General features: G+C 69.5%; 214 protein-coding genes and 4 tRNA genes (2 of these 218 cut by a window edge). 73 read left to right on the top strand and 145 right to left on the bottom strand.

What is annotated here, in order from left to right; all coding sequences use genetic code 11:
- Positions 1-1009 carry the 5' portion of a glycosyltransferase family 2 protein gene (locus tag P5G46_RS11375; RefSeq protein ID WP_408905726.1) on the bottom strand. 470 nt of this gene lie to the left of the window's left edge, so only the first 1009 of its 1479 coding nucleotides appear in the window; its start codon is at positions 1007-1009; its stop codon lies off the left edge, out of view.
- 147 nt (positions 1010-1156) lie between these two features.
- Between P5G46_RS11375 and P5G46_RS11370 the strand changes: the two genes are divergently transcribed.
- The gene (locus P5G46_RS11370) at positions 1157-2236 is read left to right on the top strand and encodes a hypothetical protein (RefSeq protein ID WP_408905725.1); all 1080 of its coding nucleotides are present in this window, start codon (positions 1157-1159) and stop codon (positions 2234-2236) included.
- 17 nt (positions 2237-2253) lie between these two features.
- Here the strand turns inward: P5G46_RS11370 and P5G46_RS11365 are convergent, their stop codons facing one another.
- On the bottom strand, positions 2254-3063 hold the full coding sequence (locus P5G46_RS11365; RefSeq protein ID WP_239274789.1) for a fructose 1,6-bisphosphatase: 810 nt from the start codon (positions 3061-3063) through the stop codon (positions 2254-2256).
- Positions 3064-3239: 176 nt separating this feature from the next.
- On the opposite strand from P5G46_RS11365, the gene P5G46_RS11360 reads away from it, so the two are divergent.
- Positions 3240-4907 (top strand): sensor histidine kinase, encoded by a 1668-nt coding sequence (locus P5G46_RS11360; protein ID WP_375094723.1) that lies wholly within the window; start codon positions 3240-3242, stop codon positions 4905-4907.
- Positions 4904-6022, top strand: coding sequence for a hypothetical protein (locus P5G46_RS11355; RefSeq protein ID WP_408905724.1), 1119 nt, complete (start codon positions 4904-4906; stop codon positions 6020-6022). Before P5G46_RS11360 ends, P5G46_RS11355 begins: the two co-directional genes overlap by 4 nt.
- On the opposite strand, the gene P5G46_RS11350 is transcribed toward P5G46_RS11355, so the two are convergent.
- Positions 6023-6655, bottom strand: coding sequence for a hypothetical protein (locus P5G46_RS11350; protein ID WP_239274786.1), 633 nt, complete (start codon positions 6653-6655; stop codon positions 6023-6025).
- Positions 6656-6742: 87 nt separating this feature from the next.
- Here P5G46_RS11350 and P5G46_RS11345 point away from each other — a divergent pair, with 87 nt between their 5' ends.
- Together P5G46_RS11345 and P5G46_RS11340 are read left to right on the top strand one after the other, a co-directional pair.
- Positions 6743-8500 (top strand): DUF4012 domain-containing protein, encoded by a 1758-nt coding sequence (locus P5G46_RS11345; RefSeq protein WP_408905723.1) that lies wholly within the window; start codon positions 6743-6745, stop codon positions 8498-8500.
- A gap of 204 nt (positions 8501-8704) precedes the next feature.
- Positions 8705-9259 carry a hypothetical protein gene (locus tag P5G46_RS11340; protein ID WP_239274784.1) on the top strand — a complete coding sequence of 185 codons (555 nt, stop codon included), beginning with the start codon at positions 8705-8707 and terminating at the stop codon, positions 9257-9259.
- A 67-nt stretch (positions 9260-9326) separates the two neighbouring features.
- Here the strand turns inward: P5G46_RS11340 and P5G46_RS11335 are convergent, their stop codons facing one another.
- The 34 genes from P5G46_RS11335 to P5G46_RS11170 all read right to left on the bottom strand — a co-directional run bounded on the left by P5G46_RS11335 (position 9327) and on the right by P5G46_RS11170 (position 28683).
- Positions 9327-10019, bottom strand: coding sequence for an endonuclease/exonuclease/phosphatase family protein (locus P5G46_RS11335; protein ID WP_239274783.1), 693 nt, complete (start codon positions 10017-10019; stop codon positions 9327-9329).
- A 55-nt stretch (positions 10020-10074) separates the two neighbouring features.
- A complete protein-coding gene (truA, locus tag P5G46_RS11330; RefSeq protein WP_408905722.1) occupies positions 10075-10932 on the bottom strand; it encodes a tRNA pseudouridine(38-40) synthase TruA in 858 nt (285 codons plus the stop codon).
- A gap of 84 nt (positions 10933-11016) precedes the next feature.
- Positions 11017-11580, bottom strand: coding sequence for a 50S ribosomal protein L17 (gene rplQ / locus P5G46_RS11325; protein WP_375094728.1), 564 nt, complete (start codon positions 11578-11580; stop codon positions 11017-11019).
- 42 nt (positions 11581-11622) lie between these two features.
- Positions 11623-12612, bottom strand: coding sequence for a DNA-directed RNA polymerase subunit alpha (locus P5G46_RS11320; RefSeq protein ID WP_408905721.1), 990 nt, complete (start codon positions 12610-12612; stop codon positions 11623-11625).
- Positions 12613-12783: 171 nt separating this feature from the next.
- On the bottom strand, positions 12784-13182 hold the full coding sequence (gene rpsK, locus P5G46_RS11315) for a 30S ribosomal protein S11 (protein WP_013583990.1): 399 nt from the start codon (positions 13180-13182) through the stop codon (positions 12784-12786).
- Between the two features lie 34 nt (positions 13183-13216).
- Positions 13217-13591 (bottom strand): 30S ribosomal protein S13, encoded by a 375-nt coding sequence (rpsM, locus tag P5G46_RS11310; RefSeq protein WP_063256596.1) that lies wholly within the window; start codon positions 13589-13591, stop codon positions 13217-13219.
- Positions 13592-13730: 139 nt separating this feature from the next.
- Positions 13731-13847, bottom strand: a complete 117-nt coding sequence (rpmJ, locus tag P5G46_RS11305; RefSeq protein ID WP_005050492.1) for a 50S ribosomal protein L36 — start codon at positions 13845-13847, stop codon at positions 13731-13733.
- Positions 13848-13908: 61 nt separating this feature from the next.
- Positions 13909-14130 carry a translation initiation factor IF-1 gene (gene infA, locus P5G46_RS11300; RefSeq protein WP_013583992.1) on the bottom strand — a complete coding sequence of 74 codons (222 nt, stop codon included), beginning with the start codon at positions 14128-14130 and terminating at the stop codon, positions 13909-13911.
- Between the two features lie 136 nt (positions 14131-14266).
- Entirely contained in the window at positions 14267-14965 is a 699-nt protein-coding gene (locus P5G46_RS11295) for a DsbA family protein (RefSeq protein WP_408905810.1), read from the bottom strand.
- A complete protein-coding gene (gene map, locus P5G46_RS11290) occupies positions 14965-15810 on the bottom strand; it encodes a type I methionyl aminopeptidase (protein WP_408905720.1) in 846 nt (281 codons plus the stop codon). Before map ends, P5G46_RS11295 begins: the two co-directional genes overlap by 1 nt.
- Before the next feature lies 1 nt (position 15811).
- Entirely contained in the window at positions 15812-16402 is a 591-nt protein-coding gene (locus P5G46_RS11285) for an adenylate kinase (RefSeq protein ID WP_408905719.1), read from the bottom strand.
- Positions 16399-17721: a preprotein translocase subunit SecY gene (gene secY, locus P5G46_RS11280; protein ID WP_239274777.1), complete on the bottom strand. Its 1323-nt coding sequence runs from the start codon at positions 17719-17721 to the stop codon at positions 16399-16401. The genes P5G46_RS11285 and secY overlap by 4 nt, the downstream gene beginning before the upstream one ends.
- Positions 17722-17830: 109 nt before the next feature.
- Complete coding sequence (gene rplO, locus P5G46_RS11275; protein WP_408905718.1) at positions 17831-18367, bottom strand: 50S ribosomal protein L15; 537 nt, start codon at positions 18365-18367, stop codon at positions 17831-17833.
- Positions 18367-18552 carry a 50S ribosomal protein L30 gene (gene rpmD / locus P5G46_RS11270; protein ID WP_013583998.1) on the bottom strand — a complete coding sequence of 62 codons (186 nt, stop codon included), beginning with the start codon at positions 18550-18552 and terminating at the stop codon, positions 18367-18369. Before rpmD ends, rplO begins: the two co-directional genes overlap by 1 nt.
- A complete protein-coding gene (rpsE, locus tag P5G46_RS11265; RefSeq protein WP_022877829.1) occupies positions 18552-19232 on the bottom strand; it encodes a 30S ribosomal protein S5 in 681 nt (226 codons plus the stop codon). The genes rpmD and rpsE overlap by 1 nt, the downstream gene beginning before the upstream one ends.
- Positions 19229-19588, bottom strand: coding sequence for a 50S ribosomal protein L18 (gene rplR, locus P5G46_RS11260; RefSeq protein WP_022877830.1), 360 nt, complete (start codon positions 19586-19588; stop codon positions 19229-19231). The genes rpsE and rplR overlap by 4 nt, the downstream gene beginning before the upstream one ends.
- Positions 19589-19590: 2 nt before the next feature.
- On the bottom strand, positions 19591-20127 hold the full coding sequence (rplF, locus tag P5G46_RS11255) for a 50S ribosomal protein L6 (RefSeq protein ID WP_228162598.1): 537 nt from the start codon (positions 20125-20127) through the stop codon (positions 19591-19593).
- A gap of 6 nt (positions 20128-20133) precedes the next feature.
- Positions 20134-20532 carry a 30S ribosomal protein S8 gene (gene rpsH / locus P5G46_RS11250; protein ID WP_239274775.1) on the bottom strand — a complete coding sequence of 133 codons (399 nt, stop codon included), beginning with the start codon at positions 20530-20532 and terminating at the stop codon, positions 20134-20136.
- Positions 20533-20624: 92 nt separating this feature from the next.
- Positions 20625-21215, bottom strand: a complete 591-nt coding sequence (rplE, locus tag P5G46_RS11245) for a 50S ribosomal protein L5 (RefSeq protein ID WP_239274774.1) — start codon at positions 21213-21215, stop codon at positions 20625-20627.
- Between the two features lie 2 nt (positions 21216-21217).
- Positions 21218-21577: a 50S ribosomal protein L24 gene (gene rplX, locus P5G46_RS11240; protein WP_063256603.1), complete on the bottom strand. Its 360-nt coding sequence runs from the start codon at positions 21575-21577 to the stop codon at positions 21218-21220.
- Positions 21578-21579: 2 nt separating this feature from the next.
- Positions 21580-21948, bottom strand: a complete 369-nt coding sequence (rplN, locus tag P5G46_RS11235; protein WP_013584005.1) for a 50S ribosomal protein L14 — start codon at positions 21946-21948, stop codon at positions 21580-21582.
- Positions 21949-21982: 34 nt separating this feature from the next.
- Positions 21983-22315, bottom strand: coding sequence for a 30S ribosomal protein S17 (rpsQ, locus tag P5G46_RS11230; protein WP_022877835.1), 333 nt, complete (start codon positions 22313-22315; stop codon positions 21983-21985).
- A complete protein-coding gene (gene rpmC / locus P5G46_RS11225) occupies positions 22315-22626 on the bottom strand; it encodes a 50S ribosomal protein L29 (protein WP_013584007.1) in 312 nt (103 codons plus the stop codon). The genes rpsQ and rpmC overlap by 1 nt, the downstream gene beginning before the upstream one ends.
- Entirely contained in the window at positions 22626-23045 is a 420-nt protein-coding gene (rplP, locus tag P5G46_RS11220) for a 50S ribosomal protein L16 (RefSeq protein WP_022877836.1), read from the bottom strand. Before rplP ends, rpmC begins: the two co-directional genes overlap by 1 nt.
- On the bottom strand, positions 23045-23803 hold the full coding sequence (gene rpsC, locus P5G46_RS11215; RefSeq protein WP_058230882.1) for a 30S ribosomal protein S3: 759 nt from the start codon (positions 23801-23803) through the stop codon (positions 23045-23047). Before rpsC ends, rplP begins: the two co-directional genes overlap by 1 nt.
- A complete protein-coding gene (rplV, locus tag P5G46_RS11210) occupies positions 23803-24201 on the bottom strand; it encodes a 50S ribosomal protein L22 (RefSeq protein WP_058623970.1) in 399 nt (132 codons plus the stop codon). The genes rpsC and rplV overlap by 1 nt, the downstream gene beginning before the upstream one ends.
- 25 nt (positions 24202-24226) lie before the next feature.
- Positions 24227-24508 (bottom strand): 30S ribosomal protein S19, encoded by a 282-nt coding sequence (rpsS, locus tag P5G46_RS11205; RefSeq protein ID WP_022878257.1) that lies wholly within the window; start codon positions 24506-24508, stop codon positions 24227-24229.
- Positions 24509-24520: 12 nt separating this feature from the next.
- Positions 24521-25360: a 50S ribosomal protein L2 gene (gene rplB, locus P5G46_RS11200; RefSeq protein ID WP_022878258.1), complete on the bottom strand. Its 840-nt coding sequence runs from the start codon at positions 25358-25360 to the stop codon at positions 24521-24523.
- A gap of 24 nt (positions 25361-25384) precedes the next feature.
- Positions 25385-25684 (bottom strand): 50S ribosomal protein L23, encoded by a 300-nt coding sequence (rplW, locus tag P5G46_RS11195; RefSeq protein ID WP_022878259.1) that lies wholly within the window; start codon positions 25682-25684, stop codon positions 25385-25387.
- A complete protein-coding gene (gene rplD, locus P5G46_RS11190) occupies positions 25681-26343 on the bottom strand; it encodes a 50S ribosomal protein L4 (protein WP_408905717.1) in 663 nt (220 codons plus the stop codon). Before rplD ends, rplW begins: the two co-directional genes overlap by 4 nt.
- Positions 26344-26347: 4 nt before the next feature.
- Positions 26348-27007 (bottom strand): 50S ribosomal protein L3, encoded by a 660-nt coding sequence (rplC, locus tag P5G46_RS11185; RefSeq protein WP_239274772.1) that lies wholly within the window; start codon positions 27005-27007, stop codon positions 26348-26350.
- Positions 27008-27015: 8 nt separating this feature from the next.
- Positions 27016-27324, bottom strand: a complete 309-nt coding sequence (gene rpsJ / locus P5G46_RS11180) for a 30S ribosomal protein S10 (protein WP_013584016.1) — start codon at positions 27322-27324, stop codon at positions 27016-27018.
- 437 nt (positions 27325-27761) lie between these two features.
- Entirely contained in the window at positions 27762-27977 is a 216-nt protein-coding gene (locus P5G46_RS11175) for a hypothetical protein (RefSeq protein ID WP_239274771.1), read from the bottom strand.
- Between the two features lie 115 nt (positions 27978-28092).
- Positions 28093-28683 carry a hypothetical protein gene (locus P5G46_RS11170; protein ID WP_408905716.1) on the bottom strand — a complete coding sequence of 197 codons (591 nt, stop codon included), beginning with the start codon at positions 28681-28683 and terminating at the stop codon, positions 28093-28095.
- Positions 28684-29191: 508 nt separating this feature from the next.
- Between P5G46_RS11170 and P5G46_RS11165 the strand changes: the two genes are divergently transcribed.
- The 3 genes from P5G46_RS11165 to P5G46_RS11155 all read left to right on the top strand — a co-directional run bounded on the left by P5G46_RS11165 (position 29192) and on the right by P5G46_RS11155 (position 35823).
- A complete protein-coding gene (locus tag P5G46_RS11165) occupies positions 29192-30610 on the top strand; it encodes a tyrosine-protein kinase domain-containing protein (protein ID WP_408905715.1) in 1419 nt (472 codons plus the stop codon).
- On the top strand, positions 30607-31206 hold the full coding sequence (locus P5G46_RS11160) for an arsenate reductase/protein-tyrosine-phosphatase family protein (RefSeq protein WP_408905714.1): 600 nt from the start codon (positions 30607-30609) through the stop codon (positions 31204-31206). Before P5G46_RS11165 ends, P5G46_RS11160 begins: the two co-directional genes overlap by 4 nt.
- 693 nt (positions 31207-31899) lie before the next feature.
- Complete coding sequence (locus tag P5G46_RS11155; protein ID WP_408905713.1) at positions 31900-35823, top strand: DNRLRE domain-containing protein; 3924 nt, start codon at positions 31900-31902, stop codon at positions 35821-35823.
- Between the two features lie 65 nt (positions 35824-35888).
- Here the strand turns inward: P5G46_RS11155 and P5G46_RS11150 are convergent, their stop codons facing one another.
- The 6 genes from P5G46_RS11150 to P5G46_RS11125 all read right to left on the bottom strand — a co-directional run bounded on the left by P5G46_RS11150 (position 35889) and on the right by P5G46_RS11125 (position 42148).
- The gene (locus P5G46_RS11150; RefSeq protein ID WP_408905809.1) at positions 35889-36305 is read right to left on the bottom strand and encodes a serine O-acetyltransferase; all 417 of its coding nucleotides are present in this window, start codon (positions 36303-36305) and stop codon (positions 35889-35891) included.
- 209 nt (positions 36306-36514) lie between these two features.
- Positions 36515-37792: an O-antigen ligase family protein gene (locus P5G46_RS11145; protein ID WP_408905712.1), complete on the bottom strand. Its 1278-nt coding sequence runs from the start codon at positions 37790-37792 to the stop codon at positions 36515-36517.
- Between the two features lie 972 nt (positions 37793-38764).
- Entirely contained in the window at positions 38765-40036 is a 1272-nt protein-coding gene (locus P5G46_RS11140; protein ID WP_408905808.1) for an oligosaccharide flippase family protein, read from the bottom strand.
- Between the two features lie 20 nt (positions 40037-40056).
- Complete coding sequence (locus tag P5G46_RS11135; RefSeq protein ID WP_408905711.1) at positions 40057-40593, bottom strand: glycosyltransferase; 537 nt, start codon at positions 40591-40593, stop codon at positions 40057-40059.
- Positions 40590-41054, bottom strand: coding sequence for a hypothetical protein (locus P5G46_RS11130; protein WP_408905710.1), 465 nt, complete (start codon positions 41052-41054; stop codon positions 40590-40592). The genes P5G46_RS11135 and P5G46_RS11130 overlap by 4 nt, the downstream gene beginning before the upstream one ends.
- Positions 41051-42148 (bottom strand): glycosyltransferase, encoded by a 1098-nt coding sequence (locus tag P5G46_RS11125; RefSeq protein WP_408905709.1) that lies wholly within the window; start codon positions 42146-42148, stop codon positions 41051-41053. The genes P5G46_RS11130 and P5G46_RS11125 overlap by 4 nt, the downstream gene beginning before the upstream one ends.
- A gap of 607 nt (positions 42149-42755) precedes the next feature.
- Between P5G46_RS11125 and P5G46_RS11120 the strand changes: the two genes are divergently transcribed.
- Both P5G46_RS11120 and lepB read left to right on the top strand, forming a co-directional pair.
- On the top strand, positions 42756-43667 hold the full coding sequence (locus P5G46_RS11120) for a P-loop NTPase family protein (protein ID WP_408905708.1): 912 nt from the start codon (positions 42756-42758) through the stop codon (positions 43665-43667).
- Positions 43664-44407 carry a signal peptidase I gene (gene lepB / locus P5G46_RS11115; protein ID WP_408905707.1) on the top strand — a complete coding sequence of 248 codons (744 nt, stop codon included), beginning with the start codon at positions 43664-43666 and terminating at the stop codon, positions 44405-44407. The genes P5G46_RS11120 and lepB overlap by 4 nt, the downstream gene beginning before the upstream one ends.
- 2 nt (positions 44408-44409) lie before the next feature.
- On the opposite strand, the gene P5G46_RS11110 is transcribed toward lepB, so the two are convergent.
- The 16 genes from P5G46_RS11110 to P5G46_RS11035 all read right to left on the bottom strand — a co-directional run bounded on the left by P5G46_RS11110 (position 44410) and on the right by P5G46_RS11035 (position 68215).
- Entirely contained in the window at positions 44410-46305 is a 1896-nt protein-coding gene (locus P5G46_RS11110; protein ID WP_408905706.1) for a DUF4012 domain-containing protein, read from the bottom strand.
- A 61-nt stretch (positions 46306-46366) separates the two neighbouring features.
- Entirely contained in the window at positions 46367-46651 is a 285-nt protein-coding gene (locus tag P5G46_RS11105) for a hypothetical protein (protein ID WP_239276978.1), read from the bottom strand.
- 106 nt (positions 46652-46757) lie between these two features.
- Entirely contained in the window at positions 46758-47951 is a 1194-nt protein-coding gene (gene tuf / locus P5G46_RS11100; protein ID WP_228162638.1) for an elongation factor Tu, read from the bottom strand.
- A gap of 159 nt (positions 47952-48110) precedes the next feature.
- Positions 48111-50225, bottom strand: a complete 2115-nt coding sequence (gene fusA / locus P5G46_RS11095) for an elongation factor G (protein WP_239276979.1) — start codon at positions 50223-50225, stop codon at positions 48111-48113.
- A gap of 87 nt (positions 50226-50312) precedes the next feature.
- Complete coding sequence (gene rpsG / locus P5G46_RS11090) at positions 50313-50783, bottom strand: 30S ribosomal protein S7 (RefSeq protein ID WP_135063307.1); 471 nt, start codon at positions 50781-50783, stop codon at positions 50313-50315.
- A 5-nt stretch (positions 50784-50788) separates the two neighbouring features.
- Positions 50789-51157: a 30S ribosomal protein S12 gene (gene rpsL, locus P5G46_RS11085; RefSeq protein WP_013584051.1), complete on the bottom strand. Its 369-nt coding sequence runs from the start codon at positions 51155-51157 to the stop codon at positions 50789-50791.
- A 294-nt stretch (positions 51158-51451) separates the two neighbouring features.
- Positions 51452-52219 carry a hypothetical protein gene (locus P5G46_RS11080; RefSeq protein ID WP_408905705.1) on the bottom strand — a complete coding sequence of 256 codons (768 nt, stop codon included), beginning with the start codon at positions 52217-52219 and terminating at the stop codon, positions 51452-51454.
- Positions 52216-53829, bottom strand: coding sequence for a DUF5684 domain-containing protein (locus tag P5G46_RS11075; RefSeq protein ID WP_408905704.1), 1614 nt, complete (start codon positions 53827-53829; stop codon positions 52216-52218). Before P5G46_RS11075 ends, P5G46_RS11080 begins: the two co-directional genes overlap by 4 nt.
- Entirely contained in the window at positions 53826-56309 is a 2484-nt protein-coding gene (locus tag P5G46_RS11070) for a transglutaminase TgpA family protein (protein WP_408905703.1), read from the bottom strand. Before P5G46_RS11070 ends, P5G46_RS11075 begins: the two co-directional genes overlap by 4 nt.
- The gene (locus tag P5G46_RS11065) at positions 56306-57682 is read right to left on the bottom strand and encodes a DUF58 domain-containing protein (RefSeq protein ID WP_408905702.1); all 1377 of its coding nucleotides are present in this window, start codon (positions 57680-57682) and stop codon (positions 56306-56308) included. Before P5G46_RS11065 ends, P5G46_RS11070 begins: the two co-directional genes overlap by 4 nt.
- 44 nt (positions 57683-57726) lie before the next feature.
- Positions 57727-58692 carry an AAA family ATPase gene (locus P5G46_RS11060; RefSeq protein WP_239276984.1) on the bottom strand — a complete coding sequence of 322 codons (966 nt, stop codon included), beginning with the start codon at positions 58690-58692 and terminating at the stop codon, positions 57727-57729.
- A gap of 25 nt (positions 58693-58717) precedes the next feature.
- Positions 58718-64699: an Ig-like domain-containing protein gene (locus tag P5G46_RS11055; protein WP_408905701.1), complete on the bottom strand. Its 5982-nt coding sequence runs from the start codon at positions 64697-64699 to the stop codon at positions 58718-58720.
- Positions 64696-65832 carry a serine/threonine-protein kinase gene (locus P5G46_RS11050; RefSeq protein ID WP_375094755.1) on the bottom strand — a complete coding sequence of 379 codons (1137 nt, stop codon included), beginning with the start codon at positions 65830-65832 and terminating at the stop codon, positions 64696-64698. The genes P5G46_RS11055 and P5G46_RS11050 overlap by 4 nt, the downstream gene beginning before the upstream one ends.
- Before the next feature lie 101 nt (positions 65833-65933).
- Positions 65934-66596, bottom strand: coding sequence for a type 2 periplasmic-binding domain-containing protein (locus tag P5G46_RS11045; protein WP_375094756.1), 663 nt, complete (start codon positions 66594-66596; stop codon positions 65934-65936).
- A 53-nt stretch (positions 66597-66649) separates the two neighbouring features.
- Complete coding sequence (locus P5G46_RS11040) at positions 66650-67135, bottom strand: DUF6121 family protein (protein WP_408905700.1); 486 nt, start codon at positions 67133-67135, stop codon at positions 66650-66652.
- A gap of 12 nt (positions 67136-67147) precedes the next feature.
- A complete protein-coding gene (locus P5G46_RS11035; protein WP_375094758.1) occupies positions 67148-68215 on the bottom strand; it encodes an ABC transporter in 1068 nt (355 codons plus the stop codon).
- Positions 68216-68341: 126 nt separating this feature from the next.
- Here P5G46_RS11035 and P5G46_RS11030 point away from each other — a divergent pair, with 126 nt between their 5' ends.
- A complete protein-coding gene (locus P5G46_RS11030; protein ID WP_375094759.1) occupies positions 68342-68935 on the top strand; it encodes a hypothetical protein in 594 nt (197 codons plus the stop codon).
- Positions 68936-69102: 167 nt separating this feature from the next.
- Here the strand turns inward: P5G46_RS11030 and P5G46_RS11025 are convergent, their stop codons facing one another.
- The 5 genes from P5G46_RS11025 to P5G46_RS11005 all read right to left on the bottom strand — a co-directional run bounded on the left by P5G46_RS11025 (position 69103) and on the right by P5G46_RS11005 (position 79876).
- Positions 69103-69702, bottom strand: a complete 600-nt coding sequence (locus P5G46_RS11025) for a hypothetical protein (RefSeq protein ID WP_375094760.1) — start codon at positions 69700-69702, stop codon at positions 69103-69105.
- A 175-nt stretch (positions 69703-69877) separates the two neighbouring features.
- Complete coding sequence (rpoC, locus tag P5G46_RS11020; RefSeq protein WP_239276992.1) at positions 69878-73753, bottom strand: DNA-directed RNA polymerase subunit beta'; 3876 nt, start codon at positions 73751-73753, stop codon at positions 69878-69880.
- Between the two features lie 41 nt (positions 73754-73794).
- On the bottom strand, positions 73795-77292 hold the full coding sequence (gene rpoB / locus P5G46_RS11015) for a DNA-directed RNA polymerase subunit beta (RefSeq protein ID WP_239276993.1): 3498 nt from the start codon (positions 77290-77292) through the stop codon (positions 73795-73797).
- 269 nt (positions 77293-77561) lie between these two features.
- Complete coding sequence (locus P5G46_RS11010; RefSeq protein ID WP_375094761.1) at positions 77562-79130, bottom strand: 5-oxoprolinase subunit B/C family protein; 1569 nt, start codon at positions 79128-79130, stop codon at positions 77562-77564.
- Entirely contained in the window at positions 79124-79876 is a 753-nt protein-coding gene (locus tag P5G46_RS11005; RefSeq protein WP_375094762.1) for a LamB/YcsF family protein, read from the bottom strand. Before P5G46_RS11005 ends, P5G46_RS11010 begins: the two co-directional genes overlap by 7 nt.
- 161 nt (positions 79877-80037) lie before the next feature.
- On the opposite strand from P5G46_RS11005, the gene P5G46_RS11000 reads away from it, so the two are divergent.
- Positions 80038-81705 (top strand): ABC transporter ATP-binding protein, encoded by a 1668-nt coding sequence (locus P5G46_RS11000; RefSeq protein ID WP_239275707.1) that lies wholly within the window; start codon positions 80038-80040, stop codon positions 81703-81705.
- Positions 81706-82152: 447 nt separating this feature from the next.
- On the opposite strand, the gene P5G46_RS10995 is transcribed toward P5G46_RS11000, so the two are convergent.
- The 3 genes from P5G46_RS10995 to P5G46_RS10985 all read right to left on the bottom strand — a co-directional run bounded on the left by P5G46_RS10995 (position 82153) and on the right by P5G46_RS10985 (position 85864).
- A complete protein-coding gene (locus P5G46_RS10995) occupies positions 82153-83112 on the bottom strand; it encodes an ABC transporter permease (RefSeq protein WP_375094763.1) in 960 nt (319 codons plus the stop codon).
- A complete protein-coding gene (locus P5G46_RS10990; protein ID WP_239275709.1) occupies positions 83109-84113 on the bottom strand; it encodes an ABC transporter permease in 1005 nt (334 codons plus the stop codon). Before P5G46_RS10990 ends, P5G46_RS10995 begins: the two co-directional genes overlap by 4 nt.
- 83 nt (positions 84114-84196) lie before the next feature.
- A complete protein-coding gene (locus tag P5G46_RS10985; protein ID WP_375094764.1) occupies positions 84197-85864 on the bottom strand; it encodes an ABC transporter substrate-binding protein in 1668 nt (555 codons plus the stop codon).
- 245 nt (positions 85865-86109) lie between these two features.
- Between P5G46_RS10985 and P5G46_RS10980 the strand changes: the two genes are divergently transcribed.
- The 3 genes from P5G46_RS10980 to P5G46_RS10970 all read left to right on the top strand — a co-directional run bounded on the left by P5G46_RS10980 (position 86110) and on the right by P5G46_RS10970 (position 88139).
- Positions 86110-86976, top strand: a complete 867-nt coding sequence (locus P5G46_RS10980) for a spermidine synthase (RefSeq protein ID WP_375094765.1) — start codon at positions 86110-86112, stop codon at positions 86974-86976.
- 117 nt (positions 86977-87093) lie between these two features.
- Positions 87094-87621, top strand: a complete 528-nt coding sequence (locus P5G46_RS10975; protein WP_239275714.1) for a tetratricopeptide repeat protein — start codon at positions 87094-87096, stop codon at positions 87619-87621.
- 29 nt (positions 87622-87650) lie between these two features.
- Entirely contained in the window at positions 87651-88139 is a 489-nt protein-coding gene (locus P5G46_RS10970) for a SprT-like domain-containing protein (protein ID WP_239275716.1), read from the top strand.
- A 25-nt stretch (positions 88140-88164) separates the two neighbouring features.
- Here the strand turns inward: P5G46_RS10970 and P5G46_RS10965 are convergent, their stop codons facing one another.
- Positions 88165-88794 (bottom strand): 2-phosphosulfolactate phosphatase, encoded by a 630-nt coding sequence (locus tag P5G46_RS10965; RefSeq protein WP_375094766.1) that lies wholly within the window; start codon positions 88792-88794, stop codon positions 88165-88167.
- Positions 88795-88877: 83 nt separating this feature from the next.
- Between P5G46_RS10965 and P5G46_RS10960 the strand changes: the two genes are divergently transcribed.
- Positions 88878-89396 (top strand): hypothetical protein, encoded by a 519-nt coding sequence (locus tag P5G46_RS10960; RefSeq protein ID WP_239275720.1) that lies wholly within the window; start codon positions 88878-88880, stop codon positions 89394-89396.
- Between the two features lie 9 nt (positions 89397-89405).
- Here P5G46_RS10960 and P5G46_RS10955 read toward each other — a convergent pair whose 3' ends face one another.
- From P5G46_RS10955 to P5G46_RS10945, 3 genes are all read right to left on the bottom strand, one after another.
- A complete protein-coding gene (locus tag P5G46_RS10955; protein ID WP_239275722.1) occupies positions 89406-90056 on the bottom strand; it encodes a response regulator in 651 nt (216 codons plus the stop codon).
- 79 nt (positions 90057-90135) lie between these two features.
- Positions 90136-91290, bottom strand: a complete 1155-nt coding sequence (locus tag P5G46_RS10950; RefSeq protein WP_375094767.1) for a sensor histidine kinase — start codon at positions 91288-91290, stop codon at positions 90136-90138.
- Between the two features lie 62 nt (positions 91291-91352).
- On the bottom strand, positions 91353-91841 hold the full coding sequence (locus P5G46_RS10945) for an Lrp/AsnC family transcriptional regulator (protein WP_239275726.1): 489 nt from the start codon (positions 91839-91841) through the stop codon (positions 91353-91355).
- 111 nt (positions 91842-91952) lie between these two features.
- Here P5G46_RS10945 and P5G46_RS10940 point away from each other — a divergent pair, with 111 nt between their 5' ends.
- Positions 91953-93380 (top strand): DUF6421 family protein, encoded by a 1428-nt coding sequence (locus P5G46_RS10940; RefSeq protein ID WP_375094768.1) that lies wholly within the window; start codon positions 91953-91955, stop codon positions 93378-93380.
- A 6-nt stretch (positions 93381-93386) separates the two neighbouring features.
- Here P5G46_RS10940 and P5G46_RS10935 read toward each other — a convergent pair whose 3' ends face one another.
- Positions 93387-94052 (bottom strand): response regulator, encoded by a 666-nt coding sequence (locus P5G46_RS10935; RefSeq protein WP_239275730.1) that lies wholly within the window; start codon positions 94050-94052, stop codon positions 93387-93389.
- A 312-nt stretch (positions 94053-94364) separates the two neighbouring features.
- On the opposite strand from P5G46_RS10935, the gene P5G46_RS10930 reads away from it, so the two are divergent.
- The 13 genes from P5G46_RS10930 to P5G46_RS10870 all read left to right on the top strand — a co-directional run bounded on the left by P5G46_RS10930 (position 94365) and on the right by P5G46_RS10870 (position 107423).
- Positions 94365-95528: a sensor histidine kinase gene (locus P5G46_RS10930; RefSeq protein WP_375094769.1), complete on the top strand. Its 1164-nt coding sequence runs from the start codon at positions 94365-94367 to the stop codon at positions 95526-95528.
- A gap of 159 nt (positions 95529-95687) precedes the next feature.
- Positions 95688-96734, top strand: coding sequence for a daptide biosynthesis RiPP recognition protein (gene mpaB / locus P5G46_RS10925; protein ID WP_375094770.1), 1047 nt, complete (start codon positions 95688-95690; stop codon positions 96732-96734).
- Positions 96731-97546, top strand: a complete 816-nt coding sequence (gene mpaM, locus P5G46_RS10920) for a daptide-type RiPP biosynthesis methyltransferase (protein WP_375094771.1) — start codon at positions 96731-96733, stop codon at positions 97544-97546. Before mpaB ends, mpaM begins: the two co-directional genes overlap by 4 nt.
- Entirely contained in the window at positions 97546-98859 is a 1314-nt protein-coding gene (mpaD, locus tag P5G46_RS10915) for a daptide-type RiPP biosynthesis aminotransferase (RefSeq protein ID WP_375094772.1), read from the top strand. Before mpaM ends, mpaD begins: the two co-directional genes overlap by 1 nt.
- Positions 98856-100091, top strand: coding sequence for an iron-containing alcohol dehydrogenase (locus P5G46_RS10910; RefSeq protein ID WP_239275740.1), 1236 nt, complete (start codon positions 98856-98858; stop codon positions 100089-100091). Before mpaD ends, P5G46_RS10910 begins: the two co-directional genes overlap by 4 nt.
- Complete coding sequence (locus P5G46_RS10905) at positions 100088-100258, top strand: daptide-type RiPP (protein WP_239275741.1); 171 nt, start codon at positions 100088-100090, stop codon at positions 100256-100258. Before P5G46_RS10910 ends, P5G46_RS10905 begins: the two co-directional genes overlap by 4 nt.
- A 30-nt stretch (positions 100259-100288) precedes the next feature.
- Positions 100289-100459, top strand: coding sequence for a daptide-type RiPP (locus tag P5G46_RS10900; protein ID WP_239275743.1), 171 nt, complete (start codon positions 100289-100291; stop codon positions 100457-100459).
- 68 nt (positions 100460-100527) lie between these two features.
- Entirely contained in the window at positions 100528-100710 is a 183-nt protein-coding gene (locus P5G46_RS10895) for a hypothetical protein (protein ID WP_239275745.1), read from the top strand.
- Complete coding sequence (locus tag P5G46_RS10890) at positions 100703-101410, top strand: ABC transporter ATP-binding protein (protein ID WP_375094775.1); 708 nt, start codon at positions 100703-100705, stop codon at positions 101408-101410. Before P5G46_RS10895 ends, P5G46_RS10890 begins: the two co-directional genes overlap by 8 nt.
- A gap of 16 nt (positions 101411-101426) precedes the next feature.
- Positions 101427-102179, top strand: coding sequence for an ABC transporter permease (locus P5G46_RS10885; RefSeq protein ID WP_408905699.1), 753 nt, complete (start codon positions 101427-101429; stop codon positions 102177-102179).
- Positions 102176-103846 carry a daptide biosynthesis intramembrane metalloprotease gene (mpaP, locus tag P5G46_RS10880; protein WP_408905698.1) on the top strand — a complete coding sequence of 557 codons (1671 nt, stop codon included), beginning with the start codon at positions 102176-102178 and terminating at the stop codon, positions 103844-103846. Before P5G46_RS10885 ends, mpaP begins: the two co-directional genes overlap by 4 nt.
- 14 nt (positions 103847-103860) lie before the next feature.
- Positions 103861-106374 carry a class III lanthionine synthetase LanKC gene (gene lanKC / locus P5G46_RS10875; RefSeq protein ID WP_239275753.1) on the top strand — a complete coding sequence of 838 codons (2514 nt, stop codon included), beginning with the start codon at positions 103861-103863 and terminating at the stop codon, positions 106372-106374.
- A complete protein-coding gene (locus tag P5G46_RS10870; protein WP_375094779.1) occupies positions 106371-107423 on the top strand; it encodes a glycosyltransferase family 2 protein in 1053 nt (350 codons plus the stop codon). The genes lanKC and P5G46_RS10870 overlap by 4 nt, the downstream gene beginning before the upstream one ends.
- A 6-nt stretch (positions 107424-107429) precedes the next feature.
- Here P5G46_RS10870 and P5G46_RS10865 read toward each other — a convergent pair whose 3' ends face one another.
- Positions 107430-108407, bottom strand: coding sequence for an LLM class flavin-dependent oxidoreductase (locus tag P5G46_RS10865; protein WP_408905697.1), 978 nt, complete (start codon positions 108405-108407; stop codon positions 107430-107432).
- A 112-nt stretch (positions 108408-108519) separates the two neighbouring features.
- Between P5G46_RS10865 and P5G46_RS10860 the strand changes: the two genes are divergently transcribed.
- Positions 108520-109218, top strand: a complete 699-nt coding sequence (locus tag P5G46_RS10860; protein ID WP_375094781.1) for an SDR family NAD(P)-dependent oxidoreductase — start codon at positions 108520-108522, stop codon at positions 109216-109218.
- Positions 109219-109237: 19 nt separating this feature from the next.
- Here the strand turns inward: P5G46_RS10860 and P5G46_RS10855 are convergent, their stop codons facing one another.
- Positions 109238-110743 (bottom strand): MFS transporter, encoded by a 1506-nt coding sequence (locus P5G46_RS10855; RefSeq protein WP_408905696.1) that lies wholly within the window; start codon positions 110741-110743, stop codon positions 109238-109240.
- 79 nt (positions 110744-110822) lie between these two features.
- Here P5G46_RS10855 and P5G46_RS10850 point away from each other — a divergent pair, with 79 nt between their 5' ends.
- Positions 110823-111890, top strand: coding sequence for a threonine aldolase family protein (locus tag P5G46_RS10850; RefSeq protein ID WP_239275762.1), 1068 nt, complete (start codon positions 110823-110825; stop codon positions 111888-111890).
- 58 nt (positions 111891-111948) lie between these two features.
- Here the strand turns inward: P5G46_RS10850 and P5G46_RS10845 are convergent, their stop codons facing one another.
- Together P5G46_RS10845 and P5G46_RS10840 are read right to left on the bottom strand one after the other, a co-directional pair.
- Complete coding sequence (locus P5G46_RS10845; protein WP_375094783.1) at positions 111949-113871, bottom strand: M3 family metallopeptidase; 1923 nt, start codon at positions 113869-113871, stop codon at positions 111949-111951.
- Positions 113872-113957: 86 nt separating this feature from the next.
- A complete protein-coding gene (locus P5G46_RS10840; protein ID WP_239275766.1) occupies positions 113958-114578 on the bottom strand; it encodes an NUDIX hydrolase family protein in 621 nt (206 codons plus the stop codon).
- A 145-nt stretch (positions 114579-114723) separates the two neighbouring features.
- Between P5G46_RS10840 and P5G46_RS10835 the strand changes: the two genes are divergently transcribed.
- The 5 genes from P5G46_RS10835 to P5G46_RS10815 all read left to right on the top strand — a co-directional run bounded on the left by P5G46_RS10835 (position 114724) and on the right by P5G46_RS10815 (position 123317).
- Positions 114724-115392 (top strand): alpha/beta hydrolase, encoded by a 669-nt coding sequence (locus tag P5G46_RS10835; RefSeq protein WP_239275768.1) that lies wholly within the window; start codon positions 114724-114726, stop codon positions 115390-115392.
- A 186-nt stretch (positions 115393-115578) separates the two neighbouring features.
- Positions 115579-117171, top strand: coding sequence for an ATP-binding cassette domain-containing protein (locus tag P5G46_RS10830; protein WP_375094784.1), 1593 nt, complete (start codon positions 115579-115581; stop codon positions 117169-117171).
- Between the two features lie 86 nt (positions 117172-117257).
- On the top strand, positions 117258-121931 hold the full coding sequence (locus P5G46_RS10825) for an ATP-dependent helicase (RefSeq protein ID WP_375094785.1): 4674 nt from the start codon (positions 117258-117260) through the stop codon (positions 121929-121931).
- Entirely contained in the window at positions 121924-122700 is a 777-nt protein-coding gene (locus P5G46_RS10820; protein WP_239275774.1) for a DNA-formamidopyrimidine glycosylase family protein, read from the top strand. The genes P5G46_RS10825 and P5G46_RS10820 overlap by 8 nt, the downstream gene beginning before the upstream one ends.
- 209 nt (positions 122701-122909) lie before the next feature.
- A complete protein-coding gene (locus tag P5G46_RS10815; RefSeq protein WP_239275776.1) occupies positions 122910-123317 on the top strand; it encodes a transferase in 408 nt (135 codons plus the stop codon).
- Positions 123318-123527: 210 nt separating this feature from the next.
- Here P5G46_RS10815 and P5G46_RS10810 read toward each other — a convergent pair whose 3' ends face one another.
- Positions 123528-123917, bottom strand: a complete 390-nt coding sequence (locus tag P5G46_RS10810) for a DUF1304 domain-containing protein (protein WP_375094786.1) — start codon at positions 123915-123917, stop codon at positions 123528-123530.
- Between the two features lie 22 nt (positions 123918-123939).
- On the opposite strand from P5G46_RS10810, the gene P5G46_RS10805 reads away from it, so the two are divergent.
- Positions 123940-124668: a LysR substrate-binding domain-containing protein gene (locus P5G46_RS10805; protein ID WP_408905695.1), complete on the top strand. Its 729-nt coding sequence runs from the start codon at positions 123940-123942 to the stop codon at positions 124666-124668.
- A 15-nt stretch (positions 124669-124683) separates the two neighbouring features.
- Here P5G46_RS10805 and P5G46_RS10800 read toward each other — a convergent pair whose 3' ends face one another.
- A complete protein-coding gene (locus tag P5G46_RS10800) occupies positions 124684-125004 on the bottom strand; it encodes a hypothetical protein (protein WP_375094787.1) in 321 nt (106 codons plus the stop codon).
- A 65-nt stretch (positions 125005-125069) separates the two neighbouring features.
- Between P5G46_RS10800 and P5G46_RS10795 the strand changes: the two genes are divergently transcribed.
- Positions 125070-125798, top strand: a complete 729-nt coding sequence (locus tag P5G46_RS10795; RefSeq protein ID WP_375094788.1) for a type 1 glutamine amidotransferase family protein — start codon at positions 125070-125072, stop codon at positions 125796-125798.
- A gap of 87 nt (positions 125799-125885) precedes the next feature.
- On the top strand, positions 125886-126713 hold the full coding sequence (locus P5G46_RS10790) for a tryptophan-rich sensory protein (protein ID WP_239275786.1): 828 nt from the start codon (positions 125886-125888) through the stop codon (positions 126711-126713).
- Between the two features lie 82 nt (positions 126714-126795).
- Here P5G46_RS10790 and treZ read toward each other — a convergent pair whose 3' ends face one another.
- The 7 genes from treZ to P5G46_RS10755 all read right to left on the bottom strand — a co-directional run bounded on the left by treZ (position 126796) and on the right by P5G46_RS10755 (position 135595).
- Entirely contained in the window at positions 126796-128547 is a 1752-nt protein-coding gene (treZ, locus tag P5G46_RS10785) for a malto-oligosyltrehalose trehalohydrolase (protein ID WP_375094789.1), read from the bottom strand.
- A gap of 102 nt (positions 128548-128649) precedes the next feature.
- A complete protein-coding gene (gene treY, locus P5G46_RS10780) occupies positions 128650-131076 on the bottom strand; it encodes a malto-oligosyltrehalose synthase (RefSeq protein ID WP_375094790.1) in 2427 nt (808 codons plus the stop codon).
- Between the two features lie 6 nt (positions 131077-131082).
- Positions 131083-133305, bottom strand: coding sequence for a glycogen debranching protein GlgX (glgX, locus tag P5G46_RS10775; RefSeq protein WP_375094791.1), 2223 nt, complete (start codon positions 133303-133305; stop codon positions 131083-131085).
- Positions 133306-133369: 64 nt separating this feature from the next.
- Positions 133370-133867 carry a glutaminase gene (locus tag P5G46_RS10770; RefSeq protein ID WP_375094792.1) on the bottom strand — a complete coding sequence of 166 codons (498 nt, stop codon included), beginning with the start codon at positions 133865-133867 and terminating at the stop codon, positions 133370-133372.
- The gene (locus tag P5G46_RS10765) at positions 133864-134715 is read right to left on the bottom strand and encodes a transposase (protein ID WP_408905694.1); all 852 of its coding nucleotides are present in this window, start codon (positions 134713-134715) and stop codon (positions 133864-133866) included. The genes P5G46_RS10770 and P5G46_RS10765 overlap by 4 nt, the downstream gene beginning before the upstream one ends.
- Positions 134716-134737: 22 nt before the next feature.
- Positions 134738-135415, bottom strand: coding sequence for a GTP pyrophosphokinase (locus P5G46_RS10760; protein WP_408905693.1), 678 nt, complete (start codon positions 135413-135415; stop codon positions 134738-134740).
- Between the two features lie 42 nt (positions 135416-135457).
- A complete protein-coding gene (locus P5G46_RS10755) occupies positions 135458-135595 on the bottom strand; it encodes a hypothetical protein (RefSeq protein ID WP_239275799.1) in 138 nt (45 codons plus the stop codon).
- Positions 135596-135713: 118 nt separating this feature from the next.
- Here P5G46_RS10755 and P5G46_RS10750 point away from each other — a divergent pair, with 118 nt between their 5' ends.
- Complete coding sequence (locus P5G46_RS10750) at positions 135714-136040, top strand: DUF7882 family protein (RefSeq protein ID WP_239275801.1); 327 nt, start codon at positions 135714-135716, stop codon at positions 136038-136040.
- Positions 136041-136042: 2 nt separating this feature from the next.
- Here the strand turns inward: P5G46_RS10750 and P5G46_RS10745 are convergent, their stop codons facing one another.
- The gene (locus P5G46_RS10745) at positions 136043-136360 is read right to left on the bottom strand and encodes a DUF7882 family protein (RefSeq protein WP_239275803.1); all 318 of its coding nucleotides are present in this window, start codon (positions 136358-136360) and stop codon (positions 136043-136045) included.
- A gap of 109 nt (positions 136361-136469) precedes the next feature.
- Here P5G46_RS10745 and P5G46_RS10740 point away from each other — a divergent pair, with 109 nt between their 5' ends.
- Complete coding sequence (locus P5G46_RS10740) at positions 136470-136787, top strand: DUF7882 family protein (RefSeq protein WP_239275805.1); 318 nt, start codon at positions 136470-136472, stop codon at positions 136785-136787.
- Position 136788: 1 nt separating this feature from the next.
- On the opposite strand, the gene P5G46_RS10735 is transcribed toward P5G46_RS10740, so the two are convergent.
- Positions 136789-137043 (bottom strand): three-helix bundle dimerization domain-containing protein, encoded by a 255-nt coding sequence (locus P5G46_RS10735; protein WP_239275807.1) that lies wholly within the window; start codon positions 137041-137043, stop codon positions 136789-136791.
- 87 nt (positions 137044-137130) lie between these two features.
- Complete coding sequence (locus P5G46_RS10730) at positions 137131-137676, bottom strand: MarR family winged helix-turn-helix transcriptional regulator (protein WP_375094795.1); 546 nt, start codon at positions 137674-137676, stop codon at positions 137131-137133.
- Positions 137677-137823: 147 nt separating this feature from the next.
- Here P5G46_RS10730 and P5G46_RS10725 point away from each other — a divergent pair, with 147 nt between their 5' ends.
- Positions 137824-138303: a MarR family transcriptional regulator gene (locus P5G46_RS10725; RefSeq protein WP_375094796.1), complete on the top strand. Its 480-nt coding sequence runs from the start codon at positions 137824-137826 to the stop codon at positions 138301-138303.
- Between the two features lie 20 nt (positions 138304-138323).
- On the opposite strand, the gene P5G46_RS10720 is transcribed toward P5G46_RS10725, so the two are convergent.
- Positions 138324-138569, bottom strand: a complete 246-nt coding sequence (locus P5G46_RS10720) for a DUF3072 domain-containing protein (protein ID WP_375094797.1) — start codon at positions 138567-138569, stop codon at positions 138324-138326.
- A gap of 78 nt (positions 138570-138647) precedes the next feature.
- On the opposite strand from P5G46_RS10720, the gene P5G46_RS10715 reads away from it, so the two are divergent.
- Together P5G46_RS10715 and P5G46_RS10710 are read left to right on the top strand one after the other, a co-directional pair.
- Positions 138648-139613: an alpha/beta fold hydrolase gene (locus tag P5G46_RS10715; RefSeq protein WP_375094798.1), complete on the top strand. Its 966-nt coding sequence runs from the start codon at positions 138648-138650 to the stop codon at positions 139611-139613.
- Positions 139614-139689: 76 nt separating this feature from the next.
- Positions 139690-140796: an FUSC family protein gene (locus tag P5G46_RS10710; RefSeq protein ID WP_408905692.1), complete on the top strand. Its 1107-nt coding sequence runs from the start codon at positions 139690-139692 to the stop codon at positions 140794-140796.
- Between the two features lie 19 nt (positions 140797-140815).
- Here the strand turns inward: P5G46_RS10710 and P5G46_RS10705 are convergent, their stop codons facing one another.
- From P5G46_RS10705 to P5G46_RS10685, 5 genes are all read right to left on the bottom strand, one after another.
- A complete protein-coding gene (locus P5G46_RS10705; protein WP_408905691.1) occupies positions 140816-142057 on the bottom strand; it encodes an ADP-dependent glucokinase/phosphofructokinase in 1242 nt (413 codons plus the stop codon).
- An 18-nt stretch (positions 142058-142075) separates the two neighbouring features.
- Entirely contained in the window at positions 142076-142939 is an 864-nt protein-coding gene (locus P5G46_RS10700; protein ID WP_375094801.1) for a ketose-bisphosphate aldolase, read from the bottom strand.
- Between the two features lie 34 nt (positions 142940-142973).
- Positions 142974-143819, bottom strand: a complete 846-nt coding sequence (locus P5G46_RS10695) for a carbohydrate ABC transporter permease (RefSeq protein ID WP_408905690.1) — start codon at positions 143817-143819, stop codon at positions 142974-142976.
- Position 143820: 1 nt separating this feature from the next.
- A complete protein-coding gene (locus tag P5G46_RS10690; RefSeq protein ID WP_408905689.1) occupies positions 143821-144750 on the bottom strand; it encodes a carbohydrate ABC transporter permease in 930 nt (309 codons plus the stop codon).
- A gap of 71 nt (positions 144751-144821) precedes the next feature.
- Positions 144822-146114 carry an ABC transporter substrate-binding protein gene (locus P5G46_RS10685; protein ID WP_408905688.1) on the bottom strand — a complete coding sequence of 431 codons (1293 nt, stop codon included), beginning with the start codon at positions 146112-146114 and terminating at the stop codon, positions 144822-144824.
- Positions 146115-146347: 233 nt separating this feature from the next.
- Between P5G46_RS10685 and P5G46_RS10680 the strand changes: the two genes are divergently transcribed.
- Positions 146348-147154 carry a DeoR/GlpR family DNA-binding transcription regulator gene (locus tag P5G46_RS10680; RefSeq protein WP_239275828.1) on the top strand — a complete coding sequence of 269 codons (807 nt, stop codon included), beginning with the start codon at positions 146348-146350 and terminating at the stop codon, positions 147152-147154.
- Here P5G46_RS10680 and P5G46_RS10675 read toward each other — a convergent pair whose 3' ends face one another.
- The 3 genes from P5G46_RS10675 to P5G46_RS10665 form a co-directional block, all read right to left on the bottom strand.
- Positions 147155-148279, bottom strand: coding sequence for a PQQ-dependent sugar dehydrogenase (locus P5G46_RS10675; RefSeq protein ID WP_408905687.1), 1125 nt, complete (start codon positions 148277-148279; stop codon positions 147155-147157).
- Positions 148276-149298 (bottom strand): zinc-dependent alcohol dehydrogenase family protein, encoded by a 1023-nt coding sequence (locus P5G46_RS10670; RefSeq protein ID WP_239275832.1) that lies wholly within the window; start codon positions 149296-149298, stop codon positions 148276-148278. Before P5G46_RS10670 ends, P5G46_RS10675 begins: the two co-directional genes overlap by 4 nt.
- 77 nt (positions 149299-149375) lie before the next feature.
- Complete coding sequence (locus P5G46_RS10665; RefSeq protein WP_408905686.1) at positions 149376-152237, bottom strand: aminotransferase; 2862 nt, start codon at positions 152235-152237, stop codon at positions 149376-149378.
- A gap of 348 nt (positions 152238-152585) precedes the next feature.
- On the opposite strand from P5G46_RS10665, the gene P5G46_RS10660 reads away from it, so the two are divergent.
- The gene (locus P5G46_RS10660; protein ID WP_239275836.1) at positions 152586-153242 is read left to right on the top strand and encodes a COG1361 family protein; all 657 of its coding nucleotides are present in this window, start codon (positions 152586-152588) and stop codon (positions 153240-153242) included.
- An 11-nt stretch (positions 153243-153253) separates the two neighbouring features.
- Positions 153254-154966 (top strand): LamG-like jellyroll fold domain-containing protein, encoded by a 1713-nt coding sequence (locus tag P5G46_RS10655; RefSeq protein ID WP_408905685.1) that lies wholly within the window; start codon positions 153254-153256, stop codon positions 154964-154966.
- 3 nt (positions 154967-154969) lie between these two features.
- Here P5G46_RS10655 and P5G46_RS10650 read toward each other — a convergent pair whose 3' ends face one another.
- From P5G46_RS10650 to adhP, 3 genes are all read right to left on the bottom strand, one after another.
- On the bottom strand, positions 154970-155770 hold the full coding sequence (locus P5G46_RS10650) for a DUF1206 domain-containing protein (RefSeq protein ID WP_239275840.1): 801 nt from the start codon (positions 155768-155770) through the stop codon (positions 154970-154972).
- A gap of 16 nt (positions 155771-155786) precedes the next feature.
- Entirely contained in the window at positions 155787-156467 is a 681-nt protein-coding gene (locus P5G46_RS10645; RefSeq protein WP_239275842.1) for a phosphatase PAP2 family protein, read from the bottom strand.
- A 96-nt stretch (positions 156468-156563) separates the two neighbouring features.
- Positions 156564-157619 carry an alcohol dehydrogenase AdhP gene (gene adhP / locus P5G46_RS10640; RefSeq protein WP_239275912.1) on the bottom strand — a complete coding sequence of 352 codons (1056 nt, stop codon included), beginning with the start codon at positions 157617-157619 and terminating at the stop codon, positions 156564-156566.
- 139 nt (positions 157620-157758) lie between these two features.
- Between adhP and P5G46_RS10635 the strand changes: the two genes are divergently transcribed.
- The 3 genes from P5G46_RS10635 (at position 157759) to P5G46_RS10625 (ending at position 160404) form a co-directional block, all read left to right on the top strand.
- Positions 157759-158595: a universal stress protein gene (locus P5G46_RS10635; RefSeq protein ID WP_239275844.1), complete on the top strand. Its 837-nt coding sequence runs from the start codon at positions 157759-157761 to the stop codon at positions 158593-158595.
- Positions 158596-158731: 136 nt separating this feature from the next.
- Positions 158732-159091 carry a YciI family protein gene (locus P5G46_RS10630; RefSeq protein WP_239275846.1) on the top strand — a complete coding sequence of 120 codons (360 nt, stop codon included), beginning with the start codon at positions 158732-158734 and terminating at the stop codon, positions 159089-159091.
- A gap of 92 nt (positions 159092-159183) precedes the next feature.
- Complete coding sequence (locus P5G46_RS10625; protein ID WP_408905684.1) at positions 159184-160404, top strand: RNA polymerase sigma factor; 1221 nt, start codon at positions 159184-159186, stop codon at positions 160402-160404.
- A gap of 54 nt (positions 160405-160458) precedes the next feature.
- Here P5G46_RS10625 and P5G46_RS10620 read toward each other — a convergent pair whose 3' ends face one another.
- Positions 160459-160995, bottom strand: a complete 537-nt coding sequence (locus P5G46_RS10620; protein WP_375094811.1) for a pyridoxamine 5'-phosphate oxidase family protein — start codon at positions 160993-160995, stop codon at positions 160459-160461.
- 121 nt (positions 160996-161116) lie between these two features.
- On the opposite strand from P5G46_RS10620, the gene P5G46_RS10615 reads away from it, so the two are divergent.
- From P5G46_RS10615 to P5G46_RS10600, 4 genes are all read left to right on the top strand, one after another.
- On the top strand, positions 161117-162796 hold the full coding sequence (locus P5G46_RS10615) for a GAF domain-containing protein (RefSeq protein WP_239275851.1): 1680 nt from the start codon (positions 161117-161119) through the stop codon (positions 162794-162796).
- Positions 162793-163428, top strand: coding sequence for a response regulator (locus P5G46_RS10610; protein ID WP_239275853.1), 636 nt, complete (start codon positions 162793-162795; stop codon positions 163426-163428). The genes P5G46_RS10615 and P5G46_RS10610 overlap by 4 nt, the downstream gene beginning before the upstream one ends.
- A gap of 196 nt (positions 163429-163624) precedes the next feature.
- Positions 163625-164806 (top strand): DUF418 domain-containing protein, encoded by a 1182-nt coding sequence (locus tag P5G46_RS10605; RefSeq protein ID WP_408905683.1) that lies wholly within the window; start codon positions 163625-163627, stop codon positions 164804-164806.
- A gap of 177 nt (positions 164807-164983) precedes the next feature.
- Positions 164984-165814 carry a universal stress protein gene (locus P5G46_RS10600; protein ID WP_408905682.1) on the top strand — a complete coding sequence of 277 codons (831 nt, stop codon included), beginning with the start codon at positions 164984-164986 and terminating at the stop codon, positions 165812-165814.
- Positions 165815-165960: 146 nt separating this feature from the next.
- Here P5G46_RS10600 and P5G46_RS10595 read toward each other — a convergent pair whose 3' ends face one another.
- Positions 165961-166803: a universal stress protein gene (locus P5G46_RS10595; protein WP_239275859.1), complete on the bottom strand. Its 843-nt coding sequence runs from the start codon at positions 166801-166803 to the stop codon at positions 165961-165963.
- A gap of 153 nt (positions 166804-166956) precedes the next feature.
- Positions 166957-167047: transfer RNA gene (locus P5G46_RS10590), tRNA-Ser, on the bottom strand.
- A gap of 126 nt (positions 167048-167173) precedes the next feature.
- On the opposite strand from P5G46_RS10590, the gene P5G46_RS10585 reads away from it, so the two are divergent.
- Together P5G46_RS10585 and radA are read left to right on the top strand one after the other, a co-directional pair.
- Positions 167174-168127, top strand: a complete 954-nt coding sequence (locus P5G46_RS10585; RefSeq protein ID WP_408905681.1) for an L-lactate dehydrogenase — start codon at positions 167174-167176, stop codon at positions 168125-168127.
- A gap of 171 nt (positions 168128-168298) precedes the next feature.
- On the top strand, positions 168299-169666 hold the full coding sequence (gene radA, locus P5G46_RS10580; RefSeq protein ID WP_408905680.1) for a DNA repair protein RadA: 1368 nt from the start codon (positions 168299-168301) through the stop codon (positions 169664-169666).
- Between the two features lie 467 nt (positions 169667-170133).
- Here the strand turns inward: radA and P5G46_RS10575 are convergent, their stop codons facing one another.
- The 4 genes from P5G46_RS10575 to P5G46_RS10560 all read right to left on the bottom strand — a co-directional run bounded on the left by P5G46_RS10575 (position 170134) and on the right by P5G46_RS10560 (position 174622).
- The gene (locus P5G46_RS10575; protein WP_239275865.1) at positions 170134-170544 is read right to left on the bottom strand and encodes a dehydrogenase; all 411 of its coding nucleotides are present in this window, start codon (positions 170542-170544) and stop codon (positions 170134-170136) included.
- Positions 170545-170821: 277 nt separating this feature from the next.
- Positions 170822-171478: a hypothetical protein gene (locus P5G46_RS10570; RefSeq protein ID WP_375094817.1), complete on the bottom strand. Its 657-nt coding sequence runs from the start codon at positions 171476-171478 to the stop codon at positions 170822-170824.
- Between the two features lie 46 nt (positions 171479-171524).
- Positions 171525-172034 carry an amino-acid N-acetyltransferase gene (locus P5G46_RS10565; RefSeq protein ID WP_375094818.1) on the bottom strand — a complete coding sequence of 170 codons (510 nt, stop codon included), beginning with the start codon at positions 172032-172034 and terminating at the stop codon, positions 171525-171527.
- 62 nt (positions 172035-172096) lie between these two features.
- Positions 172097-174622: an ATP-dependent Clp protease ATP-binding subunit gene (locus P5G46_RS10560; RefSeq protein ID WP_239275870.1), complete on the bottom strand. Its 2526-nt coding sequence runs from the start codon at positions 174620-174622 to the stop codon at positions 172097-172099.
- A gap of 191 nt (positions 174623-174813) precedes the next feature.
- Here P5G46_RS10560 and P5G46_RS10555 point away from each other — a divergent pair, with 191 nt between their 5' ends.
- Together P5G46_RS10555 and P5G46_RS10550 are read left to right on the top strand one after the other, a co-directional pair.
- Positions 174814-175440: a hypothetical protein gene (locus P5G46_RS10555; protein ID WP_375094819.1), complete on the top strand. Its 627-nt coding sequence runs from the start codon at positions 174814-174816 to the stop codon at positions 175438-175440.
- Positions 175437-175670, top strand: a complete 234-nt coding sequence (locus tag P5G46_RS10550) for a helix-turn-helix domain-containing protein (RefSeq protein WP_239275874.1) — start codon at positions 175437-175439, stop codon at positions 175668-175670. The genes P5G46_RS10555 and P5G46_RS10550 overlap by 4 nt, the downstream gene beginning before the upstream one ends.
- 28 nt (positions 175671-175698) lie before the next feature.
- On the opposite strand, the gene P5G46_RS10545 is transcribed toward P5G46_RS10550, so the two are convergent.
- From P5G46_RS10545 to P5G46_RS10535, 3 genes are all read right to left on the bottom strand, one after another.
- A complete protein-coding gene (locus P5G46_RS10545; RefSeq protein ID WP_375094820.1) occupies positions 175699-176403 on the bottom strand; it encodes a hypothetical protein in 705 nt (234 codons plus the stop codon).
- Between the two features lie 31 nt (positions 176404-176434).
- Positions 176435-177898, bottom strand: coding sequence for a cardiolipin synthase (gene cls, locus P5G46_RS10540; protein WP_374204591.1), 1464 nt, complete (start codon positions 177896-177898; stop codon positions 176435-176437).
- 68 nt (positions 177899-177966) lie between these two features.
- Entirely contained in the window at positions 177967-178152 is a 186-nt protein-coding gene (locus P5G46_RS10535) for an olfactory receptor family 2 protein (RefSeq protein ID WP_239275880.1), read from the bottom strand.
- Positions 178153-178289: 137 nt separating this feature from the next.
- Here P5G46_RS10535 and P5G46_RS10530 point away from each other — a divergent pair, with 137 nt between their 5' ends.
- Positions 178290-179450 carry a DUF4192 family protein gene (locus P5G46_RS10530; RefSeq protein ID WP_239275882.1) on the top strand — a complete coding sequence of 387 codons (1161 nt, stop codon included), beginning with the start codon at positions 178290-178292 and terminating at the stop codon, positions 179448-179450.
- On the opposite strand, the gene lysS is transcribed toward P5G46_RS10530, so the two are convergent.
- From lysS to P5G46_RS10460, 14 genes are all read right to left on the bottom strand, one after another.
- Positions 179401-180918 carry a lysine--tRNA ligase gene (gene lysS / locus P5G46_RS10525; protein WP_239275884.1) on the bottom strand — a complete coding sequence of 506 codons (1518 nt, stop codon included), beginning with the start codon at positions 180916-180918 and terminating at the stop codon, positions 179401-179403. The genes P5G46_RS10530 and lysS overlap by 50 nt on opposite strands.
- Positions 180919-181089: 171 nt before the next feature.
- Complete coding sequence (panC, locus tag P5G46_RS10520) at positions 181090-181944, bottom strand: pantoate--beta-alanine ligase (protein ID WP_408905679.1); 855 nt, start codon at positions 181942-181944, stop codon at positions 181090-181092.
- On the bottom strand, positions 181941-182672 hold the full coding sequence (locus P5G46_RS10515) for a DUF2520 domain-containing protein (protein ID WP_239275888.1): 732 nt from the start codon (positions 182670-182672) through the stop codon (positions 181941-181943). The genes panC and P5G46_RS10515 overlap by 4 nt, the downstream gene beginning before the upstream one ends.
- Positions 182669-184567 carry a PH domain-containing protein gene (locus tag P5G46_RS10510; protein WP_239275890.1) on the bottom strand — a complete coding sequence of 633 codons (1899 nt, stop codon included), beginning with the start codon at positions 184565-184567 and terminating at the stop codon, positions 182669-182671. The genes P5G46_RS10515 and P5G46_RS10510 overlap by 4 nt, the downstream gene beginning before the upstream one ends.
- Positions 184564-185160, bottom strand: coding sequence for a PH domain-containing protein (locus P5G46_RS10505; protein ID WP_375094824.1), 597 nt, complete (start codon positions 185158-185160; stop codon positions 184564-184566). The genes P5G46_RS10510 and P5G46_RS10505 overlap by 4 nt, the downstream gene beginning before the upstream one ends.
- Positions 185105-185599: a DUF3180 domain-containing protein gene (locus P5G46_RS10500; protein ID WP_239275894.1), complete on the bottom strand. Its 495-nt coding sequence runs from the start codon at positions 185597-185599 to the stop codon at positions 185105-185107. The genes P5G46_RS10505 and P5G46_RS10500 overlap by 56 nt, the downstream gene beginning before the upstream one ends.
- A complete protein-coding gene (folK, locus tag P5G46_RS10495; protein ID WP_239275896.1) occupies positions 185596-186123 on the bottom strand; it encodes a 2-amino-4-hydroxy-6-hydroxymethyldihydropteridine diphosphokinase in 528 nt (175 codons plus the stop codon). The genes P5G46_RS10500 and folK overlap by 4 nt, the downstream gene beginning before the upstream one ends.
- Complete coding sequence (gene folB, locus P5G46_RS10490; RefSeq protein WP_239275898.1) at positions 186120-186488, bottom strand: dihydroneopterin aldolase; 369 nt, start codon at positions 186486-186488, stop codon at positions 186120-186122. Before folB ends, folK begins: the two co-directional genes overlap by 4 nt.
- The gene (gene folP / locus P5G46_RS10485) at positions 186488-187279 is read right to left on the bottom strand and encodes a dihydropteroate synthase (protein WP_239275900.1); all 792 of its coding nucleotides are present in this window, start codon (positions 187277-187279) and stop codon (positions 186488-186490) included. Before folP ends, folB begins: the two co-directional genes overlap by 1 nt.
- Positions 187276-187866: a GTP cyclohydrolase I gene (folE, locus tag P5G46_RS10480; RefSeq protein ID WP_239275902.1), complete on the bottom strand. Its 591-nt coding sequence runs from the start codon at positions 187864-187866 to the stop codon at positions 187276-187278. Before folE ends, folP begins: the two co-directional genes overlap by 4 nt.
- A gap of 6 nt (positions 187867-187872) precedes the next feature.
- Positions 187873-189876 carry an ATP-dependent zinc metalloprotease FtsH gene (ftsH, locus tag P5G46_RS10475; RefSeq protein ID WP_408905678.1) on the bottom strand — a complete coding sequence of 668 codons (2004 nt, stop codon included), beginning with the start codon at positions 189874-189876 and terminating at the stop codon, positions 187873-187875.
- A gap of 148 nt (positions 189877-190024) precedes the next feature.
- Positions 190025-190576, bottom strand: coding sequence for a hypoxanthine phosphoribosyltransferase (hpt, locus tag P5G46_RS10470; RefSeq protein ID WP_239275906.1), 552 nt, complete (start codon positions 190574-190576; stop codon positions 190025-190027).
- Between the two features lie 9 nt (positions 190577-190585).
- Positions 190586-192205 (bottom strand): FGGY family carbohydrate kinase, encoded by a 1620-nt coding sequence (locus P5G46_RS10465; protein WP_408905677.1) that lies wholly within the window; start codon positions 192203-192205, stop codon positions 190586-190588.
- Between the two features lie 10 nt (positions 192206-192215).
- Positions 192216-193859, bottom strand: coding sequence for a glycerol-3-phosphate dehydrogenase/oxidase (locus P5G46_RS10460; RefSeq protein WP_408905676.1), 1644 nt, complete (start codon positions 193857-193859; stop codon positions 192216-192218).
- A 210-nt stretch (positions 193860-194069) separates the two neighbouring features.
- Between P5G46_RS10460 and P5G46_RS10455 the strand changes: the two genes are divergently transcribed.
- Both P5G46_RS10455 and P5G46_RS10450 read left to right on the top strand, forming a co-directional pair.
- The gene (locus P5G46_RS10455) at positions 194070-195014 is read left to right on the top strand and encodes a sugar-binding transcriptional regulator (RefSeq protein WP_408905675.1); all 945 of its coding nucleotides are present in this window, start codon (positions 194070-194072) and stop codon (positions 195012-195014) included.
- A 101-nt stretch (positions 195015-195115) separates the two neighbouring features.
- The gene (locus P5G46_RS10450) at positions 195116-196096 is read left to right on the top strand and encodes a sugar-binding transcriptional regulator (protein ID WP_408905674.1); all 981 of its coding nucleotides are present in this window, start codon (positions 195116-195118) and stop codon (positions 196094-196096) included.
- 96 nt (positions 196097-196192) lie between these two features.
- On the opposite strand, the gene pepD is transcribed toward P5G46_RS10450, so the two are convergent.
- The 16 genes from pepD to tilS form a co-directional block, all read right to left on the bottom strand.
- Complete coding sequence (gene pepD / locus P5G46_RS10445; protein WP_408905673.1) at positions 196193-197686, bottom strand: beta-Ala-His dipeptidase; 1494 nt, start codon at positions 197684-197686, stop codon at positions 196193-196195.
- 50 nt (positions 197687-197736) lie between these two features.
- Positions 197737-198753, bottom strand: a complete 1017-nt coding sequence (locus tag P5G46_RS10440; RefSeq protein WP_408905672.1) for an ABC transporter permease — start codon at positions 198751-198753, stop codon at positions 197737-197739.
- 4 nt (positions 198754-198757) lie between these two features.
- A complete protein-coding gene (locus P5G46_RS10435) occupies positions 198758-200284 on the bottom strand; it encodes a sugar ABC transporter ATP-binding protein (protein ID WP_408905671.1) in 1527 nt (508 codons plus the stop codon).
- Entirely contained in the window at positions 200281-201321 is a 1041-nt protein-coding gene (locus P5G46_RS10430; RefSeq protein WP_408905670.1) for an ABC transporter permease, read from the bottom strand. The genes P5G46_RS10435 and P5G46_RS10430 overlap by 4 nt, the downstream gene beginning before the upstream one ends.
- Positions 201322-201395: 74 nt before the next feature.
- Complete coding sequence (locus P5G46_RS10425; RefSeq protein WP_408905669.1) at positions 201396-202547, bottom strand: sugar ABC transporter substrate-binding protein; 1152 nt, start codon at positions 202545-202547, stop codon at positions 201396-201398.
- A gap of 104 nt (positions 202548-202651) precedes the next feature.
- Complete coding sequence (locus P5G46_RS10420) at positions 202652-203896, bottom strand: epoxide hydrolase family protein (protein WP_408905668.1); 1245 nt, start codon at positions 203894-203896, stop codon at positions 202652-202654.
- Positions 203897-204038: 142 nt separating this feature from the next.
- A complete protein-coding gene (locus P5G46_RS10415; RefSeq protein ID WP_408905667.1) occupies positions 204039-204854 on the bottom strand; it encodes a lipoyl protein ligase domain-containing protein in 816 nt (271 codons plus the stop codon).
- Positions 204851-205519 (bottom strand): 2-oxo acid dehydrogenase subunit E2, encoded by a 669-nt coding sequence (locus P5G46_RS10410; protein ID WP_408905666.1) that lies wholly within the window; start codon positions 205517-205519, stop codon positions 204851-204853. The genes P5G46_RS10415 and P5G46_RS10410 overlap by 4 nt, the downstream gene beginning before the upstream one ends.
- The gene (locus P5G46_RS10405) at positions 205516-206388 is read right to left on the bottom strand and encodes a class II fructose-bisphosphate aldolase (protein WP_408905665.1); all 873 of its coding nucleotides are present in this window, start codon (positions 206386-206388) and stop codon (positions 205516-205518) included. Before P5G46_RS10405 ends, P5G46_RS10410 begins: the two co-directional genes overlap by 4 nt.
- A 54-nt stretch (positions 206389-206442) precedes the next feature.
- A complete protein-coding gene (locus tag P5G46_RS10400; RefSeq protein ID WP_408905664.1) occupies positions 206443-206685 on the bottom strand; it encodes a biotin/lipoyl-containing protein in 243 nt (80 codons plus the stop codon).
- A gap of 22 nt (positions 206686-206707) precedes the next feature.
- On the bottom strand, positions 206708-207739 hold the full coding sequence (locus P5G46_RS10395; RefSeq protein ID WP_408905663.1) for an alpha-ketoacid dehydrogenase subunit beta: 1032 nt from the start codon (positions 207737-207739) through the stop codon (positions 206708-206710).
- Complete coding sequence (locus P5G46_RS10390; RefSeq protein WP_408905662.1) at positions 207736-208731, bottom strand: thiamine pyrophosphate-dependent dehydrogenase E1 component subunit alpha; 996 nt, start codon at positions 208729-208731, stop codon at positions 207736-207738. The genes P5G46_RS10395 and P5G46_RS10390 overlap by 4 nt, the downstream gene beginning before the upstream one ends.
- A gap of 36 nt (positions 208732-208767) precedes the next feature.
- Positions 208768-209607, bottom strand: a complete 840-nt coding sequence (locus tag P5G46_RS10385) for an HAD-IIA family hydrolase (RefSeq protein ID WP_408905661.1) — start codon at positions 209605-209607, stop codon at positions 208768-208770.
- The gene (locus tag P5G46_RS10380; RefSeq protein WP_408905660.1) at positions 209600-211099 is read right to left on the bottom strand and encodes a xylulokinase; all 1500 of its coding nucleotides are present in this window, start codon (positions 211097-211099) and stop codon (positions 209600-209602) included. The genes P5G46_RS10385 and P5G46_RS10380 overlap by 8 nt, the downstream gene beginning before the upstream one ends.
- Positions 211096-212544, bottom strand: a complete 1449-nt coding sequence (locus P5G46_RS10375) for an iron-containing alcohol dehydrogenase (protein ID WP_408905659.1) — start codon at positions 212542-212544, stop codon at positions 211096-211098. The genes P5G46_RS10380 and P5G46_RS10375 overlap by 4 nt, the downstream gene beginning before the upstream one ends.
- Before the next feature lie 156 nt (positions 212545-212700).
- Positions 212701-213699, bottom strand: coding sequence for a tRNA lysidine(34) synthetase TilS (tilS, locus tag P5G46_RS10370; RefSeq protein ID WP_408905658.1), 999 nt, complete (start codon positions 213697-213699; stop codon positions 212701-212703).
- 121 nt (positions 213700-213820) lie between these two features.
- Here tilS and P5G46_RS10365 point away from each other — a divergent pair, with 121 nt between their 5' ends.
- Positions 213821-214354, top strand: a complete 534-nt coding sequence (locus tag P5G46_RS10365; protein ID WP_239275909.1) for an inorganic diphosphatase — start codon at positions 213821-213823, stop codon at positions 214352-214354.
- 55 nt (positions 214355-214409) lie between these two features.
- Here the strand turns inward: P5G46_RS10365 and P5G46_RS10360 are convergent, their stop codons facing one another.
- Entirely contained in the window at positions 214410-215864 is a 1455-nt protein-coding gene (locus tag P5G46_RS10360; protein ID WP_375094829.1) for a peptidoglycan DD-metalloendopeptidase family protein, read from the bottom strand.
- A gap of 216 nt (positions 215865-216080) precedes the next feature.
- Here P5G46_RS10360 and P5G46_RS10355 point away from each other — a divergent pair.
- From P5G46_RS10355 to P5G46_RS10345, 3 genes are all read left to right on the top strand, one after another.
- Positions 216081-216153 (top strand) — tRNA-Glu (locus P5G46_RS10355).
- A gap of 26 nt (positions 216154-216179) precedes the next feature.
- A tRNA-Asp gene (locus P5G46_RS10350) sits at positions 216180-216253 on the top strand.
- Positions 216254-216317: 64 nt separating this feature from the next.
- A tRNA-Phe gene (locus P5G46_RS10345) sits at positions 216318-216390 on the top strand.
- Positions 216391-216472: 82 nt separating this feature from the next.
- On the opposite strand, the gene chrA is transcribed toward P5G46_RS10345, so the two are convergent.
- Complete coding sequence (gene chrA / locus P5G46_RS10340; protein ID WP_408905657.1) at positions 216473-217666, bottom strand: chromate efflux transporter; 1194 nt, start codon at positions 217664-217666, stop codon at positions 216473-216475.
- A 44-nt stretch (positions 217667-217710) separates the two neighbouring features.
- A complete protein-coding gene (locus P5G46_RS10335) occupies positions 217711-218667 on the bottom strand; it encodes a Gfo/Idh/MocA family protein (RefSeq protein ID WP_408905656.1) in 957 nt (318 codons plus the stop codon).
- A 115-nt stretch (positions 218668-218782) separates the two neighbouring features.
- On the opposite strand from P5G46_RS10335, the gene P5G46_RS10330 reads away from it, so the two are divergent.
- The 7 genes from P5G46_RS10330 (at position 218783) to P5G46_RS10300 (ending at position 226116) form a co-directional block, all read left to right on the top strand.
- Positions 218783-219934, top strand: coding sequence for a polysaccharide deacetylase family protein (locus P5G46_RS10330; RefSeq protein WP_408905655.1), 1152 nt, complete (start codon positions 218783-218785; stop codon positions 219932-219934).
- Positions 219935-220069: 135 nt separating this feature from the next.
- Positions 220070-221194 carry a glycosyltransferase gene (locus P5G46_RS10325; RefSeq protein WP_239276077.1) on the top strand — a complete coding sequence of 375 codons (1125 nt, stop codon included), beginning with the start codon at positions 220070-220072 and terminating at the stop codon, positions 221192-221194.
- Between the two features lie 45 nt (positions 221195-221239).
- Complete coding sequence (locus P5G46_RS10320) at positions 221240-221494, top strand: glutaredoxin family protein (protein WP_022879717.1); 255 nt, start codon at positions 221240-221242, stop codon at positions 221492-221494.
- A gap of 11 nt (positions 221495-221505) precedes the next feature.
- Positions 221506-222438, top strand: coding sequence for an amidohydrolase family protein (locus P5G46_RS10315; protein WP_408905654.1), 933 nt, complete (start codon positions 221506-221508; stop codon positions 222436-222438).
- Positions 222428-223675, top strand: coding sequence for a kynureninase (locus tag P5G46_RS10310; protein WP_239276075.1), 1248 nt, complete (start codon positions 222428-222430; stop codon positions 223673-223675). Before P5G46_RS10315 ends, P5G46_RS10310 begins: the two co-directional genes overlap by 11 nt.
- 79 nt (positions 223676-223754) lie before the next feature.
- Entirely contained in the window at positions 223755-225497 is a 1743-nt protein-coding gene (locus P5G46_RS10305) for a cation:proton antiporter (protein ID WP_239276074.1), read from the top strand.
- 148 nt (positions 225498-225645) lie between these two features.
- A complete protein-coding gene (locus P5G46_RS10300; protein ID WP_239276073.1) occupies positions 225646-226116 on the top strand; it encodes a dehydrogenase in 471 nt (156 codons plus the stop codon).
- 99 nt (positions 226117-226215) lie between these two features.
- Here P5G46_RS10300 and P5G46_RS10295 read toward each other — a convergent pair whose 3' ends face one another.
- Entirely contained in the window at positions 226216-228561 is a 2346-nt protein-coding gene (locus tag P5G46_RS10295) for an ATP-binding cassette domain-containing protein (protein WP_239276072.1), read from the bottom strand.
- A 109-nt stretch (positions 228562-228670) separates the two neighbouring features.
- Positions 228671-228773, bottom strand: the end of a protein-coding gene (locus P5G46_RS10290) for a DEAD/DEAH box helicase (RefSeq protein ID WP_375094839.1). Its footprint extends 1433 nt past the window's final position; 103 of the gene's 1536 nt are visible here — the last part of the coding sequence; its start codon lies off the right edge, out of view; its stop codon occupies positions 228671-228673.

Below are 228773 nucleotides of genomic sequence, written 5' to 3'. Positions count from 1 at the left end.
GGAACGCCACGCGAACGAAGAGGTTCGTGAGCATGCCGAAGTTCTCGAACCACCGCAGACGCAGGTTCGGGTGGAACGGCTGACCCTTGGTGTCTCCCCGCTGTCCCGGCCACATGAGCTCGATCGCGCCGTAGGTCCACTTGACCTGTTGCGCGTCGTAGCCGGAGAGCGTCGTCATGCCGCCGACGTTCGCGCGAGCGAAGGGGCTGATCTTCGTCAGGTAGCCGGCGCTCTTGATCTGCAGCGAGAGCAGCGAGTCCTCGACCTCGGAGTCTTTCACCCACGGAGTCACCTGATGGTTCTGCTTCATCGCCTCTCGCAGGGCGTTCGTCGAGAAGATCGAGAACTGCCCACCGAGCACCGCCATGTTGCGTCCGCGCAGGAGGTTCTGCAGGTTGAACGCCGCGAACTGCGTGCGCTGACCGGCGGTGAGGAAGCGTGCTATGAGCCCCTTGATGGGCTTGTCATCGATCGTGTAGATCGCGGAGATGCCACCGATCCGGGAGTCCGACACGGCCTCGGTCTCGAGGTACTCCACGGCCTTGCTGTCGGCGATCGTGTCGCCGTCGACGCCCAGCAGGTAGTCGTATCCCTCGACGAGGGAGTACCCGTAGTTGAGCGCTCCGACCTTCTTGTCGGGGTTCTTGCCGATGTCGTGGACGAACACCTCGGTGAACTGCTCGCCGAGTTCGGTCGTGATCTCGTGCGGCCCGCTGTACTCGGACGCAATCTTCACGGTGGCATCCGAGGTGTTGTTGACCACCACATGGATGACATCGGGCACGCGCGTCTGCCCGAGCAGGGCCTCGATCACCTGCGCGATCGACTCCTCCTCGTTGTAGGCGGGGATGATGCACCCGATGGTCGAGCGGTGCACCGTGGAGTGCTCCAGCACCGACGCGAAGTCGTCCGGGAAGGCGTGCTCCTCGACAATGGATGGACCGCCGGCGTTGCCCGCGGGGTAGGCGAGGGCCCGGTTCTGGTGAGCGAAGCTTCGCTGGTCAGTCATGGCGGCGTCTTCCTGTCGCGGGGGGAGCGGTCGATCTGGCTTCACTCTGCTATGTTCACCGCAAGGCCAGCGCCGCACATGACCACCGTCCCCGCAAGGTTTCCTCAAGATTGGGCCCGGGGCGCGTCACCAGGGAGAGCTTCGACGATGATCTTCCTCAACTTCCTCGTCGCCATCGCCGCAGCCTCGGTCGCGGGTTCCGCGCTCTACCTGGCGCACGGGCGTCACGGAGACGACCGCGGCGGTCCACGCGCCGAGCTCGTGCGATACATGGGCGTCGCGGCCGTCGCCGCCATGGCATGCTCGCTCGCGAACGTGGCCGAGATGTCCGGCGGCGGCACCTTCGCGGCGGCCGCCGGCAACGCGACGAACGTGGTGACCGTGGGCTTGGCCTGGGCCGGCGCACGACGTCTGAACGCACGGCCGGCGATCGGAGCCGCCACGGTGGGGGCCGGCGGCATCCTGATGCTCGGGCTGACTTTCGTGATGGCACTCGACGACGCGACCCTGCTCAAGACGGGCGCCCTGGCGGTCTTCGCCGTCCTCGCCGCGGTCGAGCTCCGGCGGCGCCCGGTGCGCGAGCTCGCGGGTGTCGGAGCCCTGACGGTGACGCTGATCGCGTACGCCGCTTACAACCTCCACCGTCTCGTCGTCGCGGGGCTCGCGGGAATGGGCTCGCCGCTGTGGCAGCACACCGCCTCGACGGAGATCACCACGATCGTCAGCGCCCTGGCGATCGTCGGAATGGGCCTCGGCTCCGTTCGGCTGGGGCGCGAGCTCGATGACGACCCCGCGCCCGGCACGCGCGCTCACGAACGCGGAGTCCTCCGACGCGCCGCCGAAGAGCTGCTCCGATCCCGTGCAGAGGTCGAGACGCTCGTCGTGCGCATCCCCGAGATCGCCTTGATCCGCGCGGCTCACAGCGCGGCGCGCGCCGACGAAGTGGTGGCGATGCTGGTGGATGCCGCTCACGAGGCGCTCCCGGGAGCGCGCGCGGGCGTTCCGGCTCGCGACACCGTGTTCGTCCTCGTCGCCGCATCGGTTGCGCCGGCCGACGTCGAAGCGCACGTGCGCCGCGCGTTCGCCGCGCGCATGCCGCGGATCAGCTACGGCGACACACCCGATCTCGCCTTCGAGCACCATCGGGTGGCCGACGTGCAGGCGCTCTCGCTGCTCATGGAGAGTCGAAGGTTACGACCCGGTCTCGGCGCCGTACCCCACCCCTGATCGGGCCGTCCGGGCGGTCAGCCCTGGTCGTTCCCCTGCCCCCACCCGGGCGCGCGGTCCGTGCTTTCGCCCGAGTCCGTGGGCTGCTCAGCGGCCGACGACGCGTCGGACTCGAAAATCGCGATCGGCAAGTACTGGTACACGGTCTGCTGACCGAAGGACGCCTCGGAGTTGGCCGTCCCCTCAACGGCGATGCTCAACGCGAACTCCAGCGTGATGCCATAGGTGTCATTCGGCAGCTGGCGGATCGAGGTCGAGGGCACCAGCAGCCCGCCCTGGAAACTGTTCAGCAGCAGCCCGCGGTCGGAGCGCAGGGTGTCCGACGGGACGAGGGTGCGAGGGTCGGCGCTGAACTGGAACGGGTTGGAAACCTGTCCCCCGGTCTGCGCGGTCTGCGACGTGATCGAGACCGACGACACGTAGACGCGCCGCTTCTGTGCGAGCACGGCCTTCTCGTCGACTCGGTGGTCGTAGACGTTGAGGGCGAAGCCGAACTGCTTCTCGTTCGTCGACGTCCACTCCATCGTGCGCTTGGGGTCGACCGCCCACACATCGAGGCGGAGCTCGAGGCCGTCGGCCACCTCGGACGAGAGCGACACCGATCCGTCATAGGTGAAGCGGGAGTCGAAGGGCATGACATCGGCGGTCGACTGCGGCTCGGGCGTAGACACCACGACGGACTGACTCTGACCCGAGGTCTGGGCCTGGAGTGCGTTGAACGCGTCGATGATCTGGGAGCAGCCCGTCAGGGTGAGCGGGCCCCCGAGGGCGATGACCGACGCGAGCGCGAGAGCGCGAAGGGTCCGGCGGCGAGAGGAGGTGTCCACTGTTCTCTCCAGGTTCTGAGGGCGCTGGTACGCAAGGTCGACGAAACGACCATCACACTGCGGGATGCAGGCCTCAGGGGGAGTCTGACCGAACAACGCGACCGGGTGGAAGCGAAGGGCGAGCAGAGACAGGATGGCGCGCAGAAGACTACACCATGGTCTATACACTCGATCACATGGCAGCCGTGAGGAGCGTCCCGTCGGCGATCTCGCCGGGGCTCTCCGACGCCGACGACACCAGCGGGCCGAGCAGTCGCACGCGTTCGGTGTGGCTTCTCCAGCTGGTTCTGGGCGCGAGCGTCGTCATCACGGTGCTGCTCGTGCAGGCGCTCTCGCCGTCGTTGTTCGCCGTCTGGACGTTCTCGACCGGCGTCGGAATCGTGATCGCCCTCACCGCGGTGTCGATCATGGTCCCGTGGCACCGCTTGCCCCGGAACACGGTGGCACTCATCCCCTTCGGGGACATCGTCGGCATCGGCTTGTTGAGCTTCGGCACCGACCTGCGTTTCAGCTTCTTCTGGGTGTTCCCCATCACGTGGATCGCCACGCACTTCGTCCTCAGCTTGATGATCGCCTCCTTGGCGACCGTCGGGGTCATCATCGTCGCGGACGCCTCGATCACCGGCGTCGGACCCGAGACCGCTCTGCGGCTCATCGTCGTGATGCTGTCGCTGACGTTCATCGCGATCACGGCCTACCTGTCATCGCGCCAGACCCGGGCCTTCAAGCAGCTCCTACGGCGGCAGGCCAGCAGGCTGCAAGGCACACTGCAGCGCGTCACCGGGCAAGAGCGTCGAGTGTCGCAGATGCTCAACGGACTGGACACCGGCATCGCGCGGCTCTCCGCCGACGGCGAGGTGCTCGCGCTGAACGACACCTACGTCAACCTGTATGGAATCGAACGCGATGAGCCGTCGCGTCCGGGGGGCGCGGTGGAGTACGCGACTCTCCGCGGCGAGCCGCTGCCGGAATCGGAGCGGCCGTTCGCCCGCGCCGCGCGGGGCGAGCAGTTCGAAGACGAGCGCGTGTGGTTGTTCGACGCGCAGGGCGACTGGCACGCGCTCTCGGCATCCACTCGGCGGCTGGTGTCCTCGGACGAGCCCGAGAGCACGCTGCTCATCGTCCACGACGTCACGGCGCTCATCGAGGCCGAGCGCGCGCGCGAACGCCTCGCCGCCACGGTCTCTCACGAGTTGCGCAACCCGCTAACGGCCATCATCGGCCACGCGGACCTCGCCCTCGACGCTCCCGATCTGTCGCCCAAGGTGCGAGAGCAGCTGGAGGTCATCGCGGGGGCCGGTGAGCGGATGCAGACGCTGATCTCGGAGATCCTCGCCAACTCGCGCGGCATGTTCCGCGAGGAAAAGACGGCGACGACAGCGGATGCCAGCCGCATCATCGCCTCGTCTCTGGAGTCGTTCCGCCCGGCCGCGGCCGCACGACGAGTGAGTGTCATCGACGAGCTGCCCCCCTCCGCCGAGGTCGTGGGCGACGGTTTCCGCCTGCGTCAGGCGTTCGACAACATCCTCAGCAACGCCATCAAGTACACACCGGGCGGTGGCAGCGTGCGCATCTCGGGGACGATCTCGGCCGATCAGGTGGAGCTGACCTTCACCGACACCGGAATTGGCATCCATCCCGAAGACCTGCCGCGCATCTTCGACCCGTACTTCCGCGCCCGCGCCGCCCGCGAAAGCCCGACGCCGGGAACCGGACTGGGGATGGGGATCGTGCGCAGCATCATTCAAGAGCAGGGCGGCTCGCTGGAACTCGAAAGCGAAGTCGGCAGCGGCACCACCGTCACGGTGCGTCTGCCCGCCCGGACGGGAGCCCCGGACGCATGACACCGCAGGAGACCCTGGCCAACCTGGGGCTCGCTCAGGCGACCGTCGCCACTCTGGCCACCGTGATGGTGGTCGGCCTGGGCTTTCTGCACCGCCCCTCCCGCGCCGCACTGCTCTGGTCGCTCGCGTTCGTGCTCGCCATGGCCAGCACGTGGGTATCGGTGGCCGGTTCGGTGATGGGCGAGGAGGCCGTTCGACGCGCCGGGCTGGGGCTCATGCTCGGTGCCCCCGCTCTCATCTGGTCGGGCTTCCGCGCGCGGCGCGACGCGCGTGCTCTGCCCTGGATCGCGGTCGCGCAGTCGGTGGCGACCGCCGCGGCGTTCGTCGCGGCCACGGAACCGCGCGCCTACGGGATGACATTCCGCGTGGCGTTCCTCGGAGCGGCGGTGTTCGCGGGGCTCACGATCGCCGAGACCCGACGCGCCGCCGACCGCATGGAGCGACTCGTCCTCCCCCTCACGATCGTCTCGGCGGGGTTCGTCGCCCTCGCGGGCGGCATCGTCGTCGCCGGACTCGCCCTTCCCTCGAACGTCGGCGACCTGTACTTGCCCCGCATCCTGAACAGCCTGGCGATGCTGGTGTACCTCGTCTGCGCCACGGTCAGCGTCCTGTATCTCACGTCGGTGTCACCGGTGGGCACCAGCTCGGCGATTTCGTGGCCGCAGTTCACGGTGACAGCGACCGACCGGCTGGCTCGCGCGCGACGATCACGAGAGACCTCGTGGGCGGTGCTGGCCATTCGCCTCGATGACCCCGAACAGATTCGCAGCACGATCGGCGAGAGCGGATGGAATCGCATCGTGTCGACCTTCGAGACCGTCGTCGCCCGAGCGCTTCCGGCAGAGGCGGATCTGGGACGACCCGCCCGTGGACGGCTCGTGGCGGTCGTATGCCGCCCCGGGCCGGTGCTGCGCGAGCACGTCCGGCAGCTGTTGCGGCGCGTGACGGAGGTGGATGCCGCCGACTGGGTCGACGTGCACTTCTCGGCGAGTATCGGGTGGGTGCCCGCAGAGGCCGCCGACTACGATCTGACCGAGCTCGTCCGGCTCGCTGAGGACGCCGCCGTGACAGCCAGCGGACTCGGTGGTGACCGCTGGGAGCGGCTGCGCGCCTGATCAGCCCGAGGGCGTCGCTTCCCGGGCGATGGCGACGGTGATCGAATCGCTGGCGGTCTGCTTGGCGAATTCGTTCGAGGTGGGGGTGGTCTGCAGGAGGTATTCGTACGTGAACTGCAGGGTCACGAAGGTCGCTTCTGCCGGCACCTCGCCGACGTTGAACGTCTGCGAGTAGCTGTAGGGAGCCAGCACGAGATAACCCGGCGGGTTGGACTGATCGACCTGTGGGGCCAGGGGTGCGAACGACTGTGTCTCGTTGCCCGGGACCGCGGTCATCGTCGCCCTCTGCAGGTAGACCTTCTGGCCGTCGTTCGGGGTGACGGTGGTGGCCATCGAGATACTGACGGGCTTGAGCGCGGTCGCGGTCCAGCGGTCCATGGCGAGCGTGGACCAGTAGTCGATGGTCGCCGAGATCGCCCCGGCGTTGACCTGGCGCTCGGTGGAGCCGCTGGAGAGGTCGTTCGCCACGGGAACGGGTACGGGCACGATGGACGCCGACCGGGTCGGGGAGGGGGAAGCCTGGCCCCCGCCCTGCGCCCACGGCGGCGCACCGCATCCGGCGAGCGCGAGCGCCATCATTCCTGCGCCCATCGCGCCCACGGCGCGGCGTCGTCGCAGCATCCGCTCCCCCATGCATCCTCCTGTGGTTCTTCGTCGAGTCTAGGCGGACGGGAACTCACGGGCCCTGGCCGGGGATCTTCGAGACGTTATTGTGCTCGCGTGAAAAATCGTTCACGTCGTGGCGCCGAGCGCGCGCTGCTGACACTCACGACGGTGCTGCTCCTCATCGGTGCTGCGGGAGCCGCGTGGGTCGCGGTGCGCGGCGCGATGGCGTACCAGCATCTCGACGCTGCGCGCGATGTTCTCGTGGGGGTGGGCTCTTCTGACAGCGACCCGACCGTGTGGGCCGACGACCTCGCCGCCGCCCGAGACGACATGGCCGCCGCGCGCGCCCTGACGAGCGACCCCGTATGGGCCGCCGCCGGCTCGCTCCCCTGGGCGGGACCACAGCTGACGGCGATCGCCGAGCTCGCCGGCGCCGCCGACGGGGCCCTCGCGGCTCTCGAGCCGGTGGGCGCGGCGGCATCCGCCCTCTCCTCCGGGTCGCTGCGCACGAGCGACGGCGGCTACGACGTCGAGCTGCTCGCCTCGTGGGAGCCCGCGGCTGACAGGGCGACAGTGGCCCTGACGGATGCGACGTCCCGGCTGTCCGCGGTCGAGCTCCGCGACGTCCTCCCCGCGCTCGCCGATCAGGTCACGCGCGCTCATGAGCTGTTCGCACGGGCGCGCGCCGACGCCGACGCGCTGCATCGGACGACCCGCCTGCTTCCCGCCATGCTCGGCGCCGACGGACCGCGGTCCTACCTGGTGCTGTTCCAGAACAGCGCCGAGTGGCGCTCGCCCGGCGGAGTGGTCGGAGCCGTCGCGCAGCTCAACACGGATCAGGGCAGGATCACGCTCACCGCACAGGCCTCGTCGACGGATTTCCGCGATGCCGGCGGTGAACCGGTCGCCGATGTGCCCGAAGGCCTACGCCCACTGTTCGATGAGCGACCGGCGCGGTACGTCCAGAACGTGACGCAGCTGCCCGACTTCGCCGCCGGGGCACCGTTGGCACGGGAGATGTGGCGTCAGCAGCACGGGACCGAGGTCGACGGTGTGATCGCCGTCGACCCCGTCGCGCTGTCGTATCTGCTCACGGCGACGGGACCGGTGAGCCTGCCCTCGGGTGATGTACTCACGAGCGAGAACACTGTGCCGCTGCTCCTGGACGAGGTGTATCGCCGCTACTCCGACCCGAAGCAGCAGGATGCCTTCTTCCAGTCGGCGACGAGCGCCGTCTTCGGGGCGCTGGCTGCCGGAGACCTCGAGCCTCGCGCCCTGGTCGAGGCGCTGGACCGTTCGGGCCGAGAGCGGCGCCTCCTCGTCTGGAGTGCGGACTCGCAGGAGCAGGCGGTCCTCGACGGCTCGACGCTGCAGGGGGGCCTCCCTGGTTCGGGCGACGGCGCCACGACGCTCGGCGTCTACGTGAACGACGGCACCGGCTCGAAGATGGACTACTACATGCGGCTCGGGACCGCGACGACGTGGTGCTCGGATGGCACCGCAATGCTCCGCGTCACGCTGCGCAATGACGCTCCCGACCCGGCCACCCTGCCGGAGTACGTCACCGGCGGGGGCGCGTATGGCGTGCCCCCGGGCCACACGCTCACCGGCGTCTACGTCTACCTACCGACGGGCGCCCTGCTTCAGGACAACACCGTCACCGGGGACGCGGACCCCTCGGGTTTCGTCCGTGCTCAGGACCGCGGCCATGAGGTGCTCAAGTGGTCGGTGCGGGTGGCGCCCGGCCAATCCGCGACGCTCGACCTCACCGTCGCGACGCCTCGGACGCCGAGGCTGGAGACGGTGACGACCCCCATGCTACCCGCGGTCGCGGCTGCCAACGAGGCGCCCTCGTGCGCGGACGCGGGCTAGCACCGTCACGCGCCTCGCTCGCTCTCTCGGCCGCAGTGTCGCACGGAGAGACAGGTGATTTCTTGCCGCCTCAGGCATGAAAGGGCCCCGGCGGAAAAGGACCACTCGGCGGGGCGCCGAAAGACTGTTCACGCACGCGCCGTTTCCCGCGAGACGTTCGCGCTTCCTTGACCCGGCCCAACCCGCCATCGATATGGGGACCCCATGAAGAACTCGATCCTCCGTGCCGCTGCAGCTCTCTCGCTGGTGGCCGTCGCGCTGATGGCCCCCACGGCCGCACACGCCTACCCCGACCCTGCAGTGGTCATCGCGACTCCCGCGACCATCGCCCCGAACAACACGAGCACGTTCACCACCGACCGCGCACCGTTCAACGCCTCTGAAGACATCCGCATCACAATCACGGGCGAGAACGCCAACGGCGCGAGGCTCGCCTTCATCAAGACGGCCATCGAGACGAACACCATGCTGACCACGCGTGCCGTGCAGGGCAAGCTCAACGTGCCGATCCTCTTCCCGCAGAACGCCAGCGGCAAGTACGACCTCACGTTCACGGGCGTCACCAGCGGTGTCGTCCTGCGAACGAGCATCACGGTGACCCCCGCGGGAACGAAGCCGCCGTCGAAGGCCGGTCTCGCGGTCACGGGCTTCAACTCCGACAGCGCCGCGGGGCTGTGGATCGCCGGTGGCGCTCTTGTCGTCGCCGGAGCAGCGGTGGGCGTGGGAGCCGCCGTGCGCCGTCGTCGTACCGCCGCCTGACCGCATCGGTACCTCGGAAGCGAGGGTCGTCTGACGACGGCCCTCGCTTCCGCCGTTCCCGCCCGGCTCAGGACGTCGCGGCGAGCCGACCTCCCGCGACGTCCGCGGTGATGAGGATCGGGAGGTGGTCGCTGAGCCCCTGGGGGAGGGTTCGGATGTGTGCGATGTCGAAACCGATCGACGTGGCGAAGTCGTAGTGGCCGCGGAAGAAGCGGTACCGGGTGTAGGTGCGGGAGTCGCTCAGAGTGAGCTCGTAGCCCTGGTCGCGGACGGCCTGCCCGAGGTTCTCCTTGAAGACCGGGTAGTTGTAGTCGCCGACCATGAGCGTGGGCAGTCCCGGTCCGAGGTTCTGCAGCTCGCTCAAAGCAGCGCGGATCTGATGTCGCCGGAGCGAGTTCAGCGCCGTGAGCGGCGCGGCGTGGAACGACGCCACGATGATCTCGTGGCCGTCGTCGATGTCCCGCAGACGAACGCCGAGCATGCGTTCCTCGGCGGGCTTGAGCACGTAGTCGTGCAGCGATTTCTTCAGCGAGATGGAGCGCACGTCGACCGCGCGGAAGGTGTTCTCGCGGTAGTACACCGCAAGACCCAGTCGATTGCGCTGGGTCGCCTCCGCCAGCCGCAGCCCCGAGATCTCTGCGGGGATCTCGCGGGTGTCGTACTCCTGAAGACAGAGGACGTCGGCCGCGTGGGCGTCGACGAGGGCGGCGAGCTCCCCCGCCGCGCGATGCTTGCGCAGGTTGTACGAGATGACCTTCATGACTCCGCCAGCCTAAGGCGACGGATCCCCCCGCCCCGCGAGGGTTGCCAAACGCTCAGGAACCGATGTCGTCCGCGTCGCGCCGATTCCGCGTCTGTTCGGCACGGGATGCCAGAAGCTCGTCGACGGGGTAGCCGACCTCGGCGAGCACGAGTCCACGAGCGGCCAACACCTTCGTGTCCGGTGTGCGGAGCCCCGCGTCGCGGATGTCCACGACCGCGTGCGGAGGAATCCTCCCCTCCCCCACGGCCACACACGCCCCGACCAGCGCACGCACCATGCTGTGGCAGAAGGCGTCGGCGCGGACGTGGGCGATCACCGCGCCCGCCGCGTCCCGATGCCAGTCGAACTCGAGCAGCGTCCGGATGGTCGTCGCCTCTTCCCGGGCCTTGCAGTAGGCCGCGAAGTCATGGAGGCCGATGAGGCTGCGGGCAGCGGCATCCATCGCCTCCACGTCGAGGTGCGCCTTGACCGTCGTGGTGCGGGCACGCTCGAGGGGGTCGTAGCCGGTCGTCAGATCGGCGATGCGGTAGACGTAACGGCGCCATGTGGCCGAGAAGCGGGCGTCGAAGCCGTCCGGGGCTTCGACGGTACGGGTGACGGTGACATCGGGGTAGGCGCCCAGGACACCCCTCACGCGACCCGCGAGCGCCGCCACCGCGTCGACTTCGTCGCCGTCGCGTCGCCGACGCGGAAGACGTGCCGTCTGTGCGTCGTCGAGATCGACGTGCGCCACTTGCCCCGAGGCGTGCACACCGGCATCCGTTCGTCCGGCCACCACGAGACGCGGTTCACCGCCGAGGATTCGCGTGAGCGCGTCTTCGAGGGTGCCCTGCACGGTACGTAAGCCCGGTTGACGTGCCCACCCGCGGAAGTGCGTGCCGTCGTAGGCGATGTCGAGGCGGATACGCACCCACTCAGCCTAATCGCCCGGGCGCCGCAACGACCGAGGCCCCCTCCCGGCTGGGAGAGGGCCTCGGTGCGAGAGGGAGAGGAGTTACGCCTTCGCGTCGTCCTCGACCGCGTCGGCGGCGGCAGCCTCAGCGGCCGCGCCCTCCTCGGGCGACTCGGCGCCGGCGTCGGCGGCCTCGTCGGTGGCCGGGGTCTCCTCAGCGGCGGTCTCTTCGGCGGGAGCCTCGTCCTCGGCGGGAGCCGCGGCAGCGGGTGCGGCGGCAGCCTTCGAGGCGGACGGCTTCTTGCTGACGGGCTCGAGGACGAGCTCGATCACGGCCATGGGGGCGTTGTCACCCTTGCGGTTTCCGACCTTGGTGATGCGGGTGTAGCCACCGTCGCGGTCCGCGACCAGCGGAGCGATCTCCGTGAAGAGGGTGTGCACGACCTCCTTGTCACCGATCACCGAGAGGACGCGGCGGCGGGCGTGGAGGTCACCCCGCTTCGCGAACGTGATGAGGCGCTCAGCGAGCGGACGGAGGCGCTTGGCCTTCGTCTCGGTCGTCTTGATCGACTTGTGGGTGTACAGGGCCGCGGCGAGGTTCGCGAGAAGCAGGCGCTCGTGGGCCGGGCCGCCGCCGAGGCGGGGACCCTTCGTGGGCTTGGGCATGTCGTGTTACTCCAGTGGGAAGGTTCGGTCGGGTCCGACGGGTCAGACGGTCTCGTCGCCGTAGCCGCCGAAGAACTGAGCGCCGTCGAAGCCGGGCACCGAGTCCTTGAGCGACAGGCCGAGGGAGGTGAGCTTGTCGCGCACCTCGTCGACCGACTTCTGACCGAAGTTGCGGATGTTCATCAGCTGCGTCTCGGAGAGGGCGACCAGCTCGGAGACGGTGTTGATGCCCTCGCGCTTGAGGCAGTTGTACGAGCGGACCGAGAGGTCGAGGTCTTCGATCGGCATCGACAGCTCGTTCGAGAGGACGGTCTCGACCGGGGCGGGGCCGATCTCGATACCCTCGGCCTCGACGTTCAGCTCGCGGGCGAGACCGAACAGCTCGGTGAGCGTGCGGCCGGCCGAGGCCACGGCGTCGCGGGGAGCGATCGACGGCTTCGACTCGACGTCCAGGACGAGCTTGTCGAAGTCGGTGCGCTCACCGGCGCGGGTCGCGTCGACGCGGTAGCTGACCTTGAGCACGGGCGAGTAGATCGAGTCGATCGGGATCTGGCCCGCCTCGGCGTACTCGTTGCGGTTCTGGGTCGCCGACACGTAGCCACGGCCACGCTCGATGGTGAGCTCGAGCTCGAACTTCGCGGTGTCGTTGAGCGTGGCGATGACCAGCTCGGGGTTGTGCACCTCGACGCCCGCGGGAGCGGAGATGTCGGCCGCCGTGACCTCGCCGGCACCCGTCTTTCGCAGGTACGCGGTGATGGGCTCGTCGCGCTCGCTCGAGACCACGAGCTGCTTGATGTTCAGGATGATCTCGGTGACGTCTTCCTTCACGCCCGGGATGGTGCTGAACTCGTGCAGGACGCCATCGATGCGGATGCTCGTGACGGCCGCGCCGGGGATCGACGAGAGGAGGCTGCGACGCAGCGCGTTGCCGATCGTGTAACCGAAGCCGGGCTCGAGCGGCTCGATGACGAAACGGCTGCGGAACTCCCCGATCTTCTCCTCGGTCAGAGTGGGACGCTGTGCGATGAGCACTATGTGTTCCTTTCGATCACGTGCCCGCTATATGACACGTGTAATGGGGTGAGGTGTTGAGTTGTACTCGCCGGATGCCACGCGCCCGGGGGCCGTGGCATCCGCAATGCCTGGGTGCGCGAAAGCGCGAGCGTTCCCGGGGAGCGACGAGCACTCCCCGGGAACGATGCGTCAGACGCGGCGGCGCTTCGGCGGACGGCAGCCGTTGTGCGCCTGCGGCGTCACGTCCTGGATCGAGCCGACCTCGAGGCCGGCAGCCGTCAGCGAGCGGATCGCGGTCTCGCGGCCCGAACCCGGACCCTTCACGAAGACGTCGACCTTCTTGACGCCGTGCTCCTGCGCCTGGCGGGCAGCGGACTCCGCGGCCATGCCGGCGGCGTACGGCGTCGACTTGCGCGAGCCCTTGAAGCCGACTCCGCCGGACGAGGCCCAGCTGATGACGGCCCCGGACGGGTCGGTGATCGAAACGATGGTGTTGTTGAACGTCGACTTGATGTGGGCCTGACCCACGGCGATGTTCTTCTTCTCCTTGCGGCGCGGCTTGCGCGCGGCGGACTTGGCCTGTGCCATGTGCGGTTCTCCTGGATCCTGCGCCGGCGGAGGCCTAGCGCGCCTTCTTCTTGCCGGCGACGGTGCGCTTGGGTCCCTTGCGGGTACGCGCGTTCGTCTTCGTGCGCTGACCGCGCACCGGGAGGCCGCGGCGGTGGCGCAGGCCCTCGTAGGAACCGATCTCGACCTTGCGGCGGATGTCGGCGGCCACCTCGCGACGGAGGTCACCCTCCACCTTGTAGGTGCCCTCGATGTGGTCGCGGAGCGCGACCAGCTGGTCGTCGGTGAGGTCCTTGACGCGGACGTCCGGGCTGATGCCGGTCGCGGTGAGGATCTCGGTGGAGCGGGTACGGCCCACGCCGTAGATGTAGGTAAGTGCGATCACCACGCGCTTGTCGCGCGGGATGTCGACGCCGGCGAGACGTGCCATGCGGCTCTCCTCAGAGTGTCGTGGAGGTGTGGAGCAGGATCGGTGCCCGGGCCTCCGCCCCGAGGTGTCCCCCGCCGTGCGGGTTCTGATCCTGCCGTTGTGTATTCAGTTGGAAGTCGGTCGTCGAGCCCGTACGGACTCAGCCCTGGCGCTGCTTGTGACGCGGGTTGCTCTTGCAGATCACCATGACGCGCCCGTGGCGACGGATCACCTTGCAGTGGTCGCAGATGGGCTTGACGGAGGGGTTGACCTTCATGGGGGTGATTCCTGTTCGCTGTCTTCGATCCGCTCGCGCGGTTCGTTACTTCTCGGCCGGCTCAGCGGTAGCGGTAGACGATGCGACCGCGCGTGAGGTCGTAGGGGCTCAGCTCGACGACGACGCGGTCCTCGGGGATGATGCGGATGTAGTTCTGTCGCATCTTTCCCGAGATGGTGGCGAGCACCTTGTGACCGTTGGTCAGTTCGACACGGAACATCGCATTGGGCAGTGCCTCGGACACCGTGCCCTCGATCTCGATGACACCGTCTTTCTTCGCCATAAACTCGCTCACGCTCATTGCAGACCGGCCGGTCTGCGGTGGATGGGGGTGGTGCAACGACACGCCAATAAAGGCGCAACGCACCAAAGATCAAGCATACGTGGTAGAGCGCGATGCGGCAACTTGCCGCTCTCGGTCAGCCGTTCAGACGCTCGACGATGTCTTTCTGCGGGTCGCCGGTGAGGTCCGTGCGATTGGCGAGCACGGTGCCGTTGATCGCGATCGTCGGCGTGGAGATCGAGCTCACACCCGCCTGGAGGGGCGTCTTCTCGGTGACCGCAGCGACGAACCGGGAGTACGTGCCGTCGCTGATGCAGGATGTGACGGCATCCGAGGCCCCGGCATTCTTCGCGATCGTGGCGATGGCGGCATCGTCCAGACCCGCGGTTCCTTCGCTGGGCTGCTGGGCGTACATCGCCTTGACGAACGCGGTCACGTTGGCGGGGTCGTCGACGGCGACGCAATACGCGGCGTTGGCGGCGCGGGTCGAGAACGCGGTGCCCTGAGACTGCCGGTCGAGGATGGCGATCGGGTGGATGTTGAGGGTGATGGTGCCGTCGTCGGCGAGCTGCTGCAGCGTCGGACCGTAGGCCTGCTCGAACGAGTTGCACACCGGGCACATGAAGTCGACGTACGTGTCGACCGTCTGCTCCCCCGATCCGACGGCGATGGCGCCGGTGTCGGGGTCGACCGCCGAGGATTCGGGAACGGTGCCCGGCGAGGTCGCCTGGCTGTTGGCGAACCAGACCACTCCCCCGATGACCAGGACGAGGACCACCGCGGCCGCCGTCACTCCAAGAGCGAACCAGTTCGTGGACTTGCGCACCGCAGACATCATCTTCCGTCGATCTCCTTCGGCACCACGCCGAAGGGTGCCAGCTTCTCCGCACCGCCGTCGGGAGCGGTGAGGACCCAGATGCCACCATCGTGCACCGCGACGCTATGTTCCCAGTGAGAGCCGGCCGTGCCGTCGACCGTCGAGACGGTCCATCCGTCGTCCTCGACGAGGGTCTCCTGGTCGCCGATGACGACCATCGGCTCGATCGCGACGGCGAGTCCCGGCCGCACCTCGGCGCCGCGCTCCGGCACCCGGTAGTTGAAGATGCTCGGCGATTCGTGCATCTTGCGGCCGATCCCGTGACCGACGTAGTCGCGCAGGATGCCGTAACCGCCCTCCGGGGCATTGGCCTCGATGTAGTCCTCGATGGCGGCGCCCACTTCGCCGAGGTGGGACGCCCGGCTCAGGGCCGCGATGCCGGCCCACAGCGAGCCCTCGGTGACCTCGGAGAGTCGGCGGCGCGGGGCGACGAGCTCTTCGGGTGCGTCGCCCGGCACGACGACGGTGAACGCGGAGTCCCCGTTCCAGCCCGCGTACTCCGCACCGGCGTCGATGGAGAGCAGGTCGCCGGCCACGAGCGGACGGTCGTTCGGGATGCCGTGCACCACCTGCTCGTTCACGGACGCGCAGATCGTGTGGCGGTAGCCGCGCACCATCTGGAAGTTCGACTTCGAGCCGCGCGCGGTGATGACGCGGGAGGCCGCGGCATCCAGCTCGAGGGTCGTGACTCCGGGAGCGATCAGCGCGCGAACGGCGTCCAGGGCCGCGGCCGTGATGAGCCCCGGTTCGACCATCGCGCGCAGGTGCGCGGGCTTCTTGTAGATCGAGGAGCGCAGCACCACGTCACTGCGCCGGTCGCAGCCCCCGCGCCTCGAGCGCGGCGAAGATGCGTGCGGTGATGTCGTCGAGCGCGCCGACGCCGTCGATCTCGTCGACGATGCCGCGAGTGCGGTACACGTCGAGGATCGGAGCCGTCTCGCGCTCGTAGATCTCCAGGCGCGTGGCGATCGCCTCTTCGGTGTCGTCGGCGCGGCCCTGCTCCGCAGCGCGGGCGGTGAGTCGCGACAGCGATTCCTCACGCGGGACGACGAGGGCGATGACCGCGTCGAGCTGTTCGTCGCGCCCTTCGAGGAACTCGTCGAGGTGCATCACCTGAGCGACGTTGCGGGGGTAGCCGTCGAGGAGGAATCCTTCGGCGGCATCCGCCTGGGCGAGGCGGTCGCGGACGACCGCGCTGGTGAGCTCGTCGGGCACGAGGCTGCCGGCGTCGATGATCGACTTGACCTGCAGCCCCAGCTCGGTGCCCTCTGCCACGTTGGCGCGGAAGACGTCGCCGGTCGACACGACGGGGATCCCCCACGCCTCGCCGACGCGGACGCCCTGCGTGCCCTTACCGGAGCCCTGCGGTCCGACGATCAGAAGACGCGCGCTCATCGCAGAAGCCCCTCGTAGTGACGCTGCTGGAGTTGCGCGTCGATCTGCTTCACCGTCTCGAGTCCCACGCCGACGATGATGAGGATCGACGCGCCGCCGAACGGGAAGTTCTGGTTGGCACCGACCGTCGCGAGCGCCACGAGCGGAAGCAGCGCGACCAGGCCGAGGTAGATGGATCCGGGCAGCGTGATCCGGGTCAGCACGTAGTCGAGGTACTCGGCGGTCGGGCGGCCGGCGCGGATGCCCGGGATGAAGCCGCCGTACTTCTTCATGTTGTCGGCGACGTCGACCGGGTTGAAGGTGATCGCGACGTAGAAGTACGTGAAGCCGACGATCAGCAGGAAGTACACGAGCATGTACAGCGGGTGGTCGCCGCGCGTGAGGTACTGCGAGATCCAGGTCACCCACGCGGCCGGCTCCTGACCCACCTGCGGCTGGTTGAACTGCGCGATGAGGGCAGGGATGTACAGCAGCGACGACGCGAAGATCACCGGCACGACACCGGCCATGTTGACCTTGATCGGGATGTAGGTGTTGGTGCCGCCGTAGGTGCGGCGTCCGACCATGCGCTTGGCGTACTGCACGGGGATACGGCGCTGCGACTGCTCGACGAAGACGACGAGTCCGACGACGAGGATGCCGACGGCGAGAACGAGGAGGAAGATCTCCACGCCGCGCGAGTTCAGGATCGCGAGCATCGCCCCGGGGAAGGTCGCGGCGATGGAGGTGAAGATGAGGATCGACATGCCGTTGCCGACGCCACGCTCAGTGACGAGCTCGGCGAACCACATGACCAGGCCGGTGCCGGCGGTCATGGTGATGATCATGAGGAGCTGGGCCCACCAGATGTCGTTGGTCAGCAGCTGCTGGCACTCGGGGGCACCGCCGGTGCCGAAGAGCTGGCCGGAGCGGGCCACCGTGACGAGGGTGGTCGACTGCAGCAGCGCCAGCGCGATCGTGAGGTAGCGCGTGTACTGGGTCAGCTTGGCCTGCCCCGCCTGGCCTTCCTTGTACAGCGTCTCGAAGTGCGGAATGACGACGCGCAGCAGCTGAACGATGATCGTCGCGGTGATGTAGGGCATGACGCCCAGCGCGAAGATCGACAGCTGGAGGAGCGCCCCACCCGAGAACAGGTTGACGAGCGACAGCAGACCCTCGGTGCTCCCGGACTGCGCGAGACAGCGCTGAACGTTCGGGAAGTCGACGAAGGGCGTCGGCACGTGAGCACCTAGCCGGTAAATGGCGATGATGCCCAGCGTGAAGGCGATCTTCCGCCTCAGGTCGGGCGTGCGAAAAACCCGCGCGATGGCGCTGAACAAGGGAAGTCCTCCAGAACGATCTCGGCGCGCGACGAGGCGCACACCGAATCAGACTAACCCAGAAGGGGCCGACGGCCACACGGCCGCCGGCCCCTTCCCGGGTGCGATGTCAGTTGACGGTGCCGCCAGCGGCGACGATCTTCTGCTCGGCGGAGCCGGAGACCTTGTCGACCGAGACGTTGAGCGCGACCGAGATGTCGCCGGTGCCGAGCACCTTGACCTTCTCGTTCTTGCGCACGGCGCCCTTGGCCACGAGGTCGACGACGGTCACGTCGCCACCCTGCGGGTAGAGCTCGGCCAGCTTGTCCAGGTTCACGACCTGGTACTCGACCCGGAACGGGTTCTTGAAGCCGCGGAGCTTCGGGGTGCGCATGTGCAGCGGCATCTGCCCACCCTCGAAGCCGACCTTGACCTGGTAGCGGGCCTTGGTTCCCTTGGTACCGCGACCGGCGGTCTTACCCTTGGAGCCCTCACCGCGACCCACGCGGGTCTTCGCGGTGTGAGCGCCGGGGACCGGACGCAGGTGGTGCACCTTGAGCACGCCGGGGCGCGCCGCGGGAGCGGCATCCTTCTTGGCGGCCGTCTTGCGGGCCGGAGCCTTCTTCGGGGCGTCGACCGTGGCGGTCTCGTCCTTCTTGTCAGCCATTAGTCGATCTCCTCAACCTTGACGAGGTGGGCGACGGTCTTGACGTAGCCGCGCGTCTGCGCGTCGTCGGGACGGACGACCGAGTCGCCGATCCGCTTGAGACCGAGCGAGCGCAGCGTGTCGCGCTGGTTCTGCTTCTCGCTCACCTTGGACTTGATCTGCGTGACCTTCAGACGCTCAGCCATCAGGCACCTACCTTCTGAGCGGCGGCCTCGGCGCGCACGAGGCGGGCCGGGGCGACCTGGTCGAACTCCAGACCGCGGCGGGCGGCCACGGCGCGGGGCTCCTCGAGCGACTTCAGAGCCTCGACGGTCGCGTGCACGATGTTGATCGTGTTCGACGAACCGAGCGACTTCGAGAGGACGTCGTGGATGCCGGCGCACTCGAGGACGGCGCGGACGGGACCACCGGCGATAACACCGGTACCGGCGGCGGCGGGGCGCAGGAGCACCACACCGGCGGCAGCCTCACCCTGGACGGGGTGGGGGATGGTCGAGCCGGAACGGGGGACGCGGAAGAAGTTGCGCTTGGCTTCCTCGACACCCTTCGAGATGGCGAGGGGAACCTCGCGGGCCTTGCCGTAACCGACGCCCACGACACCGTTGCCGTCACCCACGACGACGAGCGCCGTGAAGCTGAAGCGACGACCACCCTTGACCACCTTCGAGACGCGGTTGATCGTCACGACGCGCTCGAGGAACTGGCTCTCGTTGCGGTCGCGCGAACCACGGTCGCGCTGGTTGGCGTTGCGCTCGCGACCACCGCGACGCGGCTCGCGCTCACGCTCGGCGGGCGCCTGGGACCCAGCCGCACCCTCGGTCGGTGCAGTCTGCTCGGTCACTTCGGTCTCCTTGTTGTCACTCACAGGTTCAGCCCTCCTTCGCGGGCGCCTTCGGCGATCGCGGCGACACGACCGGCGTAACGGTTACCGCCGCGGTCGAACACGACGTCCGAGAAGCCGGCGGCCTTGGCACGCTCGGCGACGAGCTCGCCGACCTTGCGGGCCTTGGCGGTCTTGTCACCGTCGAACGAGCGCAGGTCGACCTCGAGGGTCGAGGCCGAGGCCACGGTGTGGCCCTTGCTGTCGTCGACCAGCTGGACGAAGACGTGGCGGGCCGAGCGCGTCACGACGAGACGGGGACGGAGCTCCGTACCCACGACCTTCTTGCGCAGACGAGCGTGGCGACGCGCGCGGGCGGCGGACTTTGTCTTGATAGCCATGGCTACTTACCACTCTTTCCGGCCTTGCGGCGCACAACCTCACCCGCGTACCGCACACCCTTGCCCTTGTAGGGCTCGGGCTTGCGGATCTTGCGGATGTTGGCGGCGGCCTCGCCGACGGCCTGCTTGTCGATGCCGCTCACGGTGAGCTTGTTGTTGCCTTCGACCGTGAGGGTGATGCCCGCGGGCGGGTCGATCAGGACGGGGTGCGAGAAGCCGAGGGCGAACTCGACCGAGCTGCCCTTCTGCGCCACGCGGTAACCCGTGCCGACGACCTCGAGGCCCTTGGAGTAGCCCTGGGTGACACCGATGATGTTGTTGTTGATGAGCGTGCGGGTCAGGCCGTGGAGCGACCGCGACTCGCGCTCGTCGTCGGGGCGGGTGACGAGAACCTGGTTCTCTTCGACCGACACCTCGAGGGGGGATGCCACGGTGAGCGTGAGCTCGCCCTTGGGGCCCTTGACGGCGACCTCCCGGCCGTTCACCGTGACGGTGACACCGGCGGGGATGTCGATGGGAAGACGTCCGATACGCGACATGTCAGATCACCACACGTAGGCGAGGACTTCCCCGCCGACGCCCTTCTGCTCGGCCTGACGGTCGGTGAGAAGACCGGAGGAGGTGGACAGGATGGCCACGCCCAGACCGCCGAGGACCGTGGGGACCTCGGTGGACTTCGCGTACACGCGGAGGCCGGGCTTGGAGACGCGCTTGATGCCGGCGATCGACCGCTCGCGGTTCGGGCCGTACTTCAGCGTCATGGTGAGGGTCTGGCCGACGCGGGCGTCCGAAACGGACCAGTCGGCGATGTAACCCTCCTGCTTGAGGATTTCGGCGATGTGCGTCTTGAGCTTCGAGCTCGGCAGCGACACGGAGTCGTGGTGCGCGGAGTTCGCGTTGCGCAGACGGGTCAGCATGTCTGCGACCGGGTCTGTCATCGTCATGTGTTGCTTCTTTCGATCATGAGGTTTCGACTGCCGTTACACGACAGGCGACCTTCGATGAAAGGCCCCCGGGATCCCGGGGGCCCGGGGGCTCAGGCCTGAGCGTCGCCCGACTGGAAGGGGAAGCCGAGCTGGCGGAGCAGCGAGCGACCTTCGTCGTCGGTCTTGGCGGTGGTGACGATGGTGATGTCGAAACCACGCACGCGGTCGATGCGGTCCTGATCGATCTCGTGGAACACGGACTGCTCCTGGAGACCGAAGGTGTAGTTGCCGTGGCCGTCGAACTGCTTGGCCGACAGGCCGCGGAAGTCGCGGATGCGGGGCAGAGCGAGGTTGACGAGGCGGTCGATGAACTCCCACGCACGGTCGCCGCGGAGGGTGACGTGCGCACCGATGGCCTGGCCCTCACGCAGCTTGAACTGCGCGATGGACTTGCGGGCCTTGGTGACGATGGGCTTCTGACCGGTGATCTTGGTGAGGTCGTCGACCGCACCATCGATCACCTTGCTGTCGCGAGCGGCCTCGCCGACACCGGTGTTCACGACGACCTTGACCAGGCCGGGGATCTGCATGACGTTGGCGTAGCCGAACTCGTCCTGCAGAGCCTTCTTGATCTCGGTGTTGTACTTCTGCTTCAGGCGGGGCTGGATCTTGCCAGCCTCCGCGGCAGTCACGGTGCTCATATTCAGAGGTCCTTGCCTGACTTCTTCGCGTAGCGCACGCGGACGGTGCGCTTGACGCCGTCCTTGACCTGCTCCTCGACGCGGTGGCCGACGCGGGTCGGCTTCTTGGTCGAGGGGTCGACGAGCGCGACGTTGGAGATGTGGATCGGGGCTTCGAACGTCTCGATGCCACCGGTCTTGGTGCCGCGCTGGGACTGGCCGACGCGGTTGTGCTTGGTGACGTAGTTCACGCCTTCGACGATGACGCGGTTCTGCTCGGTGAGGACCTCGAGGACCTTACCCTGCTTGCCGCGGTCTCCGCCGCGCTCGGGCTTGGCGCCCGAGATGACCTGAACCAGGTCGCCCTTCTTGATCTTCGCCATGATCAGATGACCTCCGGGGCGAGCGAGACGATCTTCATGAACTTCTTGTCGCGAAGCTCACGGCCGACCGGCCCGAAGATACGGGTGCCGCGGGGCTCCCCGTCGTTCTTCAGGATCACGGCGGCGTTCTCGTCGAACTTGATGTACGAGCCGTCGGGACGACGGGTCTGCTTGACCACACGGACGACGACGGCCTTGACCACGTCGCCCTTCTTGACGTTTCCACCGGGGATGGCGTCCTTGACCGTGGCGACGATGACGTCGCCCAGGCCCGCGTACCGGCGGTTGGAGCCGCCGAGGACACGGATGGTCAGCAGCTCCTTGGCGCCGGTGTTGTCGGCGACCTTCAGCCGGGATTCGTTCTGAATCACTTGTTACTCCTTGGGTTCCAAGCAGCCGCGAGGCTTACTTGGCCTTCTCGAGGATCTCGACCAGGCGCCAGCGCTTGGTGGCGCTCAGCGGACGGGTCTCGTTGATGACGACCAGGTCGCCGATGCCGGCCGAGTTCGTCTCGTCGTGGGCCTTGACCTTCGACGTGCGGCGGATGACCTTGCCGTAGAGCGGGTGCTTCACGCGGTCTTCGACCTCGACGACGATCGTCTTGTCCATCTTGTCGCTGACGACGTAGCCGCGACGCGCCTTGCGGTAACCGCGGGCGTTCTCGTCGCGCACGTCGTTGGCGGCGTGCTCGTGGCCGGCGACCTGCGCCTCGGCCTCTGCCTTCTTCGCGGTAGCCATTACTCCGCCTCTTCCTTCGCGGCGTCGTCGGCGGCATCCGCCTTCTTCGCCTTGCTCTTCTTCGCCTTCGTCGCCTCGACCGGGGCCGGCGTGGCGCGGATGCCGAGCTCGCGCTCGCGGATCACGGTGTACAGCCGCGCGATGTCACGCTTGACGGCGCGGATGCGGCCGTGGCTCTCGAGCTGGCCGGTGGCCGACTGGAAGCGCAGGTTGAACAGCTCTTCCTTGGCCTTGCGCAGCTCCTCGACGAGGCGCTGGTCTTCGAACGTGTCGAGCTCGCTCGGGGCGAGCTGCTTGGTGCCGATCGCCATTACGCGTCGCCCTCCTCGCGCTTGATGATGCGTGCCTTGAGCGGCAGCTTGTGGATGGCACGGGTCAGTGCTTCACGAGCGAGCTGCTCGTTGACACCGGCGACCTCGAAGAGGACGCGACCCGGCTTGACGTTTGCGACCCACCACTCGGGGGAACCCTTACCGGAACCCATGCGGGTTTCGGCGGGCTTCTTGGTGAGGGGACGGTCGGGGTAGATGTTGATCCACACCTTTCCACCACGCTTGATGTGACGCGTCATGGCGATACGAGCGGACTCGATCTGACGGTTGGTCACGTAAGCGGGGGTGAGCGCCTGGATGCCGAACTCACCGAACGACACCTGGGTGCCACCGGTGGCCTGGCCCGAGCGGCCGGGGTGGTGCTGCTTGCGGTACTTGACCTTGCGGGGGATGAGCATTACGCCGACGCTCCTTCTGCCACGGGGGCCTCATTGCGAGGGCCACGACGACGGTCGCCGCCACGGTCGTCACGACCGCGCGACTTCGGGGCGTTGGCCTGCTCGCGGGCGAGCTCCTTGTTGGTGAGGTCGCCCTTGTAGATCCAGACCTTCACGCCGATGCGGCCGAAGGTCGTCTTGGCCTCGTAGAAGCCGTAGTCGATGTTCGCGCGCAGGGTGTGCAGGGGCACACGGCCTTCGCGGTAGAACTCGGAGCGGCTCATCTCGGCGCCGCCGAGGCGGCCCGACACCTGGATGCGGACACCCTTGGCGCCGGCACGCTGCGCGCCCTGCAGGCCCTTGCGCATCGCGCGGCGGAAGGCCACGCGGGCGGAGAGCTGCTCGGCGACACCCTGGGCGACCAGCTGAGCGTCGGCCTCGGGGTTCTTGACCTCGAGGATGTTCAGCTGGATCTGCTTGCCGGTGAGCTTCTCGAGGTCGGCGCGGATGCGCTCGGCCTCGGCGCCGCGGCGACCGATCACGATGCCCGGGCGGGCGGTGTGGATGTCGACGCGGACGCGGTCACGCGTGCGCTCGATCTCGATGTTGCTGACGCCCGCGCGGTCGAGCGAGGTGGTCAGCAGGCGACGGATCTTGATGTCCTCGGCGAGGTAGTCGGCGTAGCGCTGTCCGGGCTTCGTCGAGTCGGAGAACCACCGCGACACGTGGTCGGTGGTGATGCCGAGGCGGAAGCCGTACGGGTTGACCTTCTGTCCCATTACTTGCTCGCCTTCTTGTTGGCGCGAGCCGGGGCCGCTGCAGCGTCTTCCGGCGTCGCGAGCACGACCGTGATGTGGCTCGTGCGCTTCTTGATCTGGAAGGCGCGACCCTGTGCGCGGGGCTGAAAACGCTTGAGCGTCGTGCCCTCGTCGACGTACGCGTTCTTCACGTACAGGTCGGCGTCATCCAGGTACTCGTTCGTCTTGTCGGCGGTGACGCGAGCGTTCGCGATCGCCGAGGCGACGAGCTTGTAGATCGGCTCGCTCGCGCCCTGCGGCGCGAACTTCAGGATCGCGAGGGCCTCTTCGGCCTGCTTGCCCTTGATGAGAGCGACGACACGACGAGCCTTCTGAGGGGTCACGCGGATGTGTCGCACGCGTGCGATGGACTCCACCATTTCTCTCTCCTCTTGCGCCCCCGCGTCAGCGGCGGCGGCCCTTCTTGTCGTCCTTCACGTGGCCGCGGAAGGTGCGGGTGGGCGAGAACTCGCCCAGCTTGTGGCCGACCATGGTCTCGGTCACGAACACGGGGATGTGCTTGCGACCGTCGTGCACGGCGATGGTGTGTCCCAGCATGGCGGGGATGATCATCGAACGGCGCGACCAGGTCTTGATGACGTTCTTGGTGCCGGCTTCGTTCTGCGAGACGACCTTGCGAAGCAGGTGCTCGTCGACGAAGGGGCCCTTCTTAAGGCTGCGAGGCATCTTCCTCTACTCCTACTTGCGCTTCTTGCCGGCGGTGCGACGGCGGACGATCAGCTTGTCGCTTTCCTTGTTCGCGTGGCGGGTGCGGCCTTCGGCCTTACCCCACGGCGAAACAGGGTGACGACCACCGGAGGTCTTACCCTCACCACCACCGTGCGGGTGGTCGACCGGGTTCATGGCGACACCGCGGACGGTCGGGCGGACGCCCTTCCAACGCTTGCGGCCGGCCTTGCCCCAGTTGATGTTCGACTGCTCGGCGTTGCCGACCTCGCCGATCGTCGCGCGGCAGCGGACGTCGACGTTGCGGATCTCGCCCGAGGGCAGACGCAGCTGCGCGTAGGGGCCGTCCTTGGCGACCAGACGCACCGAGGCGCCGGCCGAACGGGCCATCTTCGCTCCGCCGCCGGGACGCAGCTCGATCGCGTGGATCACGGTACCGGTGGGGATGTTGCGCAGCGGCAGGTTGTTGCCGGGCTTGATGTCGGCGCCGGCACCGGACTCGACGATGTCACCCTGCTGCAGCTTGTTGGGGGCGAGGATGTAACGCTTCTCGCCGTCCTTGTAGTGCAGGAGCGCGATGCGCGCGGTGCGGTTGGGGTCGTACTCGATGTGAGCGACCTTGGCGTCGATGCCGTCCTTGTCGTTACGACGGAAGTCGATCAGACGGTACTGGCGCTTGTGACCGCCACCGATGTGACGCGTCGTGATGCGGCCCTGGTTGTTGCGGCCACCGGTCTTCGACAGCGGGCGCAGCAGCGACTTCTCGGGCGTCGATCGGGTGATCTCGGCGAAGTCGGCCACCGACGAGCCGCGGCGACCGGGGGTCGTGGGCTTGTACTTGCGAATAGCCATTGTTCTTGTCCTCTATCCCGACCGTCAGCCGACTGCCGTGAAGATGTCGATGGTGCCCGACTTGAGGCTGACGATCGCGCGCTTGGTGTCCTTGCGCTTGCCGATGCCGAAGCGGGTGCGACGGGCCTTGCCCACGCGGTTGATCGTGTTGACCGAGGCCACCTTGACGCCGAAGATCTTCTCGATCGCGAGCTTGATCTCGGTCTTGGAGGCGCGGGGGTCCACGAGGAACGTGTACTTGCCCTCGTCGATGAGCGAGTAGCTCTTCTCGGAGACGACCGGCTTCAGGATGATGTCGCGCGGGTCCTTGTTGACGGCGGTCATGCCGAGACCTCCTCGGTGGCGCCGGACTTCGACGCGACGAACGCGTCGTAGGCGGCCTTGGTGAAGACGATGTCGTCGGAGACGAGCACGTCGTAGGCGTTCAGCTGGCCGTAGGTCAGCACGTGGACGTACGCGAGGTTGCGCACGCTCTTGACGGTCACCTCGTCGTCGCGGTCGATGACCACGAGGACGTTCTTGACGGCGCCCAGACCCGACAGCACCGAGGCGGCGGCCTTGGTGGACGGGGTGCCCTCGATGCCGAACGACTCCACGACGTGGAGGCGCTCACCGCGGGCGCGGTCGCTCAGCGCGCCCAGCAGGGCGGCGGCGATCATCTTCTTGGGGGTGCGCTGGCCGTAGTCACGCGGCTTGGGGCCGTGGACGATGCCACCGCCGGTCATGTGCGGCGCACGGATCGAGCCCTGACGGGCGTTACCGGTGCCCTTCTGCTTGAAGGGCTTGCGGCCGGCACCGGAGACCTCGCCACGACGCTTTGTCGAGTGCGTGCCCTGGCGGGCGGCGGCGCGCTGGGCGACGACGACCTGGTGGATCAGCGGGATGTTCGTCTTGACGTCGAAGATCGCGGCGGGCAGCTCCACGGAGCCGGCCTTCTTGCCGTCGGACTTGCGAACGTCGAGCGCGAGAGTCGAGTCAGCCATGAGATCAGGCACCCTTCACTGCGTTGCGGACGTAGACGATGCGGCCGCGCGCACCGGGGACGGCGCCCTTGACGAGCAGCAGACCCTTCTCGGCGTCGACGGCGTGCACCGTGAGGTTGAGGACGGTCACGCGCTCGCCACCCATACGGCCGGCCATGCGCATGCCCTTGAAGACGCGGCTCGGGGTCGACGAGGCGCCGATCGAACCGGGCTTGCGGTGGTTGCGGTGCGCACCGTGCGAAGCGGAGACACCCTTGAAGTTGTGACGCTTCATGACACCGGCGGTGCCCTTGCCCTTGCTGGTGCCGACGACGTCGACCAGCTGGCCGGCCTCGAACAGGCCGTCCACGGTGAGCTCCTGACCGAGTGAGTAGTCAGCGGCATCCGCGGTGCGAACCTCGGTGAGGTGACGACGCGGCGTAACGCCCGCGGCCTCGAAGTGGGCCGACAGGGGCTTGTTCACCTTGCGGGGGTCGATCTGGCCGTAGCCGATCTGAACGGCGTTGTAGCCGTCCTTCTCGACCGAGCGGAGCTGGGTCACGACGTTGGGCGCAACCTCGATGACGGTGACGGGAACGAGCTTGCCGTTCTCGTCCCACACCTGGGTCATGCCGAGCTTGGTGCCGAGGAGGCCCTTGGAGATCTTGGAGTTGATGTCAGCCATGTCGAACCTCAGAGCTTGATCTCGATGTTGACATCGGCCGGGAGGTCGAGACGCATCAGCGAGTCGACGGCCTTGGGCGTCGGGTCGATGATGTCGATGAGGCGCTTGTGGGTGCGCATCTCGAAGTGCTCGCGGCTGTCCTTGTACTTGTGGGGCGACCGGATGACGCACACGACGTTCTTCTCGGTCGGCAGGGGAACCGGGCCCACAACGGTGGCGCCGGCACGGGTCACGGTGTCGACGATCTTGCGCGCGGACGAGTCCAGTCCGGCGTGGTCGTACGACTTCAGGCGAATGCGGATCTTCTGTCCCGCCATTGTCTGCTCACTCTCTTTCTCGCGTCTTACCCGACCTAGGGCATCGGACGCACGGTGGCGCTCTCGCGCCCTGGCACTTCCCCTCGCTTGCGCGAGAGATGCTGCACCGCTGTTCAGCTGTCAAACCGGATGCCATGGCATCCGGCCCGCCCCTTGCACGCACGCGTGCGAATCCCGTGAAGGATGAGGGGGTTCGGTGTGGTGTTCTGCTGCCCGCGGCCCAGGACCCTGCGCTCACGCGCCGCCTGTGCACTGCCCTGGCAGTGATCCTGGCGCGCTCAGCGCACGCCGGAATGTGGAACCTGGATAGTCTACGGGCCGCTCCGGCGTGTCGCAAACCCGGGCGTGTCGCGTGCGGCATATCCTCAGCCCTCCCCCGCACAACACGACGGCGCCGCCCCCGATTCCCGGGGACGGCGCCGTGAAGCGAGTACGGATCAGGCGTTGCCGATGTTCTTGTCGACGTTGTCGCGCACCTCGTCGACCTTGGCGTGGTGCTCGGCGGGGACGACCTTCTTGATGGCGTCGGCCGCGCCGCTGAGGATCTTGTCGCTGACCTCCTCGGCCTTCTCGCTCTTGAGCGCCTCTTCGATCTTGTCGCGGTTCTGATCGAGCATCTGCTTGCCCTTATTGATGATGTCGTCGACTCCCATGACGGTTCTCCTTCGTCTCATGCCCGACCGGGGCGGGCGTGGGTTCATTGTGGCCGGGTGCGACGGGGCGGAGGAAGAGCGGGCGGGGTGTGTTCGCTCGAACTCGCCTCGCCGGTCAGATGGTGACGACACTCGCGATCGTGTCGAAGTAGGTGGCCCCCGCCTGCACCGTCGCCTGCGTGGGGCCGAGGACGGTGCCCGACGTCGGGCGCAGTGCGACGTACGGCGCGGGCACCCGGTTGGCCGCCCCGTTGAGCAGCTGCCCCGGGTAGAGGAACGAGATCGACCCCGATGTCCCGGATGCCGTGGATCCGGCGGACTGCGTCCAGCCCCGCAGCGCGCGAAGGACCGGCGTGAAGTCCCCCGTCCCCTCCCACATCACGGTGATGGTCGGCGTGGATGCCACGTAGGTCCCCGCGGGAAATTCGTCGCCGTCCTCGTCGAAGATGAAGAACCCGAAACCGGACGTCGTTTGATCCATGCGGATCTCGTTCGGGGACCCGCCGCGGTAGGTCGCGATCGAGGTGCCGCCGTCGAGCGCCGTGACGGCGGCCGGCGGGACCGGTGTGGGCTGACGCGTGCTCGCCGCGACGAGCTGCGCGGCCACCGTCGCCGCGACTACCGGCGCGATCCATGCGACGGCCCCCACGACGGCGCGACGGTTCACGGAATCGTCACGAACCGACTCGACGAACTGCGTGCTCATGTGCTGCCCCCTTGATTCGCGGGCGCCCATTGCTTCCGAGGCGCCGAGGCACGGCCCGGCGCGGGCGTCGCGCAGCCGTGGAGTCGGCTCCGACAACCGACGTAGGGCTATGCAACCGCAGCGGCGAGGCGCACGGGGAGGCTTTCACTACTCGCGTCACCAAGCGGCGGCCGAGACAGTTCCCGGGTAGAGCCATGCCCCCCACCCCAGGACGCGGATGTGACTGGGTAGGGCAATCCTGTCCGATGGGATCGAAATGGCGCTCAGGTGCTCGTCGGCGAAGGCCCCCACTCGCCAATTCACGAGGCGCTCACTACCGCGCACCTGTAGCCCCTCGTCATCACTTCGCGTGAGACCAGATTGACAACGATTCGACGCGACTGGGAACTTCGAAACAGCAACTGCACCTTAGGCTGTCCGGAGACGCTTTCGACGACGAGGAGAGGTCGCTCCGCACTTCGGCGAGGCCCGACTCCTTCGTACTCCACCACGAGCGAACGGATGAAGCTTGGAACTGCGCGACTATCTCCAGATCCTGCACCGGAACTGGGTTCTTTTTCTCATCGCGACGTTGGTCGGCGGCGGCGCTGCGTTCGGCATTTCTCTATTGCAGACACCCAGATACGAAGCGACCACGAAACTGTACGTCTCGGTTCGCTCGGACGCAGCTGGCATCAGTGAGCTCGCGCAAGGCACCTCCTTCGCCAGGCAGGCTGTCGTGAGTTTCGTGGATGTGGTCGATAGCTCCGTCGTCCTTGAGCGGGTGATCGAGGAATTGCAGCTAGACACGACCCCCGAGGAGCTGAGGTCGGAGGTGTCCGCAACGACCCCGCTCAATTCCGTCATCATCGCCGTCACAGCCGCCAACCGCGACCCGGAGACGGCCGCAGCAATCGCAAACTCCGTGGGCACGAACTTCTCAGACATCGTGGTGAACACGTTGGAGCGCCCAGAGGGCGAGAGCGCAAGCCTTGTGAGGATCGAGACAATCGAGCCTGCACTCGCGCCCACCGACGCCGCCTCGCCGAATTTCACCCTGGCCATTGCTCTGGGTGCTGTAGCAGGCCTCGCGCTCGGAGTGATCACTGCCGTCGGGCGCTCCGTGCTGGACACGAGGATCCACTCGAGCCACGACATCGAGTCGATCACCGAGGTGCCCGTACTCGGGGGCATTCCTCAAGACCCAGAGATCAAGAAGCGTGCGCTGATTGTCGAGTTTGAGCCTCGCAGCCCGAGTGCTGAAGCGTTCAGAAGCCTTCGAACAAATCTGCAGTTCGTGGAGGTGGACAGCACCTCGCGTACGTTCGTCGTCTCGAGCGCGGGCCCCGGTGAGGGAAAATCTGTCACGACCGTCAACCTCGCGCTGGCACTCGCTGGTACAGGTGCGAAAGTAGCTCTCGTTGACGGCGACCTCCGACTGCCTCGAGTAGCGGAGTACATGGGCCTCGAAGGCGGGGCTGGCCTTACCGACGTTCTGATCGGTCGCGCGGCTCTCGCGGATGTCCTGCAGCAATGGGGGAACGGCAAACTGTTCGTGCTTCCCTCAGGACGGATACCTCCTAATCCTGCCGAGCTTCTGGGCAGTGAGGCGATGCGTCGCACAATTGATGCCCTGTCCGGTGCGTTTGATTACGTCCTGATCGACGCCCCGCCGCTTCTCCTCGTTACAGACGCGGCCGTCGTCTCCCGGCTGACAAGTGGGGCCTTGCTCGTCGCAGCGTCTGGATCGACTCGGAAACCGCAGCTTGCCGCGGCAGTAGAAAAGCTCAATGCGATCGGCACGAAGATCTTCGGAGTCGTCGTGACCATGATGCCCCCAAAGGGCCCGGACAGCTATGGCTACGGCTCCTACTCGTACACCGGCAAGATCGAGGACACTTCACGACGCCGGGGCATCACACCGGAGACACCGACGGAGCGTGGATGACGTTCACAGTGCTCGCGGTTTGCACGGGCAACGTCTGCCGCTCTCCTGTGGCCGAGCTGCAGATCGCCGCTGCCCTGCAGTCAATCGCCGCAGTCCGTGTGTCCAGCGCCGGCACACACGCTCTCGTTGGTAGTAGCGTTCCCGAGACGACGCTTCTAATGTCCCGTGAGTACGGACTCGATGCGAGTCAACACAGGGCGCGCCAGCTGACGGACGAGCTGATCCGCGACGCAGACCTGATTATTGCGATGGCTAGGGAGCATCGCCGGGCCGTCGTCGAGGCGGTTCCGGCTGCTGTACGCAGGACCTTCACTCTGCGCGAGCTGGCTCGCATCGCTGCGGCCGCAAAGGATCATCCGATGGAGGAGCTGACGCCACAAGGAGGGGACCTCGCATCGACAGATGCTCTGGCAGTTGCCGTGACTCACGCCGCGGCGCTCCGAGGAAGGGTTGGACCGGTCTTCGACCAGCGTGAACTCGACGTGGAAGACCCATTCGGTCGTTCCGAGGAAACGTACCGCCGCTCTTTCGAGGAGCTTATCCCGGCGGGCGCTGCTGTCGCCGCGTACCTCCTAGCGGCCAACGCCGCCGCCTGATCGAGGCGGATTTCCCGATCGAGAGTATTGGGAATAGCTGTCGTTCGATCGGTGTCGAAAACCGTGCGCAGCCCTGGGTAGAGATCTACGCAATGTCGACACTCGCAGGCAGAGACCATTCGGTGATCTGTGATTCGGCAGTGCGAGGATGAGCGGCTCCGCTTGGGATCGCGGAGCGGTCGCAGTCGAGGCGAATGAACGCCGAGCGCACTCGACGAAGCCCCGGCACGCAATATTTCGCGTTCTCCCTCGAGGGACCGCACATGATTCTGGCGCGGGGCGCGCTTCCCCCTTCTGAGTCAGGCCTGAGAGCCAAGCCTCTCTACGCAATATCGTACAAAAAGCGACGGGCGTCTCCCGTCGCGAACGTGAACCCAGATATTTCAAGGTGAGCTTTCTTCCGTGATGTGATGGGCTTGACGCGGAGTCGGAAGTTTGAGCAGGGGGCCGATATTGCATACGAAGCGCTTCAAGCCCTGGACACTAGTCTTGGGGCCCATTCTCGTTCTATCAACGATCGTGTGGGCACCGACGTCCAGCGCTGCTGCGGCAACACCCACGTCAACGAACGTGGCGTCCGCGCACCCGAGGGTTCTCGCCACGCCCGAGCGTTTTGCCGGTGTACCCGGCCAATCCAGCACGGACGCGTACTCCAACGTGTTGCGTGGACGGACCCTCCAGGATGCCGACCAGATGAAGGCATCCCCCACAATCGCTTTCGACCGCACTGACGCCGGAGCGATGCTCTCCTCGGCCAGGACGTTGATGAGCAGAAGCTCAACACTGACGATGGCTTGGCGCCTCACAAACGACCGCACCTACCTGGATCGGCTCGTGTCCGACATCAATTCGGCCACTGCCCTCGCTGACTGGTATCCCGATCACTTCCTTGTCACCGCGGAGATGACGCAGGCTGTCAGCGTGGCGTACGACTGGGGGTTCGACGCGTGGACGGAGCAACAACGCAACGCGATGCGCACTGCGATTGTAGAAAAAGGACTGACCCCCGCACTCCGCGTCTACGCGTCGACAACTACCGCGTCCCCATTCAAGTTTCTCGGCAACTGGTCGCTTCGCACGGACAACATAAATGTTGTCGTCAACTCAGCCATGCTTATCGGCGCTTCCGCGGTGGCCAAAGACACCTCGTCAAGCGTGGTGGACGCCATATTCAGCAAGGCGACTACGAGCCTTCGCATCGGCATGCGCGCCTATTCCTCAGACGGCAGTTTTGCGGAGGGACCGACTTACTGGGAGTATGCGACACGCTTCCTCAGTTCTGCAATCACGACCCTGCGGAGTAGTACCGGCTCGGACTACGGCCTCAGCGGCGAGAGTGGTTTCTCACAGACGGGAACGTTCATTCGAGCACTGATGGGCCCAGCAGGCGCCGTGTACGGATTCGCCGACAGTTCGCAAGATATTCAGCTTGGCGGCGCACTCAGCGGTCTGGGAGCGGCTTTGCGCGATTCTTCACTGGTTGCTTTGGCTGCGACGTCCGACTCCACAGGCTTTGCGCCACAGCAGCTTCTGTGGCGCGATCCGGCCATGCTTGACGGCATTGCAGCGCCACCCGCACCACTCGATGCGCAACTCGACGGCAGCGTTGTGACCTCACGAGGCGGCTTACAGCCCGAATCCTCGTTCTTCAGCTTCAAGTACAGCGGCACGCCTTCTGCCAGCCATCAGCATTACGACGTGGGCGACTTCCAATTTCAGGCTCTTGGCCAGGAGTGGGCGATGGATCTCGGCCTGGAGCCAGCTTCCTACTCTCTGTCCGAAGGAAGCGCGGCGCCGCGCTGGCAGTACTACCGAGTTGCCCCTGAAGGACACAACACGCTTTCCACCCATCCCGCCACCACCCAGCCTCCTTCAGGCACCGTCGGCAGCCTGGTCAAGTCCTGGTCGTCTACAGGAACGAGCGCGACGATCGCTGATCTCGCGAACTCGAACACAGCACTGTACGCGTGGCGTCGCGGTATTCAGCTCTTCGATGGACGGACGCAGCTTCTCGTCCAGGATGAGATTTCGGCATCCGCGCCCACGGATGTGCTGTGGTCCATGCATACAGCCGCGAACATTGCCATCGCGGAGGACGGGCGATCCGCCGTTCTCTATCTCGGCGGCCAGCGCCTGATTGCGAGACTCCTCCCCGCGAGTGTCGGTGTATTCACGAGCACGCCTGCGGCCGCATATCCAACCTCCTATCAACCGGCACAAGAGTCCAACGACGGTGTCCGAAAGCTGGCCGTTGCAGCAACCGTTCAGGGTTCAGCAACGATCGCCGTTCAGCTGAGCCCCCTCCCGATGGGATCGTCAGCAACAGATGTTCCCCCGCTCCTGCGAAGCACCGCACTCAGTACCTGGGAGGCTCCAACCACAGCGGCGTGCAAACTCGACTCAATCTCGGTCGGGGGCGTTCCCGTCGCCGGGTTCGATCCGGCGGTGGCGGCCTACTCCATTCCGCAGCCGACGGGGGCCGCACCTCCCGCTGTATCGGCCCGCGCGACGCACGGAAGTGTCTCGATCGCCCAAGGCACGTCTACAAACCTGAGCGCCACTGTCACAGTCTTCGACGCCTCTTGCAGCACAACTACCTATCGCGTCACCTTCCCGCGCACAGAGCTCACGATCAGCAGCGCGACGGCGACTGCCACCGCATCTGGATCGCCTACCTTCACATTCGACGGCAAGCCCACATCATCCTGGGTGGCGCCGCCGGTGGGGAGCACGATCACTTGGAAGCTTTCGGAGCCGGCGACACCGGCATCTCTTGTCGTGCAGTGGGGAACCATTCCCGCGACCGACTCCTACACATTCGAGTGGTCAACGGACGGTCGCACTTGGCAGGCCGTCGACGCGGAATTGGTGAAGTCGTCTTCGAACGTCCAAGTGTTCACAGTCGACGGCATCACGAATGCGGGGTACCTGCGGCTTGCAACGACCGGCGCCATCGAGACCAAGGAGCTCGACGTGTTCGCTCGAGTCCCTTCGGACGACTGGTACTCGTTTCCCGCCACCAGCCTCACTGGTGTTTCACTGAGCGGCGTACCTTCGAAAATGGAGCTCGGTAGTGGCGCGACAGCTGCCGTAACGTTCGACGCTAGCGGTGACATTCCGAGCGACGTGAGCGTGCGTTTTGTTACCCGCGGCACGGGGGCCCTCGCAGTCACGGAATCAGGGCAAGTAAGAGCTAACCGGGTCGGTGACGACGTAGTCGGCGTAATCGCGTCGTGGGGCGGTGTCACGGTGTCGACGCAGGTGTCGGTAACGGTGGTCGATTCCACGCGGGTGCGGATTTATGCCACGGCTGATGGTTGGGCGCAAAGCTCCACCCCCACGGTCGGTTACGGATCTCAGGGAGGATCGACGATCAAGGCCCCCTGGCTGGGTAGTCCGGACCGGGTCGCGTATGCCACCTTCGATCTTTCGCAGCTAGCAGGCAAGACAGTGACCTCTGCGGTGATGTCCGCCGAAATGGTCATTACCGAAACCCGTGACGGTCAAAACGTCTCCCGGGTCGATGCGCACACCACCACCGGCACATTCACCGAGGCGGGCTTGACCTATCAAAACCGCCCCACCCTGACCGATACCGTCGGCAGCTTCGTCGTGGACCGCACGAAGAAAATCGTCACCAGCGATCTGACCGCCGCGATCACCGCAGCCGCCACCGGCAGCCCCGGCGCTTACACACTCGGGTTCACCCAAGACGATGCCGGCGCCTCCGCAATCGCGGTCACTCTCACCACCCGTGAAGGCGGCACCGCCCCCTACATCGACATCACCCTCGCCCCCGCCCCGGCGGCGACTGTTCCCTCCCCGGTGTTGAAATCGATCGCGGTCACTGGGATCGATCAGGTCGAGAAGGGCTCCACCGCCACCGCGACCACGTCGTTGACCGACAGTCTCGGCCGAGCGTTCACTGGGGCGACGGTGACCTATACGTCGCAGAACACCGGGATCGCTACGGTGACATCGGCGGGGAAGGTGACCGGGGTGTCCACCGGCACTACCCGCATCACCGCCACCGCTACCGCCGGCCAGATTACGGTGTCGACGCAGGTGTCGGTAACGGTGGTCGATTCCACGCGGGTGCGGATTTATGCCACGGCTGATGGTTGGGCGCAAAGCTCCACCCCCACGGTCGGTTACGGATCTCAGGGAGGATCGACGATCAAGGCCCCCTGGCTGGGTAGTCCGGACCGGGTCGCGTATGCCACCTTCGATCTTTCGCAGCTAGCAGGCAAGACAGTGACCTCTGCGGTGATGTCCGCCGAAATGGTCATTACCGAAACCCGTGACGGTCAAAACGTCTCCCGGGTCGATGCGCACACCACCACCGGCACATTCACCGAGGCGGGCTTGACCTATCAAAACCGCCCCACCCTGACCGATACCGTCGGCAGCTTCGTCGTGGACCGCACGAAGAAAATCGTCACCAGCGATCTGACCGCCGCGATCACCGCAGCCGCCACCGGCAGCCCCGGCGCTTACACACTCGGGTTCACCCAAGACGATGCCGGCGCCTCCGCAATCGCGGTCACTCTCACCACCCGTGAAGGCGGCACCGCCCCCTACATCGACATCACCCTCGCTTCGGCGCACAGCGAATAGCAGTAAGCATGTTGGGGCGACGACTCGTGAATCTCTCAGATCGCGGGGCTTGCCGCGGGAAGTGGCTATCCGCCGAATCCGCCTGATCCACCGACAATCCTCGCCGGATTTCCTACCGCCACAGCTCCGGGCGGAACGTCCGATAGCACGACCGCATTCGCCCCAACTGTTGCTCCTGCACCTACGGTCACGTCGCCCAAAATGGCTGCGCCAGCGCCAACATGCGCTCCATCCGCAAGCGTCGGCGCGGGTCCACCCGAGTGGCGCGCACCGAGTGTCACGTTGTGATGGAGCACCACGTCATTACCTATAACACTTCTGTCATGGACGACGAGTCCACGAGCACCGTGCCGCAGGTCTAAGCCTGAACCCACGCGAGTCGAACGCGGTAGCTCAACGCCAAAGACGAACCGAAGAACATTCTGTGGGACAACACCCACCCGCCCTAGCTTGGCGGAAAGGTAGAACAAACGCACAGCCATAGCACCTGTCGTGTCACCTCGTTCTGCAGTCACGAAGGAAGGCTAGCAAATGATGAGGAAAACTAACGACTCCGCGACGCTGTACGAGGCGTCGCCAGGTGATCGCCGGCTGCTTCGCTCTGTATCGCCGACGGACGCGATGACCTCTTGGTCGGGCGCCGTTATCGTCTGTGTTGCGGCGCCAAAACAGAACTCTCAAGCCAGCCCGTTCAACCCTTCAAGCTCCCACTCACTACCCCGCCGCGCTGCCAGTCAGGGAAAACTGAGAAACTTACGTGCCGCGCATCGGACACGGGGCCAAGCCGCATCGCAAAGATCGTCCACATTACGATGGATATTGCACTCATGGTGGTTATTCCCGAGTAGCTGAACCCCCCCACGATGGCAAACGCCGCCGCGAGCCACGCCCCGGGAATGCCACGCCGACTCACAAGGACAGACATCTGACCGAGCAATAGACAAATCACCGCCACGCCACCCAGATCGAAAGCAAGGATGGCGTATCCATTCTCCAAACTGGTCTCGAGAATCGTACCCTTGAGCTCATAACTCGACCCCCACCCATTGCCAAACACCAGAACTGATCCGATGTTTTGCAATATGTAGTCCGTTGCGACGCCCCGAGCGGCCGAGGAGTTGCCATCGTCGCCAGTGAAGCGCTCTAAGAGTCCGCTGAGAATCGCAGTGTTGACGAAGACCGCGACGCCCACACTAACGACGATCAACATAGCTATGAAAGAACGAAGGCTTTTCGTAGCCGTCAGGATCAGATAAGAGAGTCCGATAACCGCGAGCACAGTCGGCGTTCGGGATTCCGAGAGCACTACCGCCACCATCAACAACACGGCCGACGCATACCGGAGCAAGAGACGCCGCACATTGACGAGAAGAGGGATCGTGAGCGCAGTCGCAAGTCCGAGGTCCAGCGGACTGTCGAAGGTGCCCAGCGGACGAGTGGCCAGGGGGAAATCAATCAGCAGACTCCATGGAATGAGACTCCCAACAGCCCATTGAAGGATGACCAGCAGCGATTCGAATGCCATGAGCACAATTAGGGCATAAACCATCACGCGCGTCGCTCCGGGCCTCGTTACCTCCGCGATTCGAAGAGAGAAAAAGAACAGAATTCCCGCTAGCACGGAGTTAGTCAGACCGAAGACGGACGAGGGCCCACTTGTGACGAGCGCCATGACAACGAACAGCGTCACAGCCAAGGCCAGGAAACTGTGGACTACCCAATGACGACGGAGTTCCACTCCGATTGCCTTAGCGTTCGATAGCATCGCGAGAGAAGCCCAGGCGAGAAGGAGCAGCGTTGCCGGGTGGATAGCCGCGTTACCAGTCCAGTTCCCGATGATCGCCCAGCCGCCGGTTGAGGGGATCAGTACTCGTAAGGCAAGCACCAGGCTCAGCACCAACACCGGTCGCCTCTGCGTTGACACCGCGACGGCGACGCAAACCGCCAGCCACGCAATCAGTTGCAGCATCACTCCTCCAGGGGGCGAGATCCGGTCCGGCCCCTATCGTCGCAATTGGCCTCATCCTCAACGATACGCGCGATAAGCAGCTGCGAATATGTGTTCTCAATCTGGTCATCGTTGGGCGTTCGTCGCCCCAAAGTCGCGTGAGAATCACCGCTCTCCCGCGTATTGTGACGCCAAAGTGCGAACCGTTGCGTTCCGAGCAACACGGGAAATTGTTGAGGGCGATCGATAATTTGCGCAACGCGCACCTCCGCCTGAACCGCCTGTGCATGAAGCCAAACGTCGTCTGCACGAGGTGAGACGATCTGGAAGTGATCTCCAGCCATTCTGAGGTGATCTAGAAATGCGGGAGGATAGATAACCCCGGACACCCCCGTCAAGAAAGTACGGTACCGCGGGCGGGTCGTCGTAGCCGCGCCCCACCGGGCATATAGATCGGGCCTCCCGTCGAGGATCCCAAACTCATGGGCGCGAAAGCAATGGATGACATTCGGATTCTTCCGATGAGCGGCGGTCAGCTCCGATAGCCATTCGCGTGGATAAATAATGTCATCGTCGGCCGTTACTAGGGGGACCTTGTGAGCTCCAATGGACATCACGTATGGGAAGTACTTGGCGTGGGGGCCCATCGGAGGCGCCTCTATTATCTCCAAACCCCGGCGGCGTAGCCGGCGTAAGGTACGAAGCTCTCGCGCAGTGCTTACGTCAGCCGCGCTGTCCAGCGCAAGAAGTAGGCGCCGAGGGCGCGCGGAACCCCCCGCGATGCTTTCGATCGTGTGATGCACTGTCTTGAGCCGGGGCCCGAAAGACGTCAAGCTGACGACCACATTCGCGTCACCGGTCACGGGCGTGCGTGCCAACCGGTTACGCACGGCTCCGCTGACATACTGGACAGCCCGCCCCAATAGGTCACGGACCTTCGACAGCCGTTGGACCATCTTGCTACCACCTTTCAAATAAAATCGGCCAGCGCGATCAACCTCGGCCTACGACGCGCGACAGCGCCTGCCATAGGGATACGAAGTCGCCGGGCCGCACACCGTAGAAGTCTGTCCACCGGAACCGGTGATGCTTTACAGCGAAGGTGATGCACAAGTTGCTAGAAACTAAGTTTCCTACCAAGGTGGCGGCGGCTGCGCCAATGCCACCGAATGAAGGCACGAGGACAAAGAGCAGAAGGAGATTGATGAGGCACGCGAGGAGAATACTGAAGCTCCGCAACTCTGGTCTTCCTCGCGCGCTCAACGTGGCTCCGGCGATGGAACCCGGCACGCCGACGACGACCGCGACGGCGGCGAGCAGGGCTATCGGTATCGCCCCGACAAACTCGCTCCCGAAGACTAGGGGCAACCACCACCCGATCGGCGCAAGCACTCCAAGCGCGCAGATTACACAAGCTATGAATGTCGCACGCGCGGCCAGGCCCGCTCGTTCGTTGTCTCTCTGCGCCGCGTCGCTCGAGAACATAACCTCACGCGTGGCGGAGTTAATGATAAGAGGCACTTCACTGACGTTTACAGCGACTGCGTACAAGCCAAGCTGCGCAGGTCCACTCAACGGAAGAATAAGCAGTTGGTCAATTCGCATCAGTAAAATACCCGCCACGGAACCTAGCCAGGCCCTCGTGCCGTACGCGAAAGCGCGCCGGGCTGGTGTCGGTCGCAATTCCCGCGATTCGTATGAGGACTTGCTGACAAGCCGAACATAGGCGAAACCAGCGAGCACCGGTCCGAGAACAGTAACGAGGGTCGCAGAGAACAGAGTCAGCTGTTCGGCGAGGGCGAGGCCAACTATCCCGAGGATGCGCAAGCTCCCGTTCAAGATGCGCTCCGTCGCAACCACTCCCCACATGTGTAGGCCTGCTGCTGTCCCTCTCAGAAGGGCTACCAGTAGTCCGGGGACCGTAGCCAGCGTTGCCACAGTCATAAGCGTGGCCAGTCCTGGGGACCCACCTTGAGTGAGAACAGGAGAGGCGAGCCACACCAGGAGGACGGACAGCGCCCCGGTTCCGACAAGCGACGACGCTAGCGCAAACCACGTGATTGCGCGGAAGAAGGATCGACGAGCGAGAACGTTCGTTACTGCGTCCGGGAGGCCAAGCGTCGCGATGGCGATAGCGAGCATAAATGGAGCGGTTGCAGCAGCGAGGTCTCCGCGACCATCGACATCGAGAGCGCGCGCAAGAATGGGCGCCGTGACCAACACAGCCATTGGCGGGAATGCGTTTCCCAAAATCGATAGCGCCACATGGCGCGCGTGGGAGCTACTCACGCCGGAGGGCCGCTCAGGCCGAAAATTAAACCCCACGCTTGTTCACGAAACATTTTTCGGCGCTCACCGCTCGACCTCATGGCCTCGGCGATCGATATTCTACGTGCGCTGGGATCCACGCCTGCCGCATCGACGATCTTCTGGGGCAGCGACTCTGCGTCGACGGCATCGGTCGCGAGCCCCATTTCCTGTAGCACAGAGGCGAAGCGCACCTGGTGGTCATCGACGTGCTCAGCATTTGAGTACCGCCGCCCGAGCACAATGGGCCACACCCCGGCATCTAACGCGCCGAAGACGTTACCTGGGCTCGCCTGTGACACAAGGATGTCTGCCCACCCCAATGCATCCGCGACACCGCTTGGCGTCAGATAGTCGACAGCGCGCTCGATACGCGCCGATGTCGACGTCCACTCACCGACACCGTATTGCACGATGTAGCGGTGGTCCCCCGCGTCTTCTATGGCGCGAGTAACGGCGTCGAGCAACCGTTGAAATGGCTGCTCATGGGTTCCGACTGACACATAGATATTCATCGGCTCCTCGTCACCTGCTCACGACGCGGGTAGTCAGACAATTGCGAGTCCCACTGGCAGACATAGAGATCCGTAACCGGCTTCGTGAGACGTGCGGTCATTGTGGCATTGTCAACCCGGTCAAAGCATTCAATGAAGACGTTCTTCGTGCGGAAGAAGATCTTTCCCGCGAAGAAAAACGGAACTGCGGCCGCTGCGCCGCTGCTGACGATGATCGCCGGACGCTCTCGCCTCAGCACGGAGAACGCTCGTTTGAGGTTGATCAAAAGTGCTTTGACGCTGCGATTGGTCGGCCAAAAGAGACCGTAGGACCGCATTCCGGTGATCTTGCTTGACGCATCGGGCTTTAGAAAGGTTGCGATCGCGATGTCCACACCTTCGGGCTGAGGCAGCAGAGCCAGCAGCTGGTCGAGGTGGCCGCCGCTACTACACACGAATAGAACACGCATCGACTCGGTCACGGCACGAGCCTCTCCGCACGTTGGACCCACATGTCCGCAGCGCTTTGCATCGAGAAGGGCCGGATGTAGTCGATCATCTCCTCGGCCGGTGCGACGGCACTATCGAGCATCTCGACCACCCCCGTTGCCAGGGCAGCGGAATCGCCCACCGGATAAACACGCATGATGTCGTCACGGTCGCCCAGAGCGCGATGCATCTCGTCCGGCCCGATGGCAGCGGCCGCGAGGACGGGTGTTCCCACGGCCATGGACTCCAGAAGCACGATCCCCCACGCCTCGCTGCGGGCGCTGTGGACGAGGAGATCGGCAGCGGCCATAAACGGGTAGGGGTTACTGTGCCCGCCGTGCGCCGTGATCGTCAGGAGCCCGCGCGGGTCGCGGAACGCATCGAAGTCTTCACGCAATGGACCCTCTCCAACGATATGCCAGTGCAGTGGGCGATCAATCGAGAGCAGGGCATCGCGGGTTATGTCTAGGCCCTTCCGACGGATCAAGCTACTGACCGAGACGATGTGCTCACCGGGGCCGAAATCCGCGGGCGCGGACGCGACGAGATCGTTGGTCTTGGCGATGTCGACGGTGCTCGGGATGATTACAGGCCGCCTCTCGAGGCCGTAGACCTCCATCATCGAGTCGGCCACCGTCTGCGTGTTGGCACTGATGTGTTCACGATGGTTGAAAATCCAACCAATCAGATTCTGCTTTGCACGACCAAAGCTGATGTACTCCGCGTGGTCTGTCGGGTCCAGATCTTCGCAGTAGTTGTATACGTGATGACGCGCGCCCGGCAAGCGATCCACCATCGCGCACGCCAAGATGCTCGACCAGAGTTTGACGATCACGAGCCCGGGCGGAATTCGCCGCAGCACGAGATAGAGACGGCGAGCAACGTCGACCGTAGCGAGGTGGCTCTCAAGCCCGAGGTCGTGCACCAAGACCGCTTCGGATATCTCAGAAGCAAGGCCCTGGCCTCCCCGGTGGAGGATGATGTGGATCTCATGGCCTTGGCTCGCCAAGTAGTTGGCGACGATGACCGTCTGACGCTCCGCTCCACCGAACCTCAAGTGCGGTTGAAGGAAGATGATCCTCGCCATGTATTGGATACCCCCGGGTGATCGCAGTGCGCGGCATACAGGCCTGCGGGCTACCCCGCGGATGAGACGGTACCATTCCTGTGTGTCCGTCTAATGACGTAGGGGCCTCCACCGCGTACTAGGGGCAAAGGGCACGTGACCCCAGACGTCGCGCAAGTTGAAGCGCGAGTTGCCATGTTCGGGGCGAGTTTCAGCATTCTTGTCACAACCGCTCCGCTGCAACGGGCGCGTGCTTGAGCGGCAGGCGGGCATGGATGCAGTGACTACGCTCATGCGCTCTCGGGGTTTCAAGCGTTCAAGGACTCCGACTTAGTCCTTGAAGTCCGCACGGCGTCGGGCGAAGGGCCGCGTTGGTTCCGCATAGCATGACCCGTCGCCCACCTGTGTTGGGAACGAGGGTCAGCCGTTGAACCCGCGACGATGAGGAGTAACTGCAGTGCCCCCCAAGCATTCACTACTTGATTCTGCGGCGGCAACGCTGTGCGCGCTAGGAGTTTACCTCGATCTCACCGGTGCCCAGATTACCGACCCTATTGCCAGCAACGCCGTCAGCCAGGCCTGGCGCGACTGCGTGTGCTCCCCGCCGGTCGAAGAACGGCAACGCGAGGTGCGGATCCTGGCCCCTACGCTTTCTCACCTCGAACGCTCTCTTTCCGATCTCTCCACCCAGGTCACCCTCGCCGCCCTCGACGCCCTCCGCGGCACCCGCCTGCTCCTCCACGCCGCGGGTGTCGCCGCTCCCGACGGACGTGTCCTCGCCCTCGTGGGCCCTTCAGGCCGCGGCAAGACCACCGCCTCACGCCACCTCGGCCTCCACTACGGCTACGTCAGCGACGAGACCGTCGCCGTCGACCCCGACCTCACCGTGTATCCGTACCGGAAGCCCCTCTCGATCATCGTCGAGGGCAAGCCGTTCAAGGAGCAGATCGCTCCGAGCGACCTCGGGCTCCTCCCCCTCCCCGACGCGCCCCTGCGGCTGGCGGGCATCACGCTCCTCGATCGTGACCCCGACACCGACACACCGGGAGCCTTCCCCGTCGATCTCATCGACGCGATCTGCGAGATGACCCCGCAGATCAGCTACCTCCCCGATCTGCCCTCGCCCCTGCAGTACGTCGCACGCATCGCGGATCAGATCGGCGGGGTCACCCGGCTCATCTACCGGGATGCCGCGGATCTCCCCGCCCTCGTCGAGGCGATGTTCGCCGCGCCGGCGCCGAACGCACAGCCCTGGACGGTCGCTCCCGCCGCGGCGACGACGGGGCCGTGGCGTTGCGCTGAGGTCGACGACGCCATCCTCGTCGACGGTCGTGCGTGCATCCTCCGCGAGGGCACCGTCACGGCGCTCGACCACCGCGGAGCACTCGCCTGGACGATGTGCCTCGAGGGCGCCCGCACCGAACAGATCACGGAGGCGGCCGTCACCGCCTTCGGAGAACCGGACGGGTCCACCCCGCACGAGCTCATGACGCAGACACTCCAAGAGCTGGTCGAGCACGGTCTGCTCATCAGGGCATGACAGCGACGACCGAAACAGCGCCGCGGCGTACGCGGTGGCAGCGGCTGCGCCACTCTCCGCTGACCCACGTCGTACTCGCGGTTGTCGTCGTTGCCCTTCTTCAGGCCTTCGTGATCAAGCCGTTCCACGTGCCGTCCGAATCGATGTTGCCCACGCTCGAGAGCGGCGACCGCATCCTCGCCAATCGTCTCGCCTACGCCGTCTCAGAGCCGGGGGCAGGCGACGTGATCGTGTTCGCCCGCCCCGACACCTGGGGCACGCCACCCGAACGCAGTCCGCTTCGCACCGCTGTCGGCTGGGTCGGAGACATCGTGGGCTTCGGGCCGAGCAACCAGGAGGTACTCGTCAAGCGCATCATCGGGGCGCCAGGCTCGACGGTGCAGTGCTGTTCCGCAGACGGTCACCTCGAGGTGGACGGGCAGCCGGTCGAAGAGGGCTATGTCACGTCGGACCCGCCCTTCACCCCGCGGGTGAACGACTGCGCCACGTCACCGGCATCCCCCCGGTGTTTCGGCCCGATCGTCGTCCCCGACGACCAGTTCCTCGTCATGGGAGACAACCGCGACAATTCCTCCGACTCGGTCATTTCCTGCCGCGGCGATGCGATGCCCCCGAGCGGCTGCGCCCGATTCGTGCCGCGCTCCCAGATCATCGGGAAAGTCGTATCGGTCGTGTGGCCGCTCGACCGCGCACGCCTTTTCGCGAATGGCGACGGAAGCCGGCGGCATCCACTTCTGTGAAGTCAGCCGGCTGAAGCGAACAATTCGCCGCACGACGGGTCAATTGTGACGGGAGTGTCCGATGCAGTGGGCGTGTGACGCAGCTCCAGCGGACCCAGCGGACCCTCGGGCAATTGCACCGTCGATGACACCGCCCGCGTCTCCCCCTGCGGAACCACCACGAGACGGCTCAGGGCAGTGTTGTTGTCTTGCGTCCCCGACCGATCGAAACCCGACTCCTCGCTGCGAGCGGGATCCGTGGAAAGGATCTGACCACCGGGAGGAGCGAAGAAGAGCACGTCGAGCATCATCGACGTGCGGGGCAGTCCGTAGTTGCCGTTACGGAAGCCGAGCGTGTACTTGCTCTGGATGCTGTTCGGAATGGAGTTCGTCAGTGTCGTCGTCGTCGTGATCGTGCGGGCACCGACGTCACACGTCGCCGCCACCGACTGACTCAGGTGATACTCGAGCTTCCCGACCGAGTAGTCGTTCAGATACGTCCCCACCTGCGTGTGCGCGGTGTTGTCCATCTGCAGGGCACCGTCGAGTTCGAGCTCACGCGACAACTGCTGCGCCTGTTCGTCGGTGAACGACAGCAGCAGCCGCTGCTCCTCCGCCGACTTTGCGAGAGCATCGAGCATCTCCGCCGGATCCCATTTGCCCGCGGTCAGATGGCTGAACACCGCGCGCGAGACCTCCGAGAAGAAGACATCCGAATCCCGACCGTTCGGGAACCGTTCGTACGCATCGCTGAGCAGGAGCTTCACCGCGTTGTCGCTGGAGATCTGCTCCCCCGCGACGTCCACGGGCCCGGCCACCGCGAGCATGTGCGACAGGACGACGGGATCGATCGAGATGACGCCGTCGAACCGCTCACCGTTGGTGCGCTGCCACAGGTCCTGGAAGAGCTGCACCGTCGTGGGGAAGTCCGGGGTCATCGTGTAGTCCTGCGAGTAGCGCGCGAACGACGACGGGTACAGCGCGAGGGTCTCGGCGGGGATGTCGCTGAACTGCTCCCCCGCCGTGCCCTCTTCGTAGAACGTCCGTGAACTCGCCTGGTCGAGCAGCTCGAACTTGCCCTGGTCGACCTTCATGATGATGCTCGCGGCCGGGTTGCCCCCGGTCGCGCGGATCTCGGCGTTGTTCTGGAAGACGATCAAGTATGTCTTCCCGCCGTCCGCGCCGGCCATGCTCAGCAGGGTGGGCAGGTAGCGGTTGACGACGTCGAGGGTGGGTGCCGTGCGGTCGATGACGTCGCGGATCTCGGCCACCGGCCCCGACACGGCATCCATCAGCTGATCCGACTGGATGCCATCGGTCTCGGCCTTCGCCGCGGTGAACGCCTGCGACACCACCGGGATCGACGCCTGCGCCTGCTTGAGAGGCTCCAGGTTGAAACCGCCGCCCTCCAGGGCCAGCTTCTTGATGTCGAGGTCGGCGATCATCTGCATCCCCGGCGGCAGCGCATCGCGCACCAGGATGTCCACCGCGCGGGTGACCCGCGAGACGGCGTCGATATTGGCACCCACGACAGGGACGTCGGATGCCATCTGCCACAGCGGCCCCTGCACCGTCTCTGCCGCGCGGGCCGTGCGGACGCTGACGTCCTCGGCCGCGGCCTGCAGACCCGCCTCGTCACGCGCCTCGACGAGGGAACCGAGGCGCCCGAGTGTGGACTTCGCCGCGAGCAGGTCATCGCGGACCTCGACGGCCTGCACGGTCAGCGTCGCGCCGAGGATTCCGGCGACAGCTGCGGTGCCGCCCAGGACCCCGAGAACGCCGCCCACGACCCACGGCCACGCGCGCGCTCGGCGCGGAGCCTCGCCGTCCGTCTCCGCCGTGGTCACGTCCGTGGCCTCCCCCGCGGGTCGACCGTCGTCGTCACGGCGTCGGTTGCGGCGGCGGAGGTTGTCACCCATGTCGGCATCCTAAGTCACCCCCTCTGAGCGACCCCTGGCAGGGGCCGCCACGCGGGGCCCCTCAGACGAACAGGGGTGCCACCGCAAAGCCGAGCGCCACGAACGCCGAGCTCAGCCCGCCGATCACGGGGAGGGCCGTGGTGCCGACACGGCGACCCACGAGGAACCCGGCGACACCGGCGACGATGCCCGCTGCCGCCACCGCAAGCCCGATCACCGCCGACCTCTCGATGAGACCCGGGGCATCCGCCCGCAGAAGGAGCACCGCACCCAGCGCGGGCACACCCACGGCGGCGATCGCGAGCAGAAGCGAGACGACACCGAGGATGCGAGAGAGCGGCTTCACCCCAGCGACTCTACCGGCGGGGCACCCGGCGCTCCGGCCGGCCCCGCATCAACGACGAAGGGCCGGGCCCGAAGGCCCGGCCCTTGCCGGTCAGTCCGAAAGGGACTTACTTGAGGATCTTGGTGACGGTACCGGCACCAACGGTGCGGCCACCCTCACGGATCGCGTAGCCGAGGCCCTCTTCCATGGCGATCGGCTGGATGAGCTCGACCGACATCTCGGTGGTGTCACCGGGCATGACCATCTCGGTGCCCTCGGGCAGCGTGATGACGCCGGTCACGTCCGTGGTACGGAAGTAGAACTGCGGGCGGTAGTTCGTGAAGAACGGGTTGTGACGGCCACCCTCTTCCTTGGACAGGATGTACGCCGTGCCCTCGAAGTTGGTGTGCGGGGTGACCGAACCGGGCTTCACGACGACCTGGCCGCGCTCGACGTCGTCACGCTTGGTGCCGCGCAGGAGCAGACCACAGTTCTCGCCGGCCCAGGCCTCGTCGAGCTGCTTGTGGAACATCTCGATACCCGTGACCGTGGTCTTCTGCGTCGGGCGGATGCCGACGATCTCGACCTCGGAGTTGATCGCGAGGGTACCGCGCTCGGCGCGGCCCGTGACGACCGTGCCACGACCGGTGATGGTGAAGACGTCCTCGATCGGCATGAGGAACGGCTTGTCCTTGTCACGCACGGGGTCGGGGATGGACGAGTCGACGGCCTCCATGAGCTCGACGATCGAGTTCACCCACTGCTCGTCGCCCTCGAGAGCCTTGAGGCCCGAGACGCGAACGACGGGGGCGTTGTCGCCATCGAAGTCCTGCGAGGAGAGGAGCTCGCGCACCTCGAGCTCGACGAGCTCCAGGATCTCCTCGTCGTCGACCATGTCGGCCTTGTTCAGCGCGACGAGCAGGTAGGGGACGCCGACCTGCTTGGCGAGCAGAACGTGCTCACGCGTCTGGGCCATCGGGCCGTCGGTCGCCGCGACCACGAGGATCGCGCCGTCCATCTGAGCGGCACCGGTGATCATGTTCTTGATGTAGTCGGCGTGACCGGGGGCGTCGACGTGAGCGTAGTGACGCTTGGGGGTCTCGTACTCGACGTGCGAGATGTTGATGGTGATACCGCGCTGGCGCTCTTCCGGCGCCGAGTCGATCGACGCGAAGTCACGCTGGACGTTGGTGGCCGACGGGTACTTGTCGGCGAGCACCTTCGAGATGGCAGCGGTGAGCGTGGTCTTGCCGTGGTCGACGTGACCGATCGTTCCGATGTTCACGTGCGGCTTGGTCCGCTCGAACTTGGCCTTAGCCACTGGGTCCTCCTCAGGACGGTCGTGCAGAGTCTCGGGCGCTGGATTGCGACCGGTTCTCTACGGGGATGGTTCTCAGGTTACTAGAGAGTCGGTATTGAGTTTGAGCGGATGCCGGGAGCCCGGCCGGGGCGTGGGCTCCCGGCATCCACGAGAGCGGCGTTACTCGCCCTTGTTCTTCTGGATGATCTCGTCGGCCACGGCCTTCGGCACGTCGGCGTAGCTGTCGAACTCCATGGAGTAGACGGCGCGACCCGAGGTCTTCGAGCGGAGGTCACCGATGTAGCCGAACATCTCGGACAGCGGGACGTTGGCACGCACGACCTTGACGCCGGCGGCGTCTTCCATCGACTGGATCTGGCCACGGCGCGAGTTCAGGTCACCGATGACGTCACCCATGTACTCCTCGGGAGTACGGACCTCAACGGCCATGATCGGCTCGAGGATCGTCGGGTTCGCCTTGCGGACGGCCTCCTTGAAGCCCATCGAACCGGCGATCTTGAACGCCATTTCGGACGAGTCGACATCGTGCGAGGCACCGTCGAGCAGGATCGCCTTCACGCCCACCATGGGGTAGCCGGCGAGCACGCCGACGTTCATGGCGTCCTGGAAGCCCTGGTCGGTCGGCGAGATGTACTCGCGCGGGATACGACCACCGGTGACCTTGTTCTCGAACTCGTACGTCTTGTCGGCCGTGACCTCAAGGGGCTCGAGCGCGAACTGGATCTTCGCGAACTGGCCCGAACCACCGGTCTGCTTCTTGTGCGTGTAGTCGTGGCGATCGACCGACTTGCGGATCGTCTCGCGGTAGGCCACCTGGGGCTTTCCGACGTTGGCCTCGACCTTGAACTCGCGCTTCATGCGGTCGACCAGGATGTCGAGGTGGAGCTCGCCCATGCCCTTGATGACGGTCTGACCGGTCTCGGCGTTCTGCTCGACGCGGAACGTCGGGTCTTCTTCGGCGAGCTTCTGGATGGCGACACCCAGCTTCTCCTGGTCGGCCTTGGTCTTGGGCTCGATCGCAACCTCGATGACCGGCTCGGGGAACGTCATCGACTCGAGGACGACCTGCGCGTTGGGGTCGCACAGGGTGTCACCGGTCGTGGTGTCCTTGAGGCCGATGACCGCGTAGATGTGGCCAGCGGTGACCGAGTCGACGGGCATCTCCTTGTTGGCGTGCATCTGGAAGATCTTCCCGATGCGCTCCTTCTTGCCCTTGGTGGCGTTGACGACCTGCGCGCCGGAGTCGAGGTGACCCGAGTAGACGCGGATGTAGGTCAGACGACCGAAGAAGGGGTGCGTCACGATCTTGAACGCGAGGGCCGCGAACGGCTCGTCGCGGTCGGCGTGGCGCTCGATGACGACCTCTTCGTCCTTGGGGTCGTGCGCCTCGATGGCGGGCACGTCCAGGGGCGACGGGAGGTAGTCGACCACGGCGTCGAGCATGGGCTGCACACCGCGGTTCTTGAACGCCGAACCGCACAGCACGGGGTAGACCTCGCTGGCGATCGTCATCTTGCGGATGGCGCCCTTGATCTCTTCGTGCGTCAGCTCTTCGCCGCCGAAGTACTTCTCGAGCAGCGCGTCGTCGGACTCGGCGACGGTCTCGAGGAGCTTCTCGCGGTACTCGTTCGCCTTCTCGACGAGGTCGGCCGGGATCTCCTGGATCTCGTACTTGGCGCCCATGGTGACATCACCCTTGGCGTCGCCGGGCCACACCAGGGCACGCATGTAGACGAGGTCGACGACACCGACGAAGTCGTTCTCGGCACCGATGGGGAGCTGGATGACCAGCGGCTTGGCCTTCAGGCGGTTGACGATGGTGTCGACCGTGAAGTAGAAGTCGGCGCCCAGCTTGTCCATCTTGTTGACGAAGCAGATGCGGGGGACGTCGTACTTGTCGGCCTGGCGCCACACCGTCTCGGACTGGGGCTCGACGCCCTCCTTGCCGTCGAAGACGGCGACGGCACCGTCGAGCACGCGGAGCGAGCGCTCGACCTCGACCGTGAAGTCGACGTGACCGGGGGTGTCGATGATGTTGATCTGGTTCTTTTCCCAGAAGCAGGTGACAGCGGCGGAGGTGATCGTGATGCCACGCTCCTGCTCCTGCTCCATCCAGTCGGTGGTCGCCGCACCATCGTGCGTCTCACCGATCTTGTGGTTGACGCCCGTGTAGAACAGGATGCGCTCGGTCGTCGTCGTCTTTCCGGCATCGATGTGCGCCATGATGCCGATGTTGCGGACCTTGTGGAGGTCGGTGAGCACGTCTTGTGCCACGGGTGTCTTCCTTACCTGTTGGGAGGTTGATGCCGGGCCCATCGGGGGGCCCGCGACCGGGGTGCGGTCACGGGCCCTCCGCGGGTGTTACCAGCGGTAGTGCGCGAAGGCGCGGTTCGACTCGGCCATCTTGTGGGTGTCCTCGCGGCGCTTGACCGCGGCACCGAGGCCGTTCGAGGCGTCGAGGATCTCGTTCTGCAGGCGCTCGGTCATCGTCTTCTCACGACGGCCCTTGGCGTAGCTCACGAGCCAGCGCAGCGCGAGGGTGTTCGCGCGGTGCGGCTTGACCTCGACCGGAACCTGGTAGGTCGAGCCACCGACGCGGCGGCTCTTGACCTCGAGGGTGGGGCGCACGTTGTCGAGCGCCTTCTTGAGGGTGGCGACGGCGTCCTGACCGTTCTTCGACTCGACGCCGCGGAGGGCGTCGTAGACGATCGACTCGGCCAGCGACTTCTTGCCGTCGACGAGGATCTTGTTGACCAGCTGCGTGACGACGGGAGCGCCGTACACCGGGTCGTTGACGACGGGACGCTTCGGGGCGGGACCCTTACGAGGCATGGTTCTCAGCCCTTCTTCGCGCCGTAGCGGCTGCGAGCCTGCTTACGGTTCTTGACAGCCTGGGTGTCGAGCGCACCGCGGACGATCTTGTAGCGGACACCGGGGAGGTCCTTCACACGACCGCCACGGACCAGCACGAGCGAGTGCTCCTGCAGGTTGTGACCCTCGCCGGGGATGTAGGCGGTGACCTCGGTGCCGTTACGGAGCTTCACACGAGCGACCTTGCGCATCGCCGAGTTCGGCTTCTTCGGGGTGGTGGTGTACACGCGGGTGCACACGCCGGCCTGCTGGGGGTTCGACTTCAGCGCCGGAGCCTTGGTCTTCGAGACCTTCGGCGAGCGGCCCTTGCGAACCAACTGCTGAATGGTTGGCACGTTCTCTCCTTGTTTGTGCTGCACGGTGACAGCGTCGTGTCTCCCCCGACCCCTCGCGCATCTTGCGATTCGTGACGTGTCGGGCTCACGTGTGATCCACCGCGCGACAGAATGATCGGGCGCGATTGTGGTGGATATGCCGTGGGGGTGGCCTGTTCGCAGGCCATTCCCTGAGATGGTGCGAGCGTTGTTCCGTGCCGCAGCCCGAAGGCATGACGCACGGCGCGCGTGAACGCACACCCGCTCAATGATACGCGCCCGGGAGGGTGTGGGCAAACGTGCGGCGGGGGACGCTCAGCCCATCAGCAGGAACAGCGTGATCGCCGCACCCATGACGATCAGGACCACGGCGACGGCCAGCGCCACACCGCGACCGCGGCCCCGTCGCGGGGCACGCGGATGCACCGCGGCGGCATCCGGAGCATCCTCGGCCCGGGCCGCCGGTGCGCTGCGGGCGACGCGGACCGCCTCGTCGGCGCGCGGGCGATACAGCTCGTGGTCCGCCGCCGACGGTACCCGCGCCTCGCGGGCGGAGGGCACCGGGTCGCCGGAGGGGAGACCGGCGGTGGAGACCCGCGGACGCGACCGCGCACGACGCTCCCCCGCGGCGGTGTCGCCGGTCGACGTCGTATCGGTGGGCGGGATGCCGGGCCCGGCCACCTCGGGCCTGCTGCGGCGCCGACCGGGGGCGGTCTCGTCGGAGGGAAGGATGCCGGGCTCAGGCTCCGAAGGATCGCTCGGGCGACGGCGGGGGGCGGTCTCGTCATCGACCTCGGGAAACGCCGACACCGCCGGGTCATCGACCGGGGTCGCTCGTGCCGACACCACCGTGTCGTCCGCCGGAGCGGGCCGCGCGGAGATCACCGTGTCGTCGACCGGGTCCGCTCGATCGACGCGCACCGTGTCATCGGCCGGAGCGGGCCGCGGCGAGACGATGGTGTCGTCGTCGACCTCGTCATCGCCATCGACATCGCTCCGGGGCGGGGTGGGCCAGGCACGCAAACGCCCCGCCCACAGCGTGACGTCGTCGGGATCGTCGGCGCGGTCGTAGGGACCGCTCACGACTCCCTCCGCGCCAGGCGTACCTCCGCATCGCCGAGGAAGAACCGCTCCCCCGCCTCGATCTCCTCGCCCGGAGGCGCCTCGACCTCGGTGCCCATGAGCGTGGCGAACAGCACACCGTTGGTGGAGTCCAGGTCGGTGACGTACCACGTCTCGCCCTTGAGCTGCAGACGCGCGTGGGTCTTCGACACCGTGCGGGTCTCGTCGGCGATCGCCACCAGCTGGGCGTCGGGATGAGCGGCATCCGGAGCCGGCCGGCGGCCCACGATCACCACATCGGACGTGAGATCAACCGGCGTCCCGTGGGGCGGGACCAGCGCCCACGGGATGCGACGACGCCGCGTGACGACGGTGCGATCCAACGCGTCGAAATCATCGGCGGCGGGATCAGCGGGGAACTCCGGCTGCGTGTACAGCGCCGACACGGACGTGCGCGCCGACCGCGGAGCGCCGGCCTTCGGGGCCTCGGGGACGGCCGACACGGCCTCCGACATCTCGGGGAACTCGTCGTCGGTCTCGCCCGTGCCGAGCGGGGGCGCGGGAGCCTCGGGAGCCGGTCGCGTGAGCGGAACGTCAGCAGCGGGGCCGTCGGCATCCGTCCGCGGGGTCAGACCTCGCCACGGCGCGAGGTCCAGCGGCTCCGACTCCTCGCCGGAAGCAGCCTCCGGTTCGGCCGGAGCGACGGATGCCACGGGCCGGTCGGACGACGAGTCCCCGCGATCGCGGTGCGGGCTCGCCGGCACCAGGGGTGTCCCCGCGTCGCGAGGCGTCTCGTCCACCGGTGGTGCCGTGGAAACGTCGCGCGTCGGCGCGGGCGCACGCAGGGCCGCCAGCACATCGGCGAGCGAGTCGCCGAGGTCGACGGTGTCGCGGACGCCGTCGGGAGCGGGCGCAGCCGGCGAGGCGGGGGGCGTCGGCGCGGGCGAGGCGCTCGCGTCAGGAGCGGGCGCGGCCCAGGAGTCCGGTGCCGGAGCGGGCGCGTCGTCCGCGCGGGAAGCGGGCGGCGCCCATCCCGACGGAGACGGCACCGCGTCCGACAGCGACGGCGACGGAGCGGCGAACGGGAGCGCGATCGGTGCGGACACCGGCTCGGACGAGACCGCGACGTCATCGGTGTCGGCCGGGCGCAGCGGCTCGGGCGTCCATCCGCCGACGAGGGGCACGTACGGACCGGCGAAGTCCTGGCCCCGTCGGATCGGCGCGGAGTTCTCGTCGACGGCGCCCGAGCGGCGAACGCCAGGAGCCTCTTCCTCCCACCGGGCCTCACCGAAACCGAGGACGCTCGCCCAGACGACCGGGATGAACGCCCCGAGGACGGTCATGCCGACGCCGCGATCGAAACTCTGGCTCACCCGATGGACGGCGATGATCCAGACGACGGTGTAGGCGATGGTGCCGAAGAGCGGAATGAGGTTGAGCAGCACGAGCCAGGGCGAGAAGCCGCCGAGCTTGAGGACCGTCGCGACGTTGACGACGGGCACCCACGCCTTCCACGTCGGCTCACCGGTCTTGGAGAACATCGCCGCCAGCGCGAGGGCGTACCAGACGTAGACGATCACGAAGAGGAGCAGCGTGAGCGCCCCCAGGATCACAGCCGTGGAATCGTTCATGTCGTCGTGCGCCGCCCGGTGGACGTGCGCTTCCCCCTCTCGTCACGGTGCGGCGGCCGACGGCGCGAGGGCCGCGGGGCGAAGAACCGTAGGAACGATCTCAACGATACGGCCGCGCGCACGCGGCGCCACCAGCCGCGCTGGCGCGTCAACGTGCGGCGTTCGGCGTCGACGATGCGCCAGAACGCGGATGCCTCGTCGGCGGTGACCGTGCGCGACGAGAACACGGCCCGGTCGGCGTCGTCGGCCAATCGCAGACCCGCGGGAGTGTCGAACGCCTCGGCCAGCTCGCGGCGCGTCGATGAGGGGCGCAGTTCGCGTCCGGCATCCACCCCCGCATCGACGTACTCGTCCCACCCCCCGGCGATGGCGGCACGAGGGTCGGGATCGCGGCGCCGTCCGCGGCGGCGGAGGCCCTTGGCGACGAGGATCGCCAGGAACGGGCCGAACAGGATCAGCACGATCAGGAGAGAGATCCCGACCACCCGAAGGATCGGCCAGAGCCAGGCGAGGTCGAGGCCGTCGTCGGTCGACTCGTCGTCGTCGAGAGCGTTGTCCTCCTGCACCGGGTCGGGCGGGACGACTTCGTCGACGGTGTCGGGGCGGACCTCGGTGACGTTCTCGGGGTCGCGCTGCTGAGTGACCTCGAGGCTCGGCGACAGCTCCCACTGGGGAGTGACGTCGATCGGCGCCCAGCGTCCGTCGTCGCCCTGCACCTCGGTCCAGGCGCTGAGGTCGCGCGCGCGGCATTCGCCGTCGTCGCACGTCGCCACCCCCGGGTCGCTCGACGACACCCGCGCACCCACCACGACGCGCGCCGGGAACCCCAGCTCGCGCGCGATCAGTGCGGTGGCCACGGCGAACTGCTCGTCGTCGCCCACGGCGGCGACGTAGTTGCCCGAGGCTTCCGCGCGCGGGTCGTCCTCCCGTTCCAGCAGGCGCTGGAACATCGTGTCGATGCGCGCGAGGGAGTGACCCGACGCGCTGGGCTGCAGCTGGTAGCCGGGGAGATCGGCCGTCCACGCGGGGGCCGGTGCCCCCTCGGCGCGGGCGAGTCCGTGGCTGAGGTAGCCGCGCTCGCGCAGCAGGCGCACGAGGGCCATCAGGTCGGCCCCGGAGCGTCCCGTCGCGTGCTCCTCGACCCAGCGACGCAGATTGTCGCCGCCGGCGACGCCCTCGTCGATGCCGGGCGGGGACAGCGTCGTGGCATCCGCATCGACCGGCTCCACCGCGTCGATGCGGTACCGGTCACCGGGCGCGAGGCCTCCGTCGGCGATCTGCACACCGGCCTGGGCGTCGACGCTGTAGTAGAAGCGATCCGCCAGCAGCCCCTCCCGCTCGCCCTGGAACGTCGCCCGCACGAGCCGCCCGGCCGTCGGCATCCAGATCCCCCCGAGGTCGCCGATCTCGATATCGGCCTCCACGGCACGCCCGTCCGTTCGGGGCAAGGTGGACGGCACCCGCACGAACGCACCCGCACGCGCCCCGGAGGAGCGGAAGACCTCGCCGTCGTACGCGTCCAGCGTCGCCACGCGGATGCGCTCGGGAGCGGTCCCCGCCGTGTCCACCCGGAACAGGACGTCGTCGGCGCGGGCGTCCGAGAACATCGCGCGGTACTCCGACAGCGGGCTCACCGCCTCGGCGATCTCGCGCTCGGGCCCCGCCGCCGAACGCAGCACACGCCGGTCGGCATCCGCGGCCACGGACGGTACGACGGCGACCGCCGCGACGACGGCCACCACGAGCATGCCGGCGCCCAGAGCGGCGCGGCGGCGGTCGGTGCGCGACCGGCGGCGCGGCACACTCACCGCTCCCCTCTCGCTCGCCCGGCGCAGGGCGCGCACGCGCTCGTCGCGTGTACGCCACGCCAGCCACAGCACCGACGACAGCACCGCCGCGACACCGATCGCGGTCTCGACCGGTGCCGCGAGCGAGAGCGGCCCGACGACGACGGGGGCACTCGTGGAGGTCCGCCCGAAGAACAGACCGAACCCGCTCATCGCCAGACCGCTCACGACCGCGAACGGCGCGAGCCGATCCGCGCGAACGGCGAGCGCGAGCGTCGCGGCCGTCCCGGCGAGGAAGACCACGAGCGCAGGGACGAGGAGGTTGCGATAGTCGCCGACGGGGAGGTCGACCGTGACCAGGTCTTTCCACGCGAGCACGACGCCGGCGAACGCCTCGCCGAGACCCCGGACGAGATCGAGCGGTCCGCCCAGGCGCGACGGCACGGCCAGGGGGACCGCCAGCACCGCGAAGGCGCCCGCGACGAGGGCTGCCGTGACCCATCCGCCCCAGCGCCGCCACACGCTCAGCGCGACGATTCCCGCGGCGACCGGAACCGCCACCGCCACCAGCACCACGAACGCGGACCCCGCGTACACGGGCCATGCGGCGACCACCGCCAGCACCGCACACACGGCGGTGTACAGCGCCCCCGCCACGACGCGGGACCGTCGCCCCGCCTCGGCGTCGCTCACGACGTCGCCCCCCGCACGAGCAGACCGGCCAGGTCGTCGAGCGTACCGATCGTCAGCACCGTCAGACCGGCGACGCTCTGCATCCGCGGGTGCGCGCGCTCGTCGCACACGACCGCGGCGACCGCGGTGTCGGCGGGGAACGCTAGAGCCGCCTGACGCAGGCGCGCCAGCGGCACCGCCGACCCGACGACCACGAACGCGATCGACAATCTCTCGTTCGCCTCGGATGCCAGCCGGCACACGTCCTCGACGGGCATCGTGTTCTCGTGCGTGGCGAGGGCGCTGAAGCCGTCCAGCATCGCGCGGGGCGAGACGGTGGGGACGTGACGGATCGCCCGCAGACGCCCCCGCACCACCCGCGGAATCTCGGATCCGGTCACGATGTCGATGTCGCGCGCATCGCGGACCGCGCGCAGGCCCAGCGAGGCGGCGGCCGAGACGGCGAGCTCGTACTCGTCGGCATCCGTGTACTCCTGCGTCGCCGCGGCGAGCACGACCGCCATGCGCGAGCGGCGGGACTCCTCGTACTGACGGACCATGAGCCGCCCCGTCTTCGCCGTCGACTTCCAGTGGACCTGGCGGCGCGAATCGCCCGGGACGTACTCGCGGATGGCGTGGAAGGACATGTCGGCATCCACCAGCCGCCGCGCGGCGTTGCCCTCGAGATCGCGCACGAGACCCGCGCTCGTGGAGGGCAGGCCGACCGTGCGGGGATGGACGTAGAGGTCGTGCACGTCGTCGAACGCGTGCTCGCGGCGCAACAGGCCGACGGGATCGCTGCGCACGGTCGTCACCGGCCCGATGCGCACGACGCCGCGCGGCAGCGGCGGGATCTCGAGCGGCTCGGTGACCCCGTGACCCGGTCGCAGCAGCGGAACGGCGAACTCGACGAGCCCGCGTCCCACCGGGATGTCGAGGCGCCCGGGCAGGGCCGGTCGTCCGCTGTCGTTGCGCACGACGATCTCGCCCGTGACGCCCTGGCCCGCCACGACGCGTTCATGTGTGAGCGTCAAGTCCACGTCGTACGCGCGCGCGCCGAACAGGAACGGCACGCTCATGACGAGCAGCAGCACTGCCACGGCACCCGCGACCATCCACTCGACCCACCCGAAGACGACACCGAGCGCGAGCCCCGCCGTCGCGGCCACCGCCACGACCGTCCCCGCCGGTCGCACCGTGCGCCCGGCCCAGCGCACCGAGGCGTCCACGGCGTCCACGATCGTGCTCCACACCGCGGCCGCGCGCACCGCGGCGCGCACCAGGCGCCGCGTCCGTCGCGTCGAGGTCGACGTGACCGACGTGCGCGACCCGGTGCCGATGGTGCCGGCGGAGGTGCGAGTCAGCCGCGATTCGGTGAGGTTCACGTCGGGCACGACGTCGCCCCTCGCGTGAGAGAGATCGGGGGGAGGTGCACGGCTCAGGCGCTCTCGCGCTGCGTGGGCGGAACCGTGTCGAGCAGCACCTGGCCCACGACGGCCTCCTGGGTCACGCCGTCGAACTCCGCCTCGGGATGCAGGATCAGCCGGTGCGACAGCACCGCCACCGCGAGCGCCTTGACGTCGTCCGGTGTCGCGTAGGTGCGTCCCTGGGCCGCGGCCCGCGCACGCGTCGCCCGGGTGAGGGCGAGCGCGCCACGGATGCTGACCCCGAGGCGGACCTCGTCGGCCGAGCGGGTGGCATCCACGAGCCGTGCGATGTAGTCGAGCACGAGGGCGTCGACGTAGACGCTCGCGGCGAGATCGGCCATACCGACCAGCGCCTGCGGCGTGATGATCGGCCGCAGATCGGCCGTGGCCACGGGCGCACCGTCGAGGATGCGGACCGTGGCGGCGTGGTCGGGGTACCCGAGCGACGTGCGCAGGAGGAACCGGTCCAGCTGCGCCTCCGGCAGCCGGTAGGTGCCGGCCTGCTCGACCGGGTTCTGCGTCGCGAGCACCAGGAACGGGACGCCGACCTCGCGCGAGACCCCGTCGATGGTGACGCGGCCCTCTTCCATGACCTCGAGGAGCGCGGACTGCGTCTTCGGGCTCGCGCGGTTGATCTCGTCGGCGAGGACGATGTTGGCGAAGATCGGACCGGCGTGGAACTCGAACGCCCCGGTCTTCTGGTCGTACACCGTGATGCCGGTGATGTCGCCCGGGAGCAGGTCGGGCGTGAACTGGATACGCGTGTTGGTTCCCTGGACCGACTGCGCGATCGCGCGAGCGAGCGAGGTCTTGCCCGTGCCCGGGACGTCCTCGAGCAGCACGTGTCCGTCGCTGAGCATCGCCGTGAGCACCAGCTCGACGACGTGCCGCTTACCGAGGACCGCGCGCTCGACGTTGTCCGCGATCTGCGCGAAGGTCTGGGCGTACCAGGTCGCCTGCTCCTGGGTGATCGTCATGGGGATGCGTCTCTTTCGTGGGGGATCAGGAGTTGTCGTCCGGGTTCGTCGGCTCTTCCTCGGCCGGGGTGCCGGGCTGGCATCGGGCCTCGGTCTGCAGCACCGCGGAGTCCAGGCCCCAGCCGCGCGCGGACCAGTCGACGGTGACGCGCACGTTCGCGACGCGCACCGCGCCGATCGGCACCACGCGCGAGCCCGCGGTCGTGGGAAGCGCCGCGCCGTTCTCGTCGAAGTACCGCACGGCATCCCAGTCGACGGTGAGGTTCGCCTGGTCGTTGCTCGCGCTGCGCGAGACGTCGAGGTTCTCTCCCCCGACACAGGATGCCACCCGCGCGCTGGCCTGCACCTGATACGGCGCGCTGCCCGAGGCGGGGGCGACACGGCCGGTCTCGGACGTGGTGCCCCAGAAACGGTGCTGGAAGTAGACGCCGATGTTCGGGTCGGAGCCGAACACCGACGAGCGCTCGCCGTCGAAGTTGGTGTACTTCACGTCATTGAAGCGCGGCGGGTCGCTGCCCTCGTCCACGCCGGAGATCCGCCAGCGGGCGACGGGCCGACCGTCTTCGACGCCGACCTCGGCCCGGCTGCCGACGCGGAAGGTGTAGCCGCGCGGCGCCGCGGTGTCCTGCGCCACGCGGAACTCCTGCGTCACGCTGCGCGTACCGTACGACCGGCCGTCGAAGCTCGACTCGACGCAGAACGTGAAGGTGTACGCGACGCCGTCCTCCTTGCCGGGGAACTCGCGGCGCGACCCGTCGTCGCCCGGGCGGCAGAACGAGCCCTCGACGATGCCGTAACGCAGCTGCGAGTCGGTGCCGTTCTGACGCGCCGTGCCCTCGACGGTGACGGTGGAGACGCCGTCGCCCGTGGAGCGCGACGTGATCGTCATGGCGGGATCGAGCGGGGCGCCCACACCGTGGGCCGAGAACACCAGGGCGCCGCCCTGAGCGGCACCGCCGAGCCCCGCGGGGATCTCGAACCGCGACGTCGGGGTCACCGTGATCTCGGTGCGGGAGTTGCTGCCGACGCGGAAGCCGTCGACGCGCACCTCGTCCTGGTTGCGGCCGACGCTGATCGTGCGCGTCTCGCCCGCGGCGCTGCGCACCTCGAGCTGCCCCGTCTCGGCGGACTCGATGCCGCGGATGACGAGGTCGGCGACGTTGCCCTCGCCGTCGCGCGTGACCACCGGCGTGAAGTCGGCCGAGCCCGGCCGGGCCGGCGGGTCGTACGCCCACCCCAGGGTGCGGACGGAACCGCGGGACTCGCCCACGCCGTTCACCGCGGTGACCACGTACTCGCGCTGCTCGCCGTTGGGCGCACTGATCGGGGGGCAGGTGCCGTCGGCGCCGCACCGGACGACGACCTCTCCGCCCGTACGGACGACGAACCCCGAGATCGACGGGTAGGCGCGCCGCGCCTCGCCCGGGTCGACGCGGAGGGTGAGCGAGCCGTCGGCGTACGCCGTCTGCCGCACGCTCGCTGGAGCGCGCGGGAAGCCCTGCAGATCGAGCACGATCCGCGCGTCGCGCGTGGACGCGGTGGAGCGCCCTTGCGCGTCGCGCAGCGTCACGCTGGCCGCGCACGTGGCGCCGGGGGCGTCGGACGTCCACGACGCGCGGACGCTCCGCTCGGACGCGACATCGAAGCTGACGCCCGTGCAGGCGCTGGTGGGGCTCACGCGCACGACCTCGAGCGGGGTGCGCGGCAGCGGGTTGACCTCGCCCGGCAGCCCGACCGCGTCGATCGTGCAGCTCGAGCCGGACGCCTGCGAGCACTGCAGCGTCGTGGTGCCGCCCTGCGGGAGCGTCGACGGCGCGGCCCCGACACGCAGCAGGAGTCGCGCGGGCGAGACGGCCTGGTGGCTCGTGACCGACACGATCGCCGCGTTCTCGCTCCCCGGCACGGCGCGATCCGCGCCCGTCACCGTCACCACGGAGCCCTCGAGCGTGACCGACGAGAACGCCGACCCGGAGTAATCGAGGGCGTAGCGGATGCCGGCCCAGTCCTCGCGGCCCAGCTGCCAGCTCGTCATGTTGCGCAGGTCGAAGGTCGCGGTCTCCCCCGGGCCGACGGTCAGCGAGCCGGGTCGCAGTTCGGGCTGGGGGTCGCGCGCGACGACGCCGATCGGAACCGCCAGCAGGGTCCAGTCCTCGGTGCCCGCGACACGGACCGGGACCTGACAGGCATCGGTCCACGGTGACCCGGTGCCGGCGTCGTACCGCACGACGGTTCCCGTGACCGTGCACCGTCCCTCGGCGCGCACCCCGGTGGTGGTGACGTCCGGTCCGACCTCGAGGGTCGCGCGGCGGGGCACGGCGACGAGGGATGCCATGTCGAACTCGACCGAAGCGAGCTCGTCGACCCGCTGGGCCGCCCCGGGCCGGAGCGCGAGGGTCACATCGTCGTCGCCGGGCACACGGACGAACGCGTACGTCGTGACCTCCTGGTCGCCCACGGTCCCCGTCACGACGAACGGGATGATCCGCCGGGTCGCGGGCAGCTCGCCCGCGATGCGACGCCCGTCGATGCGGACACCGGCCGGCTCGCCCCACAGCGACACCCGCAGGTCGGCCACGTCACCCCCGGACCAGGTCGCGCGCCCGTCGAGGACGTCGACGCCCGAGACGAACTGGTCGCGATCCTCCAGGGTGAGCACGGTGTCGGTGACCACGGGGAAGTCGGGAACGCTCTCGCGCACGACCTTGACGACGACGAGACCGCGCCCGGTGTTGCCCGAGTCGGATTCGACGTCGTAGAGGAACGACATCGTCGCGGGAGCCTCCCCCGCGCGGAGCACGACGCCCGTGTCGGTCACGCTCTCGATCAGCGAGTCCAGCCGCGCGTACTCGGGGTTGTCGCTCCCGTCGACCAGGGTGCGCGGCAGATCGGGGCGGACCTCCGTCAGCGTCAGCCGGCCCTGCGTCGGGTCGATGTCGTTGGCGAGCGGGCTCACCCGGATGCGGCTGTCGGGTCCGGCCTGCACCTGGACGTAGTCGGTGAACGTGATGGGGCTGGGGTTGGCCTCGGCATCCAGGACTCCGACACGCACCGTCCCCTCGCCCTCGGCGCCGGCCGAGTCGACGACGCGGTAGCGGAACGTCACCTGACCGCGGTCGCCCGGCACCGACGCGTACACGATCGACGCGCCGTCCGCCGAGATCGAGGCGGTTCCGCGGTCGGGCTGACTCACGATGCGGTCGAGGGTCACCGCGTCGCCGTCGGGGTCGGTTCCGAAGCCACGGAACGGGATCGTCGTGGTTCCGCCGCTGAGGACGCGACCCTGCAGCGTGTCCGGCAGCGGGGCGCGGTTCGCGTCGGTGCCGAGCACCGTGATGCGCACCGTCGCCTCGTCCCACAGCGAGGGCGTTCCGGTCGTGTAGACGCGGTAGGTGACCTCGTAGGTGCCGGGGGTCGTCGGGGCGAGGTAACGCAAGACACCCCCGGAGGCGAAGGCGAGACCGTCGTCGGAGGGCGTCGCCTGCACGGAGGCCGGGTCGAGCGTCGGACGACCGCCGGCCGGCGACACGTCGTTGTCGAGCACCGGGATGTCGGCCTGCACCCCGGCGCGCACCGTCACGGTGTCGTCGACGGCGATGGGCGCGATCTCGGGCGCCGGCGGAAGCAGATACACCGTGGCTTCGCCACCGACCGTCGCGCCCTCGTCGTCGGTGCCGTCGCTCACGGTGTAGGCGACCGTACCCAGGAGTCCCGCGCCGCCCTCGGCCGTGGTGCCGGAGACGCGCAGATCGTTCTGCCCCACCGTGTCGACGGTGAGCGAAGCGCCCTCCTCGGCGGTCGCGACCACATCACTCAGCAGGAGCACCCGGCCGGTCGGATTCGACACGGCGGCGAACACGTCGAGCGTGGCATCCTCTTGCGGTCGGACGAACGCCACAACGGGCGCGGTCGACAGCTGCGCGGGAGCGTCGGCGGGAAGCAGCGTGATGCGGGCGGTCCCGGTGGCGTCACGCCCGGCACCGGAGACGGTGAAGTCCACGCGATACACGCCCGGTTGAGCGGCGGTGAAGTCGAACGTCGTGCTGCCGCCGACGACCGTGGCCGTCGCCGCCGCGTCGTCGAGCACACGCACCGAGCCGAGCGTCACGTCGCCGGCGGTGCCGGTGACGTGGGGCCCGACGTCGATGGTCAGGGCAGACCCGGCCGTGTCGACCACCGCGAACGACTGCACCGCGAGCGCCGGATCGGGCGCCACCCGGATCAGCAGCGGCTTCGTCGCCGTCGCGCCGGAGGTGTCGGCCACGGTCACGTCGAGCTGGATCGTCTGCTCCGCCCCGGAACCGTCGTCGGCGTGCTGGTAGACGACCTCGCCGGCGGGGGTGGATGCCACGCTGCCCACGCCGCTCGGGTTGGCGGCGGACAACAGCAGGAGCGGGTCGCCGTCGGGATCGACCCAGCCGGAGAGCACGGGGACGGTGATGGTGCCGCCGCGCGCCACCTCGGGTGCGGGCCACGGCTGCAGGCAGCCCGGCACCCCGCACCACACGGGCGCGGCGTTGGCGTCGTCGGGCGTGACCGTCAGCGTGACCGTGGTCGGCGCCGACGTCAGCCCGTCCGCGGTGGTCCCGTCCGTCACGGCGTACGAGAACGTCGCCGTGCCGGTCGCCCCCGGCGCCACGCGCACCGCGAGACGCTGACCGGAATCGGTCACCGACAGGCTGCCGAAGCCGGGGTCGAGCCCCGTCACGCTCTCGCCGACGATGCTCAGCACGTCCTCGTTGGGATCGTGGTCGTTCAGCAGCACGGGCAAGGTCACCAGACGCCCCGCGCGCACACCGAAGGCGTCGGGCTCGGCGATCGGCGGTTTGGGGTCGAGCACGACGCTCAGCTGTTCCTCGCTCTGCACCGAGGCCTCCTCGGTGCGGTCGTCGAGGGTCCAGCTCTGGCTCGACGGCACGAGCGCGCCGTCGGGGACCGTCCACACCCACCCGGTGCGCGTCTCGTTCAGGATCACCGCGTGGTCGGTCGCGACGAAGACCGGACGCCGCTGGTCGGGCATGGTCGCCCCGCCGTAGTCGAGGTCGGTCTCACCGGCATCCGAACGCCACAGCGTCCCCCGCGCGTCGCCGGGCAGCAGCCACGCCGCGTACGTCACGCCGTCGTGCGCGAGGGGCGTGGCCGGCTGCCCGAGCACGTTGCCCCCCGCGCCCACTTCCCGCCGCGGCTCGGCCCCGTCGACGGGGACGCTCCACAGCGACTGTTCGTCGGCGAGGTAGACGGCGCGGCCGCGGGGATCGGGTTCGCCGACGACGAGCTGATCCGCGGTGTCGAGGTCGACGGGATCCTGGTCGCGCACCCACACGCGGCCCGCCTCGGCGTCGACGAGGACCCACTGGTCGCCCGCGGCAGAGAGCACCGGGGTGGCCGCGTCGGCGTCGATCGCGTCACGCCCCCGCAGCTCATCGGCCTCGATGTCGTAACGGATCACCGAGCCGTCGACCGAGGAGTAGGCGAACAGCATGCCCCGCTCGTCGACCGTCACGGCATCCGCGGTGTAGGTCTGCGCGTCGTCGTCGCCGGCGGTTCCGAACGGGTCGAGCTCGCTGACAGACTGCCCCGCGCGGCTCAGCCGGCTCGCGAAGACTGCGCCGGTGTCGGTGCGGTACACGACGTAGTCGCCGGCCGTCGCGACCGACGTCGTGCCCGCGGGCGTCTCGGGCGCGGCCTCGAGCTGCTCGTCCTGCAGGTCGATCGGCTGGGCCTCGTCGATCCGGGTGAGCTTGCTGTAGCTGTCGGTGAAGAGATAGGCCCCGTCCGGGCCCTGCGCGACCTGGCTCGGGTTTCCGGCGGCGCGGACGGTGTCGAGCTCGCCCACGGTGGTGTTGACGCGGGCGTACCGCTGCCCCTCGCCGGTCTGAAGTGCCCACACCGACGTGTCGACCTCGGGGGTCTCCTGCGCGTCGAGTCCCGGCCAGACGATGCTGGCCGTAACGACGAGCGCCGCGGCCACGAGCGTCGAGGTCACGCCCGCGATCGTGCGACGCCTCATCGGAGGATCCCGGTGGCCAGGAGCGCCGCGATGACGACCGCCGCCGCTGTGACGAGGGAGGCCGCGGCGAGCGCCCACGGCAGAAGCCGATGCGCGGGACGGGCGGGCGCCGAGATGTCGGTGTCTTCGTCTCGGGCGAGCCCCGCCATACCGGAGGGGCCGCGGAGCTTGCGCACGCCCTCACGCTCGATCCGGGAACGCGCCGGACCGCGCAGCGTTCCGTCGGCGAAGTCGATCGCGCGCGCCGTCGGCGCCCACTCGGCCGCGGGCACCTCGAGCGGGGTCGCGGGGAGTCCGAGCTCGGACTGCACCTTCTGCAACGCCTCGCCCACCTCGCGGGCACTGGCGAACCGGTCGGTGGGGTTGCGCGACATGGCGCGGGCGAGCACAGCCTGCAGCGACGGGGGCACGTCCGTGCGGGCGATGTCGGTGTAGGAGGCGCGCGCGATGCGGCGGCGCAACTGCTCGCGGGAGTTCTGGCCGCGCTCGCGACGCTCGAACGGGCTGTGCCCGGCCAGCAGCGAGTACACAGTCGCGCCGAGGCTCCACACCTCGCTCGACACGGTGCCCGCGGTCTGCTCGGCGATCACTTCGGGAGCGCTCCACGGCACGCTCATGGCGAGCATCTCGTCGGCGCCCTGCCGGACGAGGGACGAGGAGATGCCGAAGTCCGCGAGCACCGGCGCCCCGAACGTCGTCACGAGGATGTTGCTGGGCTTGACGTCGCGGTGCACGAGACCGGCGTGGTGAGCCGACTCCAGCGCCCCCGCCATGCGCACCCCGATCGAGAGGACCTCGGCCACCGGCATCCGTTCCACCCGGTAGCGCTGCGCGAGGGAACCCGGGCAGTACTCCATCACGATGTACGGACGCCCGTCAGCCGAAATCCCGGCCTGGTAGACGGTGACGATCGACGGATGCGCCGACAGATGTGCCAGCACGTCGGCCTCGGCGTTGAACATGCGCAGCAGATCGGCGTCGCGCACATCGCTCGGCAGCACCTTCACGGCCACGTCACGGCGCGGCATGTCTTGCCCGTACAGGAAGACATCGGCGAAACCGCCCGAACCGAGCGGCCGGATGTAGGCGAGCCCCGGGAGGATCGGGGGCGTCGAGGGCAGGCGCTGCGGCATGGCGCCCCCTCCCCAGAACACGCGCCCGCACCGGAGCGGGCGGACAACCCGGCAATGCTAACAAAGCCCCGCACCGGCGAGCCGTGCCGCCGTCCACAGGCTCAGGATGCCAGGGGCCCGGGGTCGCGCGGATCGAACGGCGCGTCCAACGAACGGGACAGGTCGTCGAGCATCGCCGCGACCTGCGGCTCGACGTACTCGGCGACAGCGGCCTGAATCCGCAGACGGTGGTGCAGCAACAGCGCGCACACCTCGCGCCCGATCATGTTCGCGTAATCGTCGGCGAGCCCGACCTCTTGGCGCAGCGCCGCCTTCGCGGCATCCGACAGCGGCGGCAGCGCGGGGATCGCGGCGTCCTCCTCGGCGGCCAACCCGGTGAGCGTGAAGAGGAAGGGAGCGCCCGGCTCGGGTTCGGGATCGAGCGGCATGCCCTCGAACTCGGGCTCGAGCCCCTCGGCGGGGCGGTACGAGCGTCGGCGGTTGCGCGCGGCCTGCTGATCGAGCTCGGTCTGCAGCATCGGGAGGTTCCGTGAGGTGTACTCGGCCACCGCGTGATCGACGATCGTCTTCACGCGCGTGGACAGCCCGTGCTGCACACCGTGCGGGACGTCGGAGCCGAGCCCGGCGGCCGACAGGACCGGCGATCCGAAGCACCGCCGGCACGGGGCGATGCGACCACGGTGGTTCGCGGGCTCCCACCGGGGCAGCCACGCGAGCCAGGCGTCCACCGCCTGGCCGACCTGGGTCTCGAGCGACCGCTCCACACCCTTACGCTAGCCCGACAGGTCGTCCGGCGGGCGGATGCCACGGCCGCGGATCATCGATCGTCCTCGTTCTCACGCTCCCACCGCCATCGCGGACCCTCGCCGCGGCTGCGCACGAGCAGCACACCGAACGCTCCCGCGGCCAGACCCGCGACCGCGATGACGCCGCCCGGCCACCCCAGAGCCACCGACCCGGCCGCCGCGAGGCCCCGAGCGCTGTCACCTCCGGTGACCGCCGCCCCGATCGCGATGCCCAGGACCTCGCCCACATAGGCGCCCACCGCGCACGGCACCGCCGTCAGGTACCCGGGCGGCTCGGCACGCAGCCCCCACAGCAGGATTCCCGCGAACAGTCCCGGGGCCAGCAGCATGCCCGCGACTCCGGGAAGCGGACCGAGCCCGCGCACGGGGATGACGTCGGCGTCGAGCGCGAGACTCGCCACGCCCAGGCCCCCGATCGCGAGCGCGAGGAAAGTGACGGTCGCGAAAACGACAGCGACCGGCGGGGTCACCCCCGCCGGTCGCGGCGCGTCTGTCATGGCATCCGGTTCTCAGCGCTGAGCGAACTGAGGACCGGCCTCGAGGGTGCGCTCGTACTCGCGCTGCGCCTCGTCGTTGATCTCGGTGACCCGACGGCCCCGCTTGGCCACCCACGCGCCGAACCAGATCGTCAGCTCCCGGCCGAGGACGAACGCCACGATCGCGAGGGGAGCGAGCAGGCTCTGCTCGAGCAGGTCGACGCCCTGGCGGGCGGTGAGCATCCAGAACGGAGCGGCGAAGAGCGCACCGAGCAGGTATCCGCCCCACGAGATGACGCCGACCAGGAGCCCCCAGATCACCCAGTGACCCCAGCCACCGCGGTTGATGATGGCACCGAGGAACCAGAAACCCACGAAGAACGCCACGGTGGGCACCCACAGGGTCCACGTGGTGAGCGCGGTCAGAGCGGCCTCGGCGAGATCGGATGCCGGGAACGTGCCGAGGAGCAGACCGAGCGCGAGAGTGGCGCCGAGATACAGCACGGCGAAGACGACGGTCGCCAGCAGCCCGATGAGGCCCGCGGCTCCGCGATTGCCGCGAGGGCGGGGCGCCTCGGGCGCCTGCACGAAGATCGGCTGCGCGCCCCCGACGGGGTAGACCGCCGTGGCATCCGACGACGGCGTGGTCGCGGCCGACGTCGTCGCGGCAACCCCCGCCGCGCCCGCTGCTGCTCCCGCGGCAGGGGCGGCGTCGGAACGGTGGTCGTCGTGCGCTGCGCGGGCGGCGGGCTCGGCGTGCGCATCGGTCTCCGGCTCAGCCGACGCGGCGTACGCGGCCCAGCGCGAGTCCTCGTCGTCGAGGTCGACGGAGCGGTGCGACGCGGGAGCGGAGACGGGCGTCTGACTGTGCGGCTCGACCGGCGAGGCGTCGTGCACGGTCGTCGCCGGGGCGGCGGAGCTCGTGCCGGCATCGGCGGCGGACTCGCGCTCCTTCCACGCGGCGTCGGCGGCCTCGGGGTCGACCGCGTCGCGGCGAGCGGCCTCGGCATCGGCGAGACCCTCGTGGGCACGCCCGACGACGTCGTGCGCCTCGTCCTTGGGCTCGTCGACGGGGTCGCCGTACGACTGGGGGTCGCTCATCGGGGTCTCCTCACGCGCGCAGATATGGTGCGCTGTCAGGCTAACCCCCGGCTCGCCCCGCATCGGGGAGGCGTGCCGTCGTGTGTCGGTCTCGACCGTGTCGGCGGGTGCCCCTAGGGTGGCTGCATGTCCGGTCGACGCTCGGTTGCGGTCCTCACCGCGCTCGTGACGATCGCGGCCGCGCTCGCGCTCAGCGCCTGCGCCCCCGACCAGGGCGGCACCCCCGCACCGACGGCGCCCTCCCCGATCGAGTCGCGCACCCCCGACGGCACCCCGATCCCGACGATCACGCCCACGGCGGCCGCTGCAGCGTTGCCCACCGACTGCCGGGCGATCCTGTCGGCCGACGTTCAGGCGCAGCTCGGAGCGACCCCGCTGAACGATCCGGCCCTCGGCCCGTCCGGCGTTCAGCCCGACGGTTCCCTCATCTGCATCTGGCGCGACCCCGCCGCCGACACCACCGGACTCGTCACCCACATCTCCCGCATGGACCGCGGGCCCGCGCTCGACATGCTGAACGATCTCGTGACCACGCAGGGCTTCAGCTGCTACACCCCCGACGAGGGCACGCGCTGCGAAAAGACGTGGATCAACGACACCTACCCCGTCAACGACGGCCGCACGCTGTTCTGGCGCGACGACGTCCTCATCGACACCCAGTACTCCAACCTCGCCCCGACGGGGTACACCGCGAGCATCATCGCGGCGATCTTCGGCTGACGCCATCTTCGGCTGACGTCGCACCGCACGACGGCCGGCCCGGTGCAGCGCGCTGCCCCGTCATGGCACGCATAAACGCGATCGACGAGCAGAAACGCGCTCTCTCCGCGTTTATGCCCGCGAATCGCGTTTATGCGTGAGTAACCGACGCGTACAGGTGGGCGGGACTACTCGCCGAAGGCGCGGGATGCCACCACGGCGGCGTAGCCGTCCGGCATCCATCCCGAGAAGGTCGAGGACACCCACCGATCGCCGCGCAGGTCGTGCACCTCGACCACGTCGCCGGACGTGCGCTCGCAGTGCTCGGTTGCACCGTCGGCGTCGCACACGAACCCCTGGCCGCTCAGGACGGCGGAAACCGCCCGAGCTCCCGCATCCGACACTGTCGTCACGCTCGTCTCGAGCCATCGGCCGGACCCGCCGCGCCAGTGACACGTGATCACCGGCGTGGGAGCGGCAGCGGCGACGGCCTCGGGCGTCGAGCGCGGTCCGGTGTGCCGCTGGGTGAGCAACGCCTCGGGAGACCACACGAGCTGCGACCACATCGGCTGCGTGTAGAGGTCGCGGCACGTCGTCGCCGGCCCCGGGACACGCGGTGCGTCCGTCCACGGTGGCGTAGTGGAACCGGCACGCAGCGTGTCACCCACGAACATCACCGCGCCCGGGAGACCCGGCGCGGCGAGCACGAACAGAGCGGCCACGACACCGGCACACAGCAGTCCCGCCGGCCATGCGATCCAGGCGCTGCGCCCACCGACTCGTGCCATCCGTTCCTCCCCGACAACGGTAGGCGACACCCCCGGTCGCGCCGGTGCCTCGACACGCCGCCCACCCCGACACGTCACCCGTCCGAAACACCGCGGGCACGACGAAGGCCCCCGGCGTGAGCCGGGGGCCTTCGGGGGATCCGGATGCCGCACCGGGGTGCGGCATCCGTCTCACTCAGTTGTACGTGCCGGGCGTGAAGTCGTCCGTCGAGAAGCTGTCGAAATCGACGTAGCTCAGGTCGGCGTCGCTGTATGCGCCGTCCGAGGCGAAGATGCGGTTGGGGTACCGCTCGCTCTTGGCCTCTTCCGTCGCCTCGACGGTGACGTTGCGGTACTTCGCAAGTCCCGTTCCGGCGGGGATGAGCTTTCCGATGATGACGTTCTCCTTGAGGCCGACCAGCGGGTCGCTCTTGCCCTCCATGGCCGCCTGCGTCAGGACGCGGGTGGTCTCCTGGAAGGACGCGGCCGACAGCCACGACTCGGTCGCCAGCGACGCCTTGGTGATACCCATCAGCTCGGGACGACCCGACGCGGGACGCTTGCCCTCGCCGACCGCCTCGCGGTTGATGGTCTGGTAGCGCTTGAAGTCCACCAGCTCACCGGGCAGCAGGTCGGTGTCGCCGTGGTCGACGACGGTGACCTTGCGCAGCATCTGGCGCACGATGACCTCGATGTGCTTGTCGTGGATCGGCACACCCTGCGAGCGGTACACGCCCTGGACGCCGTTGACGAGGTACTTCTGCACCTCGCGGGCACCCTGCACGCGCATGACCTCCTTGGGGTCGAGCGTTCCGACCTGGAGGGGCTCGCCGACCTTGACGTGCTGGCCGTCCTCGACGAGGAGGGTCGCACGCTTCAGGACCGGGTAGACCACCGGCTCGTCGCCGTTGTCGGGCGTGAGGATGACCTTCTTGGCCTTCTCGGTCTCGTCGATCGTGATGCGGCCGTCGGCCTCGGCGATCGGCGAGGCACCCTTCGGGGTGCGCGCCTCGAACAGCTCCTGCACGCGGGGCAGACCCTGCGTGATGTCATCGGCGGACGCGGAACCACCGGTGTGGAAGGTACGCATCGTCAGCTGCGTACCGGGCTCACCGATCGACTGGGCCGCGATGATGCCGACGGCCTCGCCGATGTCGACGATCTTTCCGGTCGCGAGCGAACGGCCGTAGCACTTCGCGCACACGCCGACCGCCGAGTCGCAGGTCAGGACCGAGCGGACCTTGATGGTCTCGACCCCGCCCGCGACCAGCTTGTCGATGAGCACGTCGCCCACGTCGTCGCCGGCCTCGGCGAGGACGGTGCCCTGCGCGTCGACGACCGCCGTGGCGAGCGTACGAGCGAACACCGAGTTCTCGACGTTGGCGTCCTTGACCAGGGTGCCGGTGGAGTCGACCGCGGCGATCGGGAGCTCGAGGCCCTTCGACGTGCCGCAGTCCTCCTCGCGGATGATGACGTCCTGCGAGACGTCCACGAGACGACGCGTGAGGTAACCCGAGTCGGCCGTACGGAGGGCCGTGTCGGCCAGACCCTTACGGGCACCGTGCGTGGCGATGAAGTACTCGGCGACCGACAGACCCTCGCGGTACGAGGAGATGATCGGACGCGGGATGATCTCACCCTTCGGGTTGTTCACCAGACCACGCATACCCGCGATGTTGCGGATCTGCAGCCAGTTACCACGAGCGCCCGACGAGACCATGCGGTTGATGGTGTTGTCGGCCGGGAAGTTGTCGCGCATCGCCTTCTGGACGGCATCCGTGGCCTCGGTCCAGATCTTGATGAGCTCCTGGCGACGCTCGGCGTCGGTGGTCAGACCCTTCTCGTACTGCGCCTGGACCTTCGCGGCCTGCTTCTCGTAGCCCGCGACGATCTCGCCCTTGTTCGGGGGCGTGAGGATGTCGCTCAGCGCGACCGTCACACCCGAACGCGTGGCCCAGTAGAAGCCGGCGTCCTTGATGCGGTCGAGCGATGCGGCGACCTCGACCTTGGGGTACTCCTCGGCCAGCTTGTTGACGATCTGCGACAGCTTGCCCTTGTCGGCCTGCTCGCGGACGAACGGGTAGCCCTTGGGGAGCGTGTCGTTGAAGATCGCCTGACCGAGCGAGGCATCCACGAGACCGTGCTGCTCGTAGCCCTCGGGCGCCTGACCCTCGAGGAAGGTCAGACCCGGGATGCGGATGCGCACCTTGGCCTGCAGGTCGAGGGTTCCCTCGTCCTTGGCCAGGATGGCCTCGCCGACCGAACCGAACACGCGGCCTTCGCCCGCCGCACCCTCCTTGAGGGTGGTCAGGTGGTGCAGACCGATGATCATGTCCTGCGAGGGCAGGGTCACCGGGCGACCGTCCGACGGCTTCAGGATGTTGTTCGACGCGAGCATCAGCACGCGGGCCTCGGCCTGCGCCTCGACCGAGAGCGGCAGGTGGACGGCCATCTGGTCACCGTCGAAGTCGGCGTTGAACGCCGCGCAGACGAGCGGGTGCAGCTGGATCGCCTTGCCCTCGACGAGCTGGGGCTCGAACGCCTGGATGCCGAGACGGTGCAGCGTGGGCGCACGGTTCAGCAGCACGGGACGCTCGCGGATGATCTCCTCGAGCACGTCCCAGACCTCGGGACGGTAGCGCTCGACGGCGCGCTTGGCGGCCTTGATGTTCTGCGAGTGACCGAGGTCGATCAGGCGCTTGATCACGAACGGCTTGAACAGCTCGAGCGCCATCTGCTTGGGCAGACCGCACTGGTGCAGCTTCAGCTGGGGTCCGACGATGATGACCGAACGACCCGAGTAGTCCACGCGCTTGCCGAGCAGGTTCTGGCGGAAACGACCCTGCTTTCCCTTGAGCATGTCGCTCAGGGACTTCAGGGCGCGGTTGCCGGTACCCGTGACGGGGCGACCGCGGCGGCCGTTGTCGAACAGCGCGTCGACAGCCTCCTGCAGCATGCGCTTCTCGTTGTTCACGATGATCTCGGGGGCACCGAGGTCGATGAGGCGACGCAGGCGGTTGTTGCGGTTGATCACACGACGGTAGAGGTCGTTCAGGTCGGAGGTGGCGAAACGGCCACCGTCGAGCTGGACCATCGGGCGCAGCTCCGGCGGGATCACCGGAACGACGTCGAGCACCATCGAGGCCGGCGACATGCCGGTCTGCAGGAACGAGTTGACGACCTTCAGACGCTTGATCGCACGGATCTTGCGCTGGCCCTTGCCCTCGGAGATCTGCAGGTGAAGGCTGTCGGCCTCGGCCTGCAGGTCGAAGGTCTCCAGGCGACGCTTGATCGACTCGGCGCCCATGTGGGCCTCGAAGTACTGACCGAAGCGGTCCTGCAGCTCGTGGAAGACGTCGTCCTCGGGCTTGAGGGCGCCGACCTCGAGCGTGCGGAAGTCCTCCCACACGCGCTCGAGCTTGGCGATCTGCTCGTCCGCGTTCTTGCGGATCGAGGTCATGTCCTTCTCGGCGGCGTCCTTGACCTTCTTCTTCTGGTCGGCCTTGGCACCCTCGGCCTCGAGAGCCGCGAGCTCCTCCTCCAGCTTCGCAAGGCGAGCGGCGATGCGCGAGTCGCGACGGTCGCCGAGCGTCTTCAGCTCGAGACGGATGTTGTTCTCCTGCGTCGCGAGGTCGCGGTGACGAGCATCTTCGTCGACCGAGATGACCATGTAGGCGGCGAAGTAGATGACCTTCTCGAGGTCCTTCGGCGCCATGTCGAGCAGGTAGCCCAGACGCGACGGCACACCCTTGAAGTACCAGATGTGGGTCACGGGCGCGGCGAGCTCGATGTGGCCCATGCGCTCGCGACGGACCGAGGACTTGGTGACCTCGACGCCGCAGCGCTCGCAGACGATGCCCTTGAAGCGGACGCGCTTGTACTTGCCGCACGCGCACTCCCAGTCGCGGGAGGGCCCGAAGATCTGCTCGCCGAACAGACCGTCCTTCTCGGGCTTCAGCGTGCGGTAGTTGATGGTTTCGGGCTTCTTGACCTCACCGAAGGACCAACGACGGATGTCGTCGGCGGTGGCCAGGCCGATACGAAGCTGATCGAAAGTGGTTGATTCGAGCACTGGTTCTCCTGTGTCGGAATTCTGTTCGTTGCCTGGCCGGGTCAGATCTCGTCGATGGACGAGGACTCGAAGCGGCTGGAGATGTTGATGCCGAGCTCTTCGGCGGCGCGGAAGGCGTCGTCGTCGGTGTCACGGAGGTTGACCGCCGTGCCGTCGGCCGAGAGGACCTCGACGTTCAGGCAGAGCGACTGCATCTCCTTCATGAGCACCTTGAACGACTCGGGGATGCCGGGCTCCTGGATGTTCTCGCCCTTGACGATCGCCTCGTACACCTTGACGCGGCCGAGGATGTCGTCGGACTTGATCGTGAGGAGCTCCTGCAGCGCGTACGCGGCGCCGTAGGCCTCGAGCGCCCACACCTCCATCTCACCGAAGCGCTGGCCACCGAACTGGGCCTTACCGCCGAGCGGCTGCTGGGTGATCATCGAGTAGGGGCCCGTCGAGCGAGCGTGGATCTTGTCGTCGACGAGGTGGTGCAGCTTCAGGATGTACATGTAGCCGACCGAGATGGGCGCCGGGAAGGGCTCGCCGGAGCGGCCGTCGAACAGGCGCGTCTTGCCCGACGAGTCGATCAGGCGCTCGCCGTCGCGCGTGGGGAGCGTCGAGTCGAGCAGACCGGCGATCTCCTGCTCGTAGGCACCGTCGAACACCGGGGTCGCGACCTTGGTGTTCGGGGCGGCCTCGAACGCCTCCTGCGGCAGGCGTGCGGCCCACTCGGGGGTGCCCTCGACCTTCCAGCCCTGCTTGGCGATCCACCCGAGGTGGGTCTCCAGCACCTGACCGAAGTTCATTCGACCGGGGATACCGAGCGGGTTGAGCACGACGTCGACGGGGGTGCCGTCGGCGAGGAAGGGCATGTCCTCGATCGGGAGGATCTTGGCGATGACACCCTTGTTGCCGTGGCGGCCGGCGAGCTTGTCGCCCTCGGTGATCTTGCGCTTCTGGGCGATGTAGACCACGACGCGACGGTTGACGCCCGAGCCGAGCTCGTCGTCGCCGTCCTCGGCGTTGAACTCCTTGACCGCGATGATCGTGCCCTGCTCGCCGTGGGGAACCTTGAGCGAGGTGTCGCGGACTTCGCGGCTCTTCTCGTTGAAGATCGCGCGGAGCAGGCGCTCCTCGGCCGACAGCTCGGTCTCGCCCTTGGGCGTGACCTTGCCGACGAGGATGTCGCCGGGACGCACCTCGGCGCCGATGCGGACGATGCCGCGCTCGTCGAGGTCCTTCAGCAGGTCGGGGCTGACGTTGGGGAGGTCACGGGTGATCTCCTCCTTGCCGAGCTTGGTGTCGCGCGCGTCGACCTCGTACTCCTCGATGTGGATCGACGACAGCGTGTCGTCCTTCACGAGGTCCTGGCTGAGGATGATCGCGTCCTCGAAGTTGTGACCCTCCCACGTCATGAACGCCACGAGGAGGTTCTTGCCGAGGGCGAGCTCGCCGTTCTCGGTCGCGGGGCCGTCGGCGATGACCTCGCCGGCCTCGATGCGCTCACCGGCCGAGACGACCACGCGCTGGTTGTACGACGTGCCCTGGTTCGACCGGTCGAACTTGCGCAGGAAGTAGTCCTGCGTGCCGCCCTCGTCGAGCTGGATGGTCACGACATCGGCCGAGACCTCGAGCACCACGCCGGACTTCTCGGCGGTGACGACGTCACCGGCGTCGATCGCGGCGAAGCCCTCCATACCGGTACCCACGACGGGCGACTCGCTGCGCACGAGCGGAACGGCCTGGCGCTGCATGTTCGCACCCATGAGGGCGCGGTTGGCGTCGTCGTGCTCGAGGAAGGGGATGAGCGAGGTCGCCACCGACACCATCTGGCGCGGCGAGACGTCCATGTAGCCGATCTCGTCGACGGGGAACAGGTCGACCTCGCCACCCTGACCGCGACGGGCGAGGATGCGGTCCTCGACGAAGTGGCCGTCGGCCTTGAGGGCGACACCGGCCTGAGCGACGATGTGGTCACTCTCCTCGCTCGCGGTGAGGTAGTCGATCTGGTCGGTCACGCGACCGTCGACGACGCGGCGGTACGGGGTCTCGATGAATCCGAACGCGTTGATGCGTGCGAACGAGGCCAGCGAACCGATCAGACCGATGTTCGGGCCTTCCGGCGTCTCGATCGGGCACATGCGGCCGTAGTGCGAGGGGTGGACGTCACGGACCTCGACGCCGGCACGCTCACGCGACAGACCACCGGGGCCCAGCGCCGACAGGCGGCGCTTGTGGGTCAGACCCGCGAGCGGGTTGTTCTGGTCCATGAACTGCGACAGCTGCGACGTTCCGAAGAACTCCTTGATCGCGGCCACGACGGGGCGCACGTTGATCAGGGTCTGCGGCGTGATCGCCTCGATGTCCTGCGTGGTCATGCGCTCGCGGACGACGCGCTCCATGCGCGACAGACCGGTGCGGACCTGGTTCTGGATGAGCTCGCCCACGGCGCGGATGCGACGGTTGCCGAAGTTGTCGATGTCGTCGACGTCGAGGCGGATCTCGGCGGCCTGGCCCTGACGGACGCCGTCGAACGAGCTGTCACCGCGGTGCAGACGCACGAGGTACTTGATCGTGGCGACGATGTCGTCGACCGTGAGCACCGAGTCGCTCAGCGGCTTGTCGAGACCGAGCTTCTGGTTGATCTTGTAACGACCCACCTTGGCCAGGTCGTAGCGCTTGGGGTTGAAGTAGAAGTTGTCCAGCAGCGCGCGGGCGGCCTCGGCGGCGACCTGCTCGCCCGGACGGAGCTTGCGGTAGATGTCGCGGAGCGCGTCTTCCTTCGTGAGGATCGTGTCCTTCGACAGCGTCTCCTCGATCGAGTCGAACCCGGCGAATTCGGCCAGGATGTCCTCGCTGGTCAGGCCGAGGGCCTTGAGGAACACGGTGACGGACTGCTTGCGCTTGCGGTCGATGCGCACGCCGACCTGGTCGCGCTTGTCGATCTCGAACTCGAGCCACGCGCCGCGCGAGGGGATGACACGGGCCGAGACGATGTCCTTGTCGGAGGTCTTGTCGGGCGTCTTGTCGAAGTAGACACCGGGCGAGCGCACGAGCTGCGACACCACGACACGCTCGGTGCCGTTGATGATGAACGTGCCCTTGTCGGTCTGGAGCGGGAAGTCGCCCATGAAGACCGTCTGCGTCTTGATCTCACCGGTCTGGTGGTTCATGAACTCGGCCTCGACGTACAGCGGCGCGGCGTAGGTCTTGCCGCGCTCCTTGCACTCTTCGATCGAGTACTTCTCGGGCTCGAGGTAGGGGTTCGTGAACGAGAGCTGCATGGTCTCGCTCAGGTCTTCGATCGGCGAGATCTCCTCGAAGATCTCCTCGAGACCGCTGATCTCGGGCACGTCGGTGCGGCCGGCGGCCTGGGCCTCCGCGACGCGGGCCTTCCAGGCCTCGTTACCGACGAGCCAGTCGAACGACTCGGTCTGCAGGGCCAGCAGATCGGGAACGGTCAGCTTGTCGGAGATCTTCGCGAACGAGAGGCGGGATGCGCCGCGTCCGCTCTTCGGGGTGGTGGTGGTGGATGCGTTGCTCGCAGCAGCCAAGGGAATAACCTCCAGAAGCCCGGGCGAGGGGCTCGTGATTCCTTGTCGTCAGGTGGAGTGCGTTCCTGCCCCGATAACCTGCTCGTCGCACGCCGCGGTGAAGCGGGGACGGGCAGGCTCAGCCGACCACCATATGAGGGCAGGGGGAATCGAGGAGCGCAAAGTCCAAGCATACGCGGGAGGACGCGCCGTGTCCAGTCGAATTCTTGACGACTTTGCGTACCTGCGGTATAACCGCGCACGCCTCGACCGGATTCCCGATCCCGGCCTCAGCGTCCGCGGAATCGCACGCGGTCTCCCGGCCGGAGCTGAGCGAGACGGTCGAGCGCGGCATCCGTCACCACCGCGATCACGGGGTACCCGCCCGTGACGGGACCGTCGGCCAACAGGACCACCGGCCGCCCGTGCGGGGGCACCTGCAGCGCGCCGGGCCGCATCCCCTCGCTGGGCAGCTCGTCCGGCCGGGATCGGTCGAGGGCGGGGCCGTCGAGTCGGATGCCGACGCGGTCGGCGTCGCCGGTCACGGTCCACGTCGCGTCCCGCAGGATGCGCAGCGCGGCCGGTGTGAACCAGTCCGTACGAGGCCCCGGCGTCACGGGGACGTCGATGGCCGGGGCGGGAACCGACCACGGGAAGACGTCGACGACCGGGACGGGCGCGACGGCCGCACCGGCGCGGAGGACGTCACCGGGCCGCAGCGCCGCGGGGCCGAGCGAGGCCAGCGTGTCGGTCGCGCGCGAGCCGAACGACAGCGGAGCGACGATCCCGCCGCGCACCGCGAGCACGAGCCGCGCGCCCGCGCGGGCGACCCCGACCGACAGCTCGGCACCCGCGGAGAGCAGCAGGGGCGCGTAGGCATCCTGCGCCCTGCCGTCGACGCGGATGTCCGCGAGCGCGCCCGTCACGGCGACCCACACGTCACGTTCGGCGCGAGCGCGGAAACCGCCGAGGACGATCTCGACACCGGCGGCGTCCTCGGCGTTCCCGACGAGCCGGTTCGCGATGCGCAGGGCGCCGCGGTCGAGCGCGCCCGACCGGGACACGCCGAGTCCGGCCCGGCCGGGACGACCGAGGTCCTGGACGGTCGCGCGGGCGCCGGGATCGAGGATGCGGAGCGCCGGCGCGGCGTCCGCCCTCGGGGCGGCATCCGTCCGCGCGGTGCGGCCGGGCTCGTGCCGGGAAGCGGATGCCACGGGCGCAGCGGCCGCGACGGCAGCCCGTTCCGGCACGAACCGCACGCGCGCGCCCGGGGGAAGCAGCACCGGGTCGATGGCATCCGGGGCGAAGAGGGCGGCGTCGGTCGTCCCGACGAGCCGCCAGCCGCCGGGCGTCTCGCGGGGGTACGCCCCGGTGAACTCCCCCGCGAGTCCCACCGAACCGGCCGGCACCCGCGTGCGCGGCTGCGCCAGCCGGGGGACCTCGAACGCCCAGTCGGCGCTCACCAGGTACGCGAAGCCGGGTGCGAACCCCGTGAACGCCACCCGCCAGCGCGCGGCGGCGTGCCGCGCGATGAGTTCGGGAGGGCGGATGCCGAGCGCCTCGGCGGTGTCGTCGAGATCGGGGCCGTCGTACCGGAGCGGCACCTCGACGAGAGGTCCCGGGGGCGATTCCGGCGCCGGCGACCCCGCGGCGGAGCGGATCCATGCGTGCACCGCGGCGACCGTGATGCGGGCGGGATCGAACGCCACCAGCACGGTGCGCGCCGCGGGGACGAGGTCCTCGATCCCCTCGGGCGGCTCCGCGGCGAGCGCCGCGTGCAGCGCGAGGACGCCGGCGAGATCGCCGACCTCGGCCAGGACCGCCCTCTCCCCCATCGGCCGCAGAAGCGGCGTCACCACGGGGCGCGAACCTCCACCCCCGCGTCGTCGAGGGCTGCCCGCACGGCACGGGCCATGCTCACCGCGGCCGGGGTATCGCCGTGCAGGCACAACGACGCCGCGGGGACGGCGATGCGGCCCCCGCCCACCGTGTCGACGGTGCCGTCGCTCATGAGTCGGCGCGCGCGGTCGGCGACCCGTTCGGGATCCTCGACGAGCGCCCCCGGGTGGCCGCGCGGCACGAGACCTCCGTTCGGGGCGTACCCGCGATCGAGGAACGCCTCGTGCACGAACGGGAGCCCCGCGGATGCCGCGGCCTCGCTGATCGCGCCGGGGAGCCCCAGCACGGGCAGGGCCCGGCCGAGTCGGGCGGAGTGGTCGGCGACCGCGGCGACGACCGCGGCGGCCTGTGCGGCGTCGACGGAGACGGCGTGGTAGAGCGCGCCGTGGGGTTTGACGTAGCGCAGGTCGGCGCCGGCGAGCTCGAGCGCGTCGAGCTGGGCGGCGATGCTCGCCCGCAGCTCGCCGGGGGGCGGGTCGCGGCGCACTCGGCCGAAGTTCGCGCGATCCTCGTACGCCGGGTGCGCGCCGACCGCGACGCCGAACCGTCTCGCCCGCTCGACCGACGCCCGCATCGACTCGGCGTCGCCGGCGTGGGCGCCGCACGCGATGCTGGCGCTGGACACGAGCGAGAACATCGCCTCGTCGTCGGCGGTGGGCACCCCGTCGACGGTCTCGCCGAGGTCGGCGTTGAGATCCACGCGCATGCCCTCACGCTACTGCCGTATCCCCGTGCGCGAGTCGCCAAGATGTGTCGCCTATCCGTGCCCTCAGGCGACACATCTTGGCGACTCACGCGACGTTACGGGGGTGTGACGAAAACGCACGAGGGGTGGGAACGGGGCGGGCGGCGGGAGAGGATGGGGGAATGACCTCCGATGTCGCCGGTCCCCCCGCTCCGGCATCCCCCCAGCCCCTTCTCTCCGTCCGCGACCTCGCGGTCGACTTCGCCACCATGGACGGTCCCGTGCGCGCCGTGGACGGCGTCGACCTCGACATCCACGCCGGCGAGACCATCGCGATCGTCGGCGAATCCGGCTCCGGCAAGTCGACGACCGCGATGGCGATCATCGGTCTTCTGGCATCCGGAGGTCGAGTCGCGCGTGGACAGATCCTGCTCGACGGCGACGACCTGACGACGTTCAGCGAAGCGCGCATGCGCCAGGTGCGCGGGCGGCAGATCGGGCTCGTGCCGCAGGATCCGATGTCGAACCTCAACCCGGTCGCCAAGATCGGCACCCAGGTCGCCGAGACGCTCCTCGCGCACGGGCTGGCCGAACGCGGCAACGTCTCGGACCGCGTCGTGGAGGCGCTCGAGGCCGCCGGACTCCCGGATGCCAAGAAGCGGGCGAAACAGTACCCGCACGAGTTCTCGGGCGGCATGCGTCAGCGTGCGCTCATCGCGATCGGTCTCGCGTGCCGTCCGCGCCTGCTCATCGCCGACGAGCCGACGAGCGCGCTGGACGTGACCGTGCAGCAGACGATCCTCGACCAGATCGACACGCAGACGAAAGAGCTCGGCGCGGCCGTGCTCCTCATCACCCACGACCTCGGACTCGCCGCCGAACGCGCCTCCCGCGTGGTGGTCATGCACCGCGGGCGGGTGGTCGAGCAGGGCCCCGCCCGCCAGATCCTCGAGAACCCCCAGCACGCCTATACGAAGTCGCTCGTCGCCGCCGCACCGTCGGTCGCCGCCGTTCGCCTGCGCCCCGAGGACTTCCGCGGCGAGCGCGACACGGCCGCCCCGCGCGATCACATCGTCGAGATCTCGAACCTCACCAAGGTGTACGCGTCCCGCGGAAAGGCCGAGGACTTCCGCGCCGTCGACGACGTGTCGCTGTCGATCCCTCGCGGCGAGACCGTCGCGATCGTCGGGGAGTCCGGCTCGGGGAAGACCACGACCGCACGCATGCTGCTGAAGGTGGTCGAGCCCACGAGCGGCTCGATCCTCTTCGACGGTCAGGACGTCGCCGCCCTCAAGGGCGACGCCCTGCGGGAGTTCCGGCAGAAGGTGCAACCGATCTTCCAGGACCCCTACTCGAGCCTGAACCCCATGTTCACGGTCGAGCGGATCATCGAGGAGCCGCTCTCCTTCTACAAGCGCGGCTCGCGCGCCGACCGCCAGAAGCGGGTGCGGAAACTCCTCGACGACGTGGCCCTGCCGGCATCCATGCTCCGCCGCTATCCGTCCGAGCTGTCGGGCGGGCAGCGGCAGCGCGTCGCGATCGCGCGGGCCCTCGCGCTGTCGCCCGAGCTCATCGTGTGCGACGAGCCGGTGTCGGCGCTCGACGTGCTCGTGCAGGCGCAGATCCTGCAGCTCCTCGGCGACCTGCAGCGCGAGTACGGCCTCAGCTACCTCTTCATCTCTCACGACCTCGCCGTCGTGCGCCTCATCAGCGACTACGTGTGCGTCATGAAGGACGGGCGGCTGGTCGAGGCGGCATCCAGCGAGGAGGTCTTCACGAACCCCCGCGATCCGTACACGCGCCGGTTGCTGGCATCCATTCCCGGCAACGAGCTCGGGCTGGCCGGGTAAGCGCGGCGCGGGGGCGCCGCTGTGCGGCAAGCGCCGCGGTGCGGGGAGCGCGGGGAGCGGTGCGGCATGTCGCCAGAACAGGGGATGCCACCACAACAGGCCCATCCGCGGCGAAACGGCCTGTACCCAGCGCATCGTCGGTTCTCGCGACCGGCACCGCACAGTCAATCCTCCGCGCCCCCTCTGCCTCCACCGGCCACCGGAGCAGGGATGCCACCGCAACAGGGGATGCCACCACAACAGGGGATGCCACAAGAACAGGGGATGCCACCACAACAGGCCCATCCGCGGCGAAACGGCCTGCACCCGCCGCATCCCCTGTTCTCGCGGCGATGAAGACGCCGCGACCCACGCGAGCCGCCGAACCCACGCGAGCCACCGAACCCATGCGAGCCACCGAACCCACGCGAGCCACCGAACCCACGCGAGCCGCCCGCGGGGCGCGGGCTACCGCGCGCGGGTGCGGGGGTCCATCGCCTCGCGCAGCGACTCGCCCAGGAGCGTGAAGCCCAGCGCCGTCACGGCGATGCAGATGCCGGGGAGGAACGCCAGCCACGGCGCGATCGCCAGCTCGGCCTGCGCGTAGGTGAGCATGCGACCCCACTCGGCGGTTTGCGGGAGCCCGCCGCCGAGGCCGAGGAACGACAGCGCGGCCGCGTCGATGACGGCGGTGGCGAGGGTCAGCGTGCCCTGCACGATGACCGGCCCGACGCTGTTGGGCAGCACGTGCGTCATCGTGATCGTGCGACGGCTGAGGCCCAGGGTCTGCGCTGAGAGCACGTAGTCGGCCCCGCGCTGCTGCAGCATCGACGCGCGCAGCAGGCGCGCGAACACCGGAACCTGCGACGCCCCGATCGCGATCATGATCGCGAGCTGGCTCTGGCCGAGGATCGCCGCGATCGACACCGCGAGCAGCAGGTTCGGCACCGACAGCAGGATGTCGACGAAGCGCATGACGACCACGTCGACCCAGCCGCCGAACATCCCGGCGAGAAGGCCCAGCGCCATGCCCCCGAGGAGCCCCATCGCCGTGGAGATCACACCGATCTGCAACGACGCCTGGGCGCCCCAGATGAGCTTGGACAGCACGTCGCCGCCGAAGCGGTCGAGACCGAGCGGGAACTCCGGCAGCTCACCGGGACCCGGGATGTCGGTCGGGGTGATGAAGCGCTGACCGGGGAGCGACTCGGCCGGGTACGGCGCGAGCAGCGGCGCCAGCGCCGCGACGAGCAGGAACGCCACGACGATGATCGCGCCGATCCACGCGACGGGGCTGCGGCGCAGCCGCTGGAACACGTCGTGCCAGAAGCCGCCGCGCGTTTTCGCCGACAGCAGCTGACTGTCGACCACGGCGTTGTCGTCGACGGGACCGCCGCTGGGGGCGGGAGGGAGGATGCCGGAACTCAACTGACTCTCACTCTCGGGTCGATGACGCTGTACGACAGGTCGACGAGCAGGTTGATCAGGGCGTACGCGATCGCGATGAAGATGATGAAGCCCTGCAGCACCGGGAAGTCGCGCGTGAAGATCGCGCGCGCGAGGAACTGCCCGATGCCCGGGAAGGCGAACACCGTCTCGGTGAGCACCGCCCCCGCGATCAGCAGACCCGCCTGCAGCCCGACGGTCGTGATGACGGGGAGCATCGCGTTGCGCAGGATGAACCGGTTGCGCAACGTCGACTGCGCGATGCCCTTCGCGCGGCCCGTGCGCACGTAGTCGGCGTTCTGCACCTCGAGGACGGACGCGCGCGTGATGCGCACGATGATCGCGAGCGGGATCGTGCCCAGCGCGATGGCCGGCAGCACCAGGTGCAGCACGGCATCCCACGCGGCGTCGAACTCCCCCGTCATGATGCCGTCGAGCACGTACAGGTTCGTGTAGTGCGTCGCGTCGATGCGCGGGTTCTGCCGCCCGTCGGAGGGCAGCCACCCGAGCTGCACGGCGAACACGTACTTCAGGATGAACGCGAGGAAGAACACCGGGATCGTAATGCCGATGAGGCTCAGCACCACGGCGATGTGGTCCCACGCCTTGCCGTGGCGGCGTGCGGCCCAGTAGCCGAGGGGGATGCCGATGCCCACCGCCACGATCAGGGCGCCGATCGACAGTTCGAGGGTCGCGGGGAACCGGCGCCAGAACTCCTCCAGCACCGGCCGGCCGGTCTGGATGGATGAGCCGAAGTCACCCGAGAGCAGACGGCCGAGCCACGTGAAGTACTGCACGTAGAGCGGCTCGTTGAACCCGTACAGCTCGTTGATGCGGGCGACGGCCTCGGGGGTCGCCCGCTCGCCGAGCAGCGCGACGGCGGGTCCGCCCGGCAGCGCGCGGACCCAGAGGAACAGAAGGACGGAAAGCCCGAACAGAGTCGGGACGAGCAGGAGCAGACGCCTGCCGATGGTGCGGAGCACGGGTTCTCACAGGGCTCGGGGTCGGGGGGACGCGGGAGACCGCGGGCCGACGACGACAGGGACGTCGGCCCGCGGCATCCGGATCACTCGGTGAGTTCGATCTCGTTGTAGACCTCGTCCTGCACCGGGCTGGCCGGGTAGGACTTCACGCGCGGAGCAAATGCGAGCGTCGGTACGGGGTTGGCCAGCGGCACACCGGGCAGGAACTGCGCGATCTGCTCGTTGACGTCCTGGTAGGCCGGCTCCTGCTCGTCCTCGGTCGCAAGGCCGCGGGCCGAGGTGAGGGCCGAGAACAGCTCGGCATTGTCGAAGCCCCACTCGTTCGAGGCGCCGCCGAAGAACGTGCCCACGAAGTTGTCGGGGTCGTTGTAGTCGCCGGTCCAGCCGAGGAGGTGGATGCCGTGCTGCGAACCGCCCTGGATGAGGTCGAGGTACTCGCCCCACTCGTTCGACACCGGGTTCACGACGATGCCCACGGCCTGCAGCTGCGACTGCAGGTTGGTGAAGATCTGCTCGGGGTTCGGCATGTACGGACGCGAGATGTTGACGGGGTAGTTGAACGTCAGGTTCAGCGGGGCGGCCTCGGTGAATCCGGCTTCCGCGAGCAGCGCCGTGGCGGCCTCGGGGTCGAAGTCGTACGTGGTCACGTCCGGGTTGAAGCCGATGACGCTCTCGGGCATGAACTGGGATGCCACGGTCGTGCCCTCGGGCAGCACCTGGGTGACCAGCTGCTCCTTGTCGATGGCGTGGGCGATCGCCTGGCGGACGCGCGGGTCGGCCAGCGCCGGGTCGGCCTGGTTCATGCCGAGGTAGAGGATGTTGAACGGGTCGCGGTTGACGAGCATGTAGCCCGCGCTCTCGAGCGCACCGAGGTCGGCGGGAGCGACGAGGTCGTACCCGTCGATCGAGCCGGACTCGAGCGCCTGGCGGCGGGCGGTGGTGTCGCCGATCACGCGGAAGATGACCTGCTGCACCTGGCCCTGCTCGCCCCAGTAGCCGTCGTACGCGCTCACGGTCGCTTCGGCGCCGGGCTCCCACGAGTCGAACTGGAAAGGTCCGGTACCCGTCGGGTGGCCCTGCGCGTACTCGCTGAGCGTGGGGGCCTCGGAGGTGCCGCCCACGTCGTCGGCGCCGTACTCCTCGAGCGCCGTCGGGCTCTGGATCGCGAAAGCCGGAAGCGAGAGGGCGGGGATGAAGCCGGCGAACGGCTCGGTGAGGGTGATCGTGACCTCGGTGGGGCTCGCGGCGTCGCAGCCGCCGTAGATCGACGTGCCGGTGTCGGCGTAGCCGCGCATGATCTTGCCCCAGTAGTACGACAGGCTCTCGGACTGCGCGATACCGGTGAAGTTGTTCTGGCGGTCGAAGTTGAAGCACACCGCGTCGGCGTTGAACTCGGTGCCGTCGTGGAAGGTGACGCCCTCCTTGAGCTGGAAGGTGTACGACAGTCCGTCCTCGGACTGCTCCCAGCTCTCGGCGAGCATCGGGGCGGGGTCGGCCGTTCCCGGCTCCACGCCGACGAGACCCTCGAAGATCTGGCGTGAGATGCGGAACGACTCCCCGTCGCTCGCGAACGCCGGGTCGAGGCTGGACGGGTCGCCCGAGGCGCCGAACACGAACGTCGAGTCGACGTCTCCGGCCGCGTCGCCGCCACCGTTGTCGTCACGCTGGCTCGTGCAGGCCGACAGGGCCAGAGCGCCGATGGCGAGCGCCGATCCGCCGATGAGCAGGCGTCGTCGAAGAGAACCTTGCATTTTCTGTTGCCTTCCGGGGGGAGAAAGGAGGAGGTCGACGGCGCTGTCCACAACGTCGTGCCGCGCTCCGTGTTGCTGTTCCCCCGACCGTACATGCAGACGCGCTTCGAGCCCATTGCCCGCGCGTATCGATCGTGTTTCGGCCGAAGCCCCGCGCGTGAGTCGCCAAGAATTGTCGCCTGGGGCGTCCCCCAGGCGACAATTCTTGGCGACTCACGCCCCAGGGCGCGGGCTAGCGTGGAGGGATGGCACGCATGCGGGTGGAACCGGACGACGCACCCACGGCGCGCCTGTCCGACGGGGCGATCGCGCGGGTCACCGCCTCGACGTACGTGTCGGGGTCGGAGCTCGTCGTCGACGGGACCCCGCAGTCGCACGTCGACCTCGACGATCCGACGCACCTGCACTTCGAGTACGTCGCGCGCATGGGTGCGGTGATCGACCGACTCCGGATGCCAGGGCAACCCCTCACCGCGGTCCACCTGGGCGCGGGGGCCCTGACGCTCCCCCGGTACGTCGAGGCCACGCGACCGGGCTCACGGCAGCAGGTCATCGAGCTGGAACCGGCGCTGTGGGACCTCGTGCGCGAGAACATCCCGCTCCCCCGCGGCGCCGCGATCCGTGTCCGCATCGGTGACGCCCGCGCGGGCCTCGGCCGGCTTCCATCGGGTCTGCACGGCGCCGTCGACCTCCTGGTCAGCGACGTCTACTCGGGCGCCCAGACGCCGGCGCACCTGACCACGGTGGAGTTCTATCGCGAGGCCGCGGCGCTGCTCGCGCCCGACGGCGTGCTGCTGGTCAACGTCTCGGACGGGCCCGGGCTGGCGTTCGCGCGCCGCCAGGTCGCGACGGTTCGCGAGGTGCTGCCCGAGGTCATCGTGCTCGCCGAAGTGCAAGTGCTCAAGGGCCGCCGGTTCGGCAACCTCGTTATCGCCGCGTCGTCCGCGCCCCTCCCCGTCGAGTGGCTCCCGCGCCTCATGGCCGCCGGCCCCCACCCCGCGAAAGTGGCTCAGGGAGCCGAGATCGACGAATTCATCCGCGGCGCACGCCCCGCGACGGATGCCGACGCGACACCGTCGCCGAAACCCTCGGCATCCATCTTCGACCGCTGACGAGCACGGTCCGGGAGCCGTATCGAACGTGATCCGCGGCACGCCGGTGTGGCGAGACAGAGCATCGGGCACCGGCACCGCAGACTGGAAGGCATCGGCCATTCGAGAGGAGCGACGGTGAGCTACATCCACGGGTACGACCCCGACACGTTGCGCGAGATCACCGACTCTCGCGAGTGCGCGGAGCGACTCGAGGAGATCGGCTCGCAGCGCAGCCTCCCCGCCCTGCTCGAACGCACGTGGCTGCTGAAGGTGCTCGACCGCTTCGACGAGGCCCTGACGGTGTCGGAGCAGTCGGTGCGTGTCGCGCGCATGGCCGGAACCCGCCGCGACCTGCTGCGCGCCCGCATCCTGCACGCCACGATCCAGCAGTGCCGGGGCGCGTTCGCCGCCGCCGAGCAGGAGCTGACGACGTGTGCGGAGGAGGCCGAAGGACAGGGCTGGGCCGGGATCGCCGCCTTCGCCCTGCAGCACCGGGGCAAGGTGCACTACGACGAGGGCGACTACGAGGCCGCGCGCACCGACTTCAAGCGCGCGCTGTTCCTGCGCCAGAATGCCGGCGCCACGGATGCCGAGCTGGAGTCCACGCTCCTCGCGATCGACGCGGCGGACCGACGGCGCACCCGCGCCGTCGTCGCGAGCTGACGTCGGAGCCCCTCCCTACAGTTGCCGTCATGTCGGATCTGCAGCGCGTGCGTACGTGGGCGGAGGCATTGATCGCCCTGCACCTCGACGAGTCGTGGTCGTTCTCCTTCGACAACGCCAAGCGCCGCGCGGGGCTCTGCGATTACGGTCGACGCCGCATCAGCGTCTCGCGCTACCTCGCCGCGCGGTACGACGACGACACCAACCACCAGACCCTCCTGCACGAGGTCGCGCACGCGCTCGCGGGCGCGCCCGCGGGGCACGGGCCGGTGTGGAAGCGCGCGGCCCGCGAACTCGGCTACGTCGGCGGCACCACGCATGCGGGCGAAACCGCCAACGAGCTGGCGCCGTGGGTCGGAACCTGCCCGGCCGGACACGTCGCCTATCGGCATCGCCGCGCGACGCGGCCGACGTCGTGCGCGAAGTGCGCACCGTCCTTCGATCCGCGATTCGCCCTCACGTGGGTGCGTCGCGAGATCACCCCCGCGACGCGACTGGCGGCGGCGACGCCGCGCTGACGGCGGGGCCGGGCTGGCTACCGCGTCACGCGCGGACGAAGGTCCCGTCACGGAGCACGGGGACGACGGATGCCGCGTCGCGCTCGGCGGCGGCGAGCACGAGGTCGCGTTCGCCCGCGTCGGCCCGGAGGCGCCCGGTTCCGCTCGCGGTGAGGAGGTGCCGCACCGCGCCGCGCAGCGCGCGGAACCCCTCCCCGGCCACGGCGGCGTCGGGCGAGGCGTGGTCGATGCCGAGGTCACCCAGGGCCGCGACGACGGCGCCCGCGCCCAGGAGATCCTCGACGGCGAACCGGGGAGCCGCCCCCTCCGCGGCGTCCGCGTCGCCCGCCGCGACGACGGCGATGCTGGTCCGGTCGCCGCGCGAACGCTGCACGTCGAGGACGTGCGCGGCCACGGCGGCGGCGTTGCGGATTCCCGCGACCACGACATGCGCCCCCGCACGTTGGGCGGCGAGCGCGATGCGCGCGGCCGGATCGCTCGACGAGGCGGTCACGCTGCCGTCGCTTTCGACGGCCGCGAGCACGCGGGCGGTCAGCCCGAGCGTCTGCACCACGACGACGACGTGCGCGGGCGCCAGTCGGCGCAGCCCCGCGTCGCCCCACTCGAGACGCACCTGGTAGTTCGCCTGCGCGAGAGCATCGGAGGTGTTCGGCATCCCTCGAGCCTACGACGAGCGGGGCGCTCCTCGTGGCCCGTCAACCCGGCGGCATTCCCGCCGGGAATTGGCACAATGCGAGCATGCGCATTCTGCTGAAGTTCGAGATCGACTGCGATCCGGATGCCGCCTGGCGAGCCCTGCACTCCCCCCGTGCGGTCGCGGAACTGTACGGCCCGCTGCTCGACGTCGAGCCCCTCGAGGAGGCTCCGACGGCGTTCGAGTCCGGCGATGACGTGCCCGTGCAGATGCGCGCCGCGGGGATTCTCCCCGTGGGGCGCCAGCTGATCTCGGTCGCCGATCGCGAGACGACGGATGGGCACGGGCGCGTGCGGGTGTTCCGGGATTGGGGTGTGCCCCTGACCGGGCCGCTTGCGGCACTGGACGTGTGGGACCACCAGATGGCGGTGTCCGCGGTGCCCGGGGACCCGACCCGGACGCTGTGGCGCGAACGCCTCACGATCGGCGGCGCCGCGGCTCCCGCGCTGTGGCCGGGCCTGTGGGTGACGTGGCAGTGGCGCGCCGCGCGCATCCGCGCGCTCGCCCCCACGTGGGCGCACGACCCGGAGCTCCACCACCCGGATGCCGACGCCGCGGACTGAGCGGCGCGGTCAGACCAGGCCGTGGCGGTAGGCGAAGACCACGAGCTGCACCCGGTCGCGGAGGGACAGCTTCGTGAGGATGCGACTGACGTGCGTCTTGACCGTCGCCTCGGAGAGGAATTCGCGCGCGGCGATCTCGGCGTTGCTGAGCCCTGCGGCGGCGAGCGCGAAGATCTCCCGTTCGCGATCGGTGAGGGCCGCGTAGCTCGGCGGGACCGGCTCGCTCGCGCCCGCCTCGGCGATGTGCGCGAACAGGTCGCGCGTCGCCTGCGCGGCGATCACGGCGGATCCCGCGTGCACGGTGCGCACCGCCGACAGCAGGAACTCCGGGTCGGAGTCCTTGAGGAGGAAGCCGCTCGCCCCGTGCTGGATGGCTCGTGCGGCCGCCTCGTCGAGATCGAAGGTCGTGAGCACCACGACGCGCGGAGCACCCGGGTCGCGCAGGATCTCGGCGGTCGCGGCGAGCCCGTCCATGACCGGCATCCGAACGTCCATCAGCACGATGTCGGGGCGGGTCGCGCGGACGACCTCGATCCCTTCGCGCCCATCGGATGCCTCACCGACGACCTCGAGGTCGGGCTGCGAGTCCAGCACCATCCGGATGCCGGCGCGGAACAGCGCCTGGTCGTCGACGAGCACCACGCGGATCGGTGAGGTCATGACAGCGGCTCCTTTCGAGGCGCGGGGCGGTGTGGCATCCACGGTCCCGAGCGAGGGCGCGACACTCGCCGTCCGGGGCTCACGACACGGCTCCGATCGGGAGGGTCGCCCGGACCACGAAGTCGGTTCCCTCGGGGGTCGCCGCCAGAGAACCCCCGGCGAGTTGCGCGCGTTCGCGCATGCCGATCAGACCGTGTCCGCCCGGGGCGGGCGCGGTGCCGTCCCCCCGGCGGTTGCCCACCGTGAGGTCGACCCGATCCAAATGCCACGCGAAGCGCACCCACGCCCGACGATCGGCACCGTGCCGTAGGGCGTTGGTGAGGGCCTCCTGCAGGATGCGGTACAGCGCCAGCTGCACGGCGGCGGGCGGCTCTCCGGCGGGCGCCGGGTCGACGGTGGTCGTGAGTTCCATGCCGGCCGCGCGCACCTGCGCGTACAGCCCGTCGACGTCGGCGAGTGTCGGTTGCGGGCCGTCGGCCTGGCTGTGACGAAGTTGTGTGAGCAGCAGGCGCACATCGGCCAGGGCGAGGCGCGCGGTGGTCGAGATGGTCTGCAGCGCCCGAGTGGCGGCCTCGGGGTCCTGCGCGGCGGCGTAGCGCGCCCCGTCGGCCTGAGCGATCACGACCGCCAGCGAGTGCGCGACGACGTCGTGCATGTCGCGGGCGATGCGCACACGCTCTTGCTCGGCGATCGTCGCTTCTTCGGCTTCGCGCTGGGCGCGCGCGTTCTCGGACGCCCGACGCGCCGTGCGCACGAGCGCGCCCGTGACCCACGAGAGAAGGAACGCGAAACCCGAGCTCAGCAGCAGGGCGACGACGGCGAAGCCGTTGTCGGGGAAGAACACCGATGCCCCGCCGCGCAGGACGAGGTATCCGGTGACCACGACGGCACCCCCGACCGCGGAGGCCAGCCCCGCCCAGAACACCCGGCGGGTTCCGTACGCCGCCGTGCAGTAGAGCACCGCGAAAATGACGACGTCGGTGGGGGTGGGCGAACGGAGGAAGGCCATCTGGACGGCGGCCCCGGCCCACGCCAGCGTCAGCGCGAGCCCGGGCTGGAGACGACGGAACGCGAAGGCCGCCGTGAGCAGTGCCACGAAGAGCACCGCACCGAGGTTGCCGCCCACGTCACCGGTCTGCAGCTCCAGGACCACCGCGGTCAGCCCGAAGAGGCCGGCGACGACGAGGTCCACGACCAGCTGGTACCGGTGCAGGGGACGCAGGGTGATGCGCATTCGTCTCACGGTACGCGGCGGGCCGGCGTACGGCATCCGTCGGCAGATGTATCCGCGCGGTGTCAGGCCGGGAAGTCGGCCGGCTCGATCGGGCGCGCCTCGAAGAAGGTCTGCAGCACGATCGTGGTGCGGGTGTTGACCTGCGCGGCGGCCCGGATGTCTCGGATGAGCGTCTCGAGGTCGCGCGGCGTGGGGACACGGACGAACAGCATGTAGGCCGCATCGCCGGCGATCGAATGGCACGCCTCGATCGCGCTGAGGTGGGCGAGCAGCTCCGGGGCGTTGTCGGGCTGCGCAGGATCGAGCGGCGTGATCTCGACGAACGCCGCGAGCGGGCGGCCGAGCGCTTCGGCATCGAGCACCGGGCGGTACCCGCGGACGATCCCGCGCGCCTCCAGACGCCGCAGCCGTGACTGCACGGCCGATACCGACAGTCCGACCTTCTCGGACAGGTGCGCGAGGGTCGCGCGGGCATCGCGGGAGATCTCGCGCACGATGGCGGCGTCGACGGTGTCGTCGAGCCGCGCGCGGCGAACGGGGCCGTCGGACATGCGCCCGACAGTAGCAGGACCCGGGTGAGGCGCCCTGGCGGCATCCGTAAGTTTTCCGTTAGCATTCCTGTTTGACAGGAACTTTTCCCGTAGAGCCGATCGGAGGCCACCATGACCCTCGTCACACCTTCGCGTTCTGTCCACGACCTGCTCGACGGGCACACGGTCGACACGGTCGAGCACTCGCCCGCGTGGGCCCTGCTCAAGGGCGCCGCAACCGAAGTGCAGGGCCTTCAGGCCCAGGACGGCTCGGTCCCCGATCCCGCCCATCACGGTCGGGCCGCCGCGCTCGTCACCGACATCGTGGATGCCGTGACGGCGCTGACCCCGCTTTTCCCCCACGACGACGCGTACCTGCGCGCGGTGGTCGTCGACGCCGCACGCTGGCGGGACACCGGCTTCGGCGTGCCCGACTTCCTCGATTCTCTGCAGCAGTTCCAGCCGCAGCAGCACCGCGTGGACGGCATCCGTCACCTCGTCGTGTTTCCGATGTACACGCAGAACGGCTCGCGCGACCGCCACGTCGAAGCCCTCCTCGTCGAGGTGATCTGGCCCGAGTTCATCGCCCGCCTCGAGACCGAGTACACCAACGGCCTCTTCGTCTCGTTGCGCCTGGTCGACTTCACGTCCGGGTACGACACGAACTCCGCGGTGCTCTTCCCCGAGACCGTCGCGATGCGCGAGGTGCCGACGTTCACCTGGGGCGCGATCTTCCAGGACCGCGAAGCGGCGCGCTACCGCCGCGTGACGCGCGCGGCGGCCGAGATCACCAAGCTCGACCTGCCCGAGGCCGCGGCTCGCATGCTCGACGATCAGTCGCTCACCGAGCAGACGTTCGTGATGTGGGACATCATCCACGACCGCACCCACATGCGCGGCGACCTCCCGTTCGACCCGTTCATGATCAAGCAGCGGATGCCGTACTTCCTCTACTCCCTCGAGGAACTGCGGTGCGACCTCACGGCGTTCCGGGAGTGCGTCGAGATCCAGAAGCGCCTGTCGGCGCGCGACGACCTCGACGACGCCGAGCGGGCCATGCTCGAGCACGCCGAGCTCGTGCAGTACGCCGTGATCTTCGACCGCATCTTCCGCTTCGCCATCACCGGCTCGCGCGTCCGCAACTATGACGGCCTGGGTGGCCAGCTGCTGTTCGCGTGGCTGCACCAGCGTCGCGTGCTGCACTGGACCGACACGTCGCTCGCGTTCGACTGGGACGAGGTGCCGGGTGCGGTGGTCGCCCTCGCCGACGCCATCGACGACCTGTACTGGCGCTCGATCGACCGCCCCAAGACCGCGCACTGGCTCGCCGCTTACGACCTCGTCCGCTCGGTCGTGACCCCGCACCCCGCGTCGGTGTGGGCGCGCGGGCTGCCCGACGACGTTCTCGCGGGGCTCCCCAAGGGATACACCGACGCCGTGCTCGACGACGAGTTTCCGCTGTCGATGTTCTTCGAGGCGCTCGAGAAGAAGATGCGCCCCGTGATCGCCTCCACCGAGGGAATCACCGGCCGCCAGGACGCGGACGGAGGGGCGCGGTAGGGCGCCTCACCCGATCGTGACGATCCCCGCCTGCACAGCGCGGATCAGAGCCTGAACGCGATCACGAACGCCCCACTTCGCCATCACCTGCCCGAGGTGCGCTTTCACGGTCGCCTCCGACAGGAAGAGCGCTTTGGCGATCTCCGCGTTGGACTTGCCCTGCGCGAGCAACTCCACGACGTCCCTCTCCCGGGGCGTCAACTGCTCGGACGCCCCCAGCTGCACGGAGGTCAGCGGTGGCGACTCCAGGACCGAGGACACGAGCTGGGACGTCACCCGACGAGACAGCACGTACTCGCCGTCGCGCGCCTGCCGAACGGCCTCGACGATGTCGTCGGGGTCGGTGTCCTTCACCAGGAACCCCGAGGCGCCGGCACGCAGCATCGGAATCAGGGCGCTCTCCGACGAGAACGTGGTCAGCGCGATGACATGGACCGCCGGGAAGCGCGCCTTCAGCTTCGTGGTCGCTTCGACGCCGTTCATGCGGGGCATCTGCACGTCCATCAGCACGACGTCCGGGCGTGACCCCTCGATGAGCTGGAGCGCGTCGTCGCCGTCGGACGCCTCCCCCACGACGACGATGTCGTCCGCGCCTTGCAGGAACACGCGAAGCGCGGAGCGCACCAACGCCTCATCGTCGACAATGAGCGCGCGCACCGGTGATGTCCCCATCGCGCCATCATACGAAGGTCGAGGGGCATCACGATCGAAAGTCGATCCCCTCTCCGCCCCGAGCCGGATGCGGCCCGACGCGCGCAAGAGCAGACTCTTCTCAGCAAGGAAGCCGCCGAACGACCGGCCCACTGTGATGGGGGGGACATGATGACCGTATGGACGTGGCTCTGCCAGCAACTCGGCGTGTGCTCGAACTGAGCATCGTCTCGCGCAACGGCGCCGCGGACGCCTTCCGCCCCGGCGCCGTTGCGCCTCGCCGAGGACCCCTCCGGTGCCCGGTATCGCCGGGGAGACGGGGATAATCGTTCGATGACCCCCGCGGAGACGACCTCACGTTGGCGCGCGAGGGCACACGTGGAGCCTCTCGGCCGTTCCGCCCGGGTCTGGCTCCTCGTCCTCGTCTTCGCCGTCCTGGTCGCCGACTCCGTCGTGCGGGCCGTTTCCCCTTCGGATCAGTCGGTGCTGCGCGCAGCGCTGGGCACTTTCCTCACGCTCTCCGCGGGGCTGTTCGCTTGGCGGCCGCTCGTCGCCACCGCGATGCTGAGCTTCGGCATCGTGGCGGCCACCGCGGTCGGCGGAACGATCGAGTCCCTCATCGCGGGCGCCACCGTGCTCGGCCTGGTCGCCGTCACGTGCAGCGGAGCGGTGGTGACCGCCTACTCCGGCGTCATTGTCGCCTGCCTCATCACCGAACTCATCCGCTCCCCCTCCGGACTGGATGCCGGCGGCGCCGCCGTCATCGCCCTCGTCGCCTTGACCTCCTATGTGGTCGGCGTCGGGGTGCGCGAACAGCGCGAACGCTCCCGCTCGCTCGCACGACGGCTGCACGCGGATTCCGAAGCGCTCCAGAACCAGCTCAAGGCGGAGCGGCGACGCATCGCCGACGAACTGCACGACATCGTCGCGCACGAGCTGACCATCGTGGCCATGCACGCCCGGGTCCTCGATCGCACCACCGACCCCGAGGTGCGCCACCGGTCGCAGAAGGCCATCACCGACGCGTCCACCCAGGCGCTGGCCGACATCCGCCGCATGCTCGGCGTCGCACGAGACCAGCCGAGCGACGACGACCCGTCTTCTCCGCTCACGCAGTCCTTCGAGTCCGCACTGGCGACGACGACGCGCGATCTCGAGGACGCCGGGATCTCGGTACACGTCGACCGTCCCGCCGATCTGGAGTTGTCGCGCAGCGTCGCCGTCGCATTGGCCCACGTCGTCCGCGAGAGCAGCGTCAACGTCCTCAAGCACGCCACCGGCGCGCGCACCGTGACCATCTCCCTGTCCGTTCAGGGCGAAGGCGTCGTCCTCACCGTCCACGACGACTCTCCGCCCGCCCGGTCCGCCGGTCTTCCCCCCTCCGGCTACGGGCTGCGACGCATGGAGGAAAGGCTGCGGGCGCTCGCCGGGTCGCTTCGCGCCGAGCGTCGCGACGACGGCTGGTGGGTCGTCGCCTCGCTCCCGACCCAACGCTGACCCCCGCCCCGGCCCCGACCGAAGAGTCGACGAAAGTCGAACGCACGGTCCACCTTCCTCCGTACCGCCGGGCGCGACGGCATCCGAGCCTGGATGCAGCGAAGTGCACGAGCACGGCCGGAGTCTTCCGGCCACGCTCCCGAGGGCGAGGACGACAGCATGACGAGCAGCGACGACGGTGGACTCGGTCGGAACCCGGGCGCGCGGGCGCGTCTGATGACCTGGGCTTCCGGGCGCCGCCCCACGACTCTCGCCGCACGGCAGAGCGTCGTGTGTGCGAGCCCGCACGTCGTCGACGCCATCCACGACCGCCCCGCCGTCCATCCGGACGCACTCGTCTTCGCCCCGATCGGGTCCGACGCGAACGTCCGCTACAGCGGTGCACTGTCGGAAGCGGGCGTCGAGCTCACGATCGGCGACGACTTCCTCCTGCAGACGCAGGGGTACGCCATCAGCGAGTACGTCTCGGTGATCGGGCCGACCCTCATCCGGCTCAGCGACGAAGAAGACCTGCGCGCGCTCGCCGAGGACGGCCGGGCCGCGTACGAGACGGGGATGTTCCCGGAGTTCCTCACCAACCCGATCATCCAACTCGCCGACGTCCCCGCACTCGGACTCCGGGGGCCCGGGAGCGGGCCGCACGACCGTCTGTGGGTGGACGAGGACGGAACGGTCTCCGTCTCTCCGGCCGGGCTTCCCCTGGGCGATCTCGACACCGACGTCGATTCTCTGCACGAGACGTGGGAGGCCGAAGGCACGGCACACGGGGACCCGGATGCCATTGGACGCAGCGTGCCGCGTGACGTCGTGCAGACGGTCGGCGACGGTCACCCCTTTCTCCCGCGCTTCGTCGCGGCACTGGACGGCCAGCGCAACCTGCGCGCGCGAGGCGTCGCGCTGCCGCGTGTCTCCGGGTTCGGAGGATTCCTGCGACCTGAGCTCGCGCAGATCCCGACGGAGGATCCGTCCCCCGACGCGCCGTTCGTCATGTGGAGCGAGGACCGCCACTTCCTCGTCTCCGGGGACGGGAGTCGCGTCTTCGAGGTGTCTCGGACGGCAGCGCAGGCGTTCGAGACGGTCATCGTCCACGGCGACGACCACGGCGCCGCGGACGACTCGCTCGGGGTGGATGCCGCCTCAACCGCACGGCGCGTCCTGGACGAGTCCGGCCTGAGCGCGGCGGCGCCCCGCGCGGTGATGTCGTGACGGCCACGCTCGAGGACGTGCAGCTCGGGCCCCGCGCGCGGGCGTCCGTCGCGTCCTTCTCCCACCTGGTCGTGGACGACCTCTACGGCCCCGACGGCGCCGACGCCTACGAAGCCATCGCCGGCCGCGACGCCACCGAAGTGCGCGAGATCGTCGCACACACCTCTCGGACGACGGGCGCCATCCTCGATCTGGCCGCCGGGTCCGGCCGTCTGACGCTGCCGCTGCTCACGCTGCGGCGCCCCGTTGTCGCACTCGACCTCTCTCCCGCGATGCTGGACATCCTCGACAAGAAGCTCGCGCGACGGGATTCCGCGCGGCGCCTGTGCCGGACCGTCCACGCGGACATGACCCGGTTCTCGCTCGAGGAACGCTTCGGATGCATCGTCGTCGGGACGACATCGATCTCCCTCCTCCCCGACGCCGCCGCCCGCGCTCGTCTCCTCGACTGCGTGCGCACCCACCTCGCCCCCGGCGGCACCCTCGTGCTCACGACCGTCGGCGTGTCCGGCGATCGCCGCAGCGACGAGGAGCAGGTGACAGAAGTGGCGACGGATGCCGGTGCCTACTCGGTGTTCGAGTGGCTCCCCGCCGGTTCGGACCGACGATTCATCTCGGTGGTGACGGTCACAGGGACGACGGCGCGGCTCTTCACCTCCTCGATCGCGGTACTCGATCCCGAGGATCTTCGCGCGGAGCTCGAGCGCGCGGGGTTCGAGGTGCGCGAGACCGCGCCGCTCGGCCCCCCGGACGGACGCTACCGCGACACGCTTCTCGTCGCGACCCTCTCTCGTGCCGCGGGGAGCAGCTGATGTCCACAGCCCTCTCCGCCGCGACGACCGCCATGCAGGCGGCGGTGACGGCGAGCGGACTCGACCGGGACACGTCGGCGCTCTGGCCGGCGCTGCTGCCGCCGTCCGCCCACGGGGACGACGAGATCTGCATCGCGAGCGCACACGGCGTCCGGGTGCACTTCACGGACGGCTCCGACGCCGTCTGCGGAACGAGCGGTCTGTGGAACGTCCCCCTCGGATACGGGGACGAGGAGATCGCCGTCGCGATCACCGAAGCGAACGTCCGGGCGTCCTACGCCGGCGTGTTCCGGTTCGAGAACGTCGACGCCCGGCGCGCCGCGGCCGACCTCACCGACCTGACCGGAGGGCGTTTCGAGAAGGTGATCTTCACCACGTCGGGCGGATCCGCCAACGACGCCGTCCTGAAGATCGCTCGCCAGTACTGGGCCCTCGAGGGACACCCCCAGCGCAAGACGGTCCTCGGGCTCGCCGAGTCCTTCCACGGTCTGACCTATGGCGCCTTCAGCGTGACCGGCGAAGATCTCGGACAGACGATGTATGGAGCCGACCGACGTCTCGTTCGGCACGTCCCCGTCAACGATCGAGAGGCGCTCCTCGCAGTCGCTCAGCAAACCGGACGCAGCCTCGCGGCGATCGTGATCGAGCCCGTCCTGGGCACCGGCACGGTTCCCCTCGACGACGCCTACCTCGCGGCCATCGCCGCGGTCGTCCGGCAGACGGGCGCGCTTCTCGTCGTCGATGAGGTCGCAACCGGCTTCGGGCGGACGGGGCCCATGTTCGCCAGCGAGGACTGGCCCATCGTGCCCGACATCCTGGTCAGCTCGAAAGGTCTCACCAACGGCACGAGCGCGACGGCCGCGGTGCTCGTCGGCGCACGGGTCGCCGACGCGTTCGCGGATGCCGACGCCGTTCTCTCCCATGCGGAGACGCAGGCGGGCTCGGCGGCGGGGTGCGCCGCGGTGTCGGCGACGATCCGGCGCTTCCGGGAACTCGACGCGTTGGCTCGCGGGCGGGCGGTCGCCGACATGCTGAGCGACGGTTTGCAGAGCTGGATGCGGGACGACGCACGCGTCGTCCGACGGCGCGGGCGCGGATGCTTCCAATCGGTCAGCATCCTCGATGACTCGGGCGCGCCGATCGATTCCCGCACCGTCGCCCGCCTCGTCACCGCGACGCGTCGCGCCGGCGCTCTGGTGCACCCCGGACCGGGCGGAGTGCAGTTCGTGCCGCCTCTGGTGTCCACGGCGGACGACATCGACACGCTGTTCGCCGCGGTACGGCGGGGCCTGCACGCGGTGAGATCGTCATGACCTCCCTGGCGCCCGGCTTGTGGCTCGACGCGCGGGTCGTGGCATCCGTCCGTCCGAACGAATCCACAGACTGTCTCGTCGTCGTCGACGAGGCGCTGACCGATGCCCCCGTCCTCCACCGGCTCGAAGACGCCCTGTTCGCCGCGGGCCGATCGACGCGCACCCTGCCTCTCCCTCCCCGAGCCACGATCGAACAAGCACTGCTCCTGGCGGACGTCTTGGCCTCCACCCCGCTGGTGGTCGCCGTCGGCGGCGGGTCCGTCATCGATCTCGTCGCCATCGCGCGGGCCGCGACGAACGACGATCTGCGGCGCCGGATCACCTCGCCCCAGCGGTCGGGCGCCGTGATGCTGCCCGCCAGCGCGACACCCGCGCCGCGCTTCATCGCCGTCCCGACCACCGTCGGAACCGGGGCGGAATCCAGCGGGATCGCCACCGTCGTCGTCGACGGGCGCCGCCGCCTGGTGATCGGGCCCTGCATGCGGCCCGACGCTGCCGTCATCGACCCGCTCGCCACGGCATCCGAGCCCGCTCCCGTCCGTCGCGGGGGGATCCTCGAGATCTACCTCCGCCTCGCCGGCCCTTACCTCGCCTCCCGAGACGGAGACGCCGTCTCCGACCCCCTCCGGATCGCCTCGGCCCGCGCTCTGCTCGCCCTCGACCCGGCCCGGCCGGAGTCCGCCATCGACATCGCCCGCATCTCCGCCCTCAGCCACTCCCCGCTCCTGGCACTTCGGGACGCCCCCTTCGGAGTCCGGACCTGGTTCCTGTGCACCGACCTCGCTCAGGCCCTCGGGGTACCCAAGACCACCGTCCTCGGCGCCATCGCTCCCGCGATCTGGGCACGGATCGCCGACGGAGACGAGCGGTGGGGGAACGCGCAACGGTTGAGGGAGTTCTGGTCACGCACCGCGGGGTCGAGCGAGGGGGACGACCCCGCCGACGGCCTGCGCACCCTCGCCGTGCAATGGGGCGTCGCCTCGATCCCCGCATCGCTTGCGAAGGACCTCGACATCGACGCTCTCGCCGAGTCGACGGCACGCGCCTGGGGATGGGGCCTCCCGATGCTCCGTTCGCTTCGACCGCGTGACATCGCCGACGTCTACCGCGACGTCCTCGATCCCCGGCATCGTGCGCACCCCGCCGCCGCGGGAGCGCGCGCGGACCTCAGACCTGTCGCCCACGGGGTGGACAGCTGGACCCGGACAACGGAGAGGGGGGAAGACGAATGACGCAGAACAGTCCCGTTCTCGAGCTCGCAATGCAGGAGCTCGAGCCGATGGAGGCTCCCGGTTGGTGGACAGCCGCCGGCGTAGCCGCCGGCGTGATCGCCAGCGCGAGCGCCGCGTACGGAAGCTATGTGCTGACCGCGGCCGCATACGCCAGCGCGATCACCTGATCACTCACTCTCGACGAAAGGAGGACGAACATGATTCAGACACCACCGACCATCGCACCGCTCGAACTCGGGCTCCAGGAGCTCGAGGCTCTCGAGGCGCCGGGGTTCTGGACCGGTTTCGGAATCGGCGTCGGCGTCGCGACCGCGGGAATCGGCGGCGCAGCCGTCTACACCGCGATCTCCGCGATCGCCGCGACCTGAACACCCCGGGGCGGGGCGAAACACCCCGCCCCGGCTTTCGTCGAGGCCTCCGCCCTGAAAGGACAATCATGCACAACCTGCGCTTCTTCCTCGGAGCACTGCTCGTCGCCGTCGTCGCCATCGTGGCATTCGTCCTCGCGCTGACGCTCCCCGACCCCGTCAGGATCATCGCCCTCATCATCGCCGTGGTGGCCGTCGCCGGCGCGGCCGGCTTCCTCGGTATCGGGATGAAAGCCGCTCGCCGTGAGTGACGCGGTCATCTCGGTTCGCGGGCTTCGGAAAACGTTCGGCCCCACCGTCGCCGTCGACGACGTCTCGTTCGACATCCCCGGTGGCCGCATCGTGGGCCTCCTCGGTCGCAACGGCGCGGGGAAGACCACCACGATCCGGTCGATCCTGGGAATGACCCGGCCCGACGCCGGAGAAACGCGGGTGCTCGGCCAGCCCTACGCCGAGCGCCCCGACGCCGCCGCCCGCGTGGGCGTGAGCCTCGACGAGCTGGCCCTCCTGCGTTGGCTCCCCGTCCGCACCGAACTCCGCGTGTGGGCGTCCTACCTGCGCATCGCCGACGCGCGCGTCGAGGAGATCCTCGACGTCGTCGGCTTGCGCGAAGCGGCGCGCAAACCTGCGCGCGCCCTGTCCACAGGTATGCAAAAACGGCTCTCGCTGGGGATCGCCCTCCTCGCGTCGCCGGAGATCCTCATCCTCGACGAGCCGCTGAACGGCCTCGACCCGGACGGCATCCGCTGGATCCGCGGCCTCCTTCGCGCGCACGCCGACCAGGGCGGAACCGTGCTGCTGTCGAGTCACCTGCTCGCGGAGATGCAGGAGACCGTCGACGAGGTGATCGTCATGCAGCAGTCCGTGCGGTACCACGGTTCGCTCGCCGACATCACGGCCAACGGCACCGCCTCACTCGAAGATCGCTTCTTCGAGATCGTCGACCACTGACCGGAAGGACGCGACCATGTCGACAGCCGCCCCCACCCGACCCGCCTTCGCCGGAATCGTCCGCGCGGAAGCACTCAAGGCCGCCCGCAGCCGATCGCTCGTGCTCCTCGCGTGGTTCTCCCTCGTCCTGTGCGCTCTGACGGCATTCGGGTACGCCCAGCTGGGTGCCGACGATGCCGCGAGAACGACGGATGACGTGATCCGCGCCTGGATGATGACCACGCTGTTCGCCGCCCTCTTCGGCGCGATCCTGGTCGGACGGGAGTTCGACTCCCGTGTGATCTCCCGCGCGGTCCTGCTCTCCGGCACGAGGGAGCGCCTTCTCACCGCGAAGATCCTCGTCGTCGTGGGAAGCGGAATCGCTTTCGGACTGCTCGCCGTCGTCGGCGCGGTCGTCAGCGCTGTCCTCATGCCGTCGTGGACGGGAGGCGAGACGCTGTGGACAACAGAGGCCACGGCCACGACCGTGGGCGTCTTCGTGTCCACGGTCCTCGCGGCAGCCTGGGGTGGCGCCATCGCCCTCGTCGTGCGCCACCAGCTCGGCGCCGCCCTCATCGTCGTCGGGTTCACGTTGCTGATCGACCCCGTCGTGCAACGGATCTGGCCGGAAGGGGCGAACGCCCTCTTCACGATCTCCCTGTCGTCTCTGTACCGCGATCCCAAACCCGAGCTGCTCTCCGCGCCCTGGGCGGCGCTCGTCGCCCTCGCGTGGATCGCCGTGCTCTTCGTCGCCGGTCGAGCCCTCTACCAGCGCCGGGACCTGCCGTGACCGGTCTCCCCCTCGCGGAGCGCTGCGCGAGAAAGCGCCGCACCGCCCCGGAGGTGCGCGACCTCCCCCTGGATCCCCCGGAACTCGCGCCCGACGTCCGCGTGCATCCTCCGACCAGCGAGGACCAGCCCTGGTTCCTCCAGCGCGGCACCAACCACTACTACCGGCTGACGGCCGACCTCGCTCGTCTGGTCGCCCTCCTGGATGGCACGCGACCGGTGAGGGCCATGCCGCAACGGTTGGGGGCGCCCTGGACGGAGGAGGACATCCGTCGAGCACTGGCCTTCCTGTCGGACGCCGAGCTGCTCCGCACGGCCTCCGACGCACACCGACGGCGGGCGAGCGGGCGTCTCCGACTCGTGCCCCCGTTGACCGTGCAGCTCACCCTCTTCGACCCCAGCCGCATGCTCGCCGCGGCAGCCCGCGTCACGCGATTCGCGGCGACCGGAGCGTCGGTCTGGACCGCACTGGCGATCATCGGCGCGGGGCTGCTGGCCCTGGTGATCTCCGCGGGCGACCTGCGGGCCGCGCTCGGCGAGCCCGTGCCCTACCTGACCGCGGTCGCCGTGGTCATCGGCACCCTGGCGGCCACCGGTCTGCACGAGCTCGGCCACGGACTGGTCCTCGCCTCGTACGGGGGACGGCCCCAGCGCATCGGCGTCATGCTCTTCTACCTCACGCCAGCATTCTTCTGCGACGTCTCCGACGGCTGGAGGCTCCCCTCGCACCGGCAGCGCGCCCACGTCGCACTCGCCGGGATCCTCGTCCAGGGCGCCATCGGCGGGACCCTCGCGCTCGCCGCGCTGCTGCCTCTGCCCCGCGACGTGCGACTCACGCTGCTGCTGCTGGCCGTCGTCACCCTGATCGCCTGCCTGGTGAACACGATTCCGTTCGTCAAGCTGGACGGCTACATCGCGCTCATGAGCTGGCTCGACGTCACGCACCTCCGTGACAAGGCGATGGCCGACGCCCGCAGCACCCTCTCGCACGCCCTCTTCGGCACCGAGCGCGAACGTCGCCTGCCGCAGTACGGCTGGGCCGTGCCCTTCGGATTCGCGTGCATGCTGTTTCCTCTCTTCCTCGTGGGGAACGCTCTCCTGCTGTGGTCGGACACCCTGAGTCGCCTCGGCCTCGTCGGTTCCCTCGCGACGGTCGCGATCGTCACCGTGGCCCTCTCCGGGCTCGTCCGCGAGATCGTCCGTCTGTTCCGCGAAGCGCGGGCGCAGCGCGCGGGTGCGCTTCGACGGTGGACGGTCGGTTTCGCCGGCATCGCCCTCGTCGCCGGGGCCGCGTTCGTCCCCGTGCCGCACACGATGGCCGGTGGCTTCATCGTCACGGACCGCGGTACCGAGATGATGCTGCCCACGAGCGTGGACTCCCAGCGTCTCGCCCCCGGGACGCCCGTGGAGCTCAAGCGGGGAGGACTCGTGCTGGACGAGCGCGTCGGCACGGCCGTCGTGAGCGAGACTCCCGCGCGCGAGGCATCCGCACCTCTGTCGGCGCTCTTCCCCGTCCGCGAGACCGAGCCCCTGATCCCCGTCCGCGCGATCGGTCTGCGAGAGGTCGACCTCGTCGGCGCCGCCCCGGGGATCGCCGTCGTGGACCTGGGAACGCAACCCCTTTGGCTGTGGCTGACCAGTCGCGCGGCCGATGCCTTCACCCCCTGAGAGGACACACCGTCATGGGACTGGACTACCTCGCCTACTGTGCTCCCGGCTCGCCCTTCTACGACGCACCCTCCCCCGGCGATGACGACCTCGTCGCTCACGCGGGCACCGCGCCGGAGGGGTGGCGCACCGAGATGAACGAGCAGTGGCACTCCTGGCATCCGCCCGGGGTGAACCTGCCCGGGCAGGGGTGGAAGATCCACGTCTCGGCGACGGCGTCGAACTGCCGGAGCATCCTGGACCGTGTCCTCGGCTACTGCCGCGACAACGCAGTGCCGGTGAAGTTCCTCCGGAGCACCGCGGTCCTGGCCTCCCGCAACAGCAAGTACGGCGACCGCGGCTCGAGCGGGAAGTTCATCACCGTCTACCCCCCGGAGGCATCGCGGCTGGGCCCGATCCTGAACGACCTCGACGACCTCGTGGGCGGCGAGGACGGCCCGTCGATCCTGTCCGACCTGCGTTGGCGTCGCGGTCCCGTCTACGTTCGCTACGGCGGCTTCACCCTCGTGTACGGACGTGACGCGCACGGACGCCACGTGCCCTGCATCACCGCGCCGGACGGGTCGCTCGTCCCCGACGAGCGCCGCCCTGGCTTTCACCCTCCCGCGTGGGTGGAGCTTCCGTCGGTCGTCCAGGAGGCGATGCGGTCACGCGAGAGCGGTGTGCTCGTCGATTTTCCGTTCACGGTGGATTCCGCCCTCCACTTCTCCAACGGCGGCGGCGTGTACCGGGCGACCGATACCCGCACCGGCGACACGGTGCTGCTCAAGGAGGGCCGCCCGCATGCCGGCCTCGACGAGACGGGATCGGACGCGGTAGCCCGGCTGGCGACGGAGCGGGACATGCTGCGGCGGTTGGAGGGCGCACCGGGGGTGCCTCGGGTCATCGAGGACCGCCGAGGCCACGAGCACCAGTTCCTCATCCGGGACTTCGTCGAGGGCGTGCCCCTCGTCCAGGAGATCCACCGCCGCAACCCCGCGCTTCCCGGCGCTGAATCGATGGACCCCGACGCCTACACCGACTGGGCGAGCTCGGTCCTGCGTCAGGTGCAGGCGGGGGTGGATGCCATGCACGAACGCGGAGTCGTCTTCGGCGACCTGCACCCCGGCAACATCATCGTGTCGTCCGACGGAGCCGTCGGCTTCATCGATTTCGAATCCGCCAGCCTCGCCGACGACGACCGCGCGCAGAGTATCGGCGCGCCGGGCTTCCGCGCCCCGCTCGGCTGGTCGGGGCGGTCGGTCGACGACTTCGCTCTGGCCAATCTGCGACTCGCCCTCTTCCTGCCCCTCACCGAGACACTGGCGTGGGCTCCGCACCTGCCGGAAGCGCTGGCACGGTCCATCGAGTCGATCTTCCCTCGGGCGGGCGCCCTGATCGAGCCCGCGGCACGATTCCTCCGCGCACCGGGGACGACCGACGAGGGCCCCGCCTCCCCCGTCGGGAACGGGCCCCGCGGTTCCGCGCTCGGCCGGGGAGTGCTCTCCAGCGCCACTCCGGAACGTCGCGACCGCCTCTACCCGGGCGACATCGGCCAGTTCCGCAGTCCCACGGCCGGACTCGAGTTCGCCTTCGGCGCCGCGGGCGTGCAGTGGGCCGCGCACGTGACCGGGCAGCCCGTCCCCCGGGCCCACGTCGAGTGGTTGCGTCACGCCGCGGACGACAACGAGGCCCTCGGCCCCGGCCTCTTCGAGGGGCGCGCGGGGATCGCTCTCGCGCTGATCGCCGCGGGCGAGACCGATGCCGGGGCCCGGCATCTGGACATCGCCAAATCCCACCCCGTGAAGCTGATGGACGGCAGCCTGTGGCGAGGCATCCCCGGGCTCGGCCTGTGTCTGGCGGACGCGGGGACCGACACCGCCCACGTCGTCGCCCTCGGAGCGGCGCTGCGCGATCGTGTCCGGGAGGAGAGCACCGGCGCGCCCGGCCTGTTCGAAGGCGGAGCCGGCCGCGCCCTGTTCTTCGCCCGACTCGCTGCTCTCACCGTTGACGACGAATGGATCGACGACGCGGTGCGTCAGCTCGACCGCGATCTGGGGTTGCTGGGATGGCGCCCCGGCGTCGAACCGGACGCCCGGTCGCCCTGGCACAATCCCATGCTGAGCGGGGGTGCCGCGGGGTGCGCCCTCGCGGCACGCGAGATCCTCGCCCATCGGCAGGACGACCGCCTCCGCGCGCTCGTCGAGGCGGTCCGCGACACGAGCGGGCCGCTGTGTCGCGGCATGCTCACCCACTCGGGCGTCCTGCGCGGCCGCGCCGGAACCGCGATGGCCCTGCGCACGCTGTGGCGCGGAGAGGAGATGTCCGATGCGGCGGCCGGGGCCCTGCGACGCCTCGACGACGCCATGGAGCTCTCGGTCGTCCCGCTCGCGGACGGCGGTGCGCTGGCCTTCGGCGACATGTCGTTGCGGTTGTCCGCGGACTGGGCGACCGGCGCCGCCGGGTTGCAGCACGCGTGCGCGGTGATCGACGGCGGGGCCCCCCTCCTCCCGGTGCTCTCCGCTTCGCTGCTCTCCCCGACCGCATGACACCTCGCGTCAGCGTCATCTGCCCCACCTACAACCGCGGGCCGGCCATCGCCGAGACGCTCCAGTCCGTGCGCGCACAGACCTTCGGCGACTGGGAGCTCCTGGTGGTCGACGACGGATCGACGGATGAGACCGCCGCCACCGTCTCGATGTGGGCTCAGCGCGACTCGCGCATCCGGCTCGTGACGCCCGACCAGCGCTACGGCCACCCGGCGATACCGCGGAACATCGGCGCCGCCCACGCCCGCGCCGATATCGTCGCCTACCTCGACCACGACGACGTCTGGCTCCCCGATCACCTGCGCCGCACGGTCGACGCTCTGGCCTCCGCGGATGCATCCGCCGGCGGGTACGAACACGTCCGCCCCGACGGTGAGGTCATCTCACGATCGAGTCTGCTGGAGCTGGTCTGGCACCCCGAGATCGCCGAGATGGGGCCGCTGTTCGAGCCGTCCCGGGTCGCCGTGCGCCGGGACGTCCTCGATCGAGCGGGAGGATGGCGCCCCGGAGCGGGTCTCGAGGATTGGGACCTGTGGTTGCGGATCACCGATGTGGGCGGCCGGTTCGCGACGTTCGCCGCCCGGACGACGCGACTCCTGCAGGATGTCGCGACCCGACGGTACCGCGTCGTCCGCCCCCACCGTCTCGTTCTCGCCCGCTTCGACAGCCCCGCGGGAGCCGTGCGGTGTCGAGCCGCGCTCGAAGCACCCCCGGTGCAGGACCAGCTCACGCGGGCCGCGGTGGAAGACGTGACGCGCTGGTACCGGACGTTGGACGCTCACGGTGACCTCGTGCTTCCGGCCGGTGGCCCCACCGACCTCGATGAGCTGCTCGCAACGGTGGACATCACGGATCTCACCGGCGTTCTGCAGGAACTGCACCTCCTGCAACGCGGCACCGGGGTGGAGCTGTCCATGCCGCTGTGGTGCGCGAGCGAGGAAGGCGCGGCACGGGTGAGCACGCGCCTGGCTCAGGTGCACCGGCGTCAGCTGCGGCTCATCGCCGGGGTGGTGAGGGATCTGGGTGGGGTGCCCCTCGCCCTGTCCTGAGGCCCCTCAGACGGGAGTGAGAGTCCGCGCGCACGCGAGGATCTCTCGGAGATCCGCGAGCGCAGCACGGGGTCCATCGACGGTGAGGACACCGGTGGTGTTCAGGACGATCTCGTCGACACCGGCGTCGGCGTATGCACGGGTTGCGGTGAGGATCTCCTCTGCGTCGCCATACAAGAAAGCGTTCCCCTCCACGAGGCGACGCGCATCGCCCGCCGCGTCCGTACCGGTGACCGCGATCCCCGCGCGTCGCAGCATGTCGCGGTAGTGGGGAAGCGACAGGTGAGCCGCGCTCCCGGCGAGTGCCAGGCGGGCGCCGTGCCCCACCTCGTGATGAGCCCGCCGCACTCCGACCGGGACCATCGCCACGACATGCGGGCGCCGGCGGCGTCCCTGCGTTCCGTCGTCGAGCGCGGGGACGACGACGTCGCGCAGATAGTCCGGCGGGGTCAACCACGTGATCGCGGCATCCGCATGGCGCCCGGCGACACGGGCCATTCCCGGCCGCAGCACGCCCAACCCCACGTCGACTCCGGCCGTTTGAATCGACGGCAGGGCTCCGTGCATGGAGAAGTAGTCCCCGTCGGTATGGACCTCGCCGCCCCGGAGCAGCGCGGTGACGATCTGCACGTACTCCGCCGCGGCGGTGAGCGGACTGTCGTACGCGGAACCCCGCAGGGATCGTTGGAACGATTTCGCACCGGGGCCGAATCCGGCGATCATCCGGCGCCCCGTGGCGATCGCGACGGAGCGGGCCTGCAATGCCGCTTCGAAGGGATGCCGGAGGGGCATGAGCGTCACGCCGGTTCCGACGGACAGGCGCATGCCCGCCCCGGCCAGTTCGGTGAAGATCTGATGAGGCTCGGTGACGGTCGCCTGACCCTGCCACAGGCGCGAGCCCTCACCGCTGTCGACGAGTCGTGCGAAGTCGTACACCGACGAGAAGCGTCGCGGGACGAACGGAAGCATGATGGAGAACCGCATGATCGGATCAGCGTCGCATCATCGTCCCCCGCGCCACCTCCCCCGAACGTCGACACCGTTTCCGACCTCAGGCGACGTTGTCCGATGATCCGCCTGTTCCTAGACTCGCGGGATGACGTCTTCGGAGGTTTTCCCCGTCGCCCCGGTGCACGGTCGGACGGTGCTCCTCGCGGGCGGGACGAGCACCGCCGGACGCGCGTGCGCACGGGCGCTCCTCGCCGCCGGCGCCACGGTCATCGTCGTCGGTTCCCACGAAGGCCGTCTCGCCGAACTGGCGACGGACATGCCCGGCGTCCGCACCGAGAGGTGCGACCTCACGGATGCGGACGCCGTGGACGCGCTGGTCGACCGGGTGCACACCGCCCACGGCCGGGTGGACGGTCTCCTGCACCTCGTCGGTGGATGGCGCGGCGGCGGAGGCCTCGCGGGGCAGAGCGACGATGATTTCACCTTCCTGATGCGTTCGCTGACGGCGCTACGGGTGGTGAGCCGGGCATTCGACGACGACCTGCGGGCGTCGACCGCCGGTCGATTGGCGATCGTGTCCTCGACCTCGGTCACGCGTCCCCTTGCCGGTGGTGCGAACTACGCCGCGGTGAAGGCGGCGAGCGAAGCCTGGACGAGAGCGATCGCCCAGGGCTTCGCGAAAGACGCTCGTGACGGCGGCCGCGAACCCTCCGCCGCTGCGGTGGTGTTCCGCGTGCGGAGTCTGGCGGGACTCGAGGATGCTCTCGCCGCAGCCTTCGTCGGCTTGTGGGGCGACCCCGCGGTCGACATCAACGACGTGACGATCGAGCTCGCGGAGGCGTAACGCGAGCCCCGTGCCGACGTTACGGTGTCGTCGTCGTGTCGGGGGCGGGCTGGTCTCCGTATGCTCCGGCGTCGGGAACCCCTCCGGCCCGGGCCGCGAGTGACGACGCCTCGTCCGAGACCGGTGGCGTGACGGTCGGCGTGTCGGCGGTGCCGTCCGCCGGGGGTGTGGACGGCGTCCGGTACTGCGTGGACAGCACGCGGTACGAGCGCGTGAGGAACGCTGCTGCTCCCGCGATCACCATGATGAGCCCGGCGATCACGAACACCAGGGCGATGCCGCGCCCGATGCCATCGCCGAGGAGCCAGCCCCACGTCGCGCGGCCGTCGGCGGCGTCCATGTAGGGGATGATGACGAACTCGGCGATGGGGGCGATGAGGAACGCGGTGATGGGCGCCGCCGCCGACTCGAAGGCCGCCGCGAACCCGAAGACGCGCCCCTGCGTCTCGAAGGGGACGACTTTCTGGATCACGGTCTGCTCGGCGGCTTCGACGGCGGGGATGAGAGCCATGTAGACCCAGATGCCGGCGACGTAGAGCCACCACCAATCGCGCAGCGTGAAGACTGCTCCGAGCAGCCCCATCGCGATGACGATCCACAGCATCGTGCGGATGGGATTGCGGCCGAGACCGAACTTGGCCACCATCGCACCGCCGATGATGAAGCCCGTCGCGGTCACGCCGAGCACCAGCCCCCAGACCTCGACCGGAAACAGTTGCAGGCCGTAGGGGTCCATGAGCGCGAGGTAGACCCCGCCGATGAGGTTGTTGAAGGTCGAGAAGATCAGCAGCGCGAAAAGTCCGCGGGCGGCGCGCACGGCCCGGATCGCCCCGCGCACGTCGACCGCGGGCACGCGCTCGCCCGTGGCCTTCGGGCGCTCCTCGGGGATGCGGATGGTGAGGAGGTGAATGAGGGCCGCCAGGGTCAGGACGATCGCGATCGCGAGCGTCCACCCCATGCCGAGCTGCCCGACCGACAGCCCGCTGAAGACGCTCGTCACGACGAAGGACAGGCCCTGCACCGTGCCGACGAGCCCGTTGGCGTTGGCGCGACGATCTTCGGGAACCAGCAGCGTCACCGTTGTCGAGAGGGCGATGTTCCGCATGTTCTCGATCACGGCACCGGCCAGGACGACGCCGGAGAAGATCCAGAACCACGGCCCACCCAGGTCGAGCAGGGCGCTCTCGGGGAAAGCGAGCCACAGGGCGCCCGCCACGAGGAACGCCGCGAGGGTGATGACCCCCGACACCACCATCACGCGGTGCTTGCGATGCCGATCGACGATGGTGCCGAAGAGCATCGCGAACACCGCGAGCAGGAGCATGTAGGCGCCGCCGATGATGCCGGTCGCCAGCACCGACCGCGTCTCGAGATACACCCAGAACGTCAGCGCGAACCACAGGAAGCTCGTCGTCACGTTCGCGGCAGCGGTGTTGATGAGCACCCCGAGGAACGCTCGGCGCCCGGCCGCCGGCTCCACGATCGGTGCGCTCGCGGGAGCGGGAGAGGGCGACGTCTCGGACATGCCGCTCACGTTAGTCACCCCCTCCGACATCGGCCAGGGTCCCCGCGTCCGCGGCGCCCGCGATGACTACGCTGGACGAGTGACCCCCTTGCATGACACGGCCGTGCGCGGCTTCGCGTCCGACAACTACTCCGGCATCCACCCCGACGTCCTCGCCGCCATCGCGGCGGCCAACGAGGGGCACCAGGTCGCCTACGGCGAGGACGTCTACACCGCCCGCCTGCAAGAGCTGTTCGTCGGTCTGCTGGGTGAGGGGGTCGAGGCGTACCCCGTCTTCAACGGCACCGGCGCGAACGTCGTCGGCCTGCAGTCCATGCTTCCCCGATGGGGTGCGGTGATCTCCGCTTCCACCGCTCACATCAACGTCGACGAGGGCGGCGCTCCCGAGCGCGTGGGCGGGATCAAGCTGCTCACCGTCCCGACCGACGACGGAAAGCTCACCCCCGACCTGGTCGACCGCGAGGCGTGGGGCTGGGGAGACGAGCACCGCGCGCAGCCGCTGGTCGTCTCCATCACGCAATCGACCGAGCTCGGCACCCTCTACACCGTCGACGAGATCCGTGCCCTCGCCGATCACGCGCACGGGCACGGGATGCGGCTCCACATGGACGGCGCCCGCATCTCCAACGCCGCCGCCGCGCTCGACGTGCCGCTGCGGACCTTCACCCGTGACGCCGGGGTCGACGTGCTGAGCTTCGGCGGCACCAAGAACGGCGCCATGATCGGTGAGGCCATCGTCGTCCTCGACCCCGAGGCGTCCACCGGGCTGACCTATCTGCGCAAGCTCGACATGCAGCTCTCGAGCAAGATGCGATTCGTCTCGGCGCAGCTGGTCGCCCTGCTCGAGAACGACCTGTGGCTGCGCAACGCCCGCCACTCCAACGCCATGGCCCAGCGTCTGCGCGCCGGTGTCGAGGCGGGGTTGGCCGACGGTTCGATCCGCGGGGTGGAGTTCACGCAGCCGACGCAGGCCAACGGCGTGTTCGCGACGCTCCCCGCGGGTGTCGCCGATCGCCTGCGCGAGAGCTTCCGCTTCTACGACTGGGACGAGCTGCGTCGCGAGGTGCGCTGGATGTGCTCGTTCGACACCACCGAATCCGACATCGACGCGTTCGTCGCCGCGATCGCTCGCGAGACCACGCGCTGAAGTCCCGCGCGAGCGAGGGCCGTGGCATCCCGATCCGGATGCCACGGCCCTGTGCGTCTCACTCGCCGGCGAGCCAGACGGCGTAGGCGTCGAACGACGTCTCGCGGCCGAGGAACTCCGCGACGAGATCGCGGGCGTCGCGCGTGCCGCCCGGCTCGAGGATCTCGCGCCGGTAGCGGGTGGCCGTCTCGACGTCGAACAGGTCGTCGCCGAAGGCCGACAGCAGGTCGCGCGCGATCACCAGGCTCCACTGGTAGGTGTAGTAGCACGCGCCGTACCCCGTCAGGTGCCCGAAGCCCGCGTACGAGTGCGCGCCGTCGAGGGGCGCCACGGGGCTCGCCGCCCGGTAGTAGCCGTCGACCGCGGCCGCGAGGTCGCTGGGCCGGTCGACGTGCAGGCGGTAGGACGTGGTCGCGTGGCCGAGCTGGCGCGTCACCTCGAGACCGCGGCCGAAGCCGTCGGCGGTGCGCATGCGCGCCACGAGCTCGGCGGGGATCGGCTCCCCGGCGTCGTTGACGGCGAAGGATGCCAGGGCCTCGGCATCCCATGCCCATTCTTCGAGCAGCTGGCTGGGAGCCTCGACGAAGTCCCACTCGGTGGCCACGCCGGTCCACCGGCCCCACCGCTGGTGTCCGCCCAGGATGTCGTGCACGAGGTGGCCGAACTCGTGGAAGAAGGTCACCACCTCGTCGTGCTCGAGCAGCCCGCGCGAGAAGTTGCACAGCAGCACCGACTCCGGCAGCGTCCGGCCGGTGATGCCGGGGGCGAGACCGAAGCACGCCGCGTGGCTGTACTTCCCGTCCCGGGGGTGGAGGTCGAGGTGGATGCGCCCGAGGCGCTCGTCACCACGGACGACGTCGTACGTGCGCACGTCGGCGTGCCACGACGGCGCCTCGACCGGGACGTACTGCACGTCGAGCAACCGCGCCGTCGTGGCGAGGACGCCCTCGAGCACCCGGTCGAACCGGAAGTACGAGCGCACGAGCTGCGCGTCGACGTCGTACTCCTCGCGCTTGAGGGCGCTGAGGACGTACCAGAAGTCGGCGATCGTCACCCGGTCGGCGCCGGGCTCGTCGCGCCGCAGGCGTTCGAGGACGCGCGCGTACTCGGTCGCGGCGGCGGGGGCGGCGGCATCCGCGATGCGGGTCAGGAACGAGTCGACGGCGGCACTGGAACCGATCATGCGGGTCTCGGTCTCGAAGTCGGCCCAGTCGCCGTATCCCAGGAGCGCGGCTCGCTCAGCGCGGACGGCGAGCAGTTCCGCCAGCACCGGCTCGTTGTCGGGCCAGGCCAGGTCGTTGTACGCGCCCATGAGCGCGTGTCGCAGCGATCGATCGCGGGCGTACTCGCGCACCGGCATGAGGTCGGTGTACTCGGTCGTGAGGGTCACCATTCCCTCGTCGTCCGCCGGGTGCGCGTCGATGAAGTCGGCGGGAAGTCCGTCCAGCGCGGTGGCGGGGACTCTGATCGTCCGGCGACCCTCGCGGATGTTGCGCGAGAACGTGAGCGACAGCGCGGTGTCGCGATCGGTCAGTTCGCGCACGCGCTCGCGGTCGGCATCCGCCAGGTCGACGCCGCCGCGCCGGAAGTCGCGCTGCACGTGCGAGAGGAAGCGCAGCTCGTCGGGTTCGAGGTCGGCCGCGTCGGCGTCGGCGAAGACGCGCCACAGGTCTCGGTCGAGGAGCCGGCGCGACTGGGCGGCATCCACGGCCTGCGCCTGCTTCTCGGCGGCGTCGCGCACCGCGGGGTCGGGGTGCGATTCGCTGAGGAGGTGCGAGGGGGCCGCGGCTTCGGCGAGCGCGATGTCGGCCTCGTTCCACAGGGCGAGCCGGTCGCGCAACGACAGATCGGGCTCGGCGATCAGGCGCGCATCGATCGCGGCGACCCGGTCGAGCCGCTCGGCGGGCCGTTCTTCGGCGAAGCGGCGCCACTGGTCGAGGTCACGGGGCAGGGAGAGGGGGTTCAGGGGGGAATCCGGCATCCTTCGACCCTAGGCAGGCTCCGGGGAGGCCACAACGGTCGGGGCCGACGACCGTGGGCAGCGGACCCCCGTGTCCGCGCGCAGGGTCAGCGCAGGGCGCCCACCGAGGCCAATCCGAGCCGGATGAGCGTGCCGCGCCCACCCTCCATCTCGGCGGACAGGGCGTCGGATGCCGCTTCCTCGGGCGAGAGCCACGTCACCTCGAGCGCGTCCTGACGCGGCTCGCACGTGCCCGTGACCGGGACGACGAAGGCCAGCGACACGGCGTGCTGCCGGTCGTCGTGGAACGCGCTGACACCGGGGAGGGGGAAGTACTCGGCGACCGTGAACGGTGCCGGCTGCGGCGGCAGCAGCGGGAATGCCATGGGACCGAGGTCGTTCTCGACGTGACGGAAGAGCGCGTCGCGCACGGTCTCGCCGTACCGCACGCGGCCCGAGACGAGGGTGCGCGTCATTTCGCCGAGGGGCGTGGCCCGCAGCAGGATGCCGACCTGCGTCACCGCGCCCATGCCGTCGGTGCGGACCGGCAACGCCTCGACGTACAGCATGGGCAGGCGCCGACGCGCCTCGGCGAGTTCGACCTCGCTCAACCAGCCGGGGTTGGTCTGCGATCCGGGGCCCGAGGGCGCACCGGAGAACGGCGTCGAGAGCGGCTCGCGCTCGTCGCCGTTGTCGCCGGGATCGGGGTCGGGGGTGCGCACGGGCATGCTCCCTGTATATCAACCGGCCGGAGCGATGCCTACGCGCCGGGCGGATGCGAGGCGGATGCCGAGAAGGCGGGGGCGCGGCGGAGCGCGGACGCGGGACGTGCGCGAGGGGCGCCGTGTCGGGGGCCTTTGCGACAATGGCGGCATGAGCGAGCGCCCGATCCTCGACCCGTCCGTCGTCCGCTGGTCGGTGCCGCCCGACGAGATCGGCGACCGCCCGGTGCTGCTCCTCCTGCACGGCTACGCGGCCGACGAGCACGATCTGTTCGGACTGGTCCCGTACCTGCCCGACGGCTTCGCGATCGCGAGCGTGCGCGCACCGCTCACACCGCCCTGGCCGACGCCGGGGGCCTCGTGGTACCCGATCGAGGGGCTCAACGGTCGGGATCCGGCGGCCATCACGCTCGCCGCGGAATCCCTGCTCGCGTGGATCGCCGATCACCTGGGCGACCGCCCGGTGGGACTGCTCGGCTTCTCGCAAGGGGGCGCCGTGGCGGTGCAGACGCTGCGGGTCGCCCCCGACGCCGTGGAGTTCGCGGTCGTGCTCGCCGGCTACGCGGCCGGCGGTGAGCTGCCCGGCGATGCAGTGCTGGCCGCGCGCCGCCCGCCGGTTTTCTGGGGACGCGGTTCGCGCGACGACGTCATCCCGCCCCACCTGATCGACATGACCGCGCAGTGGCTGCCGCTGCACAGCGAGCTGACGGGCCGCGTCTACCCGGGACTGACGCACTCGGTGTCCGAAGACGAGCTGGCCGACGTCCGCGCGTTCCTCGACGCGCGTCTGACGAACCGTCCGGTGTCCCGCGAGGGTTGAGAAAGGGCGGGCCCGACGGCTATCGTGGGCACCCCTGGTCCCGAGAACGAGGTTTCCTCCGGTGAAGAACGTCGACGCTTCCGCGCCCCTGTCCGCGCGCTGACCCGTCGACCCGCCGTTTCTCGGCCGCCCTCCGCATACGCGGACGGGTCCGGTGTCCGCGCACCCCGCGTTCCCGGAGTCGTCATGCCCTCTTCCTCCCCGTCCCTCGTCTTCGATCGGGTCCGCCACGTCTGGCCCGACGGCACCGTCGCGCTCGATGGCATCTCCGGCGCACTCGGCCCCGGGCGCATCGGTCTCGTCGGCCGCAACGGTGCCGGCAAATCGACGCTCCTGCGCGTCGCCGCGGGGCTGCTCGCCCCGACCTCCGGCCACGTCGCGGCCTCGGGTCCCGTCGCCTACCTCCCGCAACGCCTGACAGCCGACCCGCGGCTGCCGGTCGCAGCGCTCCTCGGAGTGCAGGCTGCACTCACCGGCATCCGGGCGATCGAGGCGGGGGACGTCGACCCCCGCCATTTCGACGCCGTCGGCGACGACTGGGACGTCGAGGCGCGCGCGCAGGCCCTGCTCGCCGACGCGGGGCTTCCGCCGAGCGCCCTCGAGCGCACGGTCGGACAGCTTTCGGGAGGTCAGACCGTGCTGGTGGCGCTCGCGGGCCTGCGCGCCCGAGCCGCCGAGATCGCGCTGCTCGACGAGCCGACGAACGACCTCGACCGCGAGGCCCGCGCACGGGTGAGCGACCTGGTGCGCGACTGGCCGGGCGCCCTGGTCGTCGTCAGTCACGACGTGGGTCTTCTGGAGCAGATGGATGCCACGGCCGAACTGTTCGAGAGCACCCTGAGCGTCGTGGGTGGGCCCTACAGCGCCTGGCGGGAGCACCGTGACGCGGAACAGGATTCCGCGCTGCGCGCCGAACGCGATGCCGCCCGCACGCTGCGCCGGGAGCGCCGGGAACGTATCGAGGCGCACGACAAGCTCGCCGCCCGCGCCCGCACCGCCCGCCGAGCGCAGGCGGAGAAGCGCGTACCGGGGATCGTCGCGGGGCTGCGTGCGAGCGCCGCGGAGGTGAGCGCGGGCCGTCTGCGCAGCGAGTCGCGGGGAAAGGAGGACGCCGCCCGTGCGGCGCTGGCCGAAGCCGCTGCGAGGGTACGCGACGACGACACCGTGCGCATCGACCTGCCCGACCCGCACAACGCCGCGGGGCGGAGGATCCTCGCGATCGCCGACGCGGAGCGCGAGTGGATCGTCACGGGCCGGGAGCGCGTGGCGCTGCTCGGGCCCAACGGCGCCGGGAAGACCACGGTGCTGCGACACCTCGTGCAGGGCACGGACGGTGCGGCATCCGTCCGCGCTCGGGCGAGCGTCGACCGCATCGGATACCTGCCGCAGCGGCTCGACGTGCTCGACGATGCGGCATCCGTGATCGAGAACGTCCGGGCCGGAGCCCCCACCGTCCCGGTCGCCGAACTCCGTGATCGTCTCGCGCGCTTCCTGCTCCGCGGCGACGCGGTGTCACGGCCCGCGTCGACGCTGTCGGGCGGCGAGCGATTCCGTGTGGCGCTCGCGCGGGTGCTGCTGACGGATCCGCCGCCGCAGCTGCTGGTGCTCGACGAGCCCACGAACAACCTCGACCTCGACACGGTCGATCGACTCGTGGCGGCGCTGCGCGCGTATCGCGGCGCGGTGCTGGTGGTCAGCCACGACGAGGCCTTCGTGGACCGGCTGGACCTGGATCTGCGGCTCGAGCTCGTCGATGACGCGCTGCGGGAGCTGCCGTGACCACGCCGTGGGTGCACCGCAGGGTTCCGCGACCAGCGAAACGTCAAGCCGCCCACGATGTCGGAGGTCCGGGAGAGGATGTCGGCATGGCCGACGTTCTCGACAGGTTCGGTCCTGCGACGCAGGACTGGTTCCGCGGTGCGTTCTCGGCGCCCACGACGGCCCAGAAGGGCGCGTGGGAGTCCGTGGCCTCCGGTCGCAACGCCCTCGTGGTGGCGCCCACCGGATCGGGCAAGACGCTGTCGGCCTTCCTCTTCGCCATCGACCGCGTGTTCCGCGAGAAGACGCCCGCCGTGCCCGAGGCCGCTCCCCCGCGCCGGGGCCGTGGCGCCGCGAAGAAGCCGGCGAACACCGCGCGCACCCGCATCCTCTACATCTCTCCGCTGAAGGCTCTCGGCGTCGACGTCGAGCGCAACCTCCGCTCCCCCCTGGTCGGTATCGGGCAGTCGGCGCGGCGCCTCGGCATCGACGTCCCGTCCGTCACGGTGGGCGTGCGATCGGGCGACACGAGCTCGAGCGATCGCCGCAAGCTGGTCACCGACCCGCCCGACATCCTGATCACGACGCCCGAGTCGCTCTACCTCATGCTCACGAGCCAAGCGGCCGAGACTCTGCGCGGGGTGCACACCGTGATCATCGACGAGGTGCACGCGGTGGCCGCGACCAAGCGCGGCGCTCATCTCGCCGTGAGCCTGGAGCGACTCGACGCGCTCCTGGACGCGCCGGCGCAGCGGATCGGGCTCTCGGCGACGGTACGTCCGATCGACGAGGTCGCCCGCTTCCTGGGCGGCGCGCAGCCCGTCGACATCGTCGCCCCGAAAGCGACCAAGGCGTTCGACCTGTCGGTCGTGGTTCCCGTCGACGACATGCTCAACCCGCCTCCGCCGCCCGGCGCTCCGGCGCCCGACGACGCCGGCGACGGCGAGTGGTTCTCCGAACGCCCCGAGAGCACCGAGATGGCAGGCTCCGTGTGGCCCCACGTCGAGGAGGCGATCGTCGACCGCATCCTCGAACGGCGCTCGACGATCGTGTTCGCCAACTCCCGACGCCTCGCCGAGCGGCTGACGGGACGCTTGAACGAGATCTACGCCGAACGTCAGGGCATCGACGTCCCCGAGCCGACGGTCCCGGCGAGCATGATGGCCCAGGCCGGGTCGTCCGCGGGGGTCGCCGCGATCCTGGCCAAGGCGCACCACGGCTCGGTCTCGAAAGAGCAGCGCGCCCAGGTCGAAGACGAGCTGAAGTCCGGCGCCCTGCGCTGCGTCGTCGCCACGAGCAGCCTCGAGCTGGGTATCGACATGGGCTCGGTCGATCTCGTCATCCAGGTCGAGGCACCGCCGAGCGCGGCATCCGGTCTCCAGCGCGTGGGGCGCGCCGGCCACCAGGTGGGCGAGGTGAGCCGAGCCGCGCTGTTCCCAAAGCACCGCAGCGACGTGCTGCACACCGCCGTCGTCACCGAACGCATGCTTTCCGGGCGCATCGAGGCGATCGCCGTGCCGCAGAACCCGCTCGACATCCTCGCGCAGCAGACGGTCGCGGCATCCGCCCTCGGCTCGATCGACGTCGAGGAGTGGTTCGAGACGGTCAAGCGGAGCGCGCCGTTCCGTTCGCTCCCCCGATCGGCCTACGAAGCGACGCTCGACCTGCTGGCCGGGCGCTATCCGTCCGACGAGTTCGCCGAGCTGCGCCCGCGCCTGGTCTGGGACCGCGACGCGGGGACACTCACCGGACGACCGGGGGCGCAACGCGTCGCCGTGACCAGCGGCGGCACCATCCCCGACCGCGGCCTGTTCGGGGTGTTCGTCGCCGGCGAGTCGCAGAACGCCCGCGTCGGCGAGCTCGACGAAGAGATGGTCTACGAGTCGCGCGTGAACGACGTCTTCACCCTCGGCACCACGAGCTGGCGCATCGTCGAGATCACGCACGACCGCGTCAACGTCGTGCCCGCGTTCGGACAGCCCGGCAAGCTGCCGTTCTGGCACGGCGACGGCCTCGGCCGGCCCGCCGAGCTGGGCGAGGCCCTGGGCAAGTTCTCGCGCGATCTCGCCGGAGCCGACCGCGCCAAGGCCGAAGAGCGGTTGCGCGAGTCGGGGCTCGACGACAACGCCATCACCAACCTGCTGGCCTACCTCGCCGAACAGCGCGAGGCCACCGGGAGCCTCCCGACCGACCGCACGCTCACCGTCGAACGCAGCCGCGACGAGGTGGGCGACTGGCGCATCATCCTGCACTCGCCGTACGGCATGCAGGTGCATTCGCCGTGGGCTCTCGCGGTCAACGCCCGCATCCGTGAACGCCTGGGGGTCGAAGGCGCCGCCGTCGCCAGCGACGACGGCATCATCGCCCGCGTGCCGGATGCCGCGGCCGAACCGCCCGGTGCCGACCTCTTCGTCTTCGAACCCGACGAGCTCGAGCAGATCGTCACCGACGAGGTCGGCGGGTCGGCCCTGTTCGCCTCGCGCTTCCGCGAGTGCGCCGCGCGCGCGCTGCTCCTGCCGCGCCTGAACCCCAACCGGCGCTCGCCGCTGTGGCAGCAACGCCAGCGGTCGGCACAACTGCTCGAGGTCGCTCGACGGCATCCGTCCTTCCCGATCATCCTCGAGACCCTCCGCGAGGTCCTGCAGGACGTCTACGACCTCCCCGCCCTGTTGCGCGTGGCCCGGCAGATCGGCGAGCGCCGCATCCGGCTGGTCGAGACGACCACGAGCCAACCCTCGCCGTACGCCCGCGATCTGCTCTTCGGATACGTCGGCGCGTTCATGTACGAGGGCGACTCGCCGCTGGCCGAGCGTCGCGCGGCGGCCCTGTCGGTCGACCCGTCGCTGCTGAGCGAGCTCCTCGGCAAGGTCGAGATGCGAGAGCTCCTCGACCCCGAGGTCATCGCGCAGTTCGAACGCGAGGCGCAGCGACTCGATCCCGACCGCCGAGCGCGGGGCGTCGAGGGGGTGGCCGACCTTCTGCGTCTGCTGGGGCCGCTCGACGCGAGCGAGGTCGCTCAGCGCCTCGATGCCGAGGCGGATGCCACCGCCGAGGCCTCGGCGCACCTGCAGGCCCTCGTCGACGAGCGCCGGGCCATCCCGGTCACCATCGCGGGGGTCTCTCGCATCGCCGGGATCGAGGACGCCGGGCGCCTGCGCGACGCTCTCGGCGCCGCGCTCCCGGTCGGCATCCCGAACGCCTTCCTCGAACCGGTCGCCGACCCGCTGGGCGACTTGGTGGCTCGCTACGCCCGCACGCACGGCCCGTTCACCACCGACGCCGTCGCCGAGCGTCTCGGCGTGGGCGTCGCCGTCGCGCGTCTGACGCTGCAGCGACTCGAGTCGCAGGGGCGCCTGTCGAGCGGCTTCTTCCTGCCCGAGGCGGCCGACGGACGCGGCGACGACACCGAGTGGTGTGACGCCGAGGTGCTGCGTCGGCTGCGCATGCGTTCGCTCGCGGCGATCCGCGGCAGCGTCGAGCCGGTGCCGCCGTCGGCGTACGCCCGCTTCCTGCCCGTGTGGCAGCACGTGACCCGTCCGCTGGAGGGGGTCGACGGCGTGCTCGCCGTGGTCGAGCAGCTCGCGGGCGTGCCCATCCCGGCGAGCGCGTGGGAATCGCTCGTGCTGCCCTCCCGCGTCGCCGACTACACCCCCGCGCTGCTGGACGAGCTGACCGCCACGGGAGAGGTGGTGTGGTCCGGTCACGGCACGCTGCCCGGTCGCGACGGGTGGATCGCCCTGCACCCGGCCGAGGCCGCCCCCTATACGCTGCAAGACCCCGACGATCCCGAAGATCCCGCACCGGATTCACTCGAAGCGCGTCTGCTGGCGGCGCTGGAGGGCGGCGGCGCCTACTTCGCGGCTCAGCTGAAGCAGCTGGTCGCTGCCGAGAACGAACAGTCCGTCAACGACGCCCTGTGGGCGTTGACGTGGGCGGGGCGCGTGACGAACGACACCTTCGCGCCCGTGCGCGCGCTCCTGGGCGGCGGCGGGCAGGCGCATCGTGTCGCCCGCCGCGCACCCCGCGCGCGGATGTACCGATCGGCGACGCTGCCCCGGGCGACGTCGGCACCTCGCCCGCCGTCGCTGGGCGGGCGGTGGTCGCTGCTTCCGGAACGCGAACCGGATGCCGCCGCCCGCGCCACGGCCACGGCGAGCCTGCTGCTCGACCGCTACGGCGTCGTCACCCGGGGCGCGGTGCAGTCCGAGGGCGTGCCCGGCGGGTTCGCGCAGGTCTACCGCATCCTCGCGGGCTTCGAGGAAGCAGGACACTGCCGTCGCGGATACGTCATCGAGAAGCTCGGTGCCGCGCAGTTCGCGGCGTCGGCCACGGTCGACCGGCTGCGCGAGTTCGCCGCGGTCGCCGACCCGCCACCCCTGCGGGCCGTCACGCTCGCGGCGACCGACCCGGCCAACCCTTACGGTGCGGCGCTGGCGTGGCCCGCGCTCGAGGGCGTGAGCCACCGTCCCGGGCGCAAGGCCGGAGGCATCGTCGTGCTCGTCGACGGCGAGCTGACGCTTTACCTCGAGCGCGGCGGGCGCAGTGCCCTGGCATTCAGCGAGGACGAGACGCGGTTGCAGGCCGCGGCGCGCGATCTGGCCGACACCTCCCGTCGACGCCGGCTGGACACCCTCACGGTGGAGCAGGTCAACGGCGAGTTCGTGTACGGCACAGCGGTGGGACGCGCGTTGCGCGAGGCCGGGTTCGTGGAGTCGCCGCGCGGCCTGACGCTGCGCCGCCTCACCGCCGGCGACACTCTTCGAGAGGCCGCGCGTGCCTGAGGGCGACACCGTTCACCGCGCCGCGGCGAAGCTCTCCTCGGCGTTGAAGGGTCGCGCCGTGACGCGGTTCGACATCCGCGTCCCCGGCAGCGCGACGGCCGACCTGCGCGGTGAGACCGTGCACGAGGTCGTCGCCCGAGGCAAGCACCTTCTCGAGCGCATCGGGGCGTACACACTGCACTCGCACCTGAAGATGGAGGGCCGGTGGGACGTCTACCGCCCCGGGGAGCGATGGCGACGCCCGGCCTTCAAGGCGCGCGCGATCGTCGGCGTGACGGGGGCCGAGACCGTCGGCTTCGACCTGGCGATGGTCGAAGTGCTGCCCACGGCGGAGGAAGACCGTGTCGTCGGGCACCTCGGCCCCGATCTCCTGGGGCCCGACTGGAACGAGGCCGAGGCCGTGCGTCGCGTCGCCGCCGACACCCGCCCCGCCCACGTGGCTCTTCTCGATCAGCGCAACGTGGCGGGTTTCGGCAACGTGTACGCCAACGAGCTTCTCTTCGTGCGCGGCGTCCACCCGATGACCCCCGCCGCCGACATCGACGTACCGGCCGCCATCGCCCTGGGTCACCGGATGATCCATGCGAACCTTCCGCGTCCCGAGCGCACCTTCACGGGAGACAATCGTCCCGGGCGACGCATGTGGGTGTACGGACGTGCAGGCGCTCCCTGCCGTCGATGCGGAACGCCCATTCGCGCCTCGGCGCTCGGCGCCACGGCAACGAGCGAGCGCGACGTCTACTGGTGTCCCACCTGTCAGCCCGAGTGAACTGTTTCCGCCTCCGCTGTCAACCCGCCGTCGCCGGACGCCATTGCGTGCGACAACGGTGGAAGACAGATTGGCGCAAGCCGGAAATTCTGTAATCCAACGGGAATCCGCTCGAGCGCCCGCACCGAACAACCATGCACGGGAATGAGTTGGTACCCGAATCGGTTGTCACAGAAGTCGGCTCACCCGAGAGCCGATCGGAGGGGATCGTGGGAAAGAACTACATCGACATCGAAAACGACCACGGCGAGACGCTGCGCTATCGCAAGCACGTCAACGGTCGAGGGCTCGTGGCGCACGGCGCGAAGGTCCACCCATCGGCACTCGTGGAGAACGGCGCTTACGTCGAACCCGGTGTGCAGATCGCGGCGGGGGTTCGCGTCGGCCGGGGTGCGTGGATCGAGTCGGACGCCGTGATCGGCCCGGAGGCGCGGATCGAGCCGCACGCGCACATCTGCTCGGGTGCCGTGATCGGCGCGGGCGCGCACATCGGCGTCCGCACCCAGGTCGGCACGAATGCGCGCGTCGCCGTTGGTTCGCTGATCGGCGACGACGAGGTCATCAACGACGGGGAAGCCGTCGCCACCGACCGGCGAGGTCTCCGACTGGCCGCGTGAGGCCCCGCGTCGAGGCATCCACAGCCCGCACGTCTCTTCGGAGCGTGCGGGCTTTCTTGTGACAGACGAATTCCTCGCCACCCATCGGGCGAATTGCGGCAGCGCCGAGGGTGAATTTGATTCGACGTCGAGGAATTCACGCGCGGTGAATTTATTCGACGTCGAGGAATTCTTCGCCGTTATTTCGACGTCGAGGAATTCGGCGGGCGGTCAGGCCGACAGCGTCAGGACGAATCCCACCGCCGGGAGCGTGCCTTGGATCACCGCCGGCCGGAAGTACTTCGCCCCGGACGTCGTGAGCACCAGGGCGGCCGCGACCATCGAGCCCAGCGAGAAGAGCAGCAGCGTCCGTCCCGCGACATCGCCCGTGCCCGCGACCGACCACAGCACGACCCCGATCCCCGCCCCGACGGCGAGGAAGAGGTTGTAGAAGCCCTGGTTGTACGCCATCGGACGCGTGATGTCAGCCGCCCCCTGATCGGCGACGCCGAAGCGCTTCCACACCCGCGGCCTCGTCCACAGCACGCTCTCCATCAGGAAGATGACGACGTGCAGCAGGGCGGCGAGCCCCGCGAAAACGAGAGCCAGGATGCCGATCATGCCCTCACGTTAGCCTGGGGTCATGGCGAAAAGCGGCGGAAGCGGTGCCCGTGGCTCCCGCGGGGGCGTCCGCCGTCCTCGACCGGGGGCGACCGCGCGCCCCACACGGAAGGCCACACCGAAGCCTTCTCCGACGCCCTCACCGACGCCGGCGGAAGAGCCTCGCACGTTCACTCTCGGTGCGGTCCCGGGAGCGACCCCCGGCAAGTGGATCGGTCTCTGGCGCGAGCGGATGCCCCACGTCCCCCTGGAACTCCGCGAGATCAGCGTGGCGACACAGCGCACCGCTCTCGCCGAGGTCGACGCGGCGCTGGTGCGTCTGCCCGTCGAGAACGCCGACGAGCTGCACGTCATCCCCCTCTACGACGAGCTGCCCGTCGTGGTGATGTCCACCGAGTCGGCCCTCACGGCCGCCGACGACGAGGTCACCCTCGCGGATCTCAGCGGCGAGGTCGTGATCGTCCCCGCCGACGACGTGCTGGCCGTTCGCATCCCGGATGCCGCCACCCCGGCCTTCGCGCCGCCGGCCGACACCGCCGAGGCGATCGCCACCGTGGCCGCCGGGGTCGGGGTGGTGATCGTGCCGATGTCGCTCGCGCGCGCGCATCAGCGTCGCGACGTCGAGTACCGCGTCCTCCGCGACGGTCCGACCTCGACCGTCGCGCTGGCCTGGCCCCGCGACGCGACGACCGACGACGTCGAGACGTTTATCGGGATCGTCCGGGGCCGCACGGCGCGCTCCTCGCGCTGAGAGCGCGCGACGCCCTCAGCGCGTGTTCGTGCGGCGCACCTCGTCGACCGTCGCTCCCCCGCGCAGGCCGCGAGCCCGCGCCCCGCGCAGAACGGCCTCGGCGTCGACAGGCGCTCCCTCGACGAGGGCACGCAGATCGACACGCACCGGCGTGGGCAGACGCTTTCGCTCGCGGTCGCGCCGCGCCGCGGCCGCCGCTTCCGCTTCGTCGACCTCGTCGCCGGCGAGCGTGCGCACCTGTAGCCCGCAGTCCAGATCGGCGGCGGCGGCACGGAGGAGTGTCACGACTTCGCCGAGATTCTCGACGTCGGTGACGAGCAGGGTCGAGCTGGTCATGTCCCCATTGTCGCGGGGAGTCACACGGAGCGGGGCCGTCCGCACGACACGCATAGAATCCCTGGGTGACCGGTCGCTTCCTCTACGTCTGCGCGCGCCCGCAGCGCGACGCGGCGACGGCGGAATGGGCCTCGTTCCGCGACGGACTCGGCGTCGCCGACGACGACCTCGTCCACCACGACCTCGTGCGCGAGCCCCTCCCCGCCGACCTCGGCCGCTACGCCGGCGTCGTCGTCGGGGGCAGCCCGTTCAACGTCACCGACACGGGCAAGACCGACGCGCAACTCCGCCTCGAACACGACCTCGAGACCCTGGCATCCGCCGCCCTCACCGGCCGAACGCGCGCGATGTTCACGTGCTTCGGTATCGGCGTCGTGACACGCCTGCTCGGCGGCGCGGTGACCCTCGACCACCCCGAGGGCACGGGGCCGGCCGAGATCGCGCTCACGGCCGAGGGGATGCGCGACGAACTCTTCGGCATCCTGGAGCCCCGGTTCGTAGCCCTCACCGCGCACAAGGAGGGAACGGCCGCCGTGCCGCCGGGGGCGACACTGCTGGCAAGCAACGAGGCCTGCCCCGTGCAGGCCTACCGGGCGGGCGTCTCGCTGTGGGCGACCCAGTTCCACCCCGAACCCACCGCCGACGCGTTCGTGGCCCGCATGACCGTGTACCGCGCCGCGGGGTACTTCGACGCCGACGCCTTCGACGAGGTCGCAGCGCACGTGCGCACCGCCTCTGTCGAGCAGCCGACCCTGCTGCTGCGCACCTTCGCCGCGCAAGCGATCTCCGCCTGAGCGGGCGATCGCTCCCGCCGGGTGCCCGAACCTCCGCGCCATGTCAAGCCGCCGCGCGAAGTGTCTAGCTTTTCTAGTGTTCTCAGTATGAACGCGAGAGATCACGCAACCACCACGGCGCGGGGCTCGGACCTCGCGCGGCAGATTGTCGTCTTGTCGGCGGTGTCGTTCATGCTCATCGCCGCCGTCATCGGGTCGGGCGCCTTCGGCAACACCGCCGTCGAAGACCAACAGGGCGGGGCCCTCGACACCGACGGGTCGTACCTCGCCCCGGCCGGCCCGGCGTTCTCGATCTGGTCGGTCATCTACCTGGGCCTGATCGCCTACGCGGTGTGGCAGGCGCTGCCCCGACAGCGCGCCTCGGCTCGCCAGCGGGCGATGGGCTGGCCGATCGCCGTCACCATGGTCCTGAACGGTCTGTGGCTCGTCGCCGCCCGATTCGGCACGCTCTTCCTCACCGTCGTAGTGATCGTCCTGCTGCTGGCCGCCCTGGGCTGGGCGTTCCGCACGGCCGTCGTCACGCGCGACCCGCGCGGCGGCGTCGTCGACTCCGTCCTGATCGACGGCGTCACGGGACTGCACCTGGGCTGGGTGACGCTGGCCACGGTCGCCAACACCGCGGCCTGGCTCACGACGGTCGTTCCGCCGTCGTGGGAGGACGCGGCCGACGCGATCGGCGTCGCCGTGCTCGTCGTCGTCGCGCTCATCGGCCTCGCGATCGCGTGGCGCAGCGACTGGCGCGTCGCTCCGGCTCTCGCGCTGGCGTGGGGTCTTTCGTGGCTCGCGGTCGAGCGACTGACCGGCGAGCCGACCAGCACGCCGATCGCGATCGCCGCGGTGATCGTCGCTCTCGTGGTGCTGCTGCCCCCGCTGGCCGTCTCCGGCCTGCGCCTGATCCGCCCCTCCATCGACTGACCGGCCGAACCGCCTCCCGCTGCCGAAGACAAGCGAACGCCCCGCCCGACCCGAAGGTCCGGCGGGGCGTTCGCGTCGTTCGTCAGAGCGCGGGAGCGGCGATGGCGCTTCCCCCGGCCGGCACCGTGAGGGTGGCATCCTCCAGGACGACGCCGTCGACGGTCGCGAGCAGGACACCCGCCTCGGATGCCACGGGCACCGACGCCTCGGCATCCGAGAGGTTCACCACGACGACAAGGTCTCGGCGCCGCAACTCGTACACGCGTCCGCCCTCGGCCTCGACGGTGCGCGCCGCGAGCCCCTCGCGCGAGGGGTCGGTGAGTTCGGGCCGCGCGCGGCGGAGCTTCGCCAGCTCGCGGTAGAGCCCGAGCAGCTCGGCGTGCCCGTCCGAGTCGGGCTCGGACCAGTCGAGCTTCGAGCGCTCAAACGTCTCGGGGTCCTGCGGGTCGGGGACGACGGACTCGTCCCAGCCCATCTTCTCGAACTCCTCGACGCGACCCTTGGCCGTCGCCTCGCCGAGCTCCGGCTCGGGGTGCGACGTGAAGAACTGCCACGGGGTCTTCGCGCCCCACTCCTCGCCCATGAAGAGCATGGGCGTGCCGGGGGCGGTGAGCGTCAGCACGGCCGCGGCGGCGAGACGGTCGAACGACAGTCCCTGCGACAGGCGGTCGCCGGCGGCGCGGTTGCCGATCTGGTCGTGGTCCTGCGCAAAGGTCACCAGCCGCCAGTTCGGCACCTCGGCGGGGATCGGGTGACCGTGCGTGCGCTCGCGGAACGACGAGTAGGTGCCGTCGTGGAAGAAACCGCCCACCGACACCTTTTCGAACGCCGCGAGGTCCGCGAAGTCCTCGTAGTACCCGATCGTCTCGCCGGTGAGGGCGACGTGGGCGGTGTGGTGCCAGTCGTCCGACCACTGAGCGGTGAGGCCGTAGCCCCCGGCCTCGCGCGGCAGGATGAGCTTCGGGTCGTTCATGTCCGACTCGGCGATCGTGGTCAGCGGGATGCCGCGGTGCGCCGACAGGGCGTCGGTGCGCTCGGCGATCTCCTGCAGCACGTGCACCGGGCGGTCGTCGAGCAGGGCGTGCACGGCATCCAGGCGGAGTCCGTCGACGTGGTAGTCGCGCATCCACATGAGCGCGTTCTCGACGATGTACGCGCGCACGGCGTCCTCGTCGAGGTTGACCGAGTCGCCCCACGTGTTGCGGCTGCCCTCGCGCAGGTACGGGCCGAACTCGGGCAGGTAGTTGCCCGACGGGCCGAGGTGGTTGTAGACCACGTCCTGCACGACGGCGAGCCCCGCGGCGTGCGCGGCGTCGACGAAGCGCTGGTACGCGGCGGGCCCGCCGTACGCCTCGTGCACCGTGTACCAGAGGACGCCGTCGTAGCCCCAGTTCCACGTGCCGTTGAAGCCGTTGACCGGCAGCAGCTCGACGTGGGTGACGCCGAGGTCGACGAGGTGGTCGAGGCGTTCGATCGCGGCATCCAGGGTGCCCTCGGGCGTGAACGTGCCGAGGTGCAGCTCGTAGATGAGGCCGCCCGCGAGCTGGCGCCCGGTCCAGGCGGCATCCGTCCAGGTGAAGGTCGACGGGTCGAACCACGCGGATGCCTCATGCACGCCGGACGGCTGCCGCCGCGATCGCGGGTCGGGGCGCAGGTCGTCGCCGTCGCCGAGGACGAAGCCGTAGCGCTCCCCGTCGGCCAGGTGCACGTCCGCGCGCCACCACCCACCGGTGCCCGCGACGAGTTCGACGTCTTCGACGACGCTCTCGCCGCTCTCGTCCAGCCGCCGCAGTCGCACCCGGTCGGCCTTGGGTGCCCATAGCTCCATGGTCATCGCATCCTCTTCCTTCGTTCTCACGCGCGAGTCGCCAAAATTTGTCGCCTCAGGCCAGCCGCAGGCGACAAATCGTGGCGACTCGCGCGGGTGGACACGGCCTCAGGGGCAGGCCGGTTCGTCGACCAGCAGCGCCACGGGCAGATCCTGCAGCAGGTCCGACAGCAGCACCGGGCCGCCGGGGAAACGGCGCCCCGTCAGCACGTCGACGGCGGGCACGGCGGGACGCAGCAGCACGGTGTCGCGCCATCCCCCGGCCGCGCGCAGACCGTGCGGCAGGCGCGTCGCGACCGCCGAGACGCCGCCGCGGTCGAACGCGACGACATGGTCGGATGCCAGCCCCGCGGCCTCGAGCGGACGGTACAGCGAGAAGCGCTCGGGGCAGTCGCGCCGCACGCGCAGCGCACGCGACGTGACGAGGAGCTTCGCGCGACCGCTCTCGTCCACGGTCGGGGTGTGCGCACCGTCGGCGTCGATCTCCGCGAGCAGACGCGCCCGTTCGCCGAAGTCGACGGCGCGGCGGTTGTCGGGGTCGACGAGCGACTGCTCCCACAGCTCCGAGCCCTGGTAGACGTCCGGCACGCCCGGGCCGGCGATCTGCAGCAGCTTCGCCGCCAGGCCGTTCGACCAGCCGTCGCCGGCGATCTCGTCCACGAAGGCCCGGACACGCGCCGCGGCGGGACCGGTGGCGGCATCGACCACGGCGTGCATGCGCTCCTCGAACGCCTCGTCCTGCTCCCACCAGCCGGTGACCTCGGAGGCCTCGCGTGCGGCCTTCTCGGCATACGCGTGGAGACGTTCGCGGTACTCCGCCAGCCCGTCGGAGGTGGATGCCGAAGCCGGCCACGCGCCGACGATCGCCTGCCACAGCAGCGCGTCGAACGGACCGTGCCCGGTGGAGGCGATGCCGCGGAACTCCTCGAGCACCTCGCCCCACCGCTCCGGGATCTCGGCGAGCACCGCGATGCGCGCGCGGGTGTCCTCGCCGCGCTTGGTGTCGTGCGTCGACAGCGTCGTCATGGCCGTGGGCCACGACGCCTGACGACCGGCCTGAGCAGCGTGGAATCCGGGCACGTCGAGCGAGAACTGCCCCGGGTCGCCGCCGACCTCGGTGAGCGAACCGAGACGCGTGAAGCGGTAGAACGCGGTGTCCTCCACGCCCTTGGCCATGACCGGGCCCGTGGTCTGCTGGAAGCGCCACGCGATCTCGAAGTCGGTGTCGGCGAGGGCCGGCACCAGCTTCTCGATGACGTCGCCGAGCTCGGGGCGGCGGACCTCCGCCTCGCCCGCGGCGGCGTCGAGGTGCCGGCGGCCGGCGGGGAGGTAGGACCGGTACACGGGGAAGCACGCGAGGATCTCGGCGAGCGCGTCCTGCAGCGCCTCCGTGTCGAACTCCTCGCGCAGCGCCGCGGGCAGCCCGCGCACGATGCGCCGGATCTCGGACACCTGGATCGTGTCGGCGATGCGCCGCTTGGTGTCGTGGATGAGGTCATGCCATCCGGTCAGCTCGGGCAGCCCGCTCTCGCGGCGGAGACGGGCATCGAGTCCGTCCAGCGCGGCTTCGCCCGCGGGGTCGGTGAGCACGCGGTCGATCTCGGCGAGCGCGTCGTAGCCGGTGGTCCCCGCGGTCTTCCACCACGAGGGCAGCGCTTCGCCGTGCTCGAGGATCTTCTCCACCAGCACATAGCCCGCCTCGGGTCCACCGGCCTCGGTGAGCGCCGCGGCAAGGAGGTCGAGGTACCCGCCCGGGTCGACGAGCCCGTCCGGGTGGTCCACGCGCAGGCCGTCCGCCAGGCCTTCGCGCACCCAGCGGAGGATCTCGGCGTGCGTGGCCTCGAACACCTCGGGCCGCTCGACCCGCACGCCGGCGAGGGTCGTGACGGCGAAGAAGCGACGGTAGTTCAGGTCGGCGGCCTCGTCCTGCCAGAACCGCAGCTCGAAGTTCTGCGCCTCGAGCACGGCAGCGACGGCATCGCGAGAGCCCGCGGCAGCGGCATCCGTCCCCGTCCCCGGAGCGACCGGGAACACGTGGTCGTAGTAGCGGATGAGACCGTCGGGGGCGTCGGGGGCGGGGGTCGGGTCGTACGAGATCTCGTCGATCACCTCGGCGAGGTCGGCACCGAGCACGGGCACCCGCACCTTGCCGTCGCCGAACTCCCAATCGATGTCGAAAGCGTCGGCGTGCGCGGACGATCGCCCCTGTCGCAGCACGTCCCACCACCACGCGTTCGCGCGGGGGTCGGAGACGCCCATGTGGTTCGGGACGATGTCGATCAGGATGCCGAGTCCCTGCGCGCGCGCCGCGTCGGCGAACCGTGCCAGCCCTTCGGCGCCGCCCCGCGCGGGGTCGACACGCGTGACATCGACGACGTCGTAGCCGTGATCCGAACCCGGCGTTGCCTCGAGAAGAGGCGACAGGTACGCCCACGACACCCCGAGGTCACGGAGATAGCCCGTGACCTCGGCGGCGGTGTCGAGGGGGAAGGATTCGCGGATCTGCAGGCGGTAGGTCGAAAGCGGATGCCGCATTCTGGATCAGAGCTCCGGTTTGGGTGCCTGCCCGGGCAGGTCGTCGGTGGCGGTGATGGCGATCTGCGCGGTGAGCGAGGCGGCGACGGTGTGGTCGATCTCGGGCTCGGGCAGGTGGTGCTCGCGCAGCACGATGAGCGACTTCGGCTCGAGCTTCAGCGCCTCGCCGGGAGCGATCGGCTCGGTGTTGGCGCGCTCGCCCGCGGTGTCGACGTACACGTCCCACTCGGGCGAGTACTGGATCGCGGGCACGTGGAAGTCGACGGCCTCGTCGCCGGCGTTGAAAAGCACCAGGAAGTGGTCGTCGCTGATCGTCTCGCCGCGACGGTCGCGCTCACGGATGCCCTGGCCGTTGAGGAACACGCCCACCGCGCGACCGAAGCCGGAGTCCCAGTCCTCGGGCTGCATGAGGGTGCCGTCGGGACGCAGCCACACCACGTCGGGGAGGTTGTCGCCCTCCTCCATCTTGACGGGCCGGCCGTCGAAGAACCGGCTGCGGCGGAAGGTGGGGTGCTCCTTGCGGAGGCGCGCGAGAGCCGCGGTGAACTCCACGAGCGGGTGGTCGATGCTCGACCAGTCGACCCATGTGATCTCGTTGTCCTGCGCGTAGCCATTGTTGTTCCCGCCCTGGGTGCGGCCGAGTTCGTCGCCGTGCAGCAGCATCGGCACGCCCTGGCTCAGCAGCAGCGTCGCGATGAAGTTGCGCTGCTGCTGCGCACGCCGCGTGAGCACTTCGGGGTCGTCCGTCGGCCCCTCCACGCCCATGTTGCTGGAGCGGTTGTGCGATTCGCCGTCGTTGTTGTCCTCGCCGTTGGCGTCGTTGTGCTTCTCGTTGTACGAAACGAGGTCGCGCAGGGTGAAGCCGTCGTGTGCGGTGACGAAGTTGATGGATGCCACGGGCCGCCGGCCGGAGTGCTCGTACAGGTCGGCCGAACCCGTCAGGCGCGACGCGAACTCGCCGAGCGCCTGCGGCTCGCCGCGCCAGAAGTCGCGCACGGTGTCGCGGTACTTGCCGTTCCATTCCGTCCACTGGGGCGGGAAGTTGCCGACCTGGTACCCACCGGGGCCGACGTCCCACGGCTCGGCGATGAGCTTGACCTGCGAGACCACCGGGTCCTGCTGGACGAGCTCGAAGAAGGTCGCGAGCCGGTCGACGTCGTAGAACTCCCGCGCCAGGGTGGATGCCAGGTCGAAGCGGAAGCCGTCGACGTGCATGTCGAGCACCCAGTACCGCAGCGAGTCCATGATGAGCTGCAGCGCGTGCGGGTTGCCGACGTTCAGGCTGTTCCCGGTTCCGGTGTAGTCCGTGTAGTAGCGCTTGTCGTCGTCTTCGAGGCGGTAGTAGGCCTCGTTGTCGATGCCGCGCATCGACAGGGTCGGGCCCATGTGGTTGCCCTCGGCGGTGTGGTTGTAGACCACGTCGAGGATGACCTCGATACCCGCCGCGTGCAGCGCCTTGACCATGGCCTTGAACTCCTGCACCTGCTGACCGTGGTCACCGGTCGAGGAGTAGGTGTTCTGGGGCGCCAGGAACGCGATGGTGTTGTACCCCCAGTAGTTCGACAGCCCCTTCTCTTCGAGGGTGGAGTCGTTGACGAACTGGTGGACCGGCATGAGTTCGATCGCCGTCACGCCGAGCTTGCGGAGGTGGTCGATGATGGCCGGGTGCGCGATGCCCGCGTACGTGCCCCGCAGCTCCTCGGGAACGTCCGGGTGCAGCTGCGTGAGCCCCTTCACGTGCGCTTCGTAGATGAAGCTCTCGGCGTACGGGGTCTTGGGGTGACGGTCACCGGTCCAGTCGAAGAACGGGTTGATGACCACGCCCTTCATCATGTGGGCAGCCGAATCCTCGTCGTTGAACGAGTCCGGGTCGCCGAACTCGTAGCTGAAGACCGGCTGGCCCCAGTCGATCTGCCCCTCGACGGCCTTGGCGTAGGGGTCCAGGAGGAGCTTGCTCGGGTTGAACCGCTGGCCGTTCGCGGGATCGTACGGGCCGTGCACGCGGTAGCCGTAGCGCTGTCCCGGCTGGATGTTCGGGAGGTACGCGTGCCACACGAACGCGTCGACGTCCACGAGCTCGACGCACGTCTCCGTCCCGTCCTCGTCGAACAGGCAGAGCTCGACGCGCTCGGCGCCCTCGCTGAACAGGGCGAAGTTCGTCCCATTGCCGTCATACGTGGCCCCGAGGGGATAACTGGATCCTGGCCATACCTGTTGCACGTCGCTCACGATAGACCAGCAAAGTTTCCGCCCGATACGGGGGCACCGTCGTTGACAGCACCCCCCGCGGGCACTATGCGCGCTCGGGCGGGTTCCGCAGCAGATCGATGCGTTCGTCGAGGTACCGAGCGAGCGGCACATAGCCGCCCTGCGCGCTCCACCGCACGGCGGGCTCGTCACCGCGGAGGGCGAGAACCGCACCGCCGGTCGCGGTCCCGGTGGGATCGAGCGGATGCCACCCGATGTGCACCGTCTCGCCCTCCGGCACCCCGCCCCGATGGGCGGCGGCGGCGAGCTCGGCGCGGCGCCGCTGGGATTCGGCGGCGAACCCCCGACGGACTTCGGCATGCGAGCGGACGATCTCGCCCGTGGCCAGGATCGAGTCGTCGGTGAGCAGGAGCACGCCGAGGTGCCACGCCCGGCCGCGCTCCACGATGCGAGGAGCGCGAGGGATGCCGAAGAACCGGCGTCCCTCCTGCAGCTCGCCGAGCCGTTCTCGGGGAGCATCGATGAGACGTCGACGCGCCGCGTCCAGCAGATCGGCCGTGCGGGCGGCTCCCGCCGCGGTCACGGAGTCGCCTCGTCGAGAGCCGACCGGGCCTGCTCGAGGGTGCGCTCCGCGGCGGTCGCGTCCGCCCGCGCGGACGCCGTCTGCGCCTCGGCGGCCTCGACGGCGGTGTCCGCGGCATCGGCGTCCCGCTCGACGCGCGCGAGCTCGGCGCGCAGAGCATCGACACGTTCTCTCACCCGGTCGGCCTTCTCGCGCGCGGTGGTCTCGCGCGCGCGAGCCGTCGAGAGGGCGCGCTCGGCGTCGGAGCGCGCGCGTTCGGCGTCCCGCACGGCGCGCTCCGCGGCCTTGCGGGCGCGGCGCTGCGCGAGGTCGTCCCGCTCGTGAGGAGCGTCCGCCACCGTCGGGCAGTTCGGCACCGACCCGGCCACCGCTCGCGACGGATCGGTGCCGTCTGCGAGGTCGATCGGGACGATCAGACGCCCCGTGAGCACGAGGGCGGCGGCATCGGGGTCGATGACCGCGGCGTTGATGGTCTTCTCCACCGCGTCCCGCATGGCCGGGCTCAACGGCGAGTCGGCCTCCGCGGCGAGGTCGGCCGCGCGTCGCGCGAGAGCCGCCACCAGCTGCCGTCGCTGCCGCCCGAGGCGCGTGAGCTCGGCGGCATCCGCATCGTCCTGAGCCTCACGCAGCGCGTGCGACAGTTCGACGGCCTCGGCCAGCTGTCCGTCGCGCGCCAGCAGATTGACCGCCCACGCCGCGAGGGTGGGCTTGCGCAGCTTCGCGATGCGGCGCCCTGCCGCCCCGCCCACCTCCTCGGCACGGGCGTTGCGCGCCGCGGTGAACTGCGCCGGGGGAAGGGCGAGCAGGTCGGCCGCCACCTCGTCGAGGAGGGTCGCCGCGTCGCTCATCCCTCCATTGTGGCCCGCGGAATCAGAGCGGGACCACCCCGGGCCGCGGCCCGCGGATCTGTCGGTGCAGGCGCTCCATGCGCGCGTCGAGCTCCGCCGCGGTGTCGGCGGCATCCTTCAGTTCGGCGAGGAGATCGTCGGGCACGAGCCGGTCGTACTTGTAGTAGATCTTGTGCTCGAGGCTCGCCCAGAAATCCATCGCGATCGTGCGGAACTGCACCTCGACGGGCACGTCGACGCGACCTGTCGACAAGTAGACGGGCACCTCGACGATGACGTGCAGGCTCTTGTACCCGTTCGCCTTCGGGCGGGCGATGTAGTCCTTCACATCGCGCACGGTGATGTCGTCCTGCTGGGTCAACAGCCGCGAGAGGCGGTACGCGTCGTCGACGAAACTGCACGTGATCCGGATGCCGGCGATGTCGGTGATCGCGCTACGGATGGAGTCGAAGTCGGGCTCGATCCCTTTGCGGCGCACTTTGTCGACGAGGCTGTCCGGCGACTTCACGCGGCTGGAGACGTGCTCGATCGGGTTGTAGGCGTGCATCTCCTGGAACTCCTCGCGGAGGATCGAGATCTTCGTCTCGACCTCGGCGAGTCCGAAGCGGTACTCCATGAGGAAGCGCTGGAACTCGTCGCGCAGCGCACGCAGGGACGCACCGGACATCGTGATCTGCTGCTCGTCCAGCGGGTCGGACATGGCCCCGACGGTACCGACCGCGCCTACGAAGGCGCTGAGAGCTCACCCGCTTTGCGGAGTGGCATCCCGGGGGATGAGCTCGCCGTCCACCACGTCGATCGCCGTGAGCTGAGCGAAGATCTCGGGGAGCTCGCCCGGGTCGTCAGGGTCGGGAACAGAGGGGAGGCGGGGGTCGCGCACGGTGGCATCCTTCCGTGGTTGCCTCCACGATCGCAGAGCCGCAGGGCGCAACGGGTGGCCTTGACACCCCGCTGCCGGACGCTTAGCCCCCGGGTGAACCGCCGGTATCGTGGTGAGTATGGGCACGATCTTCTACGGCGGAGGCGGCACGTCGGTCCACATCGAGGACCGCGCGCTGGCACACCTCAAGGTCGTCATCTCGACGAAGCTGCGTCGCGGCGAGAGCTTCACGCTCTCGTGGCAGCACCCCGAGGACCAGCCGCGGGGGCGCAGCACGCTGTGGCTGCATCCGGCGATCCCGCTCCGCTTCGTGTTCGACGAAGCCGAGCCCACCACCCTCAGCCGCGAGTGGATCGAACGCCTCGCGGAGTCGGCGAACTCATCGGGCGGCATCATGCTCGTGCCCGAGGACGTGGCGCCCGCCGAAGAGGCGCCCCGGCGCTGAGGTCAGCCCTCTTCGACGAGGGTGTCCTCCGAAGGTTCGGGCGTGATCGACAGGCCATTGGGACCGGATGCCGCGAGCATGAGGTCTTCCACCCAGACGCGGTTGATCCGCGGCTGACGGCTGCCGTAGAAGTGGAACTGGATCGGCACCGACGGGTGCATCCAGAAGCTGCGGCGACCGCTTCCGTCTCCGACCTCGACGTCGAACATGAACGACTCGGAGCGGCGCAGCTTGTTCATGACCACGATTCGCAGGTGCGCCAGCGTGCGGTCATCGATGTCGACGGCGTTCGCGACGGTGTCGTAGATGAATCGGCCCATGACAGGGAGCCTATCCGAGAGCGGTGTCCTGCCGCTGTGCGGTGCCACGTCACGGTCCTCGGAATCAACCCCCCGGCGCAACGGCCGGACCCGCCGATACCGTGAAGCAGTGGGAACGCTCTACTACGGGGACATTGCGACCCCCATCGAGATCGAGGATCGTGCGCTTGCGCACGTGAAAGTCGTCATCGCGACCAAGCTCCGGCGCGGGGAGAGCTTCACGCTGTCCTGGACGCATGGGCCGGGTCAAGAGGTCGGTCGCAGCACGGTGTGGCTGCACCCCTCGATCCCCCTGCGTTTCGTCTTCGACGATCCCGAGCCGGCTCTTCTCAGCCGCGCGTGGGTCGAGGAACTGGCGAACTCCGCCAACTCCTCCGGCGGGTTGCTCCTCGTCCCCGAGCCGGGGACGGAGGAATCGAGCGCCTGACTCAGGCGCTGCGCTGGTCGAGGATCTCGCGCGCGCCCTCTTCGACGGCCGTGGGGATGACCAGTGGCCGCCCGGCCGAGAAAGCCTCCCACTCGCGCAGCACGACGGTTTCGACATGCGCGGGGTCTTCGCCGGGGTAGTCACGACGCAAGCGCGAGACGACGGAGCGGAGGGATGCCACCGGCACACCATCGACCGCATGGACGGCGTCGACGGCGGTCACGCGAGTGCGCGGCTCAATGGCGTTGTCGTCCATGCCCTCATGGTTTCACGGACCGAACACTATTCCTAATACTCAGAATTAAACTAGGCTTCCTAGTTTCTTATGCGGCGCGGGTATCCGTCACAGGGCCGCATCGGCGTCGACCGGAACGCCCGCCCCCTCGGGGTGGGGGTCGACCTGGTCGACGGCATCCTGCAGACGCGCCAGACAGGCGATCACGGTCGCGCACTCCTCGGGCGTCATGTCGACCACGGCCGCCATCATGCGGGAATGCATCGAACCGAGCGTCGCGCGCACCTCGGCATCGCTGGCCGCCGTAGCGACCACGTGGATGCTGCGACGGTCGGTGGGGTGGGGCACGCGCGTGACGTGGCCGGACTTCTCCAGGCGATCGATGATGGCGGTGGTCGACGCCGTCGAGACGCCGAGGTAGCGCGTCAGTTCGCTCGGTGAGACCAACCGGCCCTGGCCGGTGGCCCGGAGGAGGTACCGCAGAACGAGCAGCTCGTTCTCGCCCATCGACATCGATTCGCGCGTGCGACGCCGCATCGCCACCTCGGCCGCGCGGTACACGCGGAAGGCCTGCAGCACCTCGACGGCACGTCGACGGCGGTCCTCTTCGGTCACGCCGTACCAGTAGCGCGACGAATGCGAGCCGTTCTCCACCCCGGCATCCTATGTCAGAGAGGCACGAAGAGGCCCCTGTCTGTACGCGTGCCTGACAGGTACGATGGTGAATATATCGGCAATCTACTTGATCGAGACAAGAGATAAACGGAACACGAGATATCCCGTCCGGGGGTGACGAAGCGAATGACCACCGAGCACGACGTGGTGAAGGCGATCGACAACCTCTCCGAATCGGGCGCCGCATCCGAGCGCATCGCTCTGCAGTCACTGGGCATCGGCCCCAACGACGCCAAGGTTCTGCGCTTCCTGCTCGACCGTGATCACAGCGGGGAGCAGGTGACTCCCCGCCTCCTCGCGGAAATGCTGGGGATCTCGTCTGCAGCCACCACCGCCCTCATCGACCGCCTGGCCGACGCCGGGTGGGTGGAGCGCATCCCCTTCCCGGGGGACCGTCGCTCCATCGTGGTGCGCGCCACGATCGACGAATCCTCGCCGGCGCGACGCCTGCTGTCCGTGCGCAGGGCGTCGGTGGCCGCGGCCGCGGCCCAATTGGACGCCCCCGAGCGCCGCGTCGTGAGGGACTTCCTCGATGAGGTCGCGCGGGTCGAGACGCGAGAGATCGCCCGGCTCCGCCCCCGCGAGCAAGAAGCCCGCCCCGCCTGACCGGCGGGACGGGCGTCCGCTCATCCGTTCGTGCGGCCGGTCTCCTGCTGCAGGCGCTCGATCTGCTCGGACGCCTCCGCCTTGGTCAGATCGGCGGGGATCTCCTCCCCCGCCTCGCGGGCGAGAGTGTCGATGTAGCTGCGCTGCGGCGCGGTCATCGGCTCGTCGCCGGTGACCCAGTCGGACGGGTCCTTCTCCGCCGGGTTGGCTGCCTCACGGGGGGCGCCGAGAGTCTCTTCTTCGTGGTCACGAGGGGCATCGGTCATGGCGCCAGGCTAGGGGTCGGGTCAGGGCGCGCGACCGGGATTGACAGGCGCCCTCGGCGAGTGCGGCATCCTGGTGTGATGCCCGAGGACGACCGCCCCGCCCACGTCGAGGTGGAGACCTTCCGACAGGGAACCGCCCAGACGAGAGTGACGATCGTGTCGACGGGAGCCGCGAAAGACCGGGCCTTCGTCCTGATCGCCGGCATCGGCGTCGCCGCGAGCTACTTCGAGTTCCTCGCGCCCCTGCTCGCCGAGCACGGCGACGTCTACGCGCTGGATCTGCCCGGATTCGCCGGGATGCCGCCCTCCGGAGACGAACCGACCGCGGGATTCTTCGCCGACCAGGTCGAGGGCGTCCTGGAGAGGTATCGGTTGGAGAACCCCGTGCTCCTCGGCCATTCGATGGGAACCCAGGTGGTGACGGAGGTCCTCGCCCGTCGCGACGACCTCACGCACGCGGTGCTGGTGAGCCCCGTCGTCGACGAGGCCGAGGCGTCGGCCCTCGTGCAGGCCGTGCGCTTCGTCCAATCGACGGCACGGGAATCGCTGCACATCGCGGTGATGGCGGCCTCGGCCTACCTGTTGTGCGGTTTCCTGTACTTCTTCGAGGTGCTGCCCCACATGCTCCGCTACCGCATCTCGGACCGCATCGGCGCGGCTCGCGCGCACCTCCTCCTGATCCGGGGCGAGTACGATCGCCCGTCACCTCGGCGGCTGCACTCCCGCCTCGCGGCTCGCGCGCGAGACGCCCGCCGATGGGAGATCCGCGGAGCCGCCCACTCCATCGTGAACGGGCACGCCGTCGGCGTCGCCCGCCTCGTGATGCGCCACCTCGACGACGAGCTGCCCGCTCGGGGGCGCCTGTCGGCCGCCGAAGCGCGCGTGCCCCCCGCGCGTCACACGGACGTGCGGATGATCCTGGATGCCACCGCCAGCCGCATCGCGGAGTGGGTCAGCGCCCTGCGCCGCGACGAGCGCGGGGTCGAGCGGGCCAAGGCCCGGCACGCCCGGCTGCTATGGCGTGCGTACGTATCGCGACGCTGACCGCCGCGAGCTACCCGCCGCCGACACGGTGATCAAGCCCGTGACCGCGGACACGCTCATTCGCGACGATGGGGAAATGGCTTCCCTCGATCGCCCGCGGTGGAGAGAGGCGGCGTCCGCCGACCGCCTCCTTCTCGCTTTCAAGACGGCGGGCGCCGCGGCGCTCGCCTGGTACCTGGCCCCGCTGGTCCCCTTCGCGCAGAACGAATACTCCTATTACGCCCCCCTGGGCGTGCTCGTCAGCATGTACCCGACGATCGCGCGGTCGGCGTTCAGCGGGCTGCAGACCCTCATCGGTCTCGCCGTCGGCATCGGCCTCGGCCTCGGGGCTCAGGCGCTCGTGGGTGCCGGGATGCCGCGGATCATCGCGGTGGCGGCGGTCGTCGGTTTGGGCGTGCTCCTGGCGGGTCTTCGCTCGCTCGGGTCCGGCCGGGAGTGGGTGGCGATCGCGGGCCTTTTCGTCCTCCTCCTGGGCGGGGCCGATCCCGACGGCTACTCGTCGTCGTATCTCATCACCGTGGCATTCGGCGTTCTCGTCGGCGTCGTGGTCAACCTCGTCGTCATCCCGCCCCTTCACCTCCGCCAGGCGGAAGATCGACTGGTTGCGCTTCGCGCCGGCCTCGGTGACGCACTGCGCGAGATGGCCGACGCGCTCGCCGGACATGCCTTCGATCCCGAGCCCGCCCGCGCGGCCGCCAGGCGGCTCGCGGACGCGCTCGCCGACGTGCGGGAAGAGGTCGAGCTGGCCGACGAGAGTCGCCGGTACAACCCGCGGGGTCGCCGATCGAGCCTGCCGCGCGACGCGCATCAGCGACGCCTGGAGGCCCTGGCCGTCGCCGCCGAGGCCACCCGCGAGCTGACCGCCGCGGTCGCCGAGCTCACCGAAGCCGATGACGTCGACGAGCGGCTGCCCACCGACGTCCGACACTCCCTGGCGACGACGATCCGAGCGGTCGCCGGCATGGTCTCAGACCGCGCGGGGACCGACACCGCCGCGCTCCGGCTGGACGATGCCGATGCCGCGCTCGATGACTACGTCGTCCGCGTGAGCAGGATGGGCGTCGAGAAGAGCGAGGACCGCGCGGTCACCCTCGATCGCTGGGATGCGGGCGTCATCCTGCGGCGGGTCATCGATGCCTGCCGCCCGCTCGCGGAGAGAGCGGAGGACCGACCGCGGGGCTGACCGCCTCGCGCGAAGGCCGTCACGCCGTCGGCGTGACCGCGGCCAGCGCCCGCGCGACGGCGACCTCGGCCGCGATCCGCGCCGCCGCCGGGACCGCGGCGAGAAAGCCCCCGACGAACGTGTCGCCGAGGCCGATCGTCGTCGGGCGGGCGACATCCACGACATAGCCGGCGACGCCGGCGGACGGCATCCGCCGTTCGACCTCGGCGACCACGACCGTGCCGCCCGGGTGGCGCGGCAGCCGCGCGGTGGCGTCGAGATCGGCGGGTGTGCAGCCATCGCCGACGCGGTAGCGCGTCGCGGCGGTGCGGACCGCGCTCTCCAGGCTCGCACGATGCCGGCCGGCGGCGGGTCCGACCGCGACAGCCCAGCACGCGGTGTGCACGACCAGGGCCGGCACCGGAATGAGGGCGTGCACCTCGGCGAGCGCGGCGACCACGTCCTCGGGCTCCAGCAGGTCGACCGGGCGGCCCACGTACTCCTGCAGCTCGTCCTCGTTCATGCCGTAGACGTCGATCCGATCGAGCAGCCGCCGGCGCACGTCTGCCGCGAACGAGCGGTGGTAGAACCCCGCGTCCTCGTAGTAGACCAGGGCTTCGCGTGGCAGGCGCTGCATCGCCGCGACGAGGTCGTCGAGACGCCGATCGAGCAGGGCGGCATCCTGCATCGTGTTGAATCCCGAGATCAGGAACGCCGCCGCCCCGGCGAGGGCGTCCCCGAGGCCGTCGGCGATCGCCATCTCGCGGTTCGGTGCGTCGTTGGCGAGGATGACGCGGTTGGCCGCGGGGGCCGTCACCGTCGTGTCCGCGAGCGCGACGGTCGTGCCCGCCGGGTACTGGACGATGAGGTGAGGGTCGAGCGTGTCGCGGGTGGCGGAGGACACCACCCGCATCGAGCGGGGAAGGAGGCGCCGCACGGTGTCGTCGATGCTCACCAGGTGCTGGACGGTGGGCACACCGATCCGGTCCAACGCGATCCCGGCGCGCACCCCCGTTCCGCCGAGCGTCACCGCGGTGTCGAAGCGGGCGGCGAAGCGCTCGATGATCTCCGAGCTCAGGACGAACCGCTCGCCTCCCCCGCCGGTGGCGAGGAAGGCGAGCACGGTCACCACGAGCGCCCGCTCGTCGATGATCGGCGTCGTGCTGTTCAGTTCGTCGCGGTGGATTTCGTACTCCGCCGCGAGGGCGCTGAGCACGGCGGCATCCCACCGGATCTCGTAATCGACGGTTCCGCCGAGCCCGAGGACGAGGTCTTCAGCCATGACGGCGATCCTCCCCGATCAGTAGAGGCCGGCCTTACCGGCGGCGCCGAACAGGTCGATCTTCTCCGCCGCCGTGACCTTCATCGCGCCGATGGGCTCCGGCTGGATCGCGTTCGGCTCGCGGAGGCGCCGGTCGGTGCCGAGCACCTCGCGCATCCGGTCGTGGTACGCGACCTTGATGTCGCTGGAGATGTTGATCTTGTTCACGCCCAGTTCGACGGCACGGCGCAGCTCGGCGTCGGGGTTGCTCGAACCCCCGTGCAGCACGAGCGGGATGCCGACGGCGGCCTTGATCTCCTCGAGCAGGTCGTGCCGCAGCTCGGGGTTCTTGTCGGCCGGGTAGAGGCCGTGCGAGGTGCCGATGGCGATCGCGAGGCTGTCGACCCCGGTCTGCTCGACGAAGCGCACCGCGTCTTCCACGTTGGTGTAGATGATCTCGGCCGCGCCGGACTCGCCGTAGCTGTCGTTCGCCCCGATCGTGCCGAGTTCGCCCTCGACCTGGATGCCGGCGGCGTGCGCCGCTTCGACGACCTTGCGCGTGAGGGCCACGTTCTGCTCGAAAGGCTCGAGAGACGCGTCGATCATCACCGAGGTGAAGCCCGAGTGGATCGCGGTGATCATCTGATCGAAGGACCCGCCGTGGTCCCAGTGGATCGCGACGGGAACGCTCGACCGGTGCGCCCGCGCGTGCATCGCGGGGATGAGGTCGGTCGTGATGTGCGAGACCTCGTCGGGGTGGATCGCGATGATGACCGGAGCGTTCTTCTCCTCGCTGATGTCCATGATCCCGGTGAACATCGCCCAGTCGCTGATGTTGAAGGCCGGGATGGCGAAGCGGTGGGCGTTCGCCACGTCGAGGATGGACTTGCCGGTGTAGAGCACGGATTTCTCCTTGTTCGGGGGTGGGTAGGCGGGATCAGCTCTTCACCGAGCCGGCCGTGAGGCCGCTGATGAAGAAGCGCTGGAAGAAGAGGAAGAGCACGAGCACCGGGATCGAGCCGAGGATGCTCATCGCCATGATCTGGTTCCACTCGTACGAGTGCTGGCCCATGAGCAGCTGGATGCCGATGGGCACCGTGCGCATGTCGATGGTGCGCGTGAGGGTCAGCGCGAACAGGAACTCGTTCCACGCGATCATGAACGTGTAGATGCCGACCGAAACGATGCCGGGGATGGAGATCGGCACGAGCACCCGCCATAGTGCGGTGAACGAGCCGGCGCCGTCGACGCGGACGGCTTCGTCCAGTTCTTTCGGCAGGGTGTTGAAGTACCCGGTCATCATGATGATCGCGTACGGCAGCGTGAACACCATGTACGTGAGGATCAGCCCCGGGTAGGTGTTGTACAGACCGAGCGTCACCATGAGGCCGAAGTACGGGATGAGCAGCGTGATCGGCGGGACGGCCTGGACGCTGACGATGATCACGTTGACGATGCGCTTCCCGCGGAACTCGAAGCGGCTGAAGGCGTAGGCGGCCTGGATGGCGACGAGCAGCGTGAGGACCGTCACCGCTCCGGCCACGACGTAGCTGTTGATGAAGAAGCGCACCGTCTCGGGCGTGGTGAAGATCTGCACGTAGGCGTCGAACGAGAAGGTCTCGGTGATCAGCCGGGGCGGCAGCTCGAAGATCTGCGTGTTCGACTTGAACGAGCTCGAGAGCATCCACAGGACCGGCCCGGCGGCGAACACCGCTCCGAGCACGAGCCCGACGAAGACCCCGGTCCTGGCGACGCGCATACGCGTCAGGGTGGTCATGGCCATGTCAGTCCCTCGCCTTCTGGTGGCGGACGTAGAGCACCGCGAGGATCATCGACATTGCCAGCACGAGGACCGCCGAGGTCGACGCGAGCGAGAAGTCGTAGGTCGCGAACGCGAGCTTGTAGGTGTAGGTGCTGAGCATCTCGGTCACGTCGATCGGACCACCGCCGGTGGTGAGCCAGATCAGCGCGAACTGCTGAGAGGTCCAGATGAGGTCGAGCAGGACGAGGCTGACGATGATGGGCCGCAGCTGCGGGATCGTGACGTTCCAGAAGCGCTGCGCCGGGCTCGCGCCGTCGACGGTGGCCGCCTCGTAGAGATCGCTCGGGATGCCCTGGAGCCCCGCGAGCAAGCTGACCATGAAGAACGGGTAACCGGCCCAGATGTTGATGAACGTGACCGTGCCGAGGGCCAGCTGCGGCGAGGCGAGCCACTCGATGTCGGTGCTGGCCAGGAAGTTCACGATGCCGTTCGGCGCCAGGAGCATGCGCCACAGCACGGCGATCACGGCGACGGTGAACAGCCACGGGAGCACGTACAGACCGCGGAAGATCGCCCGCGGCACGGCCCCGATGAGCCGGCTGTTCAGGAGCATCGTGAAGGTGAGCCCGAGGACGAGGTGGGCGGCGACGCTGGTGAGCGTGAAGAACAGGGTGTTGCCGGTGGCCTTCCAGAAGCCCGGGTCGGTCAGGACCGTGACGTAGTTGTCGGCACCGACGAACTCGGGGTTCCTGTTGGTGATGACGTTGTCCTGGAAGGAGTAGCCGATGACCATGACGATCGGCACGATCATCAGGACGAACAGCAGGATCAGGGTCGGCGACAGGAAGGCGTACGCCTCCGAGGCCTTGCGGAGCTGACGGGTGCGCCGCGAGGCCGGACGACCCGTGACGATCAGCTCGGTGTCGGGGGGTGTGAGAGTGCGCATGGTCATGGTGTGGGCCTTCCTGACGGGGATGCCGCACCGCGGACGGTGGCGGTGCGGCATCCCGTGTCAGCGTCGGTTCAGAACTTCGCGGCCCATTCGTCCTGGGCCTTCTCGAGCGCGTCGCTCATGGACTGCTGTCCGTCCAGTGCCGACTGGAACTGCTCCCCGAACAGGCGCATGAGCTCCTCGGCGACGGGCAGGCCGGTGAATTCGTTGGCCGGGTAACCGTCCTTGTAGATCTCGAACGCCGTCTGGAACAGCTCGTCATCCTGGACGAAGGTCGGCTCCGACTCGGTGTTCCCGGGGAACGCCTTGGCCATCGTCGACAGCTCGGAGTTGACGTCCTTGCCCATCAGGAACTCGACGAGCTTGAAGGCGGCATCCTTGTGCTCGGAGTTCTCGGCGACGCCGATGCCCCACGACGCGTAGGGGATGCCGCGCTCCCCGGTGAAGCCGTCCTCGGCGGGGATGGCCGAGATCGAGAAGGCGAGGTCGGGGTTCGATTCGCGGATGAGGTTGATGTGCGCGAGCGAGTCGATCATCATGCCGACTCGGCCGTTGGTGAACTCCTCGACCTTGTCCTGCTCCTTCATCGTGAACGATCCCGGTGCGATGACGCCGTCGTCCCACAGCTGCTGGACGTAGTCGGCCGCCGAGGTCACGTCGGCGCCGGTGAGGTCGGGCTGTCCATCCTTGAGCATGGAGCCGCCCGAGGCCCAGACCCAGGACATGACGTCGTTCTGCACACCGTTGGGGGCCTCGAGCGAGAGCGGCAGCACCCACCCGGAGACGTCTCCGCCCAGGGCCGAGATCTTCTTCGCCGCGTCGGCGAACTCGGTGCGCGTGGACGGCGGGGTGGTGACCCCCGCCTGCGCGAGCAGCGCGTCGTTCGTGAACATCGGGTAGACGAAGTTGACGACGGGGATCATGTAGGTGCTGCCGTCGACCTGGATCTGGCTGGCCAGTTGACTGTCGTCGTACCCGGCGTCGCTCATGAGCTGGGACAGATCGGCGATGACGCCCTGCTGAGCGAAGTCGCTCACCCACGCACCGTCGAGCCCGACGACGTCCGGCATCGTTCCCGAGGCCGCGCCCGCGAAGAGCTGTTCCTTGGTCGAGGCGTACGGACCGCTGACGAGCTCGACCGTGATCCCCGGGTTCTCCTCCTCGAACTGGTCGATGAGCGCCCGGAATTCGCCGTCGGGCAGCTCGGGCTCCCACCACTGGGCGAATTCGAGCGTGACATCGCCGTCGCCTTCGGGAGCGGCCGAGTTCGACGAGCATCCCGCCATGGCCAGGAGGGTCGTGGCCGCCGCGGCGGCACCGACGAGCTTGATGGCGTTCCTACGCCCGCGCCCGCTGTTGTCCATCGTTTCTCCTCATTGAGATCTGCTGTATTTCGCGCTGTTCTGCGCGTTCTTGCATCTTTCAGCATGAGTATGCGCGGAAGTGCGGCACTCGTCAAGCGAGCGATGCAGATTCGTGATCTTTTCGGCACGCAACGGCACAAAGGAGGCGCGGTTACCGCAAATTTATGCCGTTTCATGCCGAAATCGGCGGAAAACTGTCGTGCCGTTTGCCGCACTGTGCTAGAGATGACGGCATGGAGGGCACCACGAACACCACCAAGAGACGACTTCCGGCGGGGAGAAAGGCAGAGCTCGCTGCCTACGTCGCCCAATCGGGTCAAGTGACCGTCGTCGATCTCGCATCGCACTTCGGCGTCTCGATCGACACGGTCCGTCGCGACCTGGATCAACTCGACCGCGAAGGCATCGTCGTCCGCACCCACGGAGGAGCCGTCAGTGCGATGTCGGTTCCGGGACGCGACCGGGGGCTCGACGTCCGCCTCCAGATGCAGATCGCCGAGAAGGAGAAGATCGCCGGCATCGCCGCGGACCTCATCGAAGACGGCTCCGTGGTGATGCTGAACGCCGGTACGACGACGCTGGCCGTCGCACGCGCGCTGCGCAATCACCGCAACCTGACGATCGCGACGAACAATCTGCGGATCCCCGCCGAGATCTCGCCGCAGGTGTTCCGCGACCTGTTCATCTTCGGTGGGGCTGTCCGCACGATCACGCAGGCCACGACGGGCCCGGTGACCTTGGCCTCGTCCTCGCACAGCCCCGACGTCGACATCCGGTGCGATTACGCGCTCATCGCCGTGGGAGCGGTGGATGCCTCGGGCTACTCCACCAGCAACCTCGGCGACGCCACCATGATGAGCGAGATGATCCAGCGCGCGGATCGCACCGCGATCCTGGCCGACTCGACCAAGCTCGACCGGCGCCTGTTCGCCCAGGTCGCCTCTCTCGAGAAGGCGGACTACCTCATCACCGACGCCGCGCCGGCACCGGATCTCGCGGCGGCTCTGGCGGAAGCCGGTGTGACGGTGCTCACGCCCTGATCAGCCCGAGGTCAGCGGTACGCGCAGGATCGCGTCGTCGTCGCCGCCACCGCGGTCGGTGTTGCTCGTGACGATCCACAGGGTGTCGTCGGGGGCGACGACCACGTCGCGAATGCGACCGTACTGGCCCACGAAGAACTCTCGCGCGGCGGCCGGCTCGGCCGTCGGAACGACCCGCACCCGCTGGCCGCGGAGGTTCGCGATGACCACCGAGCCGTCGACGACCACGAGGCCGCTGGGGCTGGCATCCGCGGGCGCCCACTGCTGGACGGGGTTCACGAAACGGTCGTCATCGCTGAGGCCCTCGACCTCCGGCCAGCCGTAGTTCGCGCCGGGTTCGATGACGTTGAGCTCGTCCCACGTGTTCTGGCCGAACTCCGAGGCGAACATCGTGCCCGCCGCGTCCCAGCCGATCCCCTGCGGGTTGCGATGACCGAGGCTCCACACCGGCGAACCGGGGAACGGGTTGTCGGCGGGCACCTCGCCCTCGGGGGTGACGCGCAGGATCTTGCCCCCCAGCGACTCCGGATCCTGGGCGCGCGCGGGATCGGCGGCGTCGCCCGCCGTGATGTAGAGCATGCCGTCGGGTCCGAAGGCGATCCGGCCGCCGTTGTGAATACGGGCCGAGGGGATGCCGTCGACCACCGTCTGCGCAGTGCCCAGAGCGAACGACCCCGGTGCGCCGTCGAGGGGGAACCGCATCACCCGGTTGCCGTCGATCGTCGTCGCGTAGGCGTAGAGGTAGCCGCCGGCGTGGGCGATGCCGAGCAGCCCGCCCTCACCGCCCGGGGCGACGCCGGGAACCTCCCCGACGACGCGGGTGCCGTCCCCGATGATCTCGAGGATCTCCCCCGTGTCGCGCTGGCTCACCAGCGCCGCCTCGCCCACGAAGGCCACCGACCACGGCGTGGTGAATCCGGATGCCACGACTTCCGGCTCGCCGTCCGGCACGACGAACGCGGGCGCCGGGGCCTGTGGCGACGACGTGGACACCGGCGGCGCGGGGGAAGAGGAGGGCGGAGGCACGGCATCCGTCTCGCGTTCGCCCGTGCACCCGGCAAGGACGGCCAGGGCCAGGGTGAGACCGGCCGCGAGGCCCGTACGGCGTGTGGTCGAGGGGCTCATGGCATCGTCAGCAGCACCTTGGTGGCGCGACGCTCGTCCATCGCGCGGTAGCCCTCCGCGGCTTCCTCGAGCGGAAGAGTCAGGTCGAACACCGCACCCGGGTCGATCTCGCGGTCCCAGATGAGCTGGATCAGCTCGGGCAGGAATCGGCGCACCGGCGCGGGTCCGCCGTGGAGGTGCACGGCCGAACGGAACAGCTCCTGTCCCTCGAGCGTGACGTCGTGCGAGACCCCGACGAAGCCGACGTGCCCGCCGGCGCGTGTGGAGCGGATCGCCTGCTCCATCGACTGCTGCGTGCCGACGGCCTCGATCACCGAGTGCGCACCGAGTCCGCCGGTGAGCTCCTTGACCCTCGCGATGCCCTCGTCACCGCGCTCCTCGACGATGTCCGTGGCGCCGAACCGCCGCGCGAGCTCCTGCCGGTCGGCGTGGCGCGACATCGCGATGATGCGCTCGGCACCGAGCTGCTTCGCGGCCAGGATGCCGAGCAGCCCGACGGCACCGTCACCGACCACGGCCACCGTCTTGCCGGGACCGACCTCGGCCGCGACCGCGGCGAACCACCCGGTGCCGAGCACGTCCGAGGCGGCTAGGAGCGAGGGGATGAGGTCGTCGTCGGGCTGGCCCGGGGTCGCGACGAGCGTGCCGTCGGCGAGCGGGATCCGGGCGAACTCGGCCTGCGTGCCCACGCGCCCCATGGGCACCACGTGCACGCAGCGCGATTGGTAACCCGCCTGGCAGATCTCGCACGTGTTGTCGGATGCCATGAACGAGCCGACGACGAAGTCACCGACCTTCACGTTCTCCACCGCGTCGCCGATCTCGGTGACCACCCCGACGTACTCGTGGCCCATGGGCGTGGCATCCACCTCGTCGGATCCGCGGTAGGGCCACAGGTCGGAGCCGCAGATGCACGACGCGGCGAGACGGATGATGGCATCCGTCGGTTCCTGGATGATCGGGGCGTCCCGGTCTTCGACGCGTACGTCTCCGGCGGCGTGCATGATGACTCCACGCATGGCGGTTCCTTTCGGGCGGAGGGATGTCTCCCTCCGGTCTACTCCTCCGACCCGACCACGATGCGGGGCTTGCGCGGTCAGAAGCCCGTGGTCAGCACCCGATCGAGCATGTCGACGAAGTAGTCCGCGGACTCCCGTGAGATGCACAGCGGTGGCTTGATTTTGAGCACGTTCTGGTGGTCACCGGTCGGCTGCATGATGACGCCGAGGTCGAGCAGGCGGTCGCAGATCGCGGCGGTCTCCTCGGTCGCGGGCTCGAGGGTCTCGCGGTCGCGCACGAACTCCAGGCCCAAATACAGCCCTGCGCCGTGCACCGTCCCGACGAGCGGATGCCGCTCCCCCAGCGCCGCGAGACGCGTCTTCAGGTGGGCGCCGACGACGCGCGCGTTTCCTTGCAGCCCCTCGTCCTCGATGATGTCCAGCACCGTCGAGCCGACGACGGACGACACCGGAGAACCCCCGGTCGAGGAGAAGAAGTATCCCTGCGTGCGGTAGCGGTCGGCGATCTCGCGCCGGGTGATGACGGCGCCGAGCGGGAAACCCCCTCCGATGGACTTCGCCACCGCCACGATGTCGGGCACGACCTCCTGCTGCCGGAAGCCCCAGAACCATGACCCCAGCCGCCCGAAACCCACCTGCACCTCGTCGGCGATCGCGAGACCGCCGAGGTCGCGGACTGCCGCGTACACCTCGCGCAGGTAGCCGTCCGGGAGCGCGACGCCGCCGGCGTTGCCGTAGAACGTCTCGCTGAGGAAAGCCGCGGGCGCGTGCCCCTCGGCGGCGAGCGCGCGCAGCTTCGCCGCCGCCTCGGGCGCGTAGCGGGCGGCATCCGCGCCGCGATGACGACCGCGGTACGCGTTCGCCGCGTCGACCGTGTGCACCCACTCCGGCCGGGTCTCGAGGGCGTAGGGATTGTCGGCGATCGAGGTCGAGACCGCATCGCTCGCGTACGTCCAGCCGTGGTAAGCCTCGGCCATCGCGACGACGTCCTGCCGACCGGTGGCGGCCATGGCGAGGCGGATCGCGAGATCGACGGCCTCGGACCCCGAGTTGACGAAGAACACCGTGTCGAGCTCGTCGGGCAGGGTGGCCGCGAGCCGCTCGCCGTACTCGGTGATCGCGGCGTAATGGAACCTCGAGTTGGTGTTGAGCAGCCGGGTCTGGCGAGACACCGCGGCGTGGATCCGCGGGTGCGCGTGGCCTACCGAGGCGACGTTGTTGACCATGTCGAGGTAGACGCGACCGTCGACGCCGATGAGGTACTCGCGCCAGCCGCGCTCGATCTGCGGCGGGCGTGAGTAGTAGTGCTCCTGCACCTCTGCGACCACCGCTTCGCGACGCTCGAGGAGGTCGTCGGGCGCTCCCGCCGGGGCCGCGAGGCCCAGCGCGCGGGTGGCGTCGCCGACGACGGCGCTCCATCCGGGGACATCGCTCGGGCGCACGGCGTCGGGCACCTCGACGGCATCGAGCGAAGTCAGCAGCACGCGCACGCGCGTGCGCGCGGGCACCTCCGCCGACGACGAGGAGACGCGCAGGATGCCACCGGTCGCGGGCACCGCGATCTCGCCGCCGCGCGATTCGGCAGCGGCCGGGAGCACGAGGGTCGTCGGGACGGCGAACCACACCGACGCCGCCGTCGGCACGGTCGCCGGCTCCTCGGGGGTGCGGGACGGGGCACCGAGCAGCGCGGGCACGAGCGCGGGGAGGACGACGGCGTCGGCACCGCTCTCGAGCAGTCGCTGCGCCGCCCGTTCGAGAGCATCGTCGTCGAGCCACGCACCCTCATCGGCCGCGGGCGAGATCGTGCGGGCATCCAGGATGACCGCGCGCACCGCGTCGGGAACGATCGACGCGTTCTGCCAGACGGGGGCGGGCGTGCCGGCACGCCCCAGCGCGTGACGGATGCGGGCGGTCGCCACGTCGATGGGGACCGCGATCGCCCGACGCAGGATCTCGAACTCGCGGTCGAGCGCGCCGCTGGCGTAGTCGTTCGCGTCATCGAGCCGCACCTGCTGGCGACCGCTCAGCACGAGCACCACCCCGCGCAGGACCACGAGCGGCCACAGGGCCGTGATCTCGTCGTCGGACAGCGGGCGCCGGCGGTCGAACGCCGCGATCGCCGGCAGCGTCGAGGCGTAGGTCGCGCCGTCGTGATGCAGCACCGACGACACGGTCACGGCGATTTCGCCGACAGCCCACGAGTCGATGACGTCGCCGAAGTCGATGACCGCATCCGGGAGAGTGCCCACTCCGTGCGGACGCAGCACGTTGTCGTCGGTGACATCGAAGTGGCCGAGCTGCCGCGGCAGCGCATCCACGACGGGGGCCAGGGCGGCGAGAGCCGCGGCCGCGGCTGTTGCGCAGTACTCCCGAACCTCGGGGTCGGGCTCGGTCGCGGCGATCTCGGCGATCACGCGCTCGGCGTGCTGAAGGTCCCATTGCAGCACCCGCCCCGACGCGGGGTGGGTCTCGCTCGCCAGCGCCACGCTCACCGCGGCGGCCAGCTCACCGAGCCGCTCGACCACGCGCGGCGCGAGGTAGCCCGAGCCGGTCAGGGTCGCGCCCGACACGAACGAGATGACCCGCGCGTGCAATCGCCCCTGACTCGTCTCCCACCACCCGGTCATCGGTCCTCGCGGGCCGTTCACGATCTCGGGAATCCGCAGCCCGGGTTCCGCTTTCGCCACCGCCGCGGCCGCGGCATCCTGCATCTCGATCTCCGTCTCGCTGAAGACCGGATTGCTGATCTTCAAGACCCCCAGGGGTTCCCCATCGCCGACCGGTCGCACGAGGAAGTTCTGGTCCTGCTGGCTGCCGAGTGACTGCAGATCGACATCGAGGCCGTAACTCTCACGGAACAGTGCGACGGCCTCGTCGGTGGGAAGCGTCGGCGTCGGCAGCTCACCCGCGGTGAAGTAGTCGAACAGCGTGTCGGTCATGCGGAGCTCCATGGGGCGCGGAACGGGGTGAGGCGGTGCCGGCCCACGACGGGCGACGCCGAAAACTCTAGGACGATGCGTTGTCGCCATGCGCGCGCTCGGGGTGGGAATCTTCCCGAACCGATGGCGTCCGCGCTCGTCTCAGACCAGGAGCCCTCGGCGGGCCGGGGGAATCCGCGGGCGAATTCGGGCGGGAAGAACCGACGAATCGGTCGGCCGCGCAAATCGTTCGTCCCCATGCGGCGCCTCTCATCCACCCGTCGACGGGCAGCACATCAGCCGGGCGCCGGGCGGCAGGGCAACGGTAGACCGGGAAGCCCGTATCGCTCGCACCACACAGGAGTAGTTGTGTCCTCCCAGAGTTCCACCCCGTCTCGTCGTCGTCGACTTTCCCTGCCCATCCTGCTCGCCGGAAGCATCGGTTCGCTCCTCCTCGCTCTCGGGCTCTCGCCCACGGTTGCAGCCTTCACCGCGCAGATCCGCAACACCGTCGACACCGCGGGCACCGGAACGCTGATCATGCAGGAGACGAACGCCGACGGCTCGGTCATCTGCAACAGCACGGACGGCGGCTCGGTCTCCACCAACACCGCGACGTGCGCGACGATCAACAAGTACGGCGGCAACCTCACCATGGTTCCCGGGCAGACGGTGTCGACCGACATCAAGATCAAGAACACCGGCACCGCGGCCGCGAAGGCGTTCACGCTGACGCCCGGCGCCTGCACGCAATCGAACAACGGCACCCCGAACGGCACCGCCACGAACCTGTGCGCCACGATGACCCTCGTCGTCACCTCCGGCAGCACGACGATCTACTCCGGCCCGCTCTCCGGCTTCACCGCAAAGGTCGACATCCTGTCGAAGCTGACCGCGTCCTCCGTGGCGGCGGGCGCGACCATCCCGTTCACGTTCGCGGTGACGGTTCCCAGCTCGGCGGGCAACACCTACGCCGGTCTCCAGGTCTCGCAGCCGTTGACCTGGGACTTCAGCACCGACGCCTGAGTTCCCGGTCCGTGAGTCTCCGAACCGCGGCGACCGTTCGTCGCGCGGAGGGCAGACGCGCGATCGTCCTCGCGGTCGCCATCGCCCTTCTCGCCGCCACGGTCGCCGCGGCCTTCGCCGTCACCGGCATCCGTCTGTTCAGCGTCGAAACCCCGAGTATGGGCCAGGCGGCTCCGGTGGGAACGCTCGTGGTGACCGCGCCCGCCGGTTCTTACGCGGTGGGGGACGTCATCACGTTCACGATGGCCGACCGCACCGTGACGCATCGCATCGTCGAGGTCGGGCCCGACGGATACACGACGCGCGGCGACCTCAACGGAGCCCCCGACGGGTGGACGGTCGTGCCGGCGCAGGTCATCGGACGGGCGATCACGCTCCTCCCGGGCGTCGGCTTCCTCCTGACCGCGGCTCCTTGGCTGCTTCTCGGGGCGGTCCTCACCGAAGCCGTCACGTGGGTCCGGCGAGCCGACCTCGGGTGGACCTGGAGCGTCCGGCTGACCGGATGGGCATCGACGATCACGCTGGTCACGTTGTGGTTGCGTCCCTGGTTCGACGTGCGGCTGCTGAACTTCCGCGGAAACGACGACGGCACCGGCGCTCTCATGCACGTCGTGAACACCGGCATCCTGCCCGTCGTCGCGGGTTCCGCACGCATGACCAGCGGGCAGGACGCCGTGGTGGAAACCACCCAACGCCTGGCGACCGGAGCCTTCTCCCTCACGCCCGTCCCGGATCCGGACCTCTTCGCGCGCATCCTCCTCATCACGATGTGCTTGCTTCCGCTTGGGGCGGCACTCCTGGTGCGTGATGCCGACCCCGTCGTGTCCGGACTGCGCGCGCGCCCCGACCGTCGCGCGCGCCGCGTCCTGGTTCCGGTCGTCGTTCTGACCGTCGTCGCGGTGCTCCTCGTGACCACGGTCACGACGTCGACCGCGGCGTTCGGAGCCCGTGTGAGCAACACTCGGGACACCGCCGGAACGAACCCGTTCTTCACGTGCCGGGCCGCTGCACTCTCGGTCACCGCCGCGCAGACGAAGGGCGCGTACGCCCTGTCGGCGACCAACGTCGCGGGCCGGACCGAGGACGACCTGTCGGGAACGACGTCGCGGAGAGCGACGTACGCGGTGCGGCCCACGACCGAGTCCTCGGTCGGCTGTGTCCGTGACAGTCCCGTCGCTGCGGTGCGCTTCGACGGTACGCAGTGCCTCTTCGTCCCGGGACAGGTGCAACGCCCCACCACCTTCACGCTGGAGGCGTGGTTCCGCACGACGACGACCTCCAACGGGAAGATCATCGGGTTCGGGAACGCCAACGGTTCGGCCTCCGACAGCCAGTACGACCGGCACATCTACCTCGACAAGGATGGCCGCGTCGTGTTCGGCGTTTATCCGGGTCGCGTGATCACGATCTCCACCCCGGCAGGACGCTCGTACGCCGACGGCCGGTGGCACGCCGTCGTCGCGTCGCTGTCCTCGGCGGGGATGGCGTTGTACGTCGACGGTCAGCTCGTGGCGACCAACACGGCGGTCACGACCGCCGAGGATTACTCGGGGTTCTGGAAGATCGGGTGCGGCAACCTCGGAGGGTGGGCCCACGGTACCGCCGACGGCGACACCGGCTACTCGGGGCCGTCCTTCTTCACCGGCACCATTCAGTACGCGGCCATCTACACCCGGGCTCTCAGCGCCGACGAAGTCCGCTGGCATTACTTCGCCGGCCGCTGACGCTCACATACGGGCGTAACGCGCGCGAGCGAAGCAGAAGAGGCCGTAGACGACGAGCCCCGCACCGACCAGCCACAGCACGAGCTGCCCGAACGGCAGGCCCGCGAGCGATCGCAGCGCGCCGTCGAGACCGCTCGCGGCGTTCGGGTCCTGCGTGAGCGCCGCCACGATGAACAGGATGCCGGCGACCCCGACGGCGATGCCCTTGGCGATGTAACCGACCGTGCCGAAGATGCGGATGCCACGCCCCGCGGCCCCGCCTGGGACAGACAGGTTTTTCAGGAAGGCGCGGGTGATGCCGCGCACGACGAACGCGACGCCGACGACGGCCACGACGAGTCCGACGAGGACGAGGAGGAAGACGCCGCCCGGCGCGGCCAGCAGGCTCGCACTGAGGCTTCGCGTCGACTGCGACGAGTCCGAACGCCCACCCAAAGCGACCGTGAGCGCGGTGCCCGCGATCGCCGCGTACGCCACCGCCGTGCCGACGAACTTCGCGCGGTATCCCCAGCGCTTCTTGGCATCCGGGTTCCGCTCCACGACCGCTTCGGTGACCTGCCAGATCGCCAGGGCAACGAGTGCGACCACGATGACCCACAGCAGCGCCATGCCCGCGGGGGCGGATGCCACCTGGGCCAGCGCGCCCGACTGATCGGCGCTCCCACCTCCCCCCGTGGCGATCGCGATGGCGATCACCCCGATGAGCAGGTGCAGGAGTCCCAGGACGACGTAGCCGACCCGTGCGGCGATGCGGAAAGCGGTCGAATCCTGGACCTTGTCGGCGGCGGCGCTCGCGGATGTCATCCGGAAACGGTAGCGCTCACCCCGTCGTCGCCGCAGCCCGTTGCGCTCGGCGCTCGCGCGCCACTTCGATCGCCGACCACACGAGGGTCGCGACGACGACGCCTTCCAGGGCCCCCGCCACGACGTCCGACAGCCAGTGCGCGTGCAGGTAGGTGCGGCTCCACATCATCAGCAGCACCCACGCCGTTCCGGCCACCCACACCCACCGCCGACGCAGGATGAGGGCGAGCGTCAGCGCGATCGTCGTCGCCACGGCCGTGTGCCCGGACGGGAACGAGGTCGCGACGGTCTCGGCTAGCGAATGGGAGGGGCGTGATCGGGCGATGACCGCGGCCATCGGAGCGCCCACGAGGACGACGAGAGCGATGGATGCCGCGACGTTGAGCCCATCCCAGGGACGTCCCCGCACGAGGAAGACGATCGTCGTGGCGACCCCGATGAGGATCATGCCGATCGTCCCCCCGACGATCGCGGGCACCCACGCGATCACGACCCCTACCGGCGACGCCAGCGTCGACATCGCGTCATCCCACCAGACGTCGACGGGCAGCGGGGCGGAACCCGTCAACGCCACGACGAGCCTCAACGCGACGAACACGAACGTGGCGACCACACCGACGATGAGGGCGGGGGCGCGGCGGGCGTCCGGGTCGATGTCCGGAGGGGTGGCCGCCGCCTCCTCGGGAGCGAGTTGCATACGTCGATGGTGCCAGGAGGCGGGGGCGGGATTCGGGGATTGCGCACGGGTCGGGACGTCGTCCCACGTCCCGACCCGCGTTCTGCGCGCTCCCCGCTACGCGCCGTGCCCGGCGTCCTCCACGGGCACCACATCGGCGGTGTGGTACGCGAAGACGAGGCGCGCCGGGACGCTTCCCGCCAGAACCTCCTCGACCGAGCGGTTCACATCGGAGAGGTCGCGGGTCTCGGTGATGACCTTCGTGCGTCCGAGTGCATGGAGCGCGAACACCTCGGCGAGGTCCTGCCGCGTTCCGACGATCGAGCCGATCACGCTGATGCCCTTGAGCACCGTGTCGAAGATCGGGATGGTGAGCTCACCGTCCGCCGGCAGCGAGACGAGGACGAGCCGCCCACCGCGGTTCAGGGAGTCGAATGCCTGGCGGAACACGGAAGGGGCGACCGCGAGCACGATCGCGGCGTCCGCACCGCCGTACTGCCGGATCGCTTCCACCGGATCCGTGGTGAGCGCGTTCACCACGTGATCCGCCCCCAACTCGGAGGCGAGCCGCAGCTTCGCATCGGTCACGTCGACCGCGATGACCTTCGCCCCCACGAGCCGCGCGTACTGCACGGCCAGGTGCCCGAGACCTCCGACGCCGAACACCACGACGGTCTCGCCCGGGGTGACATGAGCGTTCTTCACTGCGGCGTACGTGGTGACGCCGGCGCACGTCAACGGTGCCGCGTCCAGCGGGGTGACGCTGTCGGGCACCGGGACGGCGAATCGCGCGTCGGCGAGCATGTACTCGGCGTACGCTCCATCGACGCCGTAGCCGTTGTTGTACTGCTGCTCGCACAGGTTCTCCCGCCCGTCGACGCAGTACCGGCATTCCCCGCAGGCGTGACCGAGCCACGGCATCGCCACCCTTTGTCCGACGGCCCGCGTGGTCACACCCGCGCCGAGCTCTTCGATGATGCCGACGCCTTCATGGCCGGGGACGAGCGGCAGACCCGGCTTGACGGGCCAATCGCCCTTCATCGCGTGGATATCGGTGTGACACAGCCCACAGGTCTCGAGCCGAACCAGCACCTGTCCCGGCCCGGGGTGAGGTATCGGTCGTTCCTCCACCTGCGCGGCGGAACCGAACTGTTCGACGACTGCTGCACGCATCATCTCTCCTTGGATCGTTTGCCTGGTCCGAGTCTTCGCCGGTCGCTCTCGTCGCGGCGGGCCGAAGGTCCCGCGGGATGCGCACGAGCGGCGAGACCATCGGGATGAGCAGATCATCGACACGGGCGAAGGAGCGATCATGAACGGAACCATCGCGGTAGGGGTCACCGATGCGTTCGGGGCTCAGGGGGCCCTGCACTGGGCGATCGAGCGCGCTGCCGGACGACGAGAACGGCTCCTGTTGATATCCGTCGTCGGGTCGGCGTGGGGCATCGGCGGAGAGGAGACGCTGATCGAGCGCGCGACACAACGCGCGGGGGCGCTCCTGGAGACAGCGGCCGCACAGGCTCAGGAAGCCGGGGTGGATGCCGAGACGCTCCTCGAACGCGGAGACCCGGTGGCGCGCCTCATCGACGTGTCCCATCGCGCCGATCTGCTCGTCCTCGGAAGCGACTTCGCGCGGGACGGGTCGCGGCTGCGCGGCGTCCGCGGTGTGCGGATCACCGCCGGCGCGCACTGCCCGGTCGTCGTCGTGCCCGAGGGGGGCGCGCAAGGCCGGACGGGGGTGGTGGTGGGCGTCGACGGTTCCGAGGCGTCGGAGAAGGCCGTCGCGTTCGCCGCCGCGGAAGCGGACCGGACGGGAGACACGCTCACGGCGGTCATGACGTGGTCGCCGGTCCCGGTGCCGTTCGAGTTCGACGACTATCCCCAGAACTATCTGGAGCGCATGCAGGACCTCACGGCGGAGGAGCTCGCGATCTCGCTCGCGGGTCTCCGCCAGGACTACCCGGATCTCACGGTGAAGACCGTCGTGGAGTCCGGCTACCCGGGCGCGGTCCTCGGGAGAACGGCACGCTCGGCCAGGCTGCTGGTCGTCGGGAGTCACGGGCGCGGACCGCTCACGCGGTTCTTGCTCGGCTCGACCAGTCAGGCGGTGCTGTCGCACCCGCCGACCGTGACGGCGATCGTCCGGTGAGGACCCCGGCGTCCCGCACGGCGCGCACTACTTCGAGAAAAAGTCTCGTCTGGCTGTCGATTCGGCGGCAGGCTGTTCGTCGTCAGAGATGACGGAGCCGGACAGACCGGCCCGCGACTCAGTACAGGAGGCACTCATGGCCAAGTACGCGATCCTCATCTACGAAGACCCGACCTTCTACGCGAACATGTCGCCCGAGGCGTGGGGCGCAGTGATCGACGCGCACAACGCGTTCACCGCGCAGGTGTACGAGCTCGGGGGGTCCATCGAGAGCGGCGGCGCACTCGCGTCCACGACGACCGCGACCACCATCAAGGGCGGCGGAACCGTCACGGACGGCCCGTTCGTCGAGACCAAGGAAGCATTCGGCGGCTTCTACGTGGTCGAGGCGCGTGACCTCGACCACGCCGTGGAGATCGGCAAGCTGTGCCCCGCCCCCGGCGGCGGCGTCGAGGTGCGACCGGTCGTGGACCCGACGACGACGAACCCGTTCTGAGCGCCCGGGGAGACGAGCCGACCGCGTCCGCCGCGCAGGCGGACGCGGTCGTTGCCGCGCTGGAACGGGCCCATCGCTCCGAATGGGCCTCCGTGCTCTCGGCCACGGTGCGCGTCGCGGGCGACCTGGATCTCGCGGAGGAGTGCGCGCAAGAGGCCTATGTCAGCGCCCTCGGGGCCTGGGCCCGAGATGGCGTTCCGGAGCGGCCCGGCGCGTGGCTGACCACGGCGGCGCGGAACCAGGCGCTGGACCGGCTGCGGCGCGAGGTCACCCTTCGTCGCAAGCTCCCGCTGCTCGTGGAACCGGCGACCGCCGATCCGGACGACCCGGACGGCAGGGACGGCAGGGACGGGCTCGACGCTGCAGTACCGGACGACCGGCTCCGGCTGGTGTTCACGTGCTGCCACCCCGCCCTCTCCCCCGAGGCCCGCATCGCGCTCACTCTGCGCCTCGTCTGCGGCGTTCCCACCCCCGATGTCGCTCGAGCCTTCCTGGTGCCGGAGCCGACGATGGCGGCGCGGATCACGCGCGCCAAGAAGAAGATCTCGCAAGCGCGCATCCCGTTCCGGGTACCGGGACCCTCGGAGCTTCCCGAGCGCGTGGACAGCGTGCTCACCGCCGTCCATCTGCTCTTCAGCACCGGACACACGGCCGGGGAGGGAGATGCGCTCGTCCGGGAGGAACTCTGCGACCGGGCTCTGCACCTTGCCCGCACCCTTGCCGCGCTCCTCCCCGAGCAAGCGGAGACCCGGGGTCTGCTCGGTCTGCTCCTCCTCACCGATGCGCGCCGGGCGACCCGGACCGACGAGCGGGGGCGACTCCTCCTCCTCGGCGACCAGGACCGGACGCGGTGGAATCAGCGAGCGATCATGGAGGGTCTCACCGTGACCGCCGGGGCGCTGGCATCCGGCCCGCCGGGGCGGTTCACCCTTCAGGCGGCGATCGCCGGCGTGCACGCCGTGGCGCCGTCGTTCGACCGGACCGATTGGCCTCGCATCGTGCACCTGTACGACCTTCTGCTGGCGGTGTGGAATACCCCCGTCGTCGCGCTCAACCGCGCCGCCGCCGTGTCGTTCGCTGACGGTCCGACCGCTGCTCTGCCCCTCCTCGATGATCTGGCGGCCGATCCGCGGCTCGCGAACTATCCCTACCTCTACGCGACGCGCGCCGACCTGCTGCAGCGTCTCGGCGACACGGCTGGGGCGGCCTCGTCCTACCGTCGCGCGATCGAGCTCACCGCGAACGCCGCGGAACGGGCTTTCCTTCAGCAGCGCCTCGCCGAGGTCGGTCACGCAGACCCCGCGTCCTGCTAGACACGGCGACGCGCGCCACCGCGCCCTTCACGGTGAGCGACCTGGCGCCGGGCATCACGCGTCCGCGCGCGGCGGGATTCCCGCGATCGGGTGCGGCGGTCGAGCCACGGCGGGGACGGAGTCCTCCCGGGGACGGAAGATGCGCGAACGCAGCGGATCGTCCCGCTCGCCCATGGCGCGCTCCGTGAACCGGCGCCCGGTGATGCTCCGCGGGGAGATACGGACGACATATGGCTTGGGCGTCGGGCTCATCGACCGCAACGCCGTCTCGCGACTGCGGCGGATCTCGGCATCCATCTCGACGGGTGCGGCGTTGCCCCGCACGACGACGCTCCACCGGTCCCCGGCATCCTCCCCGTCGATCTCGAACGCAACCGCTGGGCGCGAGCGCAGAAAGCGCAGCTTCGCGTCGTCGGCGCTGCGCACGTAGAGCGCGCCGTCGCGGGTGGCGAAGTTCACCGGGTAGATGCGGGGCTCGCCGGACGCGTCCACGAGCGCCAGGCGTCCGAGGCTCTGCGACTCGAGGAGCCGCCAGCTCTCCGCGGTGCCGAGTTCGACGACGGGCGGGGTGGGGCTCTGATCGTGGGTCATGGCACACCTCCTTCTTCCAGTGCATCGCGTCACGTCACCGACCGGCGGGTCGAAAGTCCCGGCGTCCCTGGTCAGGCACGGGTGCCGGTCGTAGATTGAAGGGCGGGGAGAGGGGGAACGGATGCCGAGTGGGGATCATGTCGCGCGCGATGCGGAAGCGGGACACTCGGGCGTCGGACCATCGTCCTCGCAGGACCGCCTGCGCGGCCTCCTCCGCGCCGTCGAGACGGTGGTCGGGGAGATCGAACTGCCGATCGTGCTGCGTCGCGTGGTCGAGGCGGCCGTCGAACTGGTGGATGCCGAGTATGGCGCGCTCGGCATCATCGCCGCCGACCGGGTCTCGCTCGACCAGTTCGTCCATGTCGGGCTCGACGCGGAGGCCGCGGACGCCATCGGCCACCTCCCGCGCGGGCGCGGGATCCTCGGCGCGCTCATCGCGCACCCCGAGCCCATCCGCCTGGATCACCTCGGCGAGGACCCGCGCGCGGCCGGATTCCCCGCGCATCATCCGCGCATGGACTCCTTCCTGGGCGCACCCGTGCGCGTGCGCGGTGAGGTGTTCGGCAACCTGTACCTGACGAACGCGCGGCGCGGATCGTTCACGGCAGAAGACGAAGAGCTCGTCCGCGGTCTGGCATCCACCGCGGGCTTTGCGATCCAGAACGCCCGACTCTTCGACGAGGCCCGAACGCGCGCGACGTGGATGACGGCGACGGCAGAGCTGTCGGCGGCGATCCTCTCGACTCCGACGGACACCATCTTCGACCTGCTGGCAGGACGCGTCGCCGACCTGGCCGGAGGACCCCTCGTGACCGTCCTCGTGCCCGTCGACGACTCACCCGTGCTGCGCGTCGCTGCGGCGCGAGGCCCCGGCGAGGACGAGATCCTGGGCACGCTCGCCGGGGGAACCGGCGGCATCGCCGGAGCGGCCATGGAGACAGGAGGGGTGCGGGTGGGCACCGCGCCTCGTGCGGTGGGCGACATCGACCCGGCGATGAACGCCAGCGGGGACGAGACCGGCCCGGCGATGGCCGCGCCGCTGCGGACGCGCCAGCAGACGTGGGGGGCGCTGTGCGTCGCGCGCGCGCCCGGCGAGCGCGGCTTCACGCCCGTGGAGCTCGAGGTGCTCAGCGACCTCGCATCGCAGGCGAGCATCGCGCTGGAGCTCGCGCACGCCCGGCGGGACCAGCAGAAGGCGATGCTCAGCGAAGAACGCGCTCGCATCGCCCGCGACCTGCACGACCATGTCATCCAGCAGGTCTTCGGTGCGGGGCTTACTCTGCAGTCGGTGGCCGCGACGCTGGGAGACACCCGTGACCGCCATCGGATGCAAGAGGTCATCCGGCAACTCGATGACGCGATCGCACAGATCCGGACCGTCGTCTTCGCCCTCTCCGCCCGGGACGGCGGCTCGCTCCGCCACCGGCTCATCGACGTCGTCGCCGAGTCGTCGGGGACGTTGCGCAGACCTCCCTCGCTGCGTTTCTCGGGCGCCGTCGACAGCACGGTCCACGGGTCGCTCGCGGATGACGTCGTCGGGGTGGCACGCGAGCTGCTCACCAACAGCGTTCGCCACGCGAGCGCCGACTCCATCTCGCTCGACGTGGGGATCGGGGAGCGAGACGTGTGGGTCGTCGTCGCCGACGACGGTTCCGGCATCCGCGACGATCGTCGTAGCGGTCTGGCCAATCTCGCGGAGCGCGCGGGTGCGCGCGGCGGGGCGTTGACGCTCGAGACCGGAGCCGGGGGAACGCGAGCCGAGTGGCGCGCTCCGCTCGACGCGGAAAGGACGACGCAGTGATCCGTGTCTTCCTCGTCGACGACCACGAGATCGTGCGACGCGGGCTGTCCGACCTCATCGACGGCGCGGAGGGCTTCGAGGTGGTGGGCGAGGCCGGCTCCGTTCGTCAGGCGCTCGCACGCATCGAGGCCGCCCGGCCCGACGTGGCGGTCCTCGACGTGCGCCTCCCGGACGGGAGCGGCATCGACCTGTGCCGCCAGATTCGCTCGTCAATGCCCGAGGTCGCGTGCCTGATCCTCACCGCGTACGACGATGACGCCGCGACGTACGCGGCCGTCCTCGCGGGGGCGTCGGGCTATTTGCTCAAGAACATCGCCGCCATGCGACTCCTCGAAGACATCCGCGCCGTCAGCACCGGGCGTTCACTGTTGAACACCGCGGCGGCCACGCGCGCCGCGTCGAGTCTGCGCGACGGCGCCGGCGACGACGATCCGCGGTGGGGCTCGCTGGGCCTGCGCGAGCGGCAGGTGCTCGCGCTGATCGCCGACGGCATGACGAACCGTCAGATCGGCGAGCGTCTGGGCCTTGCCGAGAAGACGGTCAAGAACTACGTGTCGTCGCTGCTGATGAAGCTCGGAGTCGAGACGCGGACGCAGGCGGCGGTCCTCCGTCTCGGCCACCCCGACCTCTGATCCGCGGGACCTTCGGCCCGTTCCGCGCCGGTTCGCCCTTCTTCGCTCCGGGCGTCCGGGACCCTGCCGAGCGGGTGAGTACCGGGTGGATCGCGGCGGCCCCGTTCGGGGCGCTTATCGGACTCTCGATCGTTGCGTGCACCGGTCATAGGTCGATCATGCAAACGACCAAGGTCGGCGTGAGTACCTCTACTCCATGACGGCAACATCTACGGTACCCAGTTCGGAATCGCCACGCATCGAAGCCCTTGACGTTCTGCGCGGCATCGCCATTCTCGGCACACTCGCAAGCAACATCTGGATCTTCGCGGCTTTCATCGGTTCATCCGGTGATTCGGTGACGCCTGAGCCGATCACGGTGGCCGCCGCATGGTTACCCAACGGGAAGTTTCTCGGTCTCTTGACGATCATGTTCGGGATTGGCATCGAGATCCAGCGTCAAGCCGCGCGACGCGCGGGCAGGTCATGGCCTGGAACATATCCGATACGCGCGGGCTTACTTTTCCTCGATGGCCTACTGAACTATGTGTTCGTTGTCCAATTCGATGTTCTTCGGGCGTATGCCGTCACCGGACTCATCGTTGCCTTCCTACTGCTGACAAGCGAGCGAGTGCAATGGTGGGTGATCGGCATCATGATTCCTTTGCATCTTTCCATGCTGGTCATGAAGGGAACCGTCCTCCCCTCCGGCCCCACGAAGCAAACCATCTCGATGCCGTCAGACGGGTCGCTGTCGGGCGCGCAGCCCTCTTCGTACTGGGATGACGTCGTCGGCAACCTCACGCACATCGGTGCCGGGTTCTCGTTCGGATCCGAATTCTTCACCATCATACTGATGGGCGTCGGACTGTTCTTGCTCGGAGCGAACCTGTACCGACTGGGCATCTTCGAGCCGCGCAGGCGGATCTTGAGGCGATGGCTCATGGTCGCGGGTTTTGCGATCGGAGTTCCGCTCGACGCATTCTTTGCTTTCGTCGCTCCCGCAGATTCGGGCGGGGCGCTCGCGCGCTACGGCGCAGCACCGATCGTTGCCATCGGTATCCTCGCTGCCGTCGCTGAGTTCTACCAGCAGCGCCGACCCGGCCGAATCGGCAGGAATTTGGCCGCTGTTGGGAAAATGGCACTCAGTTGCTATCTGTTGCAGAACATTCTCGGCGTGATCTTCCAGAAGAACTCCGCGAGCCTTCCCCTCTTCGCCGAAATGGACGGCCTCCTCGGCACGTTGGGCCTCTTCGCCATCATCAGTGTCGCGCTCGTCGCTTTCGCTCGTCTCTGGTCTCGTCGCTTTCGGAGAGGACCCTTCGAACTCATTTGGGACTGGTGCTACCGCGCGCTCACTCGGCGACGCGAATCGGCAGCCGCCGTGCGGCCGGCATGAACCAGAACGACGCAGAATCGGCGCTTTGCGGGCATTCTGCGGTTGTGCCGAGATCACGATCGCTCGAGAGCATCGCCGCGATGCGACTCCTCGAAGACATCGGCGCGGTGCGGGACCTTCGACCCGCCCCGCGCCGGTCCGCCCTCCTACGCTCGGGGCGTCCGGGAGGAGTCCCCCATGGAGCGAGTGGTTCTGGGCTACGACGCGAGCCAAGCGTCCGAGGCCGCCCTGGAGTGGATCGCCCACCGCGCGCGCGGCCGGCGGACGGAGCTCGACATCGTCCTCGTCACGAACATGTTCCTCTCCGACCGCATCGAGGCGGATTCCGTTCTCAATGCCGCCGCCCGACGGTGGCGGGACCTCGCCCCGGAGTCACCGGCCAACGTCGTCCGGCTCGACGGAGCCATGCCCGCGACGCTCTCGAACGCCGCCCGCGGCGCGGACCTGCTCGTGCTCGGCGTGCACCCCGGCTTTCGCACGCGGACCATGCTGACCGGGTGGGTACCGCTTCGGGCGGCCGCGCGGTCGGGGGTTCCCACCGGGCTCATTCCCGTAGGCTGGTCGGTCTCCGACGCACCGGTCACCGTCGGCCTGGACGATGACGATTCCTCGGCCGCGGCGGTTCTCTTCGCGGCGCAGACCGCCTCGTCGTCCGGCGTGCCCCTGCGGGTGGTGCATTCCTGGCTGATGGCCAACGCCGAGCCGCGCTGGTCGGACGAGCACCCTCGGCGCCCGCGCGATGTCGCCGACGCGCACGAGCGCATCCTGCGGGCCGCCGTCGAGCGTGTCGGCGAAGCGCAGCCGGACGTCGTCGCGTCGGCGGAGCTGGTGCGCGACAATCCCACGTCGGCCCTCACGCGGGCCGCCGAGCGCAGCAGTCTCCTCGTCATCGGCACGCACGGACGCAGCGTCGTCGCGGGCGCATTCCTGGGGTCCGTCGGGATGGACCTCATCGGGACGCTGCGCTGCCCGATCTGTGTCGTGCCGAGCACATCGGCGACGGCGTGACAGCCGTCCGGCGGAGGCGAGGGATGCCGTCTGTCCGGTGTACCGAGAGGACGCGGGCCTGACCTCTTATCCGGGGCGCCGCGGCCCTGGCATCCGGAATCGGTACGCCCGCACCCGGGCGGCCCGTCCGGACGGGTCCACGCGACTCATCGCGATCCGCGGGCGGGGAAACCCGCCGACGGCACCACGACGATGGGGCACCCCGCCCTCCAGAGGATGTCCTGGGCGACGGAGCCGAGGTACCCGCCGGCGAGCACTCCTTCGCGGTGGGTGCCGATGACGATCATCGTGGCGGTCGGGGCGTGATGGAGCAGCGCCTCGGCGGCGGGGGCGCGGACCAGGTCGGACTCCATGTGCACCCGCGGGAACCGGCGGTGCAGAGAATGCGTCGCCGCCTCCAGAAGGTCGCGGTGCTCTCGAAGGAGCCGCTCCGGCCGCACCAGCAGAGCCGCCGAACCGTCGATGGCGGGTTCGGGCAGGTGCCAGGCGTGCACGATGCGGAGTCGCCGCGAAGTCTCGTCCGCCTCCTTCGCCGCGAACGCCAGCGCCTCTTCCGACGAGGAGTCATCGTCCAGGCCGGCCGTCACGCTTCCCTCCCGCGGCGCCCACCCCGCGGGAACGATGCACACCGGCGGAACCGACCGGGCGATCACACGGACGGGCAGCCATCCGCCGAGCGCCGCGCGCAACGGGTGGGCGGGGTCGACCCCGATGACCAGGAGGTCCGCCTCGGCCGACATCGCGGCGAGCGTGCGTGCCACTCCGCCCTCGGCGCGATGGAACTGGACGGCCTGCTCGGGAGCGGCCTCGTGGAGGATCCGTTCGGCGTCGGCGAAGGCCGCGACGGTGCGCGTGAGTAGCCCCGACGGATCCCCCACCACGTGCACGACGTCGACGTTCGCGGCGTGTGTCGCGCAGCGGCGACCGACCCAGGCGAGGGCGGAACGCGACGCCGCGCTGTCATCGACGCCGACGACGATGTTCTCCATGACTGCCTCCCCGAACGGTGTCCGTGCTGTCACGGTAGAGCGCGGCGGCGCGAGGGGTGAGGCCGAAGGTCCCACGGCGGGCGAGAACGGTGCGGGGCACTCGCAGGAGAAACAGGTCAGCCCCGCTCGAAAGCGGGGCTGATCTGATGAAAGTGGCGGTGACGGTGGGATTTGAACCCACGGTAGGGGGTTACCCTACACAACTTTTCGAGAGTTGCACCTTCGGCCGCTCGGACACGTCACCGCCGACCAGCTTACGACACTCGACCGGATGCCGCGAATCCGTGCGTCGTCGGCTGTTCGGCATCCGGTCCTCCATCGTCGAAGAACCGTTCTGGTGGGGGTCTTCCCGCGGTGCCAGGATCAGATCATGAGCGTGATCGAGAACTCGAAACTCACCGTCGTCGGCGCGGGGAGCGTGGGGGCCAGCGTCGCGTACGCCGCCCTCATCCGCGGGTCGGCCCGACACGTCGCCCTGTACGACATCGCCGAGGCGAAGGTCGAGGCCGAGGTGCTCGACCTCGCGCACGGCACCCAGTTCACCGGCTCGAGCGACATCACCGGTGGCAGCGACGTCTCGGTCGCCGAGGGCTCGCACGTCGTCGTCATCACCGCGGGCGCCAAGCAGAACCCCGGCCAGACCCGCACCGACCTCGCCGCGACCAACGCGGGCATCATCCGCCGCATGATGCCGGAGCTGCTCGAGGTCGCACCCAACGCGATCTACGTCATCGTCACCAACCCGTGCGACGTGCTCACGGTGCTCGCGCAGCAGGCGACGGGCCTGCCCACGCGCCGCATCTTCGCCTCGGGCACCGTGCTCGACACGTCCCGGCTGCGGTGGAAGATCGCGCAGCGCGCGGGCGTGGCGACCTCGAGCGTGCACGCGTGGATCGTCGGCGAGCACGGCGACACCGAGTTCCCCCTGTGGTCCACCGCGACCATCGGGTCGGTGCCGATCACCGAGTACGACCTGCCCGACGGCACCCGCTTCGACGAGGCCGAACTGGATGCCATCGCCGTCGACGTCCGCGACGCGGCCTACAAGGTCATCCAGGGCAAGGGCGCGACGAACTACGCCATCGGCCTGTCGAGCGCCCGCATCGTGGAGGCGATCCTGCGCGACGAGCACGCCATCCTGCCGGTGAGCACCGTGCTCGAAGGGTTCCACGGCATCGACGGAATGGCCCTCTCGGTACCGTCCGTCGTCAGCTCGCGCGGCGCGGTGCCGCTGTCCGGCACCCCGTTCTCCGACCGGGAGCTCACGCTCCTCCGCCGCTCCGCCGACGCGTTGACGACGGTCGCCGACTCGCTCCGCGACTGACCCGCGGGGCGTGGGCACTCGCCTCGCGCCCGCGCCCGGGGCCGTCACGCATAAACGCGATTCGCGCGGGGAAACGCGTGGTCACCGCGTTTATGCCCGCAGATCGCGTTTATCGGGATGCCGTTGAGGCCCCACGCGAGCGATGTCGGAGGCCGCGCGTACCCTGGGCGCATGGCATCCCGTCGTCCCGCTCCCACCGCCGCCCCTTACCGGTGCACCGAGTGCGGGTGGACGACGCTGAAGTGGGTCGGCCGATGCGGCGAGTGCCAGTCCTGGGGCACGGTGGTAGAAGCCGCCGCGCAGACGGGCATCACGCGCTCCGTCACCGCCGTCGCTCCGGGAGCGGCGCGCGCGGCGCGGCGCATCACCGAGATCGACACGCAGGACGCCCCGCGTCGCACGAGCGGCGTCGGCGAGTTCGACCGGGTGCTCGGCGGCGGCATCGTTCCGGGGGCCGCGATCCTGCTGAGCGGTGAGCCCGGCGTCGGCAAGTCCACGCTGCTTCTCGAGGTCGCGGCCCAGAGCGCACGAGCCGGGCGGCGCGTGCTGTACGCGAGCGGCGAGGAGTCCGCGGCACAGGTGCGTCTGCGCGCCGAACGTACCGGCGCGCTGCACGACGAGCTGTACCTCGCGGCCGAGACCGACCTCGCGACGATCCTCGGCCACATCGACCAGGTCGAGCCCGACCTTCTCGTCGTCGACTCGGTGCAGACGGTGTCGTCGGCGCTCAGCGACGGCGCGGCCGGTCAGCCGGCGCAGGTGCGCGAGGTGGCATCCACGCTCATCCGCGTCGCGAAAGAGCGAGGGCTCCCCGTGGTGATCGTCGGACACGTCACCAAAGACGGCACGATCGCGGGCCCGCGCGTGCTCGAGCACCTCGTCGACGTGGTCTGCCACTTCGAGGGCGACCGCCAGACGTCGCTGCGGTTCGTCCGTGCGCTCAAGAACCGCTTCGGCCCGACCGACGAGGTCGGGTGCTTCGACATGACCGGGAGCGGCATCGCCGAGGTCAGCGACCCCAGCGCCCTGTTCCTCGGGCACGGTGACCCCGAGCCCGGCACATGCGTGACGATCGCGATGGAGGGACGGCGCGCCCTGCCGGTCGAGATCCAGGCGCTCGCGGTGAAGCAGACCGCCCCCAATCCGCGCCGCATCGTCAACGGCGTCGACTCGTCGCGCGTGGCGATGGTGCTCGCGGTGCTCGAGAGCCGCATCGGCGTGTCCCTCGCCGACAAGGATGTCTACGTTTCGACCGTCGGGGGCGTGCGGCTGGTCGAGCCGGCGGCCGACCTGGCGATCGCGATCGCGGTGGCCAACGCCGTGCAGAACCGAACCGTGTCCAAGAGGCTCGCGGCGATCGGCGAACTCACCCTGACCGGCGAAATTCGCAACGTGACACAGGCGGCGCAACGCGCGTCCGAGGCCGCGCGCCTCGGCTATCACACGGTGCTCGACTCGCGATCCCGCAAGCTCGCGCAGGCCCTCAACGAGTTGAAGGTGCGCGGGATGCCACGCGACGACGTCACGCCCGCGTTCTGACGCATCGTCGCCGCCGACGCGGGAGGCCGCGTGACGGCGGTGCACCGGTGTCCTTGCGCGTCTTCGCCATTGTGCGGCCGCGGCACGAAAGGGCTGCGGAGACTCCGTCGCCTCAGTGGCCGGGCGGTGCCGAGCGGCGGCGGCGGTGTGGGGACGTGTAGCCCAGCACCGCGGGGATCACGAGTCCGGCGGCGCACACGGCACCGGCGATCAGGTACTCCATGCCTCGAGTCTTACACGGGCGTCTCACCCGCGCGACCCCGGTAACTCACCCTCCTGATGTCCACCGGGCGGGGCTGGCATCCGTTTGCATCGTCGCTTCGCGGTCGGAGCGCGCACAACTCCTGCACACTCCGCACGCCACCCGCGCAACCACCGCCCGCTGCCACAACCCGCAGGAGTTATGCCGCGGAGCGGACGAACCACGTCGCCGCGCCGCGCCTGAGCCCCCTCAGCAGCGCGGGGGCTCAGGCGTCGAGCGCGGCCAGCAGATCGACCGGGCTCGCCTGGATCGGGTGAGGGCCCGCGATGTCGATGAACACGGTCGTGATCTCGTCGCGGTGGCGGTCGAGGAACGCGCGCAGCCACTGCGGCGACTGCAACGCGATGTGCGGAGGCAGAGTCTCGGGCTTGTGGGCGGCGTCGCTGAAGAGAAGCAGCGCGATCTCGCCGGTGTTCGGATCGCGGTAGGTCCACACCTCGCCGACGTCGCGGGGGTCGTCGGCGTCACCCGGGCGCATGAGCGGCACGACGGTGGGCCCATGCCTCAGGGCGAACGCGATCGCCGCCATGTCCTGCGTCTGCAGGGCGTCGGTGAGAGCGGTGTTCTTGAAGTCCACGTCGAGCTTCTTCCCCTTGCGCTTCTTGCCGCCGGCCATCCCCCGAGCCTAACCGCGGCGCCCCCGCCCTGTCGCTTCGGCGTAGATCGCCGAAACCCGAGCCCGCCTGGCCTCCTCCCCCCTGGCACGCTCCGGACCGCCACCCGACCGGGGCGCACCGAGTGCACCGGGGCGGTCATCGCGCGCCCCGGTGCACGGAACGCGCCCCGCTCGGCGCTCATCGCACACCCGGGTGCACCGATCGCGCCCCGGCGCGACGCTCATCGCACGCCCCACTCGCGGCGAGCCCGCGCTCCACCGAGAGCGGGCACCCCGGTCACTGCAAGATGAACGACACCGTCCCGGCGGACGGGATGCCGCCGATCGAGACGCTCAGGTGATACGTCGCGCCACCGCCGGGGGCGAACGGCCGCTCACCGTCGCACGAGCTGACCGACGACCGCGTGCGATCCCAGGTGAGGGGCGCCGCGCTCGTGACCTGCTGACCCGCGGCGAGTGTGACCTCCATGTCGCTGGGCTCGGTCTGGCAGTCGGTCGATCGCCACCACACGTCGGAACCGCTCGTGACGGTGAAGGACTGCGCGCTCGTGCCGACGTTCATCGTGCACGGGTTCGCCGACGTGTTGGTGAGGCGAATGGACAGCTGAGGATTCTCGCCCTGCCCGTACTCGCCCTTGTCGGCGACCGCCTCCACGGTGATGTCCGCGGGGCTGCACTCCACCGGACCGGCGGGCGCCGTCGGTGTCGGGGTGGCCGTGGGCGTGGGCGTCGGCGCGGACTCCGCCGCGGAGGGCGCGGGGGCAGACGAGCTCGTCACCGGCGACGGATCGGCCGCGGGGACGGAGCGCCACGGCGGCGCCGCGACGAGCCAGACGACGAGTCCGATCACGAGCAGCGCGAGGAGCGCGGCGGCAAGACGGCGTCGACGGTAGACCGCCGGGGACTGCCGCCGTCTGCGGGGGGCATCGGTCATCGTTCCAGCGTAGGCGGCGCCGCAGGGCGCTCGCGCCATGCCGCGCTCACAGGTGCTTGAGCATTCGCGTGTTGCCGAGCGTGTTCGGCTTCACGTGGGCGAGGTCGAGGAACTCCGCCACGCCTTCGTCGGGGCTCCGCACGAGCTGGGAGTACACGTCGGGGTCGACGATCTGCTCCCCGATGGGCGCGAATCCCCGGCGCGTGAAGAAGTCGACCTCGAAGGTGAGGCAGAACAGCCGCGTGACGCCGAGTTCGCGCGCGTTCTCCTCCAGCACCTCCACGATCGCGCGGCCCACCCCGTGGTGGAGCCAGTCCTCGTGCACGATGAGCGTGCGGATCTCGCCGAGGTCCTCCCACATGACGTGGAGGGCGCCGCAGCCGATGACCTCGCCGTCGACCTCGGCGACGACGAACTGCTGCACCGAGCCGTACAGCACCACGAGGTCCTTGCCGAGCAGGATGCGCTTCTGCACGAGCGGCTCGAGCAGTTCGTGGATGCGTCGGACGTCGCTGGTTCCGGCGGGGCGGACGACGAACGGCACGGCATCGGTCATCGTCCCAGCGTACGACGGGGGCCCGGATGCCATGGCATCCGGGCCCCCGTGGTGTTCCTTCGTCAGTTACCGGCGACGATGTCGGGCGTGGCCGCGATCTCTCCGGCCGTGCCGACGCCGATCGCGACCTTGTCGCCGCGGGGGCCGCTCTCGAAGGTGAACTGGCCGTTCTCGACGCCCACCTTGACGTGGTCGCCCGACTCGAGCTCTCCGTGCAGGATCTTCTCGCTGAGGCGGTCTTCCACCTCGCGCTGCATGGCGCGGCGCAGGGGACGGGCGCCGAGCGTCGGGTCGAAGCCGATCTCGATGAGCTTGTCCTTGGCGTCGTCCGACAGCTCGACGGTCATGTCGCGGTCGAGCAGGCGGTCGGCCAGGCGCTTGACGAACAGACCGACGATCTGGCGCAGCTCGTCCTTGTTCAGCTGCGGGAAGACGATGACGTCATCCACGCGGTTGAGGAACTCGGGCTTGAAGTGACGCTTGAGCTCCTCGTCGACCTTGCCCTTCATCCGCTCGTAGCTGGTCTGCGAGTTGCCCTCGACCTGGAAGCCGACGGGGCCACCGGCGATCGCCGACGAACCGAGGTTCGTCGTCATGATGATCACGGTGTTCTTGAAGTCGACCACGCGCCCCTGACCGTCGGTCAGACGGCCTTCCTCGAGGATCTGCAGGAGCGAGTTGAAGATGTCGGGGTGCGCCTTCTCGATCTCGTCGAACAGCACGACCGAGAACGGCTTGCGGCGCACCTTCTCGGTGAGCTGGCCGCCCTCTTCGAAGCCGACGAATCCCGGAGGGGCACCGAACAGACGCGAGACGGTGTGCTTCTCACCGAACTCCGACATGTCGAGGGAGATCAGCGCGCCCTCGTCGTCGAAGAGGAACTCGGCGAGCGCCTTGGCCAGCTCGGTCTTTCCGACGCCCGTGGGGCCGGCGAAGATGAACGAGCCGCTCGGGCGCTTCGGGTCCTTCAGACCCGCACGCTGACGACGGATCGTCCGCGACAGCGCCGCGATCGCCTCTTCCTGGCCGATGACCCGCTGGTGCAGGGCCTTCTCCATGAACATGAGGCGGCTGGACTCCTCCTCGGTGAGCTTGAACACCGGGATGCCGGTCGCCTGGGCGAGCACCTCGGCGATCAGGCCCTCGTCGACGACCGCGTGGGAGGCGACGTCGCCGGAGCGCCACTGCTTCTCGAGGCGCAGACGCTCGGCGAGGAGCGACTTCTCCTCGTCGCGCAGAGCCGCGGCCTTCTCGAAGTCCTGCTCCTCGGAGGCCTGCTCCTTCTGCTCGCGGACCTTGGCGATCTTCTCGTCGAACTCGCGCAGCTCGGGCGGGCTGGACAGGATCGACAGGCGCAGGCGTGCACCGGCCTCGTCGATCAGGTCGATCGCCTTGTCGGGCAGGAAGCGGTCGCTGATGTAGCGGTCGGCGAGGTTCGCCGCGGCCACGATCGCGCCGTCGGTGATCTGCACCTTGTGGTGCGCCTCGTAGCGGTCGCGCAGCCCCTTCAGGATGTTGATCGCGTGGGGCAGGCTCGGCTCGGCGACCTGGATCGGCTGGAAGCGGCGCTCGAGCGCGGCATCCTTCTCGAAGTGCTTGCGGTACTCGTCGAGCGTGGTGGCACCGATGGTCTGGAGCTCACCACGGGCGAGGAGGGGCTTGAGGATGGATGCCGCGTCGATCGCGCCCTCGGCGGCTCCCGCACCCACGAGGGTGTGGATCTCGTCGATGAAGACGATGATGTCGCCGCGCGTGCGGATCTCCTTGGTGACCTTCTTCAGGCGTTCCTCGAAGTCACCGCGGTAGCGGGAGCCGGCGATGAGGGAGCCGAGGTCGAGCGAGTAGACCTGCTTGTCCTTCAGAGTCTCGGGCACATCGCCCTTGACGATGGCCTGAGCGAGTCCTTCGACGACCGCCGTCTTTCCGACACCGGGCTCACCGATGAGGACGGGGTTGTTCTTGGAGCGGCGCGACAGGATCTGCATGACGCGCTCGATCTCCTTCTCGCGCCCGATGACGGGGTCGAGCTTGTTGTCGCGCGCGGCCTGCGTGAGGTTGCGACCGAACTGGTCGAGCACGGCCGAGCCGCCCTGCGCGCCCGAGGACTGCTGCTCGCCGGCGCCGGTGGCGACGCCCGCGGGCTCCTTGCCCTGGTAGCCCGACAGGAGCTGGATGACCTGCTGGCGCACCTTGTTCAGGTCGGCGCCGAGCTTGACGAGCACCTGAGCCGCGACGCCCTCACCCTCGCGGATGAGGCCGAGCAGGATGTGCTCCGTGCCGATGTAGTTGTGGCCGAGCTGAAGGGCCTCGCGCAGCGACAGCTCCAGCACCTTCTTCGCGCGCGGCGTGAAGGGGATGTGACCGGTCGGCTGCTGCTGGCCCTGGCCGATGATGTCCTGCACCTGCTCGCGCACGGCATCGAGCGAGATGCCGAGGGACTCGAGCGCCTTGGCGGCGACGCCTTCTCCCTCGTGGATGAGGCCGAGGAGAATGTGCTCGGTCCCGATGTAGTTGTGGTTGAGCATCTTCGCCTCTTCTTGGGCGAGCACAACCACGCGACGGGCACGGTCGGTGAATCTCTCGAACATCCTCAGTCCCTCCAGGAATGGGCTGACAGGCACGCCTCCGCGCGCCGTACATCGAGAGTAACCAGCGGTCGGATGCCACGGACGCGTGTTCGCCGTGGGCATACCCGGCGCACGGGCGGACTTGTGCACCCCATCGACATTCGATAACTTATCGACAACCGATAACAACGACTTTCGATAAGGACTCTGTCATGACATCCCCCCGTCCGACCACCCGCATCCTCTCCCGCGGTGACACCGTCGGGTTCCTCTTCTTCATCGTGCTCGGCGCGGGACTGGCCGTCTGGGCGGTCGTGCACAGCGTCATCACGATCGTGCAGGCCCTCCCCAACCGCGATGTGCCGGTGGCACTGCCCTTCCTCGACACCGTCGCCCAGGCACCACTCGGCCCCGACGGCGCCCCCGTCCCCGTCGAACTCGGGAGCGGAGTCCTCGTCGCCCCGGAGCTGCCGATCGCGTCGCTGTGGGCACTGGTCATCGCCGAGGTACTCTTCGCCACAGTGGTGGTGGCCGTCGTCGTGCTGTTGCTCCTGCTCACCGCCGACATCCTGCGCGGCCGCATCTTCAGCAAGCGCAACACCGGCATCGTCACGACGGTCGGAATCGTCGCCCTGGTGGGGTTGGCCGGGGTGCCGTTCTTCCGCAACATGGTCGCCAACGGCGCCCTCGCCTGGATCTCCGACTACACCTACGAGCGGGGGCTGGTGCAGACCATCGACCTTCCCGTGCTCTTCGGAGCCGCGTTCATCGCCGCCCTCGCGGGCACCGTGTTCTCGGTCGGCGACCGTCTGCAGCGTGACACGGAGGGTCTCGTATGAGCCCGGCGACCGATGACGACGGGCCCAGCGGCATCCACTGTCGACTCGACGAGCTGCTCACCGAGCGGGGGATGACGCTGACCCGGCTGAGCGAACTGGTCGGGGTCAGCATCGTCAACCTGTCGGTGCTCAAGAACGACCGGGCTCGAGCAATCCGCTACTCCACACTCGCCGCGATCTGCCGCGCGCTGGACTGCGAAGTCGGTGACCTCCTGGTGGTACAGGAGTAGGTGGCCGCCGCCCGGCGCGGGAGCGCGTTCAGCGCCCGAGCAGCGGGATGGGTCCGTCGGAGGCGACGTTTCCGCCGACCAGCGTCAGTTCCACGGGCCCTTCCGCGACGATCCCGGTGAGATCGGCGAGGGTCACGCGGGGGGCGAGGTCCATGGTGCAGACCTGGTCGGCGGGTGGATCGGCGAACGTCACGACGGCGCCGCCCTCAGCAGAGGTCACGGCCTCGACCTGGGGGCGGCATCCCGAACTCCCCCACGTGAGGATCGCCGCGAGGCCATCACCGGCCCAGCCGGCGCTCGGCGCGAACTCGGCCACGGGGGCCGGGGCGGATCCGAGGGCTTCGAGCGAGGCGGAGGCCGTGACCGCCCCCGTGACCGCGACGTCGAGACCCGTCGACGGGTCGACGCCCTGCGGAAGCGGAACGTACGTCGCCCGCGGTGCCATGTCTCTCGTGCAGGGCCCGTCGGTGGTGTCGATGAGCTCGACGGTGAGCGTGCCGGCGTCGAGCGCAGACTCCCCCGCCGCCGGCACACACGAGGAACTTCCCCACGTCACGACGGCGACACCGCGGCCCGCATCGAGCCACGCGACGCGCGCCTCCGCCTGCTCGGTGGACGCCGTGGCGTCCGGCGTCTCCTCGGGCGCCGAGGCGGGCCCAGTCGCGCATCCGACGAAGACACCGACGGACAGGATGCCAAGGCCCGCCAGGGCGAAGAGCGAACGACGCGTCATGGGGTCCTCCGGTGGGGTATGCGGGCGGCGCTCACTGCAGCGCCGAGGTGAGCCGCGCGAGGTTGTCGAGGATCGTCGAGCGCAGCGGTTGGCGTCGCCACTCCTCGATCGTCAACTCGCGGCTGAGGGTGCGGTAGACGTCTTCGACGCGACGCATGTCGCTGACGAACTCCTCACCGCGCACGAGCATCGAGATCTCGAGATTCAGACCGAACGACCGCATGTCCATGTTGCTGGAGCCGATCACCGCGACCTCGTCGTCGATGGTCAGGCTCTTGCTGTGCAAGATGAAGGGTTTGCGGTACATCCAGATCTTGACTCCGGCGTGCAGCAGCGCTTCGTAGTAGCTGCGCTGCGCGTGATACACCATCGCCTGGTCGCCCTCTTCCGAGACGAAGAGCTCGACGTGCACGCCTCGCTGACAGGCGGTCGTGATGGCGAGTAGAAGCGCCTCGTCGGGGACGAAGTAAGGGCTGACGATGATGATGCGTTCGCGAGCGTTGAAGAGCAGTCCCAGGAAGAGCTTCAGGTTGTTCTGGAAGTCGAAGCCGGGGCCGGACGGAACGATCTGACAATCGAGGTCGCCGGGGCCCGACTCGACGCTGAACAGATCGATCTCGTCGGCCAGGGTCTCGTCGGTCTCGCTGTACCAATCGCTGAGGAACACCGCGTTGACGCTAGCGACGACCGGCCCCTCCACCCGGACCATCAGATCGACCCAGTGCAGCCCCCGTCGGATGTTCTTGCGCAGGTTGTACGACGAGTCGGTGACGTTCTGCGAACCCATGAACGCGACATCGCCGTCGATGACCAGCAGCTTGCGGTGGTTGCGCAGGTCAGGGCGCTGATAGCGCCCGCGCAGAGGCTGGACCGGAAGCAGCAGATGCCAGTGCGCGCCCATCCTTTCGAGGCGGCGCAGGGTCTGCCGGTAGAAGGGCTTGCCACGGTTGGCCCAGTGGTCGAGCAGAACGCGCACCACCACGCCTCGGGCGGCGACCTCTTCGAGCGCGCGGAAGAAGTTGTCGGTCGACGCGTCGGACTGGAGGATGTAGAACTCGACGTGCACGTACCGCTGCGCACGGCGGATCTCGTCGGCCATCGCGTCCAGGCTCTCCTGGTAGTCGGCGATGAGGGTCGCGGCGTTGTCGCCGGCGATGGGCATGGCGCCGAGGTTCCTGTTCAGACGCACCAGGGCGCGGAACCAGTCGGGCGCGTGGGGCCGCAGGGTGCCGAAGTCGAGCGACGCGCTCGTGTCGTGGATGTACCGGTTGATGTCGGCTTGCTTGCGACGGCGTTTGCGCGGCAGACGCGGGTTGCCGATCAGGAGGAAAAGGAACACCCCGACGAACGGGATGAAGTAGATCGCCAGCAACCACGCCATCGCCGCGGTCGGACGACGGTTGCGCGGCACGATGATGACGGCCGCGATGCGCACGACGAGATCGATGACGAACAGTGCGATGACGAGCCAACTCGCCTCGAACGTGGTATCGATCACGGGGCCTCCTGCGCGGGATGTCCCCTCAGCGTAGTGACCGGGCCCGACACTCGCGGACGCTGGGCTCAGCGAGCAGTGGTGTCCGAGGCGGGGAGACCGCGCTTGGCGCGCTCCTGGGCCTCGATGCGCGCGTACGCCTTCCGCTCGGTGCGGTCCATCCGGATCACGCTCCGCAGGATGAAGAAGAAGGCCGCCGAGACCACGATGGTCGGCAGGATCGCCCACAGCACGGCAGCCCACATGTTGTCCACACCTCAAGGATACGTGCGCCGCCTGAACGCCGGGCGGGAAGGTGCCCCTTCTCCCCCGTGCGGCATTCACCCGGATCCTCCACCGATGTCTCCCCGCGGCTCTCGACGGCCACCCCGGCTCGGCCAGGCTCGTCGCCATGTCAACGATCGTCCGCGCCACCTCTCCGGCCGAGTTCCTCGCTCTCGTCCCCCATCTCCTCGGTTGCACGCCCCGGAACAGCCTCGCTCTCGTGACCTTCGCCGGGGGCCGGTCGCTGGGCGCCCTGCGGATCGACCTCCCCGGTCCGGACGCGGTCTCCGACATCGAGAACGTCGCCGCGACCGTCATCGGAATGGCGTGCAAGGTGCCCCGGACGGATGCCATCGCCGCCGTCGTGTACACGGAGACGAAGCTGGCGGATGCCGAGGCCGCCCCGCATCACCCGCTCGTCGAGGCCCTGCTGGCGCGAGCGGACATCTGCGGCCTGCGCGTGCAGGATGCCCTGATCGTCGGATCCGACGGGTGGGACAGCCTCCTCGCTCCCGGTGTGGACGGCGCGCGGTCGCTCGACGAGATCGCTCCCCTTCCGCACCTGCCGGCGGACGGCGAGATCGAAAGCGACCAGTTCGCGGCGGCGCAACTGCCCGCCGTTCCCCCCGCAGAGGCGACCGCGGTCCACCGCCTCCTGACGGACGCAGCGCACCTGTTATCACCCGAGGGGGAGCGCCGGCGGCTGCCCGGCCGTCGGCACGCCGCTGCCGAGGCGGTCGCCGAGGACCTCGCCGACCCGCCGGCCCTCTTCGAGACATTCCTTGATCCGGCGACTCCTCCCGATGTTCCGCGGATCGCGGCGGTCTCGTTCTGTCTGCAACGCGCCGTCCTGCGGGACGTGGCGTTGGTGCAGGCCGTCGGCGACCTCGCCACGGGCGACGCCGCTTACGCCGTCCTGTGCGCGTACGCCGACGGCCGACCGCTACCCGCAGAAATCGGCCGGCTGATGTGCGGGGAAGGAACGCGCCCCGACCCGCCTCGGCTGCTCCGTGCGCTCGAGCGCTGTCGCCGCGTGGCCGCGGCGACACCGCGCGCGGGCCGGGCGGGCCCCCTGGCCGCCTGCGCATGGCTCGCCTGGGCCACCGGACGATCCACCCACGCCGCGGTGTACGCGACGCAAGCGCTCGCTATCGATCCTCACCACGGCCTCGCCGAGATCGTGCGGACGATGACCGATCAGGGACGCGTGCCCGAGTGGCTGTTCGACCCCCGGCCGATCACTTCACCAGGGGAAACAGGATCGTCTCGCGGATCCCGAGCCCGGTGATGGCCATGAGCAGCCGGTCGATTCCCATGCCCATACCCCCCGTCGGAGGCATCCCGTGCTCGAGCGCGCGCAGGAACTCCTCGTCGATGGGCATCGCCTCGTCATCGCCGCGCGCCGCCAGCTTCGCCTGCTCGGTGAACCGTTCCCGCTGGATGACCGGGTCGACCAGCTCTGAGTACCCCGTGGCCAGTTCGAAGCCCCGCACGTACAGGTCCCACTTCTCGACCACGCCCGCGACGGAGCGATGCTCACGGACCAGGGGGCTCGTGTCGACGGGGAAGTCCATGACGAACGTCGGACGCGTCAGCCCTCCCTTGACGAAGTGCTCCCACAGCTCCTCGACCCACTTGCCATGCGTCTCGTGAGCGGGGGCGTCCACTCCCGATTCCGCACCGAAGGCGCGCAGTTCGTCGAGAGTCGTCTCGGGAGTGATGGAACGGCCCGCGGCCTCGGACAGCGAGCCGTACATCGAGATGCGATCCCACTCCCCGCCCAGGTCGTACTCGGTGCCGTCCGCCCACGTCACGGTCGTCGAACCGGCCACGGCGACCGCGGCGTCCTGGATAAGGGTCTGGGTGAGGTCGGCGATGCCGTTGTAGTCGGTGTACGCCTGGTACGCCTCGAGCATCGCGAACTCGGGACTATGCGTGGAGTCTGCGCCCTCGTTCCGGAAGTTCCGGTTGATCTCGAACACGCGGTCGATACCACCGACGACGGCGCGCTTGAGGAACAGCTCCGGAGCGATACGCAGGTACAGGTCGGCGTCGAAGGCGTTGGAGTGGGTGATGAACGGGCGGGCGCTCGCGCCACCGTGCTGCACCTGAAGCATCGGGGTCTCGACCTCGACGAAGTCGCGCTCGGCGAAGGTGCGACGGAGGCTCGCGTTCACCTTGGCGCGCGCCAACACGGTCTCGCGGGCGCGGTCGCGGACGATGAGATCGAGGAACCGGCTGCGCACGCGGCTTTCCTCGCTCAACTCCGAGTACATGTTCGGCAGGGGCAGGACGGCCTTGGCGGCGATCGCCCAGTCCGACACCATGATCGACAGCTCACCGCGGCGGCTCGAGATCACTTCGCCCGAAACGAACACGTGATCGCCGAGGTCGACGATCTCCTTCCACGCCTGGAGAGAGTCCTCGCCCACATTCGCCAGCGACACCATCGCCTGAATGCGACTGCCGTCCCCCGACTGCAGGGAGGCGAAACAGAGCTTGCCGGTGTTGCGGCTGAAGACCACACGGCCCGCCACGCCGACGGTGATGCCGGTCTCGGCTCCCGCCTCAAGGTCACCGAAGCGCGCGCGCAGGTCGGGGATCGTGTCGGTCACGGGAACGGTGACCGGGTACGGCCCGCCGGCCGCGTCCGGCCGCTCCTGCAGCAGGCGCTCCCGCTTGGCGAGTCGGACCGCCTTCTGCTCGAAGACGTCGTCTTCGGTGGGTTCGGCGTCGTTCGCGGGCGCGTCGGTCATCGTGAAGGCTCCTCGGGGTCTCCACGAGTTTATCCGCGCGGCGCCGCCGCCTCTCCCGGTGCGACCGCGGGGTGCCGAGCGGGAGCGATCAGGGTGGAACCGTCAGGCGATGGCCTCCGCCAGGAGTGCCTCGGCCGCCGCCCGGGGTTTCGACGACCGCCGCCCGCGGCCTCAGCTCAGCGAGATCTCCGCGTTGTCGATGAATCGGTGCCCGCCGACGGTGGCGGCGATCAGCGCGATCGCGCGCCCGCGGTGTCCATCGTCGACGGGAAGGAACGTCTCGGGGTCGACGACCGAGAGATACTCCAGGGTGATCCGGGACTCTCCCATCAGCGAGGACTGCGCCGCGGCGATGCACGCGTCCACGCCCCGATCGGCGTTGGATGCCGCGGCATCCAACGCTCCCGTGAGCTTCGTCGCGGCGCGGCGGTCGGCCTCATCCAAAAGCCCCACGCGACTGGAGACCGGCAGACCGTCTTCGGCGCGGACCGTGGGGACCAGGACCGTTTCGATGCCGAAGTCGAGATCGCGGATCATGCGCCGGACGAGGAAGGCCCTCTGCAGGTCGCGCTCACCGTAGACGGCGAGGTCGGGGCGGATCAGGTGGAACAGCTTCGCCTCCACCGTCAGGACGCCGTCGAAGTAGAACGGGCGCACCCGCCCCTCGTACCTCAACCCCAGATCGCCCGCGGACACGCGCGTAGTCGCGGTACCCGCGGGCAGGAAGTCGGCTGCCGCGGGGGCGAAGACGACGTCGATGCCCAGTTCGTCGAGCAAGTCGGCATCCGCGTCGGGCGTGCGAGGGTTCGCGGCCGTCTCGTCCGCGGTACGGAAGCGCAGGGGGTTGACGAACGTCGACACCACCACGACGTCGGCGCGCTCACGAGCTGCGCGAATGAGATCGACGTGACCGTCGTGCAGGGCCCCGAGCGTGGAGACGAGAGCAACGCGCGCGGCACCGCCCGGTCGATCTTCGTCTCTGACCTCGGCCAACCGGGTACGCAGACCGTCGATGGTGCGGATCATCCGTCGATCGTAGCGTCGGGCGGAACGGTGTCCGACGCCGTCGGTCCGGCTCCCTCGATGAGAGCCTGGTCGACGCTCGAACGCACCAGCGCCGAGAGGTACGCCCCCGTGTTCTCGACGCCCACCCCCGCCAGTAGCGTCGCCGACTGGCGCACGATCGAACGGGAGAACTGCGTCGCCGTCTCCACCGCCTCCGCGTATGCGATGCGGTCCGCCTCGGCGATCACCACGGGCTCGCAACCGAGCTCGACGGCGAGGGCTTGCGCGATCGGCAGCACGGGGCCCGGCGCGGTGACGGCGGCGTACGCCTGCGCGAGCTGGCGCAGGTCGATCGACGATGCCCCGGTGAAGACGATCGCCGGATGGATGGCGAGAGGAATCGCTCCGCGCTGCAATGCCGGCGTGAGTACCTCGACGCCGTACGCCGGGTCGGTGTGCAGGACGAGCTGTCCCGGCTGCCACGCGCCGAGGTCCGCCAGCCCTGCCACCAGTCCGGGCAGCTGGTCGTGCGGGACCGCGATGACCACGAGCTCACTGCGGCGCACGACCTCCTCCGGCGACAGCACAGGGAGCCCGGGCAGGATCGCCTCGACCCGGTCGTCGTCCGACCCGGACGTGATGCCGGTCAGCGCGTGGCCCGCGCCGGCCAGGGCTGCACCGATAACCGGCCCGACGCGCCCCGCCCCGATGATGCCGACCCCGAGCCGGCCGTCGCGACCGCCGCTCATCCGGCCCACCGGTGGCTGCGGTCGCCCGCCGCGGCGCCGATCGTGGCCCGCGTGGTGTCCTCGAACAACGCCACGGCGTCGTCACGGTCGAGAGCCCCCACCGACGTCTGCACCGCCCCCGCGATGACGTGCGCGGCGAGAGTGGCCGTCCGAGTCGCGCGAGCGAGAGGCCCCTGTTGCACGCCCACCGACTGCAGGCGCGCCAGCGGCACGACCGTGAGTGTTCGTCGCGCCCATCCCCGCCGAAGGAAGAGGGCATCCGCCGTGAGCACCGCACCATTGCGCCGCCACGACAAGGGGCGCAGCAGACGCACCCGCCGCGGCGTGATCACGTAGGGGTCGTCATCGGCCGGGCCAAGGATGCCGTGGCGGAACACGTACGTCCATTCCTCCGGTGGCAGCGCCGGGGCGAGAATGCGCAGAACCTTCTCGACATCGTCGCGCGTACCGATGGGCAGCACCGCGGCGAACAGGTCGGCACTGGAATCCGTGGAGCCGCGGCCGGAAAGGCGGTTGATCGAAATGCTCCACCACCCGAACGGACGCCACAGCAACGGCTGGTGCACCTCGATCGCGTGCACGCGTCCGGGAGGCACCACCTCGCTGATCGTCGTGAAGAGGCCGAAGGTCAAGCGCACGCCGTCGGCACTCGGGGCGATCGAGTAACGGAGTCCGCGTGCGATCGAGCGGACGTAGTAGGCCCCGAAGGCCAGGAAGGCGGGCACCACCGTGAACAGCAGCCACACCGTCGACAGCGCCGCCGCCACGGCGATCACGACGACGAGTCCAACGAGCATGATGGTCGACCCGCTCAGCACCCGTGAGGCCACGAGTCGACCGAGCGGGATACGCACGATGCTCTCCGGCTCGGCATCCGAGATGTCCTCACCGTCGACGATGCCCTGGATACCGGCCGCGACCGCGTCAGCCGCCTTGCGCACGGGCGAACCCGACGCTCCCGGCGCGACGCCCCGCTCCGCGAGGCGACGACCGGATGCCAGCCGGAGGATGTCACCGCGAACCGTCTCGGCGGCATTGGCCGAGAGGTACTCGAGCTTCACGTTCGAGTCCAGCCCGGCGCCGACCACTTCGAGCTTCGCCAAGCCGAGGAGGCGAGCCACCATCGGGCGCGTGAGGTTGACCCCCTGCACACGATCCAGCGGCGCGCGGCGGTGCGTGCGGAAGAGAACTCCCGAACGGACTTCGACGTCGTCGTCGCTGATGCGGAAAGTGTGGAACCGCCACGACAGTCGGAATGCGACGAGCAGCACGACCAGCACCACCAGGGCGCCACCTGCCGCGAGAAGGATCAGGTTGTTCGAGAAGAGGAAATCGACGGGGTCCGGCGGGAGGACGCCGGGCGGCAGGTCCGTCACCGAGGGGAGGAAGAACTCGAGCAGACGTTCGCGCATATTCGCGATGATGACGCCGACGATCACGAGGAGGAACAGTCCACCCCGCAACAGCGGCGTGAGGGGGTGCAGGCGCTGCCACTCGCCATCGCTCAGCGGCGAGCGCACGAGAGCTCGGGCCGGCGAGTCAGCGGCGACACCCGGCGATGGGGCGGTGCCCGCGACCGAGTCAGCGGCAAGGCCGGGCGTCGGAACGGTGCCCGCGACCGAGTCAGCGGCAAGGCCGGGCGTCGGAACGGTGTCCGCGACGGAGTCAGCGGCGACACCGGGCGCTGGAACGGTCTCCGCGACCGAATCGGCGGTCGGCGGCTTCCACGCCGGATCCGGCGCCGAGCCTGCCCCGGCCGGCGCCCGGCCCGACGCCGCGGCCGCCCCGGCCTCAGCCCCGCCCGCCCCGGTCTCGGCCGCCTCGCTCTCGCGCCGGTTCGCCTGCGAGGCGTCGGCGCCGTTGGCGTCGCGCTCCGACCACGTCGGCTCGCTCACAGCCCGGTCCGGCGGGTCTCGGCGACATCGATGAGGGTGTCACGCAGTTGCTCGGCCGCGCGCTGCGTCAGGCCCGGGATCGTGACGCCCGACGACGCTGCGGCGGTGACGAGCTTGAGCTGGGCGATCCCGAAGCCGCGGTCAAGCGGACCATGGGTGATGTCGACGAGCTGCATTCGTCCATACGGAACCGCCACCACCCGCTGCCACAGGATGCCGCGACGGAAGACCAGATCATCGCGCCGAAGCTGATACCCGAAGGAGCGGGCCTGCCGCGGCGTGATGACGATGCCGATCGCGGTGACCAGCAGGATGACGCCGACCGGGATCCACTGCCACGTCACGCCGGTGATGAGCTGAGCGACGATGGCCGCCGCCAGCACCAGCAGGAACACCGCGCCCTGTGAGATGAGCTGCACCCTCACATAAGCGCGGGCCAGCTGGTGCCACGTGCCGTCGCCGAGCGGCAGGCGCCCGGAACCGCGCGGCTCGAGAATGCGGTCGTAGGTGGCGTCGTCGAGGACGGAGGCCGCGGACTCAGCCGACGGTGGGACCGGCGTCGGGCGCTCCGGCAGATCCGGGGTGTTCGTCATCGTCGTCCTTCCGGATGGTGCACAACTGCTCGGCCACGAGTCCCGCGACGACGAGGGCGGCACCGCACACGGCCGTCGCGATGATCGACCCCAACGAGCCTAGCGACGGAGTGAACGGACGTGTGAAGACGAAGCCCAGCAGCCCCAGCGCGAAACCGGTCGATGCGGCACCGAGGATCGACGAAGCCTTCGCGAGCATCGCGATCCGCAGCGCCCGGAAGGGGTCGATGCGACGATCGCTGCGGCCCCGTGAGGCACGGAAAACCGGAACGGCGACCACGACGACGACCGCGCCCAGCAGCGCCAGAATGGTCGGGAGACTCGCCGCCGGTACGAACGTCGGCCGCCCCGTCGAGGTGAGGGCGGTGTCGAGCAGGAACCCGACCACGGCGCCGACGAGTGCCGCCACGACGAGGATCGTCACTCCCGTCCGCTTCACGATGCGCCGTCCTCGAGCCCGGCCAACAGGGCGTCGACCCGACCACGGCCGGGGATGATGGCATCCGGATCCACGTCCAGCCACGGCCGGAGGACGAATGCGCGTTCGTGCGCGCGCGGATGCGGCACAGTCAATCGTTCGTCGTCGATCCGCTCGTCGCCGTAGGCGATGAGGTCCAGATCGAGAGTGCGATCCCCCCACCGCTCGCGGCGCACTCGCCCGTGGTCGCTCTCGATGCGGTGCAGCTGGTCGAGAAGCGTCGCCGGCGCCAGGCGGGTCTGCAGCAGCGCGACGGCGTTCAAGTAGCGGGGCGCGTTCTCGTCCTCACCGCTGAGCGTGAGGGCGACCGTCTCGATCGGGGCGGACACCCGCACGTCGGTCGTCAGCGGCAATCGGCGCAGGGCCGCGACGGCGGCGTCGAGGGTCTCGGCCCGCGCGCCCAGGTTCGCGCCGAGAGCCACGACCGCGGACACGGGACGATCCGCGGGGGGATCGCCGATGCCGTGCGCGAGACGCACGCTCATGCGCGACCCCGCCGGATCGTCACCGACACGTCACCGAAAGGCACGGTGATCGGCGCCTGCGGCTTGTGCACCGTCACCGTCACCAGCATGACGCGCTCGTCGGCGAGCACGTCGTCCGCGATGCGTTGTGCGACGGTCTCGAGCAGGTCGGCCGGGTCGCCCTGCACGATCGCGACGATGCGCTCGGCGAGTTCGCCGTAGTGCACGGTGTCGCGAACGTCGTCGGACTCCGCCGCCGGACGCAGCGAGAGCTGGAGGACGACGTCCACGACGAAGTCCTGCCCCTCACGCTTCTCCTCGGGGTACACGCCGTGGAATCCGTGCGCGCGCACCCCCGTCAGGGTGATCTCATCGGCGAAGTCCATCAGGCCTCCCAGGCGCGGGCGACGGCGAGCGCGTCGCGAGTGGTCGGGATGTCGTGCACGCGCACCGCCCACGCCCCGGCACGAAACGCCAGGACGCTCGTCACGGCGGTGGCGAGATCGCGGCGCGTGAGGTCGGCGTCCTCGCCGATCGCCTCGCCGAGGAAGCGTTTGCGGCTCGTTCCCACCAGAACACGACAGCCGAGGTCGATTACACGCGGCAGCCCACGCAACGTCTGCCAGTTCTGCGCCCCGCGCTTGCCGAAGCCGATGCCCGGGTCCACGACGATCCGTGCGCGGGAGATGCCCGCCGCCTCGGCTCGCGCGATGCGCTCCCCCAGTTCCGCGGTCACCTCCGCCGCCACGTCGCCGTAGTCGGCGCGCGCGTACATCTCGGACGAGGGTCCACGCCAATGACCGAGAGCGATGTCGGCATCGGTCTCGGCGACGGCAGAGAGCATCTCGGCGTCGGCGAGGCCGCCGGACACGTCGTTGACGAGCGCCGCACCGGCTGCGACGGCGGCGCGCGCCGTCGACGCGTTCATCGTGTCGATGCTGACGACCAGGCCCTCGGATGCCAGGGCCTCGACGACCGGGAGGACGCGCTGCTGCTCGACCCTCGGCGCCACTCGCTCCGCCCCCGGCCGGGTCGACTCGCCACCCACGTCGAGGATGTCCGCACCCTGTTCGTGGAGATGGCGAGCGTGGGCGATGGCCGCGTCGGGATCGAGGAAGCGGCCGCCGTCGCTGAACGAGTCGGGGGTGACGTTGACGATCCCCATCACGAGCGTCACGGGCGGCTCCGACCGATCAGAGCGACCAGCTCCCCGCGCGCGACGGGGTCGGTGTAGACGCCGCGCGCGGCGATCGTCACGGTCGAGGCGTCGGGCTGACGCCCGCCCCGCATCGTGACGCACTCGTGCTCGGCGTCCAGGACGACGAGCACGCCCCGCGCATCGAGGGCACCGGCGATCGTGTCGGCGACCTGCTCACCGAGACGCTCCTGCACCTGCGGGCGAGCGGCCAGGATGTCGATGACGCGGGGAAGCGCGCCGAGCCCCACGACCTCTTCACCCGGCAGATACGCCACGTGGGCGTGGCCCCGGAAGGGGAGCAGGTGGTGCTCGCACATCGAGCGGAAGGCGATGTCGCGCAGCATCACCGCCCCGGAGGGCAACGTGTCGGGCGCCGGGCCGCGGCTCACCGAGATGGTGTGCTGCAGGGGCGCACCGGCATCCTGTCCCACTCCGCCGAAGAACTCGGTCCAGGAGTCCGCCACCCGCGCCGGGGTCTGCCGCAGCCCGGGGCGATCGGGATCCTCACCGATCGCCTCGAGCAGCTGGCGTACGAGCGCGGACACGCGCTCCCGGTCGACGGCCACGGGGCCTTACGCGGTGGCCGGACGCGTCTGTCCGCTCGGCCGGCGCTGCGGCTGGGCCGCGGTCTGCGCGTCGGCCTCGACGGACGCGGCCACGCCCGCGGGGGCCTGGCGGCGCGGAACCTCCACCGGGGGCAGGGTCGACACCGGGCGGTCGCCCGACGACAGCCACTGCGGGCGCGGGGGAAGACGCTTGACGTCCTTGAAGATCTCGGCGAGCTCGAGGTGGTCGAGCGTCTCCTTCTCGAGGAGAGCGAGCGCGAGACGGTCGAGGACCTCGCGGTTGTCGTTGATGACCTGGTACGCCTCGTTGTGCGCCTGCTCGATGAGCGCACGCACCTGCGCGTCGACGCGCTCGGCGATGCGCTCGGAGAAGTCGCGGCCGTGACCCATGTCGCGCCCCATGAAGACCTCGCCCGACGACGATCCGAGCTTGACCGGGCCGACGTCGGTGGTCATGCCGTACTCGGTGACCATCTTCCGGGCGATGCTCGTGGCCTTCTCGATGTCGTTGGAGGCTCCGGTCGTCGGGTCGTGGAAGACGATCTCCTCCGCGACGCGACCACCCATGGCGTACGTCAGCTGGTCCTGCAGCTCGTTGCGCGTCACGGAGTACTTGTCGTCGAGCGGCAGCACCATCGTGTAGCCGAGGGCCTTGCCGCGCGGGAGGATCGTGACCTTGGTCACCGGGTCGGTGTGGTTCATCGCCGCCGCCGCGAGCGCGTGTCCGCCCTCGTGGTACGCCGTGATGAGCTTCTCCTTCTCCCTCATCACACGCGTCCGGCGCTGCGGGCCGGCGATGACGCGGTCGATCGCCTCGTCGAGAGCGCGGTTGTCGATGAGCTGCGCGTTGGAACGCGCGGTCAGCAGCGCGGCCTCGTTGAGAACGTTGGCCAGGTCGGCGCCGGTGAATCCGGGCGTCTTCCGAGCCACGACCTCGAGGTCGACGGAGTCCGACAGCGGCTTGCCGCGACCGTGCACCTCGAGGATGCGCTGGCGTCCCTTGAGGTCGGGAGCGTCGACACCGATCTGGCGGTCGAAGCGCCCCGGACGCAGAAGCGCGGGGTCGAGGATGTCGGGGCGGTTCGTCGCCGCGATGACGATGACGTTGACCTTGGGGTCGAAGCCGTCCATCTCGACGAGCATCTGGTTCAGAGTCTGCTCGCGTTCGTCGTGACCGCCGCCCATACCGGCACCGCGGTGGCGCCCGACGGCGTCGATCTCGTCGATGAAGATGATCGCGGGCGAGTTCTCCTTGGCCTGGTTGAAGAGGTCGCGCACGCGGCTCGCGCCGACGCCGACGAACATCTCGACGAAGTCCGACCCCGAGATCGAGTAGAAGGGCACGCCCGCCTCCCCCGCGACAGCGCGAGCGAGGAGGGTCTTGCCGGTTCCGGGAGGGCCGTACAGCAGCACGCCCTTCGGGATGCGCGCACCGACCTCTTCGAACTTCTTCGGGTCCTTGAGGAATTCCTTGATCTCCTCGAGCTCTTCGATCGCCTCGTCCGAGCCCGCGACGTCCTGGAAGGTCACGGTGGGCGTCTCTTTCGTCACGAGCTTCGCCCGCGACTTGCCGAACTGCATCACCTTGCTGCCGCCGCCCTGGGCGCTGGAAAGCAACCACCAGAACAGCAGACCGAGCAGCACCAGGGGCAGGATCAGCGAGAGGAACCCGTCGAACCAGCTGGGGCGCGGCACGACGTCGTTGAACCCGTCGGCCGGTGCGGCCGTGTCGATCGCGGTCGCCACCTCGGCGGCCCGCGCCGTGCTGTAGTAGAACTGCACGGTCTCGGCGCCCTCGTACGGCTGCGAGAGCTTGAGATCGACGCGCTGGTCGACGTCGTTGGTCGTCGCCTGGGACACCGTGCTGCCCTTGAGCAGCTCGAGGCCCTCCTGGGTCGAGATCTGGCGTGCCCCGCTGAGGTTGGAGATCAGCGAGAAACCGATGACCAGAAGCAGACCGACCAGCAGAACGTAGATGATCGGATTGCGCGTGATCTTCTTGAAATTCATGGTGGGCGAGCCCAGCCCTTTCGTGATCCGCCCGGAAGAAGCGGTGGCAATCAGGGTAACGCGCGCCGACTATGCCCGGCCTGTGCGTTCGTCGTGGGCGTACCGGGCGAGGGATGCCGCGCCGGGGCGCTCGGCATCCGATCGCGGATCAGGAGTAGACGTGCGGCGCGAGCACGGCGACGTCGCGCAGGTTGCGGTACTTCTCGGCGTAGTCGAGGCCGTAGCCGATCACGAAGTCGTTGGGGATGTCGAAGCCGACGTAGCGGCAGTCCACCTCGACCTTCATGGCATCCGGCTTGCGCAGGAGCGCGAGCACCTCGACCGACTCGGCCCCGCGGGAGGCGAAGTTCTCCAGGAGCCAGCTCAGGGTCAGGCCGGAATCGATGATGTCTTCGACGATGAGCACGTGCTTGCCCGTGATGTCGGTGTCGAGGTCTTTGCGGATCTGGACGACACCGCTCGAGCGGGTGCTGGCCCCGTACGACGAGACGGCCATCCAGTCCATGGTGATGTGCGAGGGCAGGTGGCGGGCGAAGTCGGCCATGACCATGACCGCGCCCTTGAGGACGCCCACGAGGACGACGTCGCGTCCGGCGTAGTCGGCCGCGACCTGCGTGGCCAGTTCGGCGAGCTTGCCCTGGATCTGCTCCTCAGTGAGGAGGACTTCGCTGATGTCGTCGGAGATGTCGGCCGCGCGCATTCGACAAGTCTACGCAGGCGTCGGGGTCGTCCCGGCGGGCAGGGCCGTGGAGGGCGGCACGGGCGCCGCCCCCGCGGTGCCGGGCGCGGCCGACGAGGCAGCCTGGTCGGTCGTCGACCGCGTGCGGCGGGGCGGGAGGGTGCGGATCGAGGCGATGGCGTCCAACCATCCGGCGTAGCGCTCCTCGCGCTCGTCCTCGCTCATCCGCGGCTCGAACACGCGCTCGAGATGCCAGCGTCCGGCGATCTCGTCGCGCCGCCAGATCCCGGCGCCCGACCCGGCGAGATGCCCGATGCCGAGGGCGGTGCGCTCCAGCCCCTGCGGGCGCGCGACCGGGATGCCGAGGATATCGGCCTGGAACTGGCACAGGAGATTGTTCCGCGTGGCTCCCCCGTCCACCTTGAGGAGGGGGATCGTGACGCCGTGGCGCCGCAGGTTGTCGACATTGTCGCGCGTTTGGAACGCCATCGCCTCGATCCCCGCGCGGACGACGTGCGCGGCCGTGGACTCGAGAGTCAACCCGACGATGCCGCCGCGGGCGTTGCGGTCCCAGTGCGGGTCGAACAGTCCCGCGAACGCCGGCACGAGGTACACGCCGCCGCTGTCGGGCACGCTCTCGGCCAGCCGCTCGCTCGCGGCGGCCCCCGGCAGGATGCCGAGTCGGTCGCGCAGCCACTGGATTGTCTGCCCGCTGTGGAACACCACTCCCTCGGCCTCGTACGTGACGTCGTCGTCGAACCGCCACGCCACGCTGCTGCACATGCCGGGCAAGGTCCGCGGGCGGGGACCGACGTTGACGGTGAGCACGCCCGCGGTGCCGAAGGTGTTCTTGGCGCTGCCGGGCTCGAGGCACGCCTCGCCGTACAGACCCGCCTGCTGGTCGCCGAGGACCGCCAGGATCGGCACCGACCTGTGCTCGGCGCCGGGGAGGATCCCCGGGGCGACGTCGCCGAACCACGCGTTGGAGGGGACGATCTCGGGGAGCAGGCTGGTGGGGATGTCCAGGATGCCGCAGAACTCGTGGTCCCACTCGGCCCGGGCGAGCGACATCAGACCCGTGCGGGACGCGGCCCCGGGCTCGGTCCGGTGGGCGGCGCCCCCGGTGAGGTTCCACAACAGCCACGTCTCGGGCGTGCCGATGGCCAGCTCGCCGCGCTCGGCGCGCTCCCGCGCTCCCGGGACGTGCCGCAGGAGCCAGGCGACCTTCGCCGCCGAGAAGAACGAGTCGTTACGCACCCCGGTGCGGGAGCGGAACTCGTCGTCCAGGCCGCGCGCCGACCACTCCCGGACGATGTCGTCGGTCTGCTTCGACATCCACATGATGGCGTTGTGGACGGGGGCACCGGTACGGCGGTCCCACATCACGATCGTTTCGCGGTGGGACGTCACCCCCACCGCGCGCACCGCGGAGCCGTCCACCCGGGCGCGCGCGAGCGCCCCCAGGATCGCCGTACGCGGCGCGTCCCACAGGTCGAACGGATCGAGCTCGACCCAGCCCTCGTGCGGGAAGATCGGGTCGATCTGCGACGACGCCTCTCCGACGACGGCGCCCTGCGCGTCGATGAGCACGGCGCGCGCGCTGCTGGAGCCCTCGTCGAGGGCCAGGACATAGCCCGAGGAGGTCGACACGGTCGCCCCGTCAGGCCGGCTGGGCCGCGCGGACGGGCACACGGAGGTGGTCGAGCCAACGCCGGTAACCGGCGATCTCGGCTCCGCGCCGATCGGCGTCCCACCCCCGTTCGTCGGCCAGGATGTCGGCCGCGCGCTCGACACCGCGCACGCCGTGCTTCGGCTCGAATGCGAGCAGGAGGCGACGGGCGAAGACGTCGGTGAACGTCTCGGCGAACTCGATGCGCATCGCGAAGACGAGCTCGGCCGCGATCGCCGGCGACTCGGGGTCGAACCGCTCGGCGAGCGTCGGACGTTCGCGGACCAGGTCGAGCACTCGTTCGGCGCGCGTGCCGTAGAGCGCCCAGAGCCGCTCCGCGGTGTCGCGCTCGACGAGATTCGTGGACAGGAGCGCCTTCTCGAACGCGCCGAGATCGGCGGCACGGGCACCGGGGAACGGCTGATGTTTGCTCACGGGGCGCTTGAGTCCGGCGCGCAGCCGCTTGACCGCGGCATCGGTGGCGTCCTCCGCGAGCTGGCGATAGGTGGTGAGCTTCCCGCCGACGATCGAGAGCAGGCCAGGGTGGCCGTCCTTGGCGTGGTCCCGGACGATGTGGCTGCGCGGCACCTTCCACTCGGGAACGTCCGGGGCGTACGGCAGAGGCCGCACCCCGCTGTAGGTGTAGAGGACATCGTCCGCGGTGAGGTTCGCCCCCGGGACGAGAGCGTTGGTCTCGGTGAGCAGGTACTCGATCTCGTCGGTCTCGGCCCGGGCCTCGTCGGGGTCGAGGTCGAACTTCGTGTCGGTGCAGCCGATGAGGTAGCGGCCCATCCACGGGATGACCAGGACCAGACGGCCGTCGGTCTGCGACTCGTAGTAGACGACGTCCGAAGGGGCGCCGGGGAACGGGTCGACGATGATGTGACTTCCCTTTGCTCCGCCGATCAGACGCGGGGCGGGGATGCCGGGCAGGGCCGACGACGCCTCATCGCCCCGCAGGACGGCGTCGACCCAGGGGCCGCCGGCGTTGATGGTCAGTCGGCCGTGGATGTCGGCGACCGAGCCGTCGGCGTGCTGGACGCGAACGCCGGTGACGCGCTTGCCGGAGCCCAGCAATCCGATCGCGCGCGTGTGCAGGAAGAGCCGCGCACCCGCGTCGACCGCGGCCACCGCGAGCTCGACGCACAGGCGTTCGGCGTACTCCACCTGCCCGTCCGTGAAGAGGGCGGCGCCGCTCAGACCGTCACGTGCGGCGCCGCGAAAGCGTTCGCGGACACCGGATGCAGAGAGCACGCGGTGCCACGCGACGCTCTTGTCGACCGAGAGCACGTCGTAGGCGAGCATGCCCAGGCGGATCATCCACGAGGGGCGGGTGTTGCGCGCGTAGAACGGCATGATGAGCCGCACCGGCTTGACCAGATGCGGGGCGACCTTGAACAGCAGTTCCCGCTCGCGCAGCGACTCGCGCACGAGCCGGATGTCGCCTCGTTCGAGGTAACGCAAGCCGCCGTGGACCAGACGTCCCGACCATGCCGAGACCCCCGCACACACGTCTTCCTGCTCGACGAGCGCGACCGAGAGGCCGCGCTCGGCCGCGTCCCGGGCGATGCCCAGACCATTGATCCCGGCACCGATGATCACGATGTCGAACGCGGGGTGATCGACCTTGTCCACGATTGTCTCCCTTGACCGTGGTACGCCTGAATAATCAGTCGCATATTGAATGTGTTTCCACTATCGTAGCGCCCAGCCGTCGGGATGGGAAGCGCGGACCGGCTTTCGGGAACCGGTAGGGGGAGTCTCGCAGACACGCGCCGACGCGGGAACAGTGGAGAGGAATGGTCGCAGATGACACCGCCGCGCGATCCCCATGCCCTGCGCGCGATGACCCGCGTCGCCCACCTGTATCACCGACGCGGACTCGTGCAGACCGAGATCGCGGCCGAGATGGGGCTGTCCCAGGCGGGCGTCTCGCGCCTGCTGACGGCGGCTGTCGATCGCGGCATCGTCCGTACGATCGTGGTCCCGCCCTCCGGGTTCCTCTGCGACCTCGAGCAGGCCGTGGAGGAACGTTTCGGCCTGCGGGAGGTGCACATCGTCTCGGCGGGGGCTCTGACGGGGGAACGTCGCGTCGAAGCGCTCGCCCGCGCCCTCGCGCAGGTCATCCAGCTCACGCCCATCGACCGGCGCTCCATCGGCCTCACCTCGTGGAGCCGCACACTTCAGCTTGCGGTGTCGGTCATGCCGGACTTCCCACGGGCGACCGCGGCCCGCGTCGTCGAGGTCCTCGGCGACGTCGGGCGCCCCACGCTGCAACACCGCGCCGCACTCACCACCGAGCGCTTCGCCCAGGCGACGGGCGGACAGCCTCTGTTCCTCCGAGCCCCGGGCGTGGTCGCGACGCCGCGCATGCGAACCGCTCTCCTGGACGGCGACCCCCACGCGCGTCTGGCGCTGGATGCCATGGACCACCTCGACCTCGTGCTCACCGGCATCGGCGCCGCTCACCCGACGCCGCCGCTGGTGGCGGGCGAGAACTTCTTCACCGACGAGCAGTTCGCCGCCGCCCGGGCACAGGGGGCCGTCGGCGAGATCGGCCTGCGATTCCTCGACGCGGACGGTTCGCCCGTGGCAACCGACCTCGACGACCTCGTCCTCGGCATGGAACTCGCGCAGCTTCGGCGAACGGAACGCCGCATCGCCGTCGCCGGCGGTGCGGCCAAGCACGCGGCCGTCCTGGCGGCGGTGCGCGGCGGCTGGATCAACGTTCTGGTCACCGACGATCTGACCGCCCGCCACCTGGTCGACGCGCCGCAGCCCGGGGAATGAGGGCCGGCGTGCGCGGGCGCACGGATGCGCCTCGCTCGGGGACGCCGCGGTGGCCTGGCAGAGTAGGACTCCACGATCCATACGGACAGGGGAGGCAGACGATGGCGCGCGATCCCAAAGAGCTCGAGCAGCTGCGCATGATGACGAAGGTCTCGCACCTCTATCACACGCGCGGCATCGTCCAGACGGAGATCGCGAAGACCCTCGGCATCTCGCAGGCCCGCGTCTCGCGCCTGCTCGCCGCCGCAGAAGAGGCCAACATCGTCCGCACGATCGTCGTCCCGCCACCGGGACTCAACGCCGATCTCGAGGAGGGCGTGGAGCGCATGTTCGGCATGCGCGAGGTCCACGTCGTCGACGCGTCGGGCGAGACCGGCGAACAGCGCACCGAGACGCTCGGCGTCGCCCTCGCGGGGGTGTTCCAGGTGCTGCCGGTCGGTGACAAGATGATCGGCTTCACGTCGTGGAGCCGATCGATGCGCCGCTTCGTCGAGAACCTCACGAGCTTTCCGCACTCGTCCGCCCGGGCCGTCGTCGAATTGCTCGGCGGCGTCGGGCAGCCGACGATCCAGCACCAGGCCACCAACGCCACCGAACGGCTCGCCTCGCTCACCGACGCGGAGGCGCTGTTCCTCCGCGTACCCGGCGTCGTCTCGACCCCCGACGTCCGCGAGGCGATCCTCGCGAACGATCCGCACGCCCGGCGCGCCCTCGCCGCGATGGACGAGCTCGACATCGCCCTGGTCGGCATCGGCAACGCCACGATCGTGCCGCCGCTGGTCGGAGGCGAGAACTTCTTCACGCAGGAGCAGTTCGACGACGTGCGCGCCCGCGGAGCCGTCGGCGAGATCAACCTCAACTTCATGGATGCCGACGGTCGCCCCGTGGCATCCCCCCTCGACGATCTCGTCATCGGCGTCGGGCTCGATCAACTGCGCCGAGCCGAGCGACGCATCGGCGTCTCGGGCGGCGCCGACAAGCACGAGGCCCTGCTGGCCGCCGTGCGCGGCGGGTGGATCAACGTGCTCGTCACCGACGAGGAATCGGCGCAGTACCTCCTCGCGCAGGGTCCCGCGCGCTGAGCACCCCGCGCCGCGGCGTCGGCGCAGGACACCGAGAAGAGGCACGGATGCCGCGACCCCGACGACCGGGCCGCGGCATCCGCACCGAGTGTCGTGTCAGCCGAGCCGCGACACGACGCTCTTCACGAGCGGCCACACGCGGGCGACCGATCGGTGGTTGACCTTCTCGGCGGGCGAGTGCAATGCGTGCAGCTCGGTCCCGATCGAGATGATGTCGGCGACGGGGACCCGACGGCTGAACATGCCCAGCTCGAGCGAGCACTGCGAGACCTCGACCGAGGGCTCGGCGCCGAGAACGTCGCGGTACGCGGCCGAGGCCACGGCGAGGAGCTCGGAGTCGGGCCGGTAGGGGAACTCGGGAGCATCGAGCCCGTACATCTCGATACGCGCCCCACCGCCGGCGAGGTCGACGAGGGCCTTCACCCGGTCGAACAGCTCGTGCTTGCGCGAAGTGAGAGCCGAGGTGATCGTCGACATGAGCCGGAGCCCGTCGTCGGTCGGTCGGACCGTGCCGAGGTTGTTCGACGTCTCGACGCGGTCGGGCACGTGCAGGTTCCAGCGGACCACCCCGTGCGGGATGAGCAGCGTCACCGCCGTGAACCGCCGCGCGGCGTCGGGCGACAGCGATCGCTCGACCGCGGCGGTCTCGACGAGCTCGACCCGCACGTCGGGGTCGGCCAGGTCGTACTCGACCGCGAGGTCGCGCTGCAGATCGGCGACGACGGCCCGGACGGCCTCCTCGTCCCCGGGGAGCAGGCTCAGCACGGCCTCGGCATCGGCGGGGATGGCGTTGTTCTGCGCCCCGCCGACCACGTCAGAGACGCGGACGTCGCGCCCGTCAGCGACGGCCTGCACGGCACGCGCGAGGATCTGCAGCGCGTTGGCGCGCTCCAGCTGGATGTCGAACTCGCAGTGGCCGCCGCGCAGACCCCGCACCTGCAGGCGCAGCGCGCGCGAGTGCGACGCGGGCACGGCCTGGAACTCGCCCGGAAGATCGACGGTGAAGGTCACGTCGCCGCTGCAGCCGGCGAGGATCTCCTTGTCGGTGATCCAGTTGAAGTCGATCATGCGACGCCCGAGGAGCTGAGAGGTGTCGAACTGGCCGGCACCGACCTTGCCCTTCTCCTCCATCGCGGTGAGGACGGCCTCCAGGGGCGGGTGGGGGATGTCCTCGTCGGCGAGCAGCGCCAAGATGTACGAGACGCCGATGCCGTTGTCGGCACCGAGCGAGGTGCCGTCCGCGGTGATGAAGTCGCCGTCGACGAGGAGGCGGATCGGCTCGGTGACGAAGTCGAACTCGACCCCCTCCGCCTTCTCGCACACCATGTCGAGGTGTCCGTGCAGGATGAGGGGCGCGGCATCCTCGAGGCCGCCCTGACCGGGCTTGCGCACCAGGACGCAGCTGACCCCGTCCTTGACGGCGTCCAGGCCGCGGGAGCGGGCGAAATCGACGACCCAGTCGGCGACGGCGGACTCGTTCCCCGAGCCGCGGGGGATACCCGCGAGGGACTCGAACCACCGCAGCACCTCCCGGGGCTCGAGGTCGTCCAGGACACCCGTGGTGGGCGGGACGGAAAGCGTGTCGGACATGGTTCTCCTCTCTGAGAACGGCGGGACGATTTCGGGTGTCGGCCGCGCGGTCACTTGACGATAGACCCGCGGGCGCGGGTCATGGTCAGGGCCACGACGGTGATGATGACGACGCCGTAGACCAGGCTCTGCGCCTGAGCGTCGATGCCGAGGGCGGCGGTGGCAATGGGGACGAGAGCAACGGTCAGGGCGCCGAAGACGACGTTGATCGGATTGGTCGCTCCCCCCGAGATCGACGTGCCGCCCACGATGGCCGCGGCGATGGCGGGGAGCAGGAGGTCGCTGCCGAGACCCGTCGGCGAGGCCGACCCGGCCTGGGCGATGATCGCGATGCTCGCCAGGCCCGCGGTGAAGCCCGAGAGACTGAAGGCGATGACCTTGATGGCCCGGGTGCGGACCGCCGAGAAGACGGCGCCGGACTCGTTCCGCCCGACCGCGGTCATACCGATGCCGAGACGGGTGAAACGCAGGACCGCCCACAGGATGATCGCGACGACGACACCCAGCCAGAACGTCAGCGGGATTCCGACGACACCGGTCTGGTAGAGCGCGGCCACGCTCTCGCCGTTCGCCGTGACGTAGACGGTGGTGGCGCCGCTGGTGACGAGGGCAGCCGCCGAGTAGATGCCGAGCGTGCCCAGGGTGAGGGCGAACGACGGCACCTGGGCGAAGGCCACCAGCACGCCGTTCAGCGCGCCGCACAGCGTCACGATCACGAGCACGACGAGCGGGGCGACCGCGCCGAGCGGCGCGAGGAGGGTGGCGAGGAGGATCGCACCGAGCAGCGCGATCGCCGCGTTGGACAGGTCGATGGAACCGATGTGCAGCACGAGCGCCTGGCCGAGGGCAACGAGGAGGATGGGCGCGGCCGAGGCGGCGATGATCGTGAGTCCGCCACCGCCGAGGAACGCGGGCGTGAGGGCGGCGACGACGGCGAACATCACCGCGAAGATCACCGGCGGACCGACGGTCTGCCATACGCGCTGCGGACGCAGGCGCGAGCGCTTCGGGGTGGACTTCTCGTCGCGGACGGCCGAGCGGTCGGCGACGGTGGCGAAGGCGTTCACGGGATCACAGCATCCTTTCCAGCAGGTCGAGGGTGGACGGATCCTCGGTCACCAGGTCGTAGCGGGCCGCCGTCCGGCCGTCGCGCATCACGATGATCTCGTCGCCCATCTCCAGCGCCTCTTCGAGGGTGTCGGCGAGGAGGATCACGGCGGTGCCGTTCTCGCACGCCCGCCGGATCTGGGCGTTGACGATCTGCGCGGCGCCCGGGTCGAGTCCGCGCAGCGGGTGGTCGAGCACGAGCATCTTGAGGTCGGAGGCGGTGAGCCACTTGGCCATGACGACCTTCTGTTGGTTGCCGCCCGAGAACCGCTCGAGCTCGAGCGAGATGTCGTTCGGCCGCACCTCGAGGGCGTCGAACCACTCCTGCGAGGTGCGATTGCGGCGCCCCGGGCGCAGAATGCCGCCGGTCGTGGAATCGCCCGGGTGCGTCAGCGTGAGGTTCTCAGCGGCGCTGAGGCCCCCGACCATCCCCTCCACGCGACGCTCGGCCGGAACGTACCCGACACCAGCCTTGACCGCGTGCGGGATCGTCCAGTTCTTCACGGCGACGCCGTCGATGAGGATCTGCCCGCGATCGAAGACCTCGGCGCCGAACAGCGCGCGGGAGAGCGACTCGCGCCCCGAACCGCTCGTGCCGACGATCGCGGTGAGACGCCCGGCGTGGACCTCGAACGACACGTCGTCGTACTCGCCGCGGCGGCCGAGCCCGCGCACCTCCAGCACGGGGCGGTCGTCGACGCCGAGCGCCTGCCGCTCCCGTGCCTCGGCGTGGGCTTCGCGCCCGACCATGAGGCGGAACAGCTCGGCCTCGGTGACGTCGGCCACCGGGCGGTCGGCGATGAGTTCGCCGTCGCGCATGACCAGGACGCGGTCGCAGATGCGCATGACCTCGTCGAGCCGGTGCGAGACGAAGATCACCGACCCGACGTCGCGGAGCTTGCCGATCTCGCGCTCCAGGATGGCCGTCTCCGTGCGCTCGAGCACCGACGTCGGCTCGTCGAGGATGACGAGCGGTTGGCCGCCCGAACGGGTCTGCACCCGGATCGCGCGGGCGATCTCGACCATCTGACGGTCGACGAAAGACAGGTCACCGACCTTCGTCCGGGGGTCCAGCTGCGAGCCGATCTTGGCGAGGGTCTCGGCGGCATCCTTGTTCAGGCGTCCCCACCGGTAGAAGCCGGCGCGACCCACCCCGCCCTTGCCGGGCTTGGTGTTCATCTCGACGTTCTCGGCGACCGTGAGGTTGGTGAAAAGCGACTGCTCCTGGTGCACGACCCCGACGCCGGCGGCGATGGCATCCCGGGGTCCTCGGAATCGCACGGGGGCGCCGTTGACCTCGATCGTGCCCGCGTCGGGCTGGTGGATGCCGGTCATGATCTTCAGCAGTGTCGATTTACCCGCGCCGTTCTCGCCGATCAGTCCGACCACCTCGCCGGGACCGATCTCCAGCGACACGCCCTTGACGGCGGCGACGGCGCCGAAGGAGATCCGGATGTCGCGCAGGGCGATGACGGGGGTCTGCTCGGTCATTTCGCGATCCTCAGGCGGTTGCGCTGCGACCAGGCAGCGGCGACGATCGCCACGACGAGGATGGCCCCCGACACGGCGGATTGGAAACTCGGGCTGACGCCCGAGAGGATCAGCCCGTTGCTGAGGAGAGTCAGCAGGAAGACGCCGAGGACGGTGCGAAGGATGCCTCCGCGTCCGCCGCCGAGCGAAGTTCCACCGATCACGACGGCCGGGATGACGAGGAAGAGCGTTCCTGCCCCGACCGTCGCCGATCCGGCGCCGAGCTTCATCGTGGCGATGATGCCGGCCAGACCGCTCAGGAGTCCGGCGACGAGAAAGACCGCGGTCTTGATACGCGCCACAGGCATCCCGGCCGAGCGGGCGATGCCCTCGTTGTCGCCGATCGCGAGAGTCAATCGTCCGAACCGGGTGTAGCGCAGCAGCAGCGCGCCGAGGACGACCACGCCCACGGCCAGCCAGAAGCCGTTCGGGATGCCGGCCGTCGTCTGCGACGACCACGTCGACAGGGCATCGTCGGTGAGCGTCGGGATCGACTCGGTGCCGAAGAGGATCGTGGCGACACCGAGGCCGACGTACCAGATGCCCAGGGTCACGATGAAGGAGGGCACCTTGAGGCGGGTGAAGATCACACCGCTGAGCCACCCCAGGGCCGCCCCCACGGCGAGGGCGATAATCCACGCGAGCGGACCGAGGTCGGGGCCGCCACGAGTGTTCGCCGACAGCAGGATCCACGCCATGCCGGCGGCCCCCATGACGCCCTCGACCGACAGGTCGATGGAGCCGAGCAGGATCACCAGCGTTGCTCCCACACCCACGATGAGGGGGACGGTTGCCTGGTCGAGAATGTTCTGGAGGTTGCTCACACTGGCGAACCGGGGGTTCAGCAGCGAGAACACGATGACGAGCACGACCATCGCGCCCACGAGGGCGGCGGGCTCGGCCCATCCGGAGAAGCGGGTGCGACGCGCGATGTGATGCTCTCGGGTGCGGATCGCTGTGGTGTCGGCCACGGGGGGCCGCTCGGTGGTGTTCGTCATGATCGACTCCGTCGTCGTAGGAGTGAGGGGTGGAGCGTCCCCCCGGCCGCGTGCGGCCGGGGGGACGCGGGCCGTCAATTGGACGGGAGGACCTCCGGACCGCCGCCGATGAGCTTCATCGGCTCGGTGTCCCAGGGGCCGTTCTCGATGAGCGAGTCGACGAACTTCTCCGGACCGTCCGCGGCGTCGTAGCCGAGGTAGTCCTTGAGCGTGTCGGGGGTGACGCAGCTCAGCTGGAAGAGGCTGTCGCGCTTCTCCTGCGGGAGCTCCGACGGCTTGATCTCGCCGATGGCGGCGAGGTAGGCGGTGTAGAGCCCGACGGCCGAGGCCATGTATCCGCGGTGGAACGTCTCACCGACGATGGCGTTGTTGCCCTCACCGGACTGCATCGACGCGATCGTGTCGGGGTAGAGGCCGTCCGAGGCGAATTTCGTGGTGTCCAGGAGTCCGGCGTCCTTGAACGCCTTCATCGACCCGGTCTGCATCGCGTCGTCGGCGCTCCACACGCCGTCGATCGTGTCGCCGTACTTGGCGATGAGGTCCTGCGAGTTCTTGTAGCCGAGCTGCGGATCCCAGTTCGAGGGCCGCTCCTCGAGGATCTCGATGTCCGGGTATTTCTCCGCCATCTGGGCCTTGAACCCCGCGACGCGCGTCTGGCTGGTGGTGCTGTCCTGCACGCCCGGGAGCATGATGACGTTGCCCTGACCGCCGAGGGACTCGCCGAGCGCGTCGGCGTTGCACTTGCCGGACTCGACGCCCGGGATCTTCTGGAAGGCGACGAAGTTGTCGCCGACCTGGGCCGGGTCGAGGTTGTCGGGCTTGTTCCACCAGATGGTCACGTAGCCGCCGGCCGCCTTGACCGCGTTCACGATCGTGGGGGCGTCGGAGCTGGCGACGGTGTTGACGAAGAGCACGACCTTCTTGCCCTTGGCGAGGATCGCCTGGATCTTCGAGATCTCCGTCTGAGAGGAGCCGTTGGAGTCGACGATCTCGAGCGGGATGTCGAGCTTCTTCGACAGCGCCTCGGCGCCGGCGATGTTGGAGGCCATGTAGGGGTTGGTGGTGTTGATGACGGATGCCACCAGCACCAGGTCCTCCTTCTTCAGCGGCTGCGCGGCACCGCCGGTGGCGCCGGCGGTCGAGGTGCATCCGGTGAGGACGAGGGCGGCGGCGGCCGACAGGGCCAGGCCACGGAGGATACGTGCGCGGGAACGGGTGCTGATCATTTCGACTCCTTCGTCGAGTGCGCCGGCGGAGCGGTCGCGAGGTGGGGTGGGAACCGGCCGGTGGGGTGGACCGTGAGCCGGGGTCGGCAGGACGAGAGCGGGGATCAGCCCGCCGGTCGCAGGGTGCGGAAGAACGTGCGGACGTCGTCGACGTAGATCTCGGGGACCTCGAGCGGAGCGAAGTGCCCGCCCTCGTCGTGGACGCGGTACTGCTGGAGGTTGAAGTACGCGTCGGTCCAGGTACGCGGGGGCTTGTAGATCTCGCCGGGGAAGATCGACACCGCGGTGGGGACGCGAACGACCGGCGTGCGGTCGTGCGAGGGGGTCCAGGGGTTTCCGCGGCACTCCCAGTAGTAGCGCGACGACGTTCCGCCGGTGCCCGTGAGGAAGTACACGGCGGCCGTGGTGACGAGGTCCTCCTTCGGCCAAACGCGTTCGAACGCCTCCGTTCCCTCGCCGCGCTCGGCGAGGCCCCAGAAGTAGCGCTTCTCGGTGATCCACGCCAGCTGCGCCGCCGGCGAGTCGACCACGAGGGCCGCGAGCGTCTGGGGCTTGGTGAGCTGGATCTCGCCGTACCCGCTCTCGCGCTCGACGAAGAGCTTGCCGCGCTCGAACCAGCCTTCCTCGCCCGCGCCGTACTCGGAGGCGGCGGGGAGGCCGAGTGCCGGGTCGTACTCGACGTGCGTCGGCTGGTCGGGGTGCTCGGGCAGGTAGTGCGAGAGCTGCGCGGGGAAGTGCGTGTAGACGCCGATGACGTCGTCCTCGTACTTGTGCCCGTGCTGCTGGGCGATGAGGGCACCCCAGTCGCCGCCGGCGGTGGCGTAGCGTTCGTACCCCAGCACGTCGGTCATGAGCGTGTTCTCGAGGTCTGCGGTGCGCCAGAAGTTCCAGCCCGGCTCGCGCAGCGGCGACGAGAACCCGTAGCCGGGGAGCGAGATCAGCACGACGTCGAAGCTGTCGGCCGGGTCGCCGCCGAACTTCGCGGGGTCGGTGAGGGGCTCGATGACCTTGCGAACGTCCCAGAAGGTCCAGGGCCAGCCGTGGTGCAGGAGCAGCGGCATCGGGTTCGGACCCTTGCCCTTGACGTGGATGAAGTGCAGCGGCACATTCATCAGGTCGACCCGGAAGTGCGGGAGCTCGTTCATGCGGCGCTCCACGTCGCGCCAGTCGTACTCGTTGATCCAGTAGTCGACCAGCGTGCGGTGGTACGCGGTGTTGTAGCCGTAGCGCCAGTCGTCATTGGCGAAGTCGTCCGCGAAGCGCGTGCGCTTCAGGCGCTCGATCATGTCGTCCAGATCGGCCTGGGGGATGTCGATCCGGAAGGGCCGGACGTCGTAGCTGTCGGACACCGTGAACCTCCTCGTTCTCGGTCGGGGACCTGTTGTACTAACTATTCATCTTTCGATTGGCTATACGTTAGGCCTCCCGGGCGCCCCTGTCAACGGGTGATTCCGCCCCGGAATTCCGCGGCGCCGGCCGCTCGCCCAGAGGTCACGAAGAGGTCACGATCCGGTCGCCGGAAAGCGCGGCGAGCGCCTCGGCGGCATCCGCGATCAGGTCGTGCAGGCGCACGCGTCGGGCGTCCACGCCGGCGAAGAATGCCGTCACGTCGGCGCGGACGACCGCCTCCGTCACCGCGGTCTCGTCCGCGAGCGACCCGGCGGTCACGGGATCCCACGGGAGGTCCAGGATGCCGTTGACCCGGTCGAGCAGCCGCCGGGCACCGGGGGTCACGCGCAGCGGCAGGCTCGCGGTGAACAGGCGGGCACCGCGGACCACGCGCTGCGCGGTGCCCACGAGCTTCACGCGGCCGCCGGCGTTGACCGACCAGTCTCCCGGGCAGTACTCCCCCGGGACGGGACCGAGGCGCGCGTCGACGCCCCAGCGCCGGGCGAGCCCGACGAACTGCTCTCCGCGGGCGCGGAAGATCTCGGCATCCGCGCCGCGATCCCTCTCGGGGTGGATGACGTCGATGACGAGCCAGTCCGCGTCCAGCACGACGGCCCGACCCCCGGCGGGGCGCACGATGGGCAGGTAGCCCGCCGCGCACGCGACCGCGGCCGCTTCGGAGAAGCGGGGATGCAGACTCTCGCGTCGACTGAACGCCACCGTGGGCTCCGGGGAGAAGACCCGGACCACCGCGGGCCCGGCGTCGGCGGCGACGCGGTGCAGCAGCAGCAACGACGTGAGCACCTCCCGCGCGGGGTCACGGCCCGAGACCTTCTCGGTGTCGTCGTCGACCAGCAGACGCACGCCCCCCGCGTCCGCGGGCGACGGTCCCCCGTCTCCGCGGACGCGGGCGGTCACGCCGCGGTGCTTTCCAGCTCGGTGCGAAGGGCCCCGAGGAACCGCGCGGCGGTCGCCCCGTCGAGGGCGCGGTGGTCGGCGGTGAGGGTGAACTCCGCGGTCGGCACCCACAGGCCGGCATCCTCGCGGTGGACGTACCGCGGAACGGTCGCCCCGACCGCCAGGATCGCCGCCTGGGGGACGTTGAGGATCGCGTCGAAGCGCGTCACGCCCATCATCCCGAGGTTCGACACGGTGAAGGTGCCGCCGGTGATGTCGTCGCGGGTGAGCGCCCCCTCGCGCGCGCGGGAGACGACGTCGGCGCGGGCACGCGCGATGTCGGGCAGCTCGGCCGCGCCGATGTCGTGCACGACGGGGACGACGAGCCCCTTGGGGCTGTCGACGGCGACACCGACGTTGGCGCGGTCGAAGCGGGTGACGCTGTCGTCGCCGACGTGGACGTTCACCTCGGGGACGGCCACGAGGGCGCGCGCGCTGGCCTGCAGGATCGCGTCGGTCACCGTGGCACCGGGGGCGCGCTCGCGGGTGCGCAGCGCCGCCGTCATGTCGATCTCCACGGTGACGTGGAAGACCGGGGCCGCCCACGCCTGGACCATCCGTCGCGCGGCGGTCCGCCGAAGGCCCGTCAGCGGCTCGACGCGCCCCTCCTCGACCACGGTGTTCACACGAGCACCGCCGATGCGTCGCGGGGAGCCGAGCCGCGATCGGCGCAGCCGTACTCGCGCATCTTCTGCACGGTCGCCTCGATCATGCGCTCGCGTCCCTCGGACACGGCCTCCTCAAACTGCCGGTCGCCGCGCGACCAGACCTCTTCGATGCCGCGTCGGAAGGCGTGACGCAGGTCGGTGTCGGCGTTGAGCTTGTGCACTCCCGCCTCGATCGCCGCGTGCAGCTGATCGGCCGGCACGCCGGACGCGCCGTGCAGGACGAGCGGGATACCGACCGCGTCACGGATCGCGCGGATGCGTTCGATGTCGAGGGGGCGCGGCTCGACGCCGGTGACCCCGTGCATCACGCCGGCCGAGATCGCCAGCAGGTCGACCCCGGTCTCGGCGACGAAACGCTCGGCCTCGTCGACGCGGGTGTAGTACTCCTCCCACGGGATGTCGTCGGCGGCATCCGGGATCCGGCCCAACTCGGCCTCGACCGGGATGCCGAACGCGTGGGCCACACGGACGACCTCGGCGGTGACGCGGATGTTCTCCTCGAAGTCGAGGTGCGCCCCGTCGAACATGATCGAGTCGAACCCGAGGCGGATGGCCTGGAACACCTCGTCGTACGTGCCGTGATCGAGATGGATCGGCGCCTGGAGGCCCGAGGCGTCGAGTTCGCGTCGCGTCATCTCGTACGCCGCCCTCAGCCCCATGTGCGGGACGATCGCGCGCCCCACCTGGAGGAACACCGGCGCGTCCGCGCGCTCGGCGGCACGGATCAGGGCCTGCGTGGTCTCGGGATTGTGCATGTTGAACGCGCCGACGGCGTATCCGCCGGCCTGCGCGGCGGTGATGAGACCCAGCGGGTCGACTCCGGTCATGATGTGCCCTTTCTCTGACGTCGGGCTCCTTTGCCCGGCGGTTCGTGCGACGGCCTAGTCCGTCTCGATGACGGCGACGACGGCGCGGACCTCCACGACGTCGCCCTCCTCCACGAGGAGCTCGGTGAGGGTTCCGGTGGCGGGGGCCTCGAGGGTCTCCTCGACCTTCTCGGCCTCGACGTCGGCGAGCGGCTCGTCCTCGGCCACACGATCGCCGACCTTCTTGTGCCATTGGACGATCGAGCCTTCGCTCATGCCCATGCCCCACTGCGGGAGCAGAACCTCTATACGTGCCATGTCGTTCTCCTTCTGTCGTCTCTCACTCGGCGCCGGCGGTCGCCAGCGCGGGGGCGGTCAGGCCGGTGACGCGCCGCACGGCGGCGGCGATCCCGTCCTTGCTCGGGTACATCTGCTTCTCCAGCGCGGGGCTGAAGGGGATCTGCATGTCGGGGGCGGTCAGACGCACGATCGGCGCCTTCAGCGCGTCGAAGACCTCTTCGCTGACGAGCGCGCTGATCTCCGCCGCCGCTCCGCACGTGCGGTGCGCGGGCTCGGCGATCACCAGGCGACCGGTCTTGGCGACCGAGCGGAGGATCGCGTCGCGGTCCAGCGGCACGAGGGTGCGCGGGTCGATGACCTCCGCCGACACCCCCTCCGCCGCGAGCTCCTCCGCGGCGGCGACGGCTTCGGGGACCGAGCTCGAGATCGCCACGATCGTGACGTCCGTGCCCTCGCGGACCGTGCGGGCGACGCCGAACGGCACCCAGAAGGGCTCGTCCTCCACCTCGCCCTTGGCGCCCCACAGGATGCACGCCTCGAAGGTGAGCACGGGGTCGTCCATGTCGATCGCGGTGCGGAGCAGCCCCTTGGCGTCCGCCGGCGACGAGGGCACCATGATCTTCAGGCCCGGGACGTTCATGAACATCGGGTACGGGCGGTCCGAGTGGTGGGCACCGGTGTTGAGGCCGTAGAACATCGCCGAGCGGAAGACCACCGGCATCGAGGCCTGGCCGCCGAACATGTAGCGGTTCTTGGCGACCTGGTTCACGAGCTGGTCCATCGCCATGTAGAGGAAGCTCGAGTACGACAGGTCGACGATGGGCCGCAGGCCCGTCATCGCGGCGCCCGCAGCGGCACCGACGATTCCCTCCTCCGAGATGGGGGTGTTGCGGATGCGGCTGCGGCCGTACATCTGCACGAAGTCGCCGGTCTCGCGGCGAGTCTTGCCGCCGCCGGTGGTGCCGTAGACGTTCGCCTCGACGTCCTCGCCGATGATGACGACGCGCTCGTCGGCATCCATCGCCTCGCGCTGGGCGGCGCCGATCGCGCCGAGGAAGCTCATCACGCTCATGCTGCGTACTCCGAGTCGGTGTAGAGGTCGTCGAAGGCGACCGAGGGGTCGGGGAAGGGGCTGTTCTCGGCGAACGCGACGGCGGCGTCGACCTCGGCGAGGATCTCCTGCTCGAGCGCGTCCATCCGCTCGGCCGTGAGACCGTGTTCGGCGATCAGTCGCTCCCGGAAGAGCACGAGGGGGTCCTTCTTAAGCCACGCCTCACGCTCGTCGACGGGCCGGTAGTCGGTGCCCAGCCGCAGACCCTCGGAATGCTCGTTGTACCGGTAGGTGACGACCTCGATGAGGGTGGGGCCTTCGCCGGCGCGGGCGCGGGTGACGGCGGCCGACACGGCCTCGTACACCGCGAGCACGTCCTGCCCCTCCTCGACCCGGATGCCGGGGATGCCGAATCCGGCGGCGCGGTCGGCGATGACGCCGGACGTGACCGTGTGCGCCGGGGTGGACAGCGCGTACTGGTTGTTCTCGCAGAGGAAGATCACCGGCAGGTTCCAGACGCCGGACATGTTCATGGATTCGTACAGGACGCCCTGGTTGGCGGCTCCGTCGCCGAAGAAGGCCAGCGCGACGCTGTCGCGGCCGAGCACCTGGGACGACAGCGCGGCCCCCATCGCGATCGGGATCGACGAGCCGACGATGCCGGACTCGCCGAGGCTGCCGACGGCGAAATCGGCGAGGTGGAGCGATCCGCCCTTGCCCTTGCACACGCCGTCGGCTTTGCCCTGCAGTTCGGCCATGAGCGGTCCGAGGGGCGACCCCTTGCCGATGGGGTGGCCGTGGCTGCGGTGGTTGCCGGTCATGTAGTCGCCGTCGCGGAGCGCCATCGTGGCCCCCACGACCTGCGCCTCCTGGCCGATCGAGGTGTGCACGGTGCCCGGGATGTGGCCGCGCTTGACCATCTTCGACGCGCGCTCGTCGAAGCCGCGGATGCGCAGCATGCGCCGCTGCATCTCGAGCAGGAATTCCTCGTCCATCGCTGACCTCTCCGTCATTCGTGGGAATCTTTATTCGTTCTGCGGTTGATTATTCTAGGCGCCCGAAAGACCGGCCGCAACCGTCGATCGCGGACGCAGGTCGCCGATGCCGTCGAGCACGAAATCGGGGCGGAGATGCGGCTCGCACCGCACGACATCAGCGACCGAGGCGTCCCCCGTCAGGACCAGCGCGGACGAGATGCCCGCGTTCTTGGCCATCCGCACGTCGGTCTCGAGCCGATCGCCGACCATCACGACCGAGCGCACCTCGGGCCCGAGCATCGCCGTGACCGCGTCGATCATGATGCGGTCGGGTTTACCCATGTTCGCCGTGCAGCGCACCCCGGTCGTGGCCTCGAGCGCCGCCACGATTCCCGCGGCATCCGGTTCCCCGCGCCCGCCCGGGAACGGGCAGTAGCGATCGGGGTTCGTCGTGACGAGGATCGCGCGGCGGTGCTGCCACAGGGCGTCGAAGGCGATCTGGAGCTTGCGGTAGTCGAAACCCCGGTCGTAACTGGCCACGACGATGTCGATCTCGGTCGGGTCCTCGCTCACCCGGATGCCGGCCTGCTCGAGGGCGCGCACGAGCGGCGCCTCCGCGATGGGGAAGACCGTGGCGCCCGGGTGCTCGCCGCGCAGCCACGCGACCGTGCTCACGACGGTGTTGACGATCTCGCTCGGATCCACCGGGATACCGAGGCGCTCGAGCTTCGCGACGTACATCGCCGGGTCGCGCGTGGGGTTGTTCGAGAGGAAGACGGTGCGCGCGCCGCGCGCGCGGAGGTCGGCCAGCATTTCGCGCGCGCCCGGGAGCAGCTCGTCGCCGAGGTACACCGTTCCGTCCAGATCGAACAGGTAGGCGTCGAACCAGCCCGCGAGCCGCCCATCAGACATGCGCCACCTCCGCGATCCGCGGGAAGACCGGACGCAGCGCGGGGTAGATCGCGCCGTACGCGTGGAACAAGTCGTCGTAGCGCGCGGCGGCGGCAGGGTCGGGGTCGTAGCGACGACCGCGGCGCGTCATGGCGGCGACCGCCTCGGGGATGCCGGGGAACAACCCCGCACCGACGGCGGCGAGGATGCCGACACCCAGCGCGGTGGCCTCGTCGTGCCCCGCGAGGACGACGGGGCGCCGCAGGACGTCGGCGAAGATCTGGCACCACAGGTCGCTGCGCGCCCCGCCGCCCATCGCCACGAACTCCGTCACCGGAGCCGGGAAGTGCTCCTCGGCGCGCTCGAGACACCAGCGCAGTTCGAAGGCGATGCCCTCGAGGATCGCGCGGTAGATGTGCGCGCGCGTGTGCACTCCCCCGAACCCGACCATCGTGCCCCGCGCCCGGTGATCCCAGGTGGGGGTCAGCTGCCCGTTCCAGTACGGGACGACGAACAGCCCCTCGGCGCCCGCGGACACCGTCCGCGCCTGCTCCTCCCACCAGTCCTCGCGGACCACGCCCGCGGGCTCGCCCGCCGCGATCTCGTGCAGGAACCAGGTCACCATGAAGGTTCCCGCCCCGACGAACATCTCGTTGCTCACGGTCCGCGGGATCGCGCCCGACATGGCCCGGTACGAGGTGTGGGGATGGAAGCGGGCACCGAAACACCCCGACACCAGTCCGGTCCCGATGTTCAGGTACGCGTCGCCCTCGCCGCACACGGCGGCGCCGAGACCGGCCGACTGCCCGTCGCCCGAGCCCGCGACGACGAGGACATCGGTCGTGAGCCCGAGTTCCGCGGCCTCCTCGGCGCGCAGCCCCCGCAGGGAGGTGCCGGGCTCGACGAGGCGCGGCAGCACGCTCCGGTCCAGACCGAGTCCCGCGAGGATCTCATCCGAGTAATCGCCGGCGGCCAGGTCGAGGATCCCCAGCGGGTCGGCACTGGCGATCGAGGTCACCCACTCCCCCGTCATCCGGTGGACGAGGTAGGCGTGCACGTCGGCGATGTGCGCGGTCAGAGCAAGCGATTCGGGCTCGTTCTCCGACAACCAGTGCAGCTTGTAGAGCGCGGGCGTCGGGTTGGGCGGCTTGCCGGTGAGCTCGTGAATGCGCTGCGTCCCGACGCGGTCGACCTGGTCGCCGGCGCGGGAATCCAGCCACAGCATCGCCGGACGCACCGGGCGGTCCTCGGCATCCATCAGCGCGAAGCTCTCGCGCTGGTGCGTGATCGAGAGCGCGCGGATCCGATCGGGCCCGACGGTGCGCACGCACGCCCGGACGGCACGCACGGTCGCGCGCCACCAGTCCTCGGGGTCTTGCTCGCCCCAACCGGGCTGTGGGATCGACAGCGGCATCTCGCTGCGACCCTGCGCGACCGCGCGGCCGTGGCGGTCCCAGGCGACGCACTTGGCCCCCGTGGTCGAGCAGTCGATTCCGAGGACGATGTCGCTCACGCCGTCACCTCCCGGGCGGCGGCTGCCCGCACGGCGTTGTCGGCGAGCGCCAGCACGGCGTCGACGTCGGCCTCGGTCCACCAGCCCGCCGCGGCGAGGAGGTCGATCACGGTCACGCGGTTGCGCATGTAGAGGCAGTTCGCCACGGCCCACCGCCAGATCTCGGGCGTGACGTGGAGGCCGAGGTCTTCGCGACGCAGCGGCGCCCCCGCGACGGCTAGCGCACGCGCGATCGCCTCCCGATCGGGTCGCATCTCACCCAGGCGCTCCTCGAGGGCGGCGGGGTCGGCCAGCAGGTCCAGGGGATCGGTGGGCGCCGCAGCCCACGCCGCCCGTTTGGCCGAGTAGTCGCGCCAGCACTCCGCGCCCAGCGCACCCGAGGGGTCGCACACCGCGAATGCCGCGCGCACCGTCGCCTCCTCGTCGCCCACCCGGGGCACGACGTCGCGACCGGCACGAGCCTCGGCGAAGAGGTGGTCCCAGGCCGCCGCGGCGACGACGGAGGCCACCCCGACCTGGGCGCCGTGCAGCCCCACGTCGACACCGCGGGCCACCGCGTCCATGTCGAGCATGTGGCTGACGAGGTGTTCGACGCCCGACAGGCAGGCCGTGGATCCGGCGATCCCGGTGCCGATGCCGCGGATGGCGAGGACACGGGTGAGCTGCTCGACCGGCCGGGCCTGCCCGTCGCCGAGACCGGCGCCCCACTCCGTCGGGTCTCCGGCGAACTCCCGCAGCAGATCTCGGGGCGTGGTGTGGAACGACGCGTCGGTCCCGACCTGCGCGGCAAGCCACCAGTCGGCGGGCGCGGTGAACAGCGACTGGAGCTCGCCGAAGCCGGAGGCGTTGAGCTCGACCGGCGCGGTGGCGATCACGGTCGTATCGGCGAGCACGACGTCGGGCCAGCGGGAGTCGATCGTTCGCTTGGCGCCCGAGCGCAGCACCACCGAAACGTTGTCGGTGAACCCGTCGACGGAGGCAGCCGTTTGCACGATCACCAGCGGGATGCCGCCGGCCCGCGCCGATGCGACCTTCGCGATGTCCGAAATCGTGCCGGACCCCACGGCCACCACGGCGTCCGTTCCCGCGACGGCTGCGGTGGCGCTGTCGAGGGCCACGTCGTCGACGTGGAGGTGGCCCGGTTCGCCGAGGACCGTGGGGGCGACGACGAACTCCTCCTCGAGCGCGCGATGCACCGCCTCCTTCAGGTCGGCCTCGCCCGAGAGGATGCGGGTGGCGTCGACGAGGAGGGCGACGGTCGCGCGACCGATGCCGGCGGGGAGGAGGGTTCGAACGTGCGCGGGCGCGAGGAAGGCTGCGTCCGGCGCGATCACAAGGGTGCGTAGTCCGAGCGGCACGAGGTCCTCGGGGCGCTCGGCAGACGCGATTGCGGCCCGGACGGCGTCGAGGTCGGTGGGGTCTGCGATACGGGAGAACGCGCTCATGTCCATCCTTCGACTCTGAATCGGATGTACGCATATTCATTCAGTACGTGAATATGTTCGTTCTGTGAGTCTAGGAACGCCCCCCGGACCCGTCAAGGGGCGCGCGCGAGCAGCTCGACGGCCGGACCGACGCACGATCCGGCGACGAAGGGAGACTCAGCCGCGGGCGACGATCTCGATCCGACCGCCGACGCGGCGCGCACGGCATCCCGGCAGGTCGATGGGTCCTTGCCCGCGCCACTCGGTCGCCAGGCGCGCGACCTCGAGCGTCTGCGTCCGTGTCAGAGCGACCCCGAACTCACTGTCGACGACGTAACGGATGATGCGGTTGCGCAGCGCCGCGGGGTTCGCGGCCAGGGCCGCGACCGACACCGAGATCCCGGCTTCGGCGTGCTCGACGATGTCTTCGATCGTCTCATCGATCATGTCCTGGAACGCCGCCGCGTCCTCCCGGAGCTGCTCGGCGGTGCGCGCGAGGGCTTCGGCCACGCCCGGCCCGAGCTCGCGCTCCAGAGTGGGCAGGACGGTCTCGCGGACGCGAACCCGCGCATACGCGGGGTCGAGGTTGTGGGGGTCGCGCCACGGGTCGAGTCCTTCCGCGGCGCACGCGGCCGCGGTGACCTCGCGACGGACGCCGAGCAGGGGACGCACCCACGCCGGGCCGGTGGCATACCTCCGCTCCGGCGGCATGCCGGACAGGCTCGCCGCCCCCGACCCCCGCGCCAGCCCGAGCAGGACCGTCTCGGCCTGATCGTCGAGCGTGTGCCCCAGAAGCACCGCATCCGCGCCCGTCTCGGCGGCGGCACGGGCGAGACCGGCGTACCGCGCCTCGCGCGCCGCCGCCTCCGGACCGTTGCCGGCATCGCGCACGTCGACCGCGACGACCCGCGCGGCGAGCCCGAGCCCGCGGGCGAGCTCCGCGGCGCGCTCGGCGATCACGGGCGATCCCTCCTGCAGGCCGTGGTCGATCACCACGGCCTCGGCCCGGATGCCATGACGCGGGGCTTCGAAAGCGGCCGCGGCCGCGAGGGCGAGCGAGTCCGCGCCGCCGGAAAGCGCGATCACGACGGCACCCTGCCGCCCCTCCAGGCAGGCACGTACGGCACGTCGCACCTCGGCGACGGCGGGGTCGAGTCCAGGTCGCCGCTCCTGCATGGCATCCACGCTATCCGCCGAGGCGCGGCCTCACCCCACGGACACAACGCAGGGCCCCGCGGGAGCGAGAACGCCCCGGCTAGGCTGGGCGGGGAAACCCACAGACCTAAGGAGCACGAGTATGGGCGCGTACGACGCCGTCATCGAGATCCCGCGCGGCAGCCGCGTGAAGTACGAAGTCGACCACGGCACCGGCCGGGTCTTCCTCGACCGCATCCTGTACACGGTGTTCGGCTACCCGGCCAACTACGGCTTCTTCGAGAACACCCTCGGCGAGGACGGCGACCCGCTCGACGTGCTGGTGCTCCTCGACCGCGACCTCTACCCCGGCATCCTCGCCAAGGTCCGCCCCGTCGGCGTGCTGAAGATGAGCGACGAGGCCGGCGGCGACGACAAGGTCGTCGCAGTCCTCGCGAAGGACCCGCGTTGGGACCACATCCAGGACGTCGGCGACATCGACGAGTGGACCAAGAAGGAGATCGCGCACTTCTTCGAGCACTACAAGGACCTGGAGCCCAACAAGTGGGTCAAGGTCGACGAGTGGGCGGATGCCGCCGAGGCCGAGCGCCTGGTCGGCGAGGCGTTCACGCGCTTCGAGGAGCACGACGCCCAGACCAAGACGCAGGGTGAGGGCGAAGCCCCGAACACCCTCTGACCACTTCGGTCACGAGGAAGCCCCCCGGTCCGGGACCGGGGGGCTTTCGCGTGGGTCAGACCCAGACGCCGCGGTCACGCAACCACGTCGCGGGGTTGGTCGTGCCGCCCCACGGGGGGTAGACCTCGAAGTGGAGGTGGCATCCGAACGAGTTGCCGGTCTGGCCGGTCGCAGCGATCTGCTGCCCCGCCGAGACACGCTGGCCGTTGGAGACGTAAATGCCGCCCCCCACGATGTGCGCGTAGCCCGTGGCGGACCCGTCGTCGTGCTGGATGCGCACATAGTTGCCGTAGCCGCCGTTGTAGCCGGCGTAGGTCACGCGACCGGCTGCCGCGGCGTAGATGGGAGACCAGCATCCCGCGCCGAAATCGAGGCCGAGATGCCAGGTGCTCGCGCAATAGCTGGGGCCGCACTGACCGGTGCGGGGGCCGTATCCGGAACTGGTTCCCGCCGAAGAGGGGCGAGCCCATCCGGACCCGCCGACGGAGCCGCCGCCACCACCGCCGCCGCCACCGCCACCGCCGCCACCGCCGCCACCGCCACCACCGCCGCCACCGGAGTTGGCGGCCGCGTTCCGACGGTCGCGTTCCTCCTGCTCGCGCTGGGCCCGGGCGCGGGCTTCGGCTTCCTCACGAGCGCGGCGCTCGCGCTCTTCACGCGCCTTGCGCTCGGCCTCGACGCCGGCCTGGTAGTCGGCCACGGTCTTGGCCGTGGTGTCCTTGAGCGCCGCGAGCTGCGCCTCGAGCACGACCTGGTTGGCCTGCTGCGCCGCGAGGGCGGCCTGTGCAGCGTCCGCAGCCTGCTGTGCGGCGACCATTTTCTCTTCGGCGATCGTCTTCAGGCGGTCGCGTTCGGCCTTGGCGTCTGCGGCCTGGCTGCTGAGGTTCTTTGCGCTGTCGCGAGCCGCCACCGCGGCGGCGTACACCGAGCGGTTGCGCTCGAGGAGCTTGTCCATCGTCCCGAGCTTGGAGAGCAGGTCATCCGCCGTCGCCGCCGAGCCCGAGAAGAAGAGATCGAGCGAGGTGTCGTCACCGCCGCTGCGGTACAGCTGCGCCGCGACCTTCCCCGCCTTGGTCGCGGCATCCGTCGCCTTCGCCGCTTCCGCGTCGGCTTGCGCTTGGAGCTGCTGGGCGCGGTAGTCCGCATCGAAGTAGGCCTGCTGCGCCGCGTAGTACTCGTCCGAGCGCGCGACGACCTCGGCCTGCGTGCGCGCGACCTCGGACTGCAGCCCGGCGATGAGGCCCTGGATGCGGCTGATCTCGGCCGCCTTCGCGGCTTCGTTGGCGCGCGCGGCTTCCACGTCGGCCCACGAGGGGTAGTCGGCAGCGAACGCCGGCGAAGAGGAGACCAGCGACGGGACGGTGGCGCCGAGAGCGCCGAGCGCGACCGCGCCGAAGGCACCGATCTTCAGGGCGCTCCGCCGATCGAACGACGGCCAGAGACGGGCCCGCTCCGCAGGGGTGGGCGCGCAACCGCAGTCGTCCGCGCCGTCGGGGGGTTCAGGCGTCACGGGAATACCTCATCTCACCGGTTCGCAACTCGGACCACAGTAGCAACACGAATCACACGAACAACAGGGCGAGTTCCCGCTGTCGCAGCCCAGTGTGGGCCCTCGACACGCCAGGGCGGCGGAGCGCCACGCCCTCGATTGGCAATCTCGAGAATCATGAAGTAGGCTCGGTCGTCGGCAAGTGAGCACGGAATCGCAAGAATCCGAGCATCATCCGGCCCCATCGTTTAGCGGCCTAGGACGCCGCCCTTTCACGGCGGTAGCACGGGTTCGAATCCCGTTGGGGTCACTCACCGGTCACAATTAAACAAGCATGGCCCTGTAGCGCAGTTGGTTAGCGTGCCGCCCTGTCACGGCGGAGGTCGCGGGTTCAAGTCCCGTCAGGGTCGCTCCATAGCGACGGGCCTTCTTTCGAGGAGGCCTTTCGTCTAGGAAGCGGCAGATATGTCGCTCGGCTCTGTAGCTCAGTTGGTAGAGCGTTCGACTGAAAATCGAAAGGTCACCGGATCGATGCCGGTCGGAGCCACTGGAACCCCCGCGTAGCTTCTACATCGCGGGGGTTCTTCTTTTCCCCGAACGCTCCCCGGTTCCGGATGCGAGCCCGCCGCCTACGTCAGCGCGAGCGCGACGCCGCCCACCGCGCCCACGATCACCACGACCCAGGCAGGGACACGGAACGCCGTCAGCAGTACGAACCCGACGAGCGCCAGCACGAACGGCCCGGGTCCGGTCACGGCGGTCGTGAAGACCGGCGTGTACAGCGCCGCGCCCAGGATGCCGACGACGGCCGCGTTCGCGCCCCTCATCGCCGCGCGCACGCGGGGACGGCCGCGCAGCGCGTCCCAGAAGGGCAGCACCCCGACGAGAACGAGGAAACCGGGGACGAAGATCGCCGCGAGCGCGACGAGCGCGCCCACCACCCCGCCCGGCCCGACGGAGGACACCGCGCCCAGATAGGCGGCGAACGTGAACAGCGGACCCGGCACCGCCTGCGCGGCGCCATAGCCGGCGAGGAACGTGTCGGGCGACACCCACCCGTTCTGCACGACCTCGGCCTGCAGCAGCGGCAGGACGACATGCCCGCCACCGAACACCAGAGCCCCCGATCGGAAGAAGGCATCGGCGAGCGCGATCACGCCCGAACCGGTGACGACCGCCAGAACAGGCAGCCCCAGGAGCGCCACGGCGACGAGGACGAGGCATCCGATCCCCATCGCCCGCGAGACGCCGAAGCCCGGCACCGACGCGCCCGCCTCGGCGCCGCCGTCGCGCAGCAGGAGCAGCCCGGCGACGACGCCGATGATGAGCGCACCGATCTGCCCCACCGCGCCGGGCGCGAAGAGCGCGAGGGCGGCGGCGACGACGGCGAGGCCGGCGCGCGGCGCGTCGGGGCTGAGCGAACGCGCCATTCCCCATACGGCCTGGGCGACGATGGCGACGGCCACGATCTTGAGTCCGTCCAGGATGCCGCCGCCCACCGGGCCGCCGAACAGCGAGGCCCCGGCGGCGAACGCGATCAGCAGCACCGCCGACGGCAGGGTGAAGGCGAGGAACGCCGCGAGGGCGCCGAGGAAGCCGGCGCGCTGCAGCCCCATCGCGAAGCCCACCTGGCTCGACGCGGGGCCGGGGAGGAATTGGCACAGGGCGACGAGATCCGCGTAGGCCCGGTCGTCCATCCAGCGGCGGCGCACGACGAGGTCGTCGCGGAAGTACCCGAGGTGGGCGATCGGACCGCCGAACGAGGTCACGCCCAGCCGGAGGAACGCCAGGAAGACCTCGAGGACGGTACCGGTCCGTGTCATCCCCCCTTCCTATCGCGCGGGAGGAAACGACGGATGAATCGAGGTCAGCGCAGCGGACGTTCCAAGAGCCGATCGACCAGGCGAAGCGTCTGCGCCGTACGGTCCTGGTCGCGGGTGATGTCGGCGCCGAGCACGGCATCTCGGAATCGCTCGACCTCGCCGATCATGGGGTTCTCCGCCGCCCGGACCTCGATGACTTCGGGGACGCCGCCCCGCGGGATCAGCTCGAGCCGGCGCGGAGCGTCGATCGCGTCGATCGTCACCGAGGCGTCCTCGCCCTGCATCTCACTCGGGAGCGCCGTGTCGGTGATCTTCGACCACGCCACGTCCGCGATGAAGCCGTCGTACTCCGCCGTGGCGCTGCCCAGCCCGTCCGTACCCGACGCGATTCCCACGCGAGACCCGTCGATCCCGCGCGGCTCTCCGAAAAGCAGCACGAGCGCGTGCAGCGGGTACACCCCCAGGTCGCGCAGCGCACTGCCACCTAGCGCCGGGTCGAAGATGTTCGTCTGCTCGCCCGCGAGCACGTGGTCGTACCGCGCGGAGCGCTTCTCGTACCGGAACGAGACGCGGCGGATCCGGCCGAGCCGCGGCAGCACGTCCGCGACCGCGCGGGTGCCGGGGTCGTAGGCCGTCCGCATCGCCTCGAGCAGCACGACACCGCGGTCCCGCGCGCGCTGCACGAGAGCGTTCCAATCCCCCGCCGTGAGGACGGCGGGCTTCTCCACGAGCACCGGGATGCCGGCATCCAGGGCCGCGCGGATCTGTTCCGCGTGCACCGCGTTGGGGCTGGCGAGGTAGACGGCGTCGACGTCGTCGGCGGAGAGGAGGGCGTGAAGGCCGTCGGCGACACCGGGCGCGCCGATGCGGTCGGCGAAGGCACGTGCCCGCTCGGGGTCGCGCGAGGCCACGCGACCCAGTTCCACGCCGTCGACCGCGCCGACGGCATCCGCCAGGCGCTCCGAGATCGAACTGGTTCCGACGATGCCGATACGGATCATGAACCCATCATCGCGGGCCGCGCTCTGCGCGATGGTGCGGGAACTGCGTGAATCGTCCTCGCTAGGATCGCCGTGATCGTGGGGACGATCACCGCTGCCGGGTGGGGGAGGTTCGATGGTCACGCGCGCGCAACGCCGCCGGGCTGCCCGACGCCTGCGCCTTCGGCGCACGGTCGCCGTCGTCGTGGCGGCCGTTCTCGTGGCAGGAGGCGTGACCGCCGTCGCCGTGACACGCGGCGCTCTGGGAACACCCGCGGTCGAGGCGGAACAGCCCGCCACCGCGACGCCGACCCGCACGCCGACCCCGCCGCCCACCCCTCTCACCCCGGCGCAGAAGCTGCTGTCCACCACGCGCGATCCCCGGGCGTGCGTCGTGTCGTTCGCCGGGGACGGCATCGCCATCGAGCCCCAGATGCAGACCCAGGAGGCGAGGTACGAAGCCCTGCCCCTTCCCCGCGCCGACGGCCGGGTGTTCGCGGGCTGGTACTCCACCGCCGCCGAGGCCGAGTCGCTCGAGGTCCCGGCGCGCGTGAACGGCGCCGACCTGGTCGCCTGCAGCGCCCGGGAGAAGACGCTGTACGCCGCATGGACGACCCCCGAGGCGAACGTGGCAGAGGACGCCGGCATCCCGATCCTCATGTACCACCAGTTCACTCGGAAGCCGGAGGGCGAGGAGGGGTGGCTCCGGGGCAACTACGCGTTCGTCGACGACTTCGACGCGCACATGGCGTACATCCAGGAGTCCGGGTTCTACCTGCCGACCTGGGACGAGGTGAGCGCCTTCATCGACGGGGCGCTGTATCTGCCGAAGCGTTCCGTCGTGATCACCGACGACGACGCCGACAGCTCGTGGCTGGAGCTGGCGGCACCCATCGTCGATCGTCGCCAGCTCCTGACCACCTCCTTCGTCATCACCTCCGCCCGCACCGAGAGCACTCCCAACCGCTTCGTGCTGCAGCGGTCACACACGCACGACATGCACCGTGCCGGAGCGAACGGGCGGGGCCGGATGGTCAACGATGACGCCGACACCATCGCCGCCGACCTGTCGCAATCGGCGGCGATCCTCGGCGCGAAAGAGGTCGTCGCCTACCCCTTCGGTCACCATGACGACACGACCAAAGAGGGTCTGCGACGCGCGGGATTCGAGCTCGGCCGGACGGTCGAGCCCGGGTACGTCCGCATCGGCACCGACAAGCTCGCGCTGCCGGTGATCCGCGTGAACTACGGCATGACCGTCGATGATCTGAGGGATGCCATCGGCTGACGACGGGGGAAATGGCACCGCTCGCGCACGTGAACGTCCCGCTAGCTCCCAGGTAACTGATCCACAATCCCAGTTTGGGCACGCGTCGGCCGGTCTACGCTGTGTACTTCTGGCTTCACCGAAACGCGAGTACCCATGGACCTATCCGTCATCGTTCCGACCTTCAACGAGGGTCCGAACGTCGCCGAGCTCGTCCGCCGCACCACTGCTGCACTCCCCGGTCGAGCCATCGAGATCCTCTTCGTCGACGACTCCACCGATGACACCCCCGACATCATCCGCGCCGTCTCGGCGGAGGCATCCGTTCCGGTGCGCCTGCTGCACCGCGACCAGCCCGTCGGCGGTCTCGGCGGCGCCGTCGTCGAGGGCATCCGCGCGGCGGCATCCGATTTCTGCGTCGTGATGGACGGTGACCTGCAGCACCCGCCCGAGGTCATCGCCGAGCTGCTGTCGCGCGCCGAGGTCGGCGACGCGGATGTCGTCGTCGCCTCCCGCTACATCGCGGGCGGCACGTCCGACGGGCTCGCGAACGCCGTGCGCACCCTGGTCTCCCGGGGATCCACGATGCTGACCAAGGCGATGTTCCCGCGGAAGCTGCACAACTGCTCCGACCCGATGACGGGTTTCTTCCTCATCGACCGCCGCGCACTCGACGTCGAAGAGTTGCGCCCGCGCGGGTTCAAGATCCTGCTCGAGATCCTCGCGCGCAAGCAGATGCGGGTGGCCGAGGTGCCGTTCTCGTTCGCCGCCCGCTTCGCCGGCGAATCGAAAGCCTCGTTCAGTCAGGGCATGCGCTTCCTGACCCAGCTGACCATGCTCCGGTTCGGCCGGATGTCGGCGTTCGCCGTCGTCGGCGGCCTCGGCGCCGTGGCGAACCTCCTCATCACGTGGGGGCTGACCAGCCTCGGTGTGCAGTACCTCATCGCCTCGGTGATCGCGAGCGTGCTGACCATCATCGGGAACTTCCTCGCGCTGGAGTACCTGGTCTTCGCCGACATGCGTGCCGAGTCCGGTCTCATGCGGCACCGGTTCCTCAAGTCCTTCACGTTCAACGGCATCGAGGCGATCGTGCGGATCCCGTTGCTGTGGCTGCTCGTGAGCGCGGCGCACCTCCACGTGGTGATCGCGACGGCGCTGACTCTCATCGCCGCCTTCGTCGTCCGCTTCGTCTATCACGCGCTGGTCGTCTACGCCCCCAAGAAGAACCGGCTCTCCCGGCTCCCTCTCCCCGAGACGCTCGAGGACGAGCTGACAGCCTGACGGCCCGACGGGCCGCGGCCCATCTCGGCCGCGTACGCTGGAAGCATGTCCGACGCATCCATTCGCATGTTCGGCGCCGACTGGTGCCGTGACTGCATCCGCACGAAGAAGCAGCTCGACGAACTCGGTGTCGCCTACGAGTACGTCGACCTCGTGGCCGACCCGGCGGCCGCCGACGTCGCCAAAGAAATCTCCGGCCGCACGAACATTCCCGTCGTGGTCTACCCCGACGCCTCGCACCACGTCGAGCCGTCGAACGCCGACGTCGAGGCCAAGCTCCGCGAGCTCTCGCTCATCTGACCCGCCATCCGATGCTCACCGCCGCGTGGCCCGTCCGCCGCGCGAGCGGTGAGCTCGGGACGGCTCTCCCGGCCTTCATCGACCACCACGTGCATACGCATCTGATCGATGCGCACCTCCTGCCGGCCCGCGGAATCGCGGGGGTCGTCGATCTCGGAGGTGATCCCGCGGCCCTTGCCCGTGGGGTGACGGGGCTGCCGCGTGTGAGGTTCGCCGGCGCCTTCCTCACCGTTCCGGGCGGGTATCCGAGTGGGCGCACCTGGGCCCCCGACCGGGTCGTGCACACCGTCTCGAACGCCTCGGTGCATCCCGGTGTCCCCGGCGGCGCACGCACCGCCGTCGACGCGCAAGCCGACGCCGGCGCCGCCGTGATCAAGGTGGCGATGAACGCCGACGCCGGCCCCGTGCCTTCCGACGACGTCCTGACCGCGCTCCTCGCCGCCGCGCACGAGCGAGGTCTGCCCGTCGTTGCGCACGCGCAGGGCGCCGGGCAGGTCGAGCGGGCGATCGACGCGGGCGTTGCGGCGCTCGCTCACACCCCGTCCGACACGGGGCTCTCCCGACGGGCGCTCCGGCGCGCGGCCGACACCGGGCAGATCTGGATCTCGACCCTCGACATCCACCGTGGCCCCCCTCGCGAACGCGCGATCTCGCACCTCCGCGCGTTCGCCGACCGCGGGGGCCGCGTGCTCTACGGCACCGACCTCGGTAACGGCAGCCTCCCTCTCGGCGTCAATCGCCGGGAGCTCCTCGCCCTGCACCAGGCCGGGATCCGCGGCGACGCCCTCGTGGCATCCCTCGCCGACCCCTGGCCCGCGCCCGCCCGCACCGACGCGGTCCGGAGCTTCGTCGAAGGCCCCGCCCCGACCGACCCCACCGACCTCGCGACCTGGCTGTCGCGCGCGATCGTCGTCCCCACCGAGGAGCTCACCCGTGTCGATTGACCCCCGCGCCGCGTTCGCCGCAGAGGCCCGAGCGCTCGACGCCGCCGATCCCCTCGCCGGCCACCGCGATGCCTTCGCCGGGGCGGAGTCGCCGCTGGTCTACTTCGACGGCAACTCCCTCGGCCGCCCGCTTCGCGTCACCGCACAACGACTCGCCGACTTCGTTACGGCGGAGTGGGGCGGACGCCTGATCCGCGGGTGGGACGAGTCCTGGATGCAGATGCCCTTCCGGATCGGCGACCGGCTCGGGCATCTGGCGCTCGGCGCCGCAGCGGGGCAGACGGTCATCGGAGACTCCACGACGGTGCTGCTGTACAAGCTCCTCCGCGCGGCGCTCGCCGAGCGGTCGGCGAGCGACCCCGCACGGGTCGAGATCGTCGTCGGTCGAGACGACTTCCCGACCGACCGTTACCTCGTCGAGGGGATCGCCGCCGAGCGCGGGGCGCGGGTCGTGTGGATCGAGGTCGACACCACCCGCGGAGTGGACGCCGACCTGCTGCGCGCCGCGGTCGGCCCGCGCACCGCCGTCGTCCTGCTGAGCCACGTCTCGTACCGGTCCGGCTACCTGGCGGATGCCGAGACGCTCACGCGCATCGCCCACGAGGCCGGCGCCCTCGTCCTGTGGGATCTCTGCCACTCCGCCGGATCCGTTCCCGTGGAACTCGACGCGTGGGGCGTGGACCTCGCGGTCGGATGCACGTACAAGTACCTCAACGGGGGTCCGGGGTCGCCGGCGTTCGCGTACGTCGCCGCGCGACACCAGTCCGCGCTGACCCAGCCGATCCAGGGATGGATGGGCGCAGCCGACGTCTTCTCGATGGGGCCCCGCTACGAGCCCGCCGACGGCATGCGGAGGTTCCTCTCCGGTACGCCGCCGGTCCTCGCCATGCGGGCGATGGAGGACACGCTCGACCTGATTCAGGATGCCGGCATCACGGCGATCCGCGACAAGTCGGTGGCGCTGACCGCGTTCGCGCTGCGCGTGAGCGACGGCATCCTGGCTCCGCTCGGTGTGACGCTCGCGTCGCCGCGGGACCCCGCCGAACGCGGCGGCCATGTCACGCTGTCCCATCCCGCGATGCGGGCGGTCACGGCGCGCCTGTGGGCGCAGGACGTCATCCCCGACTACCGCGACCCGCGGGGCCTCCGGATCGGTCTCGCGCCGCTGTCGACGAGCTTCGCCGAGACGCTCACCGGACTCGAGGCCGTCGCCGAGGCCGTGCGCGCGGAGAGCTGAGCGCCCCAGGGCCCTGCCGGTCGCGGCGGAGGCTGCGCCGACGTGGTCGAAGGCGTCGCCGCGGGTCTAGCCTCGGAGGGTGATCGACCCCCTCCTCATCGTCGTCGGCGGGATCGTGGTGGTCTCGCTGGTCACGGTCATCGCACCGCGGTTCAATATCGCCGGGCCCCTCGTGCTCATGGCCATCGGGCTCGGGGTGAGCCTGCTGCCGTTCGTCCCCGCGTTCGCCGTCGAGCCGGAGATCATCCTCGTCGGCGTTCTGCCGCCCCTGCTGTACTCCGCAGCGGTCCAGCTTCCCGCGATCGAGTTCCGCCGCGACTTCGCGCCCATCGCCGGGCTCTCGGTCCTGCTCGTGGTGCTGAGCTCGCTCGGCCTGGGTCTGTTCTTCGCGGCGGTGATCCCCGGTCTCGGGCTCGCCCTCGGCGTCGCCCTGGGTGCGATCCTCAGCCCCACGGATGCCGTGGCCACCTCGATCGCGAAGCGCCTCGGGATCGCCCCGCGCGTGGTCACGATGCTCGAGGGCGAGAGCCTGCTCAATGACGCCACGGCGCTCGTGCTCCTGCGCACGGCTGTGGCCGCCGTGGCATCCGGGTTCGCTTTCATGGATGCCGTCGGAAGCTTCGCATGGGGCGTTCTCCTGGCCCTCGCGCTGGGAGGCCTCGTGGGGTGGGGGAACCTGCGCGTCCGAGAACGCGTGCGCAACCCTGCGGCCAACACCGCCCTGAGCTTCACCGTGCCGTTCATCGCCTACCTGCCCACCGAGCACCTCGGCGGATCGGGGCTCGTCGCGGCCGTCGTCGCCGGGATCGTCACGGGCCAGGGGGCGGCGCGACGGTTCACCCCGGAGCAGCGCGTCAGCGACCGGCTGAACTGGCGCACGATCGAGCTCATCCTCGAGGGCGGCGTCTTCCTCGTGTTCGGACTGGAGCTGAAGGACATCGTCCGCGCCAACCTGCAGGAGCACGAGGGCCTCTGGCACGGGACGTGGCTGGCCCTGTCGGCGTTGGGCATCGCGCTGCTGATTCGCGCCGTCTACGTCGCGGCCCTGATCTGGCTACAGGGGCGGCGCAGCCGCGGCACCGCCCGCGGGCGGGAACGCGCGCGACGCGCGAGCGAACGCGTCCACGACCTCGAGGAGGCGTACCGAGCCAACCCCGACGCGTTCGGTCGGCGGGGCGCGAGTCCGGAGCGCGCGCGGGAACGCTTCGCGTGGGCGCGTCGGCGCATCACGCGCACGCTGGCCGATCTCGACTACTACCGCGACGCACCGCTGGGGTGGCGGCACGGCACCGTGATCGTCTGGGCGGGGATGCGCGGCGTCGTCACCCTCGCCGCGGCACAGACCCTGCCCCGGGAGACGGTCGAGCGCCCCCTGTTGATCTTCGTCGCGTTCCTCGTGGCTCTCTTCAGCCTGCTGCTGCAGGGACTCACTCTCTCGGCGGTCGTGCGGGCGCTGGGCTTGTCCGAGGGCGGCGGCGCGGGACCCACGCGAGAAGAGCAGCGGGCCCTGGATGCCGAACTCCGCGGAGCGGCGGTCGCCGCGGTCACGTCGGGAACGCTGGCGCGGCGCAACGGGGAGCCGTTCCCCGCGGAGCTCGTGGAGCGAGCCGGCGCCCGGCTCACGCGGCCCCCCGACGACGATGTGACCGCTCGCGCGCGCGACCTCCTCGAGCTGCGGCTGGCGTCGATCGAGGCGATGCGGCGGGAGCTCAACCGCATCAGCCACGACGGCCGCTACAGCACCGCGGCTCTCCGGCACGCGCTCGCCGAGCTCGACGCCGACCAGCTGAGCCTCGAGCTCCGCATCGACGGCGAGGACTAGCGCCCTGTCCGCGCCACCGGTGTCCATCGAGTCCGCGAGACTTCATCGGGCCGACATCCCTACGGCAGGGTGCGCCACAGTTGCCGGCGCGATGAAGTCTCGGGGAGGGACGGGCGGGGCGTGCGGCAGAATAGAGGTGGAGGTGCCCATGAGCGAGCCCATCCCGACGACGGCGTCCACGGACGCTGTGAGCGCGACCGCGCCCGTCGCTCACACCGCGGCCGACTGCCCCCAGTGCTTCACCGAGATGCAGGGCGACGGAACGTGGTGGCGTGCCCGTCCCGCGGGATCCCGTCTCGTCGGGCTCGTGGTGTCGCGGCCGGGTCTGCCCTCCGTGGTGCAGCAGCGAGACGACCTCTCACGCTTCGGAGTGCCCATCGAGGGCTTCCGCCACCCCGCGCCCGAGACGCTCGAGGACTGGGCGGCGCGTCTCGACCGCTTCTTCGGCACGCTGAGCCGCGGCGATGTGCTCGTGGTCACGACCGTCGAGGTTCTCGGCGTCTCCCGCACCGACGCCTCGCGCGCGGTCGCCGAACTCCGGCAACGCGGCGTCATCGTCAAGGTGCTCGCCCACGGCGACCGGCACCTGCACACCGCGACCGTCACTCCCCCGGCGTGAGCTGCCCGGCGGGCCACCGCTGACGAACGACGGCACCCCGCACCCGCGGAATCGACACGGCCCACGTGCTCGCGGCGCCGCCCCATGCCGGCGGGCGCCTCACGCCCCGACGTACCGCGACAGATGCTCGCCGGTCAGGGTGGATGCCGCGGCGACCAAGGCCGCCGGCGTCCCCTCGAACACGACCGTGCCGCCGTCCCGGCCGGCCCCCGGCCCCAGATCGATGATCCAATCGGCGTGCGCCATGACGGCTTGGTGGTGCTCGATGACGACCACGGTGTTGCCGGCATCCACGAGTGAGTCGAGCAGGGCCAGGAGCGTGTCGACGTCGGCGAGGTGCAGACCGGTGGTCGGCTCGTCGAGGACGTACACCGCCCCCTTCTTCGCCATCGAGATCGCAAGCTTCAGGCGCTGACGTTCCCCGCCCGAGAGGGTGTTCAGCGACTGGCCGAGGGTGATGTAGCCCAGACCGACCTCGACCAGACGCCCCAGCACGGCGACCGCAGGACCGCGCGTGAGGAAAGCGGATGCCTCGTCGACCGACATCGCGAGCACCTCGGCGATGTTCTTGCCGTCCAGCGTGTACTCCAGCACCGCGTCGGCGAAGCCCGACCCTTCGCACAGCTCGCACAACGTCTCGACCGTGGACTGGAACCCGAGCTCGGTCACGATCACGCCAAGGCCCTTGCACGCGACACACGCCCCCTCGGAGTTGGCGCTGAACAACGCCGGCTTGACGCCGTTCGCCTTCGCGAACGCCGCGCGGACGGCATCCAGGACGCCGGTGTAGGTGGCGGGGCTACTGCGTCGAGACCCCTTGATCGGCGACTGGTCGACGACCACGACGTCGTCGACTTCGGGCAGGTTGCCGTGGATGAGCGACGACTTGCCCGATCCGGCGACCCCGGTCACCACGGTGAGAACGCCCAGCGGCACGTCGACATCGACATTCTTGAGGTTGTGCTGGGCCGCACCGCGGATGGGGATCGCCCCGGTCCGCTCGCGCACCGCGGGCTTCAGCCGCGCACGGTGGTCGAGGAACCGGCCGGTCAGGGTGTCGGACGCGCGGAGACCGGAGACGTCTCCCTCGTACTGGATGGCGCCGCCCGCTCGTCCCGCGCGCGGCCCCAGGTCGACCACGTGATCCGCGATCTCGATGACCTCGGGCTTGTGCTCGACGACCAGCACCGTGTTGCCCTTGTCCCGCAGCTGGCGCAGGGTGTCGTTCATCCGCTGGACGTCGTGCGGGTGCAGTCCGGCCGTGGGCTCATCGAAGACGTAGGTGATATCGGTCAGGCTCGACCCCAGGTGGCGGATCATCTTCGTGCGTTGCGCTTCGCCGCCCGACAGCGTCCCGCTCGCCCGGTCGAGGGAGAGGTAGCCGAGGCCGATGTGGACAAAGGCGTCGAGCGTGTCGCGGAGACCCCCGATGAGCGGCGCGACCGACGGGTCGTCGATGCTTCGCACCCACGCGGCGAGGTCGGTGATCTGCATCGCCGCGGCATCCGCGATGTTCACCCCGCCGATCCGGGACGAGCGCGCACCCTCGTTCAGGCGCGTGCCGCCGCACGCGGGGCACGCCACGAAAGTGACCGCGCGGTCGACGAACGCGCGGATGTGGGGCTGCAACCCCTCGCGGTCCTTCTGCAGCATGCTCTTGGTGACCTTGGGGACCAGCCCCTCGTAGGTCATGTTCGTGTTGGCGATGCGCACCTTGGTCTGTTCGCCGTAGAGGAAGATGCGGCGTTCCTCCGCGGTGAAGTCGCGCACGGGCGTGTCGCCGTCGAAGAATCCCGACTCGGCGTAGATCCGCACCATCCAGCCGTCGGCGGTGTAGCCCGGCACACGGATCGCGCCCTCGTTGAGCGACTTGGACTCGTCGACGAGTTCTGCGACATCGATGTCGCTCACCTGGCCCAGCCCCTCGCAGTCGGGACACATGCCCCCCGTGATCTCGAACGACCGGCGTTCCTTCTGCCCCTTGCGGGAGCCCGCCGCGAACTCGACCGCACCCGCCCCCGAGAGGGAGGGGACGTTGAACGAGAACGCCTGCGACGACCCCACGTGCGGCTGACCCAGCCTGCTGAACAACATGCGCAGCATCGCGTGCACGTCGGTCGCGGTGCCCACGGTCGAGCGGGCGTTGGGTGCCATGCGCTCCTGATCGACGCGGATCGTGGCGCTGAGGTTCTCAAGGGCATCGACGTCGGGACGCGACGGCTGGCCCATGAACTGCTGCACGAACGTCGGATACGTGTCGTTGATCAGCCGCTGGGACTCGGCAGCGATGGTGCCGAAGACGAGCGACGACTTCCCCGAGCCGCTCACTCCGGTGAACACCGTCAGTCGCCGTTTGGGAACGTCGACGTCGACGTTCTTCAGGTTGTTCTCGCGGGCTCCGCGCACGCGGATCACGTCGTGGGTGTCGGCGGGCGCATCGGACATGGCGGCTCCTCGGGTCGAACCTCAGTGTGCCGGAGGCCTCCGACATCCGCGACCGCGAACACGACGACGCCCCCGCGGAACATCCGCGGGGGCGTCGTGTCTGCGCGTGTCAGCCCTGGGCGCGACGGTTCGTGCGCGGGCCCCGACCGACGACCATGCCGGTCGTGGGGGTGCCGGATGCCGAGCGCCCGGCGCCCTGGGGACGTGCCGTG

Origin of the sequence: Microbacterium mcarthurae, assembly GCF_046064585.1 — a bacterium.
Lineage (GTDB): Bacteria > Actinomycetota > Actinomycetes > Actinomycetales > Microbacteriaceae > Microbacterium > Microbacterium mcarthurae.
The sequence above is the reverse complement of the archived record's forward strand: the minus strand, read 5'-3'. Positions and strand labels throughout refer to the sequence as shown.

Bases quoted from the DNA above. Each gene is read 5' to 3' on its own strand.
- P5G46_RS11370 (WP_408905725.1), top strand. From the start codon at position 1,157: ATGATCTTCCTCAACTTCCTCGTCGCCATCGCCGCAGCCTCGGTCGCG.
- P5G46_RS11360 (WP_375094723.1), top strand. From the start codon at position 3,240: ATGGCAGCCGTGAGGAGCGTCCCGTCGGCGATCTCGCCGGGGCTCTCC.
- P5G46_RS11355 (WP_408905724.1), top strand. From the start codon at position 4,904: ATGACACCGCAGGAGACCCTGGCCAACCTGGGGCTCGCTCAGGCGACC.
- P5G46_RS11350 (WP_239274786.1), bottom strand. From the start codon at position 6,655: ATGGGGGAGCGGATGCTGCGACGACGCCGCGCCGTGGGCGCGATGGGC.
- P5G46_RS11340 (WP_239274784.1), top strand. From the start codon at position 8,705: ATGAAGAACTCGATCCTCCGTGCCGCTGCAGCTCTCTCGCTGGTGGCC.
- P5G46_RS11335 (WP_239274783.1), bottom strand. From the start codon at position 10,019: ATGAAGGTCATCTCGTACAACCTGCGCAAGCATCGCGCGGCGGGGGAG.
- rplQ (WP_375094728.1), bottom strand. From the start codon at position 11,580: ATGCCCAAGCCCACGAAGGGTCCCCGCCTCGGCGGCGGCCCGGCCCAC.
- rpsK (WP_013583990.1), bottom strand. From the start codon at position 13,182: ATGGCACAGGCCAAGTCCGCCGCGCGCAAGCCGCGCCGCAAGGAGAAG.
- rpsM (WP_063256596.1), bottom strand. From the start codon at position 13,591: ATGGCACGTCTCGCCGGCGTCGACATCCCGCGCGACAAGCGCGTGGTG.
- rpmJ (WP_005050492.1), bottom strand. From the start codon at position 13,847: ATGAAGGTCAACCCCTCCGTCAAGCCCATCTGCGACCACTGCAAGGTG.
- infA (WP_013583992.1), bottom strand. From the start codon at position 14,130: ATGGCGAAGAAAGACGGTGTCATCGAGATCGAGGGCACGGTGTCCGAG.
- P5G46_RS11295 (WP_408905810.1), bottom strand. From the start codon at position 14,965: ATGTCTGCGGTGCGCAAGTCCACGAACTGGTTCGCTCTTGGAGTGACG.
- P5G46_RS11285 (WP_408905719.1), bottom strand. From the start codon at position 16,402: ATGAGCGCGCGTCTTCTGATCGTCGGACCGCAGGGCTCCGGTAAGGGC.
- rplO (WP_408905718.1), bottom strand. From the start codon at position 18,367: ATGGCTGACAAGAAGGACGAGACCGCCACGGTCGACGCCCCGAAGAAG.
- rpmD (WP_013583998.1), bottom strand. From the start codon at position 18,552: ATGGCTGAGCGTCTGAAGGTCACGCAGATCAAGTCCAAGGTGAGCGAG.
- rplR (WP_022877830.1), bottom strand. From the start codon at position 19,588: ATGGCTATCAAGACAAAGTCCGCCGCCCGCGCGCGTCGCCACGCTCGT.
- rplF (WP_228162598.1), bottom strand. From the start codon at position 20,127: ATGTCGCGTATCGGACGTCTTCCCATCGACATCCCCGCCGGTGTCACC.
- rpsH (WP_239274775.1), bottom strand. From the start codon at position 20,532: ATGACGATGACAGACCCGGTCGCAGACATGCTGACCCGTCTGCGCAAC.
- rplE (WP_239274774.1), bottom strand. From the start codon at position 21,215: ATGAGCACCGTGACTGCCGCGGAGGCTGGCAAGATCCAGCCCCGCCTG.
- rplX (WP_063256603.1), bottom strand. From the start codon at position 21,577: ATGGCGAAGATCAAGAAGGGCGACCTGGTTCAGGTCATCTCGGGCGCC.
- rpsQ (WP_022877835.1), bottom strand. From the start codon at position 22,315: ATGGCTACCGCGAAGAAGGCAGAGGCCGAGGCGCAGGTCGCCGGCCAC.
- rpmC (WP_013584007.1), bottom strand. From the start codon at position 22,626: ATGGCGATCGGCACCAAGCAGCTCGCCCCGAGCGAGCTCGACACGTTC.
- rplP (WP_022877836.1), bottom strand. From the start codon at position 23,045: ATGCTCATCCCCCGCAAGGTCAAGTACCGCAAGCAGCACCACCCCGGC.
- rpsC (WP_058230882.1), bottom strand. From the start codon at position 23,803: ATGGGACAGAAGGTCAACCCGTACGGCTTCCGCCTCGGCATCACCACC.
- rplV (WP_058623970.1), bottom strand. From the start codon at position 24,201: ATGGTGGAGTCCATCGCACGCGTGCGACACATCCGCGTGACCCCTCAG.
- rpsS (WP_022878257.1), bottom strand. From the start codon at position 24,508: ATGCCTCGCAGCCTTAAGAAGGGCCCCTTCGTCGACGAGCACCTGCTT.
- rplB (WP_022878258.1), bottom strand. From the start codon at position 25,360: ATGGCTATTCGCAAGTACAAGCCCACGACCCCCGGTCGCCGCGGCTCG.
- rplW (WP_022878259.1), bottom strand. From the start codon at position 25,684: ATGACCGCCGTCAACAAGGACCCGCGCGACATCATCCTGAAGCCGGTC.
- rplD (WP_408905717.1), bottom strand. From the start codon at position 26,343: ATGGCTGACTCGACTCTCGCGCTCGACGTTCGCAAGTCCGACGGCAAG.
- rplC (WP_239274772.1), bottom strand. From the start codon at position 27,007: ATGGCTGACATCAACTCCAAGATCTCCAAGGGCCTCCTCGGCACCAAG.
- rpsJ (WP_013584016.1), bottom strand. From the start codon at position 27,324: ATGGCGGGACAGAAGATCCGCATTCGCCTGAAGTCGTACGACCACGCC.
- P5G46_RS11175 (WP_239274771.1), bottom strand. From the start codon at position 27,977: ATGGGAGTCGACGACATCATCAATAAGGGCAAGCAGATGCTCGATCAG.
- P5G46_RS11170 (WP_408905716.1), bottom strand. From the start codon at position 28,683: ATGAGCACGCAGTTCGTCGAGTCGGTTCGTGACGATTCCGTGAACCGT.
- P5G46_RS11160 (WP_408905714.1), top strand. From the start codon at position 30,607: ATGACGTTCACAGTGCTCGCGGTTTGCACGGGCAACGTCTGCCGCTCT.
- P5G46_RS11155 (WP_408905713.1), top strand. From the start codon at position 31,900: ATGAAGGCATCCCCCACAATCGCTTTCGACCGCACTGACGCCGGAGCG.
- P5G46_RS11150 (WP_408905809.1), bottom strand. From the start codon at position 36,305: ATGGCTGTGCGTTTGTTCTACCTTTCCGCCAAGCTAGGGCGGGTGGGT.
- P5G46_RS11145 (WP_408905712.1), bottom strand. From the start codon at position 37,792: ATGCTGCAACTGATTGCGTGGCTGGCGGTTTGCGTCGCCGTCGCGGTG.
- P5G46_RS11135 (WP_408905711.1), bottom strand. From the start codon at position 40,593: ATGAATATCTATGTGTCAGTCGGAACCCATGAGCAGCCATTTCAACGG.
- P5G46_RS11125 (WP_408905709.1), bottom strand. From the start codon at position 42,148: ATGGCGAGGATCATCTTCCTTCAACCGCACTTGAGGTTCGGTGGAGCG.
- lepB (WP_408905707.1), top strand. From the start codon at position 43,664: ATGACAGCGACGACCGAAACAGCGCCGCGGCGTACGCGGTGGCAGCGG.
- P5G46_RS11110 (WP_408905706.1), bottom strand. From the start codon at position 46,305: ATGGGTGACAACCTCCGCCGCCGCAACCGACGCCGTGACGACGACGGT.
- rpsG (WP_135063307.1), bottom strand. From the start codon at position 50,783: ATGCCTCGTAAGGGTCCCGCCCCGAAGCGTCCCGTCGTCAACGACCCG.
- P5G46_RS11075 (WP_408905704.1), bottom strand. From the start codon at position 53,829: ATGAACGATTCCACGGCTGTGATCCTGGGGGCGCTCACGCTGCTCCTC.
- P5G46_RS11060 (WP_239276984.1), bottom strand. From the start codon at position 58,692: ATGACGATCACCCAGGAGCAGGCGACCTGGTACGCCCAGACCTTCGCG.
- P5G46_RS11055 (WP_408905701.1), bottom strand. From the start codon at position 64,699: ATGAGGCGTCGCACGATCGCGGGCGTGACCTCGACGCTCGTGGCCGCG.
- P5G46_RS11050 (WP_375094755.1), bottom strand. From the start codon at position 65,832: ATGCCGCAGCGCCTGCCCTCGACGCCCCCGATCCTCCCGGGGCTCGCC.
- P5G46_RS11040 (WP_408905700.1), bottom strand. From the start codon at position 67,135: ATGACAGACGCGCCGCGACCGGCGGGGGTGACCCCGCCGGTCGCTGTC.
- P5G46_RS11035 (WP_375094758.1), bottom strand. From the start codon at position 68,215: ATGAGCGACCCCCAGTCGTACGGCGACCCCGTCGACGAGCCCAAGGAC.
- P5G46_RS11030 (WP_375094759.1), top strand. From the start codon at position 68,342: ATGTCCGGTCGACGCTCGGTTGCGGTCCTCACCGCGCTCGTGACGATC.
- P5G46_RS11025 (WP_375094760.1), bottom strand. From the start codon at position 69,702: ATGGCACGAGTCGGTGGGCGCAGCGCCTGGATCGCATGGCCGGCGGGA.
- P5G46_RS11005 (WP_375094762.1), bottom strand. From the start codon at position 79,876: ATGCGCGTGGATCTCAACGCCGACCTCGGCGAGACCGTCGACGGGGTG.
- P5G46_RS11000 (WP_239275707.1), top strand. From the start codon at position 80,038: ATGACCTCCGATGTCGCCGGTCCCCCCGCTCCGGCATCCCCCCAGCCC.
- P5G46_RS10985 (WP_375094764.1), bottom strand. From the start codon at position 85,864: ATGCAAGGTTCTCTTCGACGACGCCTGCTCATCGGCGGATCGGCGCTC.
- P5G46_RS10980 (WP_375094765.1), top strand. From the start codon at position 86,110: ATGGCACGCATGCGGGTGGAACCGGACGACGCACCCACGGCGCGCCTG.
- P5G46_RS10970 (WP_239275716.1), top strand. From the start codon at position 87,651: ATGTCGGATCTGCAGCGCGTGCGTACGTGGGCGGAGGCATTGATCGCC.
- P5G46_RS10965 (WP_375094766.1), bottom strand. From the start codon at position 88,794: ATGCCGAACACCTCCGATGCTCTCGCGCAGGCGAACTACCAGGTGCGT.
- P5G46_RS10960 (WP_239275720.1), top strand. From the start codon at position 88,878: ATGCGCATTCTGCTGAAGTTCGAGATCGACTGCGATCCGGATGCCGCC.
- P5G46_RS10955 (WP_239275722.1), bottom strand. From the start codon at position 90,056: ATGACCTCACCGATCCGCGTGGTGCTCGTCGACGACCAGGCGCTGTTC.
- P5G46_RS10950 (WP_375094767.1), bottom strand. From the start codon at position 91,290: ATGCGCATCACCCTGCGTCCCCTGCACCGGTACCAGCTGGTCGTGGAC.
- P5G46_RS10945 (WP_239275726.1), bottom strand. From the start codon at position 91,841: ATGTCCGACGGCCCCGTTCGCCGCGCGCGGCTCGACGACACCGTCGAC.
- P5G46_RS10940 (WP_375094768.1), top strand. From the start codon at position 91,953: ATGACCCTCGTCACACCTTCGCGTTCTGTCCACGACCTGCTCGACGGG.
- P5G46_RS10935 (WP_239275730.1), bottom strand. From the start codon at position 94,052: ATGGGGACATCACCGGTGCGCGCGCTCATTGTCGACGATGAGGCGTTG.
- P5G46_RS10930 (WP_375094769.1), top strand. From the start codon at position 94,365: ATGACCCCCGCGGAGACGACCTCACGTTGGCGCGCGAGGGCACACGTG.
- mpaB (WP_375094770.1), top strand. From the start codon at position 95,688: ATGACGAGCAGCGACGACGGTGGACTCGGTCGGAACCCGGGCGCGCGG.
- mpaD (WP_375094772.1), top strand. From the start codon at position 97,546: ATGTCCACAGCCCTCTCCGCCGCGACGACCGCCATGCAGGCGGCGGTG.
- P5G46_RS10910 (WP_239275740.1), top strand. From the start codon at position 98,856: ATGACCTCCCTGGCGCCCGGCTTGTGGCTCGACGCGCGGGTCGTGGCA.
- P5G46_RS10905 (WP_239275741.1), top strand. From the start codon at position 100,088: ATGACGCAGAACAGTCCCGTTCTCGAGCTCGCAATGCAGGAGCTCGAG.
- P5G46_RS10900 (WP_239275743.1), top strand. From the start codon at position 100,289: ATGATTCAGACACCACCGACCATCGCACCGCTCGAACTCGGGCTCCAG.
- P5G46_RS10895 (WP_239275745.1), top strand. From the start codon at position 100,528: ATGCACAACCTGCGCTTCTTCCTCGGAGCACTGCTCGTCGCCGTCGTC.
- P5G46_RS10885 (WP_408905699.1), top strand. From the start codon at position 101,427: ATGTCGACAGCCGCCCCCACCCGACCCGCCTTCGCCGGAATCGTCCGC.
- lanKC (WP_239275753.1), top strand. From the start codon at position 103,861: ATGGGACTGGACTACCTCGCCTACTGTGCTCCCGGCTCGCCCTTCTAC.
- P5G46_RS10870 (WP_375094779.1), top strand. From the start codon at position 106,371: ATGACACCTCGCGTCAGCGTCATCTGCCCCACCTACAACCGCGGGCCG.
- P5G46_RS10865 (WP_408905697.1), bottom strand. From the start codon at position 108,407: ATGCGGTTCTCCATCATGCTTCCGTTCGTCCCGCGACGCTTCTCGTCG.
- P5G46_RS10860 (WP_375094781.1), top strand. From the start codon at position 108,520: ATGACGTCTTCGGAGGTTTTCCCCGTCGCCCCGGTGCACGGTCGGACG.
- P5G46_RS10855 (WP_408905696.1), bottom strand. From the start codon at position 110,743: ATGTCCGAGACGTCGCCCTCTCCCGCTCCCGCGAGCGCACCGATCGTG.
- P5G46_RS10845 (WP_375094783.1), bottom strand. From the start codon at position 113,871: ATGCCGGATTCCCCCCTGAACCCCCTCTCCCTGCCCCGTGACCTCGAC.
- P5G46_RS10840 (WP_239275766.1), bottom strand. From the start codon at position 114,578: ATGCCCGTGCGCACCCCCGACCCCGATCCCGGCGACAACGGCGACGAG.
- P5G46_RS10835 (WP_239275768.1), top strand. From the start codon at position 114,724: ATGAGCGAGCGCCCGATCCTCGACCCGTCCGTCGTCCGCTGGTCGGTG.
- P5G46_RS10830 (WP_375094784.1), top strand. From the start codon at position 115,579: ATGCCCTCTTCCTCCCCGTCCCTCGTCTTCGATCGGGTCCGCCACGTC.
- P5G46_RS10825 (WP_375094785.1), top strand. From the start codon at position 117,258: ATGGCCGACGTTCTCGACAGGTTCGGTCCTGCGACGCAGGACTGGTTC.
- P5G46_RS10810 (WP_375094786.1), bottom strand. From the start codon at position 123,917: ATGATCGGCATCCTGGCTCTCGTTTTCGCGGGGCTCGCCGCCCTGCTG.
- P5G46_RS10805 (WP_408905695.1), top strand. From the start codon at position 123,940: ATGGCGAAAAGCGGCGGAAGCGGTGCCCGTGGCTCCCGCGGGGGCGTC.
- P5G46_RS10800 (WP_375094787.1), bottom strand. From the start codon at position 125,004: ATGACCAGCTCGACCCTGCTCGTCACCGACGTCGAGAATCTCGGCGAA.
- P5G46_RS10790 (WP_239275786.1), top strand. From the start codon at position 125,886: ATGAACGCGAGAGATCACGCAACCACCACGGCGCGGGGCTCGGACCTC.
- treZ (WP_375094789.1), bottom strand. From the start codon at position 128,547: ATGACCATGGAGCTATGGGCACCCAAGGCCGACCGGGTGCGACTGCGG.
- treY (WP_375094790.1), bottom strand. From the start codon at position 131,076: ATGCGGCATCCGCTTTCGACCTACCGCCTGCAGATCCGCGAATCCTTC.
- P5G46_RS10765 (WP_408905694.1), bottom strand. From the start codon at position 134,715: ATGAGCGACGCGGCGACCCTCCTCGACGAGGTGGCGGCCGACCTGCTC.
- P5G46_RS10760 (WP_408905693.1), bottom strand. From the start codon at position 135,415: ATGTCCGACCCGCTGGACGAGCAGCAGATCACGATGTCCGGTGCGTCC.
- P5G46_RS10750 (WP_239275801.1), top strand. From the start codon at position 135,714: ATGGGCACGATCTTCTACGGCGGAGGCGGCACGTCGGTCCACATCGAG.
- P5G46_RS10745 (WP_239275803.1), bottom strand. From the start codon at position 136,360: ATGGGCCGATTCATCTACGACACCGTCGCGAACGCCGTCGACATCGAT.
- P5G46_RS10735 (WP_239275807.1), bottom strand. From the start codon at position 137,043: ATGGACGACAACGCCATTGAGCCGCGCACTCGCGTGACCGCCGTCGAC.
- P5G46_RS10725 (WP_375094796.1), top strand. From the start codon at position 137,824: ATGACCACCGAGCACGACGTGGTGAAGGCGATCGACAACCTCTCCGAA.
- P5G46_RS10720 (WP_375094797.1), bottom strand. From the start codon at position 138,569: ATGACCGATGCCCCTCGTGACCACGAAGAAGAGACTCTCGGCGCCCCC.
- P5G46_RS10715 (WP_375094798.1), top strand. From the start codon at position 138,648: ATGCCCGAGGACGACCGCCCCGCCCACGTCGAGGTGGAGACCTTCCGA.
- P5G46_RS10710 (WP_408905692.1), top strand. From the start codon at position 139,690: ATGGCTTCCCTCGATCGCCCGCGGTGGAGAGAGGCGGCGTCCGCCGAC.
- P5G46_RS10705 (WP_408905691.1), bottom strand. From the start codon at position 142,057: ATGGCTGAAGACCTCGTCCTCGGGCTCGGCGGAACCGTCGATTACGAG.
- P5G46_RS10695 (WP_408905690.1), bottom strand. From the start codon at position 143,819: ATGGCCATGACCACCCTGACGCGTATGCGCGTCGCCAGGACCGGGGTC.
- P5G46_RS10690 (WP_408905689.1), bottom strand. From the start codon at position 144,750: ATGACCATGCGCACTCTCACACCCCCCGACACCGAGCTGATCGTCACG.
- P5G46_RS10685 (WP_408905688.1), bottom strand. From the start codon at position 146,114: ATGGACAACAGCGGGCGCGGGCGTAGGAACGCCATCAAGCTCGTCGGT.
- P5G46_RS10680 (WP_239275828.1), top strand. From the start codon at position 146,348: ATGGAGGGCACCACGAACACCACCAAGAGACGACTTCCGGCGGGGAGA.
- P5G46_RS10675 (WP_408905687.1), bottom strand. From the start codon at position 148,279: ATGAGCCCCTCGACCACACGCCGTACGGGCCTCGCGGCCGGTCTCACC.
- P5G46_RS10670 (WP_239275832.1), bottom strand. From the start codon at position 149,298: ATGCGTGGAGTCATCATGCACGCCGCCGGAGACGTACGCGTCGAAGAC.
- P5G46_RS10665 (WP_408905686.1), bottom strand. From the start codon at position 152,237: ATGACCGACACGCTGTTCGACTACTTCACCGCGGGTGAGCTGCCGACG.
- P5G46_RS10650 (WP_239275840.1), bottom strand. From the start codon at position 155,770: ATGACATCCGCGAGCGCCGCCGCCGACAAGGTCCAGGATTCGACCGCT.
- P5G46_RS10645 (WP_239275842.1), bottom strand. From the start codon at position 156,467: ATGCAACTCGCTCCCGAGGAGGCGGCGGCCACCCCTCCGGACATCGAC.
- adhP (WP_239275912.1), bottom strand. From the start codon at position 157,619: ATGCGTGCAGCAGTCGTCGAACAGTTCGGTTCCGCCGCGCAGGTGGAG.
- P5G46_RS10635 (WP_239275844.1), top strand. From the start codon at position 157,759: ATGAACGGAACCATCGCGGTAGGGGTCACCGATGCGTTCGGGGCTCAG.
- P5G46_RS10630 (WP_239275846.1), top strand. From the start codon at position 158,732: ATGGCCAAGTACGCGATCCTCATCTACGAAGACCCGACCTTCTACGCG.
- P5G46_RS10620 (WP_375094811.1), bottom strand. From the start codon at position 160,995: ATGACCCACGATCAGAGCCCCACCCCGCCCGTCGTCGAACTCGGCACC.
- P5G46_RS10615 (WP_239275851.1), top strand. From the start codon at position 161,117: ATGCCGAGTGGGGATCATGTCGCGCGCGATGCGGAAGCGGGACACTCG.
- P5G46_RS10605 (WP_408905683.1), top strand. From the start codon at position 163,625: ATGACGGCAACATCTACGGTACCCAGTTCGGAATCGCCACGCATCGAA.
- P5G46_RS10600 (WP_408905682.1), top strand. From the start codon at position 164,984: ATGGAGCGAGTGGTTCTGGGCTACGACGCGAGCCAAGCGTCCGAGGCC.
- P5G46_RS10595 (WP_239275859.1), bottom strand. From the start codon at position 166,803: ATGGAGAACATCGTCGTCGGCGTCGATGACAGCGCGGCGTCGCGTTCC.
- P5G46_RS10585 (WP_408905681.1), top strand. From the start codon at position 167,174: ATGAGCGTGATCGAGAACTCGAAACTCACCGTCGTCGGCGCGGGGAGC.
- radA (WP_408905680.1), top strand. From the start codon at position 168,299: ATGGCATCCCGTCGTCCCGCTCCCACCGCCGCCCCTTACCGGTGCACC.
- P5G46_RS10575 (WP_239275865.1), bottom strand. From the start codon at position 170,544: ATGGCCGGCGGCAAGAAGCGCAAGGGGAAGAAGCTCGACGTGGACTTC.
- P5G46_RS10570 (WP_375094817.1), bottom strand. From the start codon at position 171,478: ATGACCGATGCCCCCCGCAGACGGCGGCAGTCCCCGGCGGTCTACCGT.
- P5G46_RS10565 (WP_375094818.1), bottom strand. From the start codon at position 172,034: ATGACCGATGCCGTGCCGTTCGTCGTCCGCCCCGCCGGAACCAGCGAC.
- P5G46_RS10560 (WP_239275870.1), bottom strand. From the start codon at position 174,622: ATGTTCGAGAGATTCACCGACCGTGCCCGTCGCGTGGTTGTGCTCGCC.
- P5G46_RS10555 (WP_375094819.1), top strand. From the start codon at position 174,814: ATGACATCCCCCCGTCCGACCACCCGCATCCTCTCCCGCGGTGACACC.
- P5G46_RS10550 (WP_239275874.1), top strand. From the start codon at position 175,437: ATGAGCCCGGCGACCGATGACGACGGGCCCAGCGGCATCCACTGTCGA.
- P5G46_RS10545 (WP_375094820.1), bottom strand. From the start codon at position 176,403: ATGACGCGTCGTTCGCTCTTCGCCCTGGCGGGCCTTGGCATCCTGTCC.
- P5G46_RS10530 (WP_239275882.1), top strand. From the start codon at position 178,290: ATGTCAACGATCGTCCGCGCCACCTCTCCGGCCGAGTTCCTCGCTCTC.
- lysS (WP_239275884.1), bottom strand. From the start codon at position 180,918: ATGACCGACGCGCCCGCGAACGACGCCGAACCCACCGAAGACGACGTC.
- panC (WP_408905679.1), bottom strand. From the start codon at position 181,944: ATGATCCGCACCATCGACGGTCTGCGTACCCGGTTGGCCGAGGTCAGA.
- P5G46_RS10515 (WP_239275888.1), bottom strand. From the start codon at position 182,672: ATGAGCGGCGGTCGCGACGGCCGGCTCGGGGTCGGCATCATCGGGGCG.
- P5G46_RS10505 (WP_375094824.1), bottom strand. From the start codon at position 185,160: ATGACGAACACCCCGGATCTGCCGGAGCGCCCGACGCCGGTCCCACCG.
- folK (WP_239275896.1), bottom strand. From the start codon at position 186,123: ATGAGCGTGCGTCTCGCGCACGGCATCGGCGATCCCCCCGCGGATCGT.
- folB (WP_239275898.1), bottom strand. From the start codon at position 186,488: ATGGACTTCGCCGATGAGATCACCCTGACGGGGGTGCGCGCGCACGGA.
- ftsH (WP_408905678.1), bottom strand. From the start codon at position 189,876: ATGAATTTCAAGAAGATCACGCGCAATCCGATCATCTACGTTCTGCTG.
- hpt (WP_239275906.1), bottom strand. From the start codon at position 190,576: ATGCGCGCGGCCGACATCTCCGACGACATCAGCGAAGTCCTCCTCACT.
- P5G46_RS10455 (WP_408905675.1), top strand. From the start codon at position 194,070: ATGACCCGCGTCGCCCACCTGTATCACCGACGCGGACTCGTGCAGACC.
- P5G46_RS10450 (WP_408905674.1), top strand. From the start codon at position 195,116: ATGGCGCGCGATCCCAAAGAGCTCGAGCAGCTGCGCATGATGACGAAG.
- pepD (WP_408905673.1), bottom strand. From the start codon at position 197,686: ATGTCCGACACGCTTTCCGTCCCGCCCACCACGGGTGTCCTGGACGAC.
- P5G46_RS10435 (WP_408905671.1), bottom strand. From the start codon at position 200,284: ATGACCGAGCAGACCCCCGTCATCGCCCTGCGCGACATCCGGATCTCC.
- P5G46_RS10430 (WP_408905670.1), bottom strand. From the start codon at position 201,321: ATGACGAACACCACCGAGCGGCCCCCCGTGGCCGACACCACAGCGATC.
- P5G46_RS10425 (WP_408905669.1), bottom strand. From the start codon at position 202,547: ATGATCAGCACCCGTTCCCGCGCACGTATCCTCCGTGGCCTGGCCCTG.
- P5G46_RS10405 (WP_408905665.1), bottom strand. From the start codon at position 206,388: ATGACCGGAGTCGACCCGCTGGGTCTCATCACCGCCGCGCAGGCCGGC.
- P5G46_RS10400 (WP_408905664.1), bottom strand. From the start codon at position 206,685: ATGGCACGTATAGAGGTTCTGCTCCCGCAGTGGGGCATGGGCATGAGC.
- P5G46_RS10395 (WP_408905663.1), bottom strand. From the start codon at position 207,739: ATGAGCGTGATGAGCTTCCTCGGCGCGATCGGCGCCGCCCAGCGCGAG.
- P5G46_RS10390 (WP_408905662.1), bottom strand. From the start codon at position 208,731: ATGACGGAGAGGTCAGCGATGGACGAGGAATTCCTGCTCGAGATGCAG.
- P5G46_RS10385 (WP_408905661.1), bottom strand. From the start codon at position 209,607: ATGTCTGATGGGCGGCTCGCGGGCTGGTTCGACGCCTACCTGTTCGAT.
- P5G46_RS10375 (WP_408905659.1), bottom strand. From the start codon at position 212,544: ATGAGCGCGTTCTCCCGTATCGCAGACCCCACCGACCTCGACGCCGTC.
- tilS (WP_408905658.1), bottom strand. From the start codon at position 213,699: ATGCAGGAGCGGCGACCTGGACTCGACCCCGCCGTCGCCGAGGTGCGA.
- P5G46_RS10365 (WP_239275909.1), top strand. From the start codon at position 213,821: ATGGGCGCGTACGACGCCGTCATCGAGATCCCGCGCGGCAGCCGCGTG.
- chrA (WP_408905657.1), bottom strand. From the start codon at position 217,666: ATGACACGGACCGGTACCGTCCTCGAGGTCTTCCTGGCGTTCCTCCGG.
- P5G46_RS10335 (WP_408905656.1), bottom strand. From the start codon at position 218,667: ATGATCCGTATCGGCATCGTCGGAACCAGTTCGATCTCGGAGCGCCTG.
- P5G46_RS10330 (WP_408905655.1), top strand. From the start codon at position 218,783: ATGGTCACGCGCGCGCAACGCCGCCGGGCTGCCCGACGCCTGCGCCTT.
- P5G46_RS10325 (WP_239276077.1), top strand. From the start codon at position 220,070: ATGGACCTATCCGTCATCGTTCCGACCTTCAACGAGGGTCCGAACGTC.
- P5G46_RS10320 (WP_022879717.1), top strand. From the start codon at position 221,240: ATGTCCGACGCATCCATTCGCATGTTCGGCGCCGACTGGTGCCGTGAC.
- P5G46_RS10315 (WP_408905654.1), top strand. From the start codon at position 221,506: ATGCTCACCGCCGCGTGGCCCGTCCGCCGCGCGAGCGGTGAGCTCGGG.
- P5G46_RS10300 (WP_239276073.1), top strand. From the start codon at position 225,646: ATGAGCGAGCCCATCCCGACGACGGCGTCCACGGACGCTGTGAGCGCG.
- P5G46_RS10295 (WP_239276072.1), bottom strand. From the start codon at position 228,561: ATGTCCGATGCGCCCGCCGACACCCACGACGTGATCCGCGTGCGCGGA.